213 protein-coding genes, 1 tRNA gene, 6 pseudogenes and 2 riboswitches (1 of these 222 running past the window's edge) are annotated in these 224,849 nt (G+C 64.4%); of the genes and pseudogenes, 114 read left to right on the plus strand and 106 right to left on the minus strand.

Annotation, left to right across the window (positions count from 1 at the left end):
* From R2N16_RS12110 to gatC, 8 genes are all read right to left on the minus strand, one after another.
* Positions 1-867 (minus strand): class I SAM-dependent rRNA methyltransferase (locus R2N16_RS12110; protein ID WP_316665945.1); only part of this gene is annotated, 867 nt, incomplete at its 3' end.
* Between the two features lie 39 nt (positions 868-906).
* Complete coding sequence (xerC, locus tag R2N16_RS12115; protein ID WP_316665946.1) at positions 907-1,893, minus strand: tyrosine recombinase XerC; 987 nt, start codon at positions 1,891-1,893, stop codon at positions 907-909.
* 14 nt (positions 1,894-1,907) lie between these two features.
* Positions 1,908-2,597, minus strand: coding sequence for a DUF484 family protein (locus tag R2N16_RS12120; RefSeq protein ID WP_316666325.1), 690 nt, complete (start codon positions 2,595-2,597; stop codon positions 1,908-1,910).
* Positions 2,598-2,605: 8 nt separating this feature from the next.
* A complete protein-coding gene (gene gatB / locus R2N16_RS12125) occupies positions 2,606-4,072 on the minus strand; it encodes an Asp-tRNA(Asn)/Glu-tRNA(Gln) amidotransferase subunit GatB (protein WP_316665947.1) in 1,467 nt (488 codons plus the stop codon).
* A 77-nt stretch (positions 4,073-4,149) separates the two neighbouring features.
* Positions 4,150-5,112: a dienelactone hydrolase family protein gene (locus tag R2N16_RS12130; RefSeq protein WP_316665948.1), complete on the minus strand. Its 963-nt coding sequence runs from the start codon at positions 5,110-5,112 to the stop codon at positions 4,150-4,152.
* Positions 5,112-5,609, minus strand: coding sequence for a hypothetical protein (locus R2N16_RS12135; protein ID WP_316665949.1), 498 nt, complete (start codon positions 5,607-5,609; stop codon positions 5,112-5,114). Before R2N16_RS12135 ends, R2N16_RS12130 begins: the two co-directional genes overlap by 1 nt.
* Before the next feature lie 39 nt (positions 5,610-5,648).
* Positions 5,649-7,148: an Asp-tRNA(Asn)/Glu-tRNA(Gln) amidotransferase subunit GatA gene (gatA, locus tag R2N16_RS12140; RefSeq protein ID WP_316665950.1), complete on the minus strand. Its 1,500-nt coding sequence runs from the start codon at positions 7,146-7,148 to the stop codon at positions 5,649-5,651.
* An 88-nt stretch (positions 7,149-7,236) separates the two neighbouring features.
* The gene (gatC, locus tag R2N16_RS12145; RefSeq protein ID WP_004628291.1) at positions 7,237-7,536 is read right to left on the minus strand and encodes an Asp-tRNA(Asn)/Glu-tRNA(Gln) amidotransferase subunit GatC; all 300 of its coding nucleotides are present in this window, start codon (positions 7,534-7,536) and stop codon (positions 7,237-7,239) included.
* A gap of 491 nt (positions 7,537-8,027) precedes the next feature.
* Here gatC and R2N16_RS12150 point away from each other — a divergent pair, with 491 nt between their 5' ends.
* The 5 genes from R2N16_RS12150 to rodA all read left to right on the plus strand — a co-directional run bounded on the left by R2N16_RS12150 (position 8,028) and on the right by rodA (position 14,497).
* On the plus strand, positions 8,028-9,071 hold the full coding sequence (locus R2N16_RS12150) for a rod shape-determining protein (protein WP_004628293.1): 1,044 nt from the start codon (positions 8,028-8,030) through the stop codon (positions 9,069-9,071).
* Between the two features lie 227 nt (positions 9,072-9,298).
* Positions 9,299-10,345, plus strand: a complete 1,047-nt coding sequence (gene mreC, locus R2N16_RS12155; protein ID WP_316665951.1) for a rod shape-determining protein MreC — start codon at positions 9,299-9,301, stop codon at positions 10,343-10,345.
* Positions 10,346-10,361: 16 nt separating this feature from the next.
* Positions 10,362-10,874, plus strand: a complete 513-nt coding sequence (gene mreD / locus R2N16_RS12160; RefSeq protein WP_316665952.1) for a rod shape-determining protein MreD — start codon at positions 10,362-10,364, stop codon at positions 10,872-10,874.
* A 42-nt stretch (positions 10,875-10,916) separates the two neighbouring features.
* On the plus strand, positions 10,917-13,322 hold the full coding sequence (mrdA, locus tag R2N16_RS12165) for a penicillin-binding protein 2 (protein WP_316665953.1): 2,406 nt from the start codon (positions 10,917-10,919) through the stop codon (positions 13,320-13,322).
* A gap of 23 nt (positions 13,323-13,345) precedes the next feature.
* On the plus strand, positions 13,346-14,497 hold the full coding sequence (rodA, locus tag R2N16_RS12170) for a rod shape-determining protein RodA (protein ID WP_428984122.1): 1,152 nt from the start codon (positions 13,346-13,348) through the stop codon (positions 14,495-14,497).
* 37 nt (positions 14,498-14,534) lie between these two features.
* On the opposite strand, the gene R2N16_RS12175 is transcribed toward rodA, so the two are convergent.
* Positions 14,535-16,223, minus strand: coding sequence for an AMP-binding protein (locus R2N16_RS12175; RefSeq protein WP_316665954.1), 1,689 nt, complete (start codon positions 16,221-16,223; stop codon positions 14,535-14,537).
* Positions 16,224-16,675: 452 nt separating this feature from the next.
* Here R2N16_RS12175 and R2N16_RS12180 point away from each other — a divergent pair, with 452 nt between their 5' ends.
* On the plus strand, positions 16,676-17,614 hold the full coding sequence (locus R2N16_RS12180) for a LysR family transcriptional regulator (protein ID WP_024977062.1): 939 nt from the start codon (positions 16,676-16,678) through the stop codon (positions 17,612-17,614).
* Positions 17,615-17,688: 74 nt separating this feature from the next.
* Here the strand turns inward: R2N16_RS12180 and R2N16_RS12185 are convergent, their stop codons facing one another.
* The 4 genes from R2N16_RS12185 to R2N16_RS12200 form a co-directional block, all read right to left on the minus strand.
* The gene (locus tag R2N16_RS12185) at positions 17,689-20,319 is read right to left on the minus strand and encodes a DNA topoisomerase III (RefSeq protein ID WP_316665955.1); all 2,631 of its coding nucleotides are present in this window, start codon (positions 20,317-20,319) and stop codon (positions 17,689-17,691) included.
* Positions 20,320-20,574: 255 nt separating this feature from the next.
* Positions 20,575-20,955, minus strand: a complete 381-nt coding sequence (locus tag R2N16_RS12190) for a thioredoxin family protein (protein ID WP_316665956.1) — start codon at positions 20,953-20,955, stop codon at positions 20,575-20,577.
* A 61-nt stretch (positions 20,956-21,016) separates the two neighbouring features.
* Entirely contained in the window at positions 21,017-22,222 is a 1,206-nt protein-coding gene (gene dprA / locus R2N16_RS12195) for a DNA-processing protein DprA (RefSeq protein WP_316665957.1), read from the minus strand.
* A gap of 25 nt (positions 22,223-22,247) precedes the next feature.
* Positions 22,248-23,435 carry a LysM peptidoglycan-binding domain-containing protein gene (locus R2N16_RS12200; RefSeq protein WP_316666327.1) on the minus strand — a complete coding sequence of 396 codons (1,188 nt, stop codon included), beginning with the start codon at positions 23,433-23,435 and terminating at the stop codon, positions 22,248-22,250.
* 252 nt (positions 23,436-23,687) lie between these two features.
* Here R2N16_RS12200 and def point away from each other — a divergent pair, with 252 nt between their 5' ends.
* From def to R2N16_RS12275, 15 genes are all read left to right on the plus strand, one after another.
* On the plus strand, positions 23,688-24,203 hold the full coding sequence (def, locus tag R2N16_RS12205; protein ID WP_316665958.1) for a peptide deformylase: 516 nt from the start codon (positions 23,688-23,690) through the stop codon (positions 24,201-24,203).
* 10 nt (positions 24,204-24,213) lie between these two features.
* Positions 24,214-26,238 (plus strand): ArnT family glycosyltransferase, encoded by a 2,025-nt coding sequence (locus R2N16_RS12210; protein ID WP_316665959.1) that lies wholly within the window; start codon positions 24,214-24,216, stop codon positions 26,236-26,238.
* Between the two features lie 56 nt (positions 26,239-26,294).
* Positions 26,295-27,278 carry a methionyl-tRNA formyltransferase gene (gene fmt / locus R2N16_RS12215; protein WP_316665960.1) on the plus strand — a complete coding sequence of 328 codons (984 nt, stop codon included), beginning with the start codon at positions 26,295-26,297 and terminating at the stop codon, positions 27,276-27,278.
* 31 nt (positions 27,279-27,309) lie between these two features.
* Complete coding sequence (locus R2N16_RS12220; RefSeq protein WP_316665961.1) at positions 27,310-27,966, plus strand: LysE family translocator; 657 nt, start codon at positions 27,310-27,312, stop codon at positions 27,964-27,966.
* A gap of 120 nt (positions 27,967-28,086) precedes the next feature.
* Positions 28,087-28,947, plus strand: coding sequence for a zinc metalloprotease HtpX (gene htpX / locus R2N16_RS12225; protein ID WP_316665962.1), 861 nt, complete (start codon positions 28,087-28,089; stop codon positions 28,945-28,947).
* Positions 28,948-29,050: 103 nt separating this feature from the next.
* A complete protein-coding gene (gene rsmB / locus R2N16_RS12230; protein ID WP_316665963.1) occupies positions 29,051-30,382 on the plus strand; it encodes a 16S rRNA (cytosine(967)-C(5))-methyltransferase RsmB in 1,332 nt (443 codons plus the stop codon).
* Between the two features lie 13 nt (positions 30,383-30,395).
* Positions 30,396-31,160 carry a DUF4390 domain-containing protein gene (locus tag R2N16_RS12235; RefSeq protein ID WP_316665964.1) on the plus strand — a complete coding sequence of 255 codons (765 nt, stop codon included), beginning with the start codon at positions 30,396-30,398 and terminating at the stop codon, positions 31,158-31,160.
* The gene (locus R2N16_RS12240; protein ID WP_316665965.1) at positions 31,157-33,637 is read left to right on the plus strand and encodes a sensor histidine kinase; all 2,481 of its coding nucleotides are present in this window, start codon (positions 31,157-31,159) and stop codon (positions 33,635-33,637) included. Before R2N16_RS12235 ends, R2N16_RS12240 begins: the two co-directional genes overlap by 4 nt.
* A 36-nt stretch (positions 33,638-33,673) precedes the next feature.
* Entirely contained in the window at positions 33,674-34,387 is a 714-nt protein-coding gene (locus tag R2N16_RS12245) for a response regulator (protein ID WP_316665966.1), read from the plus strand.
* Between the two features lie 68 nt (positions 34,388-34,455).
* A tRNA-Phe gene (locus R2N16_RS12250) sits at positions 34,456-34,531 on the plus strand.
* A 287-nt stretch (positions 34,532-34,818) separates the two neighbouring features.
* Entirely contained in the window at positions 34,819-35,124 is a 306-nt protein-coding gene (locus R2N16_RS12255; RefSeq protein WP_316665967.1) for a hypothetical protein, read from the plus strand.
* A 180-nt stretch (positions 35,125-35,304) separates the two neighbouring features.
* Positions 35,305-36,213 (plus strand): MurR/RpiR family transcriptional regulator, encoded by a 909-nt coding sequence (locus R2N16_RS12260; RefSeq protein ID WP_316665968.1) that lies wholly within the window; start codon positions 35,305-35,307, stop codon positions 36,211-36,213.
* A 16-nt stretch (positions 36,214-36,229) separates the two neighbouring features.
* Entirely contained in the window at positions 36,230-37,585 is a 1,356-nt protein-coding gene (locus tag R2N16_RS12265; RefSeq protein WP_316665969.1) for an aspartate aminotransferase family protein, read from the plus strand.
* On the plus strand, positions 37,579-38,415 hold the full coding sequence (locus R2N16_RS12270; protein ID WP_316665970.1) for a beta-keto acid cleavage family enzyme: 837 nt from the start codon (positions 37,579-37,581) through the stop codon (positions 38,413-38,415). Before R2N16_RS12265 ends, R2N16_RS12270 begins: the two co-directional genes overlap by 7 nt.
* Positions 38,416-38,498: 83 nt before the next feature.
* Positions 38,499-39,404: a glutamate/aspartate ABC transporter substrate-binding protein gene (locus tag R2N16_RS12275; RefSeq protein ID WP_316665971.1), complete on the plus strand. Its 906-nt coding sequence runs from the start codon at positions 38,499-38,501 to the stop codon at positions 39,402-39,404.
* 32 nt (positions 39,405-39,436) lie between these two features.
* Here the strand turns inward: R2N16_RS12275 and R2N16_RS12280 are convergent, their stop codons facing one another.
* From R2N16_RS12280 to R2N16_RS12295, 4 genes are all read right to left on the minus strand, one after another.
* Positions 39,437-40,669: a multifunctional CCA addition/repair protein gene (locus R2N16_RS12280; protein WP_428984130.1), complete on the minus strand. Its 1,233-nt coding sequence runs from the start codon at positions 40,667-40,669 to the stop codon at positions 39,437-39,439.
* Between the two features lie 50 nt (positions 40,670-40,719).
* Positions 40,720-41,409 carry a glutathione S-transferase family protein gene (locus R2N16_RS12285; protein ID WP_316665973.1) on the minus strand — a complete coding sequence of 230 codons (690 nt, stop codon included), beginning with the start codon at positions 41,407-41,409 and terminating at the stop codon, positions 40,720-40,722.
* 224 nt (positions 41,410-41,633) lie between these two features.
* Positions 41,634-42,638, minus strand: coding sequence for a complex I NDUFA9 subunit family protein (locus tag R2N16_RS12290; RefSeq protein ID WP_316665974.1), 1,005 nt, complete (start codon positions 42,636-42,638; stop codon positions 41,634-41,636).
* A gap of 183 nt (positions 42,639-42,821) precedes the next feature.
* A complete protein-coding gene (locus R2N16_RS12295; protein WP_316665975.1) occupies positions 42,822-44,774 on the minus strand; it encodes a lytic transglycosylase domain-containing protein in 1,953 nt (650 codons plus the stop codon).
* A gap of 43 nt (positions 44,775-44,817) precedes the next feature.
* On the opposite strand from R2N16_RS12295, the gene R2N16_RS12300 reads away from it, so the two are divergent.
* Both R2N16_RS12300 and R2N16_RS12305 read left to right on the plus strand, forming a co-directional pair.
* Positions 44,818-45,423 carry a 5-formyltetrahydrofolate cyclo-ligase gene (locus R2N16_RS12300; protein WP_316665976.1) on the plus strand — a complete coding sequence of 202 codons (606 nt, stop codon included), beginning with the start codon at positions 44,818-44,820 and terminating at the stop codon, positions 45,421-45,423.
* A 17-nt stretch (positions 45,424-45,440) separates the two neighbouring features.
* Complete coding sequence (locus tag R2N16_RS12305) at positions 45,441-46,055, plus strand: pyridoxamine 5'-phosphate oxidase family protein (protein WP_316665977.1); 615 nt, start codon at positions 45,441-45,443, stop codon at positions 46,053-46,055.
* Between the two features lie 4 nt (positions 46,056-46,059).
* On the opposite strand, the gene R2N16_RS12310 is transcribed toward R2N16_RS12305, so the two are convergent.
* The 9 genes from R2N16_RS12310 to R2N16_RS12345 form a co-directional block, all read right to left on the minus strand.
* Positions 46,060-46,539: a TfoX/Sxy family protein gene (locus tag R2N16_RS12310; RefSeq protein ID WP_316665978.1), complete on the minus strand. Its 480-nt coding sequence runs from the start codon at positions 46,537-46,539 to the stop codon at positions 46,060-46,062.
* A 27-nt stretch (positions 46,540-46,566) separates the two neighbouring features.
* Complete coding sequence (gene metF / locus R2N16_RS12315) at positions 46,567-47,397, minus strand: methylenetetrahydrofolate reductase [NAD(P)H] (protein WP_316665979.1); 831 nt, start codon at positions 47,395-47,397, stop codon at positions 46,567-46,569.
* A 10-nt stretch (positions 47,398-47,407) separates the two neighbouring features.
* Positions 47,408-47,752: a phage holin family protein gene (locus tag R2N16_RS12320; protein ID WP_004628357.1), complete on the minus strand. Its 345-nt coding sequence runs from the start codon at positions 47,750-47,752 to the stop codon at positions 47,408-47,410.
* A gap of 53 nt (positions 47,753-47,805) precedes the next feature.
* Positions 47,806-49,230 carry an adenosylhomocysteinase gene (ahcY, locus tag R2N16_RS12325; RefSeq protein ID WP_316665980.1) on the minus strand — a complete coding sequence of 475 codons (1,425 nt, stop codon included), beginning with the start codon at positions 49,228-49,230 and terminating at the stop codon, positions 47,806-47,808.
* Positions 49,231-49,337: 107 nt separating this feature from the next.
* Positions 49,338-49,419: riboswitch (S-adenosyl-L-homocysteine riboswitch) on the minus strand.
* Between the two features lie 172 nt (positions 49,420-49,591).
* Positions 49,592-50,032 (minus strand): hypothetical protein, encoded by a 441-nt coding sequence (locus R2N16_RS12330; protein ID WP_316665981.1) that lies wholly within the window; start codon positions 50,030-50,032, stop codon positions 49,592-49,594.
* A gap of 73 nt (positions 50,033-50,105) precedes the next feature.
* Positions 50,106-50,345: a glycoside hydrolase family protein gene (locus tag R2N16_RS25510; RefSeq protein ID WP_428984123.1), complete on the minus strand. Its 240-nt coding sequence runs from the start codon at positions 50,343-50,345 to the stop codon at positions 50,106-50,108.
* A gap of 330 nt (positions 50,346-50,675) precedes the next feature.
* Positions 50,676-51,197, minus strand: coding sequence for a hypothetical protein (locus tag R2N16_RS12335; protein WP_316665982.1), 522 nt, complete (start codon positions 51,195-51,197; stop codon positions 50,676-50,678).
* 1 nt (position 51,198) lies between these two features.
* A complete protein-coding gene (locus tag R2N16_RS12340; protein WP_316665983.1) occupies positions 51,199-51,528 on the minus strand; it encodes a hypothetical protein in 330 nt (109 codons plus the stop codon).
* 232 nt (positions 51,529-51,760) lie between these two features.
* Positions 51,761-52,390: a PAAR domain-containing protein gene (locus tag R2N16_RS12345; protein ID WP_316665984.1), complete on the minus strand. Its 630-nt coding sequence runs from the start codon at positions 52,388-52,390 to the stop codon at positions 51,761-51,763.
* 523 nt (positions 52,391-52,913) lie between these two features.
* Between R2N16_RS12345 and R2N16_RS12350 the strand changes: the two genes are divergently transcribed.
* From R2N16_RS12350 to R2N16_RS12375, 6 genes are all read left to right on the plus strand, one after another.
* Complete coding sequence (locus tag R2N16_RS12350) at positions 52,914-53,198, plus strand: hypothetical protein (protein ID WP_316665985.1); 285 nt, start codon at positions 52,914-52,916, stop codon at positions 53,196-53,198.
* A gap of 210 nt (positions 53,199-53,408) precedes the next feature.
* Positions 53,409-54,869, plus strand: a complete 1,461-nt coding sequence (locus R2N16_RS12355; RefSeq protein WP_316665986.1) for an alkaline phosphatase — start codon at positions 53,409-53,411, stop codon at positions 54,867-54,869.
* Between the two features lie 17 nt (positions 54,870-54,886).
* Entirely contained in the window at positions 54,887-56,293 is a 1,407-nt protein-coding gene (locus R2N16_RS12360; RefSeq protein ID WP_316665987.1) for an alkaline phosphatase, read from the plus strand.
* Between the two features lie 78 nt (positions 56,294-56,371).
* Positions 56,372-57,067, plus strand: a complete 696-nt coding sequence (locus tag R2N16_RS12365; protein WP_316665988.1) for a hypothetical protein — start codon at positions 56,372-56,374, stop codon at positions 57,065-57,067.
* Positions 57,068-57,442: 375 nt separating this feature from the next.
* Entirely contained in the window at positions 57,443-58,354 is a 912-nt protein-coding gene (thiD, locus tag R2N16_RS12370) for a bifunctional hydroxymethylpyrimidine kinase/phosphomethylpyrimidine kinase (RefSeq protein ID WP_316665989.1), read from the plus strand.
* Positions 58,355-58,367: 13 nt separating this feature from the next.
* Positions 58,368-58,727, plus strand: a complete 360-nt coding sequence (locus tag R2N16_RS12375) for a DUF4369 domain-containing protein (protein WP_316665990.1) — start codon at positions 58,368-58,370, stop codon at positions 58,725-58,727.
* Between the two features lie 72 nt (positions 58,728-58,799).
* Here R2N16_RS12375 and R2N16_RS12380 read toward each other — a convergent pair whose 3' ends face one another.
* The 6 genes from R2N16_RS12380 to thiC all read right to left on the minus strand — a co-directional run bounded on the left by R2N16_RS12380 (position 58,800) and on the right by thiC (position 64,779).
* Positions 58,800-59,279 carry a VOC family protein gene (locus tag R2N16_RS12380; RefSeq protein ID WP_316665991.1) on the minus strand — a complete coding sequence of 160 codons (480 nt, stop codon included), beginning with the start codon at positions 59,277-59,279 and terminating at the stop codon, positions 58,800-58,802.
* Between the two features lie 134 nt (positions 59,280-59,413).
* The gene (locus R2N16_RS12385; RefSeq protein WP_316665992.1) at positions 59,414-60,568 is read right to left on the minus strand and encodes a thiamine phosphate synthase; all 1,155 of its coding nucleotides are present in this window, start codon (positions 60,566-60,568) and stop codon (positions 59,414-59,416) included.
* Between the two features lie 99 nt (positions 60,569-60,667).
* The gene (locus R2N16_RS12390; RefSeq protein WP_316665993.1) at positions 60,668-61,504 is read right to left on the minus strand and encodes a thiazole synthase; all 837 of its coding nucleotides are present in this window, start codon (positions 61,502-61,504) and stop codon (positions 60,668-60,670) included.
* 9 nt (positions 61,505-61,513) lie between these two features.
* A complete protein-coding gene (gene thiS / locus R2N16_RS12395; RefSeq protein ID WP_316665994.1) occupies positions 61,514-61,729 on the minus strand; it encodes a sulfur carrier protein ThiS in 216 nt (71 codons plus the stop codon).
* Positions 61,726-62,871, minus strand: a complete 1,146-nt coding sequence (locus tag R2N16_RS12400; RefSeq protein ID WP_316665995.1) for an FAD-dependent oxidoreductase — start codon at positions 62,869-62,871, stop codon at positions 61,726-61,728. Before R2N16_RS12400 ends, thiS begins: the two co-directional genes overlap by 4 nt.
* A gap of 12 nt (positions 62,872-62,883) precedes the next feature.
* On the minus strand, positions 62,884-64,779 hold the full coding sequence (gene thiC, locus R2N16_RS12405; RefSeq protein WP_316665996.1) for a phosphomethylpyrimidine synthase ThiC: 1,896 nt from the start codon (positions 64,777-64,779) through the stop codon (positions 62,884-62,886).
* A 96-nt stretch (positions 64,780-64,875) separates the two neighbouring features.
* Positions 64,876-64,977: riboswitch (TPP riboswitch) on the minus strand.
* Between the two features lie 215 nt (positions 64,978-65,192).
* Between thiC and R2N16_RS12410 the strand changes: the two genes are divergently transcribed.
* Positions 65,193-66,353, plus strand: coding sequence for an NAD(P)H-dependent flavin oxidoreductase (locus tag R2N16_RS12410; protein WP_316665997.1), 1,161 nt, complete (start codon positions 65,193-65,195; stop codon positions 66,351-66,353).
* Positions 66,354-66,423: 70 nt separating this feature from the next.
* On the opposite strand, the gene R2N16_RS12415 is transcribed toward R2N16_RS12410, so the two are convergent.
* Complete coding sequence (locus tag R2N16_RS12415) at positions 66,424-71,460, minus strand: putative Ig domain-containing protein (protein ID WP_428984124.1); 5,037 nt, start codon at positions 71,458-71,460, stop codon at positions 66,424-66,426.
* Positions 71,461-71,956: 496 nt separating this feature from the next.
* Between R2N16_RS12415 and R2N16_RS12420 the strand changes: the two genes are divergently transcribed.
* The 8 genes from R2N16_RS12420 (at position 71,957) to R2N16_RS12455 (ending at position 78,415) form a co-directional block, all read left to right on the plus strand.
* Positions 71,957-72,505 carry a phage tail protein gene (locus R2N16_RS12420; protein WP_316665999.1) on the plus strand — a complete coding sequence of 183 codons (549 nt, stop codon included), beginning with the start codon at positions 71,957-71,959 and terminating at the stop codon, positions 72,503-72,505.
* 10 nt (positions 72,506-72,515) lie between these two features.
* Positions 72,516-73,052, plus strand: coding sequence for a phage tail protein (locus R2N16_RS12425; RefSeq protein WP_316666000.1), 537 nt, complete (start codon positions 72,516-72,518; stop codon positions 73,050-73,052).
* Between the two features lie 17 nt (positions 73,053-73,069).
* Positions 73,070-73,591, plus strand: coding sequence for a phage tail protein (locus R2N16_RS12430; RefSeq protein ID WP_316666001.1), 522 nt, complete (start codon positions 73,070-73,072; stop codon positions 73,589-73,591).
* Positions 73,592-73,671: 80 nt separating this feature from the next.
* Complete coding sequence (locus R2N16_RS25515; protein WP_428984125.1) at positions 73,672-73,974, plus strand: DUF6916 family protein; 303 nt, start codon at positions 73,672-73,674, stop codon at positions 73,972-73,974.
* An 8-nt stretch (positions 73,975-73,982) separates the two neighbouring features.
* A complete protein-coding gene (locus R2N16_RS12440; RefSeq protein ID WP_316666003.1) occupies positions 73,983-74,492 on the plus strand; it encodes a GNAT family N-acetyltransferase in 510 nt (169 codons plus the stop codon).
* Positions 74,493-74,572: 80 nt separating this feature from the next.
* Positions 74,573-76,234, plus strand: a complete 1,662-nt coding sequence (locus R2N16_RS12445; RefSeq protein ID WP_316666004.1) for an acyl-CoA dehydrogenase family protein — start codon at positions 74,573-74,575, stop codon at positions 76,232-76,234.
* A gap of 128 nt (positions 76,235-76,362) precedes the next feature.
* Positions 76,363-77,250: an amino acid ABC transporter substrate-binding protein gene (locus R2N16_RS12450; protein ID WP_316666005.1), complete on the plus strand. Its 888-nt coding sequence runs from the start codon at positions 76,363-76,365 to the stop codon at positions 77,248-77,250.
* Between the two features lie 256 nt (positions 77,251-77,506).
* On the plus strand, positions 77,507-78,415 hold the full coding sequence (locus R2N16_RS12455; protein WP_316666006.1) for an amino acid ABC transporter substrate-binding protein: 909 nt from the start codon (positions 77,507-77,509) through the stop codon (positions 78,413-78,415).
* A 311-nt stretch (positions 78,416-78,726) separates the two neighbouring features.
* On the opposite strand, the gene R2N16_RS12460 is transcribed toward R2N16_RS12455, so the two are convergent.
* Positions 78,727-80,457, minus strand: coding sequence for a GMC family oxidoreductase (locus R2N16_RS12460; RefSeq protein WP_316666007.1), 1,731 nt, complete (start codon positions 80,455-80,457; stop codon positions 78,727-78,729).
* 385 nt (positions 80,458-80,842) lie between these two features.
* Between R2N16_RS12460 and R2N16_RS12465 the strand changes: the two are divergent.
* From R2N16_RS12465 to R2N16_RS12480, 4 genes and pseudogenes are all read left to right on the plus strand, one after another.
* A pseudogene (locus tag R2N16_RS12465) lies at positions 80,843-81,046 on the plus strand (coniferyl aldehyde dehydrogenase); the annotation flags it as partial.
* 58 nt (positions 81,047-81,104) lie between these two features.
* Positions 81,105-81,989, plus strand: coding sequence for a LysR substrate-binding domain-containing protein (locus R2N16_RS12470; RefSeq protein WP_316666008.1), 885 nt, complete (start codon positions 81,105-81,107; stop codon positions 81,987-81,989).
* Positions 81,990-82,144: 155 nt separating this feature from the next.
* Positions 82,145-82,511: pseudogene (locus tag R2N16_RS12475) on the plus strand (type II toxin-antitoxin system RelE/ParE family toxin).
* Complete coding sequence (locus R2N16_RS12480) at positions 82,504-82,824, plus strand: helix-turn-helix domain-containing protein (protein ID WP_316666009.1); 321 nt, start codon at positions 82,504-82,506, stop codon at positions 82,822-82,824. The pseudogene R2N16_RS12475 and the gene R2N16_RS12480 overlap by 8 nt, the downstream one beginning before the upstream one ends.
* Positions 82,825-82,955: 131 nt before the next feature.
* Here R2N16_RS12480 and R2N16_RS12485 read toward each other — a convergent pair whose 3' ends face one another.
* Positions 82,956-83,240 carry a hypothetical protein gene (locus R2N16_RS12485; RefSeq protein WP_316666010.1) on the minus strand — a complete coding sequence of 95 codons (285 nt, stop codon included), beginning with the start codon at positions 83,238-83,240 and terminating at the stop codon, positions 82,956-82,958.
* Between the two features lie 513 nt (positions 83,241-83,753).
* Here R2N16_RS12485 and R2N16_RS12490 point away from each other — a divergent pair.
* From R2N16_RS12490 to R2N16_RS12505, 4 genes are all read left to right on the plus strand, one after another.
* Positions 83,754-84,323, plus strand: coding sequence for a PAAR domain-containing protein (locus tag R2N16_RS12490; RefSeq protein WP_316666011.1), 570 nt, complete (start codon positions 83,754-83,756; stop codon positions 84,321-84,323).
* Positions 84,320-84,937: a type VI secretion system amidase effector protein Tae4 gene (locus tag R2N16_RS12495; protein ID WP_316666012.1), complete on the plus strand. Its 618-nt coding sequence runs from the start codon at positions 84,320-84,322 to the stop codon at positions 84,935-84,937. Before R2N16_RS12490 ends, R2N16_RS12495 begins: the two co-directional genes overlap by 4 nt.
* Positions 84,934-85,521, plus strand: coding sequence for a hypothetical protein (locus R2N16_RS12500; RefSeq protein WP_316666013.1), 588 nt, complete (start codon positions 84,934-84,936; stop codon positions 85,519-85,521). The genes R2N16_RS12495 and R2N16_RS12500 overlap by 4 nt, the downstream gene beginning before the upstream one ends.
* A 435-nt stretch (positions 85,522-85,956) precedes the next feature.
* Positions 85,957-86,592, plus strand: coding sequence for a hypothetical protein (locus R2N16_RS12505; RefSeq protein WP_316666014.1), 636 nt, complete (start codon positions 85,957-85,959; stop codon positions 86,590-86,592).
* An 85-nt stretch (positions 86,593-86,677) separates the two neighbouring features.
* Here R2N16_RS12505 and R2N16_RS12510 read toward each other — a convergent pair whose 3' ends face one another.
* Both R2N16_RS12510 and R2N16_RS12515 read right to left on the minus strand, forming a co-directional pair.
* Complete coding sequence (locus tag R2N16_RS12510; RefSeq protein WP_027678733.1) at positions 86,678-86,899, minus strand: hypothetical protein; 222 nt, start codon at positions 86,897-86,899, stop codon at positions 86,678-86,680.
* 109 nt (positions 86,900-87,008) lie between these two features.
* The gene (locus tag R2N16_RS12515) at positions 87,009-87,452 is read right to left on the minus strand and encodes an acyl-CoA thioesterase (RefSeq protein ID WP_316666015.1); all 444 of its coding nucleotides are present in this window, start codon (positions 87,450-87,452) and stop codon (positions 87,009-87,011) included.
* 184 nt (positions 87,453-87,636) lie between these two features.
* On the opposite strand from R2N16_RS12515, the gene R2N16_RS12520 reads away from it, so the two are divergent.
* The 5 genes and pseudogenes from R2N16_RS12520 (at position 87,637) to R2N16_RS12540 (ending at position 91,629) form a co-directional block, all read left to right on the plus strand.
* A complete protein-coding gene (locus R2N16_RS12520) occupies positions 87,637-88,071 on the plus strand; it encodes a universal stress protein (protein ID WP_316666016.1) in 435 nt (144 codons plus the stop codon).
* 291 nt (positions 88,072-88,362) lie between these two features.
* Positions 88,363-88,752, plus strand: coding sequence for an RT0821/Lpp0805 family surface protein (locus tag R2N16_RS12525; protein ID WP_316666017.1), 390 nt, complete (start codon positions 88,363-88,365; stop codon positions 88,750-88,752).
* Positions 88,753-88,842: 90 nt separating this feature from the next.
* Positions 88,843-89,628, plus strand: a complete 786-nt coding sequence (locus tag R2N16_RS12530; protein ID WP_316666018.1) for a COG4705 family protein — start codon at positions 88,843-88,845, stop codon at positions 89,626-89,628.
* Positions 89,629-89,646: 18 nt separating this feature from the next.
* Positions 89,647-90,313 (plus strand): annotated as a pseudogene (locus tag R2N16_RS12535) (response regulator transcription factor).
* Positions 90,289-91,629, plus strand: a complete 1,341-nt coding sequence (locus R2N16_RS12540; RefSeq protein WP_316666019.1) for an ATP-binding protein — start codon at positions 90,289-90,291, stop codon at positions 91,627-91,629. The pseudogene R2N16_RS12535 and the gene R2N16_RS12540 overlap by 25 nt, the downstream one beginning before the upstream one ends.
* A gap of 18 nt (positions 91,630-91,647) precedes the next feature.
* On the opposite strand, the gene R2N16_RS12545 is transcribed toward R2N16_RS12540, so the two are convergent.
* A complete protein-coding gene (locus R2N16_RS12545; RefSeq protein ID WP_316666020.1) occupies positions 91,648-92,511 on the minus strand; it encodes a DMT family transporter in 864 nt (287 codons plus the stop codon).
* A gap of 352 nt (positions 92,512-92,863) precedes the next feature.
* Complete coding sequence (locus R2N16_RS12550) at positions 92,864-93,136, minus strand: metal/formaldehyde-sensitive transcriptional repressor (protein WP_316666021.1); 273 nt, start codon at positions 93,134-93,136, stop codon at positions 92,864-92,866.
* A gap of 98 nt (positions 93,137-93,234) precedes the next feature.
* On the opposite strand from R2N16_RS12550, the gene R2N16_RS12555 reads away from it, so the two are divergent.
* Positions 93,235-94,338 (plus strand): nickel/cobalt efflux protein RcnA, encoded by a 1,104-nt coding sequence (locus R2N16_RS12555; protein ID WP_316666022.1) that lies wholly within the window; start codon positions 93,235-93,237, stop codon positions 94,336-94,338.
* A 177-nt stretch (positions 94,339-94,515) separates the two neighbouring features.
* Positions 94,516-94,824, plus strand: a complete 309-nt coding sequence (locus R2N16_RS12560; protein ID WP_316666024.1) for a hypothetical protein — start codon at positions 94,516-94,518, stop codon at positions 94,822-94,824.
* Positions 94,825-94,881: 57 nt separating this feature from the next.
* On the opposite strand, the gene R2N16_RS12565 is transcribed toward R2N16_RS12560, so the two are convergent.
* Positions 94,882-95,778 carry a LysR family transcriptional regulator gene (locus R2N16_RS12565; RefSeq protein ID WP_316666025.1) on the minus strand — a complete coding sequence of 299 codons (897 nt, stop codon included), beginning with the start codon at positions 95,776-95,778 and terminating at the stop codon, positions 94,882-94,884.
* A 98-nt stretch (positions 95,779-95,876) separates the two neighbouring features.
* On the opposite strand from R2N16_RS12565, the gene tam reads away from it, so the two are divergent.
* On the plus strand, positions 95,877-96,656 hold the full coding sequence (gene tam, locus R2N16_RS12570; RefSeq protein ID WP_316666026.1) for a trans-aconitate 2-methyltransferase: 780 nt from the start codon (positions 95,877-95,879) through the stop codon (positions 96,654-96,656).
* Positions 96,657-96,741: 85 nt separating this feature from the next.
* Here tam and R2N16_RS12575 read toward each other — a convergent pair whose 3' ends face one another.
* Both R2N16_RS12575 and argC read right to left on the minus strand, forming a co-directional pair.
* Positions 96,742-97,578, minus strand: coding sequence for a bifunctional allantoicase/(S)-ureidoglycine aminohydrolase (locus R2N16_RS12575; RefSeq protein ID WP_316666028.1), 837 nt, complete (start codon positions 97,576-97,578; stop codon positions 96,742-96,744).
* Positions 97,579-97,744: 166 nt separating this feature from the next.
* A complete protein-coding gene (argC, locus tag R2N16_RS12580; protein WP_316666029.1) occupies positions 97,745-98,677 on the minus strand; it encodes an N-acetyl-gamma-glutamyl-phosphate reductase in 933 nt (310 codons plus the stop codon).
* 113 nt (positions 98,678-98,790) lie between these two features.
* On the opposite strand from argC, the gene R2N16_RS12585 reads away from it, so the two are divergent.
* On the plus strand, positions 98,791-99,675 hold the full coding sequence (locus R2N16_RS12585; RefSeq protein ID WP_316666030.1) for a LysR family transcriptional regulator: 885 nt from the start codon (positions 98,791-98,793) through the stop codon (positions 99,673-99,675).
* Positions 99,676-99,847: 172 nt separating this feature from the next.
* Positions 99,848-101,149 (plus strand): MFS transporter, encoded by a 1,302-nt coding sequence (locus R2N16_RS12590; RefSeq protein ID WP_316666032.1) that lies wholly within the window; start codon positions 99,848-99,850, stop codon positions 101,147-101,149.
* Between the two features lie 4 nt (positions 101,150-101,153).
* Here R2N16_RS12590 and R2N16_RS12595 read toward each other — a convergent pair whose 3' ends face one another.
* From R2N16_RS12595 to R2N16_RS12615, 5 genes are all read right to left on the minus strand, one after another.
* Complete coding sequence (locus tag R2N16_RS12595) at positions 101,154-101,585, minus strand: SRPBCC family protein (RefSeq protein WP_316666033.1); 432 nt, start codon at positions 101,583-101,585, stop codon at positions 101,154-101,156.
* 48 nt (positions 101,586-101,633) lie between these two features.
* A complete protein-coding gene (locus R2N16_RS12600) occupies positions 101,634-102,071 on the minus strand; it encodes a carboxymuconolactone decarboxylase family protein (protein ID WP_316666035.1) in 438 nt (145 codons plus the stop codon).
* A 78-nt stretch (positions 102,072-102,149) separates the two neighbouring features.
* Entirely contained in the window at positions 102,150-103,607 is a 1,458-nt protein-coding gene (pdxR, locus tag R2N16_RS12605; RefSeq protein WP_316666036.1) for a MocR-like pyridoxine biosynthesis transcription factor PdxR, read from the minus strand.
* Positions 103,608-103,680: 73 nt separating this feature from the next.
* The gene (locus tag R2N16_RS12610; RefSeq protein WP_316666037.1) at positions 103,681-104,895 is read right to left on the minus strand and encodes an NnrS family protein; all 1,215 of its coding nucleotides are present in this window, start codon (positions 104,893-104,895) and stop codon (positions 103,681-103,683) included.
* Positions 104,896-104,915: 20 nt separating this feature from the next.
* Complete coding sequence (locus R2N16_RS12615; RefSeq protein ID WP_316666038.1) at positions 104,916-106,121, minus strand: globin domain-containing protein; 1,206 nt, start codon at positions 106,119-106,121, stop codon at positions 104,916-104,918.
* 230 nt (positions 106,122-106,351) lie between these two features.
* On the opposite strand from R2N16_RS12615, the gene R2N16_RS12620 reads away from it, so the two are divergent.
* Positions 106,352-106,831 carry an RrF2 family transcriptional regulator gene (locus R2N16_RS12620; RefSeq protein WP_316666039.1) on the plus strand — a complete coding sequence of 160 codons (480 nt, stop codon included), beginning with the start codon at positions 106,352-106,354 and terminating at the stop codon, positions 106,829-106,831.
* 721 nt (positions 106,832-107,552) lie between these two features.
* A complete protein-coding gene (locus tag R2N16_RS12625) occupies positions 107,553-109,214 on the plus strand; it encodes an S-layer protein (RefSeq protein WP_316666040.1) in 1,662 nt (553 codons plus the stop codon).
* Positions 109,215-109,229: 15 nt separating this feature from the next.
* Here R2N16_RS12625 and R2N16_RS12630 read toward each other — a convergent pair whose 3' ends face one another.
* Entirely contained in the window at positions 109,230-110,681 is a 1,452-nt protein-coding gene (locus tag R2N16_RS12630) for a sensor histidine kinase (RefSeq protein ID WP_316666042.1), read from the minus strand.
* A complete protein-coding gene (locus R2N16_RS12635; protein WP_316666043.1) occupies positions 110,659-111,339 on the minus strand; it encodes a response regulator in 681 nt (226 codons plus the stop codon). Before R2N16_RS12635 ends, R2N16_RS12630 begins: the two co-directional genes overlap by 23 nt.
* Before the next feature lie 147 nt (positions 111,340-111,486).
* On the opposite strand from R2N16_RS12635, the gene R2N16_RS12640 reads away from it, so the two are divergent.
* A complete protein-coding gene (locus R2N16_RS12640; protein ID WP_316666045.1) occupies positions 111,487-112,548 on the plus strand; it encodes an ABC transporter substrate-binding protein in 1,062 nt (353 codons plus the stop codon).
* An 18-nt stretch (positions 112,549-112,566) separates the two neighbouring features.
* Here the strand turns inward: R2N16_RS12640 and R2N16_RS12645 are convergent, their stop codons facing one another.
* The gene (locus R2N16_RS12645) at positions 112,567-113,694 is read right to left on the minus strand and encodes a porin (protein ID WP_316666046.1); all 1,128 of its coding nucleotides are present in this window, start codon (positions 113,692-113,694) and stop codon (positions 112,567-112,569) included.
* Between the two features lie 291 nt (positions 113,695-113,985).
* On the opposite strand from R2N16_RS12645, the gene R2N16_RS12650 reads away from it, so the two are divergent.
* Together R2N16_RS12650 and R2N16_RS12655 are read left to right on the plus strand one after the other, a co-directional pair.
* A complete protein-coding gene (locus R2N16_RS12650) occupies positions 113,986-114,420 on the plus strand; it encodes a PaaI family thioesterase (RefSeq protein WP_316666047.1) in 435 nt (144 codons plus the stop codon).
* A gap of 23 nt (positions 114,421-114,443) precedes the next feature.
* Positions 114,444-115,043, plus strand: a complete 600-nt coding sequence (locus R2N16_RS12655; protein ID WP_316666049.1) for a hydrolase — start codon at positions 114,444-114,446, stop codon at positions 115,041-115,043.
* A gap of 4 nt (positions 115,044-115,047) precedes the next feature.
* Here the strand turns inward: R2N16_RS12655 and R2N16_RS12660 are convergent, their stop codons facing one another.
* A complete protein-coding gene (locus R2N16_RS12660; protein WP_316666050.1) occupies positions 115,048-115,893 on the minus strand; it encodes a helix-turn-helix transcriptional regulator in 846 nt (281 codons plus the stop codon).
* Between the two features lie 125 nt (positions 115,894-116,018).
* On the opposite strand from R2N16_RS12660, the gene R2N16_RS12665 reads away from it, so the two are divergent.
* Positions 116,019-117,485, plus strand: coding sequence for an MFS transporter (locus R2N16_RS12665; RefSeq protein WP_316666051.1), 1,467 nt, complete (start codon positions 116,019-116,021; stop codon positions 117,483-117,485).
* A gap of 126 nt (positions 117,486-117,611) precedes the next feature.
* Complete coding sequence (locus tag R2N16_RS12670; RefSeq protein ID WP_316666052.1) at positions 117,612-118,391, plus strand: aquaporin; 780 nt, start codon at positions 117,612-117,614, stop codon at positions 118,389-118,391.
* Positions 118,392-118,401: 10 nt separating this feature from the next.
* On the opposite strand, the gene R2N16_RS12675 is transcribed toward R2N16_RS12670, so the two are convergent.
* The 12 genes from R2N16_RS12675 to R2N16_RS12730 all read right to left on the minus strand — a co-directional run bounded on the left by R2N16_RS12675 (position 118,402) and on the right by R2N16_RS12730 (position 133,767).
* On the minus strand, positions 118,402-119,049 hold the full coding sequence (locus tag R2N16_RS12675; RefSeq protein ID WP_316666054.1) for a response regulator: 648 nt from the start codon (positions 119,047-119,049) through the stop codon (positions 118,402-118,404).
* A gap of 242 nt (positions 119,050-119,291) precedes the next feature.
* The gene (locus tag R2N16_RS12680; RefSeq protein WP_316666328.1) at positions 119,292-120,506 is read right to left on the minus strand and encodes an EAL domain-containing response regulator; all 1,215 of its coding nucleotides are present in this window, start codon (positions 120,504-120,506) and stop codon (positions 119,292-119,294) included.
* 945 nt (positions 120,507-121,451) lie between these two features.
* Complete coding sequence (locus tag R2N16_RS12685; protein ID WP_316666055.1) at positions 121,452-122,258, minus strand: MetQ/NlpA family ABC transporter substrate-binding protein; 807 nt, start codon at positions 122,256-122,258, stop codon at positions 121,452-121,454.
* A gap of 133 nt (positions 122,259-122,391) precedes the next feature.
* On the minus strand, positions 122,392-125,208 hold the full coding sequence (locus R2N16_RS12690; RefSeq protein WP_316666056.1) for a DUF4118 domain-containing protein: 2,817 nt from the start codon (positions 125,206-125,208) through the stop codon (positions 122,392-122,394).
* Positions 125,209-125,371: 163 nt separating this feature from the next.
* A complete protein-coding gene (kdpC, locus tag R2N16_RS12695; RefSeq protein ID WP_316666057.1) occupies positions 125,372-125,995 on the minus strand; it encodes a potassium-transporting ATPase subunit KdpC in 624 nt (207 codons plus the stop codon).
* A 15-nt stretch (positions 125,996-126,010) separates the two neighbouring features.
* Positions 126,011-128,224 (minus strand): potassium-transporting ATPase subunit KdpB, encoded by a 2,214-nt coding sequence (kdpB, locus tag R2N16_RS12700; protein ID WP_316666059.1) that lies wholly within the window; start codon positions 128,222-128,224, stop codon positions 126,011-126,013.
* Positions 128,225-128,265: 41 nt separating this feature from the next.
* Positions 128,266-130,038 (minus strand): potassium-transporting ATPase subunit KdpA, encoded by a 1,773-nt coding sequence (gene kdpA / locus R2N16_RS12705; protein WP_316666060.1) that lies wholly within the window; start codon positions 130,036-130,038, stop codon positions 128,266-128,268.
* A gap of 19 nt (positions 130,039-130,057) precedes the next feature.
* Entirely contained in the window at positions 130,058-130,147 is a 90-nt protein-coding gene (kdpF, locus tag R2N16_RS12710) for a K(+)-transporting ATPase subunit F (protein ID WP_004628487.1), read from the minus strand.
* Entirely contained in the window at positions 130,144-130,269 is a 126-nt protein-coding gene (locus R2N16_RS12715; protein WP_004628489.1) for a hypothetical protein, read from the minus strand. Before R2N16_RS12715 ends, kdpF begins: the two co-directional genes overlap by 4 nt.
* A 31-nt stretch (positions 130,270-130,300) precedes the next feature.
* Positions 130,301-131,119, minus strand: coding sequence for a TorF family putative porin (locus R2N16_RS12720; protein WP_316666062.1), 819 nt, complete (start codon positions 131,117-131,119; stop codon positions 130,301-130,303).
* A gap of 186 nt (positions 131,120-131,305) precedes the next feature.
* Complete coding sequence (locus R2N16_RS12725) at positions 131,306-133,297, minus strand: phospholipase effector Tle1 domain-containing protein (RefSeq protein ID WP_316666063.1); 1,992 nt, start codon at positions 133,295-133,297, stop codon at positions 131,306-131,308.
* On the minus strand, positions 133,294-133,767 hold the full coding sequence (locus R2N16_RS12730) for a DUF3304 domain-containing protein (RefSeq protein ID WP_316666064.1): 474 nt from the start codon (positions 133,765-133,767) through the stop codon (positions 133,294-133,296). The genes R2N16_RS12725 and R2N16_RS12730 overlap by 4 nt, the downstream gene beginning before the upstream one ends.
* 620 nt (positions 133,768-134,387) lie before the next feature.
* On the opposite strand from R2N16_RS12730, the gene R2N16_RS12735 reads away from it, so the two are divergent.
* On the plus strand, positions 134,388-134,930 hold the full coding sequence (locus tag R2N16_RS12735) for a hypothetical protein (protein ID WP_316666066.1): 543 nt from the start codon (positions 134,388-134,390) through the stop codon (positions 134,928-134,930).
* Positions 134,931-134,946: 16 nt separating this feature from the next.
* Here R2N16_RS12735 and R2N16_RS12740 read toward each other — a convergent pair whose 3' ends face one another.
* Entirely contained in the window at positions 134,947-135,474 is a 528-nt protein-coding gene (locus tag R2N16_RS12740; protein WP_316666067.1) for a hypothetical protein, read from the minus strand.
* Between the two features lie 53 nt (positions 135,475-135,527).
* Complete coding sequence (locus R2N16_RS12745) at positions 135,528-136,004, minus strand: hypothetical protein (protein ID WP_316666068.1); 477 nt, start codon at positions 136,002-136,004, stop codon at positions 135,528-135,530.
* A 714-nt stretch (positions 136,005-136,718) separates the two neighbouring features.
* Here R2N16_RS12745 and R2N16_RS12750 point away from each other — a divergent pair.
* Positions 136,719-137,086: pseudogene (locus R2N16_RS12750) on the plus strand (hypothetical protein).
* Positions 137,087-137,145: 59 nt separating this feature from the next.
* On the opposite strand, the gene R2N16_RS12755 reads toward R2N16_RS12750, so the two are convergent.
* The 7 genes from R2N16_RS12755 to R2N16_RS12785 form a co-directional block, all read right to left on the minus strand.
* Positions 137,146-137,409 (minus strand): BTB/POZ domain-containing protein, encoded by a 264-nt coding sequence (locus R2N16_RS12755; RefSeq protein ID WP_316666069.1) that lies wholly within the window; start codon positions 137,407-137,409, stop codon positions 137,146-137,148.
* A gap of 119 nt (positions 137,410-137,528) precedes the next feature.
* Positions 137,529-138,437 (minus strand): alpha/beta fold hydrolase, encoded by a 909-nt coding sequence (locus R2N16_RS12760; RefSeq protein ID WP_316666071.1) that lies wholly within the window; start codon positions 138,435-138,437, stop codon positions 137,529-137,531.
* Between the two features lie 199 nt (positions 138,438-138,636).
* A complete protein-coding gene (locus R2N16_RS12765; RefSeq protein WP_316666072.1) occupies positions 138,637-139,344 on the minus strand; it encodes an aquaporin in 708 nt (235 codons plus the stop codon).
* A gap of 5 nt (positions 139,345-139,349) precedes the next feature.
* Positions 139,350-139,844 carry an arsenate reductase ArsC gene (locus R2N16_RS12770; protein WP_316666073.1) on the minus strand — a complete coding sequence of 165 codons (495 nt, stop codon included), beginning with the start codon at positions 139,842-139,844 and terminating at the stop codon, positions 139,350-139,352.
* Positions 139,845-139,854: 10 nt separating this feature from the next.
* Positions 139,855-140,337, minus strand: a complete 483-nt coding sequence (locus tag R2N16_RS12775; protein WP_316666074.1) for an ArsI/CadI family heavy metal resistance metalloenzyme — start codon at positions 140,335-140,337, stop codon at positions 139,855-139,857.
* Between the two features lie 11 nt (positions 140,338-140,348).
* Positions 140,349-140,675: an ArsR/SmtB family transcription factor gene (locus R2N16_RS12780; protein ID WP_316666329.1), complete on the minus strand. Its 327-nt coding sequence runs from the start codon at positions 140,673-140,675 to the stop codon at positions 140,349-140,351.
* A 494-nt stretch (positions 140,676-141,169) separates the two neighbouring features.
* A complete protein-coding gene (locus tag R2N16_RS12785) occupies positions 141,170-141,553 on the minus strand; it encodes a lysozyme inhibitor LprI family protein (protein WP_316666075.1) in 384 nt (127 codons plus the stop codon).
* A 270-nt stretch (positions 141,554-141,823) separates the two neighbouring features.
* Here R2N16_RS12785 and R2N16_RS12790 point away from each other — a divergent pair, with 270 nt between their 5' ends.
* The 3 genes from R2N16_RS12790 to R2N16_RS12800 all read left to right on the plus strand — a co-directional run bounded on the left by R2N16_RS12790 (position 141,824) and on the right by R2N16_RS12800 (position 144,148).
* On the plus strand, positions 141,824-142,816 hold the full coding sequence (locus tag R2N16_RS12790; RefSeq protein WP_316666076.1) for a lysozyme inhibitor LprI family protein: 993 nt from the start codon (positions 141,824-141,826) through the stop codon (positions 142,814-142,816).
* Positions 142,817-142,839: 23 nt separating this feature from the next.
* Positions 142,840-143,664 carry a PA3715 family protein gene (locus R2N16_RS12795; protein WP_316666077.1) on the plus strand — a complete coding sequence of 275 codons (825 nt, stop codon included), beginning with the start codon at positions 142,840-142,842 and terminating at the stop codon, positions 143,662-143,664.
* A 178-nt stretch (positions 143,665-143,842) separates the two neighbouring features.
* Positions 143,843-144,148: a panthothenate synthetase gene (locus R2N16_RS12800; protein WP_316666079.1), complete on the plus strand. Its 306-nt coding sequence runs from the start codon at positions 143,843-143,845 to the stop codon at positions 144,146-144,148.
* Between the two features lie 161 nt (positions 144,149-144,309).
* Here the strand turns inward: R2N16_RS12800 and R2N16_RS12805 are convergent, their stop codons facing one another.
* The 3 genes from R2N16_RS12805 to R2N16_RS12815 all read right to left on the minus strand — a co-directional run bounded on the left by R2N16_RS12805 (position 144,310) and on the right by R2N16_RS12815 (position 147,584).
* Positions 144,310-145,482: a chromate transporter gene (locus R2N16_RS12805; RefSeq protein WP_316666080.1), complete on the minus strand. Its 1,173-nt coding sequence runs from the start codon at positions 145,480-145,482 to the stop codon at positions 144,310-144,312.
* A gap of 33 nt (positions 145,483-145,515) precedes the next feature.
* Positions 145,516-146,478, minus strand: a complete 963-nt coding sequence (locus R2N16_RS12810) for a chromate resistance protein ChrB domain-containing protein (RefSeq protein ID WP_316666330.1) — start codon at positions 146,476-146,478, stop codon at positions 145,516-145,518.
* 77 nt (positions 146,479-146,555) lie between these two features.
* Positions 146,556-147,584 (minus strand): dienelactone hydrolase family protein, encoded by a 1,029-nt coding sequence (locus R2N16_RS12815; protein WP_316666081.1) that lies wholly within the window; start codon positions 147,582-147,584, stop codon positions 146,556-146,558.
* Here R2N16_RS12815 and R2N16_RS12820 point away from each other — a divergent pair.
* Positions 147,571-147,747 carry a hypothetical protein gene (locus R2N16_RS12820; RefSeq protein ID WP_316666082.1) on the plus strand — a complete coding sequence of 59 codons (177 nt, stop codon included), beginning with the start codon at positions 147,571-147,573 and terminating at the stop codon, positions 147,745-147,747. The two genes, R2N16_RS12815 and R2N16_RS12820, sit on opposite strands and share 14 nt — an antisense overlap.
* A gap of 354 nt (positions 147,748-148,101) precedes the next feature.
* The gene (locus R2N16_RS12825) at positions 148,102-151,383 is read left to right on the plus strand and encodes an autotransporter family protein (RefSeq protein ID WP_316666083.1); all 3,282 of its coding nucleotides are present in this window, start codon (positions 148,102-148,104) and stop codon (positions 151,381-151,383) included.
* Positions 151,384-151,494: 111 nt separating this feature from the next.
* On the opposite strand, the pseudogene R2N16_RS12830 reads toward R2N16_RS12825, so the two are convergent.
* The 5 genes and pseudogenes from R2N16_RS12830 to R2N16_RS12850 form a co-directional block, all read right to left on the minus strand.
* Positions 151,495-151,708, minus strand: a pseudogene (locus tag R2N16_RS12830) (AAA-associated domain-containing protein); the annotation flags it as partial.
* Positions 151,709-152,055: 347 nt separating this feature from the next.
* A complete protein-coding gene (locus tag R2N16_RS12835; RefSeq protein ID WP_316666084.1) occupies positions 152,056-153,276 on the minus strand; it encodes a DUF6402 family protein in 1,221 nt (406 codons plus the stop codon).
* Positions 153,277-153,355: 79 nt separating this feature from the next.
* Positions 153,356-153,829 carry a hypothetical protein gene (locus R2N16_RS12840; protein ID WP_316666085.1) on the minus strand — a complete coding sequence of 158 codons (474 nt, stop codon included), beginning with the start codon at positions 153,827-153,829 and terminating at the stop codon, positions 153,356-153,358.
* A 736-nt stretch (positions 153,830-154,565) separates the two neighbouring features.
* Positions 154,566-155,939, minus strand: a complete 1,374-nt coding sequence (locus tag R2N16_RS12845; protein ID WP_316666087.1) for an ABC transporter ATP-binding protein — start codon at positions 155,937-155,939, stop codon at positions 154,566-154,568.
* Between the two features lie 26 nt (positions 155,940-155,965).
* Entirely contained in the window at positions 155,966-157,750 is a 1,785-nt protein-coding gene (locus R2N16_RS12850; protein ID WP_316666089.1) for an ABC transporter permease, read from the minus strand.
* Positions 157,751-158,035: 285 nt separating this feature from the next.
* On the opposite strand from R2N16_RS12850, the gene R2N16_RS12855 reads away from it, so the two are divergent.
* Together R2N16_RS12855 and R2N16_RS12860 are read left to right on the plus strand one after the other, a co-directional pair.
* Positions 158,036-158,323, plus strand: a complete 288-nt coding sequence (locus R2N16_RS12855; RefSeq protein WP_316666090.1) for an acylphosphatase — start codon at positions 158,036-158,038, stop codon at positions 158,321-158,323.
* Between the two features lie 109 nt (positions 158,324-158,432).
* Complete coding sequence (locus R2N16_RS12860; protein ID WP_428984127.1) at positions 158,433-158,729, plus strand: hypothetical protein; 297 nt, start codon at positions 158,433-158,435, stop codon at positions 158,727-158,729.
* Between the two features lie 85 nt (positions 158,730-158,814).
* Here R2N16_RS12860 and ppk2 read toward each other — a convergent pair whose 3' ends face one another.
* Entirely contained in the window at positions 158,815-159,717 is a 903-nt protein-coding gene (gene ppk2, locus R2N16_RS12865) for a polyphosphate kinase 2 (protein WP_316666091.1), read from the minus strand.
* Between the two features lie 217 nt (positions 159,718-159,934).
* Here ppk2 and R2N16_RS12870 point away from each other — a divergent pair, with 217 nt between their 5' ends.
* Positions 159,935-161,173 (plus strand): AVRPPHE avirulence protein, encoded by a 1,239-nt coding sequence (locus R2N16_RS12870; protein ID WP_316666092.1) that lies wholly within the window; start codon positions 159,935-159,937, stop codon positions 161,171-161,173.
* Between the two features lie 27 nt (positions 161,174-161,200).
* Here the strand turns inward: R2N16_RS12870 and R2N16_RS12875 are convergent, their stop codons facing one another.
* Both R2N16_RS12875 and R2N16_RS12880 read right to left on the minus strand, forming a co-directional pair.
* Entirely contained in the window at positions 161,201-162,058 is an 858-nt protein-coding gene (locus R2N16_RS12875) for a 23S rRNA (adenine(2030)-N(6))-methyltransferase RlmJ (protein ID WP_316666093.1), read from the minus strand.
* Positions 162,059-162,118: 60 nt separating this feature from the next.
* Positions 162,119-163,552 (minus strand): CoA transferase, encoded by a 1,434-nt coding sequence (locus R2N16_RS12880; protein ID WP_316666094.1) that lies wholly within the window; start codon positions 163,550-163,552, stop codon positions 162,119-162,121.
* 109 nt (positions 163,553-163,661) lie between these two features.
* On the opposite strand from R2N16_RS12880, the gene R2N16_RS12885 reads away from it, so the two are divergent.
* Positions 163,662-164,894, plus strand: coding sequence for a citrate synthase family protein (locus R2N16_RS12885; protein ID WP_316666095.1), 1,233 nt, complete (start codon positions 163,662-163,664; stop codon positions 164,892-164,894).
* A gap of 7 nt (positions 164,895-164,901) precedes the next feature.
* On the opposite strand, the gene minE is transcribed toward R2N16_RS12885, so the two are convergent.
* Genes minE through minC form a run of 3 tightly spaced genes read right to left on the minus strand, consistent with a single transcriptional unit; the run spans position 164,902 to position 166,807 of the window.
* Complete coding sequence (minE, locus tag R2N16_RS12890; RefSeq protein ID WP_024977189.1) at positions 164,902-165,156, minus strand: cell division topological specificity factor MinE; 255 nt, start codon at positions 165,154-165,156, stop codon at positions 164,902-164,904.
* A gap of 14 nt (positions 165,157-165,170) precedes the next feature.
* On the minus strand, positions 165,171-165,992 hold the full coding sequence (gene minD, locus R2N16_RS12895; protein ID WP_012436754.1) for a septum site-determining protein MinD: 822 nt from the start codon (positions 165,990-165,992) through the stop codon (positions 165,171-165,173).
* Between the two features lie 44 nt (positions 165,993-166,036).
* Positions 166,037-166,807 carry a septum site-determining protein MinC gene (gene minC, locus R2N16_RS12900; protein ID WP_316666099.1) on the minus strand — a complete coding sequence of 257 codons (771 nt, stop codon included), beginning with the start codon at positions 166,805-166,807 and terminating at the stop codon, positions 166,037-166,039.
* A 310-nt stretch (positions 166,808-167,117) separates the two neighbouring features.
* Between minC and R2N16_RS12905 the strand changes: the two genes are divergently transcribed.
* Together R2N16_RS12905 and R2N16_RS12910 are read left to right on the plus strand one after the other, a co-directional pair.
* A complete protein-coding gene (locus R2N16_RS12905) occupies positions 167,118-169,184 on the plus strand; it encodes a bifunctional 2',3'-cyclic-nucleotide 2'-phosphodiesterase/3'-nucleotidase (RefSeq protein WP_316666100.1) in 2,067 nt (688 codons plus the stop codon).
* A 22-nt stretch (positions 169,185-169,206) separates the two neighbouring features.
* Positions 169,207-170,019: a tetratricopeptide repeat protein gene (locus R2N16_RS12910; RefSeq protein WP_316666101.1), complete on the plus strand. Its 813-nt coding sequence runs from the start codon at positions 169,207-169,209 to the stop codon at positions 170,017-170,019.
* A gap of 13 nt (positions 170,020-170,032) precedes the next feature.
* Here the strand turns inward: R2N16_RS12910 and R2N16_RS12915 are convergent, their stop codons facing one another.
* The 4 genes from R2N16_RS12915 to R2N16_RS12930 form a co-directional block, all read right to left on the minus strand.
* Positions 170,033-171,010, minus strand: a complete 978-nt coding sequence (locus R2N16_RS12915; RefSeq protein ID WP_316666102.1) for a 2-dehydropantoate 2-reductase — start codon at positions 171,008-171,010, stop codon at positions 170,033-170,035.
* A gap of 4 nt (positions 171,011-171,014) precedes the next feature.
* Complete coding sequence (locus R2N16_RS12920) at positions 171,015-171,839, minus strand: class II aldolase/adducin family protein (RefSeq protein ID WP_316666103.1); 825 nt, start codon at positions 171,837-171,839, stop codon at positions 171,015-171,017.
* A 112-nt stretch (positions 171,840-171,951) separates the two neighbouring features.
* A complete protein-coding gene (locus R2N16_RS12925) occupies positions 171,952-172,899 on the minus strand; it encodes a DUF2272 domain-containing protein (RefSeq protein ID WP_316666104.1) in 948 nt (315 codons plus the stop codon).
* Between the two features lie 144 nt (positions 172,900-173,043).
* A complete protein-coding gene (locus R2N16_RS12930; RefSeq protein ID WP_004628548.1) occupies positions 173,044-173,322 on the minus strand; it encodes an HU family DNA-binding protein in 279 nt (92 codons plus the stop codon).
* 635 nt (positions 173,323-173,957) lie between these two features.
* Between R2N16_RS12930 and R2N16_RS12935 the strand changes: the two genes are divergently transcribed.
* Complete coding sequence (locus R2N16_RS12935) at positions 173,958-174,497, plus strand: SET domain-containing protein (RefSeq protein ID WP_316666105.1); 540 nt, start codon at positions 173,958-173,960, stop codon at positions 174,495-174,497.
* A 16-nt stretch (positions 174,498-174,513) separates the two neighbouring features.
* On the opposite strand, the gene R2N16_RS12940 is transcribed toward R2N16_RS12935, so the two are convergent.
* Together R2N16_RS12940 and R2N16_RS12945 are read right to left on the minus strand one after the other, a co-directional pair.
* A complete protein-coding gene (locus R2N16_RS12940; RefSeq protein ID WP_316666107.1) occupies positions 174,514-176,190 on the minus strand; it encodes a sensor histidine kinase in 1,677 nt (558 codons plus the stop codon).
* Between the two features lie 9 nt (positions 176,191-176,199).
* A complete protein-coding gene (locus R2N16_RS12945; RefSeq protein WP_316666109.1) occupies positions 176,200-176,910 on the minus strand; it encodes a response regulator transcription factor in 711 nt (236 codons plus the stop codon).
* An 87-nt stretch (positions 176,911-176,997) separates the two neighbouring features.
* Here R2N16_RS12945 and R2N16_RS12950 point away from each other — a divergent pair, with 87 nt between their 5' ends.
* Complete coding sequence (locus tag R2N16_RS12950) at positions 176,998-177,225, plus strand: DUF3717 domain-containing protein (RefSeq protein ID WP_316666110.1); 228 nt, start codon at positions 176,998-177,000, stop codon at positions 177,223-177,225.
* Between the two features lie 18 nt (positions 177,226-177,243).
* Here R2N16_RS12950 and R2N16_RS12955 read toward each other — a convergent pair whose 3' ends face one another.
* The gene (locus R2N16_RS12955) at positions 177,244-177,558 is read right to left on the minus strand and encodes a 4a-hydroxytetrahydrobiopterin dehydratase (RefSeq protein ID WP_316666111.1); all 315 of its coding nucleotides are present in this window, start codon (positions 177,556-177,558) and stop codon (positions 177,244-177,246) included.
* A gap of 66 nt (positions 177,559-177,624) precedes the next feature.
* Positions 177,625-178,569, minus strand: a complete 945-nt coding sequence (phhA, locus tag R2N16_RS12960) for a phenylalanine 4-monooxygenase (protein WP_316666113.1) — start codon at positions 178,567-178,569, stop codon at positions 177,625-177,627.
* A 138-nt stretch (positions 178,570-178,707) separates the two neighbouring features.
* On the opposite strand from phhA, the gene R2N16_RS12965 reads away from it, so the two are divergent.
* The 4 genes from R2N16_RS12965 to R2N16_RS12980 all read left to right on the plus strand — a co-directional run bounded on the left by R2N16_RS12965 (position 178,708) and on the right by R2N16_RS12980 (position 182,003).
* A complete protein-coding gene (locus R2N16_RS12965) occupies positions 178,708-179,184 on the plus strand; it encodes an Lrp/AsnC family transcriptional regulator (protein WP_027678817.1) in 477 nt (158 codons plus the stop codon).
* Between the two features lie 93 nt (positions 179,185-179,277).
* Entirely contained in the window at positions 179,278-180,042 is a 765-nt protein-coding gene (locus tag R2N16_RS12970; RefSeq protein ID WP_316666115.1) for a lysoplasmalogenase, read from the plus strand.
* A gap of 34 nt (positions 180,043-180,076) precedes the next feature.
* Complete coding sequence (locus R2N16_RS12975) at positions 180,077-181,084, plus strand: delta(1)-pyrroline-2-carboxylate reductase family protein (protein ID WP_316666116.1); 1,008 nt, start codon at positions 180,077-180,079, stop codon at positions 181,082-181,084.
* A gap of 199 nt (positions 181,085-181,283) precedes the next feature.
* Entirely contained in the window at positions 181,284-182,003 is a 720-nt protein-coding gene (locus R2N16_RS12980) for an OmpW/AlkL family protein (RefSeq protein WP_316666119.1), read from the plus strand.
* A gap of 65 nt (positions 182,004-182,068) precedes the next feature.
* Here the strand turns inward: R2N16_RS12980 and R2N16_RS12985 are convergent, their stop codons facing one another.
* Positions 182,069-182,281, minus strand: coding sequence for a heavy-metal-associated domain-containing protein (locus R2N16_RS12985; protein ID WP_316666122.1), 213 nt, complete (start codon positions 182,279-182,281; stop codon positions 182,069-182,071).
* Positions 182,282-182,428: 147 nt separating this feature from the next.
* On the opposite strand from R2N16_RS12985, the gene R2N16_RS12990 reads away from it, so the two are divergent.
* The 3 genes from R2N16_RS12990 (at position 182,429) to R2N16_RS13000 (ending at position 186,051) form a co-directional block, all read left to right on the plus strand.
* A complete protein-coding gene (locus tag R2N16_RS12990; protein WP_316666123.1) occupies positions 182,429-184,651 on the plus strand; it encodes a heavy metal translocating P-type ATPase in 2,223 nt (740 codons plus the stop codon).
* The gene (gene cueR / locus R2N16_RS12995; RefSeq protein ID WP_316666124.1) at positions 184,648-185,106 is read left to right on the plus strand and encodes a Cu(I)-responsive transcriptional regulator; all 459 of its coding nucleotides are present in this window, start codon (positions 184,648-184,650) and stop codon (positions 185,104-185,106) included. The genes R2N16_RS12990 and cueR overlap by 4 nt, the downstream gene beginning before the upstream one ends.
* Before the next feature lie 75 nt (positions 185,107-185,181).
* Entirely contained in the window at positions 185,182-186,051 is an 870-nt protein-coding gene (locus R2N16_RS13000; protein WP_316666125.1) for an alpha/beta hydrolase, read from the plus strand.
* Positions 186,052-186,188: 137 nt separating this feature from the next.
* On the opposite strand, the gene R2N16_RS13005 is transcribed toward R2N16_RS13000, so the two are convergent.
* Positions 186,189-187,748 carry a hypothetical protein gene (locus tag R2N16_RS13005; RefSeq protein ID WP_316666126.1) on the minus strand — a complete coding sequence of 520 codons (1,560 nt, stop codon included), beginning with the start codon at positions 187,746-187,748 and terminating at the stop codon, positions 186,189-186,191.
* A complete protein-coding gene (locus R2N16_RS13010) occupies positions 187,739-188,332 on the minus strand; it encodes a hypothetical protein (protein ID WP_316666128.1) in 594 nt (197 codons plus the stop codon). The genes R2N16_RS13005 and R2N16_RS13010 overlap by 10 nt, the downstream gene beginning before the upstream one ends.
* A 568-nt stretch (positions 188,333-188,900) precedes the next feature.
* Here R2N16_RS13010 and R2N16_RS13015 point away from each other — a divergent pair.
* The 6 genes from R2N16_RS13015 to R2N16_RS13040 all read left to right on the plus strand — a co-directional run bounded on the left by R2N16_RS13015 (position 188,901) and on the right by R2N16_RS13040 (position 195,617).
* Complete coding sequence (locus tag R2N16_RS13015) at positions 188,901-190,535, plus strand: GMC family oxidoreductase (protein WP_316666129.1); 1,635 nt, start codon at positions 188,901-188,903, stop codon at positions 190,533-190,535.
* A 244-nt stretch (positions 190,536-190,779) separates the two neighbouring features.
* Positions 190,780-191,550, plus strand: coding sequence for an ABC transporter ATP-binding protein (locus R2N16_RS13020; RefSeq protein ID WP_316666130.1), 771 nt, complete (start codon positions 190,780-190,782; stop codon positions 191,548-191,550).
* A 76-nt stretch (positions 191,551-191,626) separates the two neighbouring features.
* Entirely contained in the window at positions 191,627-192,367 is a 741-nt protein-coding gene (locus R2N16_RS13025; RefSeq protein ID WP_316666131.1) for an ABC transporter ATP-binding protein, read from the plus strand.
* Positions 192,368-192,441: 74 nt separating this feature from the next.
* Positions 192,442-193,650 (plus strand): ABC transporter substrate-binding protein, encoded by a 1,209-nt coding sequence (locus R2N16_RS13030; RefSeq protein WP_316666133.1) that lies wholly within the window; start codon positions 192,442-192,444, stop codon positions 193,648-193,650.
* 81 nt (positions 193,651-193,731) lie between these two features.
* The gene (locus R2N16_RS13035) at positions 193,732-194,616 is read left to right on the plus strand and encodes a branched-chain amino acid ABC transporter permease (RefSeq protein ID WP_252692275.1); all 885 of its coding nucleotides are present in this window, start codon (positions 193,732-193,734) and stop codon (positions 194,614-194,616) included.
* Positions 194,617-194,630: 14 nt separating this feature from the next.
* Positions 194,631-195,617, plus strand: coding sequence for a branched-chain amino acid ABC transporter permease (locus R2N16_RS13040; RefSeq protein WP_316666135.1), 987 nt, complete (start codon positions 194,631-194,633; stop codon positions 195,615-195,617).
* Between the two features lie 233 nt (positions 195,618-195,850).
* Here R2N16_RS13040 and R2N16_RS13045 read toward each other — a convergent pair whose 3' ends face one another.
* Positions 195,851-196,102 carry a hypothetical protein gene (locus tag R2N16_RS13045; protein WP_316666136.1) on the minus strand — a complete coding sequence of 84 codons (252 nt, stop codon included), beginning with the start codon at positions 196,100-196,102 and terminating at the stop codon, positions 195,851-195,853.
* 76 nt (positions 196,103-196,178) lie between these two features.
* Here R2N16_RS13045 and R2N16_RS13050 point away from each other — a divergent pair, with 76 nt between their 5' ends.
* Entirely contained in the window at positions 196,179-196,664 is a 486-nt protein-coding gene (locus R2N16_RS13050) for a hypothetical protein (protein ID WP_316666138.1), read from the plus strand.
* Between the two features lie 24 nt (positions 196,665-196,688).
* Positions 196,689-197,447 carry a sulfite exporter TauE/SafE family protein gene (locus R2N16_RS13055; protein ID WP_316666139.1) on the plus strand — a complete coding sequence of 253 codons (759 nt, stop codon included), beginning with the start codon at positions 196,689-196,691 and terminating at the stop codon, positions 197,445-197,447.
* Here the strand turns inward: R2N16_RS13055 and R2N16_RS13060 are convergent.
* A complete protein-coding gene (locus tag R2N16_RS13060; RefSeq protein WP_316666140.1) occupies positions 197,437-197,814 on the minus strand; it encodes a cupin domain-containing protein in 378 nt (125 codons plus the stop codon). The genes R2N16_RS13055 and R2N16_RS13060 overlap by 11 nt on opposite strands.
* A gap of 169 nt (positions 197,815-197,983) precedes the next feature.
* Between R2N16_RS13060 and R2N16_RS13065 the strand changes: the two genes are divergently transcribed.
* Positions 197,984-198,535 carry a phosphonate degradation HD-domain oxygenase gene (locus tag R2N16_RS13065; protein WP_316666141.1) on the plus strand — a complete coding sequence of 184 codons (552 nt, stop codon included), beginning with the start codon at positions 197,984-197,986 and terminating at the stop codon, positions 198,533-198,535.
* Here R2N16_RS13065 and R2N16_RS13070 read toward each other — a convergent pair.
* A complete protein-coding gene (locus tag R2N16_RS13070) occupies positions 198,521-199,480 on the minus strand; it encodes an SDR family oxidoreductase (protein WP_316666142.1) in 960 nt (319 codons plus the stop codon). The two genes, R2N16_RS13065 and R2N16_RS13070, sit on opposite strands and share 15 nt — an antisense overlap.
* A gap of 103 nt (positions 199,481-199,583) precedes the next feature.
* On the opposite strand from R2N16_RS13070, the gene R2N16_RS13075 reads away from it, so the two are divergent.
* Positions 199,584-200,480 (plus strand): LysR family transcriptional regulator, encoded by an 897-nt coding sequence (locus R2N16_RS13075; protein WP_316666144.1) that lies wholly within the window; start codon positions 199,584-199,586, stop codon positions 200,478-200,480.
* A 12-nt stretch (positions 200,481-200,492) separates the two neighbouring features.
* On the opposite strand, the gene R2N16_RS13080 is transcribed toward R2N16_RS13075, so the two are convergent.
* A complete protein-coding gene (locus R2N16_RS13080) occupies positions 200,493-200,708 on the minus strand; it encodes a DUF3820 family protein (protein WP_316666145.1) in 216 nt (71 codons plus the stop codon).
* Positions 200,709-200,713: 5 nt separating this feature from the next.
* Positions 200,714-201,622: a LysR family transcriptional regulator CrgA gene (crgA, locus tag R2N16_RS13085; protein ID WP_316666146.1), complete on the minus strand. Its 909-nt coding sequence runs from the start codon at positions 201,620-201,622 to the stop codon at positions 200,714-200,716.
* 107 nt (positions 201,623-201,729) lie between these two features.
* Between crgA and R2N16_RS13090 the strand changes: the two genes are divergently transcribed.
* Positions 201,730-202,335 (plus strand): short chain dehydrogenase, encoded by a 606-nt coding sequence (locus R2N16_RS13090; RefSeq protein ID WP_316666148.1) that lies wholly within the window; start codon positions 201,730-201,732, stop codon positions 202,333-202,335.
* Between the two features lie 155 nt (positions 202,336-202,490).
* Positions 202,491-203,639: an ABC transporter substrate-binding protein gene (locus tag R2N16_RS13095; RefSeq protein ID WP_316666149.1), complete on the plus strand. Its 1,149-nt coding sequence runs from the start codon at positions 202,491-202,493 to the stop codon at positions 203,637-203,639.
* A 68-nt stretch (positions 203,640-203,707) separates the two neighbouring features.
* On the opposite strand, the gene R2N16_RS13100 is transcribed toward R2N16_RS13095, so the two are convergent.
* A complete protein-coding gene (locus R2N16_RS13100; protein ID WP_316666150.1) occupies positions 203,708-204,721 on the minus strand; it encodes an aldo/keto reductase in 1,014 nt (337 codons plus the stop codon).
* Between the two features lie 86 nt (positions 204,722-204,807).
* Here R2N16_RS13100 and R2N16_RS13105 point away from each other — a divergent pair, with 86 nt between their 5' ends.
* From R2N16_RS13105 to R2N16_RS13170, 14 genes and pseudogenes are all read left to right on the plus strand, one after another.
* Complete coding sequence (locus tag R2N16_RS13105; protein ID WP_316666151.1) at positions 204,808-205,755, plus strand: LysR family transcriptional regulator; 948 nt, start codon at positions 204,808-204,810, stop codon at positions 205,753-205,755.
* A 172-nt stretch (positions 205,756-205,927) separates the two neighbouring features.
* Positions 205,928-207,877: pseudogene (gene mnmG, locus R2N16_RS13110) on the plus strand (tRNA uridine-5-carboxymethylaminomethyl(34) synthesis enzyme MnmG).
* On the plus strand, positions 207,877-208,545 hold the full coding sequence (gene rsmG, locus R2N16_RS13115; protein ID WP_316666152.1) for a 16S rRNA (guanine(527)-N(7))-methyltransferase RsmG: 669 nt from the start codon (positions 207,877-207,879) through the stop codon (positions 208,543-208,545). Before mnmG ends, rsmG begins: the two are co-directional and overlap by 1 nt.
* Positions 208,546-208,582: 37 nt before the next feature.
* Entirely contained in the window at positions 208,583-209,368 is a 786-nt protein-coding gene (locus R2N16_RS13120) for a ParA family protein (RefSeq protein ID WP_004628617.1), read from the plus strand.
* A 17-nt stretch (positions 209,369-209,385) separates the two neighbouring features.
* On the plus strand, positions 209,386-210,297 hold the full coding sequence (locus R2N16_RS13125; protein WP_316666153.1) for a ParB/RepB/Spo0J family partition protein: 912 nt from the start codon (positions 209,386-209,388) through the stop codon (positions 210,295-210,297).
* A gap of 471 nt (positions 210,298-210,768) precedes the next feature.
* Complete coding sequence (locus R2N16_RS13130) at positions 210,769-211,197, plus strand: ATP synthase subunit I (protein ID WP_428984131.1); 429 nt, start codon at positions 210,769-210,771, stop codon at positions 211,195-211,197.
* 232 nt (positions 211,198-211,429) lie between these two features.
* Entirely contained in the window at positions 211,430-212,311 is an 882-nt protein-coding gene (gene atpB / locus R2N16_RS13135; protein ID WP_316666156.1) for a F0F1 ATP synthase subunit A, read from the plus strand.
* Positions 212,312-212,394: 83 nt separating this feature from the next.
* Positions 212,395-212,661, plus strand: coding sequence for a F0F1 ATP synthase subunit C (gene atpE, locus R2N16_RS13140; RefSeq protein ID WP_003262709.1), 267 nt, complete (start codon positions 212,395-212,397; stop codon positions 212,659-212,661).
* Between the two features lie 106 nt (positions 212,662-212,767).
* Entirely contained in the window at positions 212,768-213,238 is a 471-nt protein-coding gene (locus R2N16_RS13145) for a F0F1 ATP synthase subunit B (protein ID WP_316666157.1), read from the plus strand.
* A 2-nt stretch (positions 213,239-213,240) separates the two neighbouring features.
* Positions 213,241-213,777, plus strand: coding sequence for a F0F1 ATP synthase subunit delta (locus R2N16_RS13150; RefSeq protein ID WP_048935664.1), 537 nt, complete (start codon positions 213,241-213,243; stop codon positions 213,775-213,777).
* A gap of 73 nt (positions 213,778-213,850) precedes the next feature.
* Positions 213,851-215,392, plus strand: a complete 1,542-nt coding sequence (gene atpA / locus R2N16_RS13155; protein ID WP_316666159.1) for a F0F1 ATP synthase subunit alpha — start codon at positions 213,851-213,853, stop codon at positions 215,390-215,392.
* A gap of 63 nt (positions 215,393-215,455) precedes the next feature.
* Positions 215,456-216,331: a F0F1 ATP synthase subunit gamma gene (gene atpG, locus R2N16_RS13160; RefSeq protein ID WP_316666162.1), complete on the plus strand. Its 876-nt coding sequence runs from the start codon at positions 215,456-215,458 to the stop codon at positions 216,329-216,331.
* 36 nt (positions 216,332-216,367) lie between these two features.
* Positions 216,368-217,771, plus strand: coding sequence for a F0F1 ATP synthase subunit beta (gene atpD, locus R2N16_RS13165; protein WP_316666164.1), 1,404 nt, complete (start codon positions 216,368-216,370; stop codon positions 217,769-217,771).
* Between the two features lie 91 nt (positions 217,772-217,862).
* Complete coding sequence (locus R2N16_RS13170; RefSeq protein ID WP_009239559.1) at positions 217,863-218,279, plus strand: F0F1 ATP synthase subunit epsilon; 417 nt, start codon at positions 217,863-217,865, stop codon at positions 218,277-218,279.
* Positions 218,280-218,377: 98 nt separating this feature from the next.
* Here the strand turns inward: R2N16_RS13170 and R2N16_RS13175 are convergent, their stop codons facing one another.
* The gene (locus R2N16_RS13175) at positions 218,378-220,726 is read right to left on the minus strand and encodes a DUF6600 domain-containing protein (protein WP_316666166.1); all 2,349 of its coding nucleotides are present in this window, start codon (positions 220,724-220,726) and stop codon (positions 218,378-218,380) included.
* A gap of 611 nt (positions 220,727-221,337) precedes the next feature.
* On the opposite strand from R2N16_RS13175, the gene R2N16_RS13180 reads away from it, so the two are divergent.
* The 3 genes from R2N16_RS13180 (at position 221,338) to R2N16_RS13190 (ending at position 224,060) form a co-directional block, all read left to right on the plus strand.
* Positions 221,338-222,480, plus strand: coding sequence for an RsiV family protein (locus tag R2N16_RS13180; RefSeq protein ID WP_316666167.1), 1,143 nt, complete (start codon positions 221,338-221,340; stop codon positions 222,478-222,480).
* 20 nt (positions 222,481-222,500) lie between these two features.
* A complete protein-coding gene (locus R2N16_RS13185) occupies positions 222,501-222,962 on the plus strand; it encodes a CoA-binding protein (protein WP_316666168.1) in 462 nt (153 codons plus the stop codon).
* A gap of 150 nt (positions 222,963-223,112) precedes the next feature.
* A complete protein-coding gene (locus tag R2N16_RS13190) occupies positions 223,113-224,060 on the plus strand; it encodes an alpha/beta hydrolase (RefSeq protein ID WP_316666170.1) in 948 nt (315 codons plus the stop codon).
* A gap of 13 nt (positions 224,061-224,073) precedes the next feature.
* Here R2N16_RS13190 and R2N16_RS13195 read toward each other — a convergent pair whose 3' ends face one another.
* Both R2N16_RS13195 and pstS read right to left on the minus strand, forming a co-directional pair.
* Positions 224,074-224,277 carry a DUF3562 domain-containing protein gene (locus tag R2N16_RS13195; protein WP_316666172.1) on the minus strand — a complete coding sequence of 68 codons (204 nt, stop codon included), beginning with the start codon at positions 224,275-224,277 and terminating at the stop codon, positions 224,074-224,076.
* A gap of 172 nt (positions 224,278-224,449) precedes the next feature.
* A protein-coding gene (gene pstS / locus R2N16_RS13200; protein ID WP_316666173.1) for a phosphate ABC transporter substrate-binding protein PstS crosses the window boundary here: on the minus strand, positions 224,450-224,849 show its final stretch. It continues 662 nt past the right edge of the window; the window shows 400 of its 1,062 coding nt (coding positions 663-1,062); the start codon falls outside the window, past its right edge; it ends in the stop codon at positions 224,450-224,452.

Below are 224,849 nucleotides of genomic sequence, written 5' to 3' on the forward strand. Positions count from 1 at the left end.
CCCCCCCCCCCCCCCCCCCCCCCCCCCCCCCCCCCCCCCCCCCCCCCCCCCCCCCCCCCCCCCCCCCCCCCCCCCCCCCCCCCCCCCCGCCACCGCCAACGCCTCGCCCGACGAGTCGATCGACACCACCGAGCGCGCCCCGCCCTTGAGCGCCGCCAGCGAAAAACCGCCGGTATAGCAGAAGCAATTGAGCACATCGCGGTCGCGCGCCAAGGCGCCGACGAGTGCGCGGTTGTCGCGCTGATCGATGTAGAAGCCGGTCTTGTGGCCCTCGCGTACATCCACGTAGTAGCGCACGCCTTGCTCGGTGGCAGACAGGTCTGCGGCAGGCTCAGCACCGGCCAGCACGCCGGTCATCTGCTCCAGGCCTTCGCGCTCGCGCACGCTCACGTCGGAGCGTTCGTAGACGTTCGGGCAACCCGTCTCTTTGATGAGCGCGGCGACAATGGCTTGCTTCCAGTGCTCAACGCCCGCGGCGCTGAACTGACAGACGAGCTGGCCCGCATCGCCTGTGCCGTACTGGTCGACGATCAAGCCCGGCAAGCCGTCGGCTTCGCCCATGACGAGGCGCACGGCGTCGGTGTCGTGCACCCACGCGCGGCGGTACGCCACGGCAGCGGCAATGCGGCGCTTGAAGAATGCGTGGTCGACCGGCTCGGCTTCGTCAAAGCTCCAGACGCGAGCCCGAATCTGCGAGATGGGGCTGAACGCGGCGCGCGCCAGAAACTGGCCGTTGTGCGCGCGCACGATGACGGTCGCGCCGGAGGCCGGCTTGCCCTCCACACGATCGATGGCGTTGGCGAAAATCCATGGGTGCCGGCGCAGCAGCGAGCGCTCCTTGCCGGGCTTCAGAATCAGGGTTTGCATACGACTGGGGGTGGAGCGCCCGAAGGCTCGGGCAATGCGCTACTTCTTTTTTGCGCGGGGATGCGCCTGATCGTAGATCTTGGCCAGGTGCTGAAAATCGAGCGAAGTATAAACCTGCGTGCTGGCGATGCTGGCGTGCCCGAGCAGTTCCTGCACTGCACGCAAGTCGCCGGACGACTGCAGCATGTGTGTGGCAAACGAATGCCGCAGCACGTGGGGATGCACATCCGCCGGCACACCCGCCGCGATGGCGTTGCGCTTCATTCGCAATTGAATCTGCCGCTGCGCCAACCGCTTGCCGCGCGGCGAGAGAAACAGCGCGTGCGCATCTTCGGGTACCGCGTCAGGCTTGGCCAGTTGTTCGCGCACGGCCAGCCATGCGGCCAGCGCCTCGGCGGCCTTGGCGCCGACCGGCACGGTGCGCCGCTTGCTGCCCTTGCCGAGCACCTCCACTTCGCGCGCCTCCAGATCGAGCCAGCTCGCAGAGGCGTACTCGCCGGCCTTGACGTGGCGCATATCCAGGCTGACCAGCTCCGAGAGCCGCAGCCCGCACGAATAGAACAGCTCGTTGACAGCGCGGTCGCGAATCGTCTCGGCATCGTCGCCCGGCAGTTGCTCCATCAGCGCGACAGCCTGTTCGACGGACAACGCTTTCGGCAACCGCTTCGGGCTCTTCGGCGCACGCACGCCATCGACCGGGTTGGCGGTGACGGCCGCATCGCGCAGCGCCATCCATTTGAACCAGCCGCGCCACGCCGACAGCGCCCGCGCAATGCTGCGGCCCGACAAGCCGTTGCCGTGCAGCTGCGCCATCATGCGGCGAATATGGTGGGACTGCAGTTGCGTGAGGTCGACGTTGGCGGCGTGCTGCGCACCCAGGCGCTGCAGCACGGCCAGCTCGCGGGTGTAGCTCTCCAGCGTGTGCGGCGAGAGCTGCCGCTCGAACTTCAGCGCGGCGAGATAGGCCGCAATCTGCGGATGCGGCGCCTGAGCGCCATGTTCATCGGCGGATGCGGATTGCGGCATGCGAGGACAGCGCTTCAGTCGCGCAGGCGGTTGAGCGCGGCGGCGGCCAATTCGCCGATCTGCGCGAGGTAGGTCGTGCCCATGCCGTCATGGAAGCGGCGGGCGTCCGGCGAGCCGAGCACCAGCAGGCCGAATGCCGGCGCTGCGCTGGCATCGGCATCCCCACGCACCGGCACGCGCAGCGTGACGATGGCGAGCGATTCGATGGGCTCACCGCCGGTCTCCGACGTATCGAGCCAGCCAGCCGCTTCAAAGCCCGCATTGGCGCCGCAATACGGTGCGCGCAGGCCGGCCGCAAACAGGCGCACTTCCTCGCTCACGCCCTGCGCGACCTCCAGGTGCGCGAATTCTTCGCCCACCTGCCACACGCGCAACGCCACGGCGGGCACTTCGAAAATTTCACGCAAACCATCCTGCACGGCATACGGCAGCGCATGCGTGTCGGCCTCGCCCAGCAGGCGCGTCGTCCACGCGTGCACGCGCTGCTGCGTGCGGTCATTCTCGTTGCCGTGGCGCATCAGGTCCGACAGCTTGAGTTCGAGGTGCTTGTTTTTGTCGCGCAGGATTTCCATCTGGCGCTCCTGCAGCGACACGGCACGGTGGCTGTGCGGGCTGGTGAGCTGGATGGCGGCCAGCAGCTCCGCATGCTCTTCAAAGAAGGCCGGATGCGCTTGCAGGTAGTTGGCGACGTCTTGTGCGTTCATGGTGCTCATCAGGCTGCGCCCAGTTTCTTCTTCAGCAAATCATTGACTTGTGCAGGATTGGCCTTGCCGCGCGTGGCCTTCATGGCCTGGCCGACCAGCGCGTTGAATGCCTTCTCCTTGCCCGCGCGGAATTCCTCAACGGACTTGGCATTGGCCGCCAGCACGTCGTCGATGATTTTCTCCAGCTCGCCGGAGTCCGACATCTGCTTCAGGCCCTTCTCGGCGATGATCGCGTCGGCGTCCGCTCCGTGTTCGCCGGCCCACATGGCAGGGAAGACGTCCTTCTTGGCGGTGTTGTTGCTGATCGTGCCGTCGGCAATGCGCGCGAGCAGCTTGGCCAGTTGCGCGGGCTTGACCGGTGCGGCGTCGATGTCCAGATCGGCGCGGTTCAGGTTCGAGGCGACTTCGCCCATGATCCAGTTGGCCGCAGCCTTGGCATTCGCGGCGCCAGCATCGGCCACCACGGCTTCGAAGTACGCTGCGGTTGCTTTGGTAGCGGTGAGGATGCTCGCGTCGTACTTCGGCAGGCCGTAGGCGGATTCAAAGCGCGCAGCCATCGCCGCGGGCAGTTCGGGCAGCGTGGCACGCACGCGCTCGATCCAGTCGTCGCCAATAACGAGCGGCAGCAGGTCGGGGTCGGGGAAGTAGCGGTAATCCTGCGCGTCTTCCTTGCTGCGCATCGAGCGCGTTTCCTTGCGGTCCGGATCGTACAGGCGGGTTTCCTGCACCACGGTGCCACCATCTTCGATCAGCTCGATCTGACGGCGCACTTCGTAGTTGATGGCCTCTTCCAGGAAGCGGAACGAGTTCAGGTTCTTGATCTCGCAGCGCGTGCCGTACGGCGCGTCCGGGCCCGGGCGCACGGAGACGTTCGCATCGCAGCGGAAGCTGCCTTCCTGCATGTTGCCATCGCAAATGCCCAGCCACATCACCAGCGCGTGCAAGGCCTTGGCGTAGGCCACGGCCTCGGCCGCGCTGCGCATGTCGGGCTCGGTCACGATTTCCAAGAGCGGCGTGCCGGCGCGGTTCAGGTCGATGCCGGTCATGCCGGCAAAGTCTTCGTGCAGCGATTTGCCCGCATCTTCTTCCAGGTGGGCACGCGTGAGCTGCACGGATTTCTCGTACCCGGGCTGGCCGTTCTTGCCTTCCACCTGGATGGTCAGCGTGCCGCCCTGCACCACCGGGATCTCGTACTGGCTGATCTGGTAGCCCTTGGGCAGATCGGGGTAGAAGTAATTCTTGCGCGCGAAGATGCTCTTGGGCGCGATCTTGGCACCAATGGCCAGACCGAACACGATGGCGCGCTCAACGGCACCCCTGTTCAGCACCGGCAGCACGCCCGGCAACGCCAGATCGACCGGCGCGGCCTGCGTGTTGGGCGCCGCGCCAAAGGCGGTGGACGCGCCGGAGAAAATCTTCGAGACCGTCGAGAGCTGCGTGTGCGTCTCGAGGCCGATCACCACTTCCCATTGCATGTTGCGTGTGTCCTGTCGATTGTTGTGGTGTGAATGTCTAGGTACTCAGGTATTCAGGTGTTCTTGCGTTGCTGCGATCAGGGGTGCGGCGCATCGAGCCACGCCGCGAGCTTCGCAAACGCCGCTTCGCGCGCGGCCGGGTCACCGCCGACGGTGACAGCACCGTAGCGACGTCCCTTCGGGATGCCGCTACGCTCCTTGACCGGCGCCGTGCCGTCAAAGCCGTGATACGCACCGCCAAACAGGTCCAGCTCGAAACGCGCCTGCGGCTGGCGGGCCAGTACGGCAGTCTGCAGCGCCTGGCAGTGGTCGGCCGGGGTCCAGTCGTCGTTGCCGCCGGCCAGCAGCAGCAATGGCGCGTTCAGCCGATAGTCCGGCCGCTTCTGCGCCGACGCGCAGCCCGGATAGAACGCCACCGCGCGATCAATCGCGGGCGTATCGGCGGGCCAGGCGCGGCTGGCATCCACGGCCTCCAGCACGGCCTGCGCGCCGTTGGACCAGCCAAGCAGTACGATGCGGCGCGCATCCACGCCCGGCTGTCCCGCTACCCAACGGATGGTCGCCAGCACGTCGGCGCGGCGCACCGTCCCGTTGATATCGCGCGTGGCGGTACGTTCGGTGCAGATGCCGTGCGGTTTGCCGCGCGGGCCGAAACTGTCAGGAAACACCACCGCGTAACCGCGCGCGCCCAGCCATTGCGCATAACCGCGATACCGCGAGCCCAGAGCCTTGGCATCCGCACCGGCCTGCGTATAGAGGCCACTGCAGCCGTGTAGCGCGATGACCACCGGCGTGCCGGTTGCGGGCGCCTTGACGGGCGGTGCGACCCAGTAGGCGGTCAGCGTTTGCGGTGCATCCTCGGCGTCTTTCATGAACGCACGCGGAACCTCCACCGTCTGCACGCCCAGTTCTGCCGAGGACGGCGCACGCGCCGCCGGCATATCAGGCAGGGCGCCTTCGGCGTCCGGCGTCGGTTGCGCGACGGCGTGCAGCGCCAGGGCGCCGGCCAGCGCCGCCAGCACACGAAGCGATGTCCGCATCACCGGGCATTCCGGGCGCATTGGCCCGTTTGCGGGTCGAACATCACCGGCCACGCTTCTTCGTAGATCCCGGGTGTGCAATGCGCTTCGCAGTTGGCGTGTGCCAGCGTCACGCGGCGCGGGTCCTGCCAGACCATCAGTTCGCATTTGCCGTAGCGCTCGCGCAGCTCGATGCTCGGACTGCGCTTGGTCTGCTGGAAGGTCGACAGGTCGAAGCGGCACGAGCCGCGCCGGCCGACCCACAACTGCCACTGCAACGCGTTGACGTTGTTGTCTGCCACCGTCAGGGTTGCCTGTTCCCGGAAGCCGTCTTCCTCGGTCTGGTTGCAGTAGCCGTTGATGTTGATGGTGCGGTCGGCAATCGGCGGGGCCTTTGTCCCAGATGGGCGGCTGATGCCCGGCAGAGACGGCAGAGACGGCAGCGGAATCGGCACGCACGCCGCCAGCAGGCCGGCGGCAAGCGCGAGCCCGAGTGCAGTGCGGATGCGGTGGTTCATGCGAGCCTCCTGCATGGAGCGGGTCCGTCGGAACAGGCCTCAGGCCGCCGGCTGGCGGTTGTGCCAATCGGTCGCCTGTTGAAACGCATGCGCAATCTGCAGCATGCGTGCCTCTTCAAAATAGTTGCCGATGATCTGCAAGCCAACCGGGAGACCGTTTGCGCCAAAACCGGCCGGCACGCTCATGCCCGGCAGGCCAGCCAGGCTGGTCGACAGCGTGAAGATGTCGGCCAGGTACATCTGCACGGGGTCGCTCGTCTTCTCGCCGAGTTTCCAGGCGACGGTCGGGGCCACGGGGCCCATGATCACGTCGCACTGACGGTTGGCACCGGCCAGCACGTTCTGGAAATCCTGCGCGATGATCCGGCGGATTTTCTGCGCCTGCAGGTAGTAGGCGTCGTAATACCCGTGGGACAGCACATAGGCGCCCACCAGGATGCGGCGCTTGACCTCCCAGCCAAAACCTTCAGCGCGGGACTTGCGGTACATGTCGGCCAGATCGCGGTATTCCGCCGCGCGGTGGCCGTAACGCACACCGTCAAAACGTGACAGGTTGGACGACGCCTCGGCCGGCGCGATCACGTAATACGTCGGGATCGACAGTTCGGTCTTAGGCAGGCTGATGTCAACCAGCGTAGCGCCGAGCTTTTCCAGCTCGGCCAGGGCAGCGCGCACCGTGGTGCGCACGTCATCGGCCAGGCCAACGCCGAAGTACTCCTTGGGCAGACCGATGCGCAGGCCGGCCAGCGGGCGCGCGGCATCGGCGCCTTGCAGCGGCTGGCCGAGCAGGCGGCCGAAGTCTTCCACGTCGCCACCGCGGCCAGGTTCCAGGCTGGTGGAATCGCGCGGGTCAAAGCCGGCCATGGCAGACAGCAGCAGCGCGCAGTCTTCAGCCGTGCGCGCCATCGGGCCGCCCTGGTCCAGCGACGAGGCGAAGGCGATCATGCCGTAGCGCGACACGCGGCCGTACGTCGGCTTGATGCCCGTGATGCCCGAGAACGATGCCGGCTGACGGATCGAACCGCCCGTGTCGGTCCCTGTTGCAGCAGGCGCCAGATCGGCCGCCACCGCCGCAGCCGAGCCGCCCGACGAACCGCCCGGCACGTGCTCGAGGTTCCACGGGTTCTTGACCGCGCCGAACGCCGAGTTCTCATTGGACGAGCCCATGGCAAATTCGTCCATGTTGGTCTTGCCCAGCGTCACCATGCCGGCAGCGCCCAGGCGCTCGACCACGGTGGCGTCAAACGGGCTGACGTAGTTGCCGAGCATCTTGGAACCCGCCGTGGCACGCCAGCCGCGCGTGACGAACACGTCCTTGTGCGCGATCGGCACACCAGTCAACGGCGCCGCGTTACCGGCTGCAATGCGAGCGTCGGCCGCCTGCGCCTGGGCAAGCGTTGCCTCGGGGTCGACATGGGTAAAGGCGTTGAGGTGCGCCCCGGCCTCGATGCGCGACAGGTAGTGGCGCGCCAGTTCCTCCGCCGAAACCTCCTTGGCGGCGAGTTGGGCGGACAGGGCTTTGATCGTGGATGCGGTCATCGAATACGTTCGGATGGGCTGCCGGCAGCGGCCGGCGACGTCGAATGGAGTGGGCTCAAGGCAGGCGCAGACGCGCCGTTTACGCGGGTTACTCGATCACTTTGGGCACGAGGTACAGGCCGGCCTCGGTGGCCGGCGCGCATTGCTGGTAGTCCGCGCGGCGGTCGGCCTCGGTGACGGCATCGTCGCGCAGACGCTGGGCTTGCGCTTGAACCTGCTCGATCGGGTGGGCCATCGGCTCAATGCCGGTGGTGTCCACGGCCTGCATCTGTTCGACCAGCGAGAAAAACTGGTTGAGCTGGGTAAGGGTCTGCGCCGCTTCGCCTTCGGAGACTTCGATACGGGCGAGATGGGCGATGCGTTTGACGTCGGAGAGTTCGAGTGCCATCGGAGTGGGTCAGTGAGTGCAGCGGCGGGCGGGCAACGTACGGCAAGCGACGGCTACTGCGCGCAAGGTGCGCTCAGGTTGGCCCCCGACAGCGCCGATCTGCCGCAATTTTGGCGCCAAACGCCCGCGAAACGCCCGAATTATAAGGTATGATTGCCGACTAAATTTCTAAGTCAGCAGGCGACTTCGTGCAGTCACGGACCCTCTGATTAAGTACCCCGGGAACCTCCCGGCAGTCGCACCGTCAGCATCAGGCGACACTTAATCAAAGGTTCCTTGGGGGCCCCCTCTCCGGGCGGCCCAGCCTCGGCAGGATGGCCAGTGCCACGGCACCCCACCGTCGACCACCACGGAGCCCGCGACATTCCCGGGAGCGCAGTAGCAGGATCGGACCGCATGGCATGCCCTTGCGACGTCCGCGCGTTGGTGCAGCCGTTGCACCGCAATCCTGCTGCTGGGCCGCCCATGACTCGAAAAACAGGATTCATTCGATGTTCGGCTTTTTGCGCAGCTATTTCTCCAACGATCTCGCGATCGACCTCGGCACCGCCAACACCCTGATCTACGTCCGCGACAAGGGCATCGTCCTTGACGAGCCGTCGGTGGTGGCCATTCGCCAGGAAGGTGGCCCGAACGCCAAGAAAACCATCCAGGCCGTCGGTAAGGAAGCCAAGCAGATGCTGGGCAAGGTGCCTGGCAATATCGAGGCGATCCGCCCGATGAAAGATGGCGTGATCGCCGACTTCACCGTCACCGAGCAGATGCTCAAGCAGTTCATCAAGATGGTGCACGACACCAAGCTGCTGCGCCCGAGCCCGCGCATCATCATCTGCGTGCCGTGCGGTTCGACCCAGGTCGAGCGCCGCGCCATCCGTGAGTCGGCGCTGGGCGCGGGGGCTTCGCAGGTGTACCTGATTGAAGAGCCGATGGCCGCTGCCATTGGCGCCGGCCTGCCGGTGTCGGAGCCGTCGGGTTCGATGGTGGTGGACATTGGCGGCGGCACCACCGAGGTGGGCATCATCTCGCTGGGCGGCATGGTCTACAAGGGCAGCGTCCGTGTGGGCGGTGACAAGTTCGACGAGGCCATCGTCAACTACATCCGCCGCAACTACGGCATGTTGATCGGCGAACAGACGGCCGAAGCCATCAAGAAGGAAATCGGCTCGGCCTTCCCGGGCTCGGAAGTGCGCGAAATGGAAGTGAAGGGCCGCAACCTGTCGGAAGGCATTCCGCGTGCCTTCACGGTGTCGTCCAACGAAATCCTGGAAGCACTGACCGACCCGCTGAACCAGATCGTGTCGTCGGTGAAGATCGCGCTGGAACAAACCCCGCCGGAACTGGGCGCCGACATTGCCGAGCGCGGCATGATGCTCACGGGCGGCGGCGCGCTGCTGCGCGACCTCGACCGCCTGCTGGCCGAAGAAACCGGCCTGCCGGTGCTGGTGGCCGAAGATCCGCTGACTTGCGTGGTGCGCGGCTCGGGCATGGCGCTCGAGCGCATGGACAAGCTCGGCAGCATCTTCTCGTACGAATAACGGGACCATGCACCACGCCGATCCGCGTTCCGCTGTTGTGGCCACCGTTGTGGTCACGCCAACGGCCTTCGCGGACCGCTGAAATGCGTCTCGCGCCGGTGCGCCGTGCTCCGCCCACCCAGGGCTTCGGCACCGCACCAGCGCCACACCCAATCTGCTGCCGGCAGGCCGTTGACCTTGACGTTGACCGTCACGCGTCTGCCGTGCCCATTTGAAGCGTCCGGGTCATGGATTACTCCCCGCCGCCCCTCTTCAAGCAGGGCCCGTCCGCCACCGCGCGGCTGGTCGCCTTGCTCGCGCTTGCGCTTGCGTTGCTGGTGATCGATGCCCGCATGTCCGTGCTGGGCGTGGTCCGGCAAGTCGTGTCGGTCATCCTGTACCCCGTCGAGCGCCTGGTGCTGATTCCGCGCGATACGGCACGCGCGGCGCTCGATTACACGCAATCGTCCACCAAGCTGGCCGTTGATAACCGTAACCTGCGCGAATCGGCCGTTGCCCAGGCGCAGCAATCGCTGCGCGCCTCGCAGCTCGAAGCCGAAAACCGCAATCTGCGCACGCTGCTCAATCTGAAGCAGCACGCGGCAGTGCCCACGGTGGCGGCGGAAGTCCTCTACGAAGCACGCGACCCTTATACGCAGCGCATCGTGATCGATCGCGGCTCCAAGGACGGCGTGCGCGCGGGCTACCCGGTCATCGATGACCGTGGCGTGGTCGGCCAGGTGACGCGCGTGTCGCTGTTCGAATCGCAAGTCACGCTGCTGACCGACAAGGACCAGGCGATCCCGGTGGAGGTCGTGCGCAACGGCCTGCGCAGCGTGGCCTTTGGCGGTGCCCGACCGGGTGCGCTGGATCTGCGCTTCATGGCCGCTTCGGCCGATTTGCAACAGGGCGACCTGCTGGTGACCTCGGGGCTGGACGGCGTCTATCCGGCGGGCCTGCCGGTGGCGCGCATTTCGCAAATCGAGCGCAAGGCCGACACGGCGTTCTCGCGTGTGATCTGCGAGCCGGTGGCCGGCATCCGCAGCAACCGGCACTTGCTGATCGTGAAGTACGAATCGGGCTTCCCGCCGCCGACGGATCTGTCGCCCGCGCCTGCGCCCAAGGGCAAGAACGCTGCCCGCGACGCACGCGAAGAGAAGGACCGCGCCGCACGCGCCGCCGCCGAAGCCAATGTGCCAGGGCCTGCGCCCACGCCTGAAGAGAACACCCCGCCGCCGCGCCCGACCGATGCCGACGGCAATCCGCTGGATACCGATTCAGCGCAAAAACGCTGAAGCGAGGCCATCGATCATGAACTCGCCCCAATACCTGCTGCGCCCGGTCAACCCCGGCTTCATCGCCTTCAGCTTCGTGCTGGCGTTCCTGTTCAACCTGATGCCGTGGGGCCACATGCAGTGGATTCCCGATCTGGTGGCACTGGTGCTGGTGTTCTGGAACATCCATCAGCCGCGCCGCGTGGGCATGGTGGTGGCCTTCCTGCTGGGCCTCTTGATGGACGTGCACGAAGCGCGTCTGCTTGGCGAACACGCGATGGCCTATACGATGCTGTCGTACTTTGCGATCACGATTCACCGGCGCGTGCTGTGGTTCTCAGTGCTGTCGCAGGCGCTGCATGTGTTGCCGCTGCTGGTACTTGCACACGCCGTACCGATCGTCATCCGCCTGCTGATGGGCGCACACCTGCCGGACTGGCAGGTCATCCTGCCGCCGCTGATCGAAGCGGTCCTGTGGCCGTTCGCAAACGCGTTCCTGCTCGCGCCGCAGCGCCGCCCGGAGAGCGTTGATGAAACTCGGCCCATCTAAGGCGGCCGACTTGACGCGCCCCGCTACTCGCATTCACCAGGCATGACCGAAATCCGCAACGTCGAACAGGAGCTGTCGCGCTTCCGCCTGCGGCTGGCGGCGGCCGCCCTGTTCGTGCTCGTCTGCTTCGGGCTGCTGCTGGCGCGTTTCTTCTGGCTGCAGGAGATCAAGCACGAGCAGTACTCGGCCAAGGCGGAAGACAACCGCATCTCGGTGGCGCCGATCGAGCCCAATCGCGGCATCATCATGGACCGCAACGGCGTGGTGCTGGCGCGCAACTATTCGGCGTACACGCTGGAGATCACGCCGTCCAAGCTGCAGGACACGCTGGACAACACGATCGACCAGCTTGCCCAGGTGGTCGATATCCAGCCACGCGATCGCCGCCGCTTCAAGCGTCTGATGGAGGATGCGCGCAGCTTCGAGAGCCTGCCGATCCGCAGCCAGCTGACCGATCAGGAAGTCGCGCGCTTCTCGGCGCAGCGCTTCCGCTTTCCGGGCGTGGACGTGCATGCGCGGCTGTTCCGCCAATACCCGCTGGGCGAATCGGCGTCGCACGTGATCGGCTACATCGGCCGCATCTCCGAGCGCGACCTGGACCGCATCGACAACATGAGCGATGCCAACAGCCAACCCGGCGTGGCGTACGACCCGCGCAAGGATTCCAACAACTACAGCGGCACGGAATACATCGGCAAGGTCGGCATCGAGCAAAGCTACGAGACCGAGCTGCATGGCCTGACCGGCTACGAAGAGGTGGAAGTGAGCGCGGGCGGGCGGCCGATCCGCACGCTGTCGACCTCGCAGGCAACGCCGGGCAACAACCTGATCCTGTCGCTCGACATCAACCTGCAGCGGCTGGCCGAGCAACTCTTCGGCAACCGCCGCGGCGCACTGGTGGCGATCGAACCCGAGACGGGCGACATCCTGGCCTTCGTCTCCAAGCCGACGTTCGATCCGAACCTGTTCATTGAAGGTATCGACAGCGCGACCTGGAACGAGCTGAACAACTCGCAGGACAAGCCGCTACTGAACCGCCCGCTGCGCGGCACGTATCCGCCAGGCTCGACGTACAAGCCTTTCATGGCGCTGGGCGCGCTGGAGCTGGGCAAGCGCACGCCGCAGTGGGGCATGGCCGATCCGGGTTCGTTCACGCTGGGCAACCACACCTTCCGCGACGACGTGCCGGGCGGGCATGGCTGGGTCGACATGTACCGCTCCATCGTGGCGTCGTGCGACACGTATTACTACCGGCTCGCCAACGACATGGGCGTCAATGCCATCCACGATTTCATGAAGCCGTTCGGCTTCGGGCAGGTCACGGGCATCGACATCGAGGGCGAGCGCACCGGCATCCTGCCGTCCACCGACTGGAAGCGCAAAGCCTACAAGCGCCCCGAGCAGCAGAAGTGGTACGACGGCGAAACGATCTCGCTGGGCATCGGCCAGGGCTACAACAACTTCACGATCCTGCAACTCGCGCACGCGATATCGACGCTGGCCAACAACGGTGTGGTGATGAAGCCCCACCTTGTGAAGGCGGTCGAAGATTCGCTGTCCAAGTCGCGTTCGCTGACAGTGCCGACCGAGAGCTACCGGATCCCGCTCAAGCAGGCCAACATCGACGTGATCAAGCGTGCGATGGTCGGCGTGAACCAAGCCGGCACGGCGGCCAAGGCTTTCATCGGTGCGCAGTACGTATCGGCGGGCAAGACCGGTACAGCCCAGGTGTACTCGCTGGGCAAGAACGAAAAGTACAACCACCACGCCATTCCCGAAAACAAGCGTGACCACGCGCTGTTCGAAGCCTTTGCCCCCGCCGACCATCCGAAGATCGCGCTGGCACTCATCGTGGAGAACGCCGGCTTTGGTGCCGCATCGGCCGCACCAATTGCGCGTGCAGTCATGGACTATTACCTGACCGGCAAGTGGCCCACCGAACTGGCCGCCACCGCGCCGAAGCCCCAGCAGCAACCGCCGGTGGACACGCCGAGCGTGTTCTCGACCGGCAAGACGGCCACCATCGCCAGCGCGACAGCTGCGCCGCAGGTGGCTGCAGAGGTAGCGTCCGGGGTGTCTGCCGCTTCGGGCGTGGCAGCCCCTGCCGCCAGCGCTGTGGCCGCCGCTTCGGCGCCGGCCGCGTCGTCGGTGGCAACGGGCGCCACGCGCAGCGTGCCGCCACTGTCGCCGGACCTCGTGGCGCCGGCCCTGCGCGAGGCCGGCACCAGCGCCGAAGCTGTCGCCCCGGCCACGCTGGACGCCCAGGTGCTGCAAGCGCTGTCGCACGCGCAACCGGCGCCCGAACTGCCGCCGCGCGGACGTGGCAACGCTGCCGCACCGGCACCGGCGCCGGCCACCACAGCAAAGGGTGTGAAGAACGCCAAGCCGGGCAACAAGCCGGCACCGAAGCCCGCGCAAAAGCCGGCCTCCACGCCGGCCGCACCCTGATATTTGCGCTTGAGGATCTCGCCATGGACAAATTGGACAAGCGCCGCATATTCAATGTCGTCAAGTCGCTCTTCACCGGCTTCGATGGACCGCTGGCGCTGATCGTCTTCCTGTTGCTCGGCACGGGATTGATCGCGCTGTACTCGGCCGCCATCGACATGCCGGGCCGGGTGGAAGACCAAGTCCGCAACATCCTGCTGTCGTTCGTGCTGATGTGGATCATCGCCAACCTGCCGCAGCAAACGCTGATGCGCTTTGCGGTGCCGCTCTACACCGTCGGCGTGGCGCTGTTGATTGGCGTGGCGGCGTTCGGGCTCATCCGCAAGGGCGCGCGGCGGTGGCTCAACATCGGCGTGGTGGTACAGCCTTCCGAGATCATGAAGATCGCCATGCCGCTCATGCTCGCGTGGTACTTCCAGAAGCGTGAGGGCGTGATCCACTGGTATGACTATCTGGCGGCAGCCTTGCTGCTGCTGATTCCCGTGGGGTTGATTGCCAAGCAGCCGGACCTGGGCACCGCGCTGCTGGTGCTGGCGGCAGGCATCTACGTGATCTACTTTGCCGGCCTGTCATGGCGGTTGATCGTGCCGGTGCTGGTGATTGCTGTCACGGCGATCACGCTGGTGGTGTCGTTCGAATCGCGCATCTGTGCGCCGGGCGTGAACTGGCCGATCCTGCACGACTACCAGCAACACCGCGTGTGCACGTTGCTCGACCCGACCACCGACCCGCTCGGAAAGGGCTTCCACACCATCCAGTCGATCATTGCCATCGGCTCGGGCGGCGTGACGGGCAAAGGGTGGCTGAAGGGCACGCAAACCCATCTGGAGTTCATTCCCGAGAAGCACACCGACTTCATCTTTGCGGTGTATTCGGAAGAGTTCGGGCTGGTGGGCAACGGTGTCCTGTTGTTTCTGTATCTGCTGCTGATCTTGCGGGGGCTCTTTATTGCGGCCAATGCGGGCACGCTGTTCGGGCGCCTGCTCGCCGGGTCGATCACGCTGATTTTTTTCACCTACGCCTTCGTCAACATGGGCATGGTGAGCGGCATCCTGCCGGTGGTGGGGGTGCCGCTGCCGCTCATCAGTTATGGCGGGACGGCGCTGGTCACGCTGGGCATGGGCATCGGCATCCTGATGAGCATCGCCCGACAGAAACGCTTCGTGCAGACCTGACAAAACGGCCGCCAAGATTCTGGCGGCCGTTTTGTTTTCAGGCGGCGAGGGCTTCTTCGCGCAGCAACCTTCGCAGCACCTTGCCCGTCGCGGTAGCGGGCAGCGCATCATGGAACTTCACGCGCCGCGGCACCTTGTACGGCGCCATGTTGTCGCGCGACCAGGCAATCAACTCTGCTTCCGAGAGCGTCACGCCGCTCATCGGCACCACGTGCGCGCAAACGACCTCGCCTTTGTCGGGATCGGGAATGGGCGTCACGGCCACTTGGCGGATGCCCGGGTGGCGCGACAGCAGCGCTTCGACCTCCTCCGGAAACACGCTGTAGCCCGACACCTTGATCATTTCCTTGATGCGGCCTTGCCACTGCAGGTAGCCGTCGGGCGAAACCTGGCCGATGTCGCCGGTGCGCAGAAAGCCGTTGTGCAGAACGGCGCGCGTGGCCTCGTCGCGCTGCCAGTAGCCGCGGAACACGCCAGGGCTGCGGATCGTGATCTCGCCGGCCTGGCCTGGCGGGAGTTCGGCGCCGGTATGCGGGTCGACAATGCATACCTCAGTCTGCGGGACGATCTTGCCGTGCCAACCCCAGCGCGGCATACCGGCCGGCGTGATGGCGTCGCAAGTGTGGGTTTCCGACAGGCCATAGGCGGCTTCGTAGATGCGGCACTGCGGGCCGGCAAAGGCACGCCACCGCTCGGCAATGGCTTCGGTCAGCGTAACACCGAAGCTGGTGCATGGATTGGCCACCAAGGATTCCATACGGTACTGCGCGGCGTCCGGATGCGCCATGACCGCCAGGTTCATTGGCGTCATGCTGTACCAGCGTGTCACGCGGTAGCGGTCGATGGCCTGCAGCACGGCCAGGGGATCGAACCGATAGAGCAGGATGGTCGTCGCTCCGGAATACAGCATCACGTTCATGCCCATCAGCATGCCGGCGATATGCGACAGCGGCGCCACTGCCAGCATGACGTCGGAGGCGTGGATACCGCTGACCTGCACTGTGACGGCCGTCTTGTACAGCGCGTTGCGGTGCGTGAGCATGGCGCCCTTCGGGCGGCCGGTGGTGCCGGAGGTGTAGACCATCAGCGCGACGTCATCCAGACTCACCTGGATGGCAGCCACGGCGTTGCGCTCGGCCACATCCACGGGCTCAGCCATCAATTGCATCAGGTCGAGCTGCGCGGCACCCGGCTTGTTCTTGAGCGGCGGCGCAGACGAAGCATCGGCGGCAATCAGCTCGGGCGGCACGGCCAGCGCCTTGCGGCACGCAGGCTGCGAGGGCTGCAGATCGGCATAGCGCGTGGTGATGACGGTCGTGACCGACGTGCCCGGCCGCGCGGCCTCAACAATCGGCATCAGATCAGCCGCCGCCACCAGAATCTTGGCGCCGGAATCGGCCAGTTGGTCGCGCAGCTCGTGCTGACGCGACAGCGGCCCGCACGGCACGACGATGCCGCCCAGCTTGGCCGTGGCCAGATGGGCCACGATGGCTTGCGGACAATTGTGCAGAAACAGTGCAACACGATCGCCGCGTGTCACGCCCAGCCGCTGCAACTGCACCGCGAGCCGCGTCGAGGCTTGGTCCAGCTCGCGCCAGCAGATCGTGCGGCCGTACCACAACAGGGCGATGCGCTCGGGCGTCTGCTGCGCATGGTGGGCGCAATACCGGTGCAGCGGCATCTCGCCCGCCAGATAGTTAACCGGTTCGCGGTTCTGGATGGTCATGTGGTGTCTCCTCGGCCGCCGGCATCGCGGGGCGACACATCGGCCGTGATGGCAGCCCTCGTTGCGGGGCGCTCATGCGGGTCAGGGTTCGCGGCATCCATCGTTCAAGTATGGCGAAGCCGTCTGACCACCGCCGCACCGATTTGCGCAAAACCGCGTTCCACCCAAAATTCTGGCCAAACGTGATCTCGCACAAGACGAATCCCACAAAAATCTACCGTTCGGTATAGAGTCTCGGCGCAAATCTGCTGTTGCGTCAATCGGTGAGAAGTCGGATATGCAGCCCTGGCAATGAAACATCGCAAATGCAACCCGCGTCGACATTCTTACATGAGCGTGCGCTCACATTCCAGGATCACTACTAGGCAGTGAATTGCTTGCACCAATATTAAACATTTGCTGTCACGACAGATTTGTTCTATTTTTGACAACAAATCAAATGAGAGGCCGGAATGGATCGTTTGCAGTCGATGCGGGTATTTTCCAAGGTGGTGGAGCTTGGCAGCTTCGCTCGGGCGGCCCAGCATCTGTCGATGAGCAATGCCGTGGTCACGCGCTACGTGGCCGATCTGGAGGCGCATCTCGGTACGCGCCTGCTCAACCGCACCACGCGCAGCCTGTCGCTGACCGACGTGGGCGAAACCTACCTGCAGCGCTGCGCGCAGATCCTGCTCGACATTGACGAGGCGGAATCGCTAGCCACCTCGCGCAGCCAGGCGCTGGTCGGTGGCCTGCGCATCGTCGCCCCGGTGATGTTCGGGCTGCACGTGCTGCCGATGTTGCTCGCGCGCTTCCAGCAGCTCTATCCCGAGGTGACGTTTGACGTGGCGCTGTCCGATCGCCCGATCGACATCGTCGAGGATGGCCGCGACGTCGGCATCATGGTTTCGGAACTCGGCCTGGGTTCGCACCTCGTGGCGCGCCGCATGATCTCCGCCGAGATGGTCATGGCAGCCACCCCCGCCTACCTCCGCCAGCATTCCACACCGCAGCGCGCCGAAGATATTGCCGAGCACCGCGTCATTGCCATGTGGCACCCGCAACTGCGTCACGAGTGGGAGATGAGCACCGCCGACGGCCAGTCGATTTCGGTGCCGGTGCAGCCCTCGCTCGTCACCAGCAATGCCGAACTGATGCACCGCGCCGTGCTCGCCGACATGGGGATCGCGATTCTGTCGTCGTACATGGCGCGGCCGGATCTGGAGTCCGGGCGGCTGGTGCGCGTGCTGCCGCAATACAAGCTGCCGCACCGGTCGCTGTCGCTCGTGTACCCGAGCCGCAAGTTCCTGCCGACCAAGGTACGCACGTTCATCGATTACATGCTGGCCCAGGCGATGGAGGTCAAGCACAGCGAGGCGCGCGCCGGCCGGGGCCTGAGCGAAGCCGCGTAAACGCAAACCGCATCGCCAAAACAAAACGGGAGGACAGCGTCCTCCCGTTTGCGTTGGTGCCTGCGAAAGCGCACTCAGGTTTCGCTGGTGCTTTCTTCGTCAGCCTCGGCTTCAGTGGCTTTCTTGCGCGCCGGCGCCTTTTTGGAGGCCGTCTTGCCTGCGGTCTTGGCCGGCGCCTTCTTGGCAGCAGGCGTCTTGGCCGCGGCCGTCGTCTTCTTCGCCGCGGTCTTGGCGCCGGGCTTGCCCTTGCCTTCGCCGCGCGGCTCGAATTCGAAGCCGATCTTGCCGTCCGGCTGCTTGACCAGGAACGCCTTGAAGTTGCGGCCCGTGCGCGCCGACTTGAAGCCGGTCAGCAGGTCGGTCTTGCCCTCGCTCAACAGCTTGGCCAACTGCTCGCGGCTGATCTCCTGCTGCAGGATGATTTTGCCGGTGGTGAAGTCACAGGTCTTCGGCTGCGCCACGGCGTTCTCGCACACGTACTTCAGGCCGTGCTCGTAGACGCTGCCGTTGCACTTCGGGCAGTGGCCGACGCTTTCCTGGCCGGAGAAATCGACCGGCTCGCCATCGTCTTCGTCGTTCTGGCCGAAGTCGAACTCCATCTTCCAGTGACCGTCTTCCTGCGCCAGCTTGAGGATGGCTGCAAACGGCCGGCCCATCTTGCTGCGGAAGCCCTGCAGCGGGCCGATGGTCTTGTTGATCAGCAGCTCTTCCACCTCGTCCAGCTCGAACTGGCGCCCGCCCGGGATCTTGCTGATCGAGAAATCGCAGTGGCTGCAGGCGAAGCGGCGGTAGTTTTCTTTGACGACGTGGCCACATTGCGGGCACGGCGTGGCCAGCGTCGCATAGTCGCCGGGGATGGTGTCGCTGTCGTATTCCTTGGCGCGTTTGACAATCTGCTGCGTCATCTGCGCAATCTCGCGCATGAATTCGTCGCGCTCCAGTTGGCCGCGTTCGATCAGCGAAAGCTTGTGTTCCCAGCCACCGGTCAATTCGGCCTGCGTCAGTTCTTCCACGCCCAGGCCCCGCAGCAGCGTCATCAGCTGAAACGCTTTGGCAGTCGGAATCAGCTCGCGCCCTTCGCGCACGAGGTACTTTTCCGTCAGCAGACCTTCGATGATGGCTGCACGCGTGGCTGGCGTGCCCAGCCCCTTGCCTGCCATGGCTTCGCGCAGCGCATCGTCGTCGACCAGCTTACCGGCGCCTTCCATGGCGGAGAGCAGCGTCGCTTCGTTGTAGCGTGCGGGCGGCTTGGTGGTGAGGCCGACCGGCTCGACTTTGTCCGTCTTGACCTTCTCGTCCTTGGCGACGGGCACCAGGTTGGCATCTTCGCCCTGCGCCTCGCGGCCGTACACGACCAGCCAGCCCGGGTTCACCAGGACCTTCCCTTCGGTCTTGAAGTGATGCCCGGCCACCTCGGTAATCCGCGTAGTGACCTGGTATTCGGCCGCCGGGAAGAACACCGCCAGGAAGCGGCGCACCACCAGGTCGTACAGCTTCTGCTCCGGCTCCGACAGGTTCTTCGGTGCCTGCAGCGTCGGGATGATGGCGAAGTGATCGCTGATCTTGCTGTTGTCGAAGATCCGCTTGTTCGGCTTGACCCACTGGTTGGCCAGGATCTTCTTCGCGTGCGTCAGATAGTTGGGCGAGCTTTCACCCAGCATGTCCAGCGTCTGCTTGACCGTGCCCATGTAGTCTTCGGGCAGCGCGCGCGAATCGGTACGCGGGTAGGTCAGCACCTTGTGCTTTTCATACAGCGCCTGCGCCAGGCCCAGCGTGTTCTTGGCCGAGAAGCCGAAGCGCCCGTTGGCCTCGCGCTGCAGGCTGGTCAGGTCGAACAGCGCCGGCGACATCTGCGTCGACGGCTTCGATTCTTCCGTCACCGAACCGGGCTTGTCGCGACACGCAGCAACGATGCTCTTGGCTTCGGCCTCGCTCCACAGGCGCGAATCGCGCTGCTCGGGGTCGAACTCGTTCTTCTTGAACTTCGGGTCGAACCAGCGGCCTTCGTACAGGCCGGCCGCGGCGATGAATTCGGCGCGCACTTCCCAGTAGTCACGCGGGACGAAGCGTTTGATCTTCTCTTCGCGCTCCACCACGATCGATAGCGTAGGCGTTTGCACGCGGCCCACAGTGGTCAGGAAGAAGCCGCCGCCCTTGCTGTTGAACGCGGTCATGGCGCGCGTGCCATTGATACCGACCAGCCAGTCGGCCTCGGAGCGGCAGCGTGCAGCGTCCGCCAGCGGCATCATGTCCTCATTGCTGCGCAGCTTGCCAAAGCCATCGCGGATAGACTGCGGCGTCATCGACTGCAGCCACAGGCGCTTCACCGGCAGCTTGGTATTCGCGTGCTGGGCGATCAGGCGGAAGATCAATTCACCTTCGCGCCCCGCGTCACAGGCGTTGATCAGGCCGGTCACGTCCTTGCGCTTGATCAGGCGCGTCAGCACCTTCAGGCGCGATTCCGACTTGGCGATCGGGCGCAGATCGAAATGCGGCGGGATCACCGGCAGATGGGCGAAGCTCCATTTCCCGCGCTTGACTTCGTATTCGTCGGGGGCAGCAATCTCGACCAAGTGGCCAACCGCCGACGAGAGGACGTATTCGTCGCTCTCAAAGTACTCGTCGTGCTTGGTGAAGCCACCCAGCGCGCGCGCGATATCAGCGGCGACCGACGGTTTTTCGGCAATGATGAGAGCCTTGGACATGTGAGCGGATCCTGGCGATCGCAAGTGATCGGGTAAAGAAGAAGTCGCTTTTCTATAGCGACCGTTCGCGTGTTTTTTTTAGAGTCTTATGGCAACGCCTGCCGACTTCAAGTGCCGCGGGCGCTTGTCAGCGTGCCCGTTTGGGGGCCGTCAATCACCAGTCGACCCCAAATTTGGCCGCCAATCATAAGCGCGGTTCCTTTTCAGGCGCAATAGAGTGGCGCATGCATCTCTTCATGTTGTCAAGGCCCGCGATCACGCCGATTCCAGCAGCCAGCCTCGCAAGTCCGGGGCCGCTGGCACTGCGAGAGCAACGCCCAGATCACGCGAAAGCAATCCCTCAACAACGCCCGCGTGTGGCAAGACAGGGCCGAAAAACAACACATCGCTCCCACGCTGCACCAGCAGGGTCGGAAAGTTTTCCACGTCGAAATCGCCCAGCGCATCGGCATGGTCCTCCACATCGACCCAGACGAAGCAGCACTCCGGATGCCGCGCCGCGAGTTCAGTGAAGGTCTTGCGATAGCTGCGGCACGTGCCGCACCACTCGGCGCACAGGCACGCCACCAGCAGTTGCTCGGCGCGGATGCGCGCGTGCAGCGTGGCGGCGTCAGTGTCGGGCGAGAGCAGTGGCATGAAAACGGAGCTGAGCGATCAGCCGGGTGACGAAGGGGTCGCGCCTATTGTAGGCACGCTTTCACGGAAGCCGCAGGAAGCGTCCGCCGGGCTGACGCTCAATGCGGCCATCCAGCTCCAGTGCCAGAAGCTGTGCGGACAGCGCGGCAGCAGCTTGGCCGGTGCGCTCACACAAGGTATCCAGATCGACGGGATCAAAGCCGAGCGCGTCGAGCAATAGGGTTTCTGCCGCACTTGGCGTCGCACGCGCGACCGGAACCGGCGCGGCGGACGCCTCGACCGTGGCGGCACGCGTCGCGCGTTTGGCCGGCGCAGCAGCACGCCCCCAACCGAGTTCGTCGAGGATATCGGCGGCGGTTTCCACCAGCTTGGCGCCTTGCTTGATCAGCAGATGGCAGCCCTTGGCCAGCGGCGAATGGATCGACCCGGGAATCGCAAACACATCGCGCCCTTGCTCGGCCGCCAGCCGCGCAGTGATGAGCGAGCCGGACTGCGCAGCCGCTTCCACCACCAGCAGCCCGCGCGCCAAACCCGAGATCAGGCGATTGCGGCGCGGAAAGTTCTCAGCGCGTGCGCCCATGCCCAGCGGGTATTCGGAGATGATGACGCCCGCCTCGGCAATGCGATGCGCCAGCGCCCGGTTACGGGCCGGGTAAACAATATCCAGCCCCGTACCCACGACTGCGATGGTGCTGCCGGGGCCAGCCAGCGCGCCTTCATGCGCCGCCGCATCGATGCCGAGCGCCAAGCCTGACACGACCGTCACGCTCGCCGCCGACAGCGCTTGGGAAAACGCCCGCGCGTTGTCGATGCCGGCCGCCGTGGCGCTGCGCGCGCCCACCACGCCCACCGCTGCTGCACGCAGCAGCGAGGCATCGCCCTTGGTGTACAGCAAGGTCGGCGGGTCCGGCAGTTCGAGCAGGCGAGGCGGGTAGCCACGATCGGCCAGCGTGAAGATGGCGTTGCCAGGCTCGCTCACCCAGGCGACGGTGCGCTCGATCAGTGCTGCAAGCGCTTCGTCGGGCTCGGCGAGCACCGCGCGCGCTTGCCGCTCCGGCAGCACCTTGGCGAGCGCGGCATACGGCTGGACGAAAATGTCTTGCGGCAACCCGAAGGCCGCCAGCAACTGCCGCGCGGCGACGGGCCCGACGCCGGGGGTCTCAGTCAGACGCAACCACGCAGCCAGTTCGGCCGGATCGCGCGTGCAAGAGAGGGAAGCAGTGGAATCGGCCGCGGCGGGCGCCGCGACCTGGGAGGCGTCGGTCAAATCGAGGACTGCGGTAGCGCGTAGGTCAGGGTTGCGGCGACATCGGGTTGCTGACGCTGTCGCCCACTTCCACGGCGTTCGATGCGTCCGTCACCAGCGCATAGGCCACGTGCGGGAACACGCGGAACACGAAGGCCAGGCCGTAACGCTCGGCGGGCAGTTGCACGGTCTCGTTGCCGGCCGTCGCGTCCTTCACGACGGCGCCAGCGCGCGCCAGCGAAAGCACGTGACCCGGCTCAAGCCCCTGCTGGCTACCGATGTTCAGCACAACCACCTGGTCGGTGCCGCCAAAGCGCACGCCACCGGTCACCTTGGCGACCGCGCCGTGCACGTCGCCTTCCGGTGCATGCGGCATATAGCGCACCGGCACGCGCGGTGGCAGTGGCATCAGTTGCGAGCCGACGCCCATTTCTTCCTTGGACGACAGCACTTCCATCTTGGTCACCGCCTGCGGGCCGGTGGCCGCGCGCACCACCCGCAGTGTGCCGAGGAAGTCTGCTTCATAGCCGAGCAGGTTGCCGGTCACCGGATCCTTGAGCGGCCGGACCGGGCGATACGCCTGCCATTCGGTGCCGGCCTGGCCACCTTCGCCTTCCGGGAGACCGCGAGCGTAGGCGTTCTCGCCCCTGCCCAGATAGACGCGGCCTTCGGGCAGCGAGAAGATGCGCGCCGGCGTGGCCAGCGTTTTCTCATCCACCACGATCGGCTGCGTCAGGAACGGCTCAATGGCGGCGGATGGAATGCTGGAGATGGCGTCACCATCCTGCCCCGACACGCGGGTATGCGGCGACAGGCGCACCGTACTGCCATCCGCCGACGCCGGCGAACTCGACAGCCAGGCGCGGCCATTGGCATGATGCAGATACAGGATCTGGCCCGGATAGATCAGATGCGGGTTGCGGATCTGCTCGCGGTTCATGCCCCACAGTTCGGGCCAGCGATAGGGCCGCTTGAGGTATTTGCCCGAGATTGCCCACAGCGTGTCGCCACGGCGCACGGTGTACTGCGCGGGCGCAGTGGCGGACAGTTCGGATTCGGGGATGCCCGCTTGGGCAGCCGTCGCGGCCTGCGCCTGTTGTGCCGGCGTCACAGTGCGCTCGGCTGCGTGCGCGGCGCCCATGCAGAAAAGCGCTGCCGCGGCAACCGCCGATAGGGCGCAAACGTAAGGCTGGCGCGCTTTCGTGGCAGTTTGCATGGCGGGCTGAGAGAGCATCGGTGTGTTACGATGGCGCATTATTCTATGAAGAATCGGCGAGTGGTCCGCGTGCCTGTTCGACGCCTCACCGCCGCAGCTGTACGCAGTTCTGCGCTGCAGCAAGAGGGGTATGGCATCCAACATTCGTCAGGCTTTTTCCTAAGCCATGTGGCGGATAGCGCCCCCGATTCTGCATGACATTCCAAGCGATCGCAATTGAAGGCAACCCCTCGTTAGCGTGGCCTTCTGCAACCGTTGTTGCCAAGCATCATGGCCCTACTGAATATCCTGCAATACCCTGATCCGCGGCTGCACAAAGTCGCCAAACCGGTCGCCGCCGTGGATGACCGCATCCGCAAACTGGTGGCCGACATGGCCGAGACCATGTACGAGGCGCCGGGCGTTGGCCTGGCCGCCACGCAGGTCGACGTGCACGAGCGCGTGATCACCATCGACGTGTCGGAGTCGCGCGACGAGCTGCGCGTGTTCATCAACCCCGAGATCATCTGGGCGAGTGACGAGCACAAGGTCTGGGACGAAGGCTGCCTGTCGGTGCCCGATATCTATGACAAGGTCGACCGCCCGGCCCGCGTGCGCGTACGCGCACTGAACGAGAAAGGCGAAACCTTCGAGCTGGAGGCCGACGACCTGCTGGCGGTGTGCATCCAGCATGAGATGGATCACCTGATGGGCAAGGTCTTCGTCGAATACCTCTCGCCGCTCAAGCAAACGCGCATCCGCTCCAAGCTCAAGAAGCACCAACGCGACGCGGCGCCCCAGCGTTGAACGTGTTCCCATGCCTGCCGATGCCGACGCGCACCCTCGCTCCATCCCGCTGATGCCGATCGCTCCCGCTGACGCAGGCACGAACGCCAGCCCGCGCCGCCTGCCTGCGCTGCTGGTGCGGCATTGGCGTGCCGTCGTCGTGCTGATGCTGTGCGCGTATTTTGTCGCGGGCACGTTCTGGCGTGCACCGTGGAAGGCCGACGAGCCCTATTCGTTTGGCATCGTCGTCAACATCATCGAGCGCGGCGACTGGGTCGTCCCCAACGTCGCCTTCGAGCCGTTCGTCGAAAAGCCGCCGCTGATGTACTGGACGGGCGCGCTGACCGCGCTGGCGCTGCCCGACATGCCGCCGCACGAAGCCGTGCGCGTGGCCGTACTGTTCTGGATGGCGCTGACGTGCTGGGCGGTCTGGCGCACGGCGCGCCTGCTGCGCAGCGAAGCGCGCGACTGGCGCTTGCGCGTCGGCGCAGACCTCGCGCGCGGACGGCCCGGACTGACGCTGGCCGCACGTCGCGAAGCCGGCCTCGACGCCGGCGGGGCGGCGCTGCGCGACTATGCACTCGGCGCGCTGCTGCTGTTTGCCGGCTGCATCGGGCTGGTCGAGCATGTCCACAAGTTCATTGCCGATGTCCCGCAACTGGCCGGCACGGCGATCGCGCTGTACGGCCTCGTGCGCTTCGTCAAAGAAAGCGAAACCGGGGGCGCAAAGGGCGTCGACGTGCTGCGCCCCGCACTGTGGTTCGGGACGGGCATCGGGGTCGCGTTTCTGGGCAAGGGCGTGCTCGTGCCGGGGCTGTTCGCGATCACCCTGCTGGCGGCGATCGCACTGTTGCCGGATTTCCGCAACCGCCAGGCATGGCGCTTCTATGGCCTCTCGGTGCTGGTTGCGCTGCCCTGGCTGGTGATCTGGCCGGCCATCTTCTGGCGCGAATCGCCGGACCTGTTCATCGAATGGTTCTGGGTCAATAACCTGGGCCGCTTCTTCGGCTTCTCACATCTGGGCGGCGAGAAAGGGGCGTTGACGACGACCATCCGATCGATCTTCCTGACCGGCACGCCCGCGGTATGGCCAGCGCTGGCCGTGCTGGGCGTGTCGCTGTACAAGCTCGTGCGGCAACGTGGGCACGGGGTGCGTACGGCGTGGCTGTTGCCGTATCAGGGGCACCTGGTCGTTGCGCTGTTCGTGCTGGCGACGATTGCCGTGGTACTGCGCTCGGCCGTGCTGCGCGATGTGTATCTGATGCCGCTGCAACCCGCGCTGGCCTTGCTGGGTGCGCCGATGCTGCTGCTGATTGCACCCGCTTGGCGTGCGCGTGCATGGGGCGCGGCGGTGGCGTTGTTTGGGGTGCTCGGGCTGGTGGTCTGGGCCGTGTGGGGCGCGCTCGTTACCAGTGGCGGGCAATTGCTGCCGGGCTGGCTGGCCAAAATGCTGGGCCGCGTGCTGCCGTTGCCGTATGAAATGCTGATCCACCCGGTCGCCGTGTTGGCGGCAGGAGGCATCACGGTACTGTGGGCGATCTGCGTGTGGCTGCGGCCGGCGCGCTCGGGCGTGGTGGCATGGGCGGCGGGCCTGGGTATGGTGTGGGGCCTGCTCGGCACCCTGCTGATGCCGTGGGTGGACGACGCCCGCAGCTACCGTCCGCTGTTCCAGGCGATCAAGCCGGTGCTCGAATCTGCGCAGATCTGCGTGGCCACGCGTGGCATGGGCGAAAGCGAGCGCGCGCTGATGCACTACGAAACGGGCGTGCGCCCCGTCAAATGGCTGCTGGGCCACAGCGGCGCCGGCGACGATCACCGCCCCAACCCGACCGCACGTACCTGCGACCTGATACTGGTGCTCGAGAAACGGCCGGAACACGCTCGACGCCGCCCCCACGGCAACAACTGGGAAATGGTGTGGCGCGGCAGCCGCCCGGGCGACACCAACGAAACCTTCTCGCTGTTCCAGCGGCGCAGCAATGGCGTGTCCGAGGCGCTGCCGTCGCCCGAGCCCATCGTGCCGCTGACCGACACCCCGCATCGCGGCCGTCGTTGAGCCCAATGCGCTACGCTGTCGTGTAGCGCGCTTCCCCTCGTTTTCGGTTTCCATCCATGACGTCCACCCTTCGCGTAGCGTTCGCCGGCACGCCTGAATTTGCGCAGATTGCCCTGGCGGCGATCCACCAGGCCGGCTTTCCCGTCGTTGCCGTGCTGAGCCAGCCGGATCGCCCGGCCGGGCGCGGCATGCAATTGCAGTCGAGCCCCGTCAAGCAGTACGCCGTGACGCAGGGGTTCGCGCCGATCCTCCAGCCGCCGTCGCTGCGTCGGACGGGCAAGTATCCACAGGAAGCCGCAGAAGCCATCGCCGCCCTGGCCGCCACCCGCCCCGACGTGATGGTCGTTGCCGCCTATGGCCTGATCCTGCCGCAGGAAGTACTCGACCTGCCGCGCTTTGGCTGCATCAACATCCACGCGTCGCTGCTGCCGCGCTGGCGTGGCGCCGCGCCCATCCATCGCGCTGTCGAAGCGGGCGATGCCGAATCGGGCATCACGCTCATGCAGATGGATGCGGGCCTGGACACCGGCGACATGATTGCCATGGAGCGCGTGCCCATCGGCCTGACAGACACGACCGGCACGCTGCACGACACGCTGGCCGCGCTGGGCGGACGCATGGTGGTGGAGGCGCTCGCCAGGTTGACGCAAGACGGCAAGCTGGACGCTACGCCGCAGCCGGCCGAAGGCGTCACGTATGCAGAGAAAATCGCCAAGGACGAAGCCGCGCTCGACTGGTCGCGCCACGCCGCCGCGCTGCTGCGCCAGGTGCATGCGTTCAATCCGTTTCCCGGCGCATCGGCTGCGCTGGATGGGGTGACGATCAAGTTCTGGCAAGCGGAAGCGCTAGCCGACCGGCCCGCAGATGTCGAACCCGGCACGGTGCTCGCCGCGGGCACCAACGGCATCACCATCGCCTGCGGCGCCGGCGCGCTGCGCGTGACCCAGTTGCAGAAGCCGGGCGGCAAGCGCCTGCCCGCACGCGAATTCCTGCAGAGCCTGGCAATCCAGCCGGGCCAGCGCTTCGCGTCGCGCGGCTAACCGCCCTATCTATATAGAAGAGGATTTCGCCATGACCGCGCTAGGCATCGTCAATCTGCCGCTCTTCATGCTGGCTGTGTTTCTGCTGAATGTGACGCCAGGGCCCGACACGGCGTATATCGTCGGGCGCAGCGTTTCGCAAGGACGGGCGGCGGGGCTGCTGTCGGCGCTGGGCGTCTCGGCGGGCTGCTGCGTGCACGTGCTGGCGGTAGCCTTCGGGCTGACGGCGCTGCTGGCGACATCCACCGTGGCGTTCACGGTCATCAAGGTGGTAGGCGCGGCGTACCTGATCTACCTGGGCGGCCGCATGTTGCTGGCGCCGCCCGAACGCGACGACGCCCCGGTCGACGAAGCGAAAATCCTCGCCGCCAAGCGCGCGCGTCCGCTCAAGTCGCTGTTCACGCAGGGTTTTCTTACCAACGTGCTGAATCCGAAGGTCGTGCTGTTCTTCCTGTCGTTCTTCCCGCAGTTCGTCGATCCGCACGCCGGCCACAAGGCGCTGGCATTCCTGGCGCTGGGTGCGGTGTTCATCGTCATGTCGACGATCTGGAACAGCTTGGTGGCGTGGGTGGCTGCCAGCGTCACGCGCAGCGTGGCGGGCAACCCGGGCATCAAGCGTTGGCTCGACCGGGTGGTCGGCACCGCGTTCATCGGCCTGGGCGCGCGGCTGGCGTTCACCACCCGTTGATGCGTCAAGCGTCATCTGCGGCGAAATATCGCGCAAGTACCGCGCAAACCCTTGAATTTTCAGCGATTATCTCGATCTAACCAACTCACAAAACCCGAGACCCACAGGAGCCACGCCCCCATGTTCAACTGGATCAAGACCTTCATGCTGATGGCAGCGATCACCGCGCTGTTCATCGTCATCGGCGGCATGATCGGCGGACGCAGCGGGATGATGCTGGCGCTGCTGTTCGCGCTGGGCATGAATTTCTTCTCGTACTGGTTCTCCGACAAGCTGGTCCTGCGCATGTACAACGCCCAGGAAGTCAACGAGACCAGCGCGCCACAGTTCTATCGGATGGTGCACGAGCTTGCCGGCCGCGCCGGCCTGCCCATGCCGCGCGTCTACCTGATCGACGAAGCGCAGCCCAACGCCTTCGCCACCGGCCGCAACCCCGAGCACGCCGCCGTTGCGGCCACGACCGGCATCCTCAATATCCTGTCGGAACGCGAGCTGCGCGGCGTGATGGCCCACGAACTGGCGCACGTGCAACACCGCGACATCCTGATCTCGACCATCTCGGCGACGATGGCCGGTGCGATCTCGGCGCTGGCCAACTTTGCCGTGTTCTTTGGCGGGCGCGACAGCGAAGGCCGTCCGGCCAACCCGATCGCCGGGATTGCGGTGGCGATCCTGGCGCCGCTGGCGGCAGCCATGATCCAGATGGCGATTTCCCGCGCGCGTGAGTTCGAAGCCGACCGCGGGGGCGCGACCATCAGCGGCGACCCGCAGGCGCTGGCCTCAGCGCTGGACAAGATCCACCGCTATGCGGCCGGCATTCCGTTTGCCGCTGCCGAAGCCCACCCGGCCACCGCGCAAATGATGATCATGAACCCGCTGCACGGCGGCGGCCTGGCCAACCTGTTCAGCACCCACCCGGCCACGGAGGAGCGCATCGCGCGCCTGATGCAGATGGCGCAGACGGGGCAATATCCGACGTAAAAGCGGCAGCCCGGCCGGGCGCTTCCTTTATACTTCCGCAGTCCGCACGAGCCCGCCCATCGCGGGCTCGTTGCATTTTGTTCGCCTGCTTTCCTGCTGCCCGATGCGCCTGCCGCCCGATTCCCTCGCCCACGCCTTGTCGCTTGCCGCTGTTGCACTGGGCAAGCTGCGGCAGGGCACGGCTTTGCCCCAAGCCATCGATGCCGCGTGCCAGGGCCAGCCCGCACCGGTGCGGGGCGCCGTACAGGATCTCGCGTACCGCGCCACGCGCTGGCTTGGCAGCACCGACTGGCTGATCCGCACGCTGATCCCGCGCCCGCCCGCCGAAGGCGCCGCCAACCTGCTGCACGTAGCGCTCGCGCAATTGCTGGACGATCCGCTGCCATACGCGCCGTTCACCGTCGTCAATCAGACCGTCACGGCCGCCTCGGCCGACCCGAAGCTTTCGCACGGCAAGGGCATGATCAACGGCGTGCTGCGTCGCTTCCTGCGCGAGCAAACTGCGCTGGTCGCAGATATGCAGGCGGATCCGTCGGCCGCCACCAACTACCCGATGTGGTGGATCGACGCCGTACGCAACGCCTATCCCGACGCGTGGCAAACCATCTTGGCAGCCGGCAACCGCCGCCCACCGATGGTGCTGCGCGTGAACCCCCGCCGCATTGCCCTCGACGCGTATCTCGCTCGCCTGGCCGAAGCCGGCATCGACGCCGAGCGCATCGGCGAACAGGCCATACGCCTTGCGCGCGCCCTCCCCGTTTCCGAACTGCCGGGTTTTGTCGAAGGCGATGTCTCCGTGCAGGACGCGGGTGCGCAACTGGCCGCAACGCTGCTCGACGTGGCGCCCGGGCAACGCGTGCTGGACGCCTGCGCCGCACCTGGCGGCAAGACCGGGCATGTGCTCGAGCTGGCAGACCACCTGGACGTGACGGCGCTTGAGTCGGATGCCGCGCGCGCCGTGCGTATCAGCGAAAACCTCGCGCGCTTGCACCAAACCGCGACCGTCTGCATCGGCGACGCGGCCAAACCCGACACCTGGTGGGACGGCCAGCCGTTCGACCGCATCCTGGCCGATGTGCCGTGCTCGGCCGCCGGCATCGTGCGACGCCATCCGGACATCCGTTGGCTGCGTCGGCCGGCCGACCTCAAGGCGCTGGCCGGCCTGCAGCGAGACATCGTGCGCGCCCTCTGGGCATGCCTGAAGCCGGGTGGCAAGCTGGTTTATGTCACCTGTTCGATTTTCCCGACGGAAGGTGAGGACCAGGCCCGATGGTTTGAACGCCATCTGGAAGATGCGATACGATTGCACGCGCCCGGCCAGTTGCTGCCGGTCTCGCCCGACGCAGCGCAGGCCAGCAGATTCACCGCCGGCGCGTCGCCCCTGCCGCTCGATCACGACGGCTTCTTTTACGCGGTTTTCCAGAAACGGCCCTGATGCACCGACCGTTGTGACTGTCATCCTTCGCCCATCGATCCGGCTGCTGCAATCCCGGTTCCGGCAGATTCTGCAACGGCTGGTCGTATTGGGCATGCTGTTCCTGTGGTGGCCCGTCACGGCGCCCGCACAGTCCATCGAAATCAACCGAGCCCAGCTCGAATACGCCGACGGCGGCTGGAACCTCTCGGCCGATTTCGATTTCGATCTGCCCAGCAACCTCGAAGACGCGGTCAACAAGGGGATCGCGCTCTACTTCCTCGTCGAATTCGAACTGATCCGCCCGCGCTGGTATTGGTTTGACGACCATGCCATCAGCGCCACGCGCGTGGTGCGGCTGTCGTACCACCCGCTCACGCGCCAGTACCGCGTATCGACCGGCGGCCTGCAGGTGCCGTTCTCGCGTCTGAAAGACGCTGTCGATTTCATGCAGCACGTGCGTGGTTGGCGCGTGTTCGAGCAGCGCGCCGTCAAGGCCGGCGAAACCGTGCAGGCCGAAGTGCGCATGCGCCTGGACGTGACGCAGCTGCCCAAGCCGTTCCAGATCAACGCTGTCAACACGCGCGACTGGAATCTCAGCTCCGAATGGAAGCGCTTCAGCCTGCTGGTGCCGAATGAGCCGCCGCCGGCGCCCGCGCCCGCGCCTGTTGCGCCACCGGCCACCGCACCGGCATCCTCGCCGCCGGCTTCCGGCGCGTCGGGCCTGTCGCCCAATCCTGGCTGGGGCATGAGCGCCGGCCCGTCCAGCGCAGGCCCGCTGCTGGCACCCGCCAAATGATCTTCGATCGCAGCTATAAGCGGCTGCTCTATCAGGTGGTGGCGGGCACCATCGTCTTTCTGGCGATCGTGCTGGTGGGGCTGCTGGCTGCCGCCTCGGCCAACACCGAGTTCTTCGACCGGTATTTCACCCTGCTCTACAAGGTCAACCTCGTCATCGGGGTGCTGCTGGTGGTGATCATCGGCGGGCTGATGCTGGCGCTGGCGCTACGCGCGCGGCGCGGCAAGTTCGGCACGCGGTTGATGACCAAGCTTGCCGTGTTTTTCGGCGTGGTGGGTGTGCTGCCGGGGGTGCTGATCTATCTGGTGTCGCTGCAGTTCGTGTCGCGCAGCATCGAGTCGTGGTTCGACGTGAAGGTCGAATCGGCGCTGGAGGCGGGCCTGAACCTCGGCCGCTCCACCATGGACACCGCGCTGGCCGATCTGCAGAACAAGGGCCGCCTGATCGCGGAGCAGGTGGGCGATGGGTCCGCCTCGGCCACGGCCATCACGCTCAATCGATTGCGCGAGCAGTTCGGCGTACAGGAGGCCACCATCTTCACGGCCAGTGGCCGCGTGATCGCCACCGCGTCAAACACCTACGACACGCTCGTCCCGAGCCTGCCCGACCAAGCTGTGCTCGAACAGGCCCGCACACCGGGCGGCTATGCCAGCCTGGAAGGCGGCAGCGATACCGAAACCGATAGCGCCTCCGCGCCGGCCGCCTCAGCACCTGCGACACCTGCGACACGCAACACCGGCCGCCGCAGTGATCTGTACCAACTGCATGTGGTGGTGGCGCTGGGCACGTCGTCCCGCGAAGAGCCGGGTCTCGGGCTGGGCACGCCGGCGCGCAAGTGGGCCGGCACCGGTTTGCTGGCAGACCGCCGGCCGGAAGATGGCAGCAGCACCTCGCGCGGCTTCGGCCTGATCGGCGAGAGCGGCCGCGACGAACGCTTCCTGCAGCTCGTGCAACCGGTGCCGCAGGCGCTTGCGCGCAATGCCGACGCCGTCCAGCGCGCCTATCAGGAATACCAGGAGAAAGCGCTCGGCCGCACGGGCCTGCGCAAGATGTACATCGGCACCCTCACGCTCACGCTGTTCCTGGCGGTGTTCATCGCGGTGATGCTCGCGCTGCTGCTCGGTGCGCAGCTGGCACGGCCGCTGCTAATGCTGCTCCAAGGCACGCGCGAAGTGGCCGAGGGCGATCTCTCGCCCAAGCGGGAACTGAATACGCGTGACGAACTGGGTGTGCTCACCCAACAGTTCAACCAGATGACGCGGCAGCTGGCCGACGCACGCCGCGCCGTGGAGCAAAACCGCGCGGCACTCGAGCAATCGAAGGCCTATCTTGAGAGCGTGCTGACCAACCTGACCGCGGGCGTCTTCGTGTTCGACCATCGCTTTGTGCTGCTGACTGCCAACCCGGGTGCCGAGCGCATCTTCAAACAGCCTTTCGGCGCGTGGGTCGGCCAGGGGCTGACCAGCATCACGCCGGTGGCCGCGTTCGCCCCCGTGGTCGAACAGGCCTTCGCCGAACAAGACGCGAGCACAGCCGCCGGCGGCGCAGCAGCCCATTGGCAGAAGCAGGTCGAGATTCCGCTCGAAGACGAAGACGAACCCCTCACGCTACTGGTGCGCGGCACGCGCCTGCCCGGCCCATCGACGGGCACGCACGGCACCGAGCGCGGCTACGTGGTGGTGTTCGACGATATCTCCGACGTGATCTCGGCGCAGCGCTCGGTCGCGTGGGGCGAGGTCGCGCGGCGCCTCGCGCACGAGATCAAGAATCCGCTTACGCCCATCCAGCTCTCGGCCGAGCGCCTGGAGATGAAGCTATCGCCCAAGCTGTCGGACGCCGACGCCGACGTGCTGCGGCGCGGCGCCACCACCATCGTCAACCAGGTGGCGGCGATGAAGCGCATGGTCGATGACTTCCGCGACTACGCCCGAACGCCGCCGGCCATGCTGCAGGAGCTGGACCTCAACGCGCTTGCCGCCGAGGTGCTGCACCTGTACGGCATCGATCACCCTGACCGCCGCGATCACCCCGTCATCGAGGCCAAGCTGGGCGACAATCTGCCGCTCATCAAGGGCGACCCGACGCAGTTGCGCCAGGTCATCCATAACCTGCTGCAGAATGCGCAGGATGCCGTGGCCGATAATGAAGCGGCCGGGCGACCCGCTCCACATGTCATGTTGCAAACTGACACGGTAGAATACGACGACGCCTCGGGCGCGCGGCGGCAGGCCGTGCGGCTTGCGATCGCGGACAACGGCGGCGGGTTCTCTTCCCGCATCCTCAACCGCGCCTTCGAGCCGTACGTCACGACCAAAGCCAAGGGCACGGGATTGGGCTTGGCCATGGTGAAGAAAATCATGGACGAGCACGGGGCGCGCATCGAATTGCGCAACCGCCAATCCAGCACAACATCGGGCACATCGGGTACCGACACCGTCGGCGCCCAGGTTTCCATACTGTTCGTAAAACTCGCGTAGCGCGGACGGCAATCCCGCCGCACATAGAGGAAAAGCATGGCCACCATCCTCGTTGTCGACGACGAAATGGGTATCCGGGAGTTGCTCTCCGAAATCCTCGGAGACGAAGGGCACGTTGTTGAAGTCGCCGAGAACGCGCAGCGCGCGCGCGAATACCGCGCGAACGCAACGCCCGACCTCGTCCTGCTCGATATCTGGATGCCGGATACCGACGGCGTGACGCTGCTCAAAGAATGGGCGTCGCAAGGTCTGCTGACCATGCCCGTCATCATGATGTCGGGCCACGCCACCATCGACACCGCCGTCGAGGCGACCAAGATCGGCGCGCTGAATTTCCTGGAGAAGCCCATCGCACTGCAGAAGCTGCTGACGGCGGTGGAGCAGGGCCTGTCGCGCAGCAAGGAAAAGCCGCGCGCGGCGACACCGGCTGCCGCACCGGCGGCGGGACTCGCAGGCGCCGTGCCCAACGCCGCAGTGGCGGGTACGCCTGCCGCGCTCGATCGCACCGATATCAATGGCGTGCCGACCCGCGCAGCCGAAGGCGGCGGCATGCAGTTCTCGTTCGACATGCCGCTGCGCGAAGCGCGCGACCTGTTTGAGCGCGCCTACTTCGAATACCACCTGCAGCGTGAAGGCGGCAGCATGACGCGCGTGGCAGAAAAGACCGGCCTGGAGCGGACCCACCTGTACCGCAAGCTCAAGCAGCTGGGCGTCGAACTGTCGCGCAACAAGGGCGAACCGGCCGCCTGACCATCAAAAGTGCTCGGAGGTGCTTGACGACAGGGCACTCACCCTGTCATACTTGCCTTTCTTTGCTTGGCCCGGTAGCTCAGTTGGTAGAGCAGCGGATTGAAAATCCGCGTGTCGGTGGTTCGATTCCGCCCCAGGCCACCAAAATTCTTCGCACTTCAAGATCGATCGATTTTGCAGGGCAACAAAAAAGACCTCTTCGCGAGGTCTTTTTTCATTTCTGCGGCGCCATTCCTGCGCGCTCACCATCTCCCTGTTTGCCGCACCAGCCGCGGATCTGCGGCGCAGTGTCGCACTCACAAAAAATGTGCCAGAGGCTCTTGACGCAGCGCAGCTTAGGGTATACCTAGCGACGCAAACTGCGCCAAACTGTCGCAGGTCTCGGTATAGTGACTCAACGCTATCAAGCGGCAAGCACAAGGAGATTCTCCATGGCACTCGTTGGCACCGGTCACCACCACTTTCATTTCCACGCTTTCGACGGCATCAGCCGCAAGACGCGGTTGACGTGGTTGCGCAATGCCGCAGCGCTGACGTGTTTGATGGCCTTGATCGCGGCCATGTGGGTGGGCGGCAATTTGTCGGCATTGATGCACACGCCCCTGATGAGCGGAGTTTCGTCGCTGGGCGCGGTAATGATTCTGGCCTGCACTAGCATGGCGCTGAGCCTGCTCGGCCTGATCGCCGCCGGCTTCTTCCAGCTCCGCATGGAACAGCTCGACACACCGGCAACCTGAGACACACGCATCACATACACAACGGAGGCTTCGGCCTCCGTTTTTGTTTGCCTGGCACGGCCGCACTCCCTGAGATGCGGCCGTTTTGCTTGCGTGCACCGCCCCGAGGGTGAACCCGGCCTTGACTCAACTGTTTCAGTTTCGTAGTTTACGAAACAGTTGAATCATCACGATCACCTCATGACGTTCGATGGGCTTATGCAGACGCTGCGCGACCGCGCCGGCGATCTGTCTCCGCAATTGCAGCGCGCCGCTATGCTGCTTGAGACGCACCAGCGCGACATCGCCCTGCTCTCGATGCGGGATCTGGCGCGCCGCTGCGATCTGCCGCCGGCCACGTTCTCGCGCCTGGCACGCGCGCTGGGCTTTGAGGACTTTGCCGCGCTGCGCGACATCTGCGTGAGCCACCTGCGCCAGCAGGCCGACGGGTTTGCCGGCCGCGCCAGCGCGCTTGAAGGCAACGATGCCGCAGGTGCATCGGAGGCCGAGCGCATCGGCATGGCCATCGGCGCGCACGTGCAGACGGCATTTTCACCGGCCAACCTTAGGACGCTGGACACCGTGGCCGCCGCCCTCTGCAAGGCGCGCCGGGTCTATCTGCTGGGCGCGCGCAGTTGCTTGGCGCTGACGCATGCATTCGGTTACGCCGCCCAGCTGTTCGACGACAAGGTCACGCTCTGCGCTGGCAGCGGCAACACGCTGGCCGACCCGCTGCGTTTTTGCGGCGAGGGTGACATCGTGGTGGCCGTCACGTTCGATCCATACACGCGCGAGGTCATCGAGGCGATGCAGTACGCTCATGCGCGCGGTGCGCGCCTCGTGTACGTGACCGACAGCGCGATCGCCCCCGGCGCTGAGCTGGCGTGGCAGCAGCTCGTCGCGCCTGTCGTCATCCCGTCGTTCTTCCATTCGCTGGCCGCACCGCTGGCGCTGCTCGATGCGCTGCTGATGACATGGTTCCGCCACGCCGGTCCAACCGCGCTCGCCCACCTGGCCGACAGCGACGCCCAGCTCAAGCAACAAGCCGCCTACGTGCGCAACGCCCGCCGCAGTGAAGCGGCTGTCGCCGTGCCGCCCACGCAACGTTGACCCCTCCCGACCGCCCATGACACCGTCCGCCACCTCCGTCTTCCACCGCGACCCGCGCAAGACGCTGCCCACCGCTGTCGGCGGCGAGGGCATGACCCTCATCGACTCCGACGGCAAGCGCTATCTCGATGCCTGCGGCGGTGCCGCCGTTTCATGTCTCGGCCACGGCCACCCGCGCGTAGTGGACGCCATCTGCAAGCAGGTGCGCGCGCTGGCGTATGCGCACACGTCGTTCTTCACGACCGACGTGGCGGAAGAACTGGCCGCGCGCCTGACCGCTGCCGCGCCGGGTGATCTGGATCACGTGTACTTCGTCTCCGGCGGCTCCGAAGCGGTTGAGGCCGCGCTAAAACTCGCACGCCAATACTTCGTTGAAGTTGGTCAGCAGCAGCGCCGGTACTTCATCGCGCGCCGCCAGAGCTATCACGGCAACACGCTCGGCGCGCTGGCGATTGGCGGTAACGCATGGCGCCGAGAGCCCTTCCTGCCGCTGCTAGTGCCTGCTCACCATGTATCGCCATGCTTTGCGTATCGCGAGCGCCTGGATGGTGAGAGCGACGCGCAATACGTGCAGCGTCTGGCCGATGAGCTGGACGCGAAGATCATCGAACTCGGCGCGGAAAATGTCGCTGCCTTCGTCGCCGAGACGGTGGTGGGCGCCACAGCCGGCGCGGTGCCGCCGGTGGGCGATTACTTCCGCAAGATTCGCGCGGTGTGCGACCGCCACGGCGTGCTGCTGTTGCTCGATGAGGTGATGTCCGGCATGGGGCGTACCGGCTACCTGTTCGCCTGCGAGGAAGACGGCGTGGTGCCTGACATGGTCACCATTGCCAAGGGCCTGGGCGGCGGGTATCAGCCGATCGGCGCGACGCTGGTGAATCGCCGTATTTACGACGCGATCACGAACGGCAGCGGCTTCTTCCAGCATGGCCACACCTACATTGGCCACGCGACGGCATGCGCGGCGGCACTGGAAGTCCAGAAGGTGATCGCAGAAGACAACCTGCTCACCAACGTGCAGGCGCGCGGCGAACAACTGCGTGCGGCGCTGCGTGCGCGCTTTGCCGACCACGCACACGTGGGTGACGTGCGCGGCCGCGGACTCTTCGTCGGCGTGGAGCTGGTGGCGGATCGCGCGACCAAGGCGCCGCTGGCGCCTGCACGCAAGACGCACGCACGCGTGAAGGCCGAAGCCATGCAGCGCGGCCTGATGGTCTATCCGATGGGCGGCACGATTGACGGCCGGCGCGGCGACCACATCTTGCTGGCACCGCCGTTCATCGCCAGCGCGCAGGACATCGACGCCATCGTCGAACGCCTGGGCGATGCCGTTGACGCCGCCACCGCCTCCTCACTGGAGGCCGCATGGTGACCCAGCCCATCGCCATCGCCGTGGCGCCCAACGGCGCGCGCAAGACGCACGCCGACCACCCCGCACTGCCGATCACGCCCGACGAACTGGCCGCGTGCGCACGCCAATGCGTGGACGCCGGCGCTGCGATGCTGCATCTGCATGTGCGCCGTCCCGACGGCATGCACAGCCTGGAGCCGGACGACTACCGCCCGGCCATCGCCGCCGTACAACAAGCCGTGGGCGAGGCGCTGGTGATTCAAGTCACCACCGAAGCCGTCGGCATCTACTCGCCCGAACAGCAGATGGCATCGGTGCGCGCGCTGCAGCCGGAAGCGATTTCCGCCGCGCTGCGCGAGCTGGCACCCGATGCTGCGCACGAAGCGCAAGCCGCGCGTTTCTTGGGTGAGCTTGCCGCCGCGCGCACGGCCGTCCAGTACATCCTCTATTCCGCCGACGACGTGGTGCGCTACCGCGACCTGCGTGCGCGGGGCGTGCTGCCCGACACACCCCACTGGGTGCTGTTCGTGCTCGGCCGCTACAGCACGGGCCAGCGTTCCGATCCGTCCGACCTGTTGCCGTTCCTGCAGGCGTGGGCTGACGGCGGTGACCTCACCGCCAACGTGCCGTGGGCGATGTGCGCATTCGGCCCGCGTGAAGCGGAATGCGCGCTCAGCGCAGCACTGCTCGGCGGCCATGCGCGCCTGGGGTTCGAAAACAACATGGCGCTGCCCGACGGCAGCACGGCGCCCGACAACGCGGCGCTCGTCGCCAACCTGCGACGGCACCTCGACGCGCTGCATCGGCCGCTGGCCAGCGCCGCAGATCTGCGCCACTGGTTCGGACGCTGACACGCTCCACATTCATCACCACGAAGCCAAAGCACAGACGGCCGCAACACAACAGGCCGCGCACGACAACCACTGGAGGAAGCATGCGTTTGACCACCCGCTATATCCGATCCATCCCGCTGGCCCTGACCAGCCTGCTCGCGATCAGCGCGCACGCCCAGGCTCTCGACGGCACACTCAAGAAGATCCAGGACAACAACACGATCCTGATCGGCGTGCGCGAATCGTCGATTCCGTTTTCTTACCGCGATAGCAAGAATGAGATCGTCGGCTTCTCCGCAGACCTCTGCTCCCGCGTGATCGACGCCGTCAAGAAGAAGACGGGCAAGCCCAACCTGGAGGTCAAGCAGATTCCGGTGACGTCGCAGAACCGGACATCGCTGGTACAAAACGGCTCGGTGGACCTGGAGTGCGGCGTGACCACGCACCTGAAATCGCGCGAGCAGCAGACGGCGTTTTCGACCACCTTTTTCATCGCCGGCACGCGCCTGCTGACCAACGTGAAATCGGGCGTGAAGGATTTCCCGGACCTGCGGGGCAAGTCGGTCATCACCAACGCGGGCACGACGTCCGAACGCATCCTGCGCAAGATGAACGACGAGAAGAAGATGAACATGAACCTGATCAGCGGCAAGGATTACGGTGAATCGTTCCTCACGCTGCAGAGCGGCCGCGTGGCGGCGTTCATGATGGACGACGTGCTTTTGGCCGGCGCGCGCACGCTGGCACAGAAGCCCGACGACTGGGTCGTGACCGGCGCACCGCAATCGTTCGAGGCCTACGGCTTCATGCTGCGCAAGGACGACCCTCAGTTCAAGACGCTGGTGGACGACACGATGATCGGCGTGATGAAGAGCGGCGAGATCAAGACGCTCTACGCCAAGTGGTTTGAAAAGCCGGTGCCGCCCAAGAACCTGAACTTCAACTTCCCGATGAACGATCAGTTGAAGGCGCTGTACGCCACCCCGAACGACACGCCGTTCGAGTAAGCACGGGCCGCATGGCCGGCCCTGGGTGCCACCTAGATGCCAGCCTGCGCGACCGCCTCGATGCGGGCCTGATGCACGGCTTGTTTGATGTGCGCCGGATTGTCGGCATAGCGCTTGGCGACGGCGCCCGCGTCGATGGATGACGCAGCCTCCAGCGCGCGCAGCAGACGCTCCGTCTGCGGATAGCTGCGATCTTCAAACCCGAGACGACCGCGCGCGTCCGCCTCGCACGCCTGCAGGGCCTGACGGAAACGATCGGGCTTGCGCAGCGCATCGCAGCGCTCCAGCAGGCGCACCAGTGCTGCGGCATCAAAGCCATCGCAGCGGTGGATGTTGCCGTGCTCGCGCGCAACCACCAGCGCCAGCTCGCGGCAATCGGTCGGCACGCGCAGGCGTTGGCACACCGCTTCGATCAGCGGCACGCTGCGCTCTTCGTGGCCGATGTGGCGCGGCAGGATGTCGTCTGGCGTGGTGCCCTTGCCGAGGTCGTGCACCAGCGCGGCGAAGCGCACCGGCAGCGACGTCGCCATCGCTGCGGCCATTTCGATCACCATCATGGTGTGCACGCCGGTATCGACTTCGGGGTGGTAGTCGGCGCGTTGCGGCACGCCCCACAGCCGGTCAAGTTCGGGCAGCAGGCGCACCAGCGCACCGCAGTCGCGCAGCACGGCGAACATGCGCTGAGGATGGGCTTCCATCAGGCCGCGGGCGATTTCCTGCCACACGCGCTCGGGCACCAGCGCATCGACTTCGCCGGCCTGCACCATGCGCTGCATCAACGCGTTGGTTTCTGGCGCGACATGAAAATCGGCAAAGCGCGCCGCAAACCGCGCCAGGCGCAGGATGCGCACCGGGTCTTCCATGAACGCATCGGACACATGCCGGAACGTGCGCGAGGCCAGGTCGGCCTGTCCACCGTACGGATCGATGACGGGACCCACCAGTGCGCCGTCTTCTGCCACGCTTTGTGCCATCGCGTTGATGGTCAGGTCGCGGCGGACGAGGTCGTCTTCGAGCGTGACGTCCGGCGCGTAGTAGACCGAGAACCCCTTGTAGCCGGCGGCCGTCTTGCGCTCGGTGCGAGCGAGCGCGTATTCGGCATGCGTTGCCGGGTGCAGGAACACCGGAAAGTCCTTGCCGACGGCACGGAACCCACGCGCTTCCATGTCGTGCGGCGTGGCGCCGACAACCACGTAATCCTGATCTTGCACCGGCAGCCCGAGCAGCGCATCACGAATGGCGCCGCCCACGGCATACACATCCAGTCCGTGCGTGGCTGGATCGACAACGGCCTCGGTCTTTGTTGCGCGCTCCGTCATTGATTGGCGGCGACCAGCGTGTCTTCGTCCGGCGCGGTGCGGTACGGCTCGTCATCGGCGAGGAAGTCATGCTCGGCGCGTGCACCGTCGATCCACTCCTGCATGGCGGGCAGGTTGAGGATGTCATCGGCGTAGGCCTTGGCGGCCTCCGGCAGACGCACACCGTACGTGGCGAAGCGGCTGACCACCGGCGCGTAGAACGCATCCGCCACCGTGAAGCGGCCGAACAGGAACGGACCTTCCGATGCGTATTTCTGGCGCAGCTCTGTCCACATGCCAGCAATGCGATCGATGTCGCGCTGCACGGCCACGTTCCAGCCCATGCCGGGCAGCACGGCCGTCACGTTCATCGGCATGTTGTTGCGCAGGTTGGTGAAGCCGCTGTGCATTTCAGCGCAGATCGAGCGGGCGTGCGCGCGCGCCTTCGGGTCCTGCGGCCACAGCTGCGCGCGCGGAAAGCGCTCGGCCAGCGTCTCGCAGATGGCGAGCGAATCCCACACATTCATGTCGCCGTCCACCAGCACGGGCACGCGGCCGGCCGGCGAATGACGTGCCACGTCGGCGGCAAAGGTCTCACTCTGCAGGCGCACGCGGATCTCTTCGAACGGAATACCGGCCTGCTTGGCGAGCAGCCACGGGCGTAGCGACCACGACGAATAGTTCTTGTTGCCGATGACCAGTTTCATGATTCCCGTCCTTGGAGAGTGCACAGCATTGTTGTGGGAGCCCGCCAGCATCGCGCGGGAATGCCGGGGCGCTCTGGTCTTGTTGTATCGGAAGCGGCGAGCGGCAGCGCGAAGGCGAACGAATCATTCTAGCCTTGCGCTGCACCGCCACAAAATGAAACGGATTGGCCACGGTTGTGAAGCGGATTCACAAACGAGGCAAATACCCCGGGTTTCCGTAGCGTCTAGCGGTGGACCCGTGTGCGTGCCGCACGCAATCCTCGGTCCGGTCCAAGGCCGGCCAGCGCGGGCAGCATCACCGCCTCCATGCCGAGCGGGTGGATGCCGAGTTCCGGCGCAACCGGTTCCATGCTGACGCTGTCCACGCGCATGGAGTCGAGGTTGTCCCGTGAGACCGGCGCCCCCGGCAGGTGCTCGAGTAGCGCGGCCTGCATGCGGCCCAGGCCTTCGGGAAGCGGCACGATCCAGCGCGGGTGGCCGCTGGCACGCCCCGCAAAGCGCATCAGCTCCGCCAACGTGTAGACGCGCGGCCCGACCAGCGGATACGCGCGCCGGATCGTCGCCGGCTTCTTGAGCGCGTTGATGAACGCGGCGGCCACATCGTCCACATACACGGGCTGAAAGCGCGCATCGGCACAGGCCAGCGGCACGAACGGCGCCATGCGCTGCATGCTCGCAAACAGATTCAGGAAATGATCCTGCGGGCCGAACACCACCGAGGGGCGAAACACCGTCCAGTCGAGATCGCTGTTCATGACCACGCGCTCGCCGTCGCCCTTGCTTCGCAGGTACATCGAGGGGCCCGCGGGGTCGGCGCCCAACGCGCTCATGTGCAGCAGCCGGTTCACGCCATGGCGGCGGCAGGCGGCGACGATGCGGCGGGGCAGGTCGACATGCACGCGCTGGAAGTGCGGGCCATACGGCATCTCGCGCGCATCCTGCAGCGTGCCGACCAGGTTGATGACGGCACAGTGCTCGCCGCCGCGCTCGGTGAGCGCGAGGAAGAGTGCCTCGAGGGCGTCGTCGGCGTAGATGTCGGCATCCATCACGTCCACACGCGGCAGCAGCGTGAGGCTGTGCGCGCGGGCAGACTCAGGATCGCGCGTGGGCACGATCATCCGGCCCTCGGGAAGGCCGGGCGCGGAAAACGTCTCCGTCACGAGCCGCGATAACAATTGCGAACCGATAAAACCGGTACCGCCAAAGACGAGCAGATTGGAGGGCTGCATGGGGGGCATCTCCAAGACGGGAAGGGCAACACCACAATACATCCGGAATGCAATCGCCCCCAAGGTATGTCGACGCGCGGCGTGCTGCCCGCCGCACTACTGTGCGCCAACCAGCGCACGCGCCCATGAAAAACGCCCGCGTTGCGGCGGGCGTTGCGTGACAGCGGGAGGACGATGCGGCAGTTACGGCAGGTCGTCCGGCGTAACGGATTCCGGCGCCACCTTGCCCAGGCGGTCCTTCAGCGACTGTGGACGGCCGGTCAGCAACGCGCTGTAGTACGTCGCGTTCGACAGCACGTTTTTCACATACGTGCGCGTCTCGTTGAACGGGATCGTCTCGGCGAAGATCGCGCCTTCCACCGGGCGCGCGAGCGTCGAGCGCCAGCGTTTCGGGCGGCCCGGGCCCGCGTTGTAGCCGGCGGTGGCCAGGGTGATGGAGCTGTCAAGGTTGGTCAGGATCATCGACAGGTAGGCCGTACCCAGCAGCACGTTGGTATCGATGTCGCTCATCTGCGAGACGCGAAACCCCGGCAGGCCGATCTTCTTGGCAATGTGCTTGGCGGTTTCCGGCATCACCTGCATCAGGCCCGAGGCCCCCACCGACGAACGCGCATCCATGATGAAGCGCGATTCCTGGCGGATCAGGCCGTAGGCCCAGGCAATGTCCAGGCCCACGGCATCCGCGTTGCGTTGGACCACATTGAGGTACGGTGTCGGGAAGCGCAGCGAGAAGTCGTGCTCCGTCTTGGTCTTGTCCGCCGAGTTGACGGTGCGATCAAGCAAGCCAAGCTTGCGACCATATTCCGCTGCGGCCAGCAGTTCGCGGTCGCTCATGTTGCGCAGCTCCCAGTTCCACTCGCGGTTGCCCTCGAAGCGCAGATTCAGGTCGTACAGCTTCTTGGCACGCCCAAAGCCTGGGTGGTTGCGGCCCATCACGTCGATCTCGGCGTCGGTCACGGTCGTGCGCGGCGGCACGGTGATGCGCTGGCCGAGTTCTTCCTGTGCCAGTTGGCCGTAGAAGTTGAACTGCCCGGCAATCGACTGGAACTGCTGGCGGGCTTCGTCGTTGCGGTTGTCGGCTTTGAGCGCGCGGCCGTACCAGTACGCCCAGGCGGGATCACGATCGCGCAGGCTCGGGCGCATTTTCTCAATGGCCTGGCGCACCATCTTCCAGTCACCCGCGCGCAGGGCGCTGCGCACACGCCATTCCTGCGAATCATCCGACAGGTAGGCATCGCCGCCGAGCGTCATCTGGCGGCGGTAGGCATCCAAGGCATCGGGCGTCTGCTTCTTGGCGGCGTACTGGCCGATCACGCCCCAGCCCGCGCCCTGTTCTTCGCGCGACAGGCCGCCGCTTTGCGCCAGCAGATACGCCGTTGCCTGCGACGGGTCGTTGCGCGCCATGCGCGTCACGTTGGCCAGCGTGTCGTTGTCGACGCGATCGCCCTCGGGCAGCACCGCCGCAATGCGCGAGGCCTGCGTGACGAGGTTCTGCTCAAGCGACAGCCGAGCCGCAAAGGCCACATCCGCACGCGTGAACTGCTTCGACTGCGCCAGATAGCCGATCAGGTCGACACAGCCTTCGCCATAGCCCTTGGGGTCCGACAGCGTGTTGCGAGCATCGGCGGCCACGTTCTGGCCCTTCATCGCGCGCGAGAGCAGGGCATAGCACTCGACCTGCGTATCGTCCTTCAGGACGAAGTTGGGGTATTCGGCATCGAAGGTTGCCCAATCGCGCTTCTTGCCAAGCACGAGCAGCCAGTCGTTGCGCAACCGGTCGGCAATCGCTTCGCCCTTGTAGCGCTGCAGGAACGGGCGGATCTCGTCTTCCGGTGCGTCGGTACGTGCATAGCCGCTGGCATCGAACAGCTGCGGCTTGATGCGGAAATACTGCACGTAAGACTGGATCGGGTAATCGGCGAGGCTGTCGGCCAGCTCCCAGCTGCGCGACACATCGTTGCGGCGCGCAGCGTTGCGCAGCTCGACAAACGCATCGTCCGGATTGGCCGGAATGCCTTGCGGCGCCTGGCGCTTGGCGGCCACCGCCAACGGCGTCGGGCCGACCACACTCATGCCCACCACGCCCGCAAAAGCCAGCGCGACCGCGCGATATACTGCCTTGGCCTTCAATGTCATCTCCTGCCCCATCCAATCACTGTTAGGTCCGCCGAATTATCCCATGCCAGCCTTAGGGAACCCGCACGATCCGGCCAATCCCACCACGCCAATCGAATCGCGCCGCACGCTGCGCACCATGTTGCTCGATGCACGCGCCGCGCTGCCCGATCGCCTTGCACACGATGCCACGCTGGCGCACCACCTGGCGGAGTTGCTGAACGCACTGCCCGTCAAACGCCTGGCCGCCTACTGGCCAACGCAGGGAGAGTTCGATGCGTTGACCGTGCTGGACCACTGGTTGGCGGCCGACGCCACGCGCCATGCACTGCTGCCCGTAGTGACTGACAAATGTTCACCCCTCCAGTTTCGGCGATGGACGCCCAATTGTGAAATGACGCCTGGCGCGTACAACATCCCCATCCCCCGCTCGGGCGAGATGGAAACGCCCGATGCCTTGCTGATCCCTTGCGTGGGCTTTGACGCGCAGCACTATCGCATCGGCTACGGCGGCGGCTTCTACGATCGCACGCTGGCTGCGCTGCATGCCGCCGGACACCGCCCACGCACCATTGGCGTGGCGTATGAAGTGAACCGCGTGGAATCCATCGCACCGCAATCGCACGACATCGCGCTCGACTGCATCGTCACCGAGCGCGGCGCGTTTTAATCCGTCACAGGAAGCCTATGTCCTACACGCTGAAAACCGTTGCCGACCTTGAGGCCGTGTACGGCACCCCGAACCCGCGCTCGCTGCTCAAGGAGATCGACCATCTGAACGCCGACTACCGCGCGTTCGTGGAGGCGTCGCCGTTCATCGTGCTTTCGTCGGTGGGCGCGCAAGGCACAGATGCCTCGCCCAAGGGCGACGCGCCGGGCTTCGTGCGCATTCTTGATGAACGCACGCTGGCGATCCCCGATCGGCCCGGCAACAACCGCATCGACAACCTGCGCAACATCGTTGAAGACGGGCGCGTGTCGGTGCTCTTTATCGTGCCGGGGGCGGGTGAAACGTTACGCGTGAACGGCACGGCCACCCTCTCGGCTGACCCGGCATTGCTCGCGTCATTTGCGGTGCAGGACAAGCTGCCGCGCTGCGTGATCCTTGTGCAGGTGCAGACGGTGTACTTCCACTGTTCGAAGGCGCTGGTGCGTTCAAAGCTGTGGGAGCGCGGCGCGCAGGAAACCAAGCCGGCCCTGCCCACCGCCGGCAAGATCCTGCAGCACATCAGCGGTGGCGCATTCGATGGCGACGCCTACGATCGCGAATTGCCGGAGCGGCTGAAGACCACGCTGTACTGAGCGTTCAGCGCTTGGTCGCTTTTTTTGCGGCGGCCTTCTTGGCGGGTGCTTTATTGGCGGCGACCTTTTGGGTCGCCGTTGTCTTGGGTGTCTTGGCTGACTTTGCCGCGGCACGTTTGGGCTTGGCCACCTTTGCATTGGCATCCCGCAGCGCCGCTTCAATCCCCAGCCGTGCCCAGTCTCGCAACGGCTGCCCACCGTCGAGCGCTTCTGCCGGCGTGCTCAGATAGCCCGTCATGCTAATGGTGCGGCCGTTGCGCTCGTAACTGAACGGCGTGCATTTTTCAGCGAGAAAACGTTCACGCGTGAGGTCGTCCACGCGCAGGTAAGACGTGCCGCGCAGCACCAGTGCAAAGACGATGTCGTCGTAGTACAGCGCCGCACCGCTGAACATCCGGCGGGCACGGATCTCGCCGATTTGCGCGGCAAGCGGCCGAAGCTCGTCAAGCAACCAGGCGATCAGCGGATCGGGTGCGGCTGCCATGACGATCTCCCTTGCTTAGCGCCTTTTTTACAGGCCCAGACGCTGCCAGATGGCGCGCGTGGAACCGGCAGCGTTGAGCGTGTAGAAGTGCAGGCCCGGCGCGCCGCCTTGCAGCAGGCGGTCGCACATGGCTGTCACCACGTCCAGGCCGAAGGCGCGGATCGATTCACGGTCGTCGCCGAAGCCCTCGAGGCGCTTGGCGATCCAGCGCGGCACTTCCGCACCGCACATCTCGGAAAAGCGCATGAGCTGCGACGAATTCGTGATCGGCATGATGCCGGGCACGATGGGAACGTCCACGCCGAGCTTGCGTGCGTCGTCAACGAACTGGAAATACGCGTCGGCGTTGAAGAAGTACTGCGTGATGGCGGAGTCCGCACCCGCCTTCACCTTGCGGGCGAAGTTCTCCAGATCGTGCCGCGCCGAGCGCGACTGCGGGTGGTATTCCGGATACGCCGCCACTTCGATGTGGAAAGCCTTGCCGGTTTCCTGACGGATGAACTCGACCAGCTCGTTGGCGAAGCGGAATTCACCGATCTCGCCCATGCCCGAGGGCATGTCGCCGCGCAGGGCCACGATGCGGCGGATGCCGTGTTCGCGATACGTATTGAGGATGCCGCGAATGCTCTCGCGCGACGAACCGACACACGACAGGTGCGGCGCCGCCTCGATGCCTTCGCGCTGAATTTCCACCACGGCGTCGAGCGTGCCCTGTTGCGTGGTGCCGCCCGCGCCGAACGTCACGGAGATGAAGCGCGGCTTGAGCGGCGAGAGTTGCGCGCGCGTATTGCGCAGCTTCTCGGCGCCTTCCGCCGTCTTGGGCGGGAAGAATTCGAAACTGAATTGACGGTCTTGCATCACAGAAACCTTAAGCCTCGCGCAACAACAGGCTCGAGAGCAGCCACGAGATCACGCTGTACAGGATGGAACCCAACAGCGCCGCGCCAAAACTTGCCACCTGAAAGCCTGCCAGCAGGTTGCCGACAAACAGGAACAGCAGCGCGTTGATGATGAAGATGAACAGCCCGAGCGTGAGCAGCGTCACCGGCAGGGTGAGGATCACCAGGATCGGACGGATCAGCGTGTTGACGAGACCCAGCACGAGCGCCGCGATCAGCGCAGAGCCGAAGCCGTTGACGTGGATGCCTTTGAGCAGATAGGCGACAAGAAGCAACGCCAGCGCGTTGATGACCCAGACAGCGAGCAGTCTCATGGGGAGTCCTCGGTTGAGTGCCGGCGGCTGGGAATGCCGCCGGCGGGTACGGCTTAGTAGCGGTAGTGGTCAGCCTTGTACGGGCCTTCCTTCTTCACGCCAATGTATGCAGCTTGCTGGTCGGTCAGCTCGGTCAGCTGCGCATTCAGCTTCTTGAGTTGCAGGCGCGCGACCTTCTCGTCCAGATGCTTGGGCAGCGTGTAGACGCCCACCGGGTACTTGTTCGAGCCCTTTTGCGCTTCCGTCCACAGCTCGATCTGCGCGATGGTCTGGTTGGCGAACGAGCTGCTCATCACGTACGACGGGTGGCCCGTGGCGCAGCCGAGGTTCACCAGGCGGCCCTTGGCCAGGATGATGATCTTCTTGCCGTCGGGGAAGATCACGTGATCGACCTGCGGCTTGATCTCTTCCCACTGGTACTTCTCAACGGACGCGATATCGATCTCGTTGTCGAAGTGGCCGATGTTGCAGACGATGGCCTGGTCCTTCATCTTGGCCATGTGGTCATGCGTGATGACGTGGTAGTTGCCCGTGCAGGTGACGAAGATGTCGCCATGCTCGGCGGCGTAGTCCATCGTCACCACGCGATAGCCTTCCATGGCGGCCTGCAGCGCGCAGATCGGGTCGATTTCCGTCACCCACACCTGGGCCGACAGCGCACGCAGCGCCTGGGCCGAGCCCTTGCCCACGTCGCCGTAGCCGGCCACGATCGCCACCTTGCCCGCGATCATCACGTCGGTCGCGCGCTTGATGCCGTCGACCAGCGATTCACGGCAACCGTACAGGTTGTCGAACTTGCTCTTGGTGACCGAGTCGTTCACGTTGATGGCCGGGAAGCGCAGTTCGCCACGTTGGGCCATCTGGTACAGCCGATGCACGCCCGTGGTGGTTTCTTCGGTCACACCCTTGATGGCGTCGAGGTTGCGGCTGTAGAAGGTCGCGTCCTTCGCGAGCTTTTCCTTGATGGCCGCGAACAGGAAGGTCTCTTCTTCGCTGGTCGGCTTGGCAATGACGGAAGCGTCTGTCTCAGCGCGTGCGCCCAGGTGCAGCAGCAGCGTTGCGTCGCCACCGTCGTCCAGGATCATGTTCGGTGTGCCGCCGCCGGCCCATTCGAAGATGCGGTGGGTGAAGTCCCAGTATTCCTTGAGCGACTCGCCCTTGAACGCAAACACCGGCGTGCCCGATGCGGCGATGGCCGCGGCGGCGTGGTCCTGCGTCGAGAAGATGTTGCACGAGGCCCAGCGCACGTCGGCGCCGAGCGCCTTGAGCGTCTCGATCAGCACGGCGGTCTGGATGGTCATGTGCAGCGAGCCGGCGATGCGCGCGCCCTTGAGCGGCTGGCTGGCAGCAAATTCGTCGCGAATCGCCATCAAGCCGGGCATTTCCGTCTCGGCAATGGCGATTTCCTTGCGGCCCCAGTCGGCCAGCTTGATGTCGGCGACGAGGTAATCGTGTTTCAGATCGGTGACAGCGTTCATTGGATCACTCCGGAAAAGAGGGTGACCGCACGCGGTGAGAGGACCACTGAGACGGGGCCCATGCTGGGGCCCCGGATAGATGCGTTCTCGCCATCGTGTCAGCCACGATACTGCGAGCGCCGTTTGAACTTCCGAGCCTGGCGGCCACCCGTCAAGACGATGGGGTCCGTTGCAACGCTCCTCGGAATGGGCTGGATTGTAGCGGATTTGGGTGGCACTTCCACCAGTTCAATTGAGCTTTTTCCGCATGCACGTGCGCGCACGATCACAGGCCTGGCCCGACACGGCGTGGTGTCAAGCAAGGCGATCCCTTCACGTAATCGCCCTGCTGGGGACCGCACCTGCCGGACTAGATGGACTGCTAATTGTTGATGGCAATAATCTTGATGGTCGTCTTGCCAGAGGTTGGATCGACGATGCCGCTGATCCAAACTTGACCGCTCCCCACCATCAAACCTCGATAGCTGACAAACAGATCTTCGAATCGCTGCGTTTCGATGGCGTGCTTCACTTTGGCATCGAAGATCATGGGGTAGGTCTTCTTGAACGCCGCTGGAGTACGGATGATGATTTCTCTCTTGGAGAGATGGGTACGTAAGGGGTATCGGATGAGCTGGCTGAGCGTGTCTCCATCATCATGCATTGCAGCAATCTTGAGGCAGTCAAAAAAAATTCTCGCCTCCTCCAGATTGAGACCGGCTTGTTCGCTCAGTGCTCTGCGAAATTCGTTTTCTGCTGCCGGCGACGGGAAGGCGAGTGCGGTTGCAGCCTGATAATCGGGTTCGCTGGCAAGCACGCTCACACAGCTCGCATGCGCCATGGCAGACAGCAATGAAAACGCGACGATTGCGATGGCTGTCGAGATGCACTTGAGTCTAGTGTGTAGAGTCATAGTTCCCACTCAAATACATGCCGTGTTCCTGTCTCCGCCTCTTCACAAGACCGGAAATTCCGCCATTTGTAATATCCAAGAACTCTTTTGCTGCATCCGAGTAGGCTCCTGAATTGATCTTTCGACAGAGCCCGGGAGCAATCCTCGCAATGTCTCCTACGTTGAAAGCCAATGAGCACAGAGCATCAAACTCTCGTTGGTATAGCGGGACGCGAATAGCCATACGAATATTTTTCTCATACTTCAACGCATCTGAGCCAAAGAGCGAGGTAGCGCGAGCAGCTCATCTACTTTTCGGAACATGCGTATCCATCGGCATTCTTGAAGGGCTTTATCAATGCCATCAAATGCGTACCTGTCGATGTCACTCGAGGGGAGCGACGAATCCGCGCACGTGGGAAGTGTTGGCCGCTATCGAACGCCTGCACGTTTGCGCCGCATAGCGATTGTTGCGGATTTGGGCTGGGAAGCGGCTACCGGTTCTGCGACCCTGTTGCCCCGTATAGGTGCTCGTTCTGCCACTGCCTTGCGGCAAATCTGGGGAGGCTCAGATTCACCAATCAACCGGTGCGTTTGCCGACTCTTTTAACCATTCGGCATAGTCTACAGAAGGCATATTGATGTTGACTCGTCGCAGCAATACGTGCTCAGACCGGATATCGCTTGTTGGGTCGTAACCACTTTTGTGGATGAGACGGCCTTCTAAAGTGCTGCGTGAAATTTTCCCGTGGAACTCGAACACATCCCGAGCCGGCCGCCCTTGCGGGCCTGAATCTCGGGTGAATTCGAAGCCAGTCGAAAGCTTGGCACCAAAGGTAACGGTGTGAGCCGACAGATCGATCTTAGCGTTGTAGATAGGGCCACTGGGTGCCTCGATACCGGTTGAGACGTAGAACTTGCCGAATACGTGCGATCCCTCTCGATAAAGGTCGACGGCATAGCCCTCGCTGTGGGGGTCACCAGTAGTAGCTGTAGTCTTCTGGTTAGAGAAATACCCCACATGGGTGGAGGTTGGAGGCGTCGCAGAGCACGCCGCACTGATAAGAAGCAACGTAAGGAACAGAAATCGGTGCATGTCAGTGTCCGTCTGTTGACCAATGAGGTTTGTCGGTTGCACCGCCAACGAATTTGATTACGCTGTAGCTGCGACCTACCTCCTTGAGTTTGGCGTTCATACCGTCTTTCGGGGTTGTGGCAATCGTAACGGTTTCACCTGAAGCATCTTCTATAAGCAATGTGCCTGTCCACGAAATCGACATATCAATGGCTTTGCGTTGAGTATGCCGAGTTGCCAAGGCCGGAGGGATTTGAAGGTGCTGCATACCATATGCATTGACCATATTCCGAGCGGCTCTCACAGACGCCTCCAGCGTTGAATGCACCCATTCGATGTTAACGCCATCCATTGGAGGGACCGACGACGGAGGCGTCCCATGGGCAATTTTCCATGACCAATGCATCAAGTACGCGCGCTGTGGCGGACGATATGTCGCCGAGACCCTGATAGTGGCGCCAGCATTTCGCATGGCCTCAATGAAGCGATCTACTGATTGGCGGAATTCGGGCGTCAGCGCTGACGTGTTATCGCTTCCAGGAAACCTAGCAACCCATTGCGCACCGCTTAATTCGTTGCCTCCACTAACAAGCGCAGGGCTCTGATTCGCTTGAGGTGTCAGTTGGGCTGTTGTCATAGTATGGAATCTCGATTTTTGCGTTAAGCGCTCTGTCAGCGGCAACGTTCAACGTGTAACCATTCTCATCAGTCACGCCCACAAATTGCCTGCCGTCTTCAAGAGTGATTCTGTAACCCACGTGGCAGAGGTCTTTTCCTGTCTGCTCGTGCTTTGCATGAAAGAACAGGTCGTAGTGCCCAAGTGAGTTGGCCTGTGCTGCATTGGCAAAATCAGCACCTGACTGATAGTGCGTACCTCTCGCACCGCCCATGTCCTCATACCAAGCTTCGCCTGCAAGCACTGCAACGATGCGCTTTGGATGCAGGCATTTGCACAGCACTTCGTCACCATCCAAAGCAACTTCGCCCATGAAATTCATCCGGCGGGGGCCACCCGCCTTGGTAATGATGCCGACGCTCTTGCACACCTCGCAGTAGGCTTGGCCGCCAATCAGGGCGACTTGGTGACCAGCATTTCCAAAGGTGCAGGCAGGCCCCGCATAGGACAGGACCGTTCCGCCATTCAGAAGCGTGTCACCAACAACAGCAATTCTTCGCATCATGGTTCGACCTCCACCGTGCAGCACGGTCTCCATTCGTTCCACATAACGCATTTCTCCGTTTCGATTTGTCATTCGCCCCTATACATGCATCGACTCTTGCGATGCCGGTGGCTTCTATGAATTGTCTTGGGCAAATCGGCTGATTTCGCGGAGTTGGCGAAATATGACAACTGAGCACGTTGATCCCGTCGCTATAATCCCCACCGTCACCGCCTCAACGGTGACCGGGTTTCGCAGCCCATCTCCTCCTCTTTTTTCCCAGACGGACAGCCGCCTTTCGCGCGGCGTTTTCATGTCCGGTGCTTGCGCACGCCTATGCTTTTCATGGCGGGCCGGGCAGGGAGACCTTCGGGTCTGCCGGCAATGCTGGGATAGGAGGCCGGTCTGCGAACCCTGTCGTCAGGCCCGCCACCCTCGTTTCGCAGCGAGCGGCGAGCCTCCCTCTACCTATCCCCGGAGGCCACATGGCTACCGCACTCAGCGGGCATCGCCCCGCGTCTTACCCTTCCCCGCCCCCATGGCACCCTTGGCTTCCCACGCAATCGGGGGGTGCCGCATGTCGTTGACCAAGAACCGCCTCTACCTCGACGGCGCAGTCTCGGCGCGCGCGTTTCTGTGCCGCACGCGCACCGACATGCGTACCCACGGCCAATGCCGGCTGGGCGTGCTGCGCGAGCAGCTCACCTACTTCTCGGAACACGCGTATCCGCCGGCATTCGTGAAGGGCTTTGTCGATGCCATCGATGCGTTCGTGTCGATGTCGCTCGGGGGGAGCGACGTGGACCCGCGCACGTGGGAGGTGTTGGCCGCCATCGAGCGGCGGCGGGTTTCCGCCGCATAACAACAGCAAGACGTATCTCCGGGGCGGGCCGGAGATAGGCAAGGCAATCAACGAGGCCCCCCATCGTCTCGCGCGTACCGGCCCACACGCGGCGGTGTCAAGGCGTTGTCACATTCGAACCTTGCGATCGGGTTAGCAAGTGGCGCAGCCGCATCACGGACCTGCAACACGCGGCCACCAAAGTGCCGGGCATCGTTCAGGGAGCCAACGATGCACAACCATAAACTCACGAAGTACGCCGCCGCCGCGGCCGCTGCACTGGCCATGGCTGCGTGCGGCAGCGACGGCACGTCCAGCAACGCCGGCACTGCCGCGCCGGACGCCGGCACGCCTGCCACCACCCCGACCAAGAACGTCGTGTTCTTCCTGGGCGACGGCATGGGCCTGACCACCATGACCGCCGCACGCATCTACAAGGTGGGCGAAGACGGCGAGCTGACCATGGACACGCTGCCGGAAACCGGCTTCGTGCGCACGTTCTCGAACAACGCGCAGGTGACCGACTCGGCGCCGTCGATGTCGGCGTACATGACCGGCGTGAAGATGAACAACGAGGTCATCTCCATGTCGGCCGACACGATGGCCTATGACGCGGGCGGCAAAGACTATCTGTCGGGCGCCGACAGCACCTGCCCGAGCGGCAACGGCAAGCCCGTCACGACGCTGCTCGAACTGATGAAGGCCGCGGGCTACGGCACGGGCGTGGTCACCACCACGCGCATCACGCACGCCACGCCGGCTGCAACCTACTCGCACATCTGCCACCGCGACGGCGAGAACACCATCGCCGCGCAGCTCACGCCGGCAGGCAAGGGCTTCAACACCGCGCTGGGCGACGGCGTGGACGTCGTCTTCGGCGGCGGGCGCAAGCACTTCCAGCCGAGCACCGCGGGCGGCGCCCGCACCGACGGCCGCGACCTGATCGCTGAACTCAAGGCCGGCGGCTATCGCTACGCCAGCAACAAGGCCGAGTTCGACACGCTGCAAGCCACCGACGGCAAGGTCGTGGGCCTGTTCACCAGCAGCCACATGTCGTACGACCTGGACCGCGATCCGAGCAAGGAACCGAGCCTGGGTGAGATGACCAACAAGGCCATCGACGTGCTCGCCGCCAAGAAGAAGGGCTTCTTCCTGATGGTGGAAGGCGGCCGCATCGACCATGCGCTGCACGAGACCACCGCCCGCAAGGCACTGCAGGACACCGTGGCGTTCGACTCAGCCATCCGCGGCGCGATCGACAAGCTGAACACGATCGATCCGGGCCTGAAGAACACGCTGATCGTCGTCACGGCTGACCACGACCACACGCTGGTGCTCAACGGCTACGCCAAGCGCACGGGCCCGACCAGCGACAGCAACCCCGGCGTGCTGGGCCTGCTGAAGAACTACGTGACAGGCGCCAACGCCACCGACACGGGCGGCAACCCGTTCACCATCATCGGCTTCGGCACCGGCGAGAACCGCCCGGCCACGCGCGGCGCACTGACCGATGCTGCCGTGTACGACAAGACCTACCACCAGGAAGCTGTCATCCCGGTCGCGCCGGGCGGCGAAACGCACGGCGGCACCGACGTCTTCATCGGCGCACGCGGCCTGGGCGCCGAGCGCTTTACCGGCACGATGGACAACACCGAGGTCTTCGGCCTCATCAAACAGGCCGTGGGTCTGTAAGAGGGAGAGGGCACATCATGAACAAGCAATCGAACCGTATCCCGAATCGTGTCATTCAGGCCAGCCTGCTGGCGCTGGCAGCAGGTGCCTGTGCCCAAGCGCACGCCGCCGGTGAAGCCAAGAACGTGATCTTCTTCCTGGGCGACGGCATGGGCCCGACCACCGTCACCGCCACGCGCATCTACAAGGTGGGTGAAGCCGGCCGCCTGACGATGGAATCGCTCAAGCGCACGGCGCGCATCAAGACGTATTCCAACGATGCGCAGACCACCGACAGCGCCCCGTCGATGTCGGCGTACATGACCGGCGTGAAGATGAACAACGAGGTCATCTCCATGTCGGCCGACACCAAGGCCAGCGACGCCACGGGCAAGGGCTACGTGAGCGGTTCCGACTCCACGTGCCCGGCAGGCAACGGCACGCCGGCCGTTACGCTGCTTGAGCTGGCCAAGGCTGCCGGCAAGTCGGTGGGCGCGGTCACGACCACGCGCGTGACGCATGCCACGCCGGCCGCCACGTATTCGCACATCTGCCACCGCGACGGCGAGAACCAGATCGCCGCGCAAGGCGCGCCGGGCAACGCGCTGTACAACGCTGCGCTCAAGGATGGTCTGGACGTGCTGCTGGGTGGCGGGCGCCGTCACTACCTGCCGCAAGGCACGACGGGCAGCAAGCGCACCGACACGACCGACCTGACCGCCCAATTCCAGGCCGCCGGTTACAGCTACGTGACCACCAGCACGCAGCTCACCGCCGTCAACCCGGCCACGACGAACAAGCTGCTCGGCTTGTTCAACCTGGACCACATGAACTACGAGCTGGACCGCAAGAAGAACAATGTGGACGAGCCCAGCCTGGCCGACATGACCGAGAAGGCCATCCGCGTGCTGCAGAAAAACGGCAAGGGCTACTTCCTGATGGTGGAAGGCGGCCGCATCGACCATGCGTTGCACGGCACCAATGCCAAGCGCGCACTGGAAGACGCAGGCGCGTTTGACGAAGCCATCAAGCGCGCGCTGGGCACGGTGGATCTGTCGAACACGCTCATCGTCGTCACGGCCGACCACGACCACACCATGACGATCAACGGCTACCCGCACAAGGGCAACCCGATCCTGGGCCTGTCGACCGACATCAAGACCAAACAGCCGCAACTGGCCGCCGACGGCCAGCCGTACACCACGCTGGTGTTCGGCAACGGCGGCACGCCGCGCAAGGCCACGCGCGACAACCTGGCCGCGGTCGACACGGCAGCAGACGATTATCTGCAGGAAGTGGGGGTGCAGCTCGGCACGCCTGGTTCGGAAACGCACGGCGGCGGGGATGTGATGCTGTTCTCCTCTGGTCCGGGCAGCGCACCGCTGAAGGGCACGCTGGACAACACGAAAGTGTTCGGCGTGGTCAAGACGGCCATGGGCCTCTGATTCCTGCGTTTCCATTCACGCGCATGCCGAAGTGATCGGCATGCGCTTTTTTTTGTTTTTCTGCCGCATCGATTTCGCATGACCCAATCTGCCCGAACTTTGCTCGCCTTCGCGTTCAGCGCGTTCGCTGCCACGGCACTGGCCGCCGGCCCGACTGCCGCACCCGCGCTGACGGCGCTGCGTGTCGAACACCAGATGTCGTCGCTCGGCACCGACGGCGTCCAGCGTGACGTCCGCTTTGCCGAACGCGTCTATCGCCAGGGCGACCGCATCTGGATCGCGCGCGAACTGCCGCCCGCATCGGCCCACGCCGAGCATGACCACGCCAACGCCCACGCCGGCCACAAACACGCCGACACCGACACCGCCCCGCGCTGGATCGAACGCGACGCGAAGGGCGCGCTGACCGTGCGCGTCGTCAGCGAATCGCAGCAGAAAAACTACGCCGTGGAACCGGCCGAATATTCCAACATCGGCTTCGACGGCTCGTGGGCAACGGCCTATCACCTGCTCGACCCGGCCGCACTCAAGGGCATGCGCGCCGACGGCCCGGTGCGCAACGGCGTGCAAACCTACCGCGCTGCGCAGGGCGAGCGCACCGTCACGGTGGAATGGGACGTGGCCGGCCAATACCCGCGCCGCGTTGAATCGCGCAACGCCAGCGGCTCGCAGCGCAAGCTCACGCGCGTGACGACGCTGCCCGCGCCGGCCGCCGCACCCTGGGAACGCGCCCAACGCTACGCCGCCGCCGACTACACCGACCTGATGGACTGACGCCGCCACGCCCGCAGCCGGAGCGCAAGGCTGAAACCGTCGCGTTCCACTGTTTGGGCCTCGCGCTTGAGCCTAAAACTGTCGGGCTCCACTGTTTAAGCCTGGCGTTCGAGCCTAAAACCGTCGGGCTCCACTGTTTAAGCCTGGCGTTCGAGCCTAAAACTGTCGCGTTCCACTGTTTGAGCCTGGCGCTTGAGCCTAAAACCGTCACGTTCCACTGTTTGAGCCTGGCGTTCGAGCCTAAAGCCGTCGCGTTCGACGGTCTGAGGCTCGCGCTTGCGCCACAAACCCTCGCCTTCCAGCTTCAGAGCCCCGCGCGTCAATCCGGCTTCGGTAGCGCTATAGTGCGAACACCCCCCAAACGTTCGCACCGACATGACGATCACCGACCCGACCCTCGCTGCGTTTGCCGCACCTGCCTCGCACGTGCCGCGCGTACTCACCATCGCCGGTTCGGACAGCGGCGGCGGCGCCGGCATCCAGGCCGACCTGAAGACGTTTGCTGCGCTCGGCTGCTATGGCATGTCGGCCATTACGGCCATCACCGCGCAGAACACGCTGGGCGTGACGGCGGTGGAATCGCTCACGCCCGACATCGTTGCCGCGCAGATCGACGCCGTGGCAAGTGACATCGGGATCGATGCGGCCAAGACCGGCATGCTGGGGACGCCGCAGGTGGTGGAAGCCATCCTCTCGGCGCTGGACCGCCATCCCATCGCCAACCTCGTCGTCGATCCGGTCATGGTCAGCACCAGCGGCGCGCAGCTGGGCAGCGACGCCACGGTGCAAGCCATGGCGAAATGGCTGTTCCCTCGCGCGCTGCTCGTCACGCCAAACCTGCCGGAAGCCAGCGCACTGCTCGGCCGCGAGGTGCGCACGGCGGACGACATGTTGCCCGCCGCGCGCGATCTACTCGCGCTGGGCCCGCGCGCCGTGCTGCTCAAGGGCGGGCACCTGGCCGGCGCTGCATCTGCAGGCGAAGACGGCGTGCTGCAGGACGTGCTCGTCACCGCCGACGGCATCGAGCGCGTCTACGCCCATACCTACATCGACACGCCGCACACGCACGGCACGGGCTGCACGCTGTCCGCAGCCATCGCCGCGCACCTCGCGCGCGGCGATACGCTGGAAGTGGCCATCGAGGCCTCGCTCGACTACCTGCTACATGCCATCGGCGCAGGCCGGCATCTGGCGCTCGGGCGCGGCACCGGTCCGCTGAACCACGGCTTTGCGCCGCGGCCGCTCGCGGCGCCGCGTTCGCTCGAAGTGGATGTTGAGGAAGACTGATCAGGGAGCTGCCATGAAACGCCTGCCGATCATGCTGGTTCGCTACCTTCCGGTGGCTGCCCTGTGCGCGCTGCTTGGTGCCTGCAATGGCTACATCAGCATCGGCTCGCCCATCGGCAGCGTCTTCTCGATTGGCGGCACGTTGACGGGGCTGCCGGGCGGCCAGTCGATCGTGCTGCTCAACAACGGCCGCGATTCGCTCACGCTGGCCGCCAACGGCACGTTCGTGTTTGGCGGGCTGGTGCCGTTCAATGGCACCTATCTGGTGACGATCAGCGCGCAGCCGGCATCGGCCAACTGCGTGGTGACCAATAGCAGCGGCACGGTCAATGGCGACGTGAACAACGTGCAGGTGACGTGTCAGCCGCGCTAGGCGTGCAGTGCGGGTAGAGAAATGAAAAAGCGCGGATCTCGGTCCGCGCTTTTTTCTTGTCTGCTCCCGATGTCAGGCCGATGCCGCCACCTGCTCCTTCGTCCACTTCTCCATACGCCTGGCCATCTCTTCCGGCGCTACGTCTTCGACATGCGTGGACACGGTCCACACGTGGCCGAACGGGTCTTTGAGCGTGCCGGAGCGGTCGCCGTAGAACTGGTCCACCACCGGGCGGACTTCCGCGCCGCCGGCCTTGATGGCATTGGCAAACACGGTATCGACGTTGGGCACGTAGATCATCATCCCGACCGACGTGCTCTGCAGCGTGTCGGGGCTGGCGCAGGCCATGTTGGGGAATTCATCGGCCAGCATGATGGGCGAATTACCGATGCGGATTTCAGCGTGCGCGATGGTGCCGTTGGGGCCGTTCATGCGCATGATTTCGGTGGCGCCAAACGCCTGCTTGTAGAAGTCGATGGCGCGTGCGGCGCCCTTGATGCTCAGGTACGGGGTGACGCTGTGGTAACCCTCGGGGATGGGCTGGACCGCCATGTGTTGTCTCCTGCAGCGTGATTGAAAGTGCCGCCGCGACTTTCACCGCAGCGGCACACGAACAGGATAGGTCAGCGAAAAGGCGGGCGAGCGGGTGCGCGGCGCAAGCCCGCGCGACGTGCAGCGGACGATCCTTACGCGCGCACGTGCGCCGCGAACGTGGCTTGCAGCGCGTCGACCGCGGCCGGCACATCGGCCGCCTGGGTGATGGCGCGCACCACGGCCACACAGCCCACGCCGGATTCGAGCACGCGCGGCATCGCTGCCAGATCGATGCCACCGATGGCCACCAGCGGCGGCGCCGGCACCTGCGTGCGCATGGCTGCCGCATAGGCGAACAGCCGGCCCAGGCCCTGGGGCACGGTCGGCATGGACTTCGTGGGCGTGGCAAACACGGCGCCGAGCGCGAGGTAGCTCGGGTTCAGCGGTGCGACGCGCAGCATCTCGGCAAAGCCGTGCGTGCTGATGCCAAGGCGCAAACCGGCCGAGCGGATCGCCACCAGGTCAGCATCGTCAATGTCTTCCTGGCCGAGGTGGATGCCGTAGATGCCGCTGTTGGGCACCTGTGCATGCAGGTCCAGCGCGACTTGCCAGTGGTCGTTGATGAACAGGCGTGTGGCACTGCCGCGTGCAGCAGCTTCTGCACGGCGCACTTGTTCAACCACGGCTTGCGCGTCGTCCGACTTGAAGCGCAACTGCACCGTCGGTACCTTGAGCGCGACAAGACGCGCCACCCATTCGGCATCCGGCACCACGGCGTAGACCCCGAGTTGCGTGGGGCACGGTGCAAAGGCGAGATCCGTTGCGGTCGGGCACGGCAACGCCGGTTCGAGCACGCGGGGCAGGGCGTTGAAGCGAGTGGGCCAGGCGAGCGCATCGGCATTGGCTTCGGCGATCCACGCCCGGGCCACGCACAGCGCATCGCGCGGCTCGAACGCCAGCGCTAGCGCCGCGCCGAAGACGGCGGCAAAGCGCACGTCGAAGGCATCACCGTGGGCCGTCGATGCGAAGCGGTAGGTGCCGAGCCGGTCGTGTACGGTGTCGATGCGCAGATCGCCTTCCGTTGCGGCCAACACAACGGCCGCGCCAGCCGCGCGCGCGCGGTCAGCTTGCGCGGCATCGGACGTCAACAGAACGGTGGTGGCGGTGGTGGCTTCATCAGCGCGGTCGGTCACGCTCCAGGCGTGCGGCGCACGGCCGAAGGCTTCTACATGGCGATCGATGATCTGTGCGGCGAGAGCGGCCGCTTCCGGCCACGTGGCGGAGAAACGCAGGGCGGCCAGGCTCATGCGACCACCTCAGTCTCGTTATCGTTCATCAAACCGCATCGGCATCGGTGGTGGATCGTATTCGCGGACGTGCGCCTCCCCGCTGCGCGGGGGCCCTGCTTACTGCTCATACGTCCTCTTCTCTTCAGCGTGCCAGAAAGGCAGGCCAACAACCGGCGTGCTGGCTTGCGCGACATCGCGCTCAGGCATTGGGCCCGACAGGCGCGCGAGGCGACCCGCCTGCGTGGCCATCGCAAACGCCTGCGCCATCGCGACCGGATCACCGGCCTGCGCGACGGCGGTATTCAGCAGCACCGCGTCGTAGCCCCACTCCATGACCTGCGTGGCGTGCGAGGGCACACCCAGGCCCGCGTCGACGATCAGCGGCACGTTGGGCAGGCGCTCGCGCAGCAGGCGCAGGCCGTACGGGTTGGTGGGCCCGCGGCCGGTGCCGATGGGCGCGGCCCACGGCATCAGCGCCTGGCAGCCGACGTCGAGCAGGCGGCGGCACAGCACGAGGTCTTCGGTGCAGTACGGCAGCACCTTGAAGCCATCGCGGATGAGGCGCTCGGCGGCTGCGGGCAACGCCAGCGTATCCGGCTGCAGCGTGTAGTCGTCGCCAATGACTTCGAGCTTGATCCAGTCGGTCTCGAACACTTCGCGCGACATCTGCGCGAGCGTGTAGGCCTCGTCGGCGGAATAGCACCCGGCGGTATTGGGCAGCACGGGCACGTCGAGTGCGCGCAGCATCTTCCAGAAGCCGGCGCCGCCCTCCGGGGAGCCCGCGCTCTGGCGGCGCAGCGCGACCGTCAGCATGGCGGGGTTGGACACGCGCACCGCGTCTTCCAGCGATTGCGGCGACGGGTAACGCGCCGTGCCCAGCAGCAGGCGCGAGGCGAAGGTCTCGTCGTAGAGCCGCAGCGCATCGGCCGCAGTGGAAAGATTCGTAGTGGTCATCAAAAACTCCTAGCCGCCCACGACAGGCTGCACGAGTGCAATCCGATCGCCCGCGTTGAGCGTGTGCTGCGCGTGGCGCGCCTTGGGCACGAAATCGCCATTCACGGATGCGGCAAACGGCGGCGCGATCTGCAGTTGCGGCGCAGCCGCACCAATGGCGTCGGCCAGCGTGCTGCCGGCGGGCAGCGCGAGCGACAGGTCGTTGAGGGTGACGTTCAGCGTCATGACAAAACAGGTTCGGGGGATGCAACGCCGGCGAACAGCTCGGGCCATTCGCTGCCGTTTGCATCGATAGCACTGCCGTCCAGCAGCGCACGCGCAGCCGCCACGGCGGCCTGCGTCACGGCGGGCGCGATCATGTAGCCGTGCCGGTACAGGCCGTTGACTGCGAGCGTGCCGGCGCCATCCCAGCGCAGCGCGGGGCGGTGGTCGGGCAACGTCGGGCGGCACTGCGTGTTCAATTCGAGCACGCGCGCCTCGCCAAAGGCGGGGTGCACAGCGTATGCAGCGGAGAGCAATTCCAACGTGGAACGGACACTGGCCGGCGACATGTCGTCGGATTCGATTTCCGTCGCGCCGATCACGTAGACGTTGCCCGGTTTGGGGGCGATGTACAGCGGATAGCGCGGATGCAGCATACGCACCGGCCGCGTGAGCGACACATCGGGCGCATGGATGCGCGCAACCTCGCCGCGCAGGCCACGCAAACTCGGCCATTGCGGCTTGGCACCCAGGCCACGGCAATCGAGCACGAGGCCCGCGCCCAGCCCCACAGCGGCCAGCGCGTCGGGGCTCGGATCGGCCACTGCCGTGTTCCAGCGCAGTTGCATGCCCAGCGCTTCGAGTTCGGTCGCCAGCGCATCCAACACGCCGCGCGGGTCCAGCTGACCTTCGCCCGCCAGATACAGCCCTTGCGTGAAGCGCTGCGCGAGAAGCGGTTCGAGCTGGGCAATACCTGCGGCGTCGACTGCGCGCAGGTCGGCCGCCACGCGCTCGGGCGGCGCGGCGTTGCGCACGTGGCTGGCAAACAGCGATGCCTCTCCGCGGTCTGCCGCATGCCACACCACCAGCGTGCCGGCTTCCTGAAAGAAGACCGGCGTGCGCAGCTTGGGCAGCCAATCGCGCCACAGCGCCAGGCTTGCCAACCCCAGGTCGACGACGAAACGATCCGCCACGGCGGCTTCGGCCAGGGGCGCCAGCATGGCCGCGGCCACGTACGCAGCAGCACCGCTGCCGTCGCGCGCGCCGCGCTCCACCACGGCAATGCGCGCGGGGGGCACCCCCGTTTGCGCGAGTTGCCAGGCACACAGGCGGCCAGCGAGGCCGCCACCGAGGATCGTTACGTCAAAAGGCGTGGAGGTTGGCATTGCACCGGTGGGTTAGCTGTAGATCTTGCCGCCGCTCTTGCGGAACTCGATCGACTTCTCTTCCATGCCGCTCACGGCAGCGGTGGCGTTGGCGTCGAGCGTGGCCGCGTAGTCGCGCACTTCCTGCGTGATCTTCATCGAGCAGAACTTCGGACCGCACATCGAACAGAAGTGCGCGATCTTGGCGCCCTCGGCCGGCAGCGTTTCATCGTGGAAGGCGCGCGCCTTCTCCGGATCCAGGCCGAGGTTGAACTGGTCTTCCCAGCGGAATTCGAAGCGTGCTTTGGACAGCGCGTTGTCACGCAGCTGCGCGCCCGGCCAGCCCTTGGCCAGGTCAGCTGCGTGCGCGGCGATCTTGTAGGTGATGATGCCTTCGCGCACGTCTTCCTTGTCAGGCAGGCCCAGGTGCTCCTTGGGCGTGACGTAGCAGAGCATGGCCGTGCCGTACCAGCCGATGTTGGCCGCACCGATGCCGCTGGTGATGTGGTCGTAGCCCGGGGCGATGTCCGTCACCAGGGGGCCAAGCGTGTAGAACGGGGCTTCGAAGCAGTGCTTCAGCTCTTCGTCCATGTTCGCCTGCACGCGTTGCAGCGGCACGTGGCCCGGGCCTTCGATCATCACCTGCACGTCGTGCTCCCACGCCTTCTTGGTGAGTTCACCCAGCGTGTGCAGCTCGCCGAATTGCGCGGCGTCGTTCGAGTCGGCAATGCAACCGGGGCGCAGACCGTCACCCAGGCTGAACGACACGTCGTACGCCTTCATGATTTCGCAGATCTCGTCGAAGTGCGTGTACAGGAAGTTTTCCTTGTGATGCGCCAGGCACCACTTGGCCATGATGGAGCCACCGCGCGAGACGATGCCCGTGATGCGGTCGGCCGTCAGCGGCACATAGCGCAGCAGCACGCCGGCGTGGATGGTGAAGTAGTCCACGCCCTGCTCGGCTTGTTCGATCAGCGTGTCGCGGAACATCTCCCACGTCAGGTCTTCGGCCACGCCGCCGGTCTTGTCCAGCGCCTGGTAGATGGGCACCGTGCCGATGGGCACCGGCGAATTGCGCAGGATCCATTCGCGCGTCTCGTGGATGTGCTTGCCGGTGGAGAGGTCCATGATCGTGTCGGCACCCCAACGGATCGCCCACACCATCTTTTCCACTTCCTCGGCCAGCGACGAGGTGACCGCCGAGTTGCCGAGGTTGCCGTTGATCTTCACGCGGAAGTTGCGGCCGATGGCCATCGGCTCCAGCTCGGTGTGGTTGATGTTGGCGGGAATGATGGCGCGGCCCGCGGCCACTTCCGCACGCACGAACTCCGGCGTGATGTCTTCGGGGCGCTGCGGGAGGTTGGCGCCATACGAGAAGCCCGGATGCTGCGTGAGCAGTTGGCGGTACTCGGGCTTGTCTTGCAGCGCTTGCAGGTTCAGCGATTCGCGCAGCGCGACGTACTCCATTTCCGGCGTGATGATGCCGCGACGCGCGTAGTGCATCTGGCTCACGTTGGCGCCAGCCTTGGCGCGGCGCGGCTTGGAGATGTGCGAGAAGCGCAGGTGCGCCGTGGCCGGGTCGTTGGCACGCGTCTGGCCGTATTCGGACGACAGGCCCGAGAGGACTTCCGTATCGCCGCGCTCGTCGATCCACTTGGCGCGCAGGGGGGCCAGGCCGGCCTTCAGGTCAATGTGCACGTCCGGGTCGGAGTACGGGCCCGAGGTGTCGTACACCGGCACCGGCGGGTTCAGCATCTCGCCCTTGTCGGTGCGCGTGGCGGTCTGCTTGATGGTGCGCATCGGCACCCGAATGTCTGCTCGGCTGCCGGTGATGTAGGTCTTGCTGGATGCCGGATAGGCGAACTTCTGGTCGAGCTCGGACTGCAGCGAGTCGAACGATGCGGCGGGGGCGTTTTTGGCTTGGGGCATGGTCTCGTCCTTGATTCTGTGGCCTGGTGGAGCAGGCAGTGGACGAAACCGGGAGAGGTGGCGTGACCCGAAGAACGGAGGGGGCTGCCAGAGACTACGCGGTGTTCTGAAACTTCCCACGCCGGTACGAACCGGATCGGGTGCGAAGGGACTCTCTCAGCCGCACGGCCCATCCGTACGGCACCCCTGTTTCATCCAACGAGGCTGAATTTAAGCACAGGGCTGCCGCCGTTGCCAGCACGAAAAACCGTGAGTTGACGGCTGACCGGTCATTTCAGTCCAAACCGCCACGCAATGTGCGGCGGCGCGCACCGGCGCGGCCTGCCTTGATCTTGCGCAACCCCGCCGCGTTTCACCTATGCGACGCTCAATCCCTTTTCTATTGCATTGCGGCACGGCCGCTGGGAGTTGTCATGCTGGAGCGTCGGTTCACACTCGCGGGGCGCAGCCTCGTACCCATCGTGCAGGGCGGGATGGGCGTGGGTATTTCGGCGCACCGGCTGGCCGGCGCCGTGGCGCGCGAAGGCGGCGTCGGCACCATCGCCAGCATCGACTTGCGGCATCACCATGCGGACCTCGTTGCCGCCACGGAAAAGTCGCGTGACAAGGACGCCATCAACGCCGCCAACCTCGTCGCGCTGGATCGGGAGATCCGCGCCGCGCGCGAAGGCAGCCAGGGCAACGGCATGATCGCCGTGAACGTGATGAAGGCGGTGGAATCGCACCCCGCACTGGTGCGCCAGGCGTGCGAGAGCGGCGCCGATGCGATCGTCATGGGCGCGGGCCTGCCGCTCGATCTGCCGGAGATGACGGCGGAATATCCGAAGGTGGCACTCATCCCGATCCTGTCGGACTCGCGCGGCGTGGGCGTGGTGCTCAAGCGGTGGATGAAGAAGGCGCGGCTGCCGGATGCCGTGGTGATCGAGCATCCGTCGCACGCGGGCGGACACCTGGGCGCTGCACGTATTGAAGATCTGCGCGATGAGCGGTTCTCGTTCGCGCGCGTGCTGGATGAATGCCGTGAGCTGTTCGTCAAGCTGGGGCTGGCGGCGGAGCAGGTTCCGATCATCCTCGCGGGTGGCATCGATTCGCACGCGAAGGTTCGGCATTGGCTGGACAAGGGCGCTGCGGCCGTGCAGCTCGGCACTGCGTTTGCGGTGACGGAGGAAGGCGATGCGCACGTGCGCTTCAAGCGGGTGCTGACCGGTGCGGAGCAGGGGGATATCGGCGAGTTTGTCAGCGTGGCGGGGTTGCCGGCGCGTGCGGTGATGACGCCTTGGTTGTCGCGGTATCTCTCGCGCGAAAGTGCACTGCAGGCCAAGGCCAAGGTGCGCGATTGCTTGCAGGGGTTCGATTGCCTGCAGACGTGTGGACTGCGGGATGGGATTGGGAAGGTGGGACAGTTCTGCATCGACTTGAAGCTTGCGCAGGCGCTGCGTGGGGATGTGGAGCGGGGGCTGTTCTTCCGTGGGGCTGGGAAGCTGCCGTTTGGCGAAGCGATTCGGCCGGTGCGGGAGTTGATGCACTACCTGTTGACTGGCGAGAAGCCCGTTTTGGCACCGGCAAAGCCCTGACGCACGGAAAATCTCCATGCGAACAAAAAAGCCAGCCCGAGGGCTGGCTTTTTGCTGGGCGTGTGCCGCTTCAGAACGGTGCGGCGAAAGTCAATCGCACCCCTTGCTGCAGACCGCCCATGCCCACCATCACGTTGTAGTCCAGCCCGAATGTGAGCGGACCGGTGCGGAACTTCGTCCCCAGCCCGATCTGCATGCGATCGCGGCCAAACGGCGTGCCCGGTACGTAATACGCCGGGCCAGCCGATGCCAGGTCGGCGTATGCCAGACCCGCGTTGCCCTGACCGTTGAAGTCGTGCTGGTACTCCACGCGCGCAAACGGCAGGAACGTGCCCCACTTGGTCTTCTGCGTGTATTCCGCCCGCAGGCCGAGCGTGCCGGAGACAGTCGTCACGGTCTGCTCGAAGTATGTGAGCGCGTTGATGCCCGCCCCCGATTCGCTGAACTGGTCCAGCGTTGATTGCGACACCGACAGGCGGCCGTACGGTGAGACGAGCCAGGTCCGGTCCCGATGCTCGTAGCCGGCCGAGACCGATGCGAACATCTGCTTGCCGTTGCGCTTGCCGGTGGCGAAATCATTGGCGTCCGTCACCCAGCGGCGCGAGTCGAAGCTGAGCGTGCCGAAGCCCGCGACGCCATCCAGGAACAGCGACGGCAGCGGGCGGTAGCTGCCATACAGCGCGAGGCTGTAGCTGTCGCCCGTGCTCTTGGTGCCAGCGTTGCCGATGTCGGTCGAATCCCGCCCGTAGCCGAAGCCGGCACCGACTGAGAGCTGATCCGACACGCGGTAATCCGCACCTGCCGTTACGCCGCCCGTGGTGAAGCGGAAGCCCGAGCGCTGCGTGCCTGCGTTGGCAAAACCGAAGTCCAGCGTGCCGGCGCTCCAGAACGCGAGGTTCGTGTCGGTGCTGTTGGCGCCATTGGCCGCAGCATCGGCGCCCGGCAGGTCGGGGCCGGCGTCGGCGTTGGACTTGTCGTCCTTGTTGTTGGCCGCATCCGGATTGCGCTTGCCGCGCGCGAACGAGCGGCCCGGGCCATCCCCGCGCACGCAGGCGTCATGCGCGGCGATACCAAAGACATCCTGGCAGCGCGCCTGCGCATCAGCCGCGCGTGCGCCGGGCATGGCAACCGTCAACCCGTTCTCTGACGGCGCGCGGCCGGTGCCGTGCAGCGCTTCGAGGCGCCGGTTGTAGTTGTCGATCTGCGTGGTGGCGAAGCGCCGTGCGGCTTGGATCTGCGCATTGATCAGGCCCGCCACATCCGGGTCAGCCGAGGGGTCCTTGCGCGGCGCCACGCTCACCTGCACGGTGGCCGGTGTCGAGGTGGCGAACGCGTTGGACAGCGTGTACGTCAGCACCGCCTGACCGCTGTACGTGCTGGACGGCGTGAAGTTCAGCACGTACGTCGATGCCGCCGCGGCCGGGGTCTTGACACTGGCCGGGGTCTGCACCGCCTTCTGCACGATCGTGGCCGTGCCGGCGTTGGACGGCACCACCGACACCAGCGTCGCCCCGGTGAATGGCCCGCCGGTGGCACCTTCGGTCAGGTCTACGCTCACGCCCTGGCCAGACGACGTGATGGCCTGCTTTTGCGCCACGGCAATCGGCACGGCGTTCACATTGACCGTCACCGGAATCGGCGCGGACGTGCCGGCCGTATTGATCAGCGCATAAGTGAAATTGACTGCGCCGGAGGTGGTCGGGGCAGGGGTGTAGACGATGTCCAGACCATTGACCACGGCCGTGCCGCTGGCCGGCGGGCTGACAATGGCGATGGACGAGAACGGCCCACCCGTCGCATTGGCCGTTGCGTGCACCGTGACAGGTGCGTTGGAGAGCGTCGTCGTGGTGACGGCCGGCGCGGTGCCGATCACCTGGCCCACCACAACCGTATAGCTGCGCGTGCCGCTGTACGGGGCACCCGTGCCGGTGCTGCTGTCGGTGGCCTTCACCGTGAACGTGCTGCTGCCCAGCGTGGCGGGCGTGCCCGACAGAACTCCAGTGCTGGCGTTCAGGCTCAGGCCCGCCGGCAGCGCGCCGGCGGATACCGCGTACGTGTAGGGCGCGGTGCCGCCGGTAGCACTGAAGGTCTGGCTGTAAGCGGTGGTGACCTGGGCGGCCGCGACGGTGGCCGGATTCACCGTCACCGTCGCGGCACCGATGACGACGCTGTACGCACGGCTGGCCGCAAAGCTGTTGGCATCGGTGGCCGTGATGATGAAGTTGAACGTGCCGCCAGCCGTGGGCGTGCCCGTGATCGCTCCCGTGCTGCTGTTCAGGCTCAGGCCCACCGGCAGCGTGCCCGCCGTAATGCTATAGGTGTACGGGGCAGTGCCATTGGCCGCCGTCACGGTCTGGCTATACGCAGTGGCGATGGCCGGGTTGGGCAGGGTGGTTGGTGACACGGTGACGCTGGGCGCGGCGATGGTAAGCGTATAGACGCCGCTCACCGCAAACGGGGCACCCGCCCCCGTCGAACTGTCGGTGCCGGTCACCGTGAAGTTGACCGTACCGGCCGAGGTGGGTGTGCCCGACAGTGTGGCCGTGGCCGCGTTCCAGTTCAGACCCGTGGGCAGGGTGCCGCTGTTGACCACGAAGGCGTAGGTGTACGGGCTCGTGCCGCCGCTGACGGAGAAGCTACGGCTGTAGGACGTGCCCGCCGTACCGCTGAGTGCACCTGCCGCCGGTGTGATCGTCATGCTGGGCGCTCCGATCGTCAGCGAGTAGGCGCGGCTGCCCGAATACGGCGTACCCGTGCCGGTGCTGCTGTCGTTGGCCGTGACGGTGAAGTTGAACGTGCCGCCCGCCGTGGGCGTGCCGGACAGCACGCCGCCCGACGTCAGCGCCATGCCTGTCGGCAGCGCGCCGGCCGAGATGGCATAGCTGTACGGCGACGTGCCGCCGCTGGCCGTGATGGTCTGGCTATAGGCAGTGGCGATGGTGCCGCCCGGCAGCGTGGTTGGGCTCACCGCAATGGTGGGCGCGTTGACCGTCAGGCTGTACGCGCGCGCGCCGGTGTAGCTGTTGGCGTCAGTGGCCGTGACAGTGAAGTTGAACGTGCCGCCAGCCGTGGGCGTGCCGGTGATCGCGCCGGTGCTGCTGCTCAGGCTCAGGCCCGCCGGCAGCGCTCCGGAAGTCACCGCGTAACCATAGGGCGCTGCGCCACCGCTGGCCGTGGCGGTCTGACTGTAGGCCACGCCTACCGTGCTGGCCGGCAGCGATGCGGGCGAGAGGCTGATGGTGGGCGCCGAGGTGGTCAGCGTGTAGGTGCCCGATGTGATGTACGGCCCGGTGCCCGTCGAACTGTCGGTGGCGGTGATGGTGAAGTTAACGGTGCCCGTGCTGGTGGGCGTGCCCGACAACACGCCGGTGCCGCTGTTGAACGACACGCCGGTCGGCAACGAACCGCTGTTGACGACGATGCTGTAGGTGTACGGCGACGTGCCACCGCTGGTGCTGAACGTCTGGCTGTAAGCCACCCCGGCCGAGGCACTGAGGCTGCCCGATGCCGGCGTGATCGACAACGTGGGCGCATTCACAACGAACGAATATGCCCGGCTCCCCGTGTAGGGCCCCGAACCGGCCGAACTGTCGGTCGCCGTTACCGTGAAATTGAACGCCCCGCCTGCGGTGGGCGTGCCCGAGAGTACGCCACCCGAGCTAAGCGTCATGCCCGTCGGCAGCGAACCGCCTGTGACTGCGTAGGTGTACGGCGCCGTACCGCCGCTGGCCGTTACCGTCTGGCTATATGCCGTCGCAACGGTGGCATTCGTCAATGTGGACGGCGAGAGTGTGATCGTCGGTGCAGCGATGTTCAGTGTGAGCGTGCCGCTCGTGGCCGTAAACGGCCCGGTGCCCGTGCTGCTGTCGGTGGCTGTCACGGTGAAGTTGAAGCTGCCCGATGCGGTGGGCGTACCTGACAGCGTGCCGTTGCCGGCCAACGTCACGCCCGCCGGCAGCGAACCGCCTGTGACTGCGTAGGTGTAAGGCGCCGTGCCGCCGCTGGCCGAGGCGAGCGACTGGCTGTAAGCCGTGCCCACGGTACCGCCGGCTGGGGATGACGGCGTGTACGTGACCGTGGGTGGCGACACCGTGATCGTCGCCGTGGCCGGCGCCGACGTGCCGCCCGCATTGGTGGCGGTATACGTGAACGAGTCCGGCCCCGAGTACGACGCGGTCGGCGTGTAAGTGATGGATGTGCCAGAGGCCGTCGCCGTACCGTGGGTCGCCTGGGTGGCGACGGCCACGATTAGCGGCGCGCCCCCAGTGATGTTCAGTGTGATCGGATTTGCGGTACTGCCATGCGCCACGGTGGCGCTGACCGCATTCGCAACAGGGGGCGCAACAAACGTGAACTGATCTGGACCGCCGGTGGTGCTGGTGCCGCTGGCGTTGGTCACGGTGATGTCAACCGTACCGGCCGCCCCTGCGGGCGAGGTGGCTGTGATCGATGTGGCGCTGTTGACGGTGAAGCTGCTTGCGTTGGTCGCGCCAAACTTGACCGCAGTCGCGCCGTTGAAACCGGTGCCGGTGATGTTGACCGCGGTGCCCCCGGCGGTCGAGCCGGCGTTCGGCGAAATGCTCGTCACCGCGGGCGCAGTTGGGATCACGGTAATGGTCAAGGAGCCGGTAGGCGTCCAGTTGCCACCGTCGCTCGTGATATAGAACGTCGCCGTATCCGTGCCGCTGAAAGAAGAGTTGGGGGGCGTGTAGACGAAACCGTTCTCGGCACCGCTGCCACCGGGGACATTGGCAAAAATATAGAACGTACCGCCTTGCGTGGTTGGAGTGGTAACGGCGCCCGAGGTGTTGTTGAAATTTTGGTCTCCGATGCTGTCGAACGCTATCCCTACGTTAAGCGGATCACATGCCGCATTTTCACCAGCCGTCAGCGAGTAGGTTTTCGTCGTGTTTTGCTGCATCGAAAACGAGACGGAGCATGAGATGTTCGCGAATGCCCCCTGCGACAACACCGTCAACCCGATCGCCAGCACGGCCAGCAAGCCCCGGCGCATCCATTCCCGCCCCAACGCCGCCAGGCACCGGAACATTGACCATCCGGCGACCCCACGCCGGCCATACGGGCTGTTTTGTGTCAGCACGCGCATTTCTCCCTCGTTCCGCCCGCTCTGCCGCGGGCTTTTCTCTTTGTGGCGTAATGGGAAATTCAGTGCCCGATCCCCATCAGGCACTCCCCGGTGACGAGGGGAAATAGCGCGCAGATTTGAACACCTACAATCCATTGCATAGCGTCTAACCATGCAATGATTAAGTGTTAACCCCTATAAATACCCCCCGATAGATCAATACGCCTTTGTTTTTAAAATGAACAGGCGCAGCGACCCCGACGCGATGCTATGAAAGGCTTCCCATGCCGTCAATACAAACTTTCGGATGAATTGGCATGGTGTATCGCTTTTGGCACGCTCTGCTGCCTTGACACAGGGTTTTCATACAGGCAACGTGAAAATCCTGTCCATTATGTCTGGGTGATACACCATGACCAGACCGCCAATCAAATTGAGACGCAGAGACCATTAATAGAAAAATTTAGGCGCCGAAGAATTCAATTATCGTGGCGATGCCACATTACGAGGAGGGGTCGTGGATCAATACCTGGGCGAGATTCGCCTCTGTGGATTTCCTTTTCCACCAAAAGGATGGGCCTTGTGCAACGGCGCACTGCTGCCCATCCAGACGAACACTGCGTTGTTTTCGCTACTGGGCACGCAATATGGCGGCAATGGCACGACCAACTTTGCGTTGCCGGACCTGCGTGGGCGCACGCCGCTGCATCGCGACCTGCAGGACTACGTGCAAGGCGAGGTAGGTGGCGTCGAGACCGTCACGCTGTCGACCACACAAGTGCCGGCGCACAGCCACCCATTCAATGCATCGACGACGCCCGCCACATTGCCGACCACAGGCATCACGCAGAACCATCTGCTAGCCACCAGCAACATTTACAACCCGACGAATCCCGGGCCCCCGAGCGCAGGCACCCTGCTTTACGGCGCCCCCGGCACGTTGACGCCGCTGTCGAACGAAGCCTGCGGCTCCAGCGGCGGCAACCAGCCGCACGAAAACATGCAGCCCTCGCTGGCGCTGAACTACATCATCGCGCTGACCGGCGTGTATCCGTCACGCGGTTAGGAGATCACTCATGGCAGAACCATACGTTGGCGAAATCCGCCTGTTCGCTGGCAACTATGCCCCGGTGGGCTGGCTGCTTTGTCAGGGCCAGATCATTGGCATATCGGAGAACGAAGCCCTTTTCACTCTGCTCGGCACCACTTACGGTGGCGATGGCCAGAGCAACTTCGGCTTGCCGGACCTGCAGGGGAAGCTTCCTGTGGGACAAGGGCAGGGCCCAGGGTTGACCAACCGCCTGATCGGACAGCAGTTCGGCGTCGACAGCGTGACGTTGACGACCAATCAGATCTCGGGGCACAACCACGCCATCAACTGCACCAGTGCAGCCGCCACCACTATTACGCCCGGCCCGAGCGTACTGCTGGCGACCGTATCGAACGCGCAGGGCTTCTACGACGCCGGCACGGCAAATCCGCCGGGCAAAGCCGCGCTGGCCCCCCAGACGATCGGGCAGGCCGGCGGCAATCAGGCGCATACCAATCAAATGCCGACGGCCTCCATCAACTACATCATCGCCACCGCGGGCATCTACCCGTCGCAAGGCTGAGTCGAAAGGGGAATCCTATGTCTGATCAATTCGTCGGGGAAATCCGTATCTTCGGGTTTAACTTTGCGCCGGTGGACTGGGCCGCCTGCGATGGGGCAATCATGCCGATCTCGCAGAACACGCCACTGTTCTCCATCCTTGGCACCAACTATGGGGGCAACGGTTCAACAACCTTCGGCCTACCTGACCTCCGTGGGCGGGCAGTCATGGGCCCCGTGGGCGGCGTGCTCAACGATCCGCAGGGCTCGTCCACCGTCTCGCTGGCAGATACCGAGATGCCATCCCACTCGCACACGGCATACGGTGACAACAGCCGTGCAGCTTCGACGACGGCAGATGGCCGCCTGCCGGCGCGCTTTCAGGTGACGCTCAACCAGTCGTTCATCAATACAGATGCCTCACCGGCACCGGCGATCACTTCGCTGGCACCGCAGGCGGTCGGCGCTTCCGGGGGCAGCCAGCCGCACGAGAACATGCAGCCGTTCCTGGTCATGAACTACTGCATCGCGCTGCAAGGCGCTTGGCCGCAACACCCGTAAAACGTGGCCGTTGCGGCGGACTAGCGGAGCTTATTGCGCCGGTCCGCCGCACCACTTTCCGCATTCCCTCTCGCCCACCTATGACGATCTCCGCAGAGTTGTTTCAACCACATGTCGGCACCGTCTTCTCCGTCCTCCAAGAGTCAGGACAAGCCCCAAACCCGCACTTCACGTTGCATCTGGAAGAGGTGACAGCCGATTCCGCGGCCCGCCCAGGCCAGCGGGTGTTTTCGCTGTTTTTTGCAGGCCATGCATCGTTCATGCTGCAACAGGGCACGTACTTCCTGCAGCACGACACGCTTGCCGAACAGCCGATGTTCCTGGTACCGGTCGCCCGCACCACGGAGGGCTTTCGCTACCAGGCCTGCTTCAACCTTGCCTGAGGCACTGCATGCCTGCCTTCCCGATCGAGCATCCGGGCACCACGCTGCGCCCGCTGACTGACGCAGACCAACCCTTCCTGCTGCACCTCTACGGCACCACCCGCGAAGCCGAAATGCAGGCGACCGGGTGGACCGATGAACAGAAAGCGCAGTTCGTCCGGATGCAGTTCGACGCGCAGCAACGCGCCTACTTTGCCTACCCCGACGCGGAGTTCTTCCTGATCGAGCAGGATGGTGTGCCTGCCGGGCGCATCTACCTGCAACATCGTCAGGACGCACTGCTCATCGTCGACATCTCGCTGGTGCCGGAACGATGCGGCGCGGGGATCGGCGGCGCGGTGCTCTCTGCCGTATTTGCACAGGCGCTTACCGTGGGTAAGCGGGTGCAGATTCATGTGGAGCGTTTCAACCCCGCTCAGCGCTTGTATCAGCGGATGGGGTTTCGGCTGGTGGAGGACAAGGGCGTGTACTTGTTTCTGGAGTGGGACGGGGCCGCGGTGCAAGCGGCATCCGTATAGAAATCCCCCTCCACCCACCCCCACCGCCGGTGGTCTACCATGGCCCACACAACCAAATGCGACACGCCAGGAGACCCCCAATGCCCACCGAGGCCACCCACCGCGTCTTCAATCAGGTCCCGGACCTGACCGGCTTCAACGCCTTCACGGCCGACACCACGCTGCAACGTGCGCTCGAACGCCTGGGTGGCGGCTGGAATGCCGATGCATTGCGATCCTTCGGTGACCAGCTGGGCGCGCCAGAAACCCTCCGATGGGCCGCTGAGGCCAACGCATACCACCCGGAACTCCACACCCACAGCCGGACCGGCGTGCGCATCGACGCCATCCGCTTCGACCCCGCCTGGCACGCGCTGCTCGGCCTGATGCGCAGCCAGGGCCTGCAAGCCCTGCCGTTTGCCGACCCGCGCCCCGGCGCATGGGCCGCGCGCACCGCGGGCTACTACATGCAAGCGCAGATCGAATCCGGCACGCTGTGCCCGGCAACGATGACGTTCGCCAGCATCCCCGTGCTGCAGAAAGAGACGGCGCTGTTTGCCGAGCTGGGGCCCCGTCTCTATGCCCGAGAACACGACGCGCGCGATCTGCCTTGGCGCCAGAAAACCGCCATCCTCATCGGCATGGGCATGACCGAGAAGCAGGGCGGCTCCGACGTGCGCAGCAACACCACGGTGGCCACCCCGTTGCGCGGCGAGGGCCGTGGCGCGACATACGCCATCACCGGGCACAAGTGGTTCTTCTCTGCGCCGATGTGCGATGCGCACCTGGTGGTCGCGCGCATGGGCGCGGAAGACGGGCCGCTGTCGTGCTTCTTCGTGCCGCGCTTTCGCGACGACGGCAGCAAGAATCCGATCGAGATCCAGCGCCTGAAAGACAAGCTCGGCAACCGTTCCAACGCCAGCAGCGAAGTGGAGTTCCGCGGCGCGGAAGGCATCCTCATCGGCGAGGAAGGGCGCGGCATTCCGACCATCATCGAGATGGCGACGCACACGCGGCTAGATTGCGTGATCGGCAGCGCGGCCATCCTGCGCCACGCGCTGATGCAGGCGCTGCACCACGCGCGCCATCGCATGGCATTCGGCCGCCTGCTGGTCGATCAGCCGCTCATGCGCAACGTGCTGGCCGATCTCGCGCTCGAATCACAAGCCGCGACCTTGTTGATGATGGAACTGGGCAACGCGTTCGAGCGCGCCGATGTCGATCCGCTGGCCGCAGCATGGAAGCGCATCGTCACGCCCGCGGCCAAGTTCTGGATCTGCAAGCGCACCATTGAAGCGACCGGCGAGGCGATGGAAGTCTGGGGCGGCAACGGCTATGTCGAAGAAGGTCCAATGGCGCGCCTGTACCGCGAGGCGCCGGTCAATTCCATCTGGGAAGGCTCGGGCAACGTGATGTGCCTGGACGTGCTGCGCGCCATCGCCCGCACGCCGGACGATGCGCTGCGCCTGATGCACGACATTGGCGAGCGCGCGCAGGGCCACCGTGCCGTGCGTGCGGAACTGGCCGCGCTGCAGGCGATGCTGCATCAGCCGGGCGACATTCAGGAAACCTCCGCACGCCGCATCGCGCAAGGGCTGGCGCTCACCGCGCAGGCGGCGCTGATGCTGGCCTACGCCCACCCGGACGACGCGGAGCGCTTTATCGCCAGCCGCTTCCATCATCAGCATGGCCGCGTGTTCGGCACGCTCGATGGACACGCGCAGGAACTGGGCGCGGTGCTGCAACGCGCCTGGCCCGTATGAAGACAGACGCTGTGAAGAGCAACGCTGGAAAACCAGCGTGAAAGCGGGATGAAAGACCGCATCGCCTAGGGTTGGGGGGCCGCGCGAGCGCGCCGGCACCAAAAGAATAATCAGACAGGAGACATCCCGTGCCTCACACGACCCGCGCATTGCTCGCGGCCGGCCTGGCGTTGTGCGCTTTCCAGGCGTTGGCCGCATCCCCCGTGCTTGACCACATTCGCGATACCGGCGCTGTCCGGTTGGCGTATCGCGAGAACTCCGTGCCGTTCTCCTACGTCGATGGCGGCAAGCCGGTGGGGTACTCGATCGACCTGTGCGCGCGGCTGGTCGACGCGATCAAGGTGGCGGTCAAGCGGCCCGACCTGACCGTGCAGTACGTGGCCGTGACCCCTGCCACGCGCATCCCCGCCATTGCCGAAGGCCGCGCGGACCTCGAATGCGGCTCGACCAACAACACGCGCGAGCGACGCGAGAAGGTAGCGTTCACTATCCCGCATTACATTGCCAGCAGCCGCATGCTGGTGAAGACCAATTCGGGCATCCACCGCTGGGAAGACCTCAACAACAAGACGGTGGTGTCCACACGCGGCAGCACAAACGGCGGGCAGATCCGCGCGATGGCCGATGCGCGCGTTCTCAAGATCAACGTGATCGAAGCCCGCGACCACGCCGAAGCCTTCGGCATGGTGGCCGCCGGCCGCGCCGATGCGTTTGCGATGGACGATGTGCTGCTTTATGGCTTTCGCGCCACGTCGCCCCACCCCGCCGACTACGCGGTCGTCGGCAGCAACCTGGCAGTCGCGCCGTACGCGATCATGCTTGGCAAGGACGACGCCGAGTTCAAGAAGGTGATCGACCTGGCGATGTCGCGCACGATCCTCGATGGCGAAGCGGAAAAGCTCTACAAGAAGTGGTTCCAGCAACCCATTGCGCCGAATGGCGTGAAGCTCGAGATCCCGATGAGCTTCCTGCTGCGCGACTCGTTCAAGTTCCCCACCGACAAGGTGGCGGACTGACGCAACACCCATCAACCCTGCACCGAGAAGGCGCTTGAGGGTATACCCGCATCAGCGCATAATGCGCGCCCATGGCGGCGCGTGACATTGCTTCACGTTTTGGCATTCCCCGGGGGGGAGTGGCGGCGCGCAGGCCAATTCTGCGCAATCGGCGGGCCTTGCCTGGCAAACCATTGCTCAGATTGCGGCGCCGACAGGGCAACGGCGTCGCAAGTCGTGCCATTAGAGCCCTAACTCTCTCCCAGGACCTTTGACGATGCTGTTCCCCGCGCGCACGTGGCTGCTGGCCACGCTTGCCGTTCCTGCCGCTGTTTCCGCCGCATTCTTCTCACCCGACGCCGCTGCCGCCACCCCGACGCTCGATCGCATCCGCGACTCGGGCACGGTGCACGTGGCATATCGGGAAGACTCGATTCCGTTCTCGTACCTCGATGGCAGCAAGCCGGTCGGCTACACGATCGACATCTGTTCGCGGCTGATCGATTCGCTGCGGACTTCGCTCAAGCGGCCCGACCTGAAGGTGCAGTATGTGCCCGTTACGGCGGCCAACCGCCTGGACGTGATCGCCACGGGCAAGGCCGACCTCGAATGCGGCTCGACCAACAACTCGCCGGAGCGCCGCCAGAAGGTGGCCTTCACCGTTCCGCACTACATCACCAAGGGCCGCATGCTGGTGAAGGCCGGCTCGCCGATCCAGCAATGGGAAGACCTGAACGGCAAGACGGTGGTGGCCGCGCGCGGCTCGACCAATGCCGACCTCGCACGCAAGCTCAATGAGACCGGCATGACGATGAACGTGGTGGACGCCAACGACCTGCGCAGCGCATTTGCGATGCTGGCCGATGGCCGCGCCAATGCGTTTGCCGGTGACGACATCCTGCTCTCGGGCATGCGCGCCACTGCCAAGAACCCGGCCGACTATCGCCTTGCGGGCAAGACACAACTCGTGTCGTCGTACGCGATCATGCTCAGCAAGCAAGACCCCGAGTTCAAGAAGCTGATCGACCAGTCGATGACGCGGCTGATTGTCGACGGCGAGGTGCCGAAGCTGTACAAGAAGTGGTTTCAGCAGCCGATTCCACCCAATGGGGTGAATCTGGAAGTGCCGATGAGTTACTTGCTTCGGGATTCGTTTAATACGCCTACGGATAGTGCTGGGAACTGATCCCAGTGCCTGTTTTGTCCCCGGCCGGGGTGGGTGTTTGTGGTCGATCCCTTGTTTCATCCCCTGCCGGGGCTGACTCACTTTTCTTTGTCTTGCCAAAGAAAAGTAAGCAAAAGAAAGGCGCGCCCGAGATGGCGACTTCCCCTTGAATTTCTGTGACTGTGCGGGGAAGGAGGCAAACTCGCTGCGCTCAGACAGGCCTCCTTCCTTGATCCGCCCGCTCACAGAAATTCAAGGCGCCATCTAGGGCTCCAACGGCCACACCGTTGGTATGCGAAGGGCGGCGCTGCGGATCGCCGCCCCGGCTGTTTTTAGTGCACCTCTGCCGGCGCTGCCTGCGCCGGGATGCTGCTCACCACGTTCAGCGTCGGGCGTCCGCCTTGGCGCATCAAATCTGCGGCGCGCTCGGCGATCATGATGATCGGGGCGTTGGTGTTGCCGCCGATGAGCGTCGGCATGACGGAGCCGTCGATCACACGCAGGCCCGTCACACCGCGCACGCGCAGTTCGGGGTCGACCACGGCCATCGCATCGTCGGCGCTGCCCATCTTGCAGGTGCCGACGGGGTGATAGATGGTGTCGGCATGCTGGCGGATGAGGGCGCGCACGGCTTCGTCGTCGGACCCGTCGCCGCGGATGTTTCCGGAATACAACTCACGCCCGCCAAGGTCGGCCAGCGGGCGCTGCGCGAAGATGCTCTTCACGGCGCGGAAGCCGGCGAGCATGCCGACCATGTCGTCCGGATCGGAGAGGAAACGCGGATCGATCAGCGGTGCGTCGCGCGTGTCGGCGGAGGCCAGGCGCACTTCGCCGCGGCTCTTCGGGCGCAGTACGCACACGTGGCACGAATAGCCGTGGCCATAGTTGAACGTGCGGTTGTGGTTGTCGGCCATGGCGACCACGAAGTGCAGTTGCAGATCGGGGTCAGCCAGATCGGGCCGGCTCTTGATGAAGCCGCCGGCTTCGGCAAAGTTGGTGGCCAGCATGCCGCGCCGCTCGCGCCGGTAGCGCAGGATCTCGCCAAGCATGTGGACGCTGCCGCGCGCGGAATAGCCGATCAGATCCAGGTTGAAGACCTTCTTGTGCAGGATGATGTCAAGGTGGTCCTGCAGGTTCTGGCCGACGCCGGGCAGGTCGTGCACGACGGAAATGCCGAGTGAGCGCAGATGCTCCGCGGGGCCCACGCCCGAGGCCATCAGTAACTGCGGCGAACCAAACGCGCCGGACGACACGATCACCTCACGGCGCGCGCGCAGCGTTTCCGTGCGGCCTGCGCGCTCCACCACGACGCCCACCGCACGCTTGCCTTCGAAGACGATGCGCAGGGCCTGCGTTTCGGGCATCACCGTCAACTGGCGGCGGTTGCCGCTGAAAGTGGCATCGGCTTTGTCGCCGCCGTGCAGGTAGGCGCGCGCGGCGTTCCAGCGTTCGCCGTTGTATTGCGTGACCTGGTACGGGCCCACGCCTTCCTGGTCAGGGCCGTTGAAATCGTTGTTGCGGCGATAGCCTGCTGCCACGCCGGCATCGACAAAGCGTTGTGCGATCGGGTTGCCGGTGCGCAGGTCGCTGACATGCAGCGGGCCGGTGCCGCCGTGCAGCGCGTCGTCATCGCGGCCCGCAAAACGCTCGTTGCCTTCGGAGCGCTTGAAGTAGGGCAGCACATCGCTCCAGCTCCAGCCGGTGCAGCCAAGCGCGGCCCAGTGGTTGTAGTCGCTGGGGGTGCCGCGGATGTAGATCATCGCGTTGAGCGACGAGCTGCCGCCCAGCCCCCGCCCGCGCGGCTGATAACCCTGGCGCCCACCCAGCCCCGCCTGGGGCACGGTCTGAAACCCATAGTTGCGCTTGTTCTTGAACGGCAGCGACGCCGCGCAACCGGCCGGCACCCACACTGAAAGGTGATGGTCGTGCGGGCCCGCTTCCAGCAGCGCGACCGTCACGTCGGGGTCTTCGGTCAACCGGCTCGCGAGCGCGCAACCGGCCGAACCGGCGCCGACGATGACGTAGTCGAAGGTGAGGGCCGAAGTGGGCAGATCGGTGGCCATGGGTGTCTCCGGATGAGGTTTTTATTGGGCGAGCGATGCCGCCGGCTATTTGCCGGTCACGAACTCACATCCTAGGCGCCATGGGTTGTTTCAAACGGCCGGGGTTACCCGCATTAGAGGCATCGTTCGATGTCACGCAGCAAAACCCCGAGACACCGCCGGCAAACCCTTGCCCTGCTGGCTGCGGCGGACTACCGCAATGCAGCAATTCTGTGCTGGCACACGGTTGCGCGCCCCCACGCGGGCCGGACATGCCAGACACGGAGCGGCCGTATCAGGCCGTCGCGAGGGCCTCTGGCGACCATACTGCTCTGCAATTGCGCCGATCTGCCTGCCCCGCACCTGCTGCGCATGCAGCAGACCTTTGAAGCCATGCGTGCCGCGCACGTTGGTCGGCAAGCTGCAAGACGACCTTCCGTTTGGCGGCGTGGGCGCCAGCGGCATGGGCGCTTACCACGGCATCCACGGGTTCGAGCGGTTCTCGAAGATGAAGCCGGTGTTCAAACAAGCCAGGCTCAATGGACTGGGCCTGTTCCGCGCGCCGTACAGCAAGACATTCGAGACGATGATGAAGCTGCTCGTGCGCTGACAAGCCATTAGCAACTGCGAGGTTTTTGCACCAATGCATTAGCTTCTAGAATGCAACGATGGCCAAGAACCTCGACATCACCCTGGTGCGCACCTTCATTGCCGTGGCGGAAAACGCCAGCATGACGGTGGCCGCCAACGCGCTGCACCTGACGCAGGGCGCCATCAGCCAGCAGATCAAGCGGCTCGAAGACGCCTTCGAATGCCGGCTGTTCGAGCGTGACGGCCGGCGGCTCGAACTCACCCACGCGGGTGAACGCTTCCTCGGCCGCGCCAAACGCCTGCTCGCCCTGAACGACGAAATTTGGGCCGACATGGCTGCGCGCCCACTGCAGGGGCCGGTACGTCTGGGCGTGCCTTACGACCTGGTCGGCACCGTATTCCCGCCCATCTTCAAGGCGTTGACCGAGGCGTGGCCGTCGGTGGAGTTGACCATCGTCTGCGGCACCTCACCCGAGCTGGCGGAGGGCATTGCGCGCGGCGAGCTGGACGTCGCCGTGGTCGAAGCCCCGGTGGATGAAGCCACAGGTGAATGCCTGTGCGTGGAGCGTCTGGTGTGGGTGGGCGCGCGCGGCGGCAACGTGCATGCGAAACGGCCGCTGCCGCTGTCCATGGTGGATGAGAGCTGCGCCTTCCGCGCCCGCGTGCTCAAGGCCCTGGGCGAGCACGGCATTGAATGGCGCACGGTGTTCGAGAGCGGCAACATTGAAGCGACCACCGCCACGGTCCGCACCGGGCTGGCCGTCACGGCATGGCTCACGCCGACGGTGCCAGCAGACCTGGACATCCTCGGGCCCGAAACCGGCTTGCCCGAACTGCCGATGTTTGCGATCAGCCTGCTGCTGCCCGCGCAAGGTGCGAGTGCAGCGGCGCAGGCGTTGGCGCAGTGTGTGCGGGACGGCTTTTCTACGCGGCAGCGGGTGGGGGAGCGGCGCGCCGCCTAGCCATCGGGCGGTTTGCCGCGATTGTGCGCCACATATTGCGGCGGATTCCGATAGCGACAGCAGGCGCCTCTCGCTAAGTTGCGCCCTTCGTCCTATTCGCTTGCCATCGCAACTCTATATCACCAAGTGGTATAGTTAGCCGGCGACCCCAGCACATGACGCCGTCAGCGCAGCGCGTATTCAAGACCCGATGGTTCAACAAGGCAGCAAAGGCTGCCGGTTATCTCGGATGCAGAACTCTGCCGAGCCGCACAGCAGCTGATGCGCGGCATGGGGGATGACCTCGGCGGCAACGTGTGGAAGAAGCGCCTGGACCAGAACAGGAAACGCGGCATCGTCCTGAACAGGGTCGGCCACTTCTGGTTTTTCGTCTTCCTGTTCGCCAAGAGTGATCGCGAGAACATCGATGATCGTGAACTCAAGGCGTTCCGAAAACTGGCCGCCGATTTCGGCAAGCTGCGCCGCACGGAAATCGATGAACTGATCGGGTTGAAAGAGCTGATCGAGATTTGCCATGACTAAGACACGCTTCAAGCGCGACGCCACCGCAGCCATCCACAGCGCAGCCTCCGGCCTGCATCGCGCCAAGCTCATCGACAAGAAAACGATGCGCGAGTACGACGAACTCTGCATCGAGCCCGTACCCGAATTCGACGCCAGGGCAATCGCGCGCATTCGGAAGTCGGTCAACGTCAGCCAAAGCGTGTTTGCGGCTTACCTCAACACCACCCCGTCGACAGTCCGCCAATGGGAGCAGGGTGACAAGAGGCCCAGCGGCATTGCCGCCCGGCTGCTGCAACTGGTGCAAAAACACGGGTTGGCGGTCTTTTCCTGATCGATCCGCCATCTCGCCGGCAACGCGGCAATTTGCCAGCGCAACCCGACAAGATTGGGTGGAGTTTCCAGAGAGGAGCCGGCCTCCTTTTGGGGCACCCCCGCCCGTCCCGGGGATGAGTCCATCTGTTTTTATGCGGCGGAAACCCGCCGCCGCTCGATGGCGGCCAACACCTCCCACGTGCGCGGGTCCACGTCGCTCCCCCCGAGCGACATCGACACGAACGCGTCGATGGCATCGATAAAGCCCTTCACGAAGGCCGGCGGATACGCGTGTTCCGAGAAGTAGGTGAGCTGCTCGCGCAGCATGCCCAGCCGGCATTGACCATGGGTACGCATATCAGTGCGCGTGCGGCACAGAAACGCGCGCGCCGAGACTGCGCCATCCAGGTAGAGGCGGTTTTTGGTCAGCGACATGCGGCACCTCCCGGTTGCGTGGGAAGCCTGCAGCGCCAAGGGGGAGGAGAGGGGTAAGACGCGGGGCGATGCCCGCTGAGTGCGGTAGCCATGTGGCCTCCGGGAAGTAGGTTCGCGGGAGGCTCGCCGCTCGCTGCTAAACGAGGGTGGCGGGCCTGACGACGGCGTTAGCAGACCGGTCCCTACCTCCAGACTCAACCGGCAGACCTTTCGGTCTCACCGCCCGGCCCGCCATAAAAAGCATAGGCGTGCGCAAGCACCGGACATGAAAACGCCGCGCGAAAAGGCGGCTGTCCGTCTGGAAGAAAGAGGGAGGTTCGGGCTGCTAAACCCGGTCACCGTTGATGGCGGTGACGGTGGGGATTATAGCGATCGGATAAGCCCATCCCGTTCGTAAAATTTCGCCAAATCCTGCTTGGCGCTCAATCCGCCCAAGACAATCCGAAGCGGTTAATCGGAGGCAGGTCCTATGCAACACGAACGGAAGTTGAGCTGCATCGTGGAGGCCACACCATGATGCGAAGAATTGCTGTTGTCGGCGATGCGCTTCAAAACGGCGGAACGGTCCTGCCTTACTCGGGGCCTCCATGCACATTCGGAAGCGCCGGTCACCAAGTCGCCCTGATCGCCGGACAAGCGTACTGCGAAGCGTGCAAGAGCGTCGGCACCATTGCAAAGGCTGGCGGCCCGCGCCGGATGAATTTCATGGGCGAGGTTGCCTTGGATGGCGACGAGGTTCTGTGCAAGTGCCCGACTCCGCAACGCATCGTCGCTGCGCTCGCTGGCGACGCTTGGTATGAAGACATGGGCAGCGGGGAACGCGCATCGCATGCCGCCGCCGGCCATCCCCATGCCGCGGCGGCGAGCACCGGAGCCTCAGCCAATCACGACGAACAGACGCACCTCGTATCGCCGCACTTGGAAGGCTTGCCGTACTACATCGAGACCTCGGACGGCCGTACTTTCTCGGGCCGCACGCCTGCCCATGGTGCGCTACCACGCGTTGTCACACTCGGCGAGGAGGCATACACCGTTTTCTGGGGCGACGAGGCTCTTGCAAAGCAAGCGGGGGAATCGGCATGACGGCAGCACAACGCAAACCGCTCAAACAGAAGGCTCAGGTCAGGACCAATGCAACGCCGGGATCGGTGTGCCGAATAGACGCTCCGGTGGTGACGTTTGCGGACTTGTGGGCCAACTATGTTACGGGCGACCCATACGCTGATCCCACTGGGGCGTACAAGAATCAATGCGCAATCCGCATGAGCGCAACCTTGCATCGTGTCGGTATAGAGATGAAATCGTTCTCCGAGAAAGTGATAAAGCCCCCGCCCGGCAAAGATACCATCGGGCGTATCTTGCTAAAGGGAAAGGCTACGGCAACGCGAGCCGATGAAATGGCCATATGGCTGAATCTGCAACCGTTCTGTGGTTTACCCAAAAGACCGCAAGATGTGACGGGCACGGACTGGGAGACGAAGGTGAAGGGGCGTACCGGCATCATCTTCTTCGGGGAGTATTGGGCTCGCGATGGCGAATCATCGGATCGCGCCAGCGGCGGTCACATCGATCTCTGGAATAAGGACACGTTGACTCCTTCTTCGACCTCCTTTTTCCGATTCAGGCTTGGCTTCAATAGTCTTTGGTATTCGGACTTACGGAACTCCAAAAAGATTCTTTTCTGGGAGATCAAGTGAAGACTCTCATCACTGCCGTGCTTGGCTCTTTTGGTGGGGCAGCACTCGGCATCGCCTTATCGCTGCCGTTCATGCACTTCATTCCCATGTGCGGAGAGGACTGCGCTGCAAGGCGGCTAGAGTTGCTGCTTTCCTGCGCATTAGTGGGCGCCATCTTGGTGTTCGCGACTTGCCTTGCGTTGCAAGTCAAGCGGGGCCGTACTGCTGTTTGGACCGTAACCCTTGGCGCCGAACTGATCATCACTCTCGTGGCGGCGATGGGCGCTTACATCCATAAGTTGAGAGAGGAGAACGCATACTTCTATAGCATTCGCGAGATACAACCGGAGTCAGATTTCTACCTAACGGTCGTCGCCAAAGAAGATGTGCAGGCATATGCGTTCCACGCCCCCGAGAATCGGGAGACGTCGATCCTCATTAAACAATGGGAACGCTGTACATCCGGAGGACCAGCGGAGGGGCGAACCCAAATCCACTGCCGATCGGGGTATGGCTGGGTAGATCGCGCTGTGCTGCTCAAGAAGTTTGCCTTCGTTCACGATCCTCGCTTGCGCTATGACGAAAGCGAGGACCGCTCAAAATGAGACGCGCTGGCCTGGCGTTGCTGTTTCTTGCCGTTGGACTTGCCACAACGTGGGTCGCTCTAAAGGTCGGCAGTCAGATGTCATATCGGCTTCCCTTCAAGCTTGTACCTCGTAACAGAGGAGGTTGCCATGAAATCGGCCCTTGCTGGCTGCCGTGGTGGGCGATTGCTCCTCTGCTTGGATATTTGCTTGGCCCCACATTGATATTTGCCATAACGGGTTGGGCAAGCGCCCGTCCCGGCACCGGTGCACTGCGAGTATGGCTCCGACTATTAGCGCTGGTCATTGGGACGAGTTTGTTTTCTTTGGTCGGATACGCGCTCCAACCCTGAAAAGACGGACAACTCATACGAATCCCCTACGTCTTAACCCCAACCGAAGAGTGCGGACTACGTATAAGTGCGCGACTCCAAGAAATTCTCTTTTGGATGTTGATTGAAGCGAGCTCTGACGTTAATAAGTTTCGTGTTCGCCGGGTTCGTAACCGCCACGGTCGTCATACGCATCATGACGGCTTTTGACTACAACCCTGGGTGCGGATTGGATTGTGCGAGCCCCGACCTTGAAGCCGCCTTGCTGGCGGGTGTCGCAACTGTGTTGGCATTCCCGATATTTGGTTTTTTCCTCACACGTAAAAGAGGCTTTACGACACTTCGAATAGCCGTCACGTTGGCGACATTGATGATAGTGGTGCTTCTCGCTGCTGTTTTCCACTACGGATTTAATCTGCGCACACGGTACCTCCAAGCAGAAGCAGCAAGACCCGTACAGCCTGACCTGGATTTCATGTATATGGCGATTGCGACCCGCGACGTTCAGACATACGCCGAACTCCAGAATGGTCCGCCTCAACCTGCCGACGTGATTTCGCAATGGCAACGTTGTGCAATTGGCGGCGCATCGTGCGAAAAACAACCAAGGCAAGCGCACGTGCTGTGCAAAAGCGGGGAGGTTTTCGTCAATGAAGCCGACTGGAAATACTTCTCCCTGATTCCCAAAGAGAATGCTTTTGGGGCGATCCCTCTGAAATCAATGAAGCTATGTGCACCAGACAATTGGTCTGAACCATAAGGCTGCTGCGGACTCCACGGTTCAATAAAACAAAAACCCCGCCAACCGGCGGGGTCCCCCAAATCCTTTTACGCCTGCAAGCCAATCAAGCCTGCGGCGCGGCTCCATCTTCCGGAGCCGCCTCGGCGCCTTCGGCCTTGGCTTCGTCCTTCTTTTCCAGCATCTCTTCCAGTGCGCCTGCACCCTTGAAACCGGCGACGGCGGCAACAGCCTTGGTCAGCAGGCCCGCATCCGGATCGACTTTCTCGGCGGCTTCAACGGCGGCGACGGCGCCGGCGATCTTGCCCACTTCATCCAACAGTCCCATGGTCACCTCCGCGTGATTGAACGGGAGGGTCATCTTCCCACCAGCAAGCGGCATAAGTGCAAGCAAAGTTAAAAATTTTCCGCGGGCGGTCGTTTGCGTACAGCGTGCATCACTCGGCTTCAGCTCCGGCCGGGGTGGCGGTGAGGGCGGCAAGGCGCTGCCGGGCGCTGTCGGTAATCGGGTGCGATTGGCGCGTGGCCACGTCGATCTGCACGATCACTGACTGCGAGGTGGCGGCGCAGCGGCCGTTCTGGAAGATGGCCTGCTCCAGCTTGACCGAACTGCGCCCGACGCTCGCCACGCGCGTGCCGACCTGCACCGAGCCGGGCCAGAGGATTTCGTTGCGGAAGTCGAGCACGAGTTGCGCGATGACGAACTCGCAGCCGGGTGCGGCCAGCGGGTTGTCGGGCGTGAAGAGCATCTCCACGCGGCCTGTCTCCAGGTACGTGGCGAACACGGCGTTGTTGATGTGGCCCTGGCGGTCGGTGTCGCCGTAGCGAAGCTTGTCGGTGGACTGCAGCGGGTAATCGGCAAGGGATGGCGTGGTCGTCATGTGGGGCGCAGGAATCCGGGTCAACCTGCGCATTCTGCCTGCCTTCCTGTGCAAGCGCTGACAGCGCGACCTCGCCATGGCGCTTCCGTTGACGCGTATCAACGCGCCGCTTTCAGCAGCGCTTACGTTGGAAGCAGGTACCGGCCCCACACCGGCGCGGCCGCAGACATGGCAAGGAGGCCACATGAAAACCCTCGTACTGGCAACGGACGGATCGAACTATTCCGACGCGGCGGCCCGCTGCATTGCCGACAAGACGCTCTTCGGCAGCGATGTGACGGTGCACGTGGTGCATTGCATGCCGGATCTCTCGGGCGACATCAAGTCGCTCGTCGGCAAGGCAGAGGTTGACGCGTGGTACGCGGAGGAAAGCACCGGCGCCATGGCATCGGTCTGCGCGATTCTGGGTGCGGCTGGCGTGCCGTTCGAGCAGCACGCGCTCGTGGGCTTTCCACCGGACCGCATCGTGCATCACGCACAAACCGCAGGGGCGGCGGCCATCGTCATCGGCTCACATGGGCGCGGCGCGTTTGTGGAGGCAATCATGGGCTCGGTGGCGGGGCGCGTGGTGGCCCATGCCGAGTGCCCGGTAGTGCTGGTGAAGGCGCCCAAAGCTTGACGGTGGCACGGTCGCGGCGATTCTCCGCACGCCTCGCTACCCCACCGCCCGCACTGACGTACTGATCGCCCGCGCACATTGCAACAGTGCGGGGCCGAGCTTCGCGTCCCTATCCCGTGTCGCCCATCACGCCGATCCCACTGCATGGGTTGCAGCGCTTCTACATTGCGGCGGCCGTGGCTTGGTACAGCCTGCTCGACAAGCTGGGCGGCTGAGCAGACAGCGCCACCCCAGGCCGATGCGCCATGGTCTAGGATGAAGGCTTCTTTTCGTCACATCCTGGGAGGCCCCATGTCGCATCGCCGCCGTCTTGCGCTCGCCCTCGCGGGCGCCGCACTGTTTGCCGCCGCCACGCCGTCGTTCGCTTATTTCCGCAACGTGTTGGCCAGCACCATCATCGGCTCGATGAGCCCGACGGAGTTGAAGTCGTTCACCAAGGCCATCGGCGATGTGCTGAAGGGCACCGCCGACAACACCCCCGCGCAATGGACGTCGCCCGCCATGGGCAAGCAGCCCGCCGTCGACGCCACCATTACGCCGCTGGAATCCAAGACCGACGCGGGCCAATCGTGCCGCCGCTTGCAAAGCGAACTCACGCGCGGCAGCAGCAAAGAGCAATGGACGGCATGGCTGTGCAAGCAGCCGAGCGGCGAATGGAAATTGCGGCGCCTGGCGCAGTAAGGCATCAGGCACCGGGCGGCTATGGGGCATCTAAGTCTGCCTCGGCAGACTGCTGCGGAATCTCCCTCCATCCTCTTTTGGAGAATCCGCATGCCCCCATCCGCACAGACACACGAGCGTGCCCCGCTGACGCGCAGCAAGCTGCCCGAGGTCACCCTGGCGTTCTGGATTATGAAGATCTGCGCCACCACGCTGGGCGAAACCGCGGGCGATCTGCTGTCGATGACGCTGAAGATCGGCTACGCAGCCAGCTCGGTGCTGTTGATCGGCGCCTTTCTCGTCACCCTGGGCGCACAGTTGCGCAGCAGGACGTATCACCCGCTGCTGTACTGGGCGGTGATCCTCGCCACCAGCACGGCTGGCACCACGCTGTCGGATTTCATGGACCGCACGCTGGGCCTGGGTTATGCCACCGGCTCGGCCATCCTGGCGAGCCTGCTGTGCGCGGTACTCGTCTACTGGAAGCTGACGCAAAAATCGTTGTCGGTCACGCACGTGCGCAGCAGCAGGCAAGAGCTGCTGTACTGGTGCGCCATCCTCGTCTCCAACACGCTGGGTACGGCGCTGGGCGACTTCCTGGCCGATTCGTCGGGGCTCGGCTTTGCGGGCGGCGCGCTGATCATTGCCGGGGCGATTGCGTTGATTGCGGCGGCGTATTATCTGACCGGCATTTCGCGTGTGGCGCTGTTCTGGATGGCCTTTGTGCTGACACGGCCGCTGGGTGCCACAGGCGGGGATCTACTGACCAAACCCGTCAGCGCCGGCGGGTTGAACCTGGGCACCGCAGGCGCATCGGCGGTACTGCTGGCGATGCTGCTCATCACCATCGGCTATACGAGTTGGCAGGCGCGGCGTAGTGCGCTGCAATCTGCCTGATCGTTCACCAGACACCGAATGCGAGTCCTCCTCATTTGAAGACGACCCGATGATCGGCGCGGCCGTGGAAGCCGCGCTGCAAGACGCTGCCTATGCGGTCGACTGGGTGCGCAACGGTCAGACCGCGTTGGACGTGGCTGCGCATCAGCACTACGACGTGCTGCTGCTCGATCTCGGCCTGCCGGGAAAAGACGGCCATGCGGTGCTCGGCAGCCTGCGCGCCCGCAACAATCCGGTGCCCGTGCTGATCCTGACGGCGCGCGATGCCGTGGACGAGCGCGTACGCGGCCTTGACGGCGGCGCGGACGACTACATCCTCAAGCCCTTCGAGATGGTCGAACTACTCGCCCGCATGCGCGCCGTCCTGCGCCGCAAGGGCGGGGCAGCGAGCCCCGTGCTGACCAACGGCCTACTCACACTCGACCCCGCCGCACACGAAGCGCGCATGGGCGATGCCGAACCGGTACGCCTGTCCTCGCGCGAGTTCGCATTGCTGCAGGCGCTCATGCTCCGGCCCGGCGCCATCCTCTCCCGCACGGAACTGGAAGAGCGCATCTACGGCTGGGGCCACGAAGTGGCGAGCAACGCCGTCGAATTCCTCATCCACGCACTGCGCAAAAAGCTCGGTGCGCAGGCCATCAAGAACGTGAGGGGAGTGGGATGGATGGTGCCCAGAGGCCAATAAAAGCGGACACTTCCACGGCCGCATCCGTGCAGCGGCGGCTGTCGGTGTGGCTGTCGGTGATCATCGTGGCAGTGGCGGTGCTAGCCGGCGGCTTTGCGTTTGCCACGGCTTTTCGCGAAGCGTATGAGTTGCAGGACGACGTCTTGCGCCAGGTCGGGGCGATGTTCGACCCCGCGCATCTGCCCGCACCAGGCAACCCTGCCGACACGCCCAAGGTCTCGGACAAAGAGGCGCGCGTGATCGTCCAGGTGTTGCCGCCAGCCGGCGGTGCACCCGCGGCCGACACGCCTGTGCTCGCCGACGGCATGCAGACCGCACGCCTGGGCAAGCGCGACTACCGCGTGTGGGTCCGCACGCTCGCCAACGGCCAGCGCATCGCCGTGGCGCAAGAGACCGCCGTGCGCGACGAAACCGCCCGCGACAGCGCCCTCCGCACGTTGATGCCATTCCTGATTCTCGTGCCGATCCTGCTACTGGCCGTAGCCCACGTGCTGCGCAAGATGTTCGCGCCCATCAAGCGCCTCGCGCATGAGGTGGACCAACGCGACGAGCGGCAACTGCACCCCATTGCGCCCGAAGCCGTGCCCCACGAGGTGCGCCCGTTCGTGGCGGCCATCAACCGCCTGCTCGCGCGCGTGCAGCAGTCAATGGACGCCCAGCACCGCTTTGTCGCCGATGCCGCGCACGAGTTGCGCACGCCGCTTTCCGCACTGTCGCTGCAGGCCGAGCGGCTCGGGCAGGCTGCAATGTCACCCGAGGCGCAGGCGCGGCTCGACACCCTGCACCAGGGCATCGAGCGCAGCCGCGGGCTGCTCGAGCAATTGCTCGCCCTGGCGCGCGCGCAAGAAGCCACCGACGTGCCAACGGGCACGGTCTCCGTGCAGCGCGTGTTCCGCAGCGTGCTCGAAGACCTCATGCCGCTGGCCGACGCCAAGCAGCTCGACGTGGGCGTCACCACCGAAACGGATGCCCGCGTCCATGCCAACGAACTCGATCTGTTCGTCGTGGTACGCAACCTGGTGGACAACGCCATCCGCTACACGCCGGAAGGCGGGCGCATCGACCTGTGGGTGGCCGATGACGCGCGTGTTGTGTCGATTGCCGTGCAAGACACCGGCCCCGGCATCCCCCCCGACGAGCGCGCGCGCGTGTTCGACCCGTTCTATCGCGTGCTCGGTAACGAGGCGACCGGCTCGGGGCTCGGATTGTCGATCGTGAGCACCGTGGTGCGGCGCCTGGGCGGAGAGGTCGACCTGGATGAGGCCGACGGGGGTGCCGGTGGGCTGCGGGTGACGGTGCGGTTGCCGACCGCCTAACGACAACCGCACACCGATCTACCGACGCGCCCGCAACACCACCGCCAACCCCAGCAGAATCATCGCCATGCCCGCCATTGCAGCGGTTGCAAGACGATGCCCCAGCACCAGGTCATCCAGCAGCGCCGTCGCTACCGGCACGAGATAGAACAGACTCGTCACGTTGACGAGGTTGCCGCGCTGTATGAGCCGATAGAACAACAACTGCGCGCCGACCGACACCACCACGGCCATCCACAGCAGTGCGATGGCGCCCGGCAGGCTGGGCGTGAAAGCAAGCGACTGCACCGGCAGCGCGAGCGCAAACCCCGCGCACAGCACGAGGCTCACTGCGTTCTGCAGCGGCAGCGTGTCGATGGGCGCCTGGTTCAGCTGCTTCTGGCAGATGGCGCCCACCGTCATGCTGAGCAGGGCGGCGAGCGCATAGCCAAGACCGGCCATCGGTTCTTGCAGCGCATCGGCCCCACCCACCACGAGCGACAGGCCGCCCAGCGCGAGCCCCAGCCCGACCATCCGCCGTGCAGACCACGTGCGCTCGGTCACCAGCAGCGTGAGCAGCGGCTGCACGCCAAGCACCGTGGCCAGCAGCCCGGGCGTGAGGCCGCGATCCAGCGCCAGCAGATAGCAGATCGAATAGCCGCCGGTCAGCAACGCACCGGTGGCGGCCACTTTCAGCCGTGAACCCGGCGCCGGCCACCATTGCCCACGCTGAAGCGCGAGTCCCGCCAGCACCAACGACGCGAGCGCAAAGCGCCCGACCAGAAACGCGAACGCCGGGACATGCTGGACCCCGACCTCCGCAAAGATTGCGCCGCTGCTCCACAGCAGCACGAATAGAACCGTCGCGCCGGACCCTGCCAGCGCGGCTTGCATGGAACGCATACCACTCACCTGTCGAAAAAAAGATGTCGGGTTCCGGCGCGCAGGCAAGCGCCTGCCTCGGGCGTGTGCCCGAGCCTGGGTCAGGTCAACCGGAAACGAAACGGCTGGGGGTCAGCCGAGAGCGGGCAGATGTGGCGGCGGCGGTGCGCCGATCACGTCGCAGCCCGAAGACACGACAGGAGGAGGGAAGGGCCCGGGCTGCACGCACACGTCATCCACCCGGGCGCGATGGCCGGCGGCGAGGGGGGTGGCGTGAAGTCGGGACATGAAGAGGAAGATTCGGAGAATCGGAATTGGCCGATAGCGTTGCAGCAGCCTATCGGTATCGCGCGCACGGCGCAAGGGCGGCGCGCTACTTCAGATACGACTTGATCACCTGCATCACCGCGTCGAGGTCCTCCTGGCGCCGCGCCTCGGTCGGTTCCTTCACCACGTGATCCGTCAGGTGGCCCTCAATGACCGCTGCCATCAGCCCGTTGACGGCTCCGCGAATAGCCGCGATCTGTTGCAGGATGGCCGTGCAATCGCCCTCTCCGGCGAGTTGTTTTTCCAGCGCAGCGGCCTGCCCCTGGATACGCCGTACGCGCGCCAGCAGCTTGGCTTTCTCGCGGATGGTATGGGCCATGAGTCGGATATGGAGCTGATTCAAATGACGCGGAAGGGTAGCACCATCATACTAGGGGGGAGTATATTCCGGTTACCCGAGTTTCCTAGCCACAACTCATGACCGCATTCACCACACTCTTGCAGCAAGGCAACGCCTGGCTGTTCGTCCCCAGTGCAATCCTGCTTGGTGCGCTGCATGGCTTGGAGCCCGGGCACTCCAAGACGATGATGGCGGCGTTCATTGTTGCCATCCGCGGCACGCTCACGCAGGCGGTTCTGCTGGGGCTGTCGGCCACGGTGTCGCACACGGCGGTGGTGTGGGCGGTGGCCATGGCGGGCCTGTACTTCGGCCGCAACTGGAACGCGGAGACCACCGAGCCGTACTTTCAGGTGGTGTCTGCCGTGCTGATCGTGGCTGTGGCAGCGTGGATGATGTGGCGCACCTGGCGCAGTACCCACGCAGCGCATGACCATGATCATCATCACCATGACCATGACGATGTCCAGCGCATCGACACCGGCCACGGCGTCGTGCAACTGGCCATCTTCGAAGACGGCGTGCCGCCGCGCTTCCGTCTGACACGTGAGGGCACGCGCGGCAACGCATGGCCGGCGGAGCAGGTGCAGATCGTCATCGAGCGGCCCGACGGCAGCCGGCAGACGTTCCGCTTCGTACAGCGCGACGGCTTTCTGGAATCGGAGCAGTCCATTCCCGAGCCGCACGCGTTTGTGGCACGCCTGTCGCTCGGCCACGAACACCATCGGCATGACTACGATGTCACGTTCACCGAGCATGACCACGCCCACGGCGCGCCGGATGTGTCGTCTGCCGAATACCAAGACGCGCATGAACGCGCGCACGCCAACGACATCCGCCGCCGCTTCGCCAACCGTGAAGTGACCACGGGCCAGATCATCGTGTTCGGGCTCACCGGCGGGCTCATTCCGTGCCCCGCGTCGATCACCGTGCTGCTGTTGTGCCTGCAGCTCAAGAAGATCACCCTGGGTGCGGCGCTGGTGCTGTGCTTCAGCATTGGGCTGGCACTCACGCTGGTGGCGTCGGGCGCGCTGGCGGCGTTGAGCGTGCAGCACGTCTCCCGGCGCTGGGGCGGCTTTGGTGAATTCGCGCGCAAGGCGCCGTACCTCTCGGGTGTGCTGATTGCACTGGTGGGGCTGTACGTAGGGTGGCAGGGCGTGCATGGGTTGATGCAACTGCCGTAGCCACGCCCCCGGGCTTTTCGCGCAAGGCTGCATCCACTTCCGCATGGGCTGCGTATCTGCAGGTACAGGCTGGTGCGGCATGTTTTTCGTCGATGCAGTGTCAGGTTTGCATGAGTACCGCGACCAACCTGTGGGATGCCGCCTCCGGCGGCACGTTCACCGCACGAGGAGTTCACCATGCACACCCGCCGCCTTACCCTGGCCTTGCTTGCCACGCTTTCCGCTTCTGCCGCGCTGTTCATCGCGCAACCGGCCTCGGCCGCCCAGACCAGATTCGACCCCTATACGCAAGGCGCCGTCGACAAGACAGACCCGTTCACGCAAGGCGCAGATCGGCAGGCCGACACCTACGGCAATCTGTCGTGGAAGTACGATCGCTTCGACCCGTATGCGCAAGGCGCGGATCGGCAAACCAGCGCACATGATGTGCTCGCATGGCGCGGCGATACGAGCTACCCCGGCAGCCCCGACGGCGCGCGCGCGTGAGTGGCCGCGTATGGCATGAGAGGGGCCGGTGCGACACACGGGCCCTCTGCGCCAGCATTACGTCCCGGGCGTTGCCCCGTCGACGATCCGGTCATAGAGGGCACGCGCCGCTGGCGACAGTTGCGCTGCCTTGCGCGTGACGAGCACCAGCGTGCGCGAGACTTCCGGCTCGACCAGTTCCACCGTGCGGATCATCGGGTACGCATTCTTTTGAATCGCGAGCCGCGGCACCACCGCCGCGCCCAGCCCTTGCGCCACCAACCCGAGCGCCGTTGAACTGCGCTGCACTTCGTAGAACGAATGCAGCGTCACGCCGCTGGCCTTGAGCGCGCCGTCGAGCAGGCTGCGGTTGCCGCTCACCTCGCCGGCAAGAATCAGCGGGTGTGGCTGCAAGGCCTGCCATCGGATGCGGCGTCGCTTGGCCAGCGGATGATCGTCGCGGCAGACCAGGACATACGGATCGCTCGTCAACGGCACGCTCACCAGCTCCGGATGCTGGTCGCCCGCAATGCTGATGCCGAACTCGGCCTCACGCCGCAGCACGGCTTGCAGTACAGATGCCGATGCATGGTCAAGAATCTTCACGCGATCGTGCGGCCGATGCTCCGAGAACGCCCGCAAGATGCGCGGCAAATACTGCACGCCCACCGTCGGCACGCACGCGATCGTGATGTCGCCGCGCTGGCTCAGGCCGGTCTCGCGAATCTCCGTCAGCGCATCGGACAACTCGTTGAGCAGCCGCCGCGCCTGCGGCAGAAAGCGTTGACCGATTTCCGTCAGCTCGGTCCGGCGCGTGGTGCGCTCCAGCAGGGCAACGCCCAGAAACGCCTCCAGCTTGCGCAAGCGCTGCGTGATCGCGGTCTGCGTGACGTGCAGCATGTCTGCGGCCTGCGTAAAGCTGCCGCACTCCGCAATCGCCACAAATGCCTGCACGCCCAGCGTATCGATTTTCATCAGCGTTATGAATCAATCTGGAAATTGAATTCATTTTACTGATCGATCAAGAATCCGGACACTTTCCGCATCGGGCAAACAACGACAAGGAGCGCATCGTGACGACCTCACGCGATTGGTACGCAAAGCAGTACGTGCAATTTGAGGATGAGCGCACGCGACCGGTCCGGGACCTGCTGGCCGCCGTGCCGCACACGCCCATCCATATCGCCATCGACATCGGCTGCGGACCGGCCAATTCGACGGAAGCGCTGATGGCGCGTGCGCCCGGCGCGGCCGTTCGTGGCATCGACGCCTCGGCCGACATGATTCAAGCCGCACGCAAGCGCTTGCCCGACGTGCGCTTCGACGTTGCCGATATTGCAGCGTGGAATGAGCCCGGCGCGTACGACCTGATCCTCGCCAATGCGGTGCTGCAATGGCTGCCAGCACACGAAACGCTGTTTCCGAGGCTCGTCGGCAAGCTTGCGGTGGGGGGCCACCTGGCCGTGCAGATGCCGGACAACCTCGATGAGCCGGCGCACCGCCTGATGCGCGAAGTGGCCGCTGCAGGGCCGTGGGCGGACAAGCTCAAGGGCGCAGAGCGCACGGAGCGCTTCGATGCGCGCCGCTATTACGCACTGCTCTCGCCGCTGTGCTCGCGCGTGGACGTGTGGCGGACCACGTACATGCACCCGCTGCTCGGCGGCGCGGATGCGGTGGTCGAATGGTTCAAGGGCAGCGCGCTGCGGCCCTTCCTGGCAGCGCTGAACGAGGACGAGCGCCCCGCGTTCCTCGCGCGCTATCGGGACGCGATCGCCCACGCCTACCCGACATTCGAAGATGGCACAGTACTGCTGCCGTTCCCGCGCCTGTTCATCGTGGCCACGCGCAAGTAGTCGCAATTCCATCAACAGAATCGCCGGCCATGAAAAAGCCCGACGGCCTACACCGGCGGGCTTTCCTGTCTGACCTCCGCGACGCTTAACGCGACGGGTTCAGGGTCAGGTTCATGTGACGGTTCACATCCTTGTACAGCAGGTAGCGGAAGCGGCCGGGGCCACCCGAATAGCATGCCTGCGGGCAGAACGCGCGCAGCCACATGAAGTCGCCGGCTTCGACCTCGACCCAGTCCTGGTTCAGGCGATAGACAGCCTTGCCTTCGAGCACGTACAGGCCGTGTTCCATCACGTGCGTCTCGGCAAACGGAATCACGCCGCCCGGCTCGAACGTCACGATGTTCACGTGCATGTCGTGGCGCATGTCGCTCATGTCGACGAACCGCGTCGTTACCCACGCGCCGTTGGTGCCCGGCATCGGGATCGGCTCGACGTCCTGTTCGTTGGTCACGAAGGCTTCCGGCAGCGGAATGCCGTCGACAACCTGGTAGTGCTTGCGGATCCAGTGGAAGCGCACTGCAGCATCGCTGACGTTGTGCAGCGTCCAGTCTGCGCCCGGCGGAATGAACGCGTAGCCGCCCGGCTTGAGCGTGTGCTTCTGACCCTGCAGCGTCAGCTCGGCTTCGCCTTCAACGACGAACAGCACGGCTTCGGCGTTCTTGTCCTGCTCGGGCTTGTCGCTGCCGCCGCCCGGGTTCACCTCGACGATGTATTGCGAGAAGGTCTCGGCAAAACCCGAGAGCGGGCGGGCGATCACCCACAGGCGCGTGTGGGTCCAGAACGGCAGCCAGCTCGTGACGATGTCGCGCATCACCCCCTTGGGGATCACCGCGTACGCCTCGGTGAACATCGCGCGATCGGTCAGCAGATCCGTTTGCGGCGGATGGCCGCCATGCGGCGCGTAATACGTTGTTTTAGACATATTGCATTCAGGCAATGGGTTGGTCCGGCCCCGGGCGCAAACAGCATCGGGCGGTTCGTACACGGGCGGCGTTGACGATAGCGAAGTCGGTCACGATCGACCAATTAAATGTTGCGATGACTTCCATTCGATTTGCCACTGGCGGACGGTGCCTGCAATGCGCCAATCAACCCGCTAGCATCAGGTCGAGGTTCTGTACCGCCGCGCCTGCGGCCCCCTTGCCGAGGTTGTCGAACACCGCCGTCAGCAAAACCTGACCATGGTGGTTGGCGAACACGCCCAGACGCATGTTGTTGGTGCCGTTGAGCGCTTGGGGGTCCAGATGCGGCAAGGCGGATGACACATGCAGCGGCATCACCTCCACATGCGGTGCACCGGTGTAGTGGTCGGCCAGACACGCGTGCAGCGCTGCCGCGTCAACGTCTGCGTTGAGCAGACGCAGCTCCAGCGGCACCGTCAGCACGATGCCCTGGCGATAAGCGCCGTAGGCAGGGACGAACATCGGCCGCTGCGCGAGCCCGGCGTGCAACTGGATCTCCGGCGTGTGCTTGTGCGCGAGGCCCAGCCCGTACACCTGGAACGGCGGTGCATTCGCTGCATCCTCCCCCTCATAGGTGTCCACCGCAGCGCGGCCACCGCCCGAATAGCCGGACACGGCGTGAATGCTGATCGGGTAATCCGCCGGCACGAGGCCCGCTTGCACGAGCGGGCGCAGCAGCCCGATCGCGCCGGTCGGGTAGCAGCCGGGGTTGGTCACGCGCGACGCTGCGGCAACGCGTGCGGCTTGCCCTTCGCCCATCTCCGGAAAGCCGTAGATCCAGCCCGGCGTGGTGCGATGCGCGGAGCTGGCATCGATCACGCGCACGCTCGGGTTGACGATGGCCGCGACCGCCTCGCGCGCGGCCGCATCGGGCAAGCACAGGATGGCGATATCGCAGGCGTTGATGGCCTCGGCACGGCGGTGCGCATCTTTGCGCGCGTCGGCCGGCAGCGTCAGCAGTTTCAGATCCTGCCGCGCCACACGGCCGCGCAGGCGCTCGTGAATCTGCAGGCCGGTGGTGCCTTGGTCGCCATCAATGAAGACGAGGGGAGTGGACATGGCGGGGCGCTCCAATGGAAAGAGGGGGGGTGATTGCAAGCCCCCATCTTCGAGCGCAACCTAGAATAGGAAAAGTTGCATTTCACAACGATCACATTCAGCTTTTTTGAATCATGCGAGAAATCAGCCTTGACCGTCTGCGCACCCTCGTGGAAGTGGCCGACCGCGGGTCATTTGCCGACGCGGCGCGCGCGCTGCATCTGGCACCGCCCACTGTCAGCCTGCACATTGCCGAGCTAGAGGTTCGCGTGAACGCGCCGCTGCTCTCCCGCAAGCGCGGGCAGGTGCAGCCCACCGCCATCGGCGAGGTGATGGTGGAGCGCGCCCGCAAGCTGCTCGCCGATGCCGAGCAGGCGCTGGACGACATCCAACGCCAGGTGCAGGGCCTCAGCGGACGCGTGCGGCTCGGTGCCTCCACCGGCGCCATCGCCCATCTGCTGCCACAGGCGCTGGACGTGCTGCGGCAAGACCACCCCGGCATCGACGTGCAGGTAGCGGTGCTCACTTCGCACGAAACGCTGGTGGGTCTGGCGGATGGCGCGCTCGACATTGGCCTCGTGGCGCTGCCGCAATCGCAGGTGGCCGGGCTGGCAATCAAGCCGTGGCGGCGCGATCCGGTGATGGCCTTCCTGCCCGCGCACTGGGCGAGCCCGGCGCGCATCACGCCCGCGTGGCTCGCGGCCCAGCCGCTGATCCTGAACGACGCCACCACGCGACTCTCGCGCCAGACGACCGAGTGGTTCGCCGCTGGCGGTCATCACCCCGTGCCGCGCATCCAGCTGAACTACAACGACGCCATCAAGAGCCTGGTCGCGGCCGGTTATGGCGCAACGCTGCTGCCACACGAGGCCTCCGCCGCGCCGTCGGACGCGCGCATCACCATGCGGCCGCTGCGGCCCGCGCTGTGGCGTGAGCTTGGCATCGCGCACCGGGCCGGTCACGTTGAGCGATCGACGCAGCACGTACTCGACGTGCTTTGGATGCTGCGGGCGAAATAGCCCATTGCGCGCCTCGACACCGTGACGAGGCGCAGAATCCGCTTGAATAAAGTTTGACTTCTTGTGTCGCGACAACTATCGTAAGATATGTTTTTCGATACAATGCGGTGTGCGAGCGAGCCGATTCCGGCTGCCTGCGTGCGCCGTCCTCTCCCTCTCTTCGTTCGCTCTCATGCCCTTACTTGATTCCTCGCGCGAGCGTCGGCTGCTCTGGCTGCTCGCGCTCACGCAGTTCACCGTCATCATGGATTTCATGGTGATGATGCCGCTTGGCCCCCAGATCATGCATACGTTTGGCATCGGCCCGGCGGCGTTCGCCACGGCGGTGTCGGTGTATTCGCTGTGCTCGGGTGCCTCGGGCCTGCTGGCCGCCACCTATGTCGACCGCTTTGACAGGCGGCGCCTGCTGCTGACCGTCTACGGCCTCTTCACACTGGCCAACCTGGCCTGTGCGCTGTCGGGCAGCTACAGCATGCTGCTGTTCGCCCGCGCGTTTGCGGGCCTCACGGGCGGCGTGCTCGGGTCGATCATCATGGCGGTGCTGTCAGACGTGATTCCGCCCGCGCGGCGCGGCGCGGCCACGGGCGTGGTGATGTCGTCGTTTGCGCTGGCGGCCATGGCGGGCGTGCCGGTGGGCATTGCCATTGGCGCGCACTTCGGCTGGTCGGCGCCGTTCTTCCTGCTGACGGCCCTCACGGTGCTGATCTGGGTGGGCGCGCGGCAGACCATTCCGCCGCTGGCCGAACACCTGGCAGGCCAGCGCAGCCAGACGCTGGGCGAGATCCTCTCGGGCCTGTGGCAGTTGCTCACCAACCCGCGCCATCTGCGCGCCTTTGTGCTGACCTTCGTGATGATGGGCTCGCACATGATGGTGATTCCGTTCATCTCGCCGGTGCTGGTGGCCAACCATGGGGTGCCGCCCGAAAACCTGTCGTGGCTGTATGTGGCGGGCGGCGCGGCGTCGTTCTTCAGTTCGCGTGCCGTGGGCAAGCTGGCCGACCGCTACGGCCGCCGCCGCGTGTTCGTGGGCGCCGCACTTCTGGCGTTCATCCCGGTGCTGGTCATGACGCATCTGCCTGACTGGCCCTTCATCGGCATGCTGCTGTTCTTCCCGTTCTTCATGGTGATCCTCTCCAGCCGCATGGTGCCGATGCAGGCGCTGATGACGACCGTGCCCGCCCCGCAGGTGCGCGGCGCGTTCCTGTCGGCCAACAGCGCGGTGATGTCAGTGGGTACCGGCGTGGGAGCGTGGCTGGGCGGGCTGTTGCTGTCCGGCGGCGCCGGCGGCCGCATCGAGGGCTATGGCCTCAACGGCTGGCTGGCCGTGGCGGCGGGGTTGTTCTGCGTGTTCTGGGTGAGCCAGGTGAAGGGGACGGATACGCATGGCGACCCGTCGCTGACTGCACCAGCAACACCCGCCGGAGCGTCGGGTCCGCAAACGGTGCCGCAAGCGCCGCAGGCGGAGAAGGCCTGAGCGGTTATTCGGCTTCCAGCACCGTCTTCAGCTTCACCAGGTCACGCTGCACCCATTCGGCATCGGCCTCGAACTGTGCGTCGTCCATGTTGGGTTGCTGAAACAGCGTGAGCGAAACGGTGGTGCCGGCGCCGTTGCGCACCACGCGCAGTGGCACGTAGATGGTCGATCCGTCCGGCAGGCGGACCCAGTGGTCGGCAATGCCAAACGCATTGGGCGGGCTGAAGCGGATGAACACGCTGCCTTCGTCGCTGTTGGGCGCGGCCTTGGCGATCCACTCGTCGGGAGCCGCGCCCGAACTCTGCGTACCGGGCGCGAGCCCTTCCGACAGGCCGGTCGCCCAGATCGGAAAGTTCAGCGGCTCGGCCAGAAACATGGCTACGTCATCGAAGTGGCGCTCGACATTGATGCTCAGGGTGCGGACGTTGTGCAGCATGTGGCCTCCGTGTGCGGCGCTCGCCGTGCGAGGCAGTATATGCGGCACTCAGGCGGGCAGCTTGCGAAAGCTGATGGCCAGGCGGTTCCACGTGTTGATGGTGCTGACCAGCAGCGTGAGGTCGACCAGTTCGGCATCGGAGAACTGCGCGCGCGCAACCTGCCAGACGTCATCGGGCACGCGGGTTTCTGCGACGAGGGTAACGGCTTCCGTCCACGCCAGCGCGGCGCGTTCGCGGTCGGTGAAGAAGGGGGTTTCATGCCAGACCGACACGGTGGCCAGGCGGCGGCTGTCTTCGCCGCCCTTGCGGGCATCGGCGGTGTGCAGGTCGACGCAATAGGCGCAGCCGTTGATTTGCGAGGCGCGCAGGCGCACCAGTTCGGTCAGCGGTTTTTCCAGCGTGCTTTTGCCCAGCGCTTTTTCCAGGCCCATGACAGCCTGGATGGCCGCGGGATTGCTTTGATAGAAGTCGAGGCGGGGTTCCATGAGTGGCTCCTGTGCTTGAGAACGGAAGCCAGTCTAGGCGCCGCGGTGGCACCTTGAAATTGCCAATCCGCATGAATATCAGGTAGCCACCGTAGCCAGCAGTTCTGCCAGCTTGCCGAGCCCCGTGTCGATCTCCGCAACGTTCACATGACCGTAGCCGATCAGCAACCCGGGCTGCGGCGGCCGCGCCACATACATCCGGGCGGTACCGTATAACCCCACGCCCACGCGCTCAGCCAGCTTGACCAGCTCGGCTTCCGGCAACGGCGTTTGCAACTGCGCTGCCATGTGAATGCCCGCCGCCGACGGCACGGGCGCCAGCCACGGCGCCAGCGGGCCACGCAGATGCCGCAGCAGCGCATTGCGGCGCGCCGCGTATTCCTTGTGCATGCGGCGCAGGTACTTGCTGAAATCGCCATCGAGCATGAACTTGGCGAGCGCCGCCTGCATGAGCGATTCACTGTGCCAGTCGGCCACCTGTTTGGCGTGCCGCAGCGGCGCCACCAGCGAGGCCGGCGGCACCACGTAGCCGATGCGCAGCTCCGGAAAGATCGTCTTGGAGAACGTGCCCACGTAAGCCACGCAACCAGCGGCGTCCAGGCTCTTGAGCGATTCCATCGGTCGGCCGTCGAAGCGGAATTCGCTGTCGTAGTCGTCTTCCACAATGAGCGCGTCATGGCGCTGCGCCCAGTCGAGCAGTTGCGCGCGGCGCGCGAGGCTCATCGGCATGCCCAGCGGAAACTGGTGCGACGGTGTCACGTAGACGAGCTTGGCGTGCTTGGGCAGCGCATCGACGATCAGGCCTTCGGCATCGACCGGCACCGGCACGACGTTGGCACCCAGCGCCTGCAACGCAATGCGCGCGGGCGGGTAACCCGGGTCTTCGATCGCTACCGTATCGCCCGTGCGCACCAGCACGCGGGCGATCAGGTCGATGGCCTGCTGCGCGCCATGCGTGACGACAATATCGGCCCACGCACACACCACCGCGCGGCTGAATGCGAGATAGCGCGAGATGGCCAGGCGCAGCGCCTGATCGCCCGCCGGGTCGTGATAGCCGCCGCGCCCACGCGCCTGCTGGCGCAATGCATGCGCAACACAGCGGCGCCACACGTCGAACGGGAACAGGCGCTTCTCGGTCACTCCGCCCACAAAGTCGTAGACGATGTTCGCGCGCGGCATGGGCAGCACCGCAGGCATGTTGTTCCAGGGCGTGTCGAAGGTGCGTGCAGGCGGCGTGGGCGACGCGAGTTGCACAGCGGGCGAGGCGGCCGGCGTGCGGGTGCGCAACCCTTCGGTCGCTTCGGCGACGAAGGTGCCGGAACCGGCGCGCGGGCGCAGATAGCCCTCGGCGATAAGGCGTTCGAATACGTCGAGCGTGGTCTTGCGCGACACACCGATCTGCAGCGCCAGGTCGCGCGTGGAAGGCAAGCGCTCGCCCGGCACGAGCCGGCCATCGAGGATGGCGGTGCGGAGTTGTCGATAAAGCTGGCCGGCAAGGTCATGCCGACCGTGGATCGTCAAATGGACATCCATCGTGGGCGCAGTGTGCGAAGGAGCTGCGCCATTCTACGGAAGCTGCCGAGGGCAGGAGGGGCCGGGTTGAAGCTCAGCCTTCCCGGCCGTCGGCGCGCGGCGCCATCAGCCACGGCGTGTAGCGCCACAGGTACGCCACGAACGCCGCCACCCAGAGCACGCTCGCCCCGCCGATCCACACCTCGCGCGGCAGCAGCGCAGGGCCCGCCACGCGCACGAGTGCGGCCAGCGCGATGGCGGCATAGGCGACATTCTCTGCCCAGCCCGTGCGCAACATCCGGCCGGTGTGGCCGAGCGCGGTGCGGGTGATCATCGCGATGATGGCGCCACCGATGGCCCCTGCCGTGAGCGCATGCAGCGCGGTGGAACGATCGCCCCAGCCGAGCGCTGCGGCGGCCAACATGGCAAAGCCGATCGGCAGGAAGGCATACGCCACATGCAGGATGGACACGATGGGCGTGCGCAGCGTGCGGCGCGTGTCCCAGCCTGCCCAGCGGACGGCCTGCACGACTGCCGCCGCCGCAAACAGAATCGCGGGAACGATGCCTTGAAGCGGCGTCGCCAGCATGGCGACCGCCAGCACCGTCGCCGGCACGATCGCGCGTTCGGCCCAAACCACACGGCGTACATGCACGCCGGGGACCGCGTTGGACGTGAACATCGGGATGACACGTCCGCCGATGACCGTGACGAACAGGCAGACCAGCCCGGCGGCTGCATCCAGGCAGCGCAATGCCACCAGCGGCGCCTCCAGGGCCAGCGCCGCATGGAACGCGGCGTTGACCGCACCGAGCACCAGCAGCGCGATCGCCAAGCCATAGTTGCGTGCGCTCTTCGCGCGCCGCAAGACGTGCAGGAACGCCACGCCGCACGCCGGCAGGAACGCCACATCCGCAGCCACAGCCAGCGGCACGGGGCCCGTCCACATCAGCACTCGCGCCGCCAACCACAGCGCAGCCAGCGCGGCGAGTTGTGCGCCTTGTGGCGTCTGCAGGCCCGTCCAGTTCTTGCCCGCAGTGAAGAGGAAACCAACCACCACCGCCGCCGCAAAGCCGAACACCATCTCGTGCGCGTGCCAGAACAGCGGCGCCATGGTGGTCGGGCCCTGCGCCGACGGCAGCACGCCCAACAGCAACGCTGCCCACAATGCCATGCCCAGCGCAGCAAACGCTGCCGCCAGCAGGTAGAACGGCCGGAAGCCGAGCGCGAACACAGCGCGCCCCGCGTAAGGCACGCGGCTGGCCGGGTCGGGCTTGCCGATGGTGAGCAACGGGGCGTGGCGGGGCATGGTGAATTCCGTGGTTCAGGTCAGAGGATGTCGTCCAGCAGGTCAGGGCCGAACACTTCGCGGTGGATGCGCTCCGACGGCACGCCGCTGGCGAGCAGCGCCGCACGCTGTGCCTGCATGAACGGCAGCGGGCCGCAGAGATAGAAGTCCGCTTCCCGCGCGTTGTCGCGCACGAACGTGTCGACCGTCATGCGGCCCGGCTGGGCCGGGCGTGATGCGAATTCCGCCTCTTCGCCGGACTCCAGAAACACGTGCGCCTCGAACGCCGGCAGCGCTTGTGCCGCACGCTCCAGATCATCGGCGTGGGCAACATGTGACGCTGCACGACCGGCGTGGCTGAACACGATCTTGCGCGCGCTGTTCTGCTGCGCGAGCGTATTGAGCGCCGAGATCATCGGCGTGATGCCAACACCGGCCGACATCAGCACGATCGGGTTGTCGGTCGCCAGTTGCGGCACAAAGTCGCCGTAGGGTTGGCTGACCAGCAGAACGCCGCCTTCGCGCGCATTGGCGTGCAGCCAGCTCGACACGGTGCCCGCAGGGCGAGCGGCATCCCCCGCATCGCGTTTGACGGAAATACGCCACGTGCGGCCATTCGGCGCATCCGACAGGCTGTACTGGCGCTGTTGCAGCGCGCCTGGCGCCAGCTCCACTTGCACCGAGATGTATTGTCCCGGCAGGAAATCGGCCAGCGGCGCATCCCCCACGGCTTCGAGCGTGAGCGAGACCACGTCTTCGGCTTGCTGACGGCGCTCGACAATGCGCACCGGCTGGCGATGGTCGGGGCCGCTGCCGGTGTGCTGGTAGAGGCGCGCTTCCGCCGCGATCAACTCGGCCGCGAGCAGCCAGTAGGCTTCGTCCCAGGCAGCGAGCAGATCGGGCGTGGCGGCATCGCCCAGCACTTCGGCAATCGCACCCAGCAGGTGGCGCGCCACGATCGGGTAGTGGCTCGGCTTGATGCCCACAGCGGCATGCTTGTGCACGATGCGGTTGACCACGGGCCCAAGCGCCGCGTTGTTGCCATGGTTGGCGGCGTATGCAAACACCGCCGAAGCCAGCGACTGCTGCTGCGACCCATTGGCCTGGTTGCCCATGTTGAACACGTTGGTCAGCTCGGGGTGGCTGGCGAACATGTTGCGATAGAAGGTCTGGGTGATGGTCAAGCCGTGCTCGCGCAGCACGGGAACGCTGGCATCGATGTAGGGCTTGGACTTGTCGGACAGCATGCTGGACTCCAAATATGCGTGAAATATGCAACAAATAAGACGGGGGGCGCCGTCACGCTTTGTTCTGGATGGCCTGGTGCTCAGGCAACCGCTTGCATTGGATTCTATTAAACGTATATTTGTGATGCAACAAATTGACCTGCGGCAAACCGGCGCATCTTGTCGGCAACTTCCCGATAAGATGTGCCTCTCATGAATGTTTTTACCTGCGGCAACCCCGCACGCCCGCCATGCGACTGACCGACTACACCGACTACGCCCTGCGCACGCTGATCTACGTGGCTGTGCACCCGGACGAACTCGTCACGATCCAGCGCATTGCGGATGCCTTCGACATTCCCAAGAACCACCTCATCAAGATCGTCCAGCAGCTAGGGCAGGACGGCTTCCTGCACACCGTGCGGGGGCGCGCGGGCGGCATCACGCTCGGCCGCCCGGCAGCCGAAATCAACCTGGGCGATGTGGTGCGCGCCACCGAGCCCGACTTCCGCATGGTCGAGTGCTTCCACGGCGACGACAACCACTGCGTCATCACGCGCGTGTGCGGCCTGCGAGGGGTGCTGCACGCGGCGTTGCAGGCGTACTTTGAAGTGCTCGACGGCTATACGCTGCAGGATCTCGTCGACAAACCCAACGCGGTCAGCCGGGCGTTGGGGGAGGCACCGCTGCCGATGCCGCGCGCGGCCAGGCGCAAAGGCGTGACAGCTTAAGCACGTGTCCTAGCTGCCGTCACGCGCCGCGCAGCCACCCCGTTTGACGGCGTGTTTACCTGACACCACCTAAATTGTCTGCCCCGCAAACTGCGGAGATCTGTGAGCAGGGAATGAGCGAAAACGTGGCGACACCCCACACGTACGAACATTCCGCAACACCCGGCAACTGACCGGGGACGATTCCGAGGTTTGGTTTGCGTGGGACTTGGCGCGCGCGCTGGAGTACCAGGCTTGGTGCAACTCCATCCAAGTCATCGAGAACGCCAAGATGGCTTGCGAGTGCCCCGGCTAGTCGATCGGCAACCACGTTGCCGAGTTCGACAACAGGGTCGAACTGGGCTCCGCCGACGATACCTTCCTGACGATGTGCCCGAACCCGATACTGAAGGCACGACTGTGCGCGAAGCCGGAGTAGCGGACGAGACCCGCCGGTGAGGAAGAGCGCGATACGTCCGCCAACGACGCGCCCTGACACCAAGCCGCAAGCGCAATGTAGACCGCCCCTTGTCGGGGCCGTTTTCTTTGCGCGCTGTTTGCGTGTCGAAGCGATTCGTTTCCCGCTGCATCGTTACCGGCTTTCACACCAGATCGTCACTAAATCGTCATGGTTTGTCGCCAAGATTCGGCCGCGCAAACGTTTTAGTCGTGCATAAACCGCCCACACGCATGGGTGGCCGAAGGCGTTTGCCCGACCTCATCGAATCGACAGGAAACCACAATGCTTTCGACCAAGAAAACGCTGCTCGCGATTGCGGTGCCGGCATGCATGACACTCGGCCTGTACGCGTGCGGCGGCAGTGACGACCCCGCCCCCACGACTACTGCAGGCACCACGCCGGCACCCACGACCCCCACCACACCGACACAGCCTGCCAAGCCGCAGGGCATGTGGACCACGGGCGACCTGCACGTGCACACGGCGGAGTCCGTCGATGCCGTCACGCCGCTGTCCACGGTGCTTGACCACGCGTTTGACCTCAACAGCCTCGACTGGATGGCCGTATCGAACCACCTGCGTCCGTCGCCGCGCGACGCCACGGGCGCCACGCTGGCGGGTGGCTCCATTGCGGCGTCGGCCGGGATCGCAAAGTACGAGATGCCCGCCATTGCGCAGGCGCAAGCGGCAGGCAAGTACGCGGGCAAGCTGATCTTTTCCGCTGCCGAATGGGACATGCCCACGCACGACCACCTGAACGTCGGCATCTTTGAAGGGACCGACAAGCTGCAGACGTCGGCCAAGGGCTTGAACAAGTTCGAGTACTTCTTCACGCAGCAGTCCGCATCGCTATTCGATCCGAACGATGTGACCGCATGGCAGCAGGAAGGCCCGCGTGCCGGCACCACGCATGCCGATGTGGTCAATGCCTTCAAATGGCTCAAGACGAATTACCCGAACACCAGCTATGGGCTGATCAATCACCCGTCGCGCAACCCCGGCAAGTACACGGTGGCGGACTTCCGCGAGTTCAACGACACCGCGCCCGACATCATGTTCGGCATCGAAGGCATGGTCGGCAACCAGATGGAGCCCGACCGCGGCGGCTATACCAGCGCCTATGTCGATGCCAACCTGAAGAACCGCACCTACGGCGGCGTCGACTACGTGGTCGCGCAAGTCGGCGGCATCTGGGATGCGCTGCTCGGCGAGGGCCGCCGCGTCTGGAACTTTGCCGATTCCGACCACCACTTTGAAGTGGATGCCACACAGCAGTTCAGCAGCGGCTACTACCCCGGCGAATACGCCAAGACCTACCTCTGGCTGCCGGGCACCAGCACCGACCTGAAGACGCTGCTGGCGGCCATGCGCTCGGGCAAATCGTTCGCCGTGTTTGGCGACCTCATCAACGCGCTGGATTTCCGTGCTGCCACCCCGGCCACGTCAGCCGACATGGGCGGCACGCTGGCGGCCAAGGCCGGCGACAAGGTGACGATCACCATCCGCTTCAAGAGCCCCGATCACAACAACTATGAGTACCCGCTGGGCAGCGGCTTCAAGGTCAACATGCGTCCCGTGGTGGATCACGTCGACCTCATCGCGGGCGACGTGACGGGCAAAGCCGCATCGGGCACGGCGGCCTATGCGAAGGACACCAACGACTCCACCAAGGTCGTCGCCACCTTCACCAAGGCCGACTGGAAGGTCGATGCTGACGGCTACAACAGCATCACGTACACCTATACGGCCGCCAAGAACCAGTACTTCCGCCTGCGCGGCACCAACCTCGGCATGAACGTGTCGGGCGAAACCAGCAACGGCAACCCGCTGCCCGACCAGAAGACCGTGGTGACGGAAAACGCCGCGCGCTTCAACGCCATCAACGATCGCAACTACAACGATCTGTGGTTCTACTCGAACCCGGTGTTTGTGTCGGTCCAGTAAGGCAGGGGCGGTGACTCAGGCTGCGGCGGGCGCGCTTGTCCGCCGCAGCCAGACCGTCACCGCCAGCCCGACGCCACCCGGCCCGGGCGCCAGCGCAATTTGGCCGCCCATGCGATCCACGATCTGCCGCACGATCGCCAGGCCCAGGCCACTGCCCTGGGTCTGCGTGCCCTCCAGACGCGTGAAGCGCTCGAACACGCGTGTGTACGCCTCGGGCGGAATGCCGGGGCCGTTGTCCGTGACGGTCAGCACGGCCCAACCGTAATCCGCCGACACCTGCACCGTCACGCGGCCGCCTTCTTGCGTGTAACGCACGGCGTTGTCGACCAGATTGAAGAGCAGGGCCGCGATGAGCGTGCGGTTGCCCGACGTCCACACGGGCTGCTCGGCAGGCTCGATCCCCAGATCGATCCGGCGGCCATCAGCCAGCAGCGCGAGGTCTTCCAGCACGGTGCGCGCCACCTGCGAGAGGTCCACCGCCTCGCTCGTCGCAGCCGATGCTTCGGCCTGTGACAGCAACAGCAAGTCGTTGATGAGATCCGCCAAGTTGCGCGTGCTTGTTCGTGCGGCTCTCAGCACTTCGTGCAGCGCGGCATCTGCGTTGGTTTGCGCCGCCACCTGCATTTGCGTATCGAGAATCGCCAGCGGCGTGCGCATCTGGTGCGCGGCATCGGCAATGAAGCGCTTCTGCGTGATCGCGTTGTCGGCAATGCGCTGCAGGTACTGGTTGAATGCGCCGGCAATCGGCTGCAACTCGTGCTGCAAGCCAGCGGGGTCGAGCGGTGCGAGGTCGGTGGGTGCACGTGCCGACACATTGCCGGCCAGCCGCAAGATCGGCCGCAGCTCCAGCGTCAGGCCGATGAGGATCATCGCCAGTGCCAGCCCCACCAGCGCGAGCTGGCGCACGGTGGCGGGCCACCACAACTGGCGGATCATCGCGTCGCGCCCGTTCATGGTTTGCGCAACGCGCGTGACGACGCGCTCGGTGCGGCCGGCGTCGTACATGGTGCGCACCACGGCGGCCACGTGCACTGGCTGGCCTTCCACGGTATCGGTATAGGTGCCGGCATCGGCCAGGCCGGCCGCGTCAAACGCGGGGCGCGTGCCGAAGTCGAGCCGCCCGGCCAGCAGGCGGCCGTGCTCGGTGCTGACCTGGTACGCAACCTGGTCGCGCACGGGGGTTTCGGGCGCGGCAAAGACCGCCAGCGCAGCCGGCGGCACCGACACGCGCAGGCGGCCTTCGTCCCATTCGATCTGGCCGCTGATCATCTGCGCGGCAGTGTCGAGCGCATGGAAGTGCACGAGATCGGCGTTGTGGCGCGCGGCGGCCAGGTCGAGCCAGCCATCGGCCGCCACATACACGACCAGCGGCAATGCCAACCACAACACCAGCCGTGCCCGCAGGCTGCGCGCCCGCGTCGGGGCGGACTGCGCGGGCGCTTGATCAGGACTGCGCGGCGGAGGCATCGCGCAGCAGGTAACCGAGGCCGCGCAGCGTGACGATGGTGGCGGAGGAATGCTCCAGCTTCTTGCGCAGGCGGTGGATGTAGATTTCGATGGCCTCGGGGCTGGCTTCGTCGTCCATCCCAAACACGCCGTTTACCAGCGCCGGTTTGGACACCGTGCGCCCCAGCTTGAGCATCAGGATTTCCAGCACGGTGTGCTCGCGCGCGGGCAGCACCAGTGGCTGGCCGGCCAGATGGAAGGTACGGCTGCCGGTGTGGTACGTCAGGTCGCCGCATTGCAGTTCGACCGACTGATCGGGGGCGCTGCGCCGCACCAGCACCTGGATGCGCGCAATCAGCTCGCGAATCTCGAACGGCTTGACCAGGTAATCATCGGCGCCGGCCCCCAGGCATGCGACCTTGTCGTCGATCCCGCCGCTGGCCGTGAGGATCAGCACTGGCACCGGGTTGCGCCGGCCGCGCAAACGTTGCAATACACCTTGCCCCGACAACGTGGGCAATTGCAGATCGAGCAGCACCACATCGTAGTGTTGCGTAAGCAACAGGGTGTCAGCGGATTCGCCATCGGTGGCGTGATCCACGGTGAAATGGGCGCGGCGCAGGGCTTCGGAGAGCCAGTGCGCCAGCGGGGCGTTGTCTTCGATCAGGAGCAGCTTCATGCGAAAACAGCGCGTCCGGAAAATGAAAGCGATTTGTGGGTTGCCGCTTCCTAGAATGGTGGCGGCTGCCTACGCGCGCCGGAAACATCACTCACCAAATCCGGACCGCGCGATACTGATATCTACAAAAGAGCCGGAGACAACTCAATGGGTGTTTTTACCTGCAGGAGGGCTCGTGCGCACGGCCTCCGGTGCTGGATCACGGCGTTGCCGAGGTGGGTCGCCTCGGTCTTGCTGGCGGTAGCAACCTCACACGCCCTCGCACAAGACCCGACGCACCTGACGCTCATGGTCAGCGGCACCGCCAAGATGATCTACCTGCCGGCCACCCTGGCGCAACGCCTGGGCTATTTCCGCGACGAAGGGTTGGAGGTGGAACTGCTCTCGCAGCCTGCCGGGGTCGATGCGGAGAGCGAACTGCTCACCGGCTTTGCGCAAGGCGTGGTGGGCTTCTATGACCACACCATTGACTTGCAGGCCAAGGGCAAGGAAGTGCGCGCCATTGTCGTATTCAGCCAGGTGCCGGGCGAAGCGGAAGTCGTGTCGACACGGTTGCCGGCGACAGTGCAATCGATGCGGGATCTGCGCGGCCGTACGCTGGGCGTGACAGGGCTGGGCGCATCCACCAGCTTTCTCACGCGTTACCTGCTGGCGCAGCAGGGCCTCTCGGCCGGCGACTACACCATGCTGCCGGTTGGCGCCGAACGCAGCTTCGTCACCGCACTGCGCAGCGGCCGCATCGATGCCGGCATGACCACCGACCCGACGGTCTCGCGCCTTGTGCACAGCGGCGAAGCCCGCGTGCTGCTGGATTTGCGCACACTGGAGAGCACGCGTGCCGCGCTGGGCGGCTCGTATCCGGCCGCGTGTCTGTACTTGCAGACCGAATGGCTGGAAGCGCATCCGGACATCGCCGCCAAACTGGCCCGCGCATTCGTGCGCACCCTGCGTTATATGCACGCACATGGCGCGGAAGATATTGCCGCCCGCATGCCGCCTGAATTCCGGCGCGATCATCCCGAGCTTTACACAAAAGCGCTTGCCGCCGCGTTGCCCACCTTCAGCACCGACGGACGCATGCCGGACGACGGCCCACCCACCGTCCTGCGCGTCCTCGCTGCCAGCAATGCCAACGCGCGCGACAAGCACATCGACCTCTCGCGCACCTACACCAACAAGTTTGTCGATCAGGTGCGCGAGCGCCGCTAGCTCAAGACAAGCACTCGCTTAGAAGCGCGTGCGCATACCGACGCCGAACTCCGTCTGGCTGTTGTGGCCGTTGGTACCGCCCACGATGTACTGGTCCTTCAGCTTCATGTAGTCGGCCGCCACGTAGAACTCCGTGCGCTTGGACACGTGGTAGAACACCGAGCCGTACAGCGTGTTCTTGCGACCACTGCCCGCTGCGGTGGCGCCCACCACGCTGGCGTACGCGTTGAGCGTGTTGCCGTCGGCGTTGAAGGCGGCATTGTCGGCCTTCATGATCTGGTAGCCGATTTCGTAGTCGAACGCGCCTTGCGGAGCGATCTTCAGCGACAGCGTGTAGGCGTCGTCCTTGCGATTGCCCAGCGCAGCCGGTTGCTCGCCGGTGTAGTGGAAGTAGCCCGCGTTGACACGGAACATGCCCATGATCACGTTGCCGCCCACCGAGTACGAGCGGTCCATGAAGCCGCCCACCTTGGCCTGTTGCGCGAAGCCCGCCAGATGGAAGTTGTCGCCGTTGTAGCCCAGCGCGAGCGACTCGGTGGTGCCTTGCGTGAACTGGCCCGGCACTTCGCCAAACTGGTAGCCCAGGGCCGTCAGGAAGCGGCCGCCCCACATCTTCTTCCACACCACGCCGTTGTTCATGCGCGTGCCGGTGGCGCTGCCTGCGTAGAAAATCAGCTGCTTGAAGTTGTTGGTGTTGGTGTAGCCGCCTTCTTCCAGCCCCACCGAGGCGCTGGTGTACGGGTCGCCGTAGATGGCAGAGATATCACGGGCAATCGCGTTCTGGCGGCCGAAGGTCAGCTTGCCCAGCGATTCGCTCGACAGACCCACCCAGGCATCGCGGTTGAACAGCACGCCCGGCGTGTCCATGTTGCCGGTCGGCGTTTCGAACTCCGATTCCAGGCGGAAGATGGCCGACGTACCGCCGCCCAGGTCTTCCTTGCCGGTCAGGCCCCAGCGGCTACCCGAGAACCAGGGGATCTGGAAGCCGGTGGTGCGCGCGCCTGAAGCGTTGGTGTTGTTGACGGTGCTGATGGTGGTGTCGATCAGGCCGTAGAGCGTCACGTTCGACTGGGCATGAGCGCCGCTGGTGGCCAGCGTAGCCGCTGCGGCTGCAGTTGCCGCAAGGGCAAACTTGATGCGGGACATTGAAGTCTCCTTCCTTTGTGGGTGATGGTGTCCGGTCGTGATGCCGGCTTTGGGAAACGCGCAAGGGCAGTGGGTCAGACCGCCCGATGCAATCGCTGGGCGAGCGTAGAAGGGGGCACCTTTCTGGAGCCTTTCGCGTCGGCGTGCGCGCAACGCTAGGGTCTACCCGCATTGGGACGTGTGCGCAGGCGTGGGTTGTTGCGCCCTCCAATGCAACGCATTGCAGCCCTGGCAATCGGGCTCGCGGTAGAGTGTCGAGTCACCGCACCTCAACTCCACCAGACTCCGCCCATGCATCCGTCCCAAATGACCGGCCTGCAATTGCTGCAGGCCATGTCGCACGGTGAACTGCCGCGCGCCTCCATCAGTGAAACCATCCCGATGACAATGGACGTCATCGAAGCGGGCACCGTGCATTTCAGTGCCCAGGCCGACAAGCGCCACCTCAATCCGCTGGGCGGTGTGCACGGCGGCTTTGCGGCGACGGTGCTCGATTCAGTGACGGGCTGCGCGGTGCACACCATGCTCGAAGCCGGCGTCGGCTACGGCACGGTCGACTTGAACGTGAAGATGGTGAAGGCGGTGCCGGTGGATACGCCGCTGGTGGCCGTTGGGCGCGTGCTGCATGTCTCGCGCACGATCGGCGTGTCGGAGGGCACCCTCAAGACGCAGGACGGAACGTTGCTGGCACATGCGACGGCAACGTGTGTCATCCGCCGTCCGTAACCCCGATTCACCTGGAGCACTTGATGTCTGAACCGCTGCAAACCCTGTCTGCCTTGTCTGCGAAAACCACCGCGCTGGTGCTGATCGACCTGCAACGCGGCATCCTGCCGTTTGCCCAGGGGCCGCACTCGGCCGAGCAGGTATTGGGCGCGTCCGCCCGGCTCACAAAGCGCTTTCGCGAACTCGGGGCGCCCGTGGTGCTCGTGCGCGTAGGTTGGGCGCCGGACTACGCCGATGCGCCGCGCCAGCCCGTCGACCGCCCCGCACCCACACCGCCTGGCGGCCTGCCGCCGCAGTGGTGGGAACAACCCGCCGAGCTGGAAGTGGCCCCCACCGACATCCAGATCACCAAGCGCCAGTGGGGCGCGTTCTACGGCACCGAACTCGACCTGCAACTGCGCCGTCGGGGCATCACCACCATCGTGCTGGGCGGTATCTCGACGCATGTGGGGGTGGAATCGACCGCGCGTGCTGGGTGGGAGCACGGCTACGCGCTGGTGCTGGCCGAAGATGCGATGAGTTCGACCGATGCGGCCATGCATCGGTCGTCGGTGGAGAACGTGTTCCCGCGACTGGGCCGCGTGCGAGACACCGCCACCATCCTCGCGGCGCTGACGGCCTGAGCGTTCAGGCACCGTCCTCGACCGGCACGTACAGCACCATGCGCAGGCGCGGGTCCTCCATCACCGGCAGGCCGATGTAGTCGTAGCGGACGACCTTGCCGGCGGGCGTGCGGATCAGCTTGTGTTCCGCGCGCTGGGCACGCACCTCGTGCTGGCGCCACCAGGTATCGAACTCGCGGCTGCTGGTGCGCAGCCGGTCGACCAGCGCCACCAGGACCGGGTCGTCTGCGTGCGGGTCGTACACCGCGCGAAACTTCGCCAGCATGCGGCGCGCCTCGTTCTCCCACTCGACAAAACGCTCGCGCGCATTGGCGTACAGGAACATGTAGACCAGCGAGTTGCGGTCTTCCGGCGGCATCGTGCCGAAATCCATGAAGAGCTGCGAGGTCGCCTCGTTCCAGCACAGCAGCTCCGTGCGATAGCTTCGCACGTGGGCGGGCAAGACCATACCGGCAACGGCCCGGCGCAACACATCGGGCACCGTTTCTGCCGCTGAGCGCCCGTTCGTGCCAGCCCCAACCCCCGCGAAGACCGATTCCGCGCGCGCCAGGCCACGCATGTGCGCACGCTCATCCGAAGACAGCTTGAGCGCGCGCCCGATGGCCTCGATGGTCGCCACCGAGGGCCGCACGTCGCGCCCCTGCTCGATACGCACATACCAATCGATGCTGATGTTGGCAAGCTGCGCGACTTCTTCCCGGCGCAGGCCGGCAGTGCGGCGGCGCCCGCTGCCTTCGGGCAGGCCCACATCCTGCGGACGCAGGTGACTCCGACGGCTGCGCAGGAACTCGCCAAGCTCGTTGCGGGGCGTGGCAGGGAAAGGGGCCAGGTCAGCGGTGAAATCGTCCATAAAGGGCATTACACACGACAGTGCGTGAAGGTGGGAGGGACAGCTCAATCCTAGGTTAATCCTAGCTCTGCATCGAATCGGCGCGCGCACCTACGCTGCGGTCATCCCTCTTTCCGGAGCCGATCGTGACCCACATTTCTTCTGCTTCCCCAGTATCAGACCCCCGCCGCTGGCTCGCCTTTGGTGTGATGGTGACAGCGCAATTCATGTTCATCGTCGACGCGTTCATTGCCAATGTGGCGATCCCGAGTATCCGCACGAGCCTGCACGCCACACCCGCGCAACTGGAGGCCGTGCTGGCGGTGTACCAGCTCGGCTACGCGATTCTGCTCATCACCGGCGGCCGCCTGGGCGATCTGTTCGGGCGCAGGCGCGTGTTCCTGCTGGGCCTCATCGCCTTTACCGCCACCTCGGCCGGTTGCGGACTGGCAGGCAGCGCGGCGGCACTGATTGCATGGCGCTTTGCACAGGGCCTATCGGCCGCGATGATGGTGCCGCAGGTGCTGGCGAGCGTGCAGGCGCTCTTTGCCGGCGCCGAGCGTGACCGCGCGCTCTCGATCTTCGGCCTGGTGATGGGCACCGGCGGCGCGGCCGGGCTGCTGGTGGGCGGCGCACTCACCAGCGCGGACATCGCCGGGCTGGGCTGGCGCTCGGCATTCCTGATCAACGTGCCGGTGGGGCTGACCGCCGCGCTGCTGGGCTGGCGCTGGATTCCGCACCCGAGTGCCAACGCAGCGAAGGTGCATCTCGATACGACCGGCGTAGCGTGGATGGCCTTCAGCGTGGCGGCCGTGCTGGTGCCGCTGCTATTCGGCCGCGAACTTCACTGGCCGCTGTGGGCCCTGGCACTGCTCGTCGTAGGCGTGCTCGGCATGGCAACGTTCCGGCAGCTGGAAGCCCGTGTCGACCGCGCTGGCGGTACGCCGCTGCTGCCGCCCACCTTGCTGCAGCATCGCGCCTTCATGACGGGCCTGACAGCGTCTGCGCTGCACTACATCGGGATGATGGCGTTCTTCCTGGTGCTGACGCTGTATCTGCAGAATGGGCGGCAGCTTTCTGCGGTGCGCATGGGTGTTGCCATCCTGCCGCTGGCCATCACCTTTCTAATCACGTCGCGAGTGGCCAATGCGCTGGTGCGGCGCTATGGCGTTCGCGCGCTGTTGGCGGGTCTCGGCCTGATGGCGCTGGGCCTGCTGGTACTGCTGTCGGGCTTCGGTACGGAGTGGGCGCGCCCCGCCACGCCGAGCATGATGCGCATGGGCCTTGCCGTGGCGCTGTACGGGGCCGGACAAGGCCTGGTCGTCGTCCCGCTGATCGGCCTGGTGCTGACGGGCGTGGCGCGTACGCAAGCCGGCGCGGCGGCGGGGCTTCTGATTACGGCGCAGCAACTGGCAGGCGCACTGGGCGTCGCGTGTATCGGCGGGCTGTATTTCACCTTTGCCGCAGCCGGCGGCGCCACCGGCATGGCGCACGGCACGATGGCCGGATGTATCGCCATGCTAGCAGCGCTCGGTGCGGCGGCGGTCGGCTTTGCGCGGCTGGGCGCACAGCAGCGGCAACTGGCGGCAGCCGGCGCGGCCAGCCCCGCCTGAACCACACCACGCCCACCATTCGATACTCGGGCGCGCGACACAAGCGCGCCCGCGTGCATTGATCGGCCCCGGCGGAGGTTCCACACTCCCGCGCGATGCGCTTGGCATCGCTCGCCTTCTTCCCGCATGGCCACTGTTTCCTCCCTTCGCGCCGCGGCTTCGGCCACGTCCTCTGCTCCGCCCCTGGCGCGCCGCATCGTCGCGGAGGGACTCGGTACAGCCTTGCTGATTGCGGTGGTGATCGGCACGGGCATCCACGCAAGCCGGCTCTCCGGCGGCGACGCCACGTGGACGCTGCTGGCGCAGTCGCTGGCCGGTGGTGCGGGTCTGTTGGCGCTCCTGACGATGTTCACGCCGGTATCGGGTGCCCACCTGAACCCGGCGGTTACGCTGTCGGCGCTGTTGCGGGGTGGCCTGCGTGGGCATGAAGCGCTGGCCTTTCTGGCTGCACAGGCCGTGGGCGCCGCGCTCGGTGTGGCCGCCGCGCACGCCATGTTCGGCATGCCCGCGTGGGCGCCGGGCACGCATGCAGCCACGGGCCCCGCACTGTGGTGGAGCGAAGCGCTGGCAACGTTCGGGCTGATCGGAGCGGGCATCGCATGCGGCCGTCACGCGCCAAAGCAATTGCCGCTCGTGGTGGCTGCCTATATCGCGGCGGGGTATTGGTTCACGTCGTCGTCATCGCTGGCCAACCCCGCGCTGGCCTTTGCCTGCGCACTGACCGACGGCCCCTCCGGCATCCGCCCTGGCGATGTACCGGGCTACATACTGGCGCAACTGGTCGGCGCGCTGCTGGCAACGCCGTTGTTCAATTGGCTGATGGGCGTGGACGCTGCACCCGCGCAGGCATCCGACACCGCCATCGCACCGGCACACGCCGTGCCGATGCACCGCCAGGCAAGCTGATGGTTGGCGCTCAGCCGAGCGCCGTGAGCCCGCTGGCGCGGGCGTACTGAAAGAGATCGATCTCGCGCGCCAGGCCCAGCTTGCGCAGCGCCACCGTCTTCTGCGTGCTGACGGTCTTGACGCTCGAACCGAGCACGAGCGCGATATCCGACACAGCCATGCCGCCGGCATACAGGCGAAGCACTTCCCGCTCGCGCGCGCTCAGCCGCTCAAAGACAGTCCGTTCGTTGGAACCGAGGCCCGTGTCTTCCAGGATGCGCGGACTGTCACAGCGCACGCCGCGGGCGGCCGCCATGACGGCGTGGCCGACATGAACAAAGTCATCGTTCTTGCTGACGATCCCGGCCACCCCCAGCTGCCGCATGGCGCGCAAGAGGGCCGGGTTGTGGACCATCGTGCAGACGACGATGGCGAGTTTCGGATGCTGCTTGCGCAGGCGCGCCAGCAACTGCATGCCATCGAAGGCCGGTTCGCCGCCCAGGTTGTAGTCGGTCACGACGACGTTGCAGTCGATGTGCGCAAGCACGTGCATCAACTCGCGCCCGTCATGCGCCTGGGCCACGACGCGGTGCTGTGGAAACTGCGCAATGGCCGCCGCCAGCCCCATCAGGATCACCGGATGATCGTCTGCCATCACGATCGAGAGGACAGGGCACATGCGCACGCCGTCAGGTCAGGCGCGTCGCTGGCGATGACATGTCCAGCGTGGCGAGCAGCAGGGTGGAAGAGATCGGAGCCGTCATGGGAGTCAGGAGCACCGCTGAAAGGAGCCGGTACCTTACTCACCCGATATGCGCTGCGGGATCAGATTTTTCTTACTTTGGCAGCGCGTAACCTTTCGAGGCAGAAGCTGCTTCTATCAGCGTTGAGAAAAACTGAACGACCCTGCAGCATTCCTGCTTACGCCGCCGCCTGCACGTGCGCAAGAAACGCGGTGACGGACAGCGGTGCCGCCCACAGATAGCCTTGCCCGGTCGCGCAGCCCAACGCGCGTAAGGTCTGGCGCTGCGCATCGGTTTCCACCCCTTCGGCAATGCACTCGAGATGTAGCGTGCGCGCCAGCTCGATCATCGTGCGGCAGATCACGCCGCGTTGGCTGGTCTGGTCCACCGCGGCCGTAAACGAGCGATCGATCTTGAGGATGGTGAAGGGCAGATCGGCCAGCAGCTTGAGCGTGGCAATGCCCACGCCAAAATCGTCGATGGCCAGCGGATGGCCCAGGAGGCGCAAGCGGTTGAGCGCGATGGCAAGCTGCGCGGCATCGGATACGGGGGAATCCTCTGTCAGCTCAATGGTGATGGCCGACGGTGCAATGCGCGCCTCGCGCACGATGGCTTCGATGCGGTCTACGGTGCCGGCCCGGCCGAGCGTCTGCGCAGACGCATTCACGCCAATCGAAACGGGGTACGCATGCGCGGCCAGCGCGTGCTGCACGCGCACGCAATGCTCCAGCACATGGAAGAACAGCCCGTCAGCCAGCCCGAGCGCTTCCAGGCGTGGCACGAACGCGGCGGGCGACACGCGCCCATGCACCGGGTGCATCCAGCGGCAGAGCGCCTCGGCGCCGGCAATCTGGTTGCTGGCCAGATCGTGCTGGGGTTGGAAGACGACCTCGATCTGGTCGGGCGTTTCGTGGATAAGCGCGGCAAGTTCCTCGTCGGAAAACTGCGGCAAGCCAGCAGTTGCGGCAGGCGTCCGGTCCCGCTCGCGCGCGGCGGCCTCTTCCAGCAGCGGCAGCACGTGTGCCGGGCGCAGTGGTTTCTGCACGCCGTGCGTGTGCGTCAACCCGATCGCATCGGCCAGGCCGACGTGCGACTCGACGATCGGCGCATCCATCGCGCTGACCCATGCCCACACGGGCGCCTGTCGCGGAAAGACTCGGCCACCGCGCAAGTGCAACTGCTCCATCAGTTCGGGGCCGTTCATGCCTGGCATGTCGATATCGCACAGCACCAGATCGACATGGCAGAGCTGGAGCAGGTAGAGCGCCTCGCGGCCGTCGCAGGCGGTCAGAATCTGCTGCACGCCCAGTGTATGGAGCAGTTGCCGGGCGGCGGCCCGTTGCACCGGGTGGTCGTCCACCACCAGCACGGCGAGTTGCGCGAAACCTTCCATCGGCCAGTCCTTGTTGTTGTAGATATCGGCGGCGAGGCGCATCCCGTTTGCACCGTGTGACGCCACCGTCAGCCGCCATTGAAGCACTGGCCGGGGGCCTTGTCAGGCGGAGTCAGTGCGCGGCGCCGGAAAAAACAAAGCCCGCGCAGCTTTTCAACTGCGCGGGCCTTGAGAGATTCCCCCAACCTTTTGAGCTTCCGGCACCGGTGTCGACGGCGTCGGGATGGAGGAAATCGTGCCCGAAAAAAATGAAGCCCGCAACAGGGGCGGGCTCAAAAGGGGGGGAGTGCTCTCTAAAGAGAGAGCAAGGTGAAGTTTAGTGGAGGGGGTGCAGTCAGACTGTCCGGGGTTGGCCGAAACCCTTGTAGGACAAAAACTGACGATATTTCGCGATGTTAGCGACACAAAGCAGGTGGTTGCGCGCACATTCGCAGCGTTGACGTGATTCAAACAGCGCTTTGACCCTTCCGCGCCGACATGCGTGTCGGTGTCTGAAGCGTGGCTCGAAGCGCACGCTTGAAAAATCCTCGCTCGTTGCTAACGGGCAACGCCGCCGAGGGAAGCATGCAGAAAAGATGAGGATTCAGGGTAGCCGGAACCGGCAGAGATGCAAGGCGGCCGGAAGAACAGCAAAAGCCGCGCGCCAAAGAAAAAAGCCCGAGCACCAGGTGCTCGGGCCACAATCCACCAAGGAGGGTGGAGGAGACAGTTCCAACTATAGCGAATCGTTTGCTGCGTTGCAATAACGTAGAACTACTTAATGTAACAAGAGGCTACAAGCGTTGCCCAGGCGCCACGTGTGACGAAAACGATTGCATCTGTCACACGATGACGCAACGCAACAAACCATACGGCGTGCCGAATGCCCTGGTCAGGGCTCTCGACACGCCGCGCTTCAATTTCAGGCCAATCCGCGAAAGTAACTGCTGACTTAGCCGCCCCGGCTTAAAACGCCGGCAGGATCGCGCCCTTGAACTGCGTGTCGATGAACTTGCGCACGTCTTCCGATTGGTAGGCGCGCACGAGCGTCTTCACCCACGGCTGGTTCTTGTCTTTTTCACGCACGGCGATCAGGTTGGCGTACGGACCCTGGCGATCTTCCAGTGCAATGGCGTCCTTGGTCGGCGTCAGGCCGTTCTTGACCGCGTAGTCGGTGTTGATCGATGCGGCGTCCAGGTCATCCAGCGAGCGCGGCAGTTGCGCCGAATCCAGCTCGATCAGCTTGATCTTCTTCGGGTTCTCGACCACGTCACGCGGTGTCGCGTTGTTGCCGTTCGTGCCGGCGCCCGCCTTGAGCTTGATCACGCCCGCCTTCTGCAGCAGAAGCAGTGCGCGGTTGCCGTTGGACGGGTCGTTCTGGATGCCGACCTTGGCGCCTTCCTTGAGCTGCGCCAGCGACTTGATCTTCTTCGAGTAGAAGCCCATCGGCGCCACGTAGGTCAGACCCACGTTGACGATCTTGTAGTGGCGCGCCTGGACCTGGCTATCGAGGAAGGGCTGATGTTGGAAGCCGTTGGCGTCCAGGTCGCCCGAATCGAGCGCGGGGTTCGGCTGGGCGTAGTCGTTGAACTCGATGATCTTGACGTCCAGGCCGTCCTTCTTGGCGACCTTCTGCACGACTTCCCAGATCTGCGCGTCAGGGCCGCTCATGGTGCCGAGCTTGATCTGCTTGGTATCGGCGTTGGCGGCGGCAGCAACGGCAAAAGCGATGGCCGGTACGGCCACACGTGCAAGGCGGGAGAACAGGGACATGGAGAAACCTCGTGGATCTTGTCGTGAATGAAATCCGCCCGCGGGTAGCGGGCGTGTGACGTGATCCTGTCATAGCGGCGTACGTAACCGAACGACTTTTTCGGCATGTCCATATGCCCAACAAAGGTGCAGGCTAGGCGATGGGCTCGCCGTCCTCCACGGGCGGCGGCTCGGCTGCGGGCAAGGCGACGACGAAACACGCTCCGCCATCGGCCGGCGCCTCGACCCAGATGCGACCTTGATGCGCGCTCACGATCGCCTCGCACACGGCCAGGCCCAGGCCGACACCGGTGGCGGCCGACTCCTTCTCGCCGCGCGTGAACTTCTCGAAGATGGTCCGCACCGCGCCGGGCGGCACGCCGGGGCCATGGTCACGCACACGCAACCGCAGCTCGCTGCCGTGCGCCGCGTCGTGAACCACCTCGCCCGACACGCGCACCTCGGTGCCGGCCGGCGCGAACTTGCCGGCGTTCTCCAGCAGATTCGACAGCACACGCTCCATCAGCGGGCCATCGCAGCGAATAAGCGGCAGTGCCGCGAGGTTATCCACAACCACGCGGTGCTCGGGCAGCGGAATGGCCTGCAGCGCCGCGCCGACGAGTTCTTCCATCGATTGCCACTCCAGTCGCAGCTTGACGTCCTGGTTCTGCAGGCGCGCCATGTCGAGCAGGTTGGTGACCATCGTGCGCATGCGCTGCGCCTGCTGCCCGATGGCGACGGCGGCCTCGGCCTGCAGCGCGGGCAAGGGCGGGTGCGCGCGCAGCAGCGTCTCCGCCATCCCCACCAGCCCGGTGAGCGGTGTACGCAGATCGTGCGACACGGCGGCCAGCAGCGAATTGCGCAGCCGCTCCGATTCAATGCGTACCAAGGCGTCGCGGGCCACTTCCACGTAGTGCACGCGCTCGATGGCAATGGCGATGAGCGTGGCGCAGGCGTCGATCTGGCGGCGGTTGTCGGGCTGCGTGAGCACGTGGAAAGTTTCGGGCTCCACGGCCAGCACACCGCGAATGGCCATCGGCGCCTTGAGCGGGAGGTACAGCACCGACCCCGACGGCAGCGTGTGCGTGCCCGTGCCGGCAGGCTGGCCGTGCTGGTACGTCCAGTCGGCCAGCACGCGGTCCAGGTTCGGCATGCCGGACGGTGCGTCGGTGGTGCCTTCGGCTTTGGCGACTTGCGGTGCACCGAGCCGCCCATCAAGCCCGACGAAGAAGAACGCGCAGCGCCCGCCAAAGGTTGCGTTGACGAAGCGCCCGCCGATGCTGACGATCTGGTCCAGCGTGAGCGCGGCGGACAACTCGCGCGCGGCCTCGTACAGCGCATGCGCAGCCGCCTCGCGCTGCACCGCCACCTCTGCCTGGTCACGCAAGCCTGCCGTCAGCTGGCCCACCAGCATGCCGACCGCCAGCATCACCGCAAAGGTCAGCAGGTACTGCACGTCGCTCACGGCAAAGGAAAAGCGTGGCGGCACGAAAAAGAAATCGAACAGCGCCACCGACAGCACCGACGCCAGCGCCGCGGGCCCGCGCCCGTGGCGCATCGCCACCGCCACCACGGCGGCCAGGAACAGCATGACGATGTTGGCCAGATCGAACACCGGACGCACGAGGCTGGACAGTGCCGTTGCCACGCCCACATACACGCATGCGGCCACGTAAGCCGGCTTGAGCCAGCCCGCCTGCGCATCGGCAGCGCGCTGGGCCTCGCTGCGCACGTCTGCACGGCCGATGTCTGCTGCGCGCGGCGGGAGTTGGATATGCGCCGGGTCCGCCGCGGCGCGAATCACGTCGACCTCGGGGCAATGCCGCGCCAGCGCTTCGGCAAAGTCGCCGCTGGGCAGGCGGCGCTCCAGCCCGATCGCCAGCCGTAGCGCGACGACGACGGCGCGCGCCGAACGCCAGCGTTTCTCGGGCGGCCGCCCGATGACGGCCTTGGTGATGTTGTGGCGACGGATATAGCCGGTGATGGCTTCGACAGCGTTGGTGCCCGCCAGCGTTTCCACGCGCGCGCCGGCGTCTTCGGCCAGCTTGAGCAACGCGTGCAGGCGCTCGGCACGCGCATCGGCCGCGCGCAGATGCGGCATCACCACGGCCACGGCGTGCCAATCGCATTCCAGTTGCGCGGCCAGGCGCGCTGCACTGCGGATGACCTGTTCGCCATCGCCCTGTGGGTCCAGGCAGGCGACGACGGTCTCGCGGGTGCGCCAGACGTTTTCAATGCGACGCGCGCGGCGGTAGGCCTGCACGTCGTCGTCCACGCGGTCGGCGGTGCGACGCAGGGCAAGCTCGCGCAGGGCGATGAGGTTGCCCTTGCGGAAGAAGTTGCGCGCCGCGTGCTGGGCCTGCTCGGGCATGTAGACCTTGCCCTCGGCCAGGCGGCGCAGGAGTTCATCGGCGGGCAGGTCGACGAGGATGACTTCGTTCGCGCTGTCGAACACCGCATCGGGCACGGTTTCCCACACGCGGATGCCGGTGATGCTGCCGACGGCCTCGTTCAGGCTGTCGAGATGCTGGACATTGACGGTGGTCCAGACATCGATGCCGGCGGCAAGCAGGTCTTCGATGTCCTGCCAGCGTTTGGGGTGGCGCGAGCCGGCGACGTTGGAGTGTGCAAGCTCGTCAACGAGGATGAGGGCAGGCCGGCGGGCCAGCGCCGCGTCGAGGTCAAACTCGGGCAGCGTGCGGCCTTTGTATTCGATCTGGCGGGTGGGGAGGTGTTCGAGGTCGGCAACCAGCGCGGCGGTTTCGGCGCGGCCGTGGGTTTCGACCAGGCCGATGACTGCGTCGATGCCCTGGGCGCGAGCGGCTTTTGCTGCGGCGAGCATGGCGTAGGTCTTACCAACACCTGCGGAAGCGCCGAAGTAGATGCGGAGTTTGCCGCGGGCGGACTGCTCCTTGCCGGATTGGAGTTCGGCTAGGAGTTGGTCGGGGTTGGGGCGCTCGTTGTCTGGCATGGCTTGTATTTTGGGTGCATTTTTGTTTGGTGGTGCATCCCTTGTTTCATCCCCTGCCGGGGCTGACTCACTTTCTTTGGCAAGACAAAGAAAAGTCAGTCGTGCCCGGCAGGGTACGAAAGAGGGATGGACCACCAACATCAAAGCCAGCAGTCCACAAACCTCACTTCAAATCATCCAACGCCAAGTTCAACTCCAACACGTTGACAACCGGCTCCCCAAACACCCCAAGCACCGGTCCCTTGGTGTTCTCAGCCACCACCTTCTTCACCAAGTCAGGCGACATGTGCCGAGCCCGCGCAACCCGCTCCACCTGATATGCCGCAGCAGCAGGGCTGATCTGCGGGTCCAGCCCACTCGCAGACGCCGTCACAAGGTCCGCCGGAATCGGCGCGGTATTGCCGGGGTCGGCTTCCTTGAGCGCTGCAATGCGCGCCTTGGCCGCCTCCGTCAACGCCGGGTTGCTCGGCCCCAGGTTGGAGCCGCCCGACGCCTGCGCGTTATACGGGTTCGGCGCGGTTGCGGAGATTCGTCCCCAGAAATACGCCGGCGTATCAAAGTTCTGCCCGATCAGCGACGAGCCAACCGCCTTGCCATTGCGCTCGATGATCGAGCCGCCGGCCTGCGCCGGAAACAGCGCCTTGCCAACACCCGTCACCACCACCGGATACAACACGCCGGTAATGAGCGACAGCCCGACGAACACCACCAGCGCCGCGCGCAGCAGGCCGCCCTGTTGCGGCACATCGGGCTGAACAGGATGGCCCGCTTGAGTCGTGGTTGCCATGAATGCACTCCTTGCTTAAACCCAGCCCATTGCGGCCAGGAACATGTCGATGATCTTGATGCCGGGGAAGGGCAGCAGCAGGCCGCCCAGGCCGTAGACCAAGAGATTGCGGCGCAGCAGCGCGGCAGCGCCCAGCGCGCGGTACTTCACACCCTTGAGCGCCAGCGGGATCAGGAACACGATGATCAGCGCGTTGAAGATCACCGCACTCATCACAGCCGATGCGGGCGTGGCCAGGTGCATCACGTTCAGCGCAGCAAGCTGCGGATACGTGGTCGCAAACGCGGCCGGGATGATGGCGAAGTACTTCGCCACGTCGTTGGCGATCGAGAACGTGGTGAGCGAGCCGCGCGTCATCAACATCTGCTTGCCGATCTCGACAATCTGGATCAGCTTGGTCGGGCTGGAATCCAGATCGACCATGTTGCCGGCCTCCTTGGCCGCCTGGGTGCCGCTGTTCATGGCGACGGCCACGTCGGCTTGCGCCAGCGCCGGGGCATCGTTGGTGCCGTCACCGGTCATGGCGACAAGGCGGCCCTGGGCCTGCTGCTCGCGGATGAGTGCAAGCTTGGTCTCGGGCGTGGCTTCGGCGATGAAGTCATCAACGCCCGCTTCTGCCGCGATGGATGCGGCGGTCAGGCGGTTGTCGCCGGTGATCATTACCGTCTTGATGCCCATCTGGCGCAGCTCGGCAAAGCGCTCGCGGATGCCGGCCTTCACGATGTCCTTCAGCTCCACCACGCCGAGCACGCGGTCGTTGTCGGACACCACCAGCGGCGTGCCGCCTTGGCGCGCCACATCGTCCACGGCGGTGGACACAGCGTCCGGAAACTTGCCGGCCAGCAGCGTCACGTGCGTGCGGATGGCATCGGCCGCGCCCTTGCGGATCTGACGCGCCATCTCACCCTGCGCGTTCTGGCCCACGTTGATACCGCTCATGCGCGTTTGCGCGGAGAAGGCGACATACACGGGCTGCGTCTTCGCCAGCGCCGCTTCATCGATGGACGCTTCGCCCAGGTTGCGTGCGAGCGTGACGATGCTGCGGCCCTCCGGCGTTTCATCGGCCAATGACGACAGCCATGCGGCCTCCGCCAACTGCCTGGCCGTCACGCCCGGCGCCGGGATAAAGCGCGACGCCTGACGGTTGCCGTGCGTGATCGTGCCGGTCTTGTCGAGCAGCAGCACATCCACGTCCCCGGCAGCTTCCACGGCGCGGCCCGACGTGGCGATCACGTTGGCCTGCATCATCCGGCTCATACCCGCCACGCCAATCGCCGAGAGCAGCCCGCCAATGGTGGTCGGGATCAGGCACACCAGCAGCGCGACAAGCACGGTGATGGTGATCGGCGAGCCCGCCTTCATCGCCTCCACGGAGAAGATCGAATACGGCAGCAGCGTGACGGTCGCCAGCATCAGGATGATGGTCAGGCTCACCAGCAGGATCGTCAGCGCCAGCTCGTTAGGGGTCTTCTGGCGCTTGGCGCCTTCCACCATCGAGATCATGCGATCGAGGAAGCTCTCGCCCGGGTTGGCAGTGATGCGCACGACGATCCAGTCCGACAGCACACGCGTGCCACCGGTCACGGACGAGAAATCGCCGCCCGACTCGCGGATGACCGGTGCCGATTCACCCGTGATGGCGCTTTCATCCACCGAGGCCACGCCTTCGATCACCTCGCCGTCACCGGGCACCATGTCGCCGGCTTCGATGAGGACGATGTCGCCGCGACGCAGGGCGGTGGCGGCGCGCGCTTCCACGCGGTCGCGGCGGTGCGGGTCTGCCAGCACCTTCGCCTGCACGGTGGTCTTGATGCCGCGCAGCGATGCCGCCTGCTGCTTGCTGCGGCCCTCAGCCAAGGCTTCTGCAAAGTTGGCAAACAACACCGTGAACCACAGCCACACCGAGACGGCGAGGATGAAGCCCGCAGGCGCTTCAGCCTGGCCGCGCAGCGCCATGGCCCACAGGATGGTGGTGAGGATGCTGCCGACGTAGACGACGAACATCACCGGGTTCTTGGCCTGCGCACGCGGCGACAGCTTGCGGAAGCTATCGACAATGGCGGGCTTGACCAGCGCCGACGAGAACATCGACAGCTTGCGCACATCCTTGGCGGACAGCGTCGTGTGCGTGCTGCGCGCCTGCGGCTCGGCCGCTGCGCCGGCGCTCGGTTCCAGCCTGTGCTTGACCGTACGCACAACGGGTTCGGATTCGGGATAACGGATAGCCATAAGGCACCTGTTGATATTGAGTAGACGACTCGCCTTGCGCGTTAGCGTGCGAGATGTTCGGCGATGGGGCCGAGCGCCAGCGCCGGGATGTAGGTGAGCGCGCCCACCAGCAGCACCGAGCCGATCAGCAGCACCACAAACAGCGGCCCGTGCGTGGGCAGCGTGCCGGCCGTCACCGGCAGGCGCTTCTTGGCGGCAAACGTGCCTGCCATGGCCAGCACCGGCACGATGATCCAGAAGCGGCCCAACCACATCGCAATGCCCAGCGCCACGTTGTAGAACGGCGTGTTGGCAGACAGGCCGGCAAACGCGCTGCCGTTGTTGTTGGCCGCCGAAGAGAAGGCGTACAGCACTTCAGAAAAGCCGTGCGTGCCGGGGTTGAAGATGCCGGCCTTGCCCTGCGTCGCCACCACGGCCACGGCCGTGCCTACCAGCACCAGCAGCGGCGTGACGAGGATGGCGATGGAGGTCATCTTCATCTCGAACACCTCGATCTTCTTGCCGAGGTATTCCGGCGTGCGGCCGATCATCAGGCCCGCAATGAACACGGCCAGGATGGCGTACACCAGCATGCCGTACAGGCCCGAGCCCACACCGCCAAACACCACCTCGCCCAGTTGCATCAGGAACATCGGCACGAAGCCGCCCAGCGCGGTGAGCGAGTCATGCATGGCGTTGACCGCCCCGCACGACGCCGCCGTGGTGATGGTGGCAAACAGCGACGAGGCCACGATGCCGAAGCGCGTTTCCTTGCCTTCCATGTTGCCCACCGCCTGATCGATGCCGAGGTTGGCGAGCATCGGGTTGGCATGCAGCTCTGCCCAGGCCAGGAACGTGGCCAGCACCACGAACAGCACCGTCATCGCAGCCAGCACGGCCCAGCCCTGGCGGCCATCGCCCACCATGCCGCCAAACGTAAAGCACAGCGCCGCCGGGATGATGAAGATCGCCAGCATCTGCACGAAGTTGGTCAGGGCGTTGGGGTTCTCGTACGGGTGTGCGGAGTTGGCATTGAAGAAGCCACCACCGTTGGTGCCCAGCATCTTGATCGCCTCTTGCGAAGCGACCGGGCCCATCGGCAGGGTCTGCGTCTGCGTCGTGGCCTTTTCCGTCACGGGGTTGCCCTGGGCATCCTTGATCGGGTTGCCGCTGGCGTCCACCTTCGGGTTGTCGTACGTGGTGGCGGTGACGGTGCTCACCTCCTTGTAGCCATCGAAGTTCTGGATCACGCCCTGGCTCACGAAGAACACCGACACGATGATCGACAGCGGCAGCAGCACGTAGACCGTCGCCCGCGTGAAGTCGACCCAGAAGTTGCCGATGGTGTTGGCCGAGTGGCGCGCAAAGCCGCGGATGAGCGCAATCACCACCGCAATGCCGGTAGCCGCAGACAGAAAGTTCTGCACCGCCAGCCCCAGCATCTGCGTGAGATAGCTCATCGTGCTTTCGCCCGAATAGCCCTGCCAGTTGGTGTTGCTCACAAAGCTGATGGCCGTGTTGAACGACGAATCGGGCGTGATGGCGCCAAAGCCCTGCGGGTTGAGCGGCAGCCATTGCTGCGCGCGCTGCAGTGCATACACCGCCAACGCGCCCAGCACGTTGACGACGATGACGGCCAGCGCATAGCGCTTCCAGCCCATCTCGGCCTGCGGGTTGACACCAGCCACGCGATAGAACAACCGCTCGACGGGGCCGAGCCAGTGCGCGCGCGATGGCTTGTCGCCAAACACGCCGGCCATGTACGACCCCAGCGGTTTAGCCAGAACCAGCAGCACGACCAGATAGATCGCCAGCTGGAGGAGGAACGCATTCATGGTGTGCCTCGCAGTGTTGTTAGAAGCGCTCGGGCCACAAGAGGGCCACGAAGAGATAGACGAGCAGGACCACGGTGATGGCCCCGGACAACACGTAGAGCCAGGTCATTGCTGTTTCTCCATCGCGTGCGTGGTGGGTTGGTCTTTGGTGGCAAGCCGGCCGGAGAGGGCGAGCAAACCGCCCACTGCCAGCGCCAGCACCGCAAGGCCGGCGAGATAAACGAGATCCATATGCGCTCCCCTTTCCTTCAGGTCGTGGTCGTTAGAACGTCTTGGTCACGGCCAGCAACGCGGTGGCCTTGCCCATGTAGTTGCCGCGCGTGTTGGTGTACGCGGCGCGCGCAGCGTTGGTGTCGATGTACGCAAGCGAGGCCGTCCAACCGCTGCCGAAGTCTTTCGTCACGCCCACCTTCCAGTCGGCATACGACGTGCGCACCGCCTGGTGCGGCACCTGCTGATAACCCACGTGCAGGTTCAGCGTCAGGCCCCAGAAGCCGGTGTCGAAATTGCCCGACAGGTCGAAGTACTGGCTGTGGTGGCTATCCGCAAAGCCGAACAGGTTGGAGAACGCGTGCGAGTACTTGAACGAGACCGGCCCGTAGCCGATCTGCGCATAACCCTCGGTGGTGTGCGGGCGGGTGTAGCCGTCGGGGTAGCTGCCCGGGTAGTAGTACTGCAGCACGCCCACATCAATGGGCACGTCCTTCATCAGCTCGGTCTTGTAGCCGCCGTAGAAATCCATCTCAATGGGGGCGGAGACATTGGGGTTGGAATCCCCCAGCCAACTGATCGACGAGTTCCAGTTGCCCACGTAGAAGCCGTTGGGCAAGGCGTAATCCACACCGCCCTGGATGGCCGGCTTGTTATTGGTCTGCATGAGACCGCGATAGCGGTACTGGCTGGCCAGCGTGACGTTAGCCGTCAATGGGCTGGCAGGTGCGGCCGGGGTGGCGACAGGCGCCGGCGTTGAATCCGCCGACTGCGCAGTGGACTGCGCAAATGCGGCCGCGCTGGAGAGTGCTGCGGTACAGAAGACAACGCCACCGATGACGGTGGCGTGCAAAGAAACCTTGGCTTGCATGGACCTTTCCCTTGTTGTTTTGGGTGCCGCCCGGCCCGGCGCAGATGCGCGTCAACGGGGCCGGAGGCGGCGTGCAGGCCGGCTCCCGTCACAGGGCCTGCGTGCAGTGCAACAGTAGGGAAAGGGGGGTAAAAACGGGGTAAAGGTTGGGGGGAGGGGTGTAAACGGGGTGTAAAAACGCGCCAGCTAGCGGTCCGGCACAAACGTCACTCGATTGCGCAAGTAGCCGCCGCCTTCACGACGTGTCGTGGTCTGGCTCACGATCACCCAGTCGCGGAAATCGCTTACGTCTTCGTCGGTCTGAATTGGAAAATCCTCCATATTCGACGGCGCATCAATTGGCCCCTTTTCCGGATCGGTATTGCCACAGTCACGGCCTTCCGCGCCATGCTGGTCAATCCAATCCTTGAATTGCAGATAGATCTTCTTTTCAAAGCCATTCATGGCCCAGCCGCGCAATTTCACATTGCAAGCCTTGGCCGTCGCGATCTTCATATCCAACTCCGTCACCGCCCCCGCCAGGTAGAAGCCCGCCAACGAATCGTGCATATAGTCGTTGAGCAAGTCCCCCGCCCCGCGCGGCACGCCCTGAGCGGTGTCAAAGAAGCGCAGCGCAAAGACTTCAAACGGCGTGACGGGCTGATCCATGTTGGCCGCCCGGATTTGCATGAAATTGGCACGAGCCATTTCCTCTGGCGACACCAAAATGGCATTGTTGCGCCGGCCATAAGGGGAACGGAAAGGCGCGGCGCGTAAGCGCACCAAATGCAAGTCGCCTTTCAGGCGGCCGTTCGATTCGTGCAAATCCTGCTGGTCTTGTCTACTTCCTGCCAGATAGAAGGGCGCTCGCTCCAGCGCCGGCAGCAACTGCTGGCGCCACCGGAAGTAGCACGCCATGTGCTTGAGCGCTTCGGCTTCGTAATCGCCGTCCGTGCAGCCGCTCCACGTCATGTAGCGATCCCAGGCCTGGACCATCTGTGGATCGACTTGCAGATCGTCCTTGATTTCACCCTGAAGTTTTTCATACGGGTGCAACGGCACCCCAGCCAACAGCGCCGCCTTATACATGTGCAGCAGTGGAATCTGCGACATCAGCGACGACAAGCCATTGCGCGCCTTGCCCTGGCTGCCAGCGCCATAGCCGCCGCCCACATCCGAATGCATGCCGGGGTACAAAACTTCCTCGACTGGGTTGGGGCTCGTCACGCGGGTGCTCGGAAAGTTCATGCGCTGCTCATGCGCAGCGATGTAGTGCACGGTCTTTTTCACCACGGAGGGCAACGGCTTGAGAATCTCCGCCGCCCAGCCAGAATGGCCACTCGCAATCCATTGCGGCAGTGCCATGGCCTTGTTCATGGAATCGCTGGTGCCGACGGTGGCCACCGAATCGAACAAACCGAGAAAGCTGATCTCCGTATCGATGCCTGCAAACTGACCGTTCTGCAGCGCGTCTTGGAACCAGTAGCAGAACGCACGCGCTTGCACCGCGCCGCGCGAGAACCCGAACACCGATAGTGAGATGAACGGGATGGCAGGCTTGGGCTTCAAATCAAGCTTGTGGCGCAGCTTGGCGGAAAGCTCCTGGGTCACTTTCGCAAACCAGCCTTTGCGGTCCAGTGCGGGGGAGTCGGGGAAAACGCCGTCCTTCTGATGGTGATCGACCTTCTGTGCGTAGTCCTTGATCTTATCGGCGATTTCGTCAGGCCGCAGCATCGGAAAGTCGTCATGGACTGTCCGATGCACAGCGTTGTAGACCTGCATCAACCCCCAAAGAATACGGGCTTGCCCACCCGCAGCGAAGGCGCGGCCGTAAGTACTCTCAGCGTTTTCGCCAATCTCAGGGAACCGCGTGCCTACACCTGGCATGTAAAAGCGATAAAAACGTTCGCTATTTCCAAGAACGTTGTCTTTGTCGCTTGGATAACCACGGAACAAGCGAACGATATTGCTGTGGTAGCGCTTCTGTGGAGGCTGTTCATCAAAGTCCCGCACCAAGTTGTTATTGGTACCGTCGAAGAACAGCCCAACCTGCACAATGGTTTCGCACTTCAGCGGGTCATGGTGCTTCAGCATCCGCTTGTATCTCGGTGAGAGCGAAACTTCGATCGGCGTAAGACTGCACCATTCAGCGGGATCCAGCGGCAGGTTACGATTCGGTGCGGAAATCGGGGCGCTCATTGTTGTTCCCCCTTCCCAATATTGGGATCAATTGGGAAAGGGATAGGATGCTTCGAACTGTGGGCTCCAGGTACCGAAACAACCACACGCACGACATCATCGGGGAAGATATGAGCGTAAACGTCCCCGATTTCAGTGTACGGCTCGACTTCAACAACCTTACTTCCGCGAATGACCTGGTTGTTCTTATCTCTCGCCTGCCATTTGACAGTGACGGTCATGCCTGGTTTGTAAACACGGGGAACGCCCACGCAGCACATGCCAGATGTACTGCCGTAGGCATCCATATTTCCACCGCTAGCTCCATTGATCGAAACGCTATCCATGTACTTGCCAGTATGGTTAACACCCCCAACCATGGCGTACACGAGCCGATCGGACCGATCCGTCGATATCCCCTCGCTGGCACAACCCGCCAGCAGCAAGCCTGCAAGAACAAAAGCAGAAACACGCACAAGCAAAGGATTCATTAGTGGCACTCCCAGTCTCCTTGATTAGTTTTGATTGCGGCCATCGAAGAACAGCCGGCCAGCACGAGGTTTTCTCACTTCAGCGGGTTGGGATGCGATCCATGTCATTGACGGCGCGCGGCATCCAGAACAACAAGACTAGCCGGTAAGCGCGGATGGAATTGCCAATAATCATCATCAAGACATGCAAGCCGCCCGAAGGCGGCTTTGTTATCCACGACGCGGCAATGCATCCGATTACTGTGTTGCTATCGCGTCTTCCTCCTGGCCTCTTAGCAAACTGCACCGACACCGCCTTGCGCGCCGCACCACTGCCGCATTGGCGATTGATGGTTGGCTGCCTCCCTCGTCAGGCGTGGGTACAGCGCTGAAGCACGTTTAGGCCTTCATTTAGCGGGACGAAATTTCTCCAGGACTTCGGCTTGCCGGTCAGCGCGACTAAAGTTCGTCCTGCCTGCCGGCGAGTCGCCGAAACGCATCCAACAGGTACAAACCTTTGCAGATATCTAGCCTTCTTGTGACTAGGATTGGCCGCGACTATTTCAGCTTGCCGAGAACGGCAATGTGAAGGCGATGCACAGCAAGCTAGGAGATGCGCGCATGGAACCTCAGGAGCATTTGTGAAGCGATTGGTAGCGCTGTTCTTAGGATTGTTTTCACTCAATGCGCTCGCTCAGATTCCAGAATCAGTCGTGAGAAGCTGCATGCTTCTGGAAAGTAGCGGCCCGGACGTCGAATACAGCGAGCTTGATAGCACCGGAACAGTCAGCGACGATGAAATTCCAGGCTACTCGCTTTTTTCCTATACTCGTCATGACGTAATTTTCGGCTATGCGACGGCAAACAAAGGATCGCGTGACCTGATTGTTGTTGGAGCGATGCGGGTACCGATTTCCCGGGCAACGAGGCTAGGAAGGGATCGCCCACAGCGTATTGACTCTTCAAAAGCGGTTTATTCGATCCTAACCAAGGCGCATAAAAAGTATTTCTGTATTGCATCGAATTTCGGCGGACTGGGTCGGAGTGGGTCATTCCAAAATGTTCGGCAAGCCTACATAGCACCATTGAAAGTCGCTCATAGCAGTAGCAGCATGGGAGCGGTCTATTATGGTGTGCGGGATAGTCTCGACTTCACCAACAAACCCAGCAGCGGAAAGGATTGAATCCACTACTTTCATCTCATGGGAGTCTTGCCATGATCCGGTCGAGAGAGGAGGGCGGCAGCGGGATATATGCATCCTCTCTCGAGGCATCCATGCTGTAATAGACTCGATCTCGATCAAAAAACATCTTGGGCGCCAGATCGTAATACTCTCTTTTCGCCAAAATTGTCTTTGTATTTGCATCATAAAGTCTAAATAGCGTTCCATCCTTGTATGGAAGGAGGCAGATTTCACCAATATATTGATGATCTCGGCTTTTTTCTTGTTCGCAAGCACCTGCCCCCATGCGATCGCGTGCCGCTAGCCAATATTGCGCGCCAATTATCAAAGCGGCAATGAGCACCATTGTTTTGCACCGACGCTTTATGAAGCTTTCGGCTACGGGGCGCCCGGCACTTTCAACCTCTGTCTTACCTGCGTTGCTCCGCCGCCCGATTCTCTGGAACAAGAAATAGAGAACGCATGTCGATATCAGCCCTACCGCAATCGCAGCAAACAACCAGCGAATCAGGATAAACAGACCCACACCCAAACCATGCATCATATAAATCACCTTGCAACAGGAATCGCATACCTTTGAAGTTGCTTGTCCAACTATCAAGCTGAAACGACCGTGTCATCGGCCCGCTTCTGCGGCTCCCGACTAAACCGCACGGCCAGCGCCTTCCGCGCCGCATCCAACCCTTCCCCCTGACCCGCCACCTTGAGGAACGCATACCCCTCCAACGTGGCGCTCATCACATCGCTGCCCAGCGCCAACTGCGAATCCGCCATGCGTTCGTGAATGCGCGCCACGCGCACGAGCCGACTGCGCAGCTGATCGAAGCCCGCCAGATCGCGGCGCAGTTCAGCAAGGTCGAAATTGCCGGGCAGCAGGTTGGGGTTGTTGTTCAGCACCTCCACGGCTTTGCGCGCGAAGGCTTCGGACTTGTCGCCCATCTTCACCAGCGTTCGGCGCTGCGCCGGTGTGAGGTCGATCAGGCTGGCGAGCCGGTCTTCCAGCGTCTTCAACGCGCCGTCCACGGCGGTCAGGTCGGTGGCGCTGGATTGATACGAAATCCGGTTCAGAGACATTGCGACCCTTCTTAAGCAGGATCAGCGTCATGCCGGTCGACACAACCCGCTGAGGGTGGCCACCGTTGCGGCGTATCTCAATGCCGTACACAACTTTTGACGAAAAGCTGTCGCGCATTGCCACGGCGCGTACCGTTTACGCCGCTCCAGCGTTTAAGCGTGGAGCGCGAGCCTCAGACCGTGGCGTTCGAGTGTTGGAGGGTGAAGCGTGACTCTCAAACAGTGGCGCGCGACCCTCAAACAGTGACGTTCGAGTGTTTGAGGCTCAAACGCGACCCTCAAACAGTCGAGTTCGACCCTTTGACACTGACGCTCGACCCTCAAACAGTGGAACGCCAGTGTTTGACCCTGACGTTCGACTCTCGGAGGGTGAAGCTTCAGTGTTTGAGGGTGAAGTGTGACCGTCCGACCGTCGCTGCTCGCGATTCAATAATCAACTTTCGGTGCTACCCCCATCGCTATAATTCACGCGCTGCCGCACCAACGGCAGCCGGGTGTAGCAGCCCGTCTCTTTCTCACAGGCCGGATAGCCGCTGCCACGCGGCTTTTTTCATCCGGAGCTTGTGCACGCCTATTGTTTTTATGGCGGGCCGGGCAGGGAGACCTTCGGGTCTGCCGGTTTCCTGTGAGGCCGGTCTGCTACCCCTGTCGTCGGGCCCGCCACCCTCGTGTAGCAGCGAATGGCTGGGCCTCTCTTGTCTCACAGGAGGCTCCATGACCGGACTCGCAAGCGGGCATCTCCCCGCGTCGTATCGCTCTCCCCCAGCATCACCGCCCCGAGCGCCCACGTCATCCGACAAGGCAGGCTCACCAAGAACCGCACTTACCTGAACGGCGCCATCGCAGCACAGGCGTACCTCAAGCGCACACGCACCGCCATGTGCACGCACGGCCAATGCCGGCCGGGCATGCTGCGCGAACAGCTTCAAGTGTTCTCTGCGCAGTCGTTCCCGCCGGCGTTCGTGAAGGGTTTTGTGGATGCGATTGACGCCTACGTTTCGATGTCGCTCGGAGGGCGCGATGTCGATCCGCAAACGTGGGACGTACTAGCCGCCATCGAGCGGCGGGGCTACAGCGAATAAGAATGGATTGATGCATTCCCGTGACGGGCGGGAATGCCAGGGCCCGCCCCGACAAAACCTCAAACCTTCGCCACCGGTTTCAGCTCCCACATCGGCAGGTAGTTCATGATCGGCCGCTCGAACGTGCCGCCCTTGTCGATAAAGGGCTTGCCCGAGTCCAGCATCGGGCGAAACGTATCCAGTTGCTTGGCCGCGTCCAGATCGGTCCACAGGCTCACGTTCGACAGCGACGATGTCGCCTCGTCCTGGCCCACATAAAAGGCGACCAATCCGCGCATCGCCTCGATACCGGGCCGAAGCACCGCTTCGAGATCGTTCATCATCTGCCGCATCTCGGCAAACTTGTCTGGCGGGCACCGGAGAATCGAGACCCTGACGACTGGCTGCATTGGAAAGTCCTCTGGTTGAGCTGCGTTGAAGCACCAATAAGCAAGACCGGACGCTACTGCGCCAGGAACTTGACGATGGCATTCACCGTAGCCTGCGTCTGCTCCTCCATCAACCAATGCCCCGCATCTGGAATCACCAGCTCCTGCACATTGCTGGCGGCATTGCGCATGACGATGGCCTCGTTCTCGCCGAAGGACTTTGCGCCGCCGATGGCCAGCACCGGCATGGGCAGCTTGGTGGCGATGGATTTCTGGTTGTCTTCCGCGTCTTGCGGGATCGACAGGAATTGCGCAAATGCCGAATGCATGGCGCCCGGCTTGGCGTAGAGGCGGGCGTAATGGACGCGGGTGGCTTCGTCGATCTTGGAAGGGTCGCCGGCAAACTCATTCCAGAAGCGGTCCAGGTAGATGCGCTCGCGGCCCTTTACCAGCCGCTCGGCATCGGGGCCGCCGAACGAGAAGTGCCAGAGCTTGGGCGAGCGGACGATCTGTTCCCAGGGCGGCACGCCCGGCACGGGGGCATCCATGACGACCAGCCGCGTTGTCTTGTCCGGATAGCGCGCCGCATAGGCGAAGGCCACCATGGTGCCGATGTCGTGGCCGACCACATCGGCCTGGTCGATGTTCAGCTTTGTCAGCACAGCGCGGATGTCACCGGCCTGGGTGCGCTTGTCATAACCGCCTTCGGGGTGCGACGACAACCCCATGCCGCGCAGATCGGGTACCACCACGGTATGCGTGCGTGCCAGCTCGGCGGCCAGCGGCGCCCACATGTCACCGGTGTCGCCAAAGCCGTGCAGCAAAACCACGGCCGGCCCGCTGCCGCCGATGCGCACAAACAGCGTCGCCCCGTCGGTCTGGATGTTCTGGTGCCGAAAGCCCGGCGGATACGCCTTCACCTGCGCTTGCACAAGGGGCGTCATGGCGAGCATGAGCACGACGGCTGCAAACAGTTTTCGCATGGCGTTTCTCTCTTGGGGGGACGGGGTGGCCGGCCGGGGCCGGTGGTGAAGCGGCCCGCTGATCGGCCGGTACGGGCCGCATGCGCCGTCTTGGCCGTCTGGCAACGCGCGACGCAGACCTCGTAAAGAGTAGTACGCGCTGCGCGTCACGCAAGCGTGAAGGAGGGGGGGGGAGGAGGCGTGCGTGCGGCCTCAAGCGCTACGTTTTCGGCGGGTGCTCGCCGGACGATTCAATGACGTTGGGATGGCCGCTCACGGCAAAGCGCGGCTCAAGCATGCGATGCAGCAACACGCCGAGCACGGCGCCCGCGCATTCAGCCAGCACAAACCCCGGCACGCTGCCGGGGGCGATGCCGGCAAAGCTGTTGCTGAACATGCGCCCGAACGCCGCCGCCGGGTTGGCGAACGACGTAGACGCCGTGAACCAGTACGCCGCGCCGATATACGCCGCCACCATGGAGGAAGCACGCCCGTTGGGCGCGCGCAGGATGACCAGCAGCAAGCCGGCGGTTGCCACCGCTTCGGCAATCCACTGTCCCGTACCGCTGCGTACCTTGGTGGAAAACTGCAGGATGCTCATGTCGAACATGGCGTGCGCCAGCCATGCGCCCAAGACCGCACCCATCAACTGCGCAACGACGTAGGGCACCAGGGCGGCCCCGGGCAACTCGCCGCGCGCGGCCATCACCGCGCTGACCACTGGATTGAAGTGTGCGCCGCTGACAGGCCCCAAGGTTTCGATCAGGATGTACAGCCCGCCCACCGTGGCCGCCGTGTTGGCGAGCAACGCTATCGCAACGTTTCCGCCGGCCAGGCGTTCGGCCATGACGCCCGAGCCGATGACGATGGCCAGCAGTAACGCCGTGCCCAGTGCTTCGGCGGTAAGCCGGCTACGCATATCGACCATGGTGCTCAGCTCTGCGAAATGCGTTCAAGCGCGCTCTGCAGCTCGTCGTTGCTGAGCGTATCGAGCGGCAGTGCCAGCAACTGCAGCATGCGATAGCCGATGGCCTGGCGTGTCACCTCAAAGGCCTGGCGCTTGCCCTCGTCACCGCCCGGCGCGTTGGACGGGTCGGCATAGCCCCAATGCACCTTCACGGGGCTGCCGGGCCAGTACGGGCAGGTTTCGGCTGCGGCGCTGTCGCACACGGTAATGACGATGCGCATCTGCGGTGCGCCGTCGGCAACGAACTCGTCCCAGCTTTTGCTGCGGTAACCGGTGGTGTCGATGCCTGCGTTGGTGAGGGCGTCCAGTGCGAAGGGGTTGAGACGGCCACTCGGCGTGCTGCCGGCGCTGTATGCGCGCACGTCTTTGCCGAGTTGCTTCGCCCAATGGTTGAGCATGCCTTCGCTCAGGACGCTGCGTGCGGAGTTGTGGGTGCAGAGGATCAGGACGTTGGTGGTCATGCGTTCGCCCTTAGCAGCAGGATGAGCCGGACTTCACTGCGATACCGATCGGCTTGCCTTTCGGCGCACGCGGTGCACAGCAAGCAGAGTCCTCCGTGGCCGCCTCTTCCTGCTGACCTTCGCTGAATACTGGGATGTTGCTGAGCGAGTGGAAGTGCTCCCATGCGATGCCCTGCGGGTCGGTGATCCAATGCTTGTCGCTTCGGGCGTAGCAGCAGGTGGTTTCGCCTTCGTCCAATAGCGCCATGTCTGCTGCTTCTGCACGGGCCTTCAGTTCGGCCAGCTCTGCGGCGTCATCCACTTGGAAGCCAAGATGGTCAACGCCCGGCGCGCTGCCCCGCGTAGAGATGGCGAAGTTGATGCGCGGGTCGTCCAGCATCCACTTTGCGTAGTCGGTCTCCACGCGCGTCGGCTCGGCGGCAAACAGCTTGGAGTAGAAGGCAATGCTCTTGCTCAGGTCATCAACGTGGACATGGACGTGAAATCGTTTCATGGGGTGCTCCTTCAGCATTTGCAATCGGTGCGGGCTTGCAGGCAGGCCTCGGCCTCGCCCTGGCAGCAGTTGGCGGTCAGGAAGCCCAGCAGGGCGTTCATGTGGTCATACGCCGCGCGGTAGATCAGGTTGCGACCGTCGCGCTCCTGCGTCACCAGGCGCGCGGTCGTCAGTTCCTTGAGGTGGAACGACAAGGTGGCGCCCGGCACGTCGAGCTGTTCGGCAATCGCACCTGGCGTCAGGCCTCTCGGCCCAGCAACCACCAGCATGCGGAACACTTGCAGGCGAATGCCGTGGGCCAGCGCGGCGAGGGATCGGATAGCGTCGTTTTCTTCCATATTTCCAATATATTCGAAATATTGGGCAGCAGCAAGGCGCCAATCAGCCGGCGATGCGGGGAACACTTGGGGAACAGTTGACGCTATTGCGCGAGAGATGGGGTGATGGCGTTCGGTGGCGTCATCACCATTGGCCAGCACCTGCATGCGGTTTTGCCCACAACCCCATCACGGGGTCGATACCCCACAGAGGGTTTATAGGTTTACTTCTTTATGTATACAGATAGTAGTAGTAGATAACGGTGGATAAGTCCTGTGGATAGGTGCAAAAAGCGCTTTTGCATCAATAGCTTACAGAACGGACAACCCGTCGGACAGCGTGTGCTGTCGCGTGGATGAGTCCGGGGATCGCGTCTGGCCCTGTCTTCGCGGTGCGAAGTTGTTCCCGTGCTGTGCGCGCGCTAACCCCGGAGAACCAACACGCTTTTCCCTGGAGTTATTCACAGGGAGAGAGGGAGTTATCCACAGCGCGGGGGGGGGCGCTTCACGCCGGCCTAGTGCGGGTAATACTCCAGCTCCGCAATGCGCGCCCGGATCGCCTCGACGTTCAGGCCTTCGATATCGGGGCTCGCCATCGAGCCGCTGTCTGCGCGCCACGGCGCGTTGTCGGCGGCCTTCTGGGCGTTTCGATAGGCCAGCCACGCACGTTGGGCGGCGCGGATGGCCTGGCGCGAGGCAGGGTCCGTCTTGCTCATCACCGCTTGATACAGCGTGTTCATCTGGCGGTCGTACGCTTGGTAGGCGGTGTGTGTGCACTCGGTCATGCCGGCTGTGGTGCTGCCTCGCGGGCTCTTCAGGCATTGCTGAAGCGCATCGTCGACGGGGTCGCCGGCCCATGCGGCCACGGGCAGGAGCAGCGCGGCCGCAAGCGATAGCACGCGCACGACTCCACGCACAGCCTGGCTGGCGGGAGCGCGTGTCGGGTGTATCGGGTGTATCGGGCGGGTCTGGCGGTTGTGCATCGGAAGGGCCATCGCATACCTCATGGTGTTCACAGCGGGGGTGGTTGCCATGGTAGGAAAAGTCTTCCCGTGCCGCACTGGGCCCGGATGCCGACGTCGCCATGTGCGGATAAGGCACCCCACGCCGGCCGATTCCCGAGCACAATCCCGCACACGCTCACATCTGGCCCCCAAGGGGTCCATCCAATGACGCAATTTCGTGGTCTCTTCGCCATCGCATTTGCCATCGGTTTGCTGCCCGCGGCTGCGCAGGCGGCCAGCTTCGACTGCGGCGCCGCGCGTAGCGCAATCGAGCATGCCATCTGCAATGATCCGCAGCTCTCGGCACTGGATAGCCAACTGGCCGATGCGTACCGCGCAGCGTTGAAGAAACACGGTGCCGACGCCGACGCGTTGAAGGCCGAGCAGCGTGACTGGCTGAAACAGCGTGTGCCCTCCGGCCAAGTCGACGTGGCCGCGTTGAAGGAGGCGTACCGCACGCGCATTGACGCGTTGAAAGCGCAACCGGACTTCCCGAGTCCGAGCGCGCCTGTGGATGGCCCGGTCTTCCCCCTGAAGGCAATCGCCAAACAGCATGATTTCGTGCTGCGCATGCTCGAAGCCTGCCCGGCGGAAAGCGGCAAAGAGGACACCACCTGCGAAGGCCCGGCCCAGTTGCTCATCCATGACAAGGGCCAGCGCACCGTGCGCCAGGTCATCAATCTGCCGAAGGTGTTTGTCACGCTGCCCAAGGAGGGCAAGGGGCCGCTGGTCAACTCGGCGCGGCTCTATGACTACCAGGGCGTGATCAACGTTGGCGACTTCAACTTCGATGGCCAGGAAGACTTCGGCATCCAGACCGGCAACGAGGGCAGCTACGGCGGCCCCAGCTACGACGTCTATGTGTTCAATGCGCAGGCGCAGCGCTTTGTCCGCAACAGTGAGATGACGGCACTGATCCTGGAAACACTCGGGTTCTTTGAAGTGGATGCCAAGACCAAGCGTCTGCGTACCTTTGCGAAGGACGGTTGCTGCTATCACGAGACCACAACGTACCGCGTCGACCACGATGTGCCGGTGGCCGTTGAGCGCCGCATTGATGACGCGCAGGGTGGCGGCGACAAGATGAAAGTCACCGAGGAGACACTCGTCAACGGCAAGTGGCGCAGCAAGGTGCATTACGAGCCGATACCGAACTGAAAGCCCATCAACCATCAACACACATGAACCACGCCCGCCTGACCCAACTGCTGTGCATTGCCGGCCTGCTGCTTGCCACGCAAACCATCCACGCCGCTGAAGACGCCTGCACGGCCCAGATGGAAGGCGCGATCAAGCGGGCGTACCCCGCTGCAAAACGCCTGGGCCGCAGCTACAAGATCGATGACGCCCGCGTTCACTTGCCGGAGGCGTTCAACCCTCATGCTGTGGTGTGCCGCACGTGGCCCGCGCACCCGGAACTCGTGCTCATGGCCGTGCCGCTCATGCGGCAGGAGGACACGGAGGCGGGTACCAATGAAGGCGACCTGGATCTGTTCGTGCTTGATACCAGCAACGGCAGCATCCGGCAGCGTCTGCACTTGCCCGCGCGCATGTCGGACGATGCGGTGCGTATCCGGTCCGTCACGTTCGATACCGCGCGCTACGTGGTCGCGCCTGGGCAGCTGGCGTTCGGGGTCCGCATCGCCAAGGAGGGCAGCTCGCGCCCCAATCCGTTCAACGAGACCGACCTGTGGCTCTACACCGTGCAGGGCGCGCAACTGAAACCGGTGTTGAACGGCGTCATTGTGGAAACGGGCGGCGGCGAATGGGATACCAACTGCGCCGGCACGTTCGAGCAAACCAAGCGCACGCTGACCATGGCATCGGACACCCACAATGGCTACGCCGATATCGCCGTGTCGGAAATCAGATCCTCATCCACCAGCACGGTCGACAAGGCCGGCGAATGCCAAACGCGCGACGCCAAGCCGCAGCGCACCACCTACCGGCTTGCGTATGACGGCAAGCAGTACGTTGTGCCGAAGGCACTGGTGCCGCTGGATTGAGCGGCGAACGCGGGCACGCTCGCTGCGCGCCCTCATCCTGGCGTCTACGCCATCTCGCCTAGCCAACGGCCGATAACGCAAACGCGGCGCCCGTCCTATACCTACGGTGTTCGGCCATGCAATTGCCGTGGCGGCCCAGTCGCGGCGCTTGCCCTGGCCATCACCCAGGAGGCAAATCATGCGCATGCTCGTCAACGTGCGGATTCCGCACGAACCCTTCAACACCTACGTGCGCGATGGCTCCATCGCCGAGTTGATCCCGCGCGTGATGGCCGAGACCAAGCCCGAGGCCGTGTACTTCACCGAGCAGGATGGCCATCGCGGCGCGATGCTCATCGTCAACGTGGAATCGGCCTCGCAGATTCCCGCGCTGGCCGAGCCGTGGTTCCTGCTGTTCAACGCAGACTGTGAGTTCCGCATCGTGATGAGTGCGGAGGACCTGCAGAACGCAGGGTTGGCGGAGATCGGCTCCAAGTGGAAATGAGGTCACACCTGGAGGCGTATCCCGTGGTGCTGTGCGCCGACGGTCGTGGTTGCGATGGGTTGCTCTGAAACGCACATCCTCATCCACGCGTCAGTGCAATCAGAAGCCGTTACCCTGGCCGCCTTGCGGGCACGCGACGGTGGAGCGCCATCGCTCACGCGTCAGCGATGCAGCAGCGGATACAGCCCCAAGCCAAGCAACGCAGCCCCCGCTACGATCACCGGCTCGGGCAGCTTCTTGAACTTCACCAGCAACAACACCGTGGCCACGGCCAGCAGTGCCGTCGGCACATCCACGATGGAGCGCTTGGCCAGCACGATCACCGCGCCCGTAATGGCACCCACGGCCGCGGCCGTCACGCCGTCGACAAAGGCCAGGATGGCGGGCAGCTTGCCGTATTTCTTGAAGTACGGCGCGGGTAGGATGGTGAACAGGTAGCACGGCAGAAACGTGCCAAGCGCGGCCACGCACGCGCCGGGCACGCCCGCCACCAGGTAGCCGATAAAGCCGACGGTGATGACCACGGGGCCGGGCGTGATCATCGCCACGGCCACCGCGTCGACGAACTGCTTTTCGTTGAGCCAGTGGTGCTCCGTGACCACACCGCCGTAGAGGAACGGCACGATGGCGAGCCCCGAGCCAAATACGAACGCACCCGCCTTGGCGAAGAACACGCCAAGCTGCGAAAGCAGCGGCCAATCGATCACGCCCAGCATGCCGCTGGCCGCCGCTGCGGGTGCGACGGCGACCGCGTTCATGCGGCCCTGCCGCAGCCACTTGGGCGGCGCGCGCCAGAACCACACCAGCACACCTGCGGCAAGAAAGAGCCACGCCATCTCGGATTCAGTGACGACTGTCACCGCCGCCAGCAACAGGTAGATGGCCCACAGCAGCTTGTCCTTGCCGACGCTCTTCGTGGTGAGCTTGTGCGCGCTGATGGCGATGATGCCGATCACTGCCGCGCCCACACCGTAGAACACCGACTGCATCCACGTCAGCCCGCCAAAACGCACATAGGCCCAGCCCAGCGCCACCACCATCAGGAACGAAGGCAGCACAAACGCAAGGCCGACCAGCGTGGCACCGACGATGCGGTAGTGCACGTAGCCGAGGTAGATGGCCAGTTGCGCGGCCAGCGGCCCCGGCGCGAGTTGGGCGAGCGCGAGGCCCTCCTTGTAGTCCGCCTCGGTGATCCACTGTCGGGTGTCCACGAGGTCGCGGCGCATATAGCCTGCCAGCGCAACCGGGCCGCCAAAACCCGATGCGCCAAGCCGGAGGAAATACAGGACCAGTTGCCGCAGCGTGTAGAGGGGGCGTTCAGGGGCAATGTCCATGGGTTACCTGCGATCTGCGATGGGTGACAGCGATCACGGTTTCCCGCTGCCGGAAAAATGCGCATACAGCGAATCGAGCACGGTACCGATCTCTGCGAGCAAGGCATCGTCATCGGCCAGCCGTTTGCGTGCGCCCGCCAGGATGGCTTCGAACCCGCTGGCTTCGGGCGTGGTCGCGCCGCCCACGTCGAGGGCATGCACCATGGCGCCCAGCCGCGCGAGCCCCGGGTTGTCATCGAGCCCGAAGCTGGCGATCAGCACCTCGAACGAGACGCGCTCGCCGACATGCGTGAACGCTGCGCCGTCGAAGTCGAAGCCGAGCGCATCGGCAGGGCAATTGGCGGGGCTGTCGAGCCACAGAAACCGCGCGTGCGGATCAATGCAGCGCTGGATAAGCCAGGCGCTGGCAACGCGGTCCACCCACAGGTGCCGGCGTGTTGCCCACAGGCGGCCCTGGTACTGGGTGCGATCGCGGCGGGGGATGCCGCCGGACGCGGCGCGAGGTTCGCCCGGCGATTGCGTGGATTCGGCCGCCGCAGCGAAGTCGCGCCATTGCGCATCGGCGCGCACGGTTGCTTCGTTGGAGAAAAAGTCGATCTTGCGGATGGCCTCGTAGGCGCGGGCATGGCGGCGCAGAAGCCGGCTGCGCTCGGCGGTGGGCAGCTCGCTGAGCGTCTGGCGCGCTTCGGATAGTTCGGCCAGCCAGTCGGCGTAGTCGGGTGTGCGGTCGAACAGGGCGCGGTAGGCCGCATCTTCCGCCGCATCGCTGGCCTGCACGCGCAGCACCCAGGCCTGGCCGTCTTCCTGCAACGTCTCGTCTGCCAGGTCATTGAGTTGCGCAACGTGGTCGGCACGCGCAGGCAGCAGGTAAACGCCATCACGCAAGGCTGCACAGCCGATGGCCTTGATGGCGCGCCAGATGCGCATGCGCGCAGTGGCTCTGGCAGTGGGCAGGCTGACGATCAGGAGCAACCAGGAATCGGGCGAGGCGGTCATGACGGCAGCATAGGCGTGCGTCATAACCGCTGCAATCCTGTAGAGGTTTCTACATGAGTGCCCCGCCGCCGCACGCATCAGCGCGGCGACAGGCCCATCGCCTTCGTCAGGAACGCCTTGACGTCGGCCTCTGCGCGTTGGGCTTGCTCCAGGTTGGCGCCAGTGGACACGCCCCGGACGGTGCAGCGCTTGTAGTCGGCCTCCATGGCCTGGAGGCCGGCGTACTTCTCACCGGTCTGCAGCCGGTAATACGCATCGTGCTGCACGTCGATCATGGTCTGCGGGCAATCGCGTGCCGTGGTCGCACCCGGGAAGTACTTGAAGTAGGCACGCGTGTTGTCGAAGTCGTGATACGCGCCCGGGTACACGTGCACCTCCACGGTCTGCCCGTCGCGCTGCATGGTGTCCGCCGCATTGCGGCATAGCTGCGCGGGGGTGTAGTCGTCTTTCTCGCCCAGCGCGAGCATCAGCGGGGCGCCTGTCAGCGGGGGCGGGGGCACCTCCCACCAGAGCGCTGAGCATCCCGGGTAGAAGCCGACCAGTGCCGCAAACCGCGTGTCGTCATCCATGACGCCTTTGCGGAAGGCGTCCAGCGTCATGTCCATTGCCACGCCGCCGCCGCGCGAGAAACCGATCTGACCGATGCGCTTCGGGTCGATGCGCGGGTCGGTGCTCAGCAGCTTGAGCGCGAACAGGGCATCGGCGTCGTTGGCGGCCGGGTTCAACTGCGATTGGTTGTCCATCGTGTTTGCAATGCCGCGTGGACCAAACGAGTCCACCACGAAGGCGGCCATGCCCATCTGGTTGAACAGGCGTACCCACCGGTCGACGTCTTTTTGCTGCGGCCCGGCCGAGCCATGCGAGATGACCATGGCGGGCACCTGGCCCTGCAGGTTCTCGGGCAGATACAGCGTGCCCCAGATGGGCGTGGGTGTCTTGTCGTACTTGCGATGTACCAGCTCCCACTTGCTCTTGGGGGTGACGCTGTTGAAGTGGATGCGGCCGGTCGGTTTCGCAGAGAGGTCGCTGCGGACTTCCTGGGCGGATGCATGCACGGAAATCAGCGCCACGATAAACGTGCCGACCATCAGCATGACGATCGGCATCCACAGCCACGCAGGCATGCGCCAACACTCTTTTCTGTCTCGGGAAAAGAAGCGGCTTCTCAAGGTTTTTTTAAGCGGCACAGAAGCGGTCATCGCTGGAATCCAAGGTTGGGAGCGGTTCTTCGTTCCTTTTTTATTGAATGGAAACAAAAACGCCGCTTGATCGATGTTTATGAGGAACACATTCTCAAATACCGTTGATTTTTACATTCTTTGTAAATCCACCTTGAGCGCGCTTCCTAGAATCACGCCGTCCGCAACACTTTAAAAAAGAAATGCAGCAGGTCAAGTTGTGCGGACAGGGCTGATGCTCGCAGTCATGGGTTGTTCTGACATGTCCATCGCAAGAGACGTGGCGTGGGCGGAGACAACCTCAGCGAGATGATCGGCCCACCGGGGAAGTTGGACTTCATCAAACCATCAAAGATAAGAAGGGGAAGTCTGCGCAAATCGCGCTACGTCTGTCCGGGGGGGCAGACGTAGCGGCTTCTTTTCGCGTGCGCGCGGACGCAAACGTATGTCTACGCCATTGTTCCAGCGCCGCCGTGGGCGGCTTCAGTTTGTCTCCATCGCGCTTGTTGCTTCACCACTCGCCTTGTTCGGGGCGCTTGCGCATGCAGACTGCACCACCACCGGGCAAACCACTGTCTGCGATACGGCGGCACCTAACCCAAGCACATCGACCGTCGGCACCGGCAACGTGGCGGCAGAAGACAACCGCACGGTGACGGTCCAGACGGGCAGCACGCTGGCGGTGGGGGACACCAGTGCCATTGCCGTGCGCGACAACGCCAACATCACGGTGCAGTCCGGCGGCACGGTCAGCGCAAACGCGGTGTCGACCTCCGGCTTTTACGGTACCGGCGGCAACGCGATCGACTTCCGCAACAACAGCACGCTGACGATCGCGCAGGGCGGCCAGGTCCTGGCCAACGGCACACAGCTCAGCGGAGAGGCCGTCAACCCGGAAGGCACGGGCAACACCATCATCAATGACGGCCTGATCAAATCGGCGCATGGGGCAGCGATCTGGTTCCAGAACACCTCCGGTGGCAACACGGTCATCAACAACGCCACAGGGACGATCCAGACGGACGTGGCCAACGGCAACGTGATGGGCGCGTCGGGCAATGGGTCGGTCGACTTCACCAACCGCGGCAAGGTGATCGGCAACCTGATCTTTGCGGGCGGCAATGACGCTTTGCACCTCTATACCGGCTCGTCGGTGAGCGGCAGCATCAATGGCGGCGGCGGCGCCAACGTCATCACGCTCAACGGCACGGATAGCGCGACGCTGGGCACCATCACGAACTTCCAGACCCTGCAGAAGCAGGACAGCGGCACGTGGACGCTGTCCAAGACGCTTGCCAGCATGGGTGTGACCAATGCGCAAGTGCAGCAGGGCACGCTGATCCTGCAAGGCAACAACGGCACCTACACCGGCACGATGCAGGTGGACGCGGGCGGCACGCTGCAGGGCGATGCGTTGAGCGTGACGAAGGCCGTGACGAACAACGGCCTGGTGCGGTTCCAGCAGGATGTGGATGGCAGCTATGCCGGCCAGATCGTGGGCGCAGGTGCGCTGGAAAAAACCGGCACGGGCACGCTCACGCTCGGCGCCGGCAATACGTACAGCGGCGGCACGACCATCACCCAGGGCACGCTCGCCATCGGCGCGGACAGCGCATTGGGCGCCACCACGGGTGGGCTGACGCTCAACGGCGGCACGCTGCAACTGACGGGCAATGTGGATGTGGCGGCCACGCGCGCCATCAGCATCACCAATGCCAACGGCACGATCGATACGCAGGGCTTTACGTCGACGGTGAGCCAGGGCATCACAGGTACCGGCGCACTGACCAAGGCAGGCAGCGGCACGCTGGTGCTGGCGGGCGATAGCGCGTACCAGGGCGGCACCACCATCTCGGCGGGCGCCTTGCAACTCGGTAACGGTGGTACGTCGGGTTCGATCACGGGCAATGTCCGAGACAACGGCACGCTGGTGTTCAACCGGTCGGACGTGTTCACCTTTGGCGGCACAGTCTCCGGCACGGGCGGTATCACGCAGGCCGGCACGGGCACGACCGTGCTGACCGCCAACAACGCGATCCAGGGCGATACGTTGGTCGCCAGCGGGGCACTGGCCATCGGCGATGCGGCGCATGCGGGTGCGACACTCGGCGCGTCCGGCGCCAATGCGCCGCAGAGCTTGCGGCCCATGGCCGGCGGCAGCGGCGGCAATGTCCAGATCGCGGCCAACGCCACGCTGGGCGGCTACGGCACCGTCAACGGCGCTGTCACCAACAACGGCACGGTGGCCGTGGCCGATGCATTGGCGGCGTTTGCCAACGCGGGCGGCGGCAGCCTGACGATCAACGGCTCGCTCAACAACGCCGGCACGGTGCAGATCGGTGGCGCAGGTGTGGGCAACAAGCTGGTGGTCAACGGCAACTACGTTGGCAATGGTGGCGTGCTGGCGATCAACACCAAGCTGGGTGCCGACAACTCGCCGACCGACAAGCTCGTCATCTCGGGCGGCACCGCGAGCGGCAATACGGCGGTGCGCGTCACCAATGCCGGCGGCGCGGGCGCGAAGACGACCGGTGATGGCATCGAAGTCGTCAGCGCCATCAACGGCGCGACCACGCAGGCCAATGCCTTCGCGCTCGCCAACCGTGTGGTCGCCGGCCCGTATGAGTACACGCTGCAACGCGGTGGCTCCGCCAGTGCGGACAGCTGGTATCTGCGCACCCTGCAGACTGCTATCCAAGGCACCAGCGGCGGCACAGGCGCGGGCACTGGCACCACGCAGCCGGCGCTGCGTCCGGAGGTCTCGCTCTACACGGCCATTCCGTCGCTGACCCTGCTGTACGGCCGCGCGCTGCTCGATACGCTGCACGAGCGTGTGGGTGAAGAGAGCAACCAGGCCGCAGCACCCGCAGGCACATCGCCCATGCTGCGCACCGGCTGGGCACGCGTCATCGCCCAGAAGGGCAGCCGCATGTCGGATGGCAACGGCATCTACGGCAACCAGGGCCCGGCGTTCAGCTATGACTTCGGTGGCGTGCAGCTCGGCGCCGATGTCTACCAGCGCCAGCGCGATGACGGCAGCCACGACCACGCCGGCGGTTACTTCGCCACCGGCCGCATCGCGGCAGACGTGACGCACGCCGATGGCGCGGACGCCGGTCGCGACACCGTCAACGCCAACACGGTCGGCTTGTACTGGACGCACTTTGCCCCCTCGGGCTGGTATCTGGATGGCGTGGTGCAGGGCACGCGCTACGACGCCGATGCCTCGCCGCATGGCGTGAATGGTTTGAAGACGCACGCGCTGGGTTACGCTGCTTCGCTTGAAGCGGGCTACCCGATCGCGCTGTCACCGCAATGGCGCGTCGAGCCGCAAGCGCAGCTCGTGTATCAGCGTGCCGCGTTTTCCGATGCCAACGACGGCGCCGCCGACGTGCGCTTCAACTCGGTGAACTCGATGCTCGGCCGCCTGGGCGTGCGCGTGAGCAAGCGCTGGGGCGAATCGCCCGAGCGCCAGCACACCGCGTGGGTGCGTGCGAATGTGTGGCACGAGTTCCGCGGCCAGACGGGCATGCAGATGTCGTCGCCCGACGGTGGCTTCGTTCCGTTCACGTCGCAATTGCCGAGCACGACGCTGGAGCTGACGGGTGGCCTCACGGCACAGGTGGCGAAGAACGGCGTGTTCTATGCGAGCCTCGGCTACCAGGTCAGCGCGGACCGTCGCCTGCACGGAGTCAACGGCAAGGCGGGGGTGCGTTGGGGGTGGTGATGGGAATTCGCCGGTCTAGCCTGTAAAACAAAAAGAGCCGCTCGATGCGGCTCTTTCTTTTCGTCACGCCTCGGCGTTACTGCGCCTGGTCCCCACCCCATCCTGCGTCTCACGCTCTTCGCGGATCTCTCCGTCTTCATTGGCCTCCAGTTCCGCGCGGATGTGCGCGGCTCCGGGTCACGCGCTCCGGCAGCTCCTGGCGGAACAGCACCTTGCGCTCGGGCGGTCCGGTTTCCACGCAGGTCTTGCCGAACGGCGTGACGATGATGTCGCCGCGCTCGATGGTGGCCAGCTGCAGCAGGCTCAGCGCTTCACTACTTTTTAATCATGGGAGCTTGGCTCTGAGGCGATCTAGCAATGTCGGCGGCAGCGGCACGTACTCCTCGGGAGAGACTCCAAGGTGGTAATAAACACGGTCACCATCAAAAACGATTTGGGGGTAAATATCACTATATGTCCTCTCCGCGATTAGTTTATTTTTCTTTGCGTCATACAGCCTAAACAACGAACCGTCTCGATAAGGAAGATAGCAAACCTCGCCAATATATCGACGAAGGTCATCCACCTCCTTCCTGCACTCACCCGCATATATCCGACTCCTAACAAAGAAAGCGTACTGCGCAGCAAAAGCAATGACAAACACAATAAAAATCGCCTTAACCAGCCTCAATTTCATATCGCACCAGAAAAATCGAACTCTATTATTTTAGGAGGATTCAATCTCACCGACCGGCGATCAGAATACAGAACAATGTCCCCACCCTGCTTGGTTTTCATCTGCCAAATTCTATAGCCCTTGTTTCTCACGGGATAATAAACCGTGGCATCCGATATGGCGTTATACAAAGCGACTGGATAATTTGGAAAATCCAGTTCGGTCAACTCACCCACAACTGTAGCAATCGGAACCACTATGAAGCCACGTTTATTCCAATGTCCCAGATACTGAGTTCCCATCTCCTGAGAGCGGTCATGGAATGTAAAAACATCACGCATATACACAACAATCTCATTGACAATCAACCGCCCCCTCCACTCGGTTTTGTCAACAACATATTGATGTTCCCCAAGGGCGGCATTAATCGAAAAGGCGCCTAGCGCACCATACAAATCATCCATGAATGTTCCATCTTTCCAAGCCACTCCCCTCAGGAACATCTCAAACTTCTTCAGATTCCCACTATCAACCGTTATTAACTGAAACTGATATTCTTTATGCCACCTCTGAATATCGGCGCCACACAAGTCCCGGGGGTCAACATGGTTAGCCGACGAATCTTTTCCAATAAATTTTTTCTTGAGGACACGAACAGCCGCCCTACTAAACAAGTAGTCCCTATTCAGGAGTTCGTCGTATTTTTTTCTCGCTCGATCAAATCCAAGTATCCAATCCAGTTTGAACATGGTCGTATCAACCATGCTTGATGGAAACGGCTTCCCATTCTGATTGATACCAATTGCAGCCCCCTCGTCAGTGGTAGCGTAGTTGAGCTCCCCTGAAAACCATTTCCTCTGCAATTTTGCTGACATTGGCCAACCTATGCGATCCAGTGCATCTGGAATATCTTGAAGGTCAAAGGGCTTCACTCTTGGCTTGCTTGAGGCCACTGCAGTAGTAGGTTTTGGGGATTTCGGAGGCGGTGGCGTATTCAGCCAGTCCTTGAAATCCAAGAACCCTTCGATCAAGCTCTTCGGTGCCCGCTTGGGCTCTGGCGGTTTTGCTGGTGGCGGTGGAGTCGGCGGCTGGTCCCGTAGCGGCGGTGCGGGCCGGTTCATGGAGATAGAAAACTCCTGTGCATCAAGCGCCGTGCAAGTGTTCTTTGAAAGCACCCACCACGGATTCCACAAGATGTTTTTTTCCAAGTAATGCATCTTCTCGTCTGACGTGCTCATTTCGAGTGGCCTCTTTGGATTTTTTCCGTTGGATTCAGCAGAAAACCGCCTTGCAGCGGTTTTCCTTGCACTCGGAGCCTCACTCCACCCCTACGGCGTCCTCCTTCTTCCTTGGCGATTTGGCGAACCGCGCCGACAGTTCCTTGCGCGCTGCATCCAACCCTTCGCCATGGCCTGCCACCTTGAGGAAGGCATACCCCTCCAAGGCGGCGTTCATCACGTCACTGCCCAGCGCCAGTTGTGAATCGACCATCCGTTCGTGAATGCGGTCCAAGCGCATCAGGCGGCTGCGCAACAGGTCAAACGCAGCCAGATCGCGGCGCAGTTCGGCAATGTTGAAGTTGGCGGGCAGCACGTTCGGGTTGGCACCCAGCACCTCCACCGCCGTGCGGGCAAACGCTTCGGATTTGCCGCCCATCTTGGTCAGAAACCGACGCTGTTCGATGGTCAGGTCGATCAAGCCAGTGAGCTTGTCTTCCAGCGTCTTCAGCGCGCCATCCACGGCGGCCAGATCGGTTGCACTGAGCTGAAACGAAATCAGGTTTTGCGACATCGCATTCCTCTGTTACGGGTTGGCAACGTCATGCCTCAGGGGCATGACTGCGCGAGAGTGGACGCTGCCCACGCCGTACGCAATGTCAGCCAGCGCTTTTCAGAAAATGCTGATGCAGAGGGTGTTCGGAACCACGCCAATGCAGTTCCGAACGGGACACCTTCACGTTCAGAACGTCATGCATGACGTTTGGTACCCGACATTTGGCGTTCGGAACGCCATGTCTAAGGTTCAGAACCGGATCTGTTGCGTCTAAAACTCAACCCTATGGCGTTCTGAACACCATCCCATTGGGTTCCGAACGCCATGGGGAGGGTTCCAAACGCAGTCGTTGTGGTTCTGATCTTGACGACGGCCGTCGTGAACTCGATGGTCGGTGTTCAGCACGCTTGAGGAAACTCGCCACGCAGGGGAGGGCCGGCGAGCACAAGCAAGGTTGGAACGAGAGTGGTAACGCTCGATCGGCGCGAAGTAGTCCCTACCGGGTCCGCCGTCCGCCCATAAAGGGAAACGGCCACACGAGAGTGGCGGCAAGGACTAGCGCTTAGTCCTTGTTGGTGACCGCCGGGGGTTCCAGTCCTCGGCCGCTTTCTCTCATGGCACGAAAGCGGCACCGCGAATACGAGCGCCACCTTCCATTGAGGCAATGTGCGGCGGAACCCGTCAGAGTTTGCTCATGCACGTGCAGTGCTGTGTTCCGTGGAACACGAGGCGAGCACGATTGCTCACGGCTACCTCAGCCCGGATGGTCCCCACCATCCTGCGCCTCACGCTCTTCGCGCTCCTCGCGCTCTTCACGGGGCAGGGTCAGCATGCCGGTGTTGTAGACGTACTCATACACCTCGCCATAGCGGCCCCATTCGATGCCGATCTTGAGCACGCGCTCCGCCTCTTCGGGCTTGAGGTAGGCCTCCAGCTCGCGCAGCACGTGTTCTTCGCGGATCTCGCCGTCTTCGTGGGCGTCCAGTTCGGCGCGGATGTGCGCGGCCAGGGCCACGCGCTCCAACAGCTTCTGGCCGAACAGCACCTTGCGCTCGGGCGGTTCGGTTTCCATGTAGGTCTTGCCGAACGGGGTGACGATGATGTCGCCGCGCTCGATGGTGGCCAGTTGCAGCAGGGCCAGCGCTTCGCACGCGGGCAGCAGGTCGTCGTCGGTCACGCCGGCTTCTTCTGCCAGGTGCGGCAGGTCGGCACGGCCATTGAACGGCGCCTCGACCAGCAGGTCGAGAATGGCCTCCATCTGGCCGATCTCGGCATCGGGCAGGCGGTAGGCAAGCTGCTCGGCGGCAGGCTCCACGCCCACATGCACGCCCACGCGCTGCGGCGAGGTCATCAGGCCATACACCTCGTCGATGAGGTTGCGCACGGCGGCGGAATCACGGTTGCGCGGGCGCGCGAACGGCACGCGCACCTCGGCGCGGATGCGCCCCGGATCGCTCGACAGGATGACGATACGGTCCGCCATCATCACCGCCTCTTCAATGTTGTGCGAGACGATGAGGATGCTCTTGATGTTGGTGCGGCGGTCTTCCCACAGGTCGAGCATTTCGTCGCGCAGGTTCTCGCCGGTCAGCACGTCAAGCGCCGAGAACGCTTCGTCCATCAGCAGCAGGTCGGGCTCGGTCACCAGCGCGCGCGCAATGCCCACACGCTGGCGCATGCCGCCCGAGAGTTCGCGCGGCAGGGCGCTGTTGAAGCCCGAGAGGCCGATCAGGTCGATGGCCTGTTCAGCCCGCTCTTCGCGCTCGGCCTTGGCCACGCCTTGCGCTTCCAGGCCCAGCTCCACGTTTTGCTGCACCGTCAGCCACGGGAACAGCGCAAACGACTGGAACACCATCGCAATGCCCTGCACGGGGCCGGTGTACTCGCGCCCGCGAAACAGCACCTGGCCGCGATCGGCGCGCACCAGGCCCGCCATGATGCGCAGCAGGGTCGACTTGCCCGAGCCCGATTTGCCCAGCATGGCGACGATCTCGCCCTGGCGCAGGTTGAGGTCCACGCCTTCGAGCACGGCGCGGTCTGTGTGGTCTGCGGTGCGGAAGATCTTCGAGACGCCGCGCAGCTCCATGACGCTTTCAGTGTTCTGGCTATGGGTGCTGGTGGTAACCATGTGTGTTCTCTGCTGAAAAGTCGTCGTTACAGGCGGGTGCGCTCTTGTGCGATGTCGTAGAGGCGGTTCCAGAGCAGCCGGTTGAAGCCGACCACGAACAGGCTCATCACGGCAATCCCGAGTGCAATGCGCGGGAAGTCGCCCTTGGCCGTCATCTCGGCGATGTAGCTGCCCAGGCCCGTTGCGACCAGCGTGCGGTCACCCCAGGACACGTATTCAGAGACGATGCTGGCGTTCCACGACCCGCCGGCGGCTGTCACCAGACCCGTGAGCAGGTTCGGGAACACGGCGGGGATGAGGAAGCGCTTCCACAGCAGCCAGCCGCGCAGGCCGAAGTTGCGGGCAGCCAGTTTCAGTTCGGTCGGGATGGCCGACGCGCCGGCAATCACGTTGAAGAGGATGTACCACTGCGTGCCGAAAATCATCAGCGGGCTCAACCAGATTTCGGGGTTGAGCGCGAAGCGCGCGATGAGCATCACCGCCAGCGGGAACATCAGGTTTGCCGGGAACGCCGCCAGGAACTGCGCCACTGGCTGGGCGATGCGCGCCACGTTCGGGTTCAGGCCGATGCGGATGCCGATCGGCACCCACACCAGCGCAGCCAGCGCAATCAGCAGGATCACGCGCACCATGGTCAGGAAGCCGAGCCAGAAGACGTGGCCGACCTCGGCCCAGCCCACCTCGGAGCGCACGAACTGCAGCACGTGGGCCACCGCGACCAGCGCGGCCAGGATGATGACGACATCGGCCACCCGGTGCGACCACGGGAAGCGCGGGAAACCGTGGCCACTGCCGCTGGCGGTCGGGCGCGTGCGCTCGGCACCCCAGGAAAGCGTGCGCTCGGCCAGCGCGGCGGTGCGCTCCAGCAGCGCCTTGACCCACTCGGAGCGGCGCAGCAGGTCAAGCAGCCACGATTGCGGCTCGCGCTCCGACGACATCGTGTCGAAGCGGAAGCGGTCTGCCCAGGCAATCAGCGGGCGGAACAGCAGTTGGTCGTACAGGATGATGCCGATCAGCATGGCCAGGATGGCCCAGCCGATGGCCGGCAGATTCTGTTGCTGGATCGCCAGCGAGATGTACGAACCGATGCCCGGCAGCTTGATGTCGTGGCCCGACACCGAGATGGCTTCCGACGCCACCACGAAGAACCAGCCGCCCGACATCGACATCATCATGTTCCACAGCAGGCCCGGCATGGCGAACGGCACTTCGAGGCGCCAGAAGCGCTGCCATTTGGACAGGCGGAACACCGTGGCAGCCTCTTCCAGGTCGGTCGGGATGGTGCGAAACGATTGGTACAACGAGAACGCCATGTTCCACGCCTGCGACGTGAAGATGGCGAAGATGGCCGCGCATTCCACGCCCACCAGATTGCCCGGAAACAGCGCAATGAAGCCCGTGACCGTGATCGACAGGAAACCCAGCACCGGAATCGATTGCAGGATGTCCAGCGCCGGCACCATCACCTTTTCGGCCGTGCGGTTCTTGGAAGCAATGGCGGCAAACGCAAACGAGAACGCCAACGACGCGCCCAGCGCCAGCAGCATCCGGATGCTGGTGCGCAGCAGGTAATAAGGCAGTTCAATGACGTCCAGAGTCACGTCCAGGTGTTCACCGGGCGTGTAGGGCACGTTCATCTGCTTGGCGGCATAGGCCACGAGCACGATGGCGGCCAGGATGATCGGCAGCAGCGCCAGGTCAAACCGGTTGGGGGGCGCCGTCAGCAGGTTGCCGAAGTTGACGCCAAAGTTGGTACCGAAGGTGGTACCCAAGCGGCCCCGGATGGTGGTTTCGTTGTCGTTTTGCTGCATCTTGGATAACCGGGACGGAAACCGCGGACGAAGTTCGGGCGCCTCAAGGCCTTGGGCCGAGGCGCAATACATGGCATGGCGTACTACGGGGCTGGGCGCAGTGCTTTGCGCAAGCGTTGCTTGGCACCCGGCGGCAAGCCGCCTAGTTTACCTTGCGTAACGTCAGAGCCCGCCTCGCGGTGTCAGTCTGACGACGTCACATTCCAGAAATGTGACAGAGATGCGACAGCGCCGGTTTGTCATGTTTTATCCAACACTCACCTCCCGTTTGCTCCGGAGGCCGCCATGTCCGCCATTGCGCAAGTGATCGTTACCGTACAGGGCCGCGTGCAAGGCGTCGGTTACCGCGCCGCGTGTGCCGACCGCGCTCGCCTGCTGGGTCTGCGCGGCTGGGTACGCAACCGCCGCGATGGAGCGGTCGAGGCCTTCCTGGCCGGCCCCGAGGCCAACGTGCTGAGCATGCGGGAATGGATGTGGGAGGGACCGGACAGCGCCCAGGTCACGCAACTGGACGTGGCCACGGGCGAGCATGAGGCGCCCGTACCCGGTTTCGAGATCCGCCCGACGGTGTAATTTCGGCAATCAACAGAGAGCGGACACGGATTCGCCGCGAAACCGTCATCTGCTGCACAAGGTCGGCTCCGAGAATCGGCCACCCCAGCCCCCCGTTCGTGGTGAGCCAGTGAGCCACCTGGTGACCGATCTGGAGAGTGTGTCCACCCGCTCGGCATTTCCGTTCGTGCTGCTGGGCATTGCGCTGCTGATCGTGCTGGGCTTCGAGTTCGTCAACGGCATTCATGACACGGCCAATGCAGGGGCCACGGTCATCTGTACGCAGTCGCTGTCGCCGCACCTGGCGGTAGTGTGGTCGGGCGCGTGGAATACCGTGCGTAGCCTGCTGCTGGCCTGGGTGCTGACGCTGCCCGCATCGATCGTGCTGGCGGGGGGCTTGCACTGGCTGTTCCGCGCCGTTTTCTAAGCGTCTGAACGCCTGAACGCGCGCATTGAAAAGAAAGAGCGACCGTGCAGGCCGCCCTTTCTTTGCTGAAGAAGTTGCCGGCTGATCAGTACACGTTCGGCACGATCATCTCTTCCGGCACCGGGTGGCGGATGTACTCCGCGTGGTGCACGCGCTCCGGCAGCAGCACCGGCGAATGCGGCACCGGGTGGTAAGGCACCTGGCCCAGCAGATGGTGGATGCAGTTCAGGCGCGCGCGCTTCTTGTCGTCGGCCAGCACCACCCACCACGGCGATTCCGGAATGTGCGAGCGCTCAAGCATCGCTTCCTTGGCGCGCGTATAGGCTTCCCAGCGGCGACGGCTCTCCAGGTCCATCGGGCTCAGCTTCCACTGCTTGAGCGGATCGTTAATGCGGCTCTGGAATCGCACTTCCTGCTCTTCGTCTGTCACCGAAAACCAGTACTTGACGATCTGGATGCCCGAGCGCGCCAGCATCTTTTCGAACTCGGGCACGGAGCGGAAGAACTCTTCGTATTCGTCGTCGGTGCAGAAACCCATCACGCGTTCGACGCCGGCGCGGTTGTACCAGCTGCGGTCGAAGAGGACGATCTCGCCGGCGGCGGGCAGATGCGCCACGTAGCGCTGGAAGTACCACTGCGTGCGTTCGCGGTTGGTGGGGGCGGGTAGCGCAGCAACGCGGCATACCCGGGGGTTCAGGCGTTGCGTGATGCGCTTGATGGCGCCGCCCTTGCCGGCGGCGTCGCGCCCTTCGAAGATCACCACCAGCCGGTGGCCCGTCTCGATCACCCAGTCCTGCAGCTTGACGAGTTCGCCTTGCAGGCGGAACAGCTCGCGGAAGTACATGCGCCGCGTTTCGCGGGTTTCTTCGCTGATGCCTTCGCCGCCACCGAGCAGGTGGTCGTCGATTTCCATCTCCAGCTCCTCGTCCAGCGTGTCGAGGAGGTCTTCCTGCAGGCGCGCCTGCCGGGCTGCGTCGCGTTCGCTCATGGTGTGTTGCTCCTGCCGATCTTGCGGATGGTGCGCTGCGCGTGGGCAGCTTTGTGTCAGTCTAAGCCCGACTAGGTAGCACGGGCGTGTGGCAGGGGAGTGACATGGCACGGCTTCGCCCATCGCGTGAGGTTTTCGCCCGGCAGCGACGTCGCGCGCAACAGCGCCCGTAACCTGTTGGCGCCGCCGCGTCTCTGGCGCGGCACAGGAGCCGCCCATGCCCTCCCCATTGCGATCGATCCTAAGCTGCGTCCGCCCGACGGAGCTGGCCGAAGACCCGGCGGCGCCCCGGCCGGCTGACCACCCCACCGCCCCGACTGCACGCGCACCCCGCCGCGCGTCGGGCGCATTGCAAGACCTGGCACGGCGGCCCGCTTCTTCCGAGCAGCCGGTCAATATCACGGCCTCCCCAGAACGCGAGGTGCGGACTACGCGGACCGCCCTGTCGGACAGCGAATGCCAACTGGGCGGCTACGTGCTGGCCCGGCAGATCGACGGCCGCCCTGTGGAGGGCGCCGAACTCGAGCGGCTCAAGCGCGCGAACGCGACCGTCATGGAGACCCGCCAGGCGCTGGCGCATGGCCGTGGCAACGTGGCCAACGACATCCGGGACAGCCATGGCCAGAGCACGATCCGAACCGTGGCCGGCCGGCGCATCGCAAGGAAGTATCTGCCCGGCACTTGCATCCCGAGGAAGAACCCCCTGTTCAAGTACGCCGCCGATGTCCGCGCGGCGGCCGGCGCCATGGCGGCGCAGGCTGGCAATTGCGGCGACCACGCCAGCGTGGCAGCATTTCTTCATGCGCCCAAGCTGGAAGACGGTGAGCGGGTCTGCGCCGTGAGCAGCACAACGGTGGACCACGTCTGGGCAGAGGTGCGTGGCCAAACCTCAGACCGCGCGCATGACATCGTCATGGACGCCTGGGGCAAGGGCCCGGCCATCTTCGCCGAAGACGGTGCCTTTTCTGCGAACGAACACGGCACCGCAATCAAACACCATTACGACAGGGCAACCGGTGCCCACGCCCACGCAGAAATGCACAAGCTGCAGGCCCAGCACCAGCAGCGCATACAGAAGCAGCTGCACCACGCGATGAAAAAGCTCGGACCCGATTTTCGGTACCCGGACAACGCGATCTGGGAGCCGACAGCGATCGTCTGCGCCGAGTTCGCCCAGCGCGTGCCGAGAAAGATGTTCCAGCCGGTGAACCCGGCCAAGCTGGCGCCACCGCACGGAAGCGAAGAGCAGCAGTCAACCGAGCCGGTGCATATGGACGAACTGTGGATGGCGCCACTGCGCCAGCAGATCCACGCGATCGAGACGGCGCGTGTCCTGGGCGCCAGCGGGGTACGAGAGACAACGCAAGCGGCCGAGCGTATTGCGCATGTGGCGGCGGACCTGCGCCGCTATCCGCTTGAATCGCATCCGGCCCAAACCGCGCCCGACGATACTTAGGGGTGTGGCTTAGCTGAGGCGACAGCCTCAGCTCGACTCGCCTTCCAGCATGAACTTGGCGCCATCGTCCTGGCCGAGCAGGCGCACCAGCGTGGGCAGGGCTTCCTGCAGTTGCGCCTTCAGCGTCCACGGCGGGTTGACGATGAACATGCCGCTGCCGTGCAAGCCCAGGCCGCCCTCGACCGGGCGCTTGACGGTGAGCGTGACGTGCAGCCAATCCGTCGGCCGCAACTGCTTCAGGCGTGCAGGAAATTGCGCGGCTTCGCGCCGCTGCACCAGCGGATACCAGATCGCATACATGCCGGTGGCAAAGCGCTGCAGGCTGTCCTGCAGGGCCTGCACGGTGCGGGCGTAATCCTGCTTGTCTTCGAACGACGGATCGATCAGCACCAGCGCACGGCGCGGCGGCGGCGGCAGGATCGCCTTGATGCCGGCAAAGCCATCGCCGTCGTACAGCATGACCTTGCGCCCGGCACCGCGAAAGTTGTTGGACAGCACCTTGATTTCGGAGCTGTGCAGTTCAAACAGGCGCAGGCGATCGGCGTCGCGCAGCATCTGCCACGCCAGCCACGGCGAGCCGGGATAGTGCAGGAGCTGGCCATTCGGGTTCAGCTCGCGCACCTGGTCGAGGTAAGCATCGAGCAGGGGCGGCAGCGTTTCGCCTGCTTCCGCCGCGCGCCAGAGGGGGCCAATGCCGGTATCGAACTCGGCCTTCTTCTGCGCCCATTCATGATCCAGTGCGTAGAGACCGGCGCCGGCGTGCGTGTCGATGTACCAGAACGGCTTGTCCTTCTGCGTCAGGTAGTCGAGCAACTGCACCACAACAGCGTGCTTGAGGACATCGGCGTGATTGCCGGCGTGAAAGGCGTGACGGTAACTGAGCATCGGCGGGCCATGTGCGCCCGGAGTATCAGGCGCAGGCAGAGGAAACGGTAGGCGCGAATGCTACCACCGCGCGGGGTGCGTCCCCAGCGGCACGCTGGGCAGCGTCCAGTGCGGCGGTGTGTCGGAAAGCTGCCCCGCGTGACGCAGCGCCGTGAGTGCGCCAAAACCAGACGGCGCGGTTTCCAGATACGCGCCGGTGTCTTCATAGCGCGGATCGGGCGCATCGAGACCGTGGGCCACGCGGCCGAAGCTGCGCAGCCATTGCGCCGTCTGCGCGAGCGACACACGCACGTGCCAGCTTCCACCCTCGGTCATGCGGCGCGCGAGCGCGGTCATGGCACCGGCGGCCATCAGGTAGCCGGCACCGTGGTCCAGCGCCTGGGCGGGCAGTGCGCGCGGTTTGCCGTCGCCGGCTGCTGTGGCTTCGGCCCAGTTGAACCCGCTGGCGGTCTGCACAAGCGAATCGAAGCCTCGGCGATTGGCCCACGGTCCTTCATAGCCGTAGGCGCACAGGCTCACGTAGACGATGCCAGGACGCAGCGCCGCAACCTGCTCGGGGCCGAACTGCAGCGCCGCCAAGCCACCGGGCCGATAACCCTGCACAAAGATATCGGCGTCGCACGCGAGCGTCCGGAGTTGCCCCGCGCCGCCGGCATCACGCAGATCCAGTTGTGCGGAGCGCTTGCCGCGCCCGGTGTCGATCACCAGCGGCGGGACGGCGGGCAGATGCGGCCCCGTAACGAGCAGCACGTCTGCCCCGTGCGCCGCCAGCGTCCGGCCGCAGACGGGGCCGGCGATCACGCGCGTGAGATCGAGCACGCGCACGCCCGAGAGCGGACGGCCGTCGGCATGCGCAGGCAGGGGCTGCGGCGGCGCATCGCCGATGCGTTCAATCGTCATCAGCGGCTGGCCCGTCACGGCAATGCCTTGCGGGTGACGATCCCACTCTTCGAACGTGCGCGCAGCGGTCACGACCATGCCTGCCTGCGCAGCCGCCTCTTCAAATGCTTCGCCCTCCCATTGGTTCAGCGCAGCGGCCACGGCCTCCCGGTCATACGCGCAGCCGAGCAACCTGAGCACGCCGTCACGGTGATGAGGAAAGTTGGTGTGCAGGCGCACCCAGCGGCCATCACCGCAGCGGTAGAGTCCGGCGATCTTGTCCCACGGCTCGGGCGGCAACTGGCCATCGACACGGAAGTAGCGCTCGGAGCGGAATTCCAGCGCGGCGTGGTGCATGTCGACCGATACGCTTTGCTGCCGCCCGCTGCGCAGCGTGTCAACCTGCGCCGCTGCCAGCGCGGCGGCGGCGATGGTGCTCTGCGCCAGCGTACCCACGGCAAACGACGATGGCAGCGCCGGTTCAGCGCCCGTGAGGGTCACGCGCTTGAGCACATCGGCCGGCTGGCCCAGCACGTTCCACAACTGGTTGAGTGCGCCGGCGGCGCTGACAGCCTGCATGGAAGGATCAACCACATCAGCGACGGGGGACGGCATGGCGGGGCTCCGCAGGGAAGATGTGCCCATTACAGTCCCGCGCCGCCGATAGCGTCAACATTGACTAGACTGATCAACCTCGATTGCCGTCCACACCCGCCTGCGCGCAATGACCACCTACCTGAATGCCGCCGAAGCCGCCGAGCGCCTCCATATCTCGCGGCCCACGCTGTACGCCTATGTAAGCCGGGGGCTGCTGTCTGCGTATCCGTCGCCCGACGGACGCGGTAGCCGCTACCGCGAAGCCGATGTGGCACGCCTGGCCGATCAGCGTTCCGGCGGAAGGCGCCCGCGCCAGGTGGTGCGCCATGCGTTGGATTGGGGCCTGCCGGTGATGGAATCGGCCATCACGCTGATCGATCACGGGCAGTTGTTCTATCGCGGCACGCCCGCTTTGGAATTGGCTGAACACGCCACGCTGGAAACCGTTGCGGCGCAACTGTGGCAATGCCAAGAAGCGGCCGCCTTCAACACGCGCGCGCCGGTATTGCCGAAGAGCTGGTACGCGGCGCTGGCATCGCTGGCAGACGCGGACATCCGCCAACGCTGCATGGCGCTGTGCGCGCTGGCCTTACCGGCGCTGGACGAGGCCGCGTGGCGGCAGGACGCCGCACGCACGGCGCGCGATGCCGGTGCACTGCTGCGCGTCGTGTTTGCCGCCATGCTGGGCCGCAAGCCCGAGGCCGCGCCCGTGCACCTGCAATGCCAGCAGGCATGGAACGTTGACGCGCACGCCGCCGAAGCCATCCGCGTCGCATTGGTGCTCTGTGCTGATCACGAACTCAATGCCTCAAGCTTCGCGGCGCGCGTTGTGGCATCGACTGGCGCCAGCCTGGGCGCCGTGGTCAGTGCGGGCTTGGCTGCGCTCACCGGTGGCCGGCATGGCGGCACCACGGCACGCGTGGAGGCGTTGCTGGACGAGCTGGAAGGGGAGCGATCCGTGACAACGGCATTGCGCCGTCGGCTTGATCGCGGCGATACGCTGCCGGGCTTTGGCCACCCGCTGTATCGCAAGGCTGACCCGCGCGCGGATGCGATCCTGGCGCGGTTGCCGAAGACGGGCGCGGTGCGTAAGCGGCTGCAATCGGTGATTGACGCCGTGGCTGGGCTGACCGGCGATGGCCCGTCGGTGGATTTCGCGCTGGTGGCCACCCGTCGTGTGCTCGGGTTGCCGGAAGGTGCAGGCTTTGGCCTGTTTGCAGCGGGGCGTACGGCCGGCTGGATTGCGCACGCGCTGGAGCAGCGCGTGGTGGGGCAGTTGATCCGCCCGAGAGCCGCCTATATGGGGCCGATGCCGGCCGCACCGGAGACACCGGCGGGCCGCATCATTCGTGTGCGCTGAGGCGCGATCAGGCCTGCGGAATTTCGATCTTCACCTCAAGCACTTCCAGGTTGTCCTGGCGCTCGAGGTTGACCTTGATGTCGTCGTTGCCGATCTTCACGTACTTCGAGATCACGGCCACCAGCTCGCGTTGCAGCGCGGGCAGGTAGTCGGCAGGCGCACCGCTGGCGGTGCGTTCATGGGCGAGGATGATCTGCAGACGTTCCTTGGCGACGGTCGCAGTCTTCTTCTTCTCGCCCAACAGGAAAGACAGAATCGACATGAATGTGCGTCTCCTTATTTACCGCTGCCGCCGAACAGGCGCTGCAGGAAACCCGGCTTGTTGTACTCGACGTAGCGCAGTTCCTTCTCTTTGCCCAGGAAGCGGTCGATCACGTCGTGGTAGGCATTCGCCACGTCGGAGCCTTCGATGTGGATGGCGGGCGTGCCCTGGTTTGACGCCTGCAGCACGGCTTCCGATTCCGGAATCACGCCGATCAGCTTGATGCGGAGGATTTCCTGGATGTCGGTAAGCGACAGCATCTCGCCTTCGGACACGCGTTTCGGGTTGTAGCGCGTAAGCAGCAGGTGCTCCTTGATCGGCTCCTTGCCTTCTACCGCGCGACGCGACTTGGACGACAGGATGCCCAGGATGCGATCCGAGTCGCGCACCGAAGACACTTCCGGGTTCGTCACGACAATCGCTTCATCGGCAAAGTACATCGCCATCAGCGCGCCCGACTCGATACCGGCGGGCGAATCGCAGACGATGTATTCGAAGCCCATTTCTTTGAGGCCCTCGATCACCTTCTCGACGCCTTCACGCGTGAGCGCGTCCTTGTCGCGCGTCTGCGATGCGGGGAGGATGAAGAGGTTCTCGCACTTCTTGTCCTTGATGAGGGCCTGGTTCAGGTTGGCCTCACCGTGGATCACGTTGATCAGGTCATACACCACGCGGCGCTCGCAGCCCATGATGAGGTCGAGGTTGCGCAGGCCGACGTCGAAGTCGATGACGGCGGTCTTGTGACCGCGCAGCGCAAGGCCGGCAGAGAACGCCGCACTGGTGGTCGTCTTGCCGACGCCGCCCTTGCCGGAGGTGACTACGATGATCTTGGTCATGGCTCGTATATCTGTGAGTTAAATCGCTCGGCGCACGGGGTGCGTCACTTCATCCGCAACGGTTCGAAAACCAGCGTGTTGTCCGCGAGCCGGACCTGCGCAGGCTTGCTGGCGTAGGGCTCCGGCCACGGGGTCTCGCCGGTGCGGTAGATGCCGGCGATGGAAATCAGTTGAGGCTCCAGGCACGTGCAGAAGATGCGCGCGTCCAGGTTGCCCTTCACGCCCGCCAGCGCGCGGCCGCGCAGCGAGGCATAGACGTAGATGTTGCCCTCGGCGATCACCTCGGCGCCGTCGCTCACCAGGTCGAGTACGACCAGGTCGCCGCGCGCATAGATGCGCTGGCCGGAACGCAGGGGGCGATCGACGATCATCGTGCCGGGCTGCATGGCCACGGCGTCGACAGGCGGAACGGCAGGGGCGGGGGCGGGAGCTTCAGCGGCTTGAGCGTGCTCGGGCGCATCCTCTGCATCCTTGCCTTCTTTGTCACCGCGCGGGCGGCGGCCGTGGCTGTCGAGCAGCGGCAGGCCAAAGGCCTGGGCCCATTCGGCCTGCTCGGGGCTGGCGACCACACCGATCGCGCGGGCACGCAGCGCGGTCAGGGTCTCGACCAAACGGTCGATGGGCAGGCGCTCGTCTTCAGCCAGGCGACGCACGTCGATGGCGATCACGTCGTTGGAGAAAAACTCCGGCGTGTCGGCAAAGCGTCGCGTGAGTTCGGCGGCCAAGGCGTCCATGTCGGCGGTGCGCGGCGACAGCAGCAGGGCATCGACGGTGCCGCTGCGGATCTCGAACAACGGCGCTTTCTTCTGAGACATAGAACAGCTACGCGGAAAAATGGGCTCATTCTAACGTTGTTGACGAAGCGTCCCGGATTTTTTGGCGCCCGCACTCGCCCATCCGGCTGAGACCCGCAACGGGCGCACGTCTGCAGGCAAGACGGTCACGCGAATTTGTCATGCGGCCGTCATGGCTTCGTCACGCGTCCTTCCGATACTCGCTGGCTCTGAGCCCCCCGGCCCAGCCGGCAGTTCTTTCGTGTTGCGCAAACGATCGCGCACGCGCCTCGGCAGTTCGTAGTCCGCAGTCTGTAGTCCGCATACAAAAAATATCTTCAGGGAGAAGTTGATGCGAATCCGACCGTTGTGTTCGGCGGCGCTGCCGCTTGCTGCGTTTTTGTCGTTGTCGCTGGCTGCCTGCGGCGGTAGCGACGATAGCCCCTCCTCCGGCAGTGCCACGCCTGCCGCCAGTGCCGCGCCCGCCGGTACCAAGGCTACGCTGGCGGTGCTGGAAACGACCGACCTGCACACCAACGTGCTGTCGTACGACTACTTCAAACTCGCGGCCGACAACTCGCTCGGCTTCGAGCGCGTGGCGACCCTCATCAACCAGGCGCGCACGCAATTCCCGAACACGCTGCTGCTGGACAACGGCGACACCATCCAGGGCACCGCGCTGTCGGACTACCAAGCCATGGTGAGCCCGGTCACCTGCGACCAGACGCTGGCGATCTACAAGGTGATGAACGCCGCCAGGTACGACGGCGGCGGCATCGGCAACCACGAGTTCAACTACGGCCTGCCGTATCTGGCGCAGGTCACGGGCAACACGTTCAACGTGGACGGTCTGCCCGATCCGGCGTCGCAGAAGAAATGCGCGGGTCCGAACTTCCCGCAGGTGCTGGCCAACGTGATGAGTGCGAAGACGAACGCACCGTTGTTCCAGCCGTACACGATCATCACCAAGACGGTGACCGCCACGGCGCCGGACGGCAGCACCGTCAGCGCGCCGGTCAAGGTCGGCATCATCAGCTTTACGCCGCCCACCATCACGAGCTGGGACAAGCGCTGGCTCGACGGCAAGGTCTATACCGTCGGCATCAAGGAAACTGCGGCCAAGTACATTCCTGAAATGCGCGCGCAGGGTGCCGATCTGGTGGTCGCCATTTCGCACGGCGGGCTGGATAACTCGACCTATTCGCCGACGATGGAAAACGGCAGCTGGTGGCTTTCCACCGTGCCAGGCATCGATGCCATGCTGATCGGCCACTCGCACCAGCTCTTCCCGGATGCGAAGAGCACGGTCAGCCAGTTCAACCTGCCGGGTGTGGACAAGGTGGCCGGCACCGTGAATGGCGTGCCGACCGTGATGGCCAACTACTGGGGCAAGCACCTGGGCGTGATCAAGCTTGGCCTGACGTTCAACGGCACGAACTGGGCCGTCGACAAGACGCAGACCACGGTGGAAGCGCGCTCGATCCAGAACGCCGACAAGACGTACGTGGCAGCCGATCCGACGGTCTCGGCCGCCATCGCCACCGAACACCAGGCGACGATCAACTACGTGAAGACGCCGGTGGGCAGTACCGACTTCAACATGAGCACGTACTTTGCCGATGTGGGTGACCCGGGTGCCATCGAGATCGTCAATCAGGCGCAGGCCGATTACGTGTCGGCGTACGTCCAGGCGAACCTGCCGCAATACGCGTCGCTGCCGGTGCTGTCGGTGAGCGCGCCGTTCAAGAGCGGCTTTGGTGGCGGTACGGATTTCACCGACGTGGCGGCCGGCCCGCTGGCAATCAACAACGCGGCCGACCTCTACCTGTATCCGAACACCGTCTACGCCGTGAAGGTGGCGGGTTCCGATATCAAGAACTGGCTGGAAACGGCGGCCAAGCGCTTCAACACCATCGACCCGACGCAAGCGACGGTGCAGAAGCTGGTGAGCACGTTCCCGGGCTACAACTTCGACATGTTCACCACGCCGGACCTGACGTATGAGATTGACGTCACGCAGCCGGTCGGCAGCCGCATCAAGAACCTGATGTACAAGGGCGCGGCACTCGACCCGGCAGCGCAGTTCATCGTGGCAACCAACAACTACCGTGCAAGCGGCGGCGGCAACTTCCCGGGCCTGGACGGCAGCAAGACGATCTATGCGTCGCCCGATGCCAACCGCGATGTGCTGATCAGCTACATCAAGAAGATCGGCAGCGTGAAGCGTGCGACCAATGGTTTGCAGCGCAGCTGGCGCTTTACGAAGCTGGCGTCGTCGGTGGCGACGGTGGTGTTCCCGTCGGCAGCGGGCAAGCTGGCCGCTGCTGCTGCGGCCAACATCAACAATGTCACGCTGTATCAGGCGGATGACGGCACCAACAAGGGTCTGTCGCTGTACCAAATCGACCTGACGCAATAACGGGCAACAACAGGATCAGGCCATGCCTTCTCTTCGTTCCGCATGGGCCGCGGGCGGCGACGCCCCGGCCATCGAATCGCCGCGCCAGTCCGTACCCATGTTGACGGTGGCCGCCGCCCTGGCAGTCGCCGTGGCCGTGGGCGGGTGGTTCTCGCACACGCGGCAGGCACCGAACGTCGATGCCACGCAGCTGGAAGCGTGGCGCGCGATGGTCGTGCAGGCAATGGAGCCGCAGGCGCTGCGGCAGTTGCGTCAGCTTGCACGCAGCGGTTCCGTTCCTGCGCAATCTGCGCTGGGCGAAGCCTTGCTCGGTGCGCACGACGGCGCGTTGCGTAATGAAGGGATGCGCTGGCTGGAAACGGCCGCGCCGAGCGACGCGCGTGCGGAGCTTTCGCTCGGCAAGGCGCTGCTGCTGGGCACGGGTGGCGTTGCGCGCGATTACCCGCGCGCGCTGCAATTGCTACGTCAATCTGCCGTCAAGGGCGATGCCGCTGCCGCGTATTACCTCGGCCTGATGTATCGCAGCGGTTACGGTACCGCTGCCGATACGGTGCAAGCCGCGCACTGGTTCGATCGTGCTGCGCGCCACGGCATTCCGGCTGCGATGTTCATGCTCGCCAATGCGTACCGTGAAGGTGATGGTGTGCCGCGCGATGAAGCCCGCGCGCTGGCGTTGTACCAGGACGCCGCGGAGCACGAACTGCCCGAAGCCGTGCAGGCCCTGGCGATGGCGTATCAGAACGGCGAACTCGGCCTCAAGCGCGACGATGCCGCGTATCACCAGCAGTGGATCGAAACGGCGCATGCGCTGAAGCATCCCGCAATGGCGCCGTAATACAGCCGTTCTTCTAGTAGAGCCCGCGGGTCTGGGCGTGCAAACGTACCAGACCCAGCAGGGCATCAATCTGCGGCGTCGGCACCCCCACGTGCTGACCAATTTCCCGCACCGACGCCACCAGCGCATCGATCTCCAGCGGACCCCGTCCGGCCTCCGCATCCTGCAGCATCGACGTCTTGAACGCACCGAGCTGACGCGTCACCGCGCTGCGCTCTTCGCCGCTTTGCTCGATCGGGCAGCCGATACGCGCGCCGATCGTTTTCGCTTCTTCCATGATGGCCAGGCAGAATGCCGCCACCTGCGGATCATCGAGAATGCGATCACACGTCGCGCCGGTCAGCACCGACACCGGGTTCATCGTCATGTTGCCCCACAGCTTGAACCAGATGTCGCGTTGGATGGCCTCGCTGCGTTCAATTTGCAAACCGGCGCGCTCAAGGCGCGAACCGACTGCATCCAAGCGCGGTGAGGTGCCGCCAGCAGGTTCGCCGAGAATCAATCGCTTACCGAACCCATGGCGCACATGCCCCGGCCCCAACGTCGAGCACGTCAGATGCACCACGCAGCCGAGCACGTTCTTCGTTGGGATGGCCTGCGCGATGCGGCCATGCGGATCGACCGATTGCAGGCGCAGGCCTTCCAGCGGCCCGTGTCGATCAAAGAACCACCATGGCACGCCGTTCATCGCCACCACCACGCAGGTTTCGGGGCCGATAAGCGGGGCGATGCCTTGCGCCACGCTTTCCATGGCGGGAGCCTTTACGGCAACGATCACGACGTCCTGCACACCGAGTGCCTGCGCGTCGTCACGTGCATGCACCGGCGCAGATCGTGTGTTGCCTTCCTCGGTCAGGCGCAGCCCCTCAGCTTGCAACGCCTGAAGCGTCGCACCCCGTGCCAGCACGTTGACTGGTTGATCTGCCAGCGCGAGCTTCGCGCCCAGATAGCCGCCGACTGCGCCGGCGCCCACAATGCAAATGCGTGTCATGTGATCAGGTTCGGTACGAGGGGTCGATGCGGTCGATGGTGCGGGTGAGCGCCGCGAACACGTCTTCGCCTGCGCCGAAGTTCGGGTTGAACTGCAGTGAATCGCGCGTGCAATTGCGCGCCACCGCTTCGGGAATCTCAACCACCGGGCCCATCGATGTAGAAGCGAGCTGGATCTCGCACGCCCGATTGAGCAGCCACAACACTGCAAACGCACGCGCGATCGAATCGCCCCAGGAGAGCAGCCCGTGGTTGCGCAAGATTACCGCGGGCTTGTCGCCGATGTTCTTTACCAGGCGCGGCCCTTCATCGGCATGCACGGTGATGCCCTCGAAGTCGTGATACGCCACCTTTCCGTGCAATTGCGCCGCATAGAAGTTGCTGATCGACAGACCGTCGCGCGCGCACGCCACCGCCATGCCTGCGGTCGTGTGGGTGTGCATCACGCAGTGCGCCCCGGGGATGCCCGCATGAATGGCAGCATGCACCGTAAAGCCTGCAGGGTTGACGGGCCAATCCGGCTGACCCGCGGCGCGCTGCACATTGCCCAGCAGGTCGATCTTCACGAGGTTCGACGCGCAAACCTCGGCATAGGTCAGGCCAAACGGATTGATGAGGAAGTGCGGACCTGCATCGTCGTTCACACCGTCTTCCGGCAGCAGGCGCAACGTGATGTGGTTGTAGATCAGCTCGGTCCAGCCGAGCTGCGCAAAGATGCGGTAGCACGCCGCCAGCTTCACGCGCGCGGCCCATTCGCGTGGGCCACACCAGTCCGGACGATGGGCCTGGATGTCCGATCCGGCATCGGGTGAAAGCGAAAGCACCGTCATGACCTGTCTCCTGATCACAGGGGCTATGCGCCGGTCGGGTTGCCGGCGCCATAGTAATTCACATGTTAATGAATTTGCGCCGGACGTCAAACCGCGCTACAACCGCTCCCGGCTAAGGCAACTGGTTGCGCAGAATCAGCAACCACTGCATGGCCGAGTTGGTGTACGGATCAATCTGGTTGGCGTCGTTCAACTCGGTGATGCTCATCGACGCGGACTGCTGCACGTTGCCGCCAATCGATTTCATCTCATGGCGCATGGAGTCGACCTCGACGACGAGATCGCAGTGCATGGGTGTTCTGCCGGCCTGGATCTCTGCCGGATCCGTCATGAAGCGATCGGCGCCGCGTGCGGTGCAGACAAGGTCGCCCGGGCGCGGCACGGCAGGGGTGCGTTCGAGCACGAAGGCAGGATGCTTGAGCAGATGGTCGCGCGCATCGGTCACGTATTCCGCATGCGTGGCGCCCGTCAGGAACTGATCGTTCTGCAAGCCGGCCTTGCGCATGATCCACGAGATGAACACCGCAGACCACGCCCAGCCGCCGGTGGTCAACTGCTGGCAGGTCGGCGTCTTGCCGACGATCGCCCAGTAGCGCTTGGCCAGCATGCAGCCGCGCGCGGTGGCTTCTCCGCCTGTGCTATCCGGATACCGCAGGCACGGCGCTGGGGGCGGTACCTCGGGCTTGACGACCGCTTTGGGCAGCGGCATGTCGGCGCCGCTTTCTTCATCGGACGGGGCGGGGGTCGGGTCGTCGGAGGTCAACCAGTGGCCTTGCGGCTGGTCAGGAAAGCCACCGCCGGTCACGCAATACGTATCGTCACGCCCCACACGCACCACCTGGCGCCCCCACCGATCCCATTCGGTCAGGGCAATCTCGATCATCTTTTCACGCGGTGTGGCACCTGGGCGCGTCTGCACGACTTCGTTGTCTGGCAGCGGTTCTGCTTGCGGGCGTGCAGGCGGTGTCGCGCAACCGGCAAACCAGAAGACCGGTGCGATCAGAACGATCGGCAAGCCAATGCGCAGAGCGATTGAGTTGCGCAGGAAGGGGCGGGACATGGAAGAGGGAGAAGGGATGGCCTGACGGGGAGACAGGCCTTCCGACGTGGTACGCCAATGCTGCGGTCGATTCACGCATGCAACGGCATGCCACGTCGTTGGCGCTCACCAGACCGGCTGGTCACGCCGAGGGCTGTCATTGCTTCAGGCGTTAACAGCGTCCTTGAACTTCTGGCCGGCCTTGAACTTCACCGTCTTGGCCGCTTCGACCTTGATTTCTTCGCCGGTGCGCGGGTTGCGAGCCATACGCTCGGCACGCTCACCTTGGCTGAAGGTACCAAAGCCGATGAGGCTGACCGCATCGCCCTTGCCAACGGATTCCATGATGGCTTGCAGCGTCACGTTCAGTGCCTGCTCGGCCTTGGCCTTGGTCAGACCGTCTACGCCGCTGGCGATGGCGTCGATCAGTTCGGTTTTCGTCATTGCTTGACTCCCTTCAAGAGTAGATAAAACACACAACAGAGCGTCCGGGGGATGGCTCCAAGGGCGACATGATACCGGCATGCGAACAGCGCCGGCACGTGAGCTTTGTAACCGCGCCTGGCATGCGGGTTCCGCAAACCCGCATGGGGCCTACGTTGCGAGGTGATCCCATCACATCATTGTTGACGTTTGATGTCCTGGTTTGCGGGTGGCTTGTCTGCTCGCTGGTAGGTTCGACGCCAGTCGATCGGTTGGTTTACCTTTTTTCTTATGTATACAGATAGTAGTAGTAGATAACGGTGGATAGTTTCTGTGGATAAGTGGAAAAAGCGCTTTATGTTCAAGTACTTGTTGCAAGCAAAACCGGGGGTACCGCGTGTGTCCTCGCGTGGATAGCTTGCCGGTTTTTCAGATTCTCCGACTGGCAACCCCGTCACTTGTGCCCACACCATCGACAGGGCAGTCACAGACAGCCAACAGGCTTTGCCGGTAGTTATCCACAGCCGCAGGCGAGGTTATCCACATTGGCCGGACGACATGGGGTTGCGGCACGTGTCGAGATGCCATGCTTTTGGTGTAGGCTCACGGCTTCGTTGATCGACGTTTTTGCTTCGCTTTACTGCGCCATTTCCCCCATGACACGCACGTCCCCTGATGCCACGCCGGCTCTGGCTGAGTCCTCGCCCGCGCTGCAAGCTCCGGCCAAACTGCGCCGCCGCGATCGCATCGAGGTGCGCGAATCTGGCGTGCACGGACGCGGCGTGTATGCCGTGGTCGCCATCGCACGCGGCAAGAAGATCATCGAATACAAGGGCGAGCACATCACGTGGAAGGAGGCGCTGCGCCGCCATCCGCATGACCCGTCCGATCCGAATCACACGTTCTACTTCAGCCTGGAAGACGGCAGCGTGATCGACGCCAAGTTCGGCGGCAACCGCGCGCGCTGGATCAACCACGCCTGCAAGCCGAACTGCGAAGCGCGGGAAGCGGATGGCCGGGTATTCATTCACGCGCTGCGCGACATCGAACCCGGAGAAGAACTGTTCTACGACTACGGCCTCGTCATCGAGGGCCGCCAGACCAAGGCACTGAAGGAACAGTTTGCGTGCCGCTGCGGCGCGAAGAAGTGCCGCGGCACCATGCTGGCGCCGCCGGAGAAGAACAAGAAGAAATAAGCCGGACGTCCGTCGGCTAGACGGATTCGCCTACCAGCGGCAGGCGCAACACGAAGCGCATCACGCGGCTGCCATCACGCGCCGTCGTATCGTCAATGGCGACGGTGCCGCCATGCAAACGCACGATGTCGTGCACGATGGCCAGGCCCAAGCCGCTACCTTGCGGCTGTCCCGGGCGGTGGTCCGCATCACCACGGAAGAAGCGCTGGAACACTTCGCCGCGCCGCTCGGGTGGAATGCCCGGGCCATTGTCTTCCACACTCACCACACCCCACCACTGGGATGCCGCGTCGGCCTCCATGCCTGCACGCAAGGTCACGCGTCCGCCAGCCGGCACGTATTTGATGGCGTTGTCGAGCAGGTTGTTGATGGCCTCGCGCAGCAGCAGCATGTTGGCCAGCACCGGTGCCTGCAATGAACCTGGCGACGTGGCTTCCTGGGGCCACGCCTCAAAGCCTAGATCCAACCCGCGTGCGAGTGCGCGCGGCACCCACTCGGCACCGGTATCGAACGCAAGCGAGACGAGATCGACCGGCATCGGCGGACCCAACTGGTCGAGCGTCATGCCTGGCTCGGCACGCGCCAGCGTCAGCAACTGATTGGACAGGCGCACGGCGCGGTTGGCACCCGATTGCAACTCCAGCAGTGCGGGCCGGGCATCGTCCAGTGTCTTGGCATCGACGGCACGATCGGCATGAAGCTTCAACGCCGTGAGCGGTGTGCGGAGTTGATGTGCCGCGTCTGCGATGAAGGTGCGCTGCGCTTCCAGTGCGTCGCGCAGCCGGGCCAGCAGCGCATTCATCGCGTTAATGAGTGGTTGCAGTTCGGCGGGCACGCGTTCAGCCGATTCTGCGGGCAGCGGCGTCACCGATCGTGCGCTCTGCTTGTTGAGCGTGTCGGCCAGCGTCTGCAGCGGCTGCAGCTCTTCCTTGAGCACGAGCGAGAGGATCAGCCCCCCCACCGCCAGCAGCACGATCAGCGGAATCGATACCGACAGCAGCACTTCCTTGGCGGCCGTATCGCGATGGTCCAGCAGCTCTGCCACTTCCACCACGATGCCGTCTTCGGCCTTCATGGCGTCGGGCGGATTGGATGGGTTGAACGCGGGTGCCGTCTGCGCCTGCGTGGGCGCAAGCGCGGGGCGCGTGACGTCGTCTTCGGGGTCGGGCGGCACAGGTTGGCGCGGCGAGCGTGGCTTGGGCACCTCCGCACTCACACCGGGAACGAGCAGATGCACAGCGCGCACCTGTTTGCCGTCGATCCAGCTGTAGAACACGCGCGCGTCGCCAATGCGGACCTGGCCCGAACCGTAGCCCAACGGCGTGTCGCGCCCGACCAGCGTGCCTGCGGGGCCGGAAATGCGCCAGTAGATGCGGTCTTCGCCGCTGTTCTGTACGAGCGTCTGGGCGGTGAGGGCGATGTCGTAGAGCTTGGCCGCCGGCACCTGCGGACCGGCGATGCGCAACTGTTCGGCCAGCGTGTTGGCCACGCCCACCAATGCGCGATCGAACACCTGCGCGGTGTAGTGCGCCGCCAGCCAGTACGACAGCGCACCCGTACCCACAATCAAGCCAAACAGCGGCGTCGCCAGCGCACGCAACAGATGCAGGCGCAGGCTGATGGCACTGTTGCCCGCTCCCTTGGCCGGAGCCGATGAAGCCGACGACGAGGTGGGACGCTGGCGCTTGAACATGGGCAAGAACTACACCGCGGCGCGCGCCTGCAACAGGTAACCGAAGCCGCGCACCGTGACGATCTCCGCCTCGGAATGCTCGATCTTGCGGCGTACACGGTGCACATAGACTTCGATGGCCGTGTCGCCCACCACATCGTGACTGGCTTCACCGATGGCGTGCCCGAAGCTGGCAAGATGGTCCTGCAACTGCACCTTGCTGACGACCCGGCCCTGGCGCAGCATCAGCAACTCCAGCACGGCAAATTCGCGCGGCGACAGTTCAAGGGGGGCCGCATCGACAAAGATGCGCCGTTCCACGCCGCTCATGCGCAGCCGTCCGACAAGGATGTCGGGGCGTGCTGCGGGTTCGGTCGAATCACTGCGACGGCGCAGCAGCGCGCCCACGCGGGCCACGAGTTCGAGCATCTCGAACGGCTTGAGCAGGTAATCATCTGCGCCGGCATTCAGGCCGTTCACCTTGTCGAGCAGGCCGTCGCGTGCGGTCAGGATCAGCACGGGCGTTACTCGATCGCGTGCACGAAACTGCGACAGCAGCGTCATGCCATCGATACCGGGCAGCCCAAGATCGAGGATCACCAGATCGTGTGTCTGTCTGGCAAGTTGTTCAGTGGCGAAGACACCGTCGTGCACGACATGCACGCGATGCCCGGCTTGCGTGAGTCCGGCATGGATGCCGCTGGCGATGGCACGGTCGTCTTCAATCAGCAGGATGCGCATTGACTCGATCCGGAGTGCGGTGCGGAAAAGGGCAAAAAGGGCGAAAGCGGTGCGATCGGCATCATTTGGCAGCGCTACAATGCGCGGATGACCGATGCCCTGCTTACCATCACCGATCTTGAGGCCGCCATTAATTTCTGGCGTGCCCGTTCGCCCGCCGAGAGCGAGGAACTGCGGCTGTGTGCCGAGGCGTCGGCGCTGGCCAAGCCGTATGCGCTGATGATTGTACAAGGCGCCACCCGCATCGCCCCTGAGCAATTGGGCGACAAGGCGCGGGCAGCGTATGACGCGTGGCGCGCAGCCACACAGGGCTGAGCGCCAGGATGGCGGTCGTTACTTCGCGCCGGTGGCGCTGGTACCTTTCGCGGCCTGCTCGATAAAGCGCGCGAGATCGGCGTCACGGTGCGTGAGCCCGTTTGCATCATGCGTGGACAAGGTGATGTCCACGCGATTCCACACGTTGAACCACTCGGGGTGGTGATTCATCTGCTCGGCCTTGATCGCCACGCGCGTCATGAAGCCGAACGCGGCGTTGAAGTCGGCAAAGGTGAAGGTCTTCTGGATGGCGTCGCGCTCGCTCTGTAGCGTCCAGCCGGGCAGTTCGGCAAAGAGGGCCTTGCGTTGTTCTTCGTTCAGGGTCGGCATCATGATGGGGTGTGGTACAAAGTTCGGTCTTGAATGCGCGCAGTATAGTCAGCGCCCAAATATCTGCCGTCAGATGTCCGCGGTGTCTGCCCAACCTTCGCGGTTGCCCACGTTCAGTACCAGATCGCCCTCCACCACATCGCCCGCGCCAATGGTCGGCAGCGCGGCGAGTTCTTCATACAGCGGCGTGAAGTCCGGGCGCGTGGCGTCGAACAACTGCTCGAAGCTGTCGATGGTGAAGTAGGTTTTCTGGAACGTGTCGATGCGATAGCGCGTGCGCATGATGCGGCGCACGTCAAAGCCGAGGCGGTTCGGGCTGGCCGAATCCAGCGCGTACACCGATTCACTCTTGCTCGACACGATGCCCGCACCGTAGATGCGCAGGCCGGCCGGCGTGCGGATCAGGCCGAATTCCACCGTGTACCAGTACAGGCGCGCCAGCATGTCGAGCTGCCCCAGGCGTGCGGCCTTCAGACCACCCTTGCCGTAGGCTTCCATGTAGTCGGCAAAGATCGGGTTAATCAGGAGCGGCACGTGGCCGAAGATGTCGTGGAAGCAATCCGGCTCTTGCAGGTAATCGAGCTGATCGGGGCGGCGCATCCACCAACTTGCGGGGAAGCGGCGGTTGGCCAGGTGATCGAAGAACACTTCGTCGGGCACCAGGCCCGGCACAGCGACGATCTGCCAGCCGGTGGCGCGCATCAGCGTTTCGTTGAGCTGGTCGAATGACGGCACGGCATCTCGGCTCATGCCCAGTGTGGACAGGCCTTGCAGGAATTCATCGCACACGCGGCCCGGCAACAGCGCTTCCTGGCGGTCGTACAGCGTGCGCCACGTTGCATGATCGGCGGCGGTGTAGCGGTGCACCGGCTGCTGCATGGTGAAGTCGGCGCGCAGCGTCTGGCCGTCCAGTCCTTCTGCGAATTGCTCACGCAGCTTGTCGGTGAGGGTGCCATTGAAGCCGGCCGGAGCGGCGTTTTGGGCTGCGTCGGGGGCGGTGGTTGCGATGTCCATTTGTAATGTCGATCTCGTGCAATCAGAGTCCGGCCAGTGTAGGGGCGTGGCCACGCGGGTTGGCCGCAAAACGGCCATTCATTGTGCGTTGTTTGCGGAAGTCATGCAGAATAAAGCCATAAAACGCAGGAGATTTGCATGATTTCGCTCGATACCTTCGATCTGGCTCTGCTGGCGGCCCTTCAGCGCGATGGCCGTGCGACGCATCAGCAGCTCTCGGAACAGGTTCACTTGTCGGCCAGCCAGGTCGGGCGGCGTCTGGCGCGGCTTGAATCGGAAGGTGTGATCGAGGGCTACCGGGTGGTGCTTTCGCCGACCGGGCTGGGGTTGGGCGTGACGGTATTCGCCAGCGTCAAGCTCGCGCACCACGGCGATGCCATCGTCGAACGTTTTCGCGAAGAGATCAGCCTGCTCGACGCGGTGCAGGAGTGCTATTCCGTGGCAGGCGACGCCGATTACATGCTGCGGGTGGTGGTGCCCGATCTGCCCGCGTTGTCGGAATTCGTCATGCGCAAGCTGATGCGCGTGCCGGGTGTGGACAACGTGCGTTCCAATATCGTACTGACGGCCTTGAAGCGGGATGGCGCGTTGCCGCTATCCCACCTTGGTGGGTAGATTCGCGCCTTGCGCCAGGGTGCGCGGCGTGTCACGCTGCAAGCCGACATCACTTTGCTGATATGAATGACCTGTCTTGGGCGGGAGACCACGATGGTTGACGGACACACCACGCATCCGGCGCACGCACCGGCGCATCTGGCAGGCGGCTACGGCATGCCGGCACGGGTTCGCGCGTGGTGGGTGGCCGCTGCAGTGGCAGGCGTCACCTACGGCGGCATGCTGACCATGGTGGCGGTCGAAGTACCGCCCGGCACCCCGCTGGTGGGGCGCATCGTCGCGCAGCCGCTGTGGAAGATGCTGATGGCGTTGCTGCTGGCGCGCGCTGCGTCGGTGCACGAGATTCCGCGCGAGCGGCGCTGGCTGATCGGCGCCATGGTGTTCTCCGCACTGGGGGATCTGTGGCTCGCCCTGCCGGGGCTGGCGTTCTCGTTCATGGCCGGGCTGGGCTGCTTCTTGCTGGCGCACCTGTGCTATTTGCGGGTGCTGGTGGGGCTGCGTGGAGCGTCGTCGGCCATCCGCATGATTGGCGTTGGCGTGATGATCGGCGTGGCGATCGGCATGTTGCTGTGGTACTGGCCGGGCCTGGGCGAGTTGAAGGGGCCGGTGATCGCCTACATGCTCGTGCTGTCGGCGATGGTGTGCGCGGCATTGCTGGCGCGCCTGCCGGGCCCGCTGACGGCCTGGGGCGCGCTCGCCTTTGCGGCTTCCGATGCGATGATCGGCATCAGCGTGTTCGTCTTTCCGTTTACCGACCATGAGCTGGCGATCTGGTGGAGCTACGCCGCTGCCCAATTGCTCATCAGCGCCGGGTTGCTCACACGCCGCACGCCGCCCCCGCGCCGCGCCGCGGCATAAGTCCGTCCGACGTTTCTTCCGCTGCGGGAGCCCCATGCTGCAGACCCTCGACGCTGCCACCACGGCGGCCCGCTTGCCGTATGCCGCGTTGGCCGATGCTGTTGCCCAGGTGTTGCGCGATGCGCGCGCGGGCCGTGCCCAGGCCCCCGCGCGGCTCGTGATGCCTGTGGCTGGCGGCGGCAGTTTGCTGCTGATGCCGGCGTCCAATGCCGACATCGCCATCACCAAGATCATCACCGTGCACCCGCACAATCCCGCACAGGGCCTGGCGGCCATTCACGGCGAGGTGGTGGTGATGGACGCCCGCACCGGCGAGCGCCGACTGATGCTGGATGGCCCGACCGTGACCGCACACCGCACCGCTGCGGTGTCGTTGCTGGCGGCACGCTTGCTGGCGCCTGAGCCGGCGGGAGACTTGCTGCTGATCGGTGCCGGTGCCCAGGCGCGCGCGCACTTGGAAGCCTTCCGCTTCGGGCTGGGCACACGACGCGTCACGATCATTGCGCGCACGGCGGCCAGCGCAGACGGGCTGGCCGGCTATGCGCGCGCGCTCGGTATGGATTCCACCGCTCTGGCGGGCGGCGATGCGGCTGGCGTGGCAGAGGCTGCCCGTGCGGTGCTGTCGCAGACGCCGCTGGTCATTACCGCTACACCGTCATCGCAACCGGTGCTCCCGGATTTGGGCGATCCAAGCCATCCTGGCGGCTATGCGTGGGGGGCGCATCACTTCATTACGGCTGTAGGCGCGTTCCGGTCCGACATGGCCGAACTGCCGCCGCGCTTGTGTGTGCATGCCGCCGCGGTCGATCGGCTGTACGCCGACACTCTGGTCGACCTGGAAGCCGAAGCAGGCGACCTGCTGCAGGCCGGCGTGCCATGGTCGCGTGTGCGGCCGTTACAACAGTGCGTCGATACGCCGCCGGATACGTTCACGCAGCCCGCGCCGGTGTCGCCCGTGGTGTTCAAGAGCGTCGGCAGTGCCCTGTGGGATCTGGCCGCGTGCGTGCTTGCGCTGTCCAAGGCCAGCCTGTTTAAAAATTGAGCATGTGCTGAAAAAGCCCGCCGCATGCGGTTTTAGCGTGCCGCTTATAACAGGAAACCTCTAGAAAAAGGGTTCTAGCCAAGGCAATCACACGGGATAATGGCCATCCCTTCCGCCTGGGAGGAGACTTAGAGAGCGCACCGCAAACGTGTCAATCTCGTTTGCAACGGATGCGTCTGACACAGGAGCACATACAGAGATGGCCTATAAAAAAGCACTGGCGGCCGCCGCCGGGATGATCCTCGCCACCGCCGCGCACGCACAGGCTGCCGGCAGCAACATCGTCAGCCTTGGCTGGTTCCGCGTGATGCCGAACAGCTCGAGCGACCCGCTGTTGGTCAAGAGCATCGGCGGCGTGCCGGTGAATCAATCGCAGTCCGGCACCGGCGCCAAGATTCAGGAAGCCGATACCGTTGGTCTCGCCTTCACGCATTTCTTTACCGACAACGTTGCCGTTGAACTGGTGGGTGGCATTCCGCCGCGTCACAAGATCGAGGGTACGGGCGCATTGTCGGGGTACGGCGAAATCGGCTCGGCCAAGCAATGGAGCCCGGCCGTGCTGGCCAAGTGGTACTTCTTCAACGCCGACACCAAGTTCCGCCCGTACGTTGGCGTGGGCCTGAACTACACGTGGTTCTCCGACGAGAAGATCACGAACAGCGCCTTCCAGACGAAGCTGGCTGGCCCGGGTAGCAAGAGCAACGTGTCGACCGACGGTTCGTTGAACCCGGTGCTGAACGTGGGTGCCACCTACGCCATCACCAAGGACTGGTTCGTCGGCTTGTCGGTGTCGTACCTGCCGCTGAAGACCACGGCAACGATCGACAGCACGACGGCGACCGGCGTCCACGTTGTCAGCGAAGCGAAGATCAAGATCAACCCGGTCGTGACTTTCCTGAACGTCGGCTACCGCTTCTGAGTGGTTTCCGCGCAAGCAAAAAGGCGTGCCACAGCGGCACGCCTTTTTTGTTGCCCGCGCCCGGTTCAGGCGCAGGCTTTGACCGGATAGCCGGCTTGCTCGATGGCGGCCTTGACCGCATCGGTGCTGGCGCCGCTGGTGACGGCCACGGTCTGCTTGTCCAGGTCCACCTGCACATTGGCGCCGGCATCGACCTGCTGCACAGCACGCGTGACGGCCGACACGCAATGGCCGCAACTCATGCCCGTCACAGAAAAGGTCGTGGAAAACGTCGTCATGGTTTGCTCCTGAAAAGAGGGAAGGGAGAATCACAGGCGCAGTATGAACCTTCCTATCGTTGGAAGCGCAAGCGTAGAATGCAGGCTTGACCTTACCAAGATGAGAAGGTCTAGGCTGATGCCATCTCCCTCTGAATAGACGCTTCCATGACCGCCGCCAGCCTTGCCGACGTGACTTCCACCGACCTCGATATCAGCGGGATGACGTGTGCCGCCTGTGCGGGCCGCGTCGAACGCGCCTTGCGCGCCGTGCCCGGCGTGACCGAAGCCAGCGTGAACCTCGCGACCGAGCGCGCCCGGGTGCAGGGCGGTGCCGCCAGCGATGCGTTGATCGCCGCAGTCTCGGCGGCCGGTTATGAGGCGCGTGTCGCTTCCAATGAATCCACCGCTCCCGCTGCCGCCGAACCCGACTTCTGGGAGGGCGCCGGGCCCGTGTGGATGGCCGCCGCGCTGTCCGTGCCGCTTGTATTGCCGATGATCGCCGGGTGGTTCGGTGGTGATTGGATGCTGCCCGCCTGGGTGCAATGGCTGCTGGCGACGCCCGTGCAGTTCGTGATTGGCGCGCGCTTCTACAAGGCGGGATGGAAGGCGGTGCGTGCGGGCGCCGGCAACATGGATTTGCTGGTCGCGCTCGGCACGTCGGCAGCATATGGGCTGTCGCTGTGGCTGTGGTGGCGCGCGGGAGCGGACGGGATGCACCATGAGCCGCACCTGTACTTCGAAAGCGCTGCCGTGGTCATCACGCTGGTGCGGCTTGGCAAGTGGCTGGAGGTGCGCGCCAAGCGCCAGACCGCCCAGGCCATCCGTGCCTTGCAGGCGCTGCGTCCCGATACCGCTCGCGTGCGCGGTGCCGACGGCACGCTGCGCGATACCCCTGTCGCCCAGGTGCGCGTGGGCGATGTGGTGTCTGTGCGCGCCGGTGAACGCATCCCTGTGGACGCCGTGGTGCTGGAAGGCGCGAGCCACGTTGATGAATCCATGCTGACCGGCGAAAGCCTCCCTGTGCCCAAGCGCGAAGGCGACCGCGTGACCGCCGGCGCCATCGCCACGGATGGCGTGCTGCTGGTGCGCACCGTGGCCATCGGCGCGGACACGATGCTCTCGCGCATCATCCGGCTCGTTGAAGACGCGCAGGCCGCCAAGCCGCCGATCCAGCAACTGGTCGACCGCGTGAGCGCCATCTTTGTGCCGGCGGTGCTGGCAGCGGCGTTGCTCACGCTGGCGGGTTGGATCATCGCCGGTGCAGGGTGGGAGACGGCCATCATCAACGCGGTGGCCTTACTGGTGATTGCCTGCCCTTGTGCGCTGGGCCTTGCCACGCCATCCGCCATCATGGCCGGCACGGGTGCGGGCGCGCGGCGCGGCATCCTGATCGCCGATGCGCAGGCACTGGAACGCGCACAGCAGGTGGATTTTGTCGTCTTCGACAAGACGGGCACGCTCACCGTCGGCCAGCCGCGCGTGACGGCGGTGGAATCCGCAACCGGTATCGACCCCAACGCACTGCTCGATCAACTTGCTGCGCTGCAGGCTGAGAACACGCACCCGCTGGCACAGGCCACGCGCGAATATGCCAAGGAGCGGGGCCGCGCAATCACGCCCGCACAAACACCGGAGGTATTGGCCGGACGGGGCACGCGCGGCATCGTGGATGGCGCATCGCTGCAACTCGGCAATGCGCGGTGGATGGATGAACTGGGGCTGGATCGCAGTGCCTTGCAAGCGCGTGCCGACGCGCTGGAAGCACAAGGCAACACCGTTTCGTGGCTCGCGCAGCGTGATGGAGACAGCGTGCAACTGCGGGGCCTGATTGCGTTTGGCGATGCGCTCAAGCCCGGTGCCCGGGACGCCGTGGCCGCACTGCAGGCGCGTGGTGTGCGCACCGCGCTCGTGACGGGCGACAACGCCGGCGCCGCGCGCAGCGTGGCCCACGCACTCGGCATCGACGAAGTGGCCGCGCAAGTGTTGCCGCAGGACAAGGCCGCACGCGTGACGGCATGGCAGCAGAGCGGCCATGTGGTCGCAATGGTGGGCGACGGCATCAACGATGCGCCTGCGCTGGCTGCGGCCGATGTCGGCATCGCCATGGCCACGGGCACGGATGTGGCGATGCAGGCTGCCGGCATCACGCTTATGCGCGGTGAGCCGCGCCTGGTGAGCGACGCGCTGGACCTGTCACGCCGCACCGTCGCGAAGATTCGCCAGAACCTGTTCTGGGCCTTCATCTATAACGTGGTGGGCATTCCGCTGGCGGCATTCGGCTTGCTGAACCCCACCTTTGCCGGCGCGGCGATGGCGTTCTCCAGCGTGAGCGTGGTCACCAATGCGTTGATGCTGCGCCGCTGGCGTGCCACCGGAGATAACGCATGACGCGCACCAATCTCATCGACAAAGGACCGGTCAACATTGGTGAGGCCGCGAAGGCCAGCGGCGTGTCGGCCAAGATGATCCGTTACTACGAAAGCATCGGCCTGCTGCCACCCAGCCCGCGCACCGAAGGCAACTACCGCATGTACGACGCGCGGGCGGTGCATGTGCTGCGCTTTATCCACAGGTCGCGCTCGCTGGGTTTCGCGCTGGAGGAGATCCGCACGCTGCTTTCGTTGTGGAACGACCGCGAACGCGCCAGCGCCGATGTGAAGGCCGTCACCCTGCGCCACGTGGCGGATCTCGATGCGCGCATCAGCGAGCTGCAAAGCATGCGCGACACGCTCATGACACTTGCCAACGCGTGCCACGGTGATGACCGCCCCGATTGCCCGATCCTCCAGAGCGTGGCCGGCGAGGGTGGTGAAGGCGGTGACACCGACGGCTGCTGTCACTGACAGGCCGCGCGATTGACGCAGATTGCGACAGGCGGCGTCTATGCCACAATCTGGCAACCCAAGGAGGAGACGCCGATGACGCAAGCCCCCGCTCAGGCCACCGCCCATCCCGCACTGGAAACCCGCCAGCGCATGAAGGACGGTACTGAACTGCTGGTCCGTACCTGGTTGCCAACGCCCGACAGCGGCGCACCGCGTGGCACCGTCATCCTCGTCCACGGCATGGCTGAACACAGCGGCCGCTATCCGCATGTGGCCAAGGTGCTGACCGACCTTGGCCTGCGCGTACGGGCTTTCGACCTGCGCGGCCACGGCAAGAGCGGCGGCCCGCGCATGGCGCTCGACGCGCAGGACAATTACCTCACCGATCTCGCAGAAATCATCGACGCCGCCGTCGCCGAATGGCACGAGATGCCGTTTGTCCTCGGCCACAGCATGGGTGGGTTGATCGTTGCGCGCTTCACGACTGCGCGCATCCGGCCCGTGCGCGGCGTGCTGCTGTCATCGCCCGCGCTGCGAGTGAAGTTGCCGCCCGGAACGGGCATCGTGCGGGGGATTCTCTCCGCCATCGCGCCGCGGCTGCCGGTGCCCAATCCCGTCGATCCGGCCAAGCTTTCGCACGATCCGAGCGTCGCCGCCGCCTATCGGGCGGACACACTGGTGCAAAGCACAATCAGCGCATCATTGCTGGAGTTCATGCTCAATGCGATCACGCAGGCGCAGCAGGATGCGCCACGCCTGGAAGCGCCGATGCTGCTGATGGCCGGTGGCGCGGATTCGATTGTCGATCCTTCCGGCAGCCGTGATTTCTATGCGAATGCGCCGGAAGATCTGCGGACCTTGGCGTGGTTCGACAACGGGTATCACGAGATCTTTAACGAAGCCGAGCGGCTGCGTAGCGAGGTGTTTGCGAAGATGACGGAGTGGCTGGCTTCGCGGATTTGATTTGGGCTCTGGCGGTCGATTCTCCTTTCGCCCTCTACTGAGCCTGGCGCCCATCTATTCATAACAGCGAGGGAGGTCGGGCGCCAAGAGACTCGCATATCCGCGAGCGGTATTGGTCTGGTGTGCCGAGGAACTGATCAATTTGTTCGATATAGATCATCGGGCTTACAGATTTTCGTGGTAAGTCGAATCACTTTAGCAAAGTGGCTAGGCTGAGGAAGCCAAGATTGCGACGCAATATCTAAATCGGTGATTTCGTATTGAACTGCTTTGTATTTCATTGCGTCTAGCGAGGTGGTTATTGGTTGGAGAATTTTCGTTTGAAATACCTCGCGAGGCGTAACGGGATTTCTGGAGCGCCAAAGAGGTTCTGGCGGGACAGGCACCCAAAACTGACCTGCAATGAGAGTAAGGTAATCTCCAAGTTGTTTTGGTGGTGAATAGAGGTTTCCGGAGATGTCGTAGCTATCGGTGCCCCAAATCAGGAAGTTTGATTCATCTATGTAGCTGTAATCCGACCTTAGATATATATAAGGAAGATTCGATTTTAAGTACCAATTCAAAGGACTTTTTGGATTGGATGCGTTACTATCGAATGCCGATAGCCGCTCTATAGCCTCGGTTGTTAGGGCATTGAAAGAGGGGCGATCACTCGGAACCTGTTTGTCGTAGCCGGTACCTTTCGAATTGTATATAGTTTTTAACTCGGTTGAGTGAAAGCAATATATGTAGCCTAGCGGGCACCCGCTTAAGTCAAAATAAAAATCATTATTTGGGCTTATTGATGCCTGATAATTGCTTGCTATATGGCTAACTATCTTGTAATCGTAAGCCTCCTTCGGTTCCACAATTTTATTCAGCGCAACTGTCGTCATCCACTGAATTTTTTCCCGGGCGGGCTTCCCTGGGTGCATGTAAGTCTTAATGAAGTTGTGCCCAGATAGTTCTGCCGTATCTAACGGAATTGAAACATTGGCTGGCAAAACTTTGTCTGTAATGATGGATCGGAGGGCATTGATAACCATATCGGCATCGGAAGTCACATACGAACCGCCCCCGGGTACGTAATTGGCAGGGGTTGCAACGCCAACGATCCCGAAACTGCCCGGCGTCACGTCAGGATTGCTATAAAGAATTCGATGCGAAGCGTTGCCGTAGAGGTTGCCTTGAGAGTGGGCCACCAGCAGGACGCGCCTACCGTTCTCGACGATGTCCTGCGTGTAGCTCGCCACGTGGGTTGTGACCAAACTGTCAACGTAGCTGTTCTCAGCTTCCCACTTCTTCTTCAGTTCGGCGCTGGATTCGGTTTCTGTCTTGATGATCAGATCAAGAGCAATTCGCACCAGTTCTGGAGAAATTCCGTTGATCAGCCCCAGCGATGCACGGACAAGAAGCTCCCACGAGAGCTCAGAGTTCTCAGCCAACTTTTGCTCGAACACGCGTTGAAGGTCATCGATGAATCCGCCGGTCGGGTTGATCGCATTTGCGTAGCTGACAGGGACACCGTTGAACCTCGCGCCAATCATTGTGGCCAGCTCTTCCTTGCTAGCCTCCCAATCTTGCGGAGTATTCCGGATACCGTTGCCGAAATAGATGCGATATCTCGACTCACACTTTGTCTCGACTTGGGCGACGGTTGGCGACGACAGGGCTCCAAGAAAGACGCAGCATGTGAGAACGACAGCTCTTAGTCGCATGGCTTGTCTCCTGAATACGATTCGACGATTTGCCCGGCTAGATTGTCCTGAGCTTTCGCTTGGGCATTCAGCCGATCGCGGGTATTGAGGTACATGGCGAGAACGTCCTTGGTGGCATCGAGCCATGGCCGTCCAAGCTGGCTACGAGCGCAGGCGAATGACCGCCATAGTTCTCGTGCAGCGAGCTGCGCCCTCTCCGGAGTGGTGGCTGTAAGGATGAAGTTCTGCTGCGCTTTCGCGTACTGCATCATCGCTGCGCGTTGTGCCGGATCCGGATATGTTTTCTCGATGTAGTGCTCGACGTCGTCGCGTATGCCGTTTTTGTTAGCGTCGATGCCGGCGATGGAAGCGTCGAAATCCGTCGATTTCACGCCTGGGCGGCCGGCCTGATTCTCGACCGCGCCAATCTGGGGATTGAGCGCTGAACTCTTGTTGGCTTGAGCGGCCCCGGATGTTGTTGGTGCGTTGCCCGTTGTTGCGCCGGTTACCTGGTTGTGACCTTCGCCCTCACTTTTGGATGAGAACGACCACCAAGCAGCGGCAATTGAGCACACGGCAACCGCGGCCACGATTTTTGCCTTCACGTCTCCCCCTTTTGCGGGGCGTTTGGCTCATCGCCCGCGCTGGACGTTTATTCGAATGCGTTCTTGAAACGTAGAAAGGAAGGCAAGCGTTTGCAAGTCAGGTGTGTGAAATCTTCCTTAGTGTTGACTGACATCTCGAACGGTATGGTTGTCGCAGCCGCCTAGCCGCCGCTCCGTGTTGCTGTAGGCCTGACGGCGCCCTTGTATGTAGCGATGGCCAAGCCTGCAGGGTTCGTACTACGTCCCGCGGAATCTCGGTGACTACCCGGCAGGGTGTGGGGACGTGGAGAACGTATTCCAGCGAATGATGTTCAAGCGCTCAGCGTTGCGGAGCCCGGCATCAAGGCTGTACCGGAACGCTGAATTGCAGATCCGTGCACAATGGCTTTTCGCCGGTGAGAATGGGATCGCAACCTCTGCGGACGAACAGCGCGGCCGTGCTTGCCTAGATGGCGCCTGTCTTTGCTTATGTTCTTGGAAGAAAGTAAGTTAGCTCAGCAGGATATAAAACGACGGTTGCACCACAAAAATAAAAACCAATAACACCAAGGAAAAGAAGCACGGAGACATGGACACCTACGACTACATCATCATCGGCGCAGGCTCCGCAGGCTGCGTCCTCGCCAACCGCCTGACCCGCGACCCCGACGTTTCCGTCCTGCTGCTCGAAGCGGGCGGTAAAGACGATTACCACTGGATCCACATTCCCGTCGGCTATCTGTATTGCATCGGCAATCCGCGCACCGACTGGCTGTATCGCACGCGTGAAGAGCCCGGCTTGAACGGCCGCTCGCTCGGCTATCCGCGCGGCCGCGTGCTCGGTGGCTGCTCGTCGATCAACGGCATGATCTACATGCGGGGTCAGCGTGAGGATTACGACGGCTGGGCCGCCATCACCGGCGATGACTCATGGAAGTGGGATGCGGTGCTGCCGCTGTTCAAGGCCAGCGAGAACCATCACGGCGGCGCGAACGCATGGCACGGCGCGAACGGCGAATGGCGCGTCGAGCCACAGCGGCTGCACTGGCAGGTGCTGGAGACCTTCATCGAGGCGGCCGTGCAGGCGGGCATTCCGCGCACGAGCGACTTCAACCGCGGCGATAACTTCGGCGTCGGCTACTTCGAGGTCAACCAGAAACGCGGCATCCGCTGGAACACGGCCAAGGGCTTTCTGCGTCCGGCATCGCAGCGGCCGAATCTCACCATCGTCACGGGCGCACAAGTGCGGGCGCTGACGTTTGACGGCAAGCGGTGCACCGGCGTGACGTATCGCGGGGCAGGGCAGGACTACACGGTGGCGGCGCGCGAAGAGGTGATTCTTTCGGCCGGCGCGATCAACTCGCCGCAATTGCTGGAGCTGGCGGGCATCGGCCAGCCGGAGCGTCTGCAGGCGCTCGGCATTCCGGTGCGCCAGGCACTGCCCGGCGTCGGAGAAAATCTGCAGGACCATCTGCAACTGCGCAGCGTGGTCAAGGTGAACGGCGTGCCGACGCTCAACACGCGCGCCTCCAACTGGTGGGGCAAGGCGCTCATCGGCATGCAGTATGCGTTCAACCAGAGCGGGCCGATGAGCATGGCGCCGTCGCAGCTGGGGGTGTTCGCGCGCTCAAATCCGCATGTGTCGCGGCCCGATGTTGAGTACCACGTGCAGCCGCTCTCGCTCGACAAGTTTGGCGATCCGCTGCACGCGTTCAATGCGTTTACCGCGAGCGTGTGCAATTTGCGGCCCACCTCGCGCGGTACGGTACATGTCGCGTCCGCCGACCCGTTTGCCGCACCGACCATCGCGCCGAATTACTTGTCCACAGAAGAAGACCGCAAGGTCGCGGCCGATTCGCTGCGCCTGACCCGCCGCATTGTTGCGCAGCCCGCCCTGGCGCAATACAAGCCGGAGGAGTACCTGCCCGGCGCGGCGTTTCAAACCGACGAAGAACTCGCCCGCGCCGCCGGCGAGATCGGCACGACCATCTTCCACCCGGTCGGCACGTGCCGCATGGGGCGCGCGGACGATGCCAACGCGGTGGTCGATGCGCAACTGCGCGTGCGCGGTATCGAGGGCCTGCGGGTGGTCGATGCCTCCGTCATGCCGACGATTACCTCGGGCAATACCAACTCGCCGACGATCATGATTGCGGAGAAGGCGAGCGAGATGATCCGTGCGGCGCGCAAGGCTCGGGCGCGCGGCGAGGCCGTGCCAGCCTGACGCCGATTCCCATGCCGATGACACGGGCGTGACACACCGCCCGTGTCCTATGGATAAGCAATCCGCATTGCCCCGATACGTAACTCTACGTAACGCCCCCCGGCGAGCCGAAAAGCCAATACCGATGCGGGTTTCCGGGCCGTAAGCGGGGTGTAATCGTCTCGGTAAAAACCCCGATGTTTTGCAACGCAACAGCCGTTGACAATCATCCGCACCATAAAAAGGGCGGGAGACAAAGGGAATCATGGCGCAGGACATCATTCTCGAAACGCGCGGACTGACCAAGGGCTTCAAGGGCTTTACCGCCGTGTCCGACGTCAACCTGCGCGTGCAGCGTGGGTCCATCCATGCGCTCATCGGCCCGAACGGTGCCGGCAAGACGACCTGTTTCAACCTGCTGACCAAATTCCTGGTGCCGACGCGCGGCACGATTCTGTTCAACGGTGTCGATATCACATCGGAAAAGCCGGCGCAGATCGCGCGCCGCGGCGTGATCCGCTCGTTCCAGATCTCGGCCGTGTTTCCGCATCTGACGGTGATGGAAAACGTTCGCGTGGGGCTGCAGCGGCAACTCGGTACGGCGTATGCGTTCTGGCGCAGCGAGCAGTCGCTGAACAAGTTGAACGCACGCGCGATGGAGCTGCTCGAGCAGGTGGGCCTGACGGAGTTTGCACACACCGTGACGGTGGAACTGCCCTACGGCCGCAAGCGTGCGCTGGAGATTGCCACCACGCTGGCGATGGAGCCCGAGCTGATGCTGCTCGACGAGCCCACGCAGGGCATGGGCCACGAAGATGTGGACCGCGTGACGGAGCTGATCAAGCGCGTCGCGCAGGGCCGCACGATCTTGATGGTCGAACACAACATGAACGTGGTCTCGTCCATCGCCGACAAGATCACGGTGCTGCAGCGGGGCCAGATCCTGGCCGAAGGCCCGTACGAAGACGTCTCGAAGAATCCGCAGGTGATGGAGGCCTACATGGGCACCGTCGATGCGGCGCTGGAAGGCCACTGATCGACGCTGATCGATCATGCGATGCGGCAGTGTGCCGTGTCACCGAACGCTAGACCCGAATACACGAGAACACTGCATGAGCACGCCCGCGCTCCAGATCAAGGACCTGCACGCCTGGTACGGCGAATCGCACATCCTGCATGGTGTCGACCTGACCGTGAACCGCGGCGAGGTCGTCACGCTGCTTGGCCGCAACGGCGCGGGCCGCACCACCACGCTGCGCGCCATCATGGGGCTGGTGGGCACGCGCAAGGGCTCGATCGTCGTGCATGACGCAAGCGGCCAGAGTGTGGAAACGATCGACCTGCCCACGCACAAGATCGCCCACTGCGGCATCGGCTACTGCCCGGAGGAGCGCGGCATTTTCTCGAGCCTCTCGTGCGAAGAGAACCTGATGCTGCCGCCGGTGCTGAAGGGCCAGGTGGCCAAGACCGGCAATGCAGGCATGAGCATTGCCGAGATCTACGAGATGTTCCCGAACCTGGCCGAGCGCCGCCAGAGCCAGGGCACGCGCTTGTCGGGCGGCGAGCAGCAGATGCTGGCGGTCGGCCGGATTCTGCGCACGGGCGCGAACCTGCTGCTGCTCGACGAGATTTCCGAAGGGCTGGCCCCGGTGATCGTGCAGGCGCTGGCCCGCATGATCCTGATGCTCAAGAAGCGGGGCTACACGGTGGTGATGGTGGAGCAGAACTTCCGCTTTGCCGCGCCACTGGCAGACCGATTTTATGTGATGGAACACGGCCGCATCGTCGAGCGCTTCGAGGCGGCGCAGTTGCAGGACAAGATGCCGGTGCTGCACGAGCTGCTCGGCGTCTAAGGCGTTTGCCCATCGATTTGCAAGACCCATGCGCCAGCGTGATCCGCGGCGCGCACGACACAGGAGACAAGACCATGACACTCAAGAAGCTGGCTGGTGCATTGATGGCAGTAGGGCTGGGCGCGGCTGCATTCGGCGCGCATGCGCAGGTGAGCGGCGACAAGGTGAAGATCGGCTACATCACCGATCTCTCGGGTCTGTATGCCGACATCGACGGGCAGGGCGGCGTCGAGGCGGTCAAGATGGCGATCGAGGATGCGGGCGGCAAGGTGCTGGGCAAGCCGATCGAGCTGGTGACGGCCGACCACCAGAACAAGGCCGATATCGCCGCATCGAAGGCGCGCGAGTGGATGGACCAGCAAGGCCTGGACATGCTGCTGGGCGGCACGAACTCCGCCACGGGCCTGGCCATGAACAAGGTGGCGTCCGAGAAGAAGCGCGTGTTCATCGACATCGGTGCCGGCACGGCGCGCCTGACCAACGAAGAGTGCACGCCGTACACGATCCACTATGCGTATGACACGGTGGCGCTGGCCAAGGGCACGGGCAGCGCGGTCGTCAAACAGGGCGGCAAATCGTGGTTCTTCCTGACCGCCGACTACGCGTTCGGCCACTCGCTGGAGAACGACACCACGGCTGTGGTCAAGGCCAACGGCGGCACGGTGGTGGGTTCGGTCAAGCACCCGCTGTCGGCGTCGGACTTCTCGTCGTACCTGCTGCAGGCGCAGTCGTCCAAGGCGCAGATCCTGGGTCTGGCCAACGCCGGCGGCGACACGATCAACTCGATCAAGGCGGCCAAGGAGTTCGGCATCACCAAGTCGATGAAGATCGCCGGCCTGCTGATGTTCATCAACGACGTGCACAGCCTGGGCCTGCAGACGGCCGAAGGCCTGCTGATGACCGACAGCTGGTACTGGGACATGAACGACGCCACGCGCAAGTTCGCCAACCGTTACTTCATGAAGATGAAGAAGATGCCGAGCAGCCTGCAGGCCGCGGATTACTCGGCGGTGTCGAACTACATCAAGGCCGTGGCTGCGGCCGGCACGGATGATCCGGACAAGGTCATCGCCCAGCTCAAGAAGACCAAGATCGACGACTTCTACACGAAGGGCTACATCCGCCAGGACGGTCGCGGCATCCACGACATGTACCTGCTGCAGGTGAAGACGCCGGCCGAATCGAAGAAGCCGTGGGACTACCTGAAGGTGGTGGCGACGATCCCGGGCGAGCAGGCTTTCACCACGCCTGCCGAGTCCAAGTGCTCGCTGCTGAAGAAGTAAGCGTGTAAGAACCGGCGCTGCTGCCCGAGCGGGCGGCGGCGCCGTCAACGTTGTTGGTGTGGTGTTCTCTTCCTGACCGCGATGGAAATCTTCGGCGTTCCGCTACCGGCCATGCTCAGCCAATTGCTGCTGGGTCTGGTCAACGGTTCTTTCTATGCGATGTTGAGCCTGGGCCTTGCGGTCATCTTCGGGCTGCTCAACGTCATCAATTTTGCGCACGGCGCGCTGTTCATGCTGGGCGCGGTGCTCACGTGGATGGGCTTCTCGTACCTGGGCGTGCCGTACTGGGCGATGCTGGTGCTCTCGCCGCTGGTGATCGGCCTGCTGGGCGTGGTGATCGAACGCACGCTGCTGCGGTTCATCTACAAGCTCGATCACCTCTACGGGCTGCTGCTCACGCTGGGCGTGACGCTCGTCATCGAAGGCGTGTTCCGCGCCATCTACGGCGTGTCGGGCTTGCCATATGACACGCCGGAACTGCTGCAGGGTGCCACCGACCTCGGCTTCATGATGCTGCCCAACTATCGCGCGTGGGTGGTGGTGGCGTCGCTGGCGGTGTGCTTCGCAACGTGGTTCATGATCGAGAAGACGAAGCTGGGTGCGTACCTGCGCGCCGGCACCGAGAATCCGAAGCTGGTCGAGGCCTTTGGCGTGAACGTGCCGTTGATGGTCACACTCACCTACGGTTTTGGCGTGGCGCTGGCGGCATTTGCCGGCGTGCTTGCGGCGCCGGTCATCCAGATCTCGCCGCTGATGGGGCAGAGCATGATCATCACCGTGTTTGCGGTGGTGGTGATCGGCGGCATGGGGTCGATTCTCGGTTCGATCGTCACCGGTCTGGGCCTGGGCGTGATCGAGGGGCTGACCAAGGTGTTCTATCCACAGGCGTCGGCTACCGTGGTGTTCGTGATCATGGTGCTGGTGCTGCTGGTGCGTCCGGCGGGCCTGTTCGGTAAAGAGAAATGAGCGGCGCGGCCAACATGACCAACTCTTCTTCCCTCAAATACGTCCTGTACGGCCTGCTGCTGGTGGCGCTGATTGCCGCGCCGCTGGTGGGCGCGTATCCGGTGTTCGTCGCCAAGCTGCTGTGCTTCGTGCTGTTTGCGTCTGCGTTCAACCTGCTGCTGGGCTACACGGGGCTGCTGTCGTTCGGGCATGCGGCGTTCTTTGGCGGCGCGGGCTACGTGGCCGGCTACATGATGCGCGACCTGCACGTCACACCGGAGCTTGGCTTGCTGGCCGGCACCGCAGCGGGCGCGTTCATTGGCTTGGTCGTCGGGCTGCTGGCCATCCGCCGGCAGGGCATTTACTTTGCGATGATCACACTGGCGCTGGCGCAGATGCTGTACTTCTTTTGCCTGCAGGTGCCGTTCACCGGTGGTGAAGATGGCTTGCAAGGTGTACCGCGCGGCAAGCTGTTCGGCGTGCTGGATCTGTCGTCTGACCTGACGCTGTATTACGTTGTGCTCGTCATCGTGGCGCTGGCGTTTCTGCTGATCGTGCGCACGATCCATTCGCCGTTCGGGCAGATCCTCAAGGCCATCAAAGAGAACGAGCCGCGCGCCACGTCCCTCGGCTACGACACCGATCGCTTCAAGCTGCTGGCCTTCGTGCTGTCGGCGGCGCTCACGGGCCTGGCCGGCTCGCTCAAGACGCTGGTGCTCGGCTTCGAGACGCTGACCGACGTGCACTGGTCGATGTCCGGCTCGGTCATCCTGATGACGCTGGTGGGGGGGCTGGGCATCCTGTCGGGGCCGCTGCTGGGCGCAGCGCTCGTGATTGCGCTGGAAAACAAGCTTGGCGATATCGGCAGCTTCCTGGCCGGCACCACAGGCATCGACGGCTTCAATATCCTCGGCGAATCGGTCACCACGGTCACAGGCGCGATCTTCGTGATCTGCGTGTTGACCTTCCGCCGCGGCATCATGGGCGAAATTGCGGCTCGAGTGCCCTGGTTGCGACGTTGACGCCACAATGCGCGAAGATGCCGGCGAGTTTCACCCCAACGGCTGAACTTGGTGCTTGATGCACCGTAAGGGTTTGCTCTAGTTGCTGCATTGCGGTGCATCTTTTACAGTCTCGCTACGGTTTTCGCACGAGATAAATGAGGCGGGAGCGAGGAGACGACAGCACACACCGCACGTACGGTGGAGATGCAAAATAGATGAAGGCCCTGCCAGGCGATCCCCGGCAGGGCCTTTTAGTTTGTGCGATCACATTCCGCGTGGGCACCTGCCAGCAGTGCGCGGCCCTTGGCGCTGACCGTCACCAGGTGCGACTCAGGCGCCGACCCCGGGGCGCAGTCCACCAGCCCATCGATGCACGCATCTTCCCAGATCGACAAGCGCGGACACGACGTCCGCCACGTTTCCAGCACCTCGGCATAGGGCCGGGGCCGCTCGGACAGCGACTGCAGCAATTGCAGGGTGAGGGCACGGGTGGGGTCGGCCATAGCGGGCTCCGTGGGGTGACTGATCCATTCTGGTTCGCGCCGGTTCACAAGAGAAATGCATTTGGTGTCGACGCCTATGCGCGCGCTGCATGACAATGGCGCCCTTCGCCAGAGCCCGCCCATGACCCCGTTTTCTACTCGCCTTGCCACGCCCGAAGACCGGCCGCGCCTGCTGGCCGCCATCGCGTCGACCGCCTCGCCGCTGCAGTTGGCGCATGCCGTCGATACGCTGCTCGCCCATCCGAGCGTGCATCCGTGCTTTCTGGTGGAAAAGGGCGAGGTGTTAGCCGGCGTGGCGCCGATCACGCTCGTGCCGCATCTGGTGCTGGGCGGCTTGGTGGCGTGGTTGCCGGTCGGCGTGATGGTGTTTTCCGGTGACATGGCCACGCGGGATACCGCCTTGGCTGCCGTCAATGAGTACGCCAGGGCACATGGCATACTCCACGTCCTGCTGCCGCCGACGGTACTGTCTGCTGATGACGCGCAAGCGCTCGGCTTTGCCCTGGATGCATCGGGCTGCTGGCGGCGCAGCGCGCGCCCGTCGCCCAAGTCGCTGGGCTAATCCTTCCTGTTTCGTGTTCTCCTGATGGAATTCGCTTTGCTCGCCGTGGCCGGCTTTCTGGCCGGCCTGATCGATGCCGTGGCGGGTGGCGGCGGCCTGGTGCAGATTCCCGCGCTGTTCTCGGCGTATCCCAACATCGCACCCGCCACGTTGATCGGCACAAACAAGGTCGCGTCGATGTCGGGCACGGCCACGGCGGCGGTGCGCTACGGCCGCACGGTGCGCATCTATTGGGGCGCGACGGCCCCGGCGGTGGTCACGGCGTTTGCCTTTTCACTGCTGGGTGCGTGGGCGCTCATGCATATCCCGGCCGAACCGCTGCGCCGTGCGCTGCCGTTCGTGCTGGCGGTGCTGCTGATCTATACGGTGGCCAAGAAGAATCTGGGGGCCGATCATGCCCCGAGCCTCAAGGGCTGGCGCGAGCGGGCCGCGGCCCTGCTGGCCGGCGCCGCCATCGGTTTCTATGACGGTGTGTTCGGGCCGGGCACCGGCAGCTTCCTGATGATCGTGTTCGTGCGCGTGTTCGGGTACGACTTCCTGCACGCGTCGGCGTCTACGAAGATCGTCAACCTGGCGACCAACGTGGCGGCCCTGTTGCTGTTGGCCGTCAAGGGCCACGTGTGGTGGCAGCTTGGCGTGGTGATGGCGGTGGCCAACGTGGCCGGCAACCAGGTCGGCAGCCACCTCGCGCTGCGGCACGGCAGCCGCTTCGTGCGCAAGGTGTTCATCGTTGTGGTGCTGGCGCTGATCCTGAAAACCGCCTACGACGCCTTCATCCGTTGAATTGCTTCTCGAGCGCCACGGTGCGCTCGGTGACGACATCGCCCGTGTGCTGCGTGGTCACGGTCTCGATCAACATGATTCCGCATTCCTCGTCGGCAACGGGAAAGTGACGCACGCCGCGTGGCACCACGCAAAATTCGCCGGGGCCGAGATGCACATCGGCGCGGTCTTCGAAGGCGATTTTCAGGTGGCCGTAGACCACGAAAAACAGTTCATCTTCATTCGGGTGGTCGTGCCAGACGAATTCACCCTTGAGCTTGGCGACCTTGATGTATTGGTCGTTAACCTGACCGACAATGCGCGGCGACCAATAGTCCGTGACCTGTTCCAGCGCGTGCGTGAGCTGTACCGCGTGTCCTGCGAGCATGAGGCGCTCCGATGTGTGGGGAGGCACTGAAGATAAGGGCGCGCGCCGTGCATTCCCAGCCAAACTTTCTAATCGCGCCGATCATGCGGGCTAATACGCGGGGCGCTGTCACCGTGTTGCCGCACGGGTTGGCTAGGCTGCAAGGTTCCGCTTTCACCCGCGCAGCATCATGGCCCTGAGTCTCGACGACATCCGCACGCTGTTCGATCGCCACGGCAACATCGCCTACAGCGGCGAGCCCGTCACCCAGCGCGAACATGCATTGCAGACCGCCGCGCTTGCCGAGGCGGCCGGCGCCTCGGACGCACTCGTCACCGCCGCGCTGCTGCACGACCTTGGTCATTTGCTGAACCTGCAAGGCGAGACACCCACCGCCCACGGCATCGACGATCAGCACCAGTACTTTGCGCTGCCGTTTCTGCGGCCGACGTTTCCTGATGGCGTGCTGGAGCCGATTCGCCTGCATGTGGATGCCAAGCGCTGCCTGTGCGCGATGGACGCGCATTACTACGCGCGCCTGTCAGCGGATTCCATACGAAGCCTGGCGTTGCAGGGCGGCGTGTTTTCGGCGCAGGAGGCCGAGGCGTTCATGCAGCGTCCGTACGCTGCCGACGCACTGCAACTGCGGCGGTGGGATGACCTCGCCAAGGTAGCCGGGCTGCGCACGCCCGACCTTGCCCACTTCTTGGCGACGGCCGCGCGGGTTTCAGTGGCAGCCTAGGCTGCGCAGCGTCGCGCCCACGGCTTCGTCCCAGGGCGTGTGCGGTTCGGCACCCAAAGCCTGCACGAGCTTGGCGTTGTCCATGCGAACCGGGTGCTGCCACAGGTATCGCATCTCGCGCATCTCGCGCAGCATCTCCGAGAACGGTGCCAGCGCCGGCATCAGCCACCACGGGAACGCGCGAGTCTTGACCGGGTGACCCACCGCGCGGCCAATCGAAGTGGCCATCTGCGTGCCGTCGGCATCCCAGTGGCCGCGCATGTGATAGACGGCGAAATCAGGCAGACGGTCGCCTTGCTCGACCAGACGCAGCATTGTTTCGGCCACGTCCGGCAGGTAAGCCCATTGATGGCCGATGCCTGCCGCGCCCGGATACGTGACGGTGCGCACGGGCTTGCCCGGCTTGACCAGCGCGCCGGCGAACCAGGTGTTGTTGCTTGTTTGCGGCCCGAAGAAATCGCCCGCGCGCACGATCAGGCTGCGCACGCCGTCGGCGCTGGCGGCCTGCATGCGGCGTTCCAGTTCGACGCGGATCTTGCCTTTGCGCGTCAGCGGTGCCTGCGCTGTTGTTTCGCGCAGCACGGGAAATGTGTCCGGCGCGAAGTTGTACACCGTGCCCGGCAGCACGATGCGCGCACCTGAGGCGCGAGCGGCGGCGATGGTGTTGTCGATCATCGGCAGCACCTGGCCCGCCCAGTTCTTGTAGGCCGGCGGGTTGACGGCGTGGATGATCAACTCCGCGCCTTGCGCGGCGCCCACCACGTCTTCGCGCACCATCGCGTCGCCGCGAATCCACTCGAATGCGGTGTTGCGGTTCGTCAGCGCATCCGGATTGCGTTGCAGCGCCCGCACATGCCAGCCGCGCGCTACCAGCCGACGTGCCACTTCACCGCCGATGCCGCCGGTGGCGCCCAGTACCAATGCGATGCGTTTTGCCTGTTTCATGACCGTGCTCCCGCTGTGTGTGTGCGTTGCGATGGAGGCATTCTCGGCCTGAGTGTGCTTCAATGGAATTGTTGAGGATGAGTGTGCAGCTATACAAATTTGTATGAATAGATCCGAGCCAGGCTGGGAGTTGTATCGGACCTTTCTTGCTGTCGTACGAGAGGGCTCGCTGTCGGGTGCAGCGCGGGCGCTGGGGCTGACCCAGCCCACGGCGGGGCGGCATGTCGATGCGCTGGAGCAGGCGCTGGGCATGTCGCTGTTCATCCGCACGCAGCAGGGGTTGAGCCCGACTGAAGCGGCGTTATCGCTGCGGCCGTTTGCCGAATCGCTCGAAGCCACCAGCGCCGCCTTGCTGCGCGCCGCCTCCAGCCAGGGCGAGGGCGTGCGCGGCACCGTGCGCATCACCGCCAGCGAGGTGGTGGCGGTGGAAGTGCTGCCGCCCATCCTCGCCGATCTGCACGCCGCATATCCGGAGCTGACGCTCGAACTGGTGCCCTCGAACCGAATGGAAGACCTGCTGCGCCGCGAGGCCGACATCGCCGTGCGCATGCAGCCACCCAGCCAGGGCGTGCTCGTCGCGCGGCACTTGGGCGGTATCGAACTGGGGCTGTTTGCGCATCGGCGCTATCTGGCGCAGCGCGGCACGCCAACCACGGTGGAAGAACTCGCAGCCCACACGTTGATCGGCTACGACAAGGAGAATGCGTTCCTGCGCAGCATGCGAGCGCAGTTGCCGTGGATTCAACGCAACCGCTTCGCACTGCGCACCGACAGTGATTTGGCCGCGATTGCCGCGCTGCGTGCGGGCTTTGGTGTCGGCTTCTGCCAAGTCGGCCTGGTACGGCACAACGCAGAGTTGGTTCGGCTGTTCGGCGACCAGATTTCCATCACCCTCGACACCTGGCTCGCCATGCACGAAGACCTGCGTGACAGCCCGCGCTGCCGGGTCGTGTTTGATGCGCTCGCGACCGGGCTGCTGCGGTACATCCACGGCGATTGATCGATCGCGTTGTTACCGCTTCTGGCGCAACGGGCCGAGCAGACCCTTCAGGCCGTTGTGATCCAGCTCTTGCATCAGCGCGAGCAACCGGCCGATCTGCCCCGGCGGAAAGCCCTCGCGTGCGAACCAGTTCAGGTAGTGACCCGGCAGGTCGGCAATGAGGCGGCCCTTGTACTTGCCGAAGGGCATCTGCGTGGTGACGAGGCGTTGGAGGTCTTCGGGGTGCATGGTCACTATTGTGCCGACGATGTGGGGAGGAGCGTGACCACCTGTTCCAACAAGTGGGCCACAAAACGCGTCAGCTTCGGCAACGGCCGCCGATCCTGCCGATACACGACATGGATCGGCCGTGGCTCGGGCGCATAGGCTTGTAGCACGCGCACGAGCCGGCCGTTGGCCAAGTCCTCGGCAACAAGCACTTCGGGCTGCAACAACAGCCCCGCGCCCGCGACCGCCGCGGCACGCAAACCGTGGCCGTCGTTGCACGTGAAGGCCGGATCGTCGCGCCATGGCGTGCCGCCGTTCCAACCGGCAAGCTGCCATGCATTGCGGTTGTTCCACACCATATGCGATAGGCAGCGATGCTGCGGCAGGTCCGCCGGTGTTGCCGGCCGCCCGTATCGCGCGAGGTAATCCGGCGACGCGCAGATGACCATGCGATACACGCACAGCGGCTTGGCCACCAGATCGGCGTCGCCCAACGTCCCGATGCGGATGGCAAGGTCGAACCCCTCGTCGACGAGGTCGACCATGCTGTTGCTCAGGTTCAGTTCCACGCGCACTTGCGGATGCGTCTGCTGGAACGTCGCCGCCAACGGCGCGACCACGCACGCGCCGAACGTGGTCGGTGCGCTCACGCGCAGCGTGCCCGAGGGCGACGCGCGCAACCGTTCGACGGACGTCTCCGCCCAGCGCACCTGTTCCAGCACGCGTTTGGCGTCTTCGTAGAACACGCGGCCGGCGTCGGTCAGACTTTGGCGGCGGGTGCTGCGCTGGAGCAGGCGCGCGCCCAGTTGCGTCTCCAGCGCGCTGACATATTTGCCGACCATCACCGCGGACATCTCGAGCCGCGCCGCCGCCTCGGTGAAGTTGCCGCCTTCCACCACGGCGACAAAGGTTTCCATGCTGCGCAGCTTGTCCATATTCCGAACGATTGATTAGGAATGCCCGAAGGTATCACGGCTTTATCGCATGGCAGGTTCGGCCAAGAATAGGTGCCATTCCAACCGGATTTGCGAAGGAGCAGAACATGAAAATCGTCGTGATTGGCGCCAGCGGCACGCTTGGCCGCGCCGTGGTGGGGGAACTGGAGCAGGGCGGCGCGCACGAAATCATTCGCGTCGGCCGCACGCAGGGCGAGTATCAGGTCGACATCACCAACGCCGACAGCGTGGCTGCGCTGTTCGACAGGCTTGGCCGCGTGGATGCGATCGTCTCCACTGCCGGGAACCTGTTCTTCGGGCCGCTGACCAGGATGACAGCGACGGAGTTCAACATCGGCCTGCAGGACAAGCTGCTCGGTCAGGTGCGCTTGGCGCTCGTCGGCCAGTACTATCTGAACGATGGTGGCTCGATCACACTCACCACCGGCATCGTGGGCCAGGAGCCAATCGCGCAGGGCGCCAACGCGACTGCCGTGAACGCGGGCGTGGAAGGTTTTGTGCGCGCCGCCGCGTGCGAGCTGCCGCGCGGCATCCGCATCAACGCGGTGAGCCCGACGGTGCTGACCGAATCGATGGAGGCGTATGGGCCGTTCTTTCCGGGCTTCGAGCCGGTTTCGGCAGCGCGCGCGGCGCTCGCGTATCGGCGCAGCGTGGAGGGCGTGCAGAGCGGGCGGGTGTATCGCGTGGGCTGAAATTTGCCCGGGTCGTGAACACGTTAAGGTTCGGGGTATCTCCCCCTTGCCCGCGTGGCGTGACTCCTTCTAGACTCCTTCATCCCCGACCCAGCGGTCGGCCAAATTCCAGATAGGGCGGGCGCAGACCCGCTCGGCACATCCCAGGAGACGGCATGAAGGTTTCGCGCGCATCCCGCATTGCACTCGCCGCGACGGCGCTGTTGGCAGGTACGGCATTCGCCCAGGTGAAGGTCGGCATCACGGTGTCGGCCACCGGGCCGGCGGCGTCGCTGGGGATTCCCGAGAAGAACACCGTGGCGCTGCTGCCAAAGGAAATCGCGGGCAAGAAGATCGAGTACATCGTGCTCGACGATGCGTCCGACACCACTACCGCCGTCAAGAACACGCGCAAGCTCATCACCGAAGACAAGGTTGACCTGGTGATCGGTTCGACCGTCACGCCCAACTCGCTGGCGATGGTGGATGTGGTGGCCGAAAGCGAAACGCCGATGATCACTCTGGCCGCATCGGCGCGCATCATCGAGCCGATGGACGCCAAGCGGGCGTGGGTGTTCAAGACGCCGCAAAACGATTCGCACATGGCGACCGCCATTGCCGAACACATGGCCAACCATGGCGTGAAGACGGTCGCGCTGATCGGCTTTGCCGATGCCTATGGCGATTCGTGGGCGCAGGAGTTCGACAAGGTGGCGGGGCTGCGCAAGCTGAAGGTCGTTGCCAATGAGCGCTTTGCGCGTACCGATACGTCGGTGACGGGGCAGGTGCTGAAGATCATGTCGGCCAATCCGGATGCGGTGCTGATCGCAGGCTCGGGTACGCCGGCGGCGCTGCCGGAGCGGGCGCTCAAGGAACGTGGCTACAAGGGCAAGCTGTATCAGACGCACGGCGTGGCGAACGCCGACTTCCTGCGTGTGTGCGGCAAGGACTGCGAAGGCACGTTCTTGCCGGCCGGCCCGATTCTGGTGGCCGAGCAGTTGCCCGACAGCAATCCAGTGAAGAAGCCGGCGCTGACGTACAAGACCGCGTATGAGAAGGCCTATGGTGGGCAGGTTTCCACCTTCGGCGGACACATGTGGGATGCCGGTTTGTTGTTCACGCACGCGCTGCCCGAAGCGCTGAAGAAGGGGCAACCCGGCACGCCTGCGTTCCGCAAGGGGCTGCGCGATGCGATGGAGACGACGACCAATCTGGCGATCTCGCACGGCGTGATGAATATGAATGCGAAGGATCACCTCGGGCTGGATCAGCGGGCACGGGTGATGGTGGAGATTAAGGACGGGAAGTGGAAGCTGCAGAACTGACGGCGTAGCCGGCGCCATCGCCCCACGCAAAACGCACGGTTCGCGCCGTGCGTTTTGCTTTTTGGGGCTCAAGCGTTGACCAGGCTTTGCGGTACTGGCGATGCCGTGGTCTCAGGCAACGCGGCCTGGATTTCGGCGATGTCTGCGTCCGTCAGCTTTAAGCCCGCCGCGCCGAGCAGGCCGTCGAGCTGATCCGGCCGGCGCACACCGATGATGGCGCCAGTGACCACTGGGTTGCGCAACGTCCACGCGATGGCGACTTCGGCGGGCGTTCGCCCATGCCGTGCGCCCACGCCACGCAGCACGTCCACCAGCGCCAGGTTGCGCGTCAGGTTCGGCTCCTGAAATTCCGGGCTACGCTGCGCGCGCCAGTCGTTGGCGGGCAGCGCGGCGATGCGCTCGCGCGTCATGCGCCCCGACAGGAGTCCCGATTGCAGCGGCGAATAGACGATGTTGCCGATACCGTGCGCGGCGGTGTAAGGCAGGATGGATTCCTCGATGCCGCGCATCAGCAGCGAGTAGGGTGGCTGCAGTGCGGCAATCGGTGCGACGGACTGTGCGCGTGCGATCTGCGCCGCATCGAAGTTCGACACGCCGATCTGGCGGATCTTGCCGGCACGGCGCGCCTGTTCCAGCGCGGCGATGGCGGCTTCGATCGACTGCTCCGGCGCACCCGGAGGAAAGGCCGGCCAGTGAATCTGGTACAGATCGATCGTTTCCACGTTCAACCGACGCAGGCTGTCGTCGACTTCCCGGGCGAGTGACGCAGGATCGAGCGAATGCGAAATCCGGCCTTGTGCGTCCCAGAGCAGAGAGCCCTTGGTGAACACATACGGCCGCCGGCTGGCCGGCAGCTCGCCGAGTGCCCGGCCGACCACGGTTTCCGCGTGGCCCAGTCCGTAGGCCGCGGCGGTGTCGATCCAGTTGATGCCCGCATCGACGGCAGCGACGATGGCGGCAATGGAGTCGCGGTCGTCCTGCGCGCCCCAGCCGTATTCCCAGTTGCCGCCGCCCGAGGCCCAGGTGCCGAAGCCGAGTGGAGAGATGTGCAGGTCGGATTGACCGAGTTGTCGTGTCTGCATGGTGATGTCCTTGTCAGGTCAGGGAGAGGAGTCGCCAGTCTAGGCAGCGCGATCACGCCGATTAAGTGGATAGAATCGGATGCACTATGAAGACAGAATTCACAATCGATCCGGACCTGCTGCCTGCGCTCGATGCGTTGCGCCGCGTGGCCGAGGCGGGGAGTTTCACGCAAGCAGCCGCAGCGCTGGATGTTTCAACGTCCGCGCTGTCGCAAACGATCCGGCGGCTCGAGTCGGCACTCGGCGCGCAACTGCTGGCGCGTACCACACGGCAGGTCAGTGCAACGGAAGCAGGGGAGGCGTTGCTCGCCGTGGTGCGGCCGAGCCTCGACGCGCTGTACGGAGCGATGGCGGAGGTGGGAGAGCGCGCGACGGAGCCGCGCGGCGCATTGCGCGTGACGGCTTCACGCGTGGCGTATCAGTCGGTGCTGCAGCCGGTGCTCGGCGATTTCTTCTCGCGCTATCCGCGCATCGAGCTGGAGGTGTCGGTGGACGACGGCCTCACCGCCATCGTCGCAGACCGCTTTGATGTCGGCATCCGCTTTGGCGAGCGTGTCGAGCGCGACATGGTCGGCGTGCCGATCGGGCCAGCGCGCCGCATCGCGGTGGTGGGGAGCGTGGGGTATTTGCAAGCGCATGGCATTCCCGATTCACCGGACGCACTGCGTGGGCACCGGTGCATCCGCTACCGCTTTCCGAGCAGCGGAGGCTTGTACGACTGGGAGTTTGTCGAGCCCCGCCAGGGCGGCGCGATGCAGTCGGCCGATGTGGCGGGCGGCTTCATCGCGAATGATGTGCTGGCGATGGTCGGTGCGGCCAGGCAGGGCGTGGGTCTGGCCCACGTGCTGGAAGACCTGGTTGCCGAGGATGTGGCAGCCGGGCGCTTGGTCCGGGTGCTTGAACCCTGGTGCCCGCCGATGTATCGCTTCCATCTCTATTTCCCGCGCACGCCACAGATGCCGGGCAAACTGCGTGTCTTCATCGATTTTCTGCGTGCGCGTTGGGCCGACGAGGGCCGGCAGGCGACCCGCTGATTGTGTTTCACGTGAAACACAAACGTGGCCGACAAGCGGTGCATGTTTCACGTGAAACACGAAAAGCCGGTGAATTTCGTCTCGATTGCCGCATGGCCGAACTGCGGTGTCGCCGCGCGACTTATAATTCCGCTTCTCCAAATTTTCGATGCCTCCACGCGAGGAGGAAGCCATGCTGTATCCAATTGAATTCGATGTGATCGTGGTGGGCGGCGGACACGCCGGCACCGAGGCCGCCCTGGCGGCGGCGCGCATGGGTTGTCAGACCCTGCTGCTGACGCACAACATCGAGACACTGGGGCAGATGAGCTGCAACCCGTCCTTCGGGGTAATCGGCTAGGGCCTTCTGTTATTGTATGTGTATGCGGGGGGGGGGGCTAGGGCCAGCCCCACGGACGAGGGCGGGATCCAGTTCCGCATCCTCAATTCCAGCAAGGGGCCGGCCGTGCGTGCGACGCGCGCCCAGGCAGACCGTGTGCTGTATAAGGCAGCAATCCGCCATCGCCTGGAAAACCAGCCGAACCTGATGTTGTTCCAGCAGGCCGTGGAAGACCTGCTGGTAGAAGGCGACCGGGTGGTCGGGGCGGTGACGCAGGTCGGCGTGCAGTTCCGTGCACGCGCCGTCGTACTCACGGCGGGGACGTTCCTCGATGGCAAGATCCACGTGGGGCTGAACAACTACACGGGCGGCCGCGCAGGCGACCCCGCCGCGGTGTCGCTGTCGGCGCGCCTGAAGGAATTGAAGCTGCCGCAGGGGCGCCTCAAGACCGGTACGCCACCGCGGATTGATGGCCGCTCCATCGATTTTTCGGTATTGGAAGAGCAGCCGGGCGATCTCGATCCGGTGCCGGTGTTCTCGTTCATGGGCCGTGCGGACATGCATCCGCGCCAAGTGCCATGTTGGGTGACGCACACCAACGAGCGCACGCACGACATCATCCGCGCGGGGCTGGACCGCTCCCCGATGTACACGGGCGTGATCGAAGGGGTGGGGCCGCGCTACTGCCCGAGCATCGAAGACAAGATTCACCGCTTCGCCAGCAAGGACAGCCACCAGATCTTCCTGGAGCCGGAGGGCTTGGCGACCAACGAGTTCTACCCGAATGGCGTGTCGACCAGCCTGCCGTTTGATGTGCAGCTCGACCTGATCCACTCGATGCGTGGGCTGGAGAACGCCCACATCCTGCGCCCCGGTTACGCCATCGAGTACGACTACTTCGACCCGCGCGCGCTGAAAGCTTCGCTGGAGTCCAAGGCGATTTCGGGCCTGTTCTTCGCCGGCCAGATCAACGGGACGACCGGTTATGAAGAGGCCGCAGCGCAAGGGCTGCTGGCCGGTATCAACGCCGGCTTGCAGGTGCAGGGCAAGGACGCCTGGACGCCGCGCCGCGACCAGGCTTATCTGGGCGTTCTCGTCGACGATCTCATCACCCGGGGCGTGACCGAGCCGTACCGTATGTTCACCAGCCGCGCGGAGTTCCGCCTGAGCCTGCGCGAAGACAACGCCGACATGCGCCTGACCGAAGTCGGCCGCACACTCGGCGTGGTCGACGACGCACGCTGGGACGCCTTCAACCGCAAGCGCGACGCTGTTTCACGTGAAACAGAGCGCCTCAAGTCCACTTGGGTGAATCCGGCCACGCTTCCGCTGGAAGACGCTGAACCGGTGCTGGGGAAGGGGATCGAGCGCGAGTATGCCCTGGCCGATCTGCTGCGCCGCCCGAACGTGACTTACGAAACGCTCATGGGCATGCAGGGCGGCAAGTACGCAGTGGAAACGCCGTTGGCTGAGGATCCGTTGCTGGCGGAGCAAATCCGCGAGCAGGTCGAAATCGGCATCAAGTACCACGGCTACATTGCCCGCCAGGCCGATGAGGTGGAGCGGTTGGGGGCGAACGAGAACACCCGTCTGCCCGCCGATTTCGACTATTCGCAAGTGCGCGGTCTGTCGATCGAGGTGCAGCAGAAGCTGGCCAAGCACAAGCCCGAAACCATCGGGCAGGCGTCGCGTATCTCAGGCGTCACGCCGGCGGCCGTGTCGCTGCTGCTCGTGCACTTGAAGAAGGGCGTGCTGCGTGGCCAAGTCGGCCCGCGCTCCGACTCAGAAGGCGAGGCCGCTTGATGGCGAATGCACTGACAGACGCCCGCTCGGAACTGGAAGCCGGCGCCCGCACGCTTGGTTTGTCGCTGGACGGTGCGCAACTGGATCGCCTGCTGGCGTACCAGGGGCTGCTCGCCAAATGGAACCGTGTCTATAACCTGACGGCCATTCGCGACACCGGCGACATGCTCACGCATCACCTGCTGGATTCGCTTTCGGCCGTGTCGCGCATTGCCGAGCTGGCGCGCCGTGCTCAGCCTGGCGCGCCGCGCGTGCTGGACGTGGGCTCGGGTGGCGGCCTGCCCGGCATTCCGCTGGCCATCGCTTTTCCGGATGTGAGCGTCACGATGGTCGACATCGTGCAGAAGAAGACCGCCTTCCTGACGCAGTGCCGTGCCGAGCTTGGCCTGACCAATGCCCAATCGCATTGGGGCCACGTGGAAAAGCTGGCTGATGCGACCGGCTACGGCGTCATCACCTCACGCGCGTTTGCCGAGCTGGTGGATTTCGTGAATCTGGCCGGACATCTGCTGGCGCCGGGCGGCCGCATGGTCGCCATGAAGGGCGTGCGCCCGGATGCCGAAGTCGAGCGCCTGCCCGCTGGCTGGACCGTCGAAGCCATCGAACGCCTGACCGTGCCGGGGCTGCCGGCCGAGCGGCACCTGGTCATCCTCGCGCCGTCGGCGTGAGTGAACGTTGTAGCGAGCCATTCACCGCAGAGGAGTCATGTCGAATATTTTCGTGATCGCCAACCAGAAGGGTGGGGTCGGCAAGACCACCACCACGGTGAATCTCGCGGCCGGGCTGGCCGCGCAAGGGCAGCGCGTGCTGCTGGTCGACCTCGATCCGCAGGGCAATGCCTCGATGGGCTCGGGCATCGACAAGCACACGCTGGAATTCAGCGTCTACCAAGTGCTGGTCGGCTTGGCGACGATTCCGCAGGCGCGCCAGCGTTCGGAGGCCGGGCGCTATGACGTGCTGCCTGCCAACCGTGACCTGGCCGGCGCCGAAGTCGAACTGGTCGATCTGGAGCATCGCGAAAACCGGCTCAAGCTCGCGCTGGCCGAGGTGGAGGCCGACTACGATTTCGTCCTCATCGATTGCCCGCCGTCGCTCTCGCTGCTCACGCTCAATGGCCTGTGCGCCGCGCATGGCGTGGTCGTGCCGATGCAGTGCGAGTACTTCGCGCTCGAAGGCCTGTCGGATCTGGTTAACACCATCAAGCAGGTACACGCCAACCTGAACCGCGACCTTAAGGTGATCGGCCTGTTGCGTGTGATGTTCGACCCGCGCGTGACGCTGCAGCAGCAGGTGTCTGCGCAGCTCGAATCGCACTTCGGCGACAAGGTGTTCAAGACCGTGATCCCGCGCAACGTGCGTCTGGCCGAAGCGCCGTCGTACGGCATGCCGGGCGTGGCGTTTGACGTGGCATCGAAAGGCGCCAAGGCCTATCTGGATTTCGGCGCCGAGATGATCGCGCGCGTGCGGCAGATGGCCGACACGCCGGCCTGAGCGGTAAGAGGAAGAACATGAGTACGATGAAGAAAAAAGGACTGGGGCGCGGCCTCGAAGCGCTGCTCGGTAGTCCGGCGGAGATTGTCGAAGCGGCCAAGCAAGAGGGCGCGCCCACGGTGCTGAAGCTTGAGCAGATGCAGCCCGGCAAATACCAGCCGCGTACGCGGATGGACGAAGGCGCGCTGCAGGAACTCGCCGCGAGCATCCGCGCACAAGGCCTGATGCAGCCGATTCTGGTGCGCAAGGTCGAGTCCGACGGCACGAAACCGAAGTACGAAATCATCGCGGGTGAACGCCGCTTCCGAGCCTCGCGCCTCGCTGGCCTGACCGAAGTGCCGGTGCTCGTGAAGGACGTGCCGGATGAATCGGCCGCCGCCATGGCGCTGATCGAAAACATCCAGCGCGAAGATCTCAACCCGCTGGAAGAAGCGCAGGGCATCGCGCGTCTGGTGCGTGAATTCCAGTTCACACATGAGCAGGCCGCGGAATCCGTCGGGCGTTCGCGCAGCGCGGTGTCGAACCTGCTGCGCTTGTTGAATCTCGCCCAGCCCGTGCAAACCATGCTGATGGCCGGTGACCTGGACATGGGCCACGCCCGTGCGCTGCTCGCTGTTGACGGTGCCACGCAAATCACATTGGCCAACCAGATCGTCAACAAGCGCCTGTCGGTGCGTGAGACGGAAAAACTGGTGGCGTTGACGCTCAAGCCGTTCGAGCTGAAATCACTCAAGCAGAAGGGCGGTCACCACGCTGGCCGTGACGTCGCGCGCCTCGAAGAAGAACTGGCTGATCAACTGGGCCTGGGTGTGCAGATCAAGCTGGCGGCCAAGGGCCGGGGCCAGCTGACAGTGCAGTTCAGCAGTCTGGACGAGTTCGACGGTTTGCTGGCGCGCCTGCGTCCCGAGGGCGACGAAGAGGCTGCCTGAGTTTCGCCTGCGACAGTTTGACGCATGTGCACTGGGCCCGTGTCATTGCGCCATTTGCGGGCATGATCTGGCACGGAATCGGTGCAATTACCTCGCACGTCATCGACGCTGGGTGTCGCCAGCACCATCATGGAATCGACGGGGTGCCGCTCCATCAGGCGGATTCGGTGTCCCGGCAGCAGCGCCGCATTGCGCACGCCGTATGGAACGCGGCCACGCGGAGTGCTGTCGAAGGCGCCCACACGAGCGTTCGCTTGCGCGTTGACTGGCGAACGCCATGTCCCGTAAAATCGTGCGGTTTTAAATCCGCCTGACCCAAAGCGGTGCGGCATGATGAAAGCGCATTCTTCCATGCAGCCAGCCGACCGGCAACGGCCCGATTCTTACGCTTCGTTGGAAGCCGCCCGACCTCAGTCGGCGCAGGATCCGAAGCACGACAATTGGGACGATGAGGAGAGGGCGGAGCCGCCGGTGCATGTGCTCTCACATGACGAAGCGGTCGCTCTGTTCGGCGAGCAAGCTCTGCAGGCCTCTCGTATCACGCCTTTTTCCATCGTGCTCGGCCAGGTGGCCATCACACTGTTGTGTGCGCTCGGTTGGTATGTCGGCAGTTGGTTCACGGGCACGGGCGCTGTGTCGGCCGGCGAGGCTGCGCTCTCGGCTCTGCTGGGCGGTGGCGTGTGCGTGGTGCCTTCGGCATGGTTCGCGATGCGGCTGTCGAAGGCCAGGGGGTTCGAATCCATCGCCCGTCTGGTGGTGGGCGAAGCGATCAAAGTGCTTGGCACGGTCGCGCTGCTGGTGATCGTGGTGGTGGTGTTCAAGGGCCTGCATTGGCCGCCCTTGCTGATCACCCTGATCCTGGCACTCAAGATGTACTGGGTCGGTCTCGCGCTGCGATAGTGCGTTGAGTCGGCTCCAGCCCACCACGAGATGGCGGGCACACGGGAGGCGTTGGCACGTGGCAAGAGCCTGGGGCAGGAGAAGCCCTGGTTCATTGCGCTGACACTCCGCAAGAATAAGGTGGCGCGTTCCAGCCGCGTGCAGTCCGCGATCTCCAGGCGAAACCTGGTTGAATCGGGCGCGAGTCGGAACGGGTCACGAAGAATGTTTCGCAATATTGGACTGAATCATCATGGCAACTGAAGTCGCAGAAGCCGCCGGCCACGCCGCCGAGCACGCTCTTACGCCTTCCGCGTATATCGCGGAGCATTTGCAGAATTTCAATAGCATCGGCGGCAAGCAGGCCTCCGTTGTCGACTTCTCCGTCATCAACTGGGACACGATGTTCTGGTCCGTGTTGATGGGCCTGATCGGCATCGTCTTCCTGGGCATGGCTGCACGCCGTGTCACCGCCGGCGTCCCGGGCCGCTTCCAGGCTTTCGTTGAACTCGTCGTCGAGATGGTCGATGACCAGGCCAAGGGCATCATCCACGGCGATCGTTCCTGGATTGCTCCGCTGGCGCTGATGGTCTTCGTGTGGGTCACGCTGATGAACGCGGTCGACTTGATCCCGGTGGACTGGGTTACCGGCGTCAACCACCTCCTCGGTACCTTCGGTGTGCACGTGCCTCACCACCGTGCGGTGGCCACGGCTGACCTGAACGGCACGTTCGGCATGTCGTTCGCTGTGCTCATCCTGATGATCTACTACAGCTTCAAGATCAAGGGCGCTGGCGGCTTTGCGCACGAGCTGCTGTCGGCACCGTTCGGCGCCAAGTGGTACCTCGCGCCATTCAACCTGATCCTCAACATCATTGAATTCCTCGCCAAGGCTGTGTCGCTGGGCATGCGGTTGTTCGGCAACATGTACGCGGGCGAACTGGTGTTCCTGCTGATCGCGCTGCTTGGCTCGGTCTGGACGTTCGGTGCCGACACGTCGGCACTGGGTTTCGTGGGTCACGTGGTGGCCGGCGCAGTGTGGGCGATCTTCCACATCCTGATCGTGCTGCTGCAAGCCTTCATCTTCATGATGCTGACGCTGGTGTATATCGGCCAGGCGCATGAACACCACTAAGTAGTTGCGGTTCAGGTTCTCCGGTTCCGTTTGATTTTTCCAAGTTCTCAAGTTCTTAGTCTTTCACGTAAAAGGGAGTCATCATGCAAGCATTTCTCGCCAACATCCAAGGTCTGACCGCCATCGGTATCGGCATCATCATCGGCCTGGGTGCTATCGGCGCCTGCCTCGGCATCGCACTGATGGGCGGCAAGTACATCGAAGCCTGCGCACGTCAGCCTGAACTGATGAACCCGCTGCAAACGAAGATGTTCCTGCTGGCTGGCCTGATCGACGCGGCATTCCTGATCGGCGTTGGTGTGGCCATGCTGTTCGCGTTCGCCAACCCGCTGCTGTCGGTCATCAAGTAATTCTTTTCGGTCTGCATGATGCCGGAGGCGGCCTGGGTGAACGCTGCGCGTGACCCTCGCCGCTTCGTGCATTGATCCGTAGTCTCAATACCGAAAGGAACACACCATGAACCTGAACGCCACACTCGTCGCGCAGATGGTCGTGTTCTTCATCCTGTGGTGGGTTGTTGCCAAATTCATTTGGCCGCCCCTGGTGAAGGCGCTCGACGAACGCGCGAAGAAAATCGCCGATGGCCTGGCCGCTGCCGATAAGGGCAAGGCCGAGCTGGAGCTGGCCAACAAGCGGGTCGACCAGGCACTGACCGAAGCGCGCAATGAAGGCGCGCAACGCATCGCGGACGCCGAAAAGCGTGCCCAGATGAGCGCCGACGAGATCAAGCAAAACGCCCAAGCCGAAGCCGCGCGCATCATCGCGCAAGCCAAGGCCGAAGCCGAGCAGCAAACCGTGCGCGCGCGTGAATCGCTGCGTGACCAGGTTGCCACGCTGGCCGTCAAGGGTGCCGAGCAGATCCTCAAGCGTGAAGTCAATGCGCAGGTCCACGCCGATCTGCTCAATCAACTCAAGGCTGAGCTGTAATCATGGCAGAACTCGCAACCGTTGCCCGTCCGTACGCAGAGGCGCTGTTCCGCGTGGCGAAGGCCGGCAATCTGGGTGCATGGTCTGAGCTCGTGTCGGAAATGGGGCAAGTCGCCGCCGTGCCCGACATGAAGGCAGTCGCCGATGATCCGAAGCTCTCCAAAGCCGATGTGGCGGGGATCTTCCTGTCGGCGCTGAAATCTCCGGTTTCGCATGAGGCGAAGGAACTGGTTGGCCTGCTGGTGGCCAACAAGCGCCTGTCGCTGCTGCCGGAAATTGCCGCGCAATTCCATGTGCTGCGGAATGCCAGCGAAGGCGCCGCCGACGTCGAGATCACCAGTGCGTTCCCGCTTGAGGGCGCGCCCCTGACCGAACTGGTCGCCACGCTCGAACGCAAGTTCGGCAAGAAGCTGCAGGCTCATGTGAGCGTCGATCCTTCGTTGATCGGCGGCGTGCGTGTGCAGATTGGCGACGAAGTGCTCGACACCTCGGTGCGCGCGCGCCTGACGCAGATGCAGTCTGCGCTGACCGCCGCGTAATGCTGTTTCGCGAGGCGCCGATGCAATCGACGATATCGCGCCCGCAGACAGATTGAAGAATTAGGAGCATTCGATGCAACTGAACCCCTCCGAGATCAGCGACCTGATCAAGACCCGTATCGAGGGCTTGAAGGCTGGCGCTGACGCAAAGAACACCGGCACGGTCATCTCCGTGACGGACGGTATCTGCCGCATTCATGGCCTGTCGGGCGTGATGCAAGGCGAAATGCTGGAATTCCCGGGCAACACGTTCGGCCTCGCGCTGAACCTCGAGCGCGACTCCGTCGGCGCTGTGGTGCTGGGTGAGTACGAGCACATTTCCGAAGGCGACGAAGTCAAGTGCACGGGCCGCATTCTGGAAGTGCCGGTTGGCCCGGAACTGCTGGGCCGCGTGGTCAACGCGCTGGGCCAGCCGATCGACGGCAAGGGCCCGATCAACGCCAAGAAGACGGACGTGATCGAGAAGGTCGCCCCGGGCGTGATCGCACGTCAGTCGGTGAGCCAGCCGGTGCAGACCGGCCTGAAGTCGATCGACGCCATGGTGCCGATCGGCCGCGGCCAGCGTGAGCTGATCATTGGCGACCGCCAGACCGGCAAGACCGCCGTGGCTGTCGACGCCATCATCAACCAGAAGGGCAAGGGTATCTTCTGCGTGTATGTGGCAATCGGCCAGAAGGCTTCGACGGTCGCCAACGTGGTGCGCAAGCTCGAAGAGCACGGCGCGCTCGAATACACGATCGTGGTGGCGGCTACCGCTTCTGACTCGGCTGCTATGCAGTACCTGTCGGCCTACGCCGGCTGCACGATGGGCGAATACTTCCGCGACCGCGGCGAAGACGCGCTGATCGTGTATGACGATCTGACCAAGCAAGCTTGGGCGTACCGTCAGGTTTCGCTGCTGCTGCGCCGTCCGCCTGGCCGTGAGGCTTACCCGGGCGACGTGTTCTACCTGCACTCGCGTCTGCTGGAGCGTGCTGCGCGTGTGAACGCCGAGCACATCGAGAAGATCACCAACGGTGAAATCAAGGGCAAGACTGGTTCGCTGACCGCGCTGCCCGTGATCGAAACGCAGGCCGGCGACGTGTCCGCGTTCGTTCCGACCAACGTGATCTCGATTACCGACGGCCAGATCTTCCTGGAAACCGACCTGTTCAACGCAGGTGTGCGTCCCGCAATCAACGCCGGTATTTCGGTGTCGCGTGTGGGTGGTGCTGCTCAGACCAAGGTCATCAAGAAGCTGTCCGGCGGTATCCGTACCGACTTGGCCCAGTACCGTGAACTGGCTGCGTTCGCGCAGTTTGCTTCCGACCTGGACGAAGCGACCCGCAAGCAGCTCGAGCGTGGCCGCCGCGTGACCGAACTGCTCAAGCAGCCGCAATACCAGCCGCTGCAAGTGTGGCAGTTGGCCGCGTCGCTGTACGCAGCCAACAACGGCTTCCTCGACAACGTGGACGTGAAGGACATCCTGGCTTTTGAAAAGGGTCTGCACGACACGCTGAAGACGAAGTACGCCGACCTCATCAACCGCATCGAAGATACGAAGGATCTGTCGAAGGACGATGAGGCCGCCCTGCGTGCCGCGATCGAGGATTTCAAGAAGTCCGCCGCGTTCTAACCCGTCATTCCCGGAACTGGCCGCGCTGAGCCTGCGTGGCCAGGTCTGAACGGAGAGAGTGAAATGGCCGGAACAAAAGAAATCCGCACCAAGATCAAGAGCGTGCAAAACACGCGCAAGATCACCAAGGCGATGGAAATGGTCGCCGCATCCAAGATGCGCAAGGCGCAGGAACGGATGCGTGCTGCCCGCCCATACGCCGAGAAGATCCGCAACGTGGCTGCGCACATGGCGCTGGCCAATCCGGAGTACAAGCACCCATTCATGGTTGCGCGCGACATCAAGCGTGCCGGCATGATCGTGGTGACGACGGACAAGGGCCTGTGCGGGGGCTTGAACACCAACGTGCTGCGTGCCGTCACCAATCAACTGCGCGATCTGCAGAACAAGGGCGTCGAGACGCAAGCTACCGCCATCGGTACCAAGGGCATGCAGTTCCTGGGCCGCGTCGGTGCGAAGGTGGTCTCGAACGTCGTGCATCTGGGCGACACGCCGCATCTGGAAAAGCTGATCGGCGCGATCAAGGTGCAACTGGACGCATTCAACGCTGGCCAGATCGATGCCGTGTATCTCGCGTACACCCGCTTCATCAACACGATGAAGCAGGAGCCGGTGGTCGAGCAGCTGCTGCCCCTGACCGCCGACAAGCTCGCGCAGAGCGACGCCGAGAAGCAGGCCTACTCGTGGGATTACATCTACGAGCCGGACGCGCAAACGGTGGTCGACGAACTGCTGATCCGCTACGTCGAGGCGCTGGTGTACCAGGCGGTGGCCGAGAACATGGCCTCCGAGCAATCGGCCCGGATGGTGGCGATGAAGGCGGCTTCGGACAACGCGAAGAACGTGATCGGCGAACTGCAACTGGTCTACAACAAGACCCGTCAGGCAGCGATCACGAAGGAACTGTCCGAGATCGTCAGCGGCGCGGCAGCGGTTTGACGCCCACGGCAAAGATTTAAGTTATTGGAGATACAAATGAGTATCGGAACGATTGTGCAGTGCATCGGCGCCGTGGTGGACATCCAGTTCCCGCGCGACGCAATGCCCCATGTTTACGAGGCACTCGTGCTGGAAGACAGCAGCGAGAAGTCGTTTGCCGAGAAGGGGCTGACTTTCGAAGTGCAACAACAGCTGGGCGACGGCGTGGTGCGTACCATTGCGCTGGGTTCGTCCGACGGCCTGCGCCGCGGTATGGCAGTCAAGGGCACCGGCGCACCGATCTCGGTGCCGGTCGGTCACGGCACGCTGGGCCGCATCATGGACGTGCTGGGTCGTCCGATTGACGAAGCCGGCCCGATCGCTTGCGACGAAAAGCGCGCGATTCACCAGAAGGCTCCGAAGTTCGACGAACTGTCGCCGTCGGTTGACCTGCTCGAAACCGGCATCAAGGTGATCGACCTGGTCTGCCCGTTCGCCAAGGGTGGTAAGGTGGGTCTGTTCGGTGGCGCCGGCGTCGGCAAGACCGTGAACATGATGGAGCTGATCAACAACATCGCCAAGCAGCACTCGGGCTTGTCGGTGTTTGCTGGCGTGGGCGAGCGTACCCGTGAGGGCAACGACTTCTACCACGAAATGAAGGACTCGAACGTGCTCGACAAGGTGGCCATGGTGTTCGGCCAGATGAACGAGCCGCCGGGCAACCGTCTGCGCGTGGCGCTGACCGGCCTGACGATGGCTGAGCGCTTCCGCGACGAAGGCCGTGACATCCTGTTCTTCGTCGACAACATCTACCGCTACACGCTGGCCGGTACCGAAGTGTCGGCACTGCTGGGCCGTATGCCTTCCGCCGTGGGCTATCAGCCGACGCTGGCTGAAGAAATGGGCAAGCTGCAGGAGCGTATTACGTCGACCAAGACCGGCTCGATTACGTCGATCCAGGCCGTGTACGTGCCTGCCGATGACTTGACCGACCCGTCGCCGGCAACGACCTTCCTGCACCTGGACTCGACCGTCGTGCTGTCGCGTGATATCGCTGCACTGGGTATCTACCCCGCAGTGGATCCGCTCGACTCGACTTCGCGCCAGCTCGACCCGCAAGTGGTTGGCCAGGAGCACTACGAAGTCGCCGACCGCGTGAAGAAGACGCTGCAGCGCTACAAGGAACTGCGCGACATCATCGCGATTCTGGGCATGGACGAACTGTCGCCGGAAGACAAGCTGGCCGTGGGCCGTGCTCGTAAGATCCAGCGTTTCCTGTCGCAGCCGTTCCACGTGGCCGAAGTGTTCACGGGTTCGCCGGGCAAGTACGTGCCGCTGAAGGAAACCATCCGCGGCTTCAAGATGCTGGTGGACGGCGAGTGCGATCACCTGCCGGAACAGGCGTTCTACATGGTCGGCTCGATCGACGAAGCCTTCGAGAAGGCCAAGAAGCTCCAGTAAGAGCACGGTCTGGCACCGCGCGTAAGCCGGGGCCAGTACTGGCTTCCTGAAGCCCATTCAGGAAGCCGCTTTTCTGAGCAAAGGAATCGAGATGGCAACCATTCATGTAGACGTCGTCAGCGCTGAGCACGAGATCTTCTCCGGCAATGCCAAGTTTGTGGCGCTGCCCGGTGAAGCCGGCGAGCTGGGCATTCTGCCCGGCCACACGCCGCTGATCACGCGCATCAAGCCGGGCGCCGTGCGCATCGAGAAGGAAGACGGCGGCGAAGAGTTCGTGTTCGTTGCTGGTGGCATTCTCGAAGTGCAGCCGAAAAAGGTGACCGTGCTGGCCGATACCGCAATCCGCGGTCACGACCTGGACGAAGCCAAGGCGAACGAAGCCAAGCGTGCGGCCGAAGAGGCGCTGCAGAACCAAAGCAGCGACCTGGATCTGGCCCGTGCGCAAGGTGAACTGGCCGTGGCCGCTGCGCAGCTTGCAGCGATCGCGCGCCTGCGTCGCAAGCGCTAAGGCAAGTGTGTACCGGCGGGTGTCATTGGCCGGCGCAGACGAAAAAGCAGCCCCGAAGGGCTGCTTTTTTTTTCGCCTGAGAACAGGCTGGAGCCGGCTCAGCGGTGCTCACCTTCGCGCTTTTCTTCACCGCGATTGCCTTGCGGATGCGGTTGGGCTTCGTGGTGTTCCTGCCGAGGCGGCTGTGCCTGCGGTTGAGGTTGCGGCGGACGGGCTTCAGGCGGGCGCGGTTGGGGCTGCGGTTGCGGCGGGCGCATCTCAACGTGCGGTTGCGGTGCGGGACGCGGGGCTTCCATGTGCGGTTCCGGCCGGCGTTGTTCAGGCTCGGGGCGTGCGCGCATCTGCGGCGGCTCGTTGCGCGGGCGCTCCTGCATGGTCGGCGCCGGATTGCCGGTGAAGCGATTCGGCTCCTGGCCACCGCGCTGCGGTTGAGGTTGCGGACGCGGCTCGAAAGCCCGGCGCTCGTCACGCGGTGTACCGGGCGCGCCTTCGCGCTGCGGCGGGCGCGTCGTCATGCCGGCTGGGCCTTGCGGCGCCTGCACAGCCTGCGGTTGCCCTGGGCGCTCCTGCGGCGCGGCCGCACCCGGCAGCGGGCGTGGACGATTGATCGAACCCGGGGCCATCAGGCCCTGCGGAGCCGGTCCGGGCTGGGCGCCATGGGGCGCTTGTGCACTCTGCGGGTTCGGGGAGCCCATCAACCCCTGCGGACCATTCGGGCCGCGCTGTTCCGGCGGTCGGCCAGGCTCGCTACCTGCGTGTGCGGGCGCATTGGGCGCGGCGCGCGTCAAACGTAGCCCCGCTGCCTGCGCAGCCGCGGGTGCGGGCGGCATCCCCGTATTGGGTTGACCTCGCACCGGCATCACGCGGGGCCCCATGTTGCCGCCCGTCCATGCAGGGCCTGCGCCCGGAAGCGCACCGCCTTGTGAGCGGAAGCGTTCTGCCAACGCATCGTGTCCGCCTGCTGGCGCAGCGGGTGCGTGCACCGCTATCGCCTGACGGGCAAACGCCTGCGGTGGCGGCAACTGATGTGGCCCGCCGTTGGCCGCCGCACCCGCCAGGCTGGCGCGCACCGGTGCCAGCGCCGGCGTTGATACAAACTGTGCGTGCGCCATCTGTGCGCGCAATTGTTCCGGCCGCAGGTGCGTCATGGCAGGGCCGACCGGCTGGCCGTTGACGAAAGTCTTGGCTGGCACCGCCGTCAGAGCGGCCGGGTTGTTGGCGTTGACGTACGTGACCCGGTTCACGTTTCGAACGTTGGTCACGTTGGTGTTGTTGATGATGGTCTTGTTGACCGTGACGTTGTTGACCACCACCGTGCGGTTGATGTTGGTCACGTACGTCGGGCTGGCCGCATACACGGGGCGATATGCCTCGCCCGGCGCCAGCGGGAACCATGCCACACCCGGCGAACCGATCGAGATGTTGATCCCCCAGCTCACGCCGCCGCCACCTCCGCCGCCGACGAAACCGACGAGTGCCGGCGCATACACCGGGCGCGGTACCACTGGCCCGGGCACCCAGCACCACGTCGTACCGACGTACGCCCAGCGGCCATAGTGGAAGGGCGCAAAACCCCACGGTGCGTCATCGACCCACGTCCAGCCCCAAGGCGCAACCCAGGCCCAATGCCCCGTGCGATACGGTGCCCAGCCGGCAGGCACGGCGCGCGGTACCCACACGGCGCCGTAGCCGTCTTCTTCACGCCATGTGCCGTTGTCGTCGAGGGCCTCATAGCCCGTCATTTCGCGGCCGACGTAGCGGGCCGACACGGAAGCGTCTTCGCGGGCATCGCGCGACTCCGCCCAGCGATCGAAGGCGTCGCGACCGGGGTTGTCGGTGCCGCCGGCCTCGGCGAGGTCCGTGCCACCGAAGCGGATTTGCTGACCGGCACCCAGCGGGGTGGAGCGGTCATCGCCGTAGGCCGTGCCCTGGCCGTGCCACACGGTGACGGTCGTGCTGGAGCCATCGGGTGCGACGTCGAGACGGTATTCTCCCGGTGCCTGCGGCGTGAACGCCAGGTTTGGCGTATCGATCTCGATGGTCTGGTCGGCCGGCAGCGAACGCACACGGACAGACAGCGCGCCCTGCGTGAGCTTCACTTGCGTGTTGCGGTCGTCCAGGTCGACGAGCGTGGCACCGGTGTTCTGGCCCAGGCGCAGCGCCGTGGAGCCGACGTGCAGCTCGCTGTGGCTGCCCTGGTCGGACCACAGGCGGTCACCGGTGGTGAACGGGCGATTGAGCGAGGCGCCGGCCCAATCGTCGGAACCGGCGGGCGCAAAGCTCACCGTGCCGGAAAAGTCCGACAGCCGCGCCACCCGCGAAGCCGGATCGGCGGCCATTGCAGCCTGCGCACCGCAGACGAGCAACACGGCGGCAACACCTACCGCGCGCAACACATGCGGCAGCCGTACACCGGATAGGGGAGAACGACGGGAAACATTGGACATGACGAGCCCTCGTTTTTATGGCGGCCTGTGCCGCGTGGATGTCTCCATTTAACGCGGCAGGCGTCGAGGGGTCGACTTGGCTTTGTAAGAGCGTGTTTCGCGGAGATCGCGAGCTGGCAGACGGATCGGCCGGATCCCATGCGCTGCGCAAGGGGGGAAGGAAGGCGGGCAGGCGCGCGAATTGCGCACACAAAAAAAAAAGCGCGCGGGCCGGGGAGCACCGCGCGGACGGGAAATCCCTTCGAGGGGTCAATTCGAAAGGAGGGGGTAACCTTGCGCCCGAGATTGTGTCGTCGCCATCGTGCCGGGCGGAATTGCCATCGGGCGCCTCATCTGGCGCACAACAATTGGACACAAACGCTGGGGTGCGAAGGCATTGTGGGTGACGGGGTGGTGCTGAGGCGTAACAAAGTGTGTCGGATTGCAATCGAATGCAAGCGTTGCAAAAGCCGCTTGGCGTGAAGCCGAAAGCGCCTGGAAGGGGTGCGCAGGGAACGCCTGCTGCACCTGCACAGTCCCATCACTTTTCCGCTTAGGCAGACTGGGCTTGGAGAAGGGCGAGCCAGCGGTGCATGCCCTAGTCTGAGGTGGCCAATTCATAGGAGGGAGGCATGCAAAGGCATGCAGTGCACCACGTGTTGCAAAAGTCGGTGGCAACGGGCGTTTTTGTTACCTTGATGGTGTCACTTGGCGGGGTGGAGGCCGCACAGGCCGGTACCGAAGAGGCCCCCGCTCCGCCTGCCACGCCCACGAGTGCGCCGGCCGCCTCTACACCTGTTGCTTCTGCGCCAACCGCCGCGCTTGCAAAAACGAAAGAGCAGTACGAGCGCCCTGCCGGTAGTTTCTGGCAGGGCACAGTGGGCAAGGGCGCGGACAGCCTCGGCTGGAACATCTGGCTCAACGTGTACGACCCGCCACTCAAAGAGCAGGACAAAGACAAGGACGCGGTGGCCGACACGCTCACCGGCGAGGCCTACGATGACCGCCCCCAGGGCCGCGCCCTTTGGACGATCGAAGGCCGCAATGCGCCCGAGCGTCGATTCATCTGGCGCGAGCGTGCAGAAGCGCTCGATGCCGCGGGCCAACCCATCGTGCGCGAGGGCGGCACGCTCTCCGGTGCGCTCTCGGCCGACGGCGCCACCGCCACCGGCACCTGGAGCGACGGTGGCCGCAGTCAACCCTTCACGCTCAAGCGCGTGGCGCGCTATCAGGAGGCCACGGGCGCCTCCGGCCAGGCCAAGCTGACGGAGCGCTATCCGGTGACGGGCGACGCCGCCGTCGACGCGCTGGTCCAATCGCTGCGCGTTCGTAAGTGCGACCAGTACGACACCGAATGCGTCGTCCGCATCAGTGCCATCGGGCTGGGCGACACCGTGAGCCTTTTGCGCATGGTGTGGGCCTACAGCGGGGGCGCGCACGGCAACTACAGCTTCACGGCGGGCAACTGGCGGCGCGGCGCGCAAGGCTTTCAGCCGATCGCCCTGGCCGATGTGCTGAACCCTACATCGGCCTGCCTGCAGAGCTTCAACACGCAGATCGTCGATGCACTCAAGCGCGAAGGCGCCCCAGATGCGCCGCGCGGCGCGCTCAAGGAGAAGGATCTGCGTAACGCCGCGTTTCCGTTTACGCTGCAAGGTGACCGCATCGTCGTGCACTACGGGCCGTATGAGGTGGGGCCGTATTCGTCGGGCGCGTTCCGTGCCGCCGTGCGCGTCGATGACCTGGGTGCCGCATGCAAGCGGCCCACAACCTGATTGCATTCGCATCGCCAACCATGTCCGCCAATCCTTCCTACGTCGACGAGCAAGCCACCATGCGCCGGCTGCTGTCCGGCAAGACCATCGCCGTGGTCGGGCTGTCGCCGCGCACCACGCGGCCCAGCTATGACGTGGCGCGCTATCTGCAGCAGGCGGGCTATCGCATCGTGCCCGTCAACCCGCAGCACGCGGGCGAAGACGTGCTCGGCGAGCCCTGCTATGCCACGCTCACCGAAGCTGCGACGACGCTCGCCGCCGCCGGCCAGCGCATCGATCTGGTCGATATCTTCCGTCGCGCAGAACAGGTCCTGCCCGTCGTGCAGGAAGCCGTGACGCTGGGCGTGGGCGGCATCTGGGTGCAGCTCGGCATCGTGAATGACGAGGCGATGGCCGTGGCACGCAACGCCGGTATTCCGGCCGTGCAAGACCGCTGCACGAAGATCGAGCACTGGCGACTCGGCATCGGCGAGCGCAATTGAACTCCGGCCGCGATTCTTTGTGAGAGATGCGGCGGCGCAGGGGGACTCACGTTCCGCTGCTGCCTGCGCCGATCGACGTCTCTACGCATCGAACGGGTTGAGCCGGCCCGGCGCGCTACACTCTGACGGTCATCGCATCCCGCTTACATCATGGCCGTCGATCCGCAAATCCTGCAGTTCTACCAACGCGTTGCCGAACAATTCGGCGCCTTGCCGCCGCCCGAAGATGCACGTGCGCAGCGCGCGCGCTTCGAGGCGATTGCTGCGGTATCTGACCGCCCCGATCCCGATGGCGTTGACGTTTCAGACATCAGCTTGCCGCTTGCCGGGCGCACGCTCGACGCCATCGTCTTTCGTCCGAAGGGCGTGGCAACGCCGCGTTTGCTGGTGTGGTTTCATGGTGGCGGCTGGGTGGTGGGTGCCCCGCGCACAACGCACCGCATGCTGGCCGCATTGGTGGCGCAAGACACAGGCTGCGCCGTTGTGAGCGTCGATTACCGCCTCGCGCCCGAGCATGCGTTTCCCACTCCGGCCGACGATGCACGCGACGCGCTCGCGTACCTGGCCGAGCAGCGCGTGCACCTCAACTTCGCTCCGGATTTCCTGGCTGTGGGTGGCGATAGCGCGGGCGGACATCTCGCGGTGCAGGCCGCGCAGGGCATGCGCCCGGGCCTCGTCAACGCGCAGTTCCTGCTGTACCCCGTCACCACGCCGGCTTTTGGCAGCGAGAGCTACAACGCATTTGCGCAAGGCCCCGGCCTCACGCGCGATGAAATGCGCTGGTACTGGGAGAAATACATCGGTGCACAGGCCCTCGCCAAGCCACTCGCCGAGCAGGATGCGCGCATCTTCCTGATGGCAAGCGCGCCGGCATATACGCCGCCCGACACCGTCGTCATCGTGGCGGCGCACGACGTGCTGCGTGACGACGGCCTGCAATACGCCGACTACCTCGTGCAGCATGGCGCGCAGGTCATCACCATCGAAGCCTCGGGCATGACGCACGCCTTTGCGCGCATTCAGTTCGAGGCCGAGCGCGCACGCGAATGGATGCGCCGCGCGGCGCACGCATTCGTCGGAATGATCAGCGAGGAATAAGCAGGGCGCGGGGCTAACGCGTCGGCGTGCCGCGCGGACGGAACGCGGCAAGCACCCGGCGCGTGACAAACAGCGAGAGATAGTCGTGCACGCTGGCGTCGGCGGCCAATGTGCGCATTGTCTGTATGTACTGCTCGCGAACGAGATCGGCCGGTGCGCCGGTGTCGTGTGCGATTTGGTGGATTTGCTCGTCCTGGTCTGCGATGGCGGTACCCATGTTTCCTTCCCGTCGTTGCTTTGGCAGTGACGCGCGGGGCTGACTTGCGCAGCGAGTGACCACTATAGGAAACGCCCCCGAACAATCCAGCCTTGTTGCAAAGCTTTCAGCGGGCGGCCTGCGCGGCATCAAAACGGTGCTGTTGCCGGTGCAAAGACTGCACCGGCAAGGGTCACTTGCCCCAGTTCGCAGGCATGCTCTGCAAGCCGATGGCGGCGCCCGACGTATCTGTCACACGCGCCAGTTCACGATACGCAATCGCCTGCACGCGCTCGGGCAGCGGCACGAACTTCGCACGCGCGGCCAGTTCGTCGCCGTGAAAGTAACCCCACGTCAGAAATTTGAGCGCGGCCAGCGTGCGCGCGCCCGATGCGCTGACCGCCGGCACGACGATGAAGGTGCCCATGGTGATGGGCCACGTCTCTGCACCCGGCAGGTTGACCAACGGCGCGGTGAAATCGCCCTTGCGGTTCCACGCGCTCTGCATCACGGCTTCACGGAAGCCGCTTACCTGCGCGCTGACAAAGCGGCCTGCCGCGTTGCGCAACTGCACGCCGCTCAGATCGTTGTCG

This window comes from Ralstonia psammae (genome assembly GCF_958405935.1).
GTDB classification, from domain to species: Bacteria; Pseudomonadota; Gammaproteobacteria; order Burkholderiales; family Burkholderiaceae; genus Ralstonia; species Ralstonia psammae.

What these genes read in the sequence shown, in the direction of transcription:
- xerC (WP_316665946.1), bottom strand. Translation starts at nt 1,893, where the DNA reads ATGCCGCAATCCGCATCCGCCGATGAACATGGCGCTCAGGCGCCGCAT.
- R2N16_RS12120 (WP_316666325.1), bottom strand. Translation starts at nt 2,597, where the DNA reads ATGAACGCACAAGACGTCGCCAACTACCTGCAAGCGCATCCGGCCTTC.
- gatB (WP_316665947.1), bottom strand. Translation starts at nt 4,072, where the DNA reads ATGCAATGGGAAGTGGTGATCGGCCTCGAGACGCACACGCAGCTCTCG.
- R2N16_RS12130 (WP_316665948.1), bottom strand. Translation starts at nt 5,112, where the DNA reads ATGCGGACATCGCTTCGTGTGCTGGCGGCGCTGGCCGGCGCCCTGGCG.
- R2N16_RS12135 (WP_316665949.1), bottom strand. Translation starts at nt 5,609, where the DNA reads ATGAACCACCGCATCCGCACTGCACTCGGGCTCGCGCTTGCCGCCGGC.
- gatA (WP_316665950.1), bottom strand. Translation starts at nt 7,148, where the DNA reads ATGACCGCATCCACGATCAAAGCCCTGTCCGCCCAACTCGCCGCCAAG.
- gatC (WP_004628291.1), bottom strand. Translation starts at nt 7,536, where the DNA reads ATGGCACTCGAACTCTCCGACGTCAAACGCATCGCCCATCTCGCCCGT.
- R2N16_RS12150 (WP_004628293.1), top strand. Translation starts at nt 8,028, where the DNA reads ATGTTCGGCTTTTTGCGCAGCTATTTCTCCAACGATCTCGCGATCGAC.
- mreC (WP_316665951.1), top strand. Translation starts at nt 9,299, where the DNA reads ATGGATTACTCCCCGCCGCCCCTCTTCAAGCAGGGCCCGTCCGCCACC.
- mreD (WP_316665952.1), top strand. Translation starts at nt 10,362, where the DNA reads ATGAACTCGCCCCAATACCTGCTGCGCCCGGTCAACCCCGGCTTCATC.
- mrdA (WP_316665953.1), top strand. Translation starts at nt 10,917, where the DNA reads ATGACCGAAATCCGCAACGTCGAACAGGAGCTGTCGCGCTTCCGCCTG.
- rodA (WP_428984122.1), top strand. Translation starts at nt 13,346, where the DNA reads ATGGACAAATTGGACAAGCGCCGCATATTCAATGTCGTCAAGTCGCTC.
- R2N16_RS12175 (WP_316665954.1), bottom strand. Translation starts at nt 16,223, where the DNA reads ATGACCATCCAGAACCGCGAACCGGTTAACTATCTGGCGGGCGAGATG.
- R2N16_RS12180 (WP_024977062.1), top strand. Translation starts at nt 16,676, where the DNA reads ATGGATCGTTTGCAGTCGATGCGGGTATTTTCCAAGGTGGTGGAGCTT.
- R2N16_RS12185 (WP_316665955.1), bottom strand. Translation starts at nt 20,319, where the DNA reads ATGTCCAAGGCTCTCATCATTGCCGAAAAACCGTCGGTCGCCGCTGAT.
- R2N16_RS12190 (WP_316665956.1), bottom strand. Translation starts at nt 20,955, where the DNA reads ATGCCACTGCTCTCGCCCGACACTGACGCCGCCACGCTGCACGCGCGC.
- R2N16_RS12200 (WP_316666327.1), bottom strand. Translation starts at nt 23,435, where the DNA reads ATGCTCTCTCAGCCCGCCATGCAAACTGCCACGAAAGCGCGCCAGCCT.
- def (WP_316665958.1), top strand. Translation starts at nt 23,688, where the DNA reads ATGGCCCTACTGAATATCCTGCAATACCCTGATCCGCGGCTGCACAAA.
- R2N16_RS12210 (WP_316665959.1), top strand. Translation starts at nt 24,214, where the DNA reads ATGCCTGCCGATGCCGACGCGCACCCTCGCTCCATCCCGCTGATGCCG.
- fmt (WP_316665960.1), top strand. Translation starts at nt 26,295, where the DNA reads ATGACGTCCACCCTTCGCGTAGCGTTCGCCGGCACGCCTGAATTTGCG.
- R2N16_RS12220 (WP_316665961.1), top strand. Translation starts at nt 27,310, where the DNA reads ATGACCGCGCTAGGCATCGTCAATCTGCCGCTCTTCATGCTGGCTGTG.
- htpX (WP_316665962.1), top strand. Translation starts at nt 28,087, where the DNA reads ATGTTCAACTGGATCAAGACCTTCATGCTGATGGCAGCGATCACCGCG.
- rsmB (WP_316665963.1), top strand. Translation starts at nt 29,051, where the DNA reads ATGCGCCTGCCGCCCGATTCCCTCGCCCACGCCTTGTCGCTTGCCGCT.
- R2N16_RS12240 (WP_316665965.1), top strand. Translation starts at nt 31,157, where the DNA reads ATGATCTTCGATCGCAGCTATAAGCGGCTGCTCTATCAGGTGGTGGCG.
- R2N16_RS12245 (WP_316665966.1), top strand. Translation starts at nt 33,674, where the DNA reads ATGGCCACCATCCTCGTTGTCGACGACGAAATGGGTATCCGGGAGTTG.
- R2N16_RS12255 (WP_316665967.1), top strand. Translation starts at nt 34,819, where the DNA reads ATGGCACTCGTTGGCACCGGTCACCACCACTTTCATTTCCACGCTTTC.
- R2N16_RS12260 (WP_316665968.1), top strand. Translation starts at nt 35,305, where the DNA reads ATGACGTTCGATGGGCTTATGCAGACGCTGCGCGACCGCGCCGGCGAT.
- R2N16_RS12265 (WP_316665969.1), top strand. Translation starts at nt 36,230, where the DNA reads ATGACACCGTCCGCCACCTCCGTCTTCCACCGCGACCCGCGCAAGACG.
- R2N16_RS12270 (WP_316665970.1), top strand. Translation starts at nt 37,579, where the DNA reads ATGGTGACCCAGCCCATCGCCATCGCCGTGGCGCCCAACGGCGCGCGC.
- R2N16_RS12275 (WP_316665971.1), top strand. Translation starts at nt 38,499, where the DNA reads ATGCGTTTGACCACCCGCTATATCCGATCCATCCCGCTGGCCCTGACC.
- R2N16_RS12285 (WP_316665973.1), bottom strand. Translation starts at nt 41,409, where the DNA reads ATGAAACTGGTCATCGGCAACAAGAACTATTCGTCGTGGTCGCTACGC.
- R2N16_RS12290 (WP_316665974.1), bottom strand. Translation starts at nt 42,638, where the DNA reads ATGCAGCCCTCCAATCTGCTCGTCTTTGGCGGTACCGGTTTTATCGGT.
- R2N16_RS12295 (WP_316665975.1), bottom strand. Translation starts at nt 44,774, where the DNA reads ATGACATTGAAGGCCAAGGCAGTATATCGCGCGGTCGCGCTGGCTTTT.
- R2N16_RS12300 (WP_316665976.1), top strand. Translation starts at nt 44,818, where the DNA reads ATGCCAGCCTTAGGGAACCCGCACGATCCGGCCAATCCCACCACGCCA.
- R2N16_RS12305 (WP_316665977.1), top strand. Translation starts at nt 45,441, where the DNA reads ATGTCCTACACGCTGAAAACCGTTGCCGACCTTGAGGCCGTGTACGGC.
- R2N16_RS12310 (WP_316665978.1), bottom strand. Translation starts at nt 46,539, where the DNA reads ATGGCAGCCGCACCCGATCCGCTGATCGCCTGGTTGCTTGACGAGCTT.
- metF (WP_316665979.1), bottom strand. Translation starts at nt 47,397, where the DNA reads ATGCAAGACCGTCAATTCAGTTTCGAATTCTTCCCGCCCAAGACGGCG.
- R2N16_RS12320 (WP_004628357.1), bottom strand. Translation starts at nt 47,752, where the DNA reads ATGAGACTGCTCGCTGTCTGGGTCATCAACGCGCTGGCGTTGCTTCTT.
- ahcY (WP_316665980.1), bottom strand. Translation starts at nt 49,230, where the DNA reads ATGAACGCTGTCACCGATCTGAAACACGATTACCTCGTCGCCGACATC.
- R2N16_RS25510 (WP_428984123.1), bottom strand. Translation starts at nt 50,345, where the DNA reads ATGGCTATTCGCGTCCCGCTATACCAACGAGAGTTTGATGCTCTGTGC.
- R2N16_RS12335 (WP_316665982.1), bottom strand. Translation starts at nt 51,197, where the DNA reads ATGCACCGATTTCTGTTCCTTACGTTGCTTCTTATCAGTGCGGCGTGC.
- R2N16_RS12340 (WP_316665983.1), bottom strand. Translation starts at nt 51,528, where the DNA reads ATGGATGGCGTTAACATCGAATGGGTGCATTCAACGCTGGAGGCGTCT.
- R2N16_RS12345 (WP_316665984.1), bottom strand. Translation starts at nt 52,390, where the DNA reads ATGGAGACCGTGCTGCACGGTGGAGGTCGAACCATGATGCGAAGAATT.
- R2N16_RS12350 (WP_316665985.1), top strand. Translation starts at nt 52,914, where the DNA reads ATGTCGTTGACCAAGAACCGCCTCTACCTCGACGGCGCAGTCTCGGCG.
- R2N16_RS12355 (WP_316665986.1), top strand. Translation starts at nt 53,409, where the DNA reads ATGCACAACCATAAACTCACGAAGTACGCCGCCGCCGCGGCCGCTGCA.
- R2N16_RS12360 (WP_316665987.1), top strand. Translation starts at nt 54,887, where the DNA reads ATGAACAAGCAATCGAACCGTATCCCGAATCGTGTCATTCAGGCCAGC.
- R2N16_RS12365 (WP_316665988.1), top strand. Translation starts at nt 56,372, where the DNA reads ATGACCCAATCTGCCCGAACTTTGCTCGCCTTCGCGTTCAGCGCGTTC.
- thiD (WP_316665989.1), top strand. Translation starts at nt 57,443, where the DNA reads ATGACGATCACCGACCCGACCCTCGCTGCGTTTGCCGCACCTGCCTCG.
- R2N16_RS12375 (WP_316665990.1), top strand. Translation starts at nt 58,368, where the DNA reads ATGAAACGCCTGCCGATCATGCTGGTTCGCTACCTTCCGGTGGCTGCC.
- R2N16_RS12380 (WP_316665991.1), bottom strand. Translation starts at nt 59,279, where the DNA reads ATGGCGGTCCAGCCCATCCCCGAGGGTTACCACAGCGTCACCCCGTAC.
- R2N16_RS12385 (WP_316665992.1), bottom strand. Translation starts at nt 60,568, where the DNA reads ATGAGCCTGGCCGCCCTGCGTTTCTCCGCCACGTGGCCGGAAGCGGCC.
- R2N16_RS12390 (WP_316665993.1), bottom strand. Translation starts at nt 61,504, where the DNA reads ATGACCACTACGAATCTTTCCACTGCGGCCGATGCGCTGCGGCTCTAC.
- thiS (WP_316665994.1), bottom strand. Translation starts at nt 61,729, where the DNA reads ATGACGCTGAACGTCACCCTCAACGACCTGTCGCTCGCGCTGCCCGCC.
- R2N16_RS12400 (WP_316665995.1), bottom strand. Translation starts at nt 62,871, where the DNA reads ATGCCAACCTCCACGCCTTTTGACGTAACGATCCTCGGTGGCGGCCTC.
- thiC (WP_316665996.1), bottom strand. Translation starts at nt 64,779, where the DNA reads ATGCCCCAAGCCAAAAACGCCCCCGCCGCATCGTTCGACTCGCTGCAG.
- R2N16_RS12410 (WP_316665997.1), top strand. Translation starts at nt 65,193, where the DNA reads ATGCTGGAGCGTCGGTTCACACTCGCGGGGCGCAGCCTCGTACCCATC.
- R2N16_RS12415 (WP_428984124.1), bottom strand. Translation starts at nt 71,460, where the DNA reads ATGCGCGTGCTGACACAAAACAGCCCGTATGGCCGGCGTGGGGTCGCC.
- R2N16_RS12425 (WP_316666000.1), top strand. Translation starts at nt 72,516, where the DNA reads ATGGCAGAACCATACGTTGGCGAAATCCGCCTGTTCGCTGGCAACTAT.
- R2N16_RS12430 (WP_316666001.1), top strand. Translation starts at nt 73,070, where the DNA reads ATGTCTGATCAATTCGTCGGGGAAATCCGTATCTTCGGGTTTAACTTT.
- R2N16_RS25515 (WP_428984125.1), top strand. Translation starts at nt 73,672, where the DNA reads ATGACGATCTCCGCAGAGTTGTTTCAACCACATGTCGGCACCGTCTTC.
- R2N16_RS12440 (WP_316666003.1), top strand. Translation starts at nt 73,983, where the DNA reads ATGCCTGCCTTCCCGATCGAGCATCCGGGCACCACGCTGCGCCCGCTG.
- R2N16_RS12445 (WP_316666004.1), top strand. Translation starts at nt 74,573, where the DNA reads ATGCCCACCGAGGCCACCCACCGCGTCTTCAATCAGGTCCCGGACCTG.
- R2N16_RS12455 (WP_316666006.1), top strand. Translation starts at nt 77,507, where the DNA reads ATGCTGTTCCCCGCGCGCACGTGGCTGCTGGCCACGCTTGCCGTTCCT.
- R2N16_RS12460 (WP_316666007.1), bottom strand. Translation starts at nt 80,457, where the DNA reads ATGGCCACCGATCTGCCCACTTCGGCCCTCACCTTCGACTACGTCATC.
- R2N16_RS12470 (WP_316666008.1), top strand. Translation starts at nt 81,105, where the DNA reads ATGGCCAAGAACCTCGACATCACCCTGGTGCGCACCTTCATTGCCGTG.
- R2N16_RS12480 (WP_316666009.1), top strand. Translation starts at nt 82,504, where the DNA reads ATGACTAAGACACGCTTCAAGCGCGACGCCACCGCAGCCATCCACAGC.
- R2N16_RS12485 (WP_316666010.1), bottom strand. Translation starts at nt 83,240, where the DNA reads ATGTCGCTGACCAAAAACCGCCTCTACCTGGATGGCGCAGTCTCGGCG.
- R2N16_RS12490 (WP_316666011.1), top strand. Translation starts at nt 83,754, where the DNA reads ATGATGCGAAGAATTGCTGTTGTCGGCGATGCGCTTCAAAACGGCGGA.
- R2N16_RS12495 (WP_316666012.1), top strand. Translation starts at nt 84,320, where the DNA reads ATGACGGCAGCACAACGCAAACCGCTCAAACAGAAGGCTCAGGTCAGG.
- R2N16_RS12510 (WP_027678733.1), bottom strand. Translation starts at nt 86,899, where the DNA reads ATGGGACTGTTGGATGAAGTGGGCAAGATCGCCGGCGCCGTCGCCGCC.
- R2N16_RS12515 (WP_316666015.1), bottom strand. Translation starts at nt 87,452, where the DNA reads ATGACGACCACGCCATCCCTTGCCGATTACCCGCTGCAGTCCACCGAC.
- R2N16_RS12520 (WP_316666016.1), top strand. Translation starts at nt 87,637, where the DNA reads ATGAAAACCCTCGTACTGGCAACGGACGGATCGAACTATTCCGACGCG.
- R2N16_RS12525 (WP_316666017.1), top strand. Translation starts at nt 88,363, where the DNA reads ATGTCGCATCGCCGCCGTCTTGCGCTCGCCCTCGCGGGCGCCGCACTG.
- R2N16_RS12530 (WP_316666018.1), top strand. Translation starts at nt 88,843, where the DNA reads ATGCCCCCATCCGCACAGACACACGAGCGTGCCCCGCTGACGCGCAGC.
- R2N16_RS12540 (WP_316666019.1), top strand. Translation starts at nt 90,289, where the DNA reads ATGGATGGTGCCCAGAGGCCAATAAAAGCGGACACTTCCACGGCCGCA.
- R2N16_RS12545 (WP_316666020.1), bottom strand. Translation starts at nt 92,511, where the DNA reads ATGCGTTCCATGCAAGCCGCGCTGGCAGGGTCCGGCGCGACGGTTCTA.
- R2N16_RS12550 (WP_316666021.1), bottom strand. Translation starts at nt 93,136, where the DNA reads ATGGCCCATACCATCCGCGAGAAAGCCAAGCTGCTGGCGCGCGTACGG.
- R2N16_RS12555 (WP_316666022.1), top strand. Translation starts at nt 93,235, where the DNA reads ATGACCGCATTCACCACACTCTTGCAGCAAGGCAACGCCTGGCTGTTC.
- R2N16_RS12560 (WP_316666024.1), top strand. Translation starts at nt 94,516, where the DNA reads ATGCACACCCGCCGCCTTACCCTGGCCTTGCTTGCCACGCTTTCCGCT.
- R2N16_RS12565 (WP_316666025.1), bottom strand. Translation starts at nt 95,778, where the DNA reads ATGAAAATCGATACGCTGGGCGTGCAGGCATTTGTGGCGATTGCGGAG.
- R2N16_RS12575 (WP_316666028.1), bottom strand. Translation starts at nt 97,578, where the DNA reads ATGTCTAAAACAACGTATTACGCGCCGCATGGCGGCCATCCGCCGCAA.
- argC (WP_316666029.1), bottom strand. Translation starts at nt 98,677, where the DNA reads ATGTCCACTCCCCTCGTCTTCATTGATGGCGACCAAGGCACCACCGGC.
- R2N16_RS12585 (WP_316666030.1), top strand. Translation starts at nt 98,791, where the DNA reads ATGCGAGAAATCAGCCTTGACCGTCTGCGCACCCTCGTGGAAGTGGCC.
- R2N16_RS12590 (WP_316666032.1), top strand. Translation starts at nt 99,848, where the DNA reads ATGCCCTTACTTGATTCCTCGCGCGAGCGTCGGCTGCTCTGGCTGCTC.
- R2N16_RS12595 (WP_316666033.1), bottom strand. Translation starts at nt 101,585, where the DNA reads ATGCTGCACAACGTCCGCACCCTGAGCATCAATGTCGAGCGCCACTTC.
- R2N16_RS12600 (WP_316666035.1), bottom strand. Translation starts at nt 102,071, where the DNA reads ATGGAACCCCGCCTCGACTTCTATCAAAGCAATCCCGCGGCCATCCAG.
- pdxR (WP_316666036.1), bottom strand. Translation starts at nt 103,607, where the DNA reads ATGGATGTCCATTTGACGATCCACGGTCGGCATGACCTTGCCGGCCAG.
- R2N16_RS12610 (WP_316666037.1), bottom strand. Translation starts at nt 104,895, where the DNA reads ATGCCCCGCCACGCCCCGTTGCTCACCATCGGCAAGCCCGACCCGGCC.
- R2N16_RS12615 (WP_316666038.1), bottom strand. Translation starts at nt 106,121, where the DNA reads ATGCTGTCCGACAAGTCCAAGCCCTACATCGATGCCAGCGTTCCCGTG.
- R2N16_RS12620 (WP_316666039.1), top strand. Translation starts at nt 106,352, where the DNA reads ATGCGACTGACCGACTACACCGACTACGCCCTGCGCACGCTGATCTAC.
- R2N16_RS12625 (WP_316666040.1), top strand. Translation starts at nt 107,553, where the DNA reads ATGCTTTCGACCAAGAAAACGCTGCTCGCGATTGCGGTGCCGGCATGC.
- R2N16_RS12630 (WP_316666042.1), bottom strand. Translation starts at nt 110,681, where the DNA reads ATGCCTCCGCCGCGCAGTCCTGATCAAGCGCCCGCGCAGTCCGCCCCG.
- R2N16_RS12635 (WP_316666043.1), bottom strand. Translation starts at nt 111,339, where the DNA reads ATGAAGCTGCTCCTGATCGAAGACAACGCCCCGCTGGCGCACTGGCTC.
- R2N16_RS12640 (WP_316666045.1), top strand. Translation starts at nt 111,487, where the DNA reads ATGGGTGTTTTTACCTGCAGGAGGGCTCGTGCGCACGGCCTCCGGTGC.
- R2N16_RS12645 (WP_316666046.1), bottom strand. Translation starts at nt 113,694, where the DNA reads ATGTCCCGCATCAAGTTTGCCCTTGCGGCAACTGCAGCCGCAGCGGCT.
- R2N16_RS12650 (WP_316666047.1), top strand. Translation starts at nt 113,986, where the DNA reads ATGCATCCGTCCCAAATGACCGGCCTGCAATTGCTGCAGGCCATGTCG.
- R2N16_RS12655 (WP_316666049.1), top strand. Translation starts at nt 114,444, where the DNA reads ATGTCTGAACCGCTGCAAACCCTGTCTGCCTTGTCTGCGAAAACCACC.
- R2N16_RS12660 (WP_316666050.1), bottom strand. Translation starts at nt 115,893, where the DNA reads ATGGACGATTTCACCGCTGACCTGGCCCCTTTCCCTGCCACGCCCCGC.
- R2N16_RS12670 (WP_316666052.1), top strand. Translation starts at nt 117,612, where the DNA reads ATGGCCACTGTTTCCTCCCTTCGCGCCGCGGCTTCGGCCACGTCCTCT.
- R2N16_RS12675 (WP_316666054.1), bottom strand. Translation starts at nt 119,049, where the DNA reads ATGTGCCCTGTCCTCTCGATCGTGATGGCAGACGATCATCCGGTGATC.
- R2N16_RS12680 (WP_316666328.1), bottom strand. Translation starts at nt 120,506, where the DNA reads ATGGAAGGTTTCGCGCAACTCGCCGTGCTGGTGGTGGACGACCACCCG.
- R2N16_RS12685 (WP_316666055.1), bottom strand. Translation starts at nt 122,258, where the DNA reads ATGTCCCTGTTCTCCCGCCTTGCACGTGTGGCCGTACCGGCCATCGCT.
- R2N16_RS12690 (WP_316666056.1), bottom strand. Translation starts at nt 125,208, where the DNA reads ATGCCAGACAACGAGCGCCCCAACCCCGACCAACTCCTAGCCGAACTC.
- kdpC (WP_316666057.1), bottom strand. Translation starts at nt 125,995, where the DNA reads ATGGCAACCACGACTCAAGCGGGCCATCCTGTTCAGCCCGATGTGCCG.
- kdpB (WP_316666059.1), bottom strand. Translation starts at nt 128,224, where the DNA reads ATGGCTATCCGTTATCCCGAATCCGAACCCGTTGTGCGTACGGTCAAG.
- kdpA (WP_316666060.1), bottom strand. Translation starts at nt 130,038, where the DNA reads ATGAATGCGTTCCTCCTCCAGCTGGCGATCTATCTGGTCGTGCTGCTG.
- kdpF (WP_004628487.1), bottom strand. Translation starts at nt 130,147, where the DNA reads ATGACCTGGCTCTACGTGTTGTCCGGGGCCATCACCGTGGTCCTGCTC.
- R2N16_RS12715 (WP_004628489.1), bottom strand. Translation starts at nt 130,269, where the DNA reads ATGGATCTCGTTTATCTCGCCGGCCTTGCGGTGCTGGCGCTGGCAGTG.
- R2N16_RS12720 (WP_316666062.1), bottom strand. Translation starts at nt 131,119, where the DNA reads ATGCAAGCCAAGGTTTCTTTGCACGCCACCGTCATCGGTGGCGTTGTC.
- R2N16_RS12725 (WP_316666063.1), bottom strand. Translation starts at nt 133,297, where the DNA reads ATGAGCGCCCCGATTTCCGCACCGAATCGTAACCTGCCGCTGGATCCC.
- R2N16_RS12730 (WP_316666064.1), bottom strand. Translation starts at nt 133,767, where the DNA reads ATGAATCCTTTGCTTGTGCGTGTTTCTGCTTTTGTTCTTGCAGGCTTG.
- R2N16_RS12740 (WP_316666067.1), bottom strand. Translation starts at nt 135,474, where the DNA reads ATGATGCATGGTTTGGGTGTGGGTCTGTTTATCCTGATTCGCTGGTTG.
- R2N16_RS12745 (WP_316666068.1), bottom strand. Translation starts at nt 136,004, where the DNA reads ATGTCTCTGAACCGGATTTCGTATCAATCCAGCGCCACCGACCTGACC.
- R2N16_RS12755 (WP_316666069.1), bottom strand. Translation starts at nt 137,409, where the DNA reads ATGATGAACGATCTCGAAGCGGTGCTTCGGCCCGGTATCGAGGCGATG.
- R2N16_RS12760 (WP_316666071.1), bottom strand. Translation starts at nt 138,437, where the DNA reads ATGCGAAAACTGTTTGCAGCCGTCGTGCTCATGCTCGCCATGACGCCC.
- R2N16_RS12765 (WP_316666072.1), bottom strand. Translation starts at nt 139,344, where the DNA reads ATGGTCGATATGCGTAGCCGGCTTACCGCCGAAGCACTGGGCACGGCG.
- R2N16_RS12770 (WP_316666073.1), bottom strand. Translation starts at nt 139,844, where the DNA reads ATGACCACCAACGTCCTGATCCTCTGCACCCACAACTCCGCACGCAGC.
- R2N16_RS12775 (WP_316666074.1), bottom strand. Translation starts at nt 140,337, where the DNA reads ATGAAACGATTTCACGTCCATGTCCACGTTGATGACCTGAGCAAGAGC.
- R2N16_RS12780 (WP_316666329.1), bottom strand. Translation starts at nt 140,675, where the DNA reads ATGGAAGAAAACGACGCTATCCGATCCCTCGCCGCGCTGGCCCACGGC.
- R2N16_RS12790 (WP_316666076.1), top strand. Translation starts at nt 141,824, where the DNA reads ATGACGCAATTTCGTGGTCTCTTCGCCATCGCATTTGCCATCGGTTTG.
- R2N16_RS12795 (WP_316666077.1), top strand. Translation starts at nt 142,840, where the DNA reads ATGAACCACGCCCGCCTGACCCAACTGCTGTGCATTGCCGGCCTGCTG.
- R2N16_RS12800 (WP_316666079.1), top strand. Translation starts at nt 143,843, where the DNA reads ATGCGCATGCTCGTCAACGTGCGGATTCCGCACGAACCCTTCAACACC.
- R2N16_RS12805 (WP_316666080.1), bottom strand. Translation starts at nt 145,482, where the DNA reads ATGGACATTGCCCCTGAACGCCCCCTCTACACGCTGCGGCAACTGGTC.
- R2N16_RS12810 (WP_316666330.1), bottom strand. Translation starts at nt 146,478, where the DNA reads ATGACCGCCTCGCCCGATTCCTGGTTGCTCCTGATCGTCAGCCTGCCC.
- R2N16_RS12820 (WP_316666082.1), top strand. Translation starts at nt 147,571, where the DNA reads ATGACGATCGGCATCCACAGCCACGCAGGCATGCGCCAACACTCTTTT.
- R2N16_RS12815 (WP_316666081.1), bottom strand. Translation starts at nt 147,584, where the DNA reads ATGCCGATCGTCATGCTGATGGTCGGCACGTTTATCGTGGCGCTGATT.
- R2N16_RS12825 (WP_316666083.1), top strand. Translation starts at nt 148,102, where the DNA reads ATGTCTACGCCATTGTTCCAGCGCCGCCGTGGGCGGCTTCAGTTTGTC.
- R2N16_RS12835 (WP_316666084.1), bottom strand. Translation starts at nt 153,276, where the DNA reads ATGAGCACGTCAGACGAGAAGATGCATTACTTGGAAAAAAACATCTTG.
- R2N16_RS12840 (WP_316666085.1), bottom strand. Translation starts at nt 153,829, where the DNA reads ATGTCGCAAAACCTGATTTCGTTTCAGCTCAGTGCAACCGATCTGGCC.
- R2N16_RS12845 (WP_316666087.1), bottom strand. Translation starts at nt 155,939, where the DNA reads ATGGTTACCACCAGCACCCATAGCCAGAACACTGAAAGCGTCATGGAG.
- R2N16_RS12850 (WP_316666089.1), bottom strand. Translation starts at nt 157,750, where the DNA reads ATGCAGCAAAACGACAACGAAACCACCATCCGGGGCCGCTTGGGTACC.
- R2N16_RS12855 (WP_316666090.1), top strand. Translation starts at nt 158,036, where the DNA reads ATGTCCGCCATTGCGCAAGTGATCGTTACCGTACAGGGCCGCGTGCAA.
- ppk2 (WP_316666091.1), bottom strand. Translation starts at nt 159,717, where the DNA reads ATGAGCGAACGCGACGCAGCCCGGCAGGCGCGCCTGCAGGAAGACCTC.
- R2N16_RS12870 (WP_316666092.1), top strand. Translation starts at nt 159,935, where the DNA reads ATGCCCTCCCCATTGCGATCGATCCTAAGCTGCGTCCGCCCGACGGAG.
- R2N16_RS12875 (WP_316666093.1), bottom strand. Translation starts at nt 162,058, where the DNA reads ATGCTCAGTTACCGTCACGCCTTTCACGCCGGCAATCACGCCGATGTC.
- R2N16_RS12880 (WP_316666094.1), bottom strand. Translation starts at nt 163,552, where the DNA reads ATGCCGTCCCCCGTCGCTGATGTGGTTGATCCTTCCATGCAGGCTGTC.
- R2N16_RS12885 (WP_316666095.1), top strand. Translation starts at nt 163,662, where the DNA reads ATGACCACCTACCTGAATGCCGCCGAAGCCGCCGAGCGCCTCCATATC.
- minE (WP_024977189.1), bottom strand. Translation starts at nt 165,156, where the DNA reads ATGTCGATTCTGTCTTTCCTGTTGGGCGAGAAGAAGAAGACTGCGACC.
- minD (WP_012436754.1), bottom strand. Translation starts at nt 165,992, where the DNA reads ATGACCAAGATCATCGTAGTCACCTCCGGCAAGGGCGGCGTCGGCAAG.
- minC (WP_316666099.1), bottom strand. Translation starts at nt 166,807, where the DNA reads ATGTCTCAGAAGAAAGCGCCGTTGTTCGAGATCCGCAGCGGCACCGTC.
- R2N16_RS12905 (WP_316666100.1), top strand. Translation starts at nt 167,118, where the DNA reads ATGCGAATCCGACCGTTGTGTTCGGCGGCGCTGCCGCTTGCTGCGTTT.
- R2N16_RS12910 (WP_316666101.1), top strand. Translation starts at nt 169,207, where the DNA reads ATGCCTTCTCTTCGTTCCGCATGGGCCGCGGGCGGCGACGCCCCGGCC.
- R2N16_RS12915 (WP_316666102.1), bottom strand. Translation starts at nt 171,010, where the DNA reads ATGACACGCATTTGCATTGTGGGCGCCGGCGCAGTCGGCGGCTATCTG.
- R2N16_RS12920 (WP_316666103.1), bottom strand. Translation starts at nt 171,839, where the DNA reads ATGACGGTGCTTTCGCTTTCACCCGATGCCGGATCGGACATCCAGGCC.
- R2N16_RS12925 (WP_316666104.1), bottom strand. Translation starts at nt 172,899, where the DNA reads ATGTCCCGCCCCTTCCTGCGCAACTCAATCGCTCTGCGCATTGGCTTG.
- R2N16_RS12930 (WP_004628548.1), bottom strand. Translation starts at nt 173,322, where the DNA reads ATGACGAAAACCGAACTGATCGACGCCATCGCCAGCGGCGTAGACGGT.
- R2N16_RS12935 (WP_316666105.1), top strand. Translation starts at nt 173,958, where the DNA reads ATGACACGCACGTCCCCTGATGCCACGCCGGCTCTGGCTGAGTCCTCG.
- R2N16_RS12940 (WP_316666107.1), bottom strand. Translation starts at nt 176,190, where the DNA reads ATGTTCAAGCGCCAGCGTCCCACCTCGTCGTCGGCTTCATCGGCTCCG.
- R2N16_RS12945 (WP_316666109.1), bottom strand. Translation starts at nt 176,910, where the DNA reads ATGCGCATCCTGCTGATTGAAGACGACCGTGCCATCGCCAGCGGCATC.
- R2N16_RS12950 (WP_316666110.1), top strand. Translation starts at nt 176,998, where the DNA reads ATGACCGATGCCCTGCTTACCATCACCGATCTTGAGGCCGCCATTAAT.
- R2N16_RS12955 (WP_316666111.1), bottom strand. Translation starts at nt 177,558, where the DNA reads ATGATGCCGACCCTGAACGAAGAACAACGCAAGGCCCTCTTTGCCGAA.
- phhA (WP_316666113.1), bottom strand. Translation starts at nt 178,569, where the DNA reads ATGGACATCGCAACCACCGCCCCCGACGCAGCCCAAAACGCCGCTCCG.
- R2N16_RS12965 (WP_027678817.1), top strand. Translation starts at nt 178,708, where the DNA reads ATGATTTCGCTCGATACCTTCGATCTGGCTCTGCTGGCGGCCCTTCAG.
- R2N16_RS12970 (WP_316666115.1), top strand. Translation starts at nt 179,278, where the DNA reads ATGGTTGACGGACACACCACGCATCCGGCGCACGCACCGGCGCATCTG.
- R2N16_RS12975 (WP_316666116.1), top strand. Translation starts at nt 180,077, where the DNA reads ATGCTGCAGACCCTCGACGCTGCCACCACGGCGGCCCGCTTGCCGTAT.
- R2N16_RS12980 (WP_316666119.1), top strand. Translation starts at nt 181,284, where the DNA reads ATGGCCTATAAAAAAGCACTGGCGGCCGCCGCCGGGATGATCCTCGCC.
- R2N16_RS12985 (WP_316666122.1), bottom strand. Translation starts at nt 182,281, where the DNA reads ATGACGACGTTTTCCACGACCTTTTCTGTGACGGGCATGAGTTGCGGC.
- R2N16_RS12990 (WP_316666123.1), top strand. Translation starts at nt 182,429, where the DNA reads ATGACCGCCGCCAGCCTTGCCGACGTGACTTCCACCGACCTCGATATC.
- cueR (WP_316666124.1), top strand. Translation starts at nt 184,648, where the DNA reads ATGACGCGCACCAATCTCATCGACAAAGGACCGGTCAACATTGGTGAG.
- R2N16_RS13000 (WP_316666125.1), top strand. Translation starts at nt 185,182, where the DNA reads ATGACGCAAGCCCCCGCTCAGGCCACCGCCCATCCCGCACTGGAAACC.
- R2N16_RS13005 (WP_316666126.1), bottom strand. Translation starts at nt 187,748, where the DNA reads ATGCGACTAAGAGCTGTCGTTCTCACATGCTGCGTCTTTCTTGGAGCC.
- R2N16_RS13015 (WP_316666129.1), top strand. Translation starts at nt 188,901, where the DNA reads ATGGACACCTACGACTACATCATCATCGGCGCAGGCTCCGCAGGCTGC.
- R2N16_RS13020 (WP_316666130.1), top strand. Translation starts at nt 190,780, where the DNA reads ATGGCGCAGGACATCATTCTCGAAACGCGCGGACTGACCAAGGGCTTC.
- R2N16_RS13025 (WP_316666131.1), top strand. Translation starts at nt 191,627, where the DNA reads ATGAGCACGCCCGCGCTCCAGATCAAGGACCTGCACGCCTGGTACGGC.
- R2N16_RS13030 (WP_316666133.1), top strand. Translation starts at nt 192,442, where the DNA reads ATGACACTCAAGAAGCTGGCTGGTGCATTGATGGCAGTAGGGCTGGGC.
- R2N16_RS13035 (WP_252692275.1), top strand. Translation starts at nt 193,732, where the DNA reads ATGGAAATCTTCGGCGTTCCGCTACCGGCCATGCTCAGCCAATTGCTG.
- R2N16_RS13040 (WP_316666135.1), top strand. Translation starts at nt 194,631, where the DNA reads ATGACCAACTCTTCTTCCCTCAAATACGTCCTGTACGGCCTGCTGCTG.
- R2N16_RS13045 (WP_316666136.1), bottom strand. Translation starts at nt 196,102, where the DNA reads ATGGCCGACCCCACCCGTGCCCTCACCCTGCAATTGCTGCAGTCGCTG.
- R2N16_RS13050 (WP_316666138.1), top strand. Translation starts at nt 196,179, where the DNA reads ATGCGCGCGCTGCATGACAATGGCGCCCTTCGCCAGAGCCCGCCCATG.
- R2N16_RS13055 (WP_316666139.1), top strand. Translation starts at nt 196,689, where the DNA reads ATGGAATTCGCTTTGCTCGCCGTGGCCGGCTTTCTGGCCGGCCTGATC.
- R2N16_RS13060 (WP_316666140.1), bottom strand. Translation starts at nt 197,814, where the DNA reads ATGCTCGCAGGACACGCGGTACAGCTCACGCACGCGCTGGAACAGGTC.
- R2N16_RS13065 (WP_316666141.1), top strand. Translation starts at nt 197,984, where the DNA reads ATGGCCCTGAGTCTCGACGACATCCGCACGCTGTTCGATCGCCACGGC.
- R2N16_RS13070 (WP_316666142.1), bottom strand. Translation starts at nt 199,480, where the DNA reads ATGAAACAGGCAAAACGCATCGCATTGGTACTGGGCGCCACCGGCGGC.
- R2N16_RS13075 (WP_316666144.1), top strand. Translation starts at nt 199,584, where the DNA reads ATGAATAGATCCGAGCCAGGCTGGGAGTTGTATCGGACCTTTCTTGCT.
- R2N16_RS13080 (WP_316666145.1), bottom strand. Translation starts at nt 200,708, where the DNA reads ATGCACCCCGAAGACCTCCAACGCCTCGTCACCACGCAGATGCCCTTC.
- crgA (WP_316666146.1), bottom strand. Translation starts at nt 201,622, where the DNA reads ATGGACAAGCTGCGCAGCATGGAAACCTTTGTCGCCGTGGTGGAAGGC.
- R2N16_RS13090 (WP_316666148.1), top strand. Translation starts at nt 201,730, where the DNA reads ATGAAAATCGTCGTGATTGGCGCCAGCGGCACGCTTGGCCGCGCCGTG.
- R2N16_RS13095 (WP_316666149.1), top strand. Translation starts at nt 202,491, where the DNA reads ATGAAGGTTTCGCGCGCATCCCGCATTGCACTCGCCGCGACGGCGCTG.
- R2N16_RS13100 (WP_316666150.1), bottom strand. Translation starts at nt 204,721, where the DNA reads ATGCAGACACGACAACTCGGTCAATCCGACCTGCACATCTCTCCACTC.
- R2N16_RS13105 (WP_316666151.1), top strand. Translation starts at nt 204,808, where the DNA reads ATGAAGACAGAATTCACAATCGATCCGGACCTGCTGCCTGCGCTCGAT.
- rsmG (WP_316666152.1), top strand. Translation starts at nt 207,877, where the DNA reads ATGGCGAATGCACTGACAGACGCCCGCTCGGAACTGGAAGCCGGCGCC.
- R2N16_RS13120 (WP_004628617.1), top strand. Translation starts at nt 208,583, where the DNA reads ATGTCGAATATTTTCGTGATCGCCAACCAGAAGGGTGGGGTCGGCAAG.
- R2N16_RS13125 (WP_316666153.1), top strand. Translation starts at nt 209,386, where the DNA reads ATGAGTACGATGAAGAAAAAAGGACTGGGGCGCGGCCTCGAAGCGCTG.
- atpB (WP_316666156.1), top strand. Translation starts at nt 211,430, where the DNA reads ATGGCAACTGAAGTCGCAGAAGCCGCCGGCCACGCCGCCGAGCACGCT.
- atpE (WP_003262709.1), top strand. Translation starts at nt 212,395, where the DNA reads ATGCAAGCATTTCTCGCCAACATCCAAGGTCTGACCGCCATCGGTATC.
- R2N16_RS13145 (WP_316666157.1), top strand. Translation starts at nt 212,768, where the DNA reads ATGAACCTGAACGCCACACTCGTCGCGCAGATGGTCGTGTTCTTCATC.
- R2N16_RS13150 (WP_048935664.1), top strand. Translation starts at nt 213,241, where the DNA reads ATGGCAGAACTCGCAACCGTTGCCCGTCCGTACGCAGAGGCGCTGTTC.
- atpA (WP_316666159.1), top strand. Translation starts at nt 213,851, where the DNA reads ATGCAACTGAACCCCTCCGAGATCAGCGACCTGATCAAGACCCGTATC.
- atpG (WP_316666162.1), top strand. Translation starts at nt 215,456, where the DNA reads ATGGCCGGAACAAAAGAAATCCGCACCAAGATCAAGAGCGTGCAAAAC.
- atpD (WP_316666164.1), top strand. Translation starts at nt 216,368, where the DNA reads ATGAGTATCGGAACGATTGTGCAGTGCATCGGCGCCGTGGTGGACATC.
- R2N16_RS13170 (WP_009239559.1), top strand. Translation starts at nt 217,863, where the DNA reads ATGGCAACCATTCATGTAGACGTCGTCAGCGCTGAGCACGAGATCTTC.
- R2N16_RS13175 (WP_316666166.1), bottom strand. Translation starts at nt 220,726, where the DNA reads ATGTCCAATGTTTCCCGTCGTTCTCCCCTATCCGGTGTACGGCTGCCG.
- R2N16_RS13180 (WP_316666167.1), top strand. Translation starts at nt 221,338, where the DNA reads ATGCAAAGGCATGCAGTGCACCACGTGTTGCAAAAGTCGGTGGCAACG.
- R2N16_RS13185 (WP_316666168.1), top strand. Translation starts at nt 222,501, where the DNA reads ATGTCCGCCAATCCTTCCTACGTCGACGAGCAAGCCACCATGCGCCGG.
- R2N16_RS13190 (WP_316666170.1), top strand. Translation starts at nt 223,113, where the DNA reads ATGGCCGTCGATCCGCAAATCCTGCAGTTCTACCAACGCGTTGCCGAA.
- R2N16_RS13195 (WP_316666172.1), bottom strand. Translation starts at nt 224,277, where the DNA reads ATGGGTACCGCCATCGCAGACCAGGACGAGCAAATCCACCAAATCGCA.